We start from the raw sequence: 222,492 nt of genomic DNA on the forward strand, positions 1-222,492 counted from the left end.
TGCCCTTCTTCGCCCGACTGGTCACGCTGACCGGCGCCAGACCGGACGGCGGCGCCGTCATCAGCCATCGCGGCCTCGTTCGCAGCTTGCTGCTGGGGCTCTGCTGGCTGCTCGCCATCGCCGCGCTGATGCGGCCGCAATGGATCGAGCCGCCGCTGCATTTCGACAAACCGGCGCGCGATCTGCTGCTGCTGGTGGATCTCTCCGGCTCGATGGACACCCAGGATTTCACCGACGCCTCCGGCGCGACAGTCAACCGGCTGTCGGCCGTCAAACAGGTCCTGACCGACTTCCTGAAGCGACGCGAGGGCGACCGCGTCGGCGTCATCGTCTTCGGCGACGCGCCCTTCACGCTGGCGCCATTCACCACCGACCTCGGCCTGTCCGAACGACTGGTTGGCGAGATGCAGGTCGGCATGGCCGGCCCCCGCACCGCCTTCGGTGACGCCATCGGCCTCGGCATCAACATGTTCGCCAAGTCGACGGTCCCGGCCAGGACGATGATCGCGCTCACCGACGGCAACGACACGGCGAGCCAGGTTCCCCCGGATCAGGCGGCGCGCATCGCCAAGGACAATGGCATCGTCATCCACACCATCGCGGTCGGCGACCCGGCCGCCGCCGGCGAGGACAAGCTCGACGAGGCGGCGCTGAAGGACGTCGCGAGTACCACCGGCGGCGGCTATTACCGCGCCCTCGACCGCCAGCAGCTGGCGACCATCTATGACGAACTCGACCGGATCGAGACGCGCAAGGTCGACACCGTCACCTTCCGGCCGAAGACGGAGCTCTACTGGATCCCGCTCGGCGCACTGGTCATCCTCTCCATGCTCGGCGAGGGTCTGTTGCTCGTCCGCTGGCCGCATCGCCGCGCGGCGATGACGGCGAACCCGAGGGCGGAAAACGCATGAGCACGTTTTTCGCCGCCCTCCACTTCATCCGCCCCTGGTGGCTGCTGCTGCTCCTGCCGGCGCTGGCGCTCTGGTGGGCGGAGCGCCGCTCGGCCGACAGCACCCATCGCTGGCAGAAGGTGATCGATCCGGAGTTGCTGAAGCATCTCGTCACCGGCGGCGAGGCGCGCCGCCGCATCCGTCCGGGCGATGTCGCGCTGCTGGGCTGGATCCTCGGCACCGTCGCGCTGGCGGGCCCGACCTGGCGCGAGGTTCCCTCGCCGTTTGCCGCCGCCGCCCGGCCGGCGATGATCATCCTCAAGGTGACGCCCTCCATGCTGACGACCGACCTGGCGCCGACAAGGCTCGACCGCGCGCGCCAGAAGCTGGACGATCTGCTCAAGAGCCGCGCCGGAGCGCCGACCGGCCTCGTCGCCTATGCCGGCTCCGCCCATCTGGTGCTGCCGCCGACCGTGGACGGCGATGTCGTGCTGACGATGGCAGGGGCGCTTTCGCCCGGGATCATGCCGCGCGAAGGCGATGCGCTGGCGGACGCGGTGACGCTTGCCGCCTCGGTGCTTGCCGATGCCGGACTTGGCGGCTCGATCCTGATCCTCGCCGATACCGTCGCGCCCGATCAAATCGCCGCGCTGGCGAAGCCGGCCATACCGGTGACCATCCTCGGCCTGACGCCGCCGGAACTTCCGGCCGACAGCGGCCTCGCGGATGCGGCCAGGGGGCTCGGCGCGACTCTGATCCCCACTCGCGTCGACGACACCGACATCGAAGCGATCACGCGCCGCCTCGCCGCCGGCGCCGCGCCGACACTCGGCCAGGGCGAGGGCCAGCGATGGGAGGAAGCCGGCTACTGGCTGATGCCGTTGATCACGCTCATCGTCCTGCTCTGGTTTCGGCGCGGCTGGGTGCTGGCATGACGACCGCGGCGCGCCCACCGCATTTCGGCAAGCTCGCGCTTTCATGCCTGGCGATCGCGGCGGTGGCGCTCGTTGTCGGCGGGCTCAGGATCGGCTGGGACGGCCTCTGGGCCTCGCCCGACCAGCGCGGCCGCTATCTCTACGAAAAGGGCCGGTATGCCGACGCCGCGGCGAGCTTCCGAGATCCCGTCTGGCGCGGCGCGGCCCTGATGCGGGCCGGTGACTTCAAGACGGCGGCGCAGGCCTTTGGCGGCCGCGACACCGCCGAGAGCGCCTATGACCAGGGCAACGCGCTGGTCATGCTCGGCCAGTATGACGCGGCGGTCGCCCGCTATGACCGTGCGCTGGAACTGAAGCCCGGCTGGGACGACGCCACCGCCAACCGCAGGCTGGCGCAGCTTCGCGCCGACAAGACGAAGGCGCCCGGCGGCGATCTCGGCGACCAGGAGGAAGGCGCCGATGAGATCGTCTACGACAAGGACGCGAAAAACCCGGACGGGCAGGATACCGAGGTCGACGACAAGCCGATGAGCGACGAGCAGGTGCGCGCGCTCTGGCTGAAGCGGGTGCAGACCCGGCCGGCCGATTTCCTCCGCGCCCGCTTCGCCTATCAGCTGCAGGTTCCCCCGCCGCCGACAGAGGCGAGGCCATGAAGCGCGTTGCCCTTGCCTTGACGCTTCTGCTGCTCGTCGCGACCGCCCGGGCGCAGGAGGCGATGCCAGCCAACCCGCCGTCTCCCGCCGGGCCGATCGTCCGCACCACCCTCGATCCAGCGCAGGGCGCCGTCGTCGGCCAGCACCTCTCGCTCTATGTCGACGTGCTGTTTCCCGGGGACATGCCGCATCCGCCGCGCGTCGTCATTCCCGACATGCCCGGCGCGCAGGTGATGCGTTTCGAGACGCAGGCAACGACGATTCGCGACACCGTCGACGGCACCGCCCATGTCGGCCAGCGCTTCGAGTTCGCCGTGTTCCCACGCCGCAGCGGCCCGCTCGCCATCCCGCCGGCCGCCGTCACCCTGCTTGACCGCGCCGGCGACGTGGCAGGCCGAGCGGCCGGCCAGCCCCTACAGGTGACGATCGTCGCGCCCGAAGGAATCGATGCCAACGCCATCGTGGTCGCGACCGAGAAGCTGACGCTGGAGCAGAGCTGGAAACCCGACCCGAACGGCGCCTTCCACCCCGGCGACGCGCTGGTCCGCACCATCACGCGAACGGCGACCGATGTTCCGGCGATGGCGATGCGCGACCTCGCCTTCTCCGCGCCGGACGGCGTTCGCGTCTATCTCGATGCGCCGACGAGCCAGGACCAGAGCAACCGCGGCACGATCACCGGCAAGCGCATCGACCGGGCCACCTATGTCTTCGAGAAGGCGGGAACCTTCGACCTCCCGGCCGTGGATCAACCCTGGTGGAACCTCGCCGACAAGCAGGCGGAGAACGCCACCGGCAAGGCGGCAACCGTGACAATCAAGGCTGCCCCCGCACCGGCCGATGGCGCTCCAACCTCTTCCCCCGGCCGGGACGCCGTCTGGGCGACGATCGCCGCGGCCATCATCCTGTCGATCCTGCTGCTGGCAATTTTCTGGCGAAGGACGCGCGCCCATGTCGAGAACCGCCGCTCCGCACGCGCCCTCTCCGAGCCGGTCGCGTTCGACGCGCTGGCTCGCGCCTGCGGCAATGGCGACGCCGCGACCATTTACAGGGCGTTAACAGGCTGGCGCTCGCGCGTGCCATCCAACTGGCCGAAGCCGCCAGACGCGCGCCGGCTCGAGGCGGCGCTGTTTTCGACCGATGCCGGCAGACAGCCGACATGGTCGCGAGCCATGGCGCATGAACTCCTGGCCCGGTTGCGCAGCTTCCGGCACGGCTGCAGGAACCAGTCGAGCCGCTCCCCGCGATCCTCGCTGCCGCCCCTCAATCCGCCGCATGCGACCGGCGCGCACGCCGCTCGGCACGGAATCGCCGATCACAAGACGTGACCCGGAGCGCCCGCCTCTAGCACTCCGGCGAATTTACATTGAGCCGAGAGCTTGCCGAAAAGCGTCTGCGGGCGTCAGGCTCGACCGCGCTTCGCTTGCCGTTGGCATCGACCGGCAGCCTTGTGGCAACTGCGCGCCTCGGTATCGCAGATGACACCGTCCGCCAGCGCAACGCCGGCTTGTGTCACGAAGCGGTCGCTCCCAAGACCTCGTGGCCGTTGCCATCCGTCGGATGGAAGCCCTTGCCCGGTCCCCGCCCCCGCGTCTGCCCGTACCCCTTGCGAGCCCCAGAGATCAACCTTGAGAACCTGCCCCGCGTTTAAGCAGATTGGTTTCTTACTGAGCAACCTGCAAGAAATCATTCCTTCATAGAAAACCAGTGTTGCGTTCATATCCGTTTGATGAAAAGTTGCTTACAGAGCAACCTCTGGAGGACGGATGGAACGGTCTTCCACCATCTGTGACGACACGACAGATCCTGCAGCCGAGGATGTGCCTGCGTCCCCGAACGGTTTCAACGTCGGTGCGCGCCTGCGCGCATTTCGGCAGCAGAAGAACATTTCGATCGATGTCGTGGCGGCGAAGGCCGGCGTCAGCAAGTCTTTCCTCAGCCGCTTCGAGCGCGATCTCGTGCAAGCCTCCATCGCATCGCTCCTGCGCATCTGCGACGCGATCGGCGTGAAACCCGGTGCGATCTTCGATCCGCCCGCGACGAGCTACGTCAAGGCCGGACAGGGCGCGCCGATCAATCTCGGCGGTGTCGGCATGCGCGAGCGTATCGTCGGTGGCGTCGGCAACGAACACATGATGACGCTCCATTCCGTGATCGACCCGGGCGGTGGGTCTGGCCCCGAGGCCTATGCGATACGCGCCGATCTCGACGTCGTCCACATCATCTCCGGCGAACTCGACATCTCCGTCGGCGGCGAGGACTACCACATGTCCTCCGGCGACACGCTGAGTTTCGACCCGAAGATTCCGCATACCTGGCGAAACCCGTCATCGAGCGAGCCCTGCGTCACGCTCTGGATGATCGTGCCGCCCCCGGCCTGACCGGCCTTCCGAAGCTTTTCCCTGAGGCCGCCCATGCAGAAGCTCCACGTCACCGACATTCACAAGCGCTTTGGCGACACCGAAGTCCTGAAGGGCATCGGCCTCGACGCCGCGGCGGGCGACGTCATCTCCATCATCGGCTCTTCCGGGTCGGGCAAGAGTACGTTCCTGCGCTGCATCAACATGCTGGAGCGTCCGAACAGGGGCACGATCCGCGTCAGCGGCGAGGTCCTGGACCTCGTGGCCGACCGCCGCGACGGGACCCTGCGCGCGAAAAGCGCCAGCCAGTTGCAGCGCATTCGCTCGCGCCTCGCCATGGTGTTCCAGAACTTCTGCCTCTGGTCGCATATGAGCGTCCTCGACAACGTGACCGAGGCCCCCGTCAGCGTGCTTGGCGTATCCCGCAAGGAAGCGGTGGAGCGCGCCAAGGCCAATCTCGCCAAGGTCGGCATGAAGCCGGAAACCTACGAGCGCTATCCCTCGCAGCTTTCCGGCGGCCAGCAGCAGCGCGTCGCAATCGCCCGCGCGCTGACCATGGATCCCGACGTGATGCTTTTCGACGAGCCGACCTCGGCGCTCGATCCCGAGCTCGTCGGCGAGGTGCTGCGCGTCATGCAGACACTCGCCGAGGAAGGCAGGACCATGATCGTCGTCACGCACGAGATGGGTTTTGCGCGCCATCTCTCCTCGAAGGTCATGTTCCTGCACGAGGGGCGCGTCGAGGAAGAAGGCTCGCCCGAGGCCGTGTTCGGCAATCCGGAGAGCCCGCGCCTGCGACAGTTTCTGGCAGGTCGCCTTCAGTCCTGACTCATCGCCGCGCCAATCGCGGCTCACGAGATTTCGGCGCCAGGGCCCGGCGCCGGATGCAATGCCAAATAACCCTTTCAGAGAACGAGACTTCCCATGACGAAACTTTCTACCCTCTTTCTCGGCGGCTTCATCGCTCTGGCGTCGCTCTCGCCGGCGATCGCCGAGCAGGTGACGATCGCGACCGACGCTACCTTCCCGCCCTTCGAGTCCGTCGACGCGAACGGCAAGCTCGTCGGCTACGACATCGATCTGATGAGCGCCGTCTGCAAGGCGGCTGAACTCGACTGCAACATCATTGCCGCCGCCTGGGACGGCATGATCCCCGGGCTTACCGCCGGCAAGTATGACGCGCTGATCTCGCAACTGACCGTCACCGACGCGCGCCGCAAGATCATGGCCTTCAGCGACATCTATTCGCATCCGACTTTCCGCTTCGTCGCCAAGAAGGGCGCCGATCTCGACATCAGCCCGGACGGGCTCGCCGGCAAGATCATCGCCGTCCAGACCGGCACGCCGATGGACGCCTTCGTCACCAAGACCTTCCCGAAGGCGACGATCAAGCGCTATGACGGCGGCAGCGCTCCCTATCTGGAGCTCACCGCCGGACGCGCCGATCTCCACATGAGCTACGAGGCGCAGATCACGCACGCCTTCCTCAATGGCGACAACGCCGAGACATTCGAGCTCGTCGGCCCGCAATATACCGGCAAGGACGCGCCGGAATTCGGTGAGGGCGTCGCGATCGCGATCAACCGTCGTAACGCCGACCTCCTCGCGAAAATCAATGCCGGCCTCGCCAAGATCCGCGAGAACGGCGAGCTCGCGGCGATCGACGCCAAGTATTTCGGCAAGAACTAGAGCGGATCGATGCTCGGCGGCTATGTCATATCCGTGCTGGCGGCGGGGTGGATCACCCTGTCGCTGGCCTTCGTATCCCTGATACTGGCCGTCGTGATCGGGATCGCGGCAGCGCTCGCGAGGCTTTCCCGCTCGCGGGCGCTGCGCATCACCGCCACGCTCTATACCTCCGTGGTCCGAGGCATCCCGGACCTCGTCATGATGCTTCTCGTCTTCTATTCCCTGCCCGCGCTGCTCAGCCAGGCAGCGCAGGACTGGGGCTACGACGTCTATATCGAGTTCAGCCCGTTCGGGGCGGGGGCCGCGACGCTGGGGCTCATCTTCGGCGCCTATATGGCCGAGACCTTTCGCGGCGCCCTGATGAACATTCCCAGAGGCCAGCTCGAGGCTGCCGAGGCTTATGGGCTCGGACGGTTCCGCATCTTCTGGCGCATCCTCCTGCCGCAGATGATGCGCCTCGCCCTGCCCGGCTTCACCAACAACTGGCTGGTGCTCGCCAAGGCGACCGCGCTCGTTTCGCTGCTCGGCCTCCAGGATGTCATGTTCCGGGCCAAGGGCGCGGCGGAGGCGACGGCCAAGCCCTTCACCTTCTACGCTCTCGCCGGCGGGTTCTATCTCGCGGTCACCGCCATTTCGCTCTTCCTCCTTTCCCGCGCCGCCAGGCGCTACGAGCTTGGCGTGAAGGAACTTGCCCGATGAGCTGGGATATCATCGTCGAGAATCTCGGCTTCTATGCCCAGGGCGCGAAGCTGACGGTGCTCCTCACCGTCGCCTCGCTCGCCATCTCTTTCGTTCTGGCGATGCCGCTGGCGCTCGGGCGCAATTCGCACAACGCGTTCCTGCGCAATGCGATCGCCCTCTATACGCTGGTGTTTCGCGGCACGCCGCTCCTCGTCCAGCTGTTCCTGATCTATTACGGGCTCGCGCAGTTCGATCTCGTGCGCGAAAGCCTCCTCTGGCCCTGGCTGTCGAGTGCGCTCGTCTGCGTCATCCTGACCTTCGTGCTGAACACGACGGCCTACACGACGGAGATCTTCGCGGGCAGCCTTCGACATCTGCCGGTGGGGGAGATCGAGGCGGCGCGCGCCTATGGCATGTCGCCCTTCACGCGCGCGCGGCGCATCCTTCTGCCGGCCATGCTGACGCGCTCGCTGACGCTCTATGGCAACGAGACCGTGATGATGCTCCACGCGACGTCGCTCGCCAGCACCGTGACGCTGCTGGAAGTTACCGGCGTCGCCCGCAACATCGCGCTGAACTACTACATCATGTTCGAGCCCTATGTGACGGCGGCCGCCATCTATCTCGTGCTGACGCTCGTGCTCGTCCTGCTTTTCCAGTTCGCCCAGCACCGTTGGGCCGGCTACCTCCAGGCGCGGCTCTGACCGCGCCTTTTCCAGCAAGGATCATCCTTCCATGAACCAGAAGCCCGATCTCGGCGCCCTGTTCGGCGCGGGCGAAACCTCGACCTTCCTCGGCCTCGATGCCTGCGACGACCTCGCCACTCTGGACGCGCCGATCGCGATCCTCGGCGTTCCCTGCGCGACGCCCTACCGCGCCGTCGGTGCCTATTGCCGCAACGCGCCGGACGCGCTGCGCCGCGCGACGGCATCGCTTACGGCCAATCTCGAACGCCACGACTTTGACATTGGCGGCCAGGTCTTCCCCGAGCGGCGCCTTCGCGCGGTGGATTGCGGCGACCTTCCCTTCGACGAAGCAGACGGAGCCGCCAATCGGGACGCGATCCGCGGCGCGGTGCGCGCGATCCTGGAGCGCAACGCTGTTCCGGTGCTGCTCGGTGGCGACGATTCCATCCCGATCCCGATGCTTCAGGCGATCGGCGACATGGCCGGGGACCGCAAGTTCACCATTCTCCAGATCGACGCTCATATCGACTGGCGTGAAACGCATATGGACGAGCGCATGGGTCTCTCCTCCACCATGCGCCGCGCCTCCGAGATGGCGCATGTCGAGCGCATCGTGCAGGTCGGCGCGCGGGGCATCGGCTCGGCCGCGACGAGCGACTATGAGGATGCCGTGAAATGGGGCGTGTCCTTCGTTCCAGCGCGCGAACTCCACCGGTCGGGCGTCCAGAAGGCGCTGGACCTCATTCCCGAGGGAAGCGACATCATCGTCTGCGTCGATGCCGACGCGATGGACCCATCCCTGGTTCCGGGCGTCATTGGCCGCTCGCCCGGCGGCCTCTCCTATGACGAAATCACAGACCTCATCCGGGGCGCGGCGGCGCGCGGTCGGATCGCGGCGGTCGACTTCGTGGAGTTCATGCCGGAGCGCGACGTCGACGGCATCGGCGCCCTGACCTTCGCGCGCGTCATCACGACGGCGCTCGGCCTGATCGCCCGCCAGAAGGCCTGATCGCCCCTCATCGTCATTGCGCTTGCACGGCCTCCCGCGTATCCGCGCGGGAGGCCGTTTCGCGTTCAGACCGAGCTGAGGAGAATGCTCGTCTCACTGTTGAGAATGCCGTCGATCTGGCGGACCTCACGCAAGACGCGGTCGAAATCGTGCAGCGAGGAAGCGCGGATCTCGGCGATCAGATCCCAGCTTCCATTCGTTGTGTGCAGCGAATGAAGCTCCGGCATGCCGCGCAGGCGCTTGATGATCGCCGTGGTCGACTTGCCCGCCACCTCGATCATCATCACCGCGCGGATCGCGTTGGCATCATGGTCCTGCCGCACGCGCACTGTGAAGCCGAGCAGCGCGCCGCTATCCAGAAGTCGGTCGATGCGCGCCTGCACCGTGCCGCGCGTGACGCCCAGAATGTCGGCGAGCTTGGACACGGGGGCGCGTCCGTCACTGCGCAGGACGTCGATCATCTTTCGATCGAATTCGTCGAGCTGATACATGCAAAACGTCCGAAACCTACTGACAATCTGCGTAGCATAGCACGCATTTTTTGCCATTACTGACATTTCGACCAGCATTTTGCTCGCCTATGCTGGGGTCTTTCCAGCCTACCCCAAGCCTTCTGAATCGAGTGCCATGAGCGGTTTCGCAGCCCAGGCGCCATCCGGCGTCGTGATGATCCGACCCCACCATTTCACGCCCAATCCCGAGACGGCCGCGGACAACGTCTTCCAGTCGGCGGACGGCTTCCGTACGCGCGGGGAGATCGCCGAAGCGGCCTTCGACGAGGTAACGCGCATGGCCGGGCGCCTGCGCGAAGCCGGCGTGACCGTCCATCTCTTCGAGGACGAGAGCACCGCGACGCCGGACTCGGTCTTTCCGAACAACTGGTTCTCGACCCATGCCGGCGGGCATGTCGCGATCTATCCGATGTTCAATCCGAGCCGGCGCCGCGAGCGCCGCTCCGACGTCATCGAGATGCTGAAGCAGCGCTACCGTGTGCAGGACGTCATCGACTATTCCGGCCTCGAGCCCGACCATGTCTTCCTGGAAGGCACGGGTGCGATGGTGTTCGACCATATCGGCCGCATCGCCTATGCGGCGCGCTCGAACCGCACCAACGAGGTCGCGCTGGAACGCTTCTGCACGCATTTCAACTTCGAGCCCATGCTGTTCGAAGCCGCCGATGCGAACGGCGCGAAGATCTACCACACCAACGTCATCATGTGCGTCGGCACCGAGATTGCGCTGGTCGGGCTCGACACGATCGTTGGAGAGGCGCGCCGGGCCGAAATCCGGGCGCGGCTGGAGGAAACCGGTCGCATCGTCGTGCCGCTGAGCCACGCGCAGATCGGCGAGTTCGCCGGCAATGCGCTCGAACTTCGAGGCAGCAGCGGGCGGTTTCTCGCGATCTCGTCGCGCGCGGCCGCCTCGCTGACGCCGGCGCAGCGCGAAAGCATCGAAGCCGTCACGCCGCTGCTGGCCCTCGACGTCCCGACGGTCGAACTCGCGGGCGGGTCGGTGCGCTGCATGCTGGCGGGCATCCATCTCGCCGAGCGTTCCGGGGCCGCGGCTTCGTTCGCCTGACCGCCTGAAAGTGGAGACGAAAGTCATGACTCCCAAGCTGAACGTCGTTCCCTTCGTGAGCGTCGACCACATGATGAAGCTCGTGCTGTCGATCGGCATCGAGCGCTTTCTTCTCGAGCTCTGCGCCTATGTCGAGGACGACTTCCGGCGCTGGGAGAGCTTCGACAAGGTGGCGCGCGTCGCCGCCCATTCGCCCGACGGGGTCATCGAGTTGATGCCGACGTCCGATGGCGCGGCTTACGGGTTCAAATATGTGAACGGCCACCCGAAGAACACGCGCGACGGTCGCCAGACCGTGACCGCCTTCGGCGTCCTGGCGGATGTCGCGAACGGCTATCCTGTTCTCTTTACCGAAATGACGATCCTGACCGCGCTGCGCACCGCCGCCACCTCCGCCGTCGCTGCCCGGCACCTGGCGCCCAAGGGCGCGCGGACCATGGCGATCATCGGCAACGGCGCGCAGGCCGAGTTCCAGGCCCTTGCGATGAAGGCACTGATCGGCGTCGATCGCCTGCGCCTGTACGACATCGATCGTGCGGCCAGCGAAAAATGCCGACGAAACCTGCGGGGCTTCGGCTTCGACATTGCGATCTGCGATGGGACGGAGGAGGCGGTACAAGGCGCCGAGATCGTCACCACCGTCACGGCCGACAAGCAGAATGCGACGATCCTCACCGACAATCTCGTCGGCGCGGGGATCCACATCAACGCGGTCGGCGGCGACTGCCCGGGCAAGACCGAGCTTCAGGCCGCCATTCTGCGACGCGCCGACATCTTCGTGGAATACCCGCCGCAGACGCGCATCGAGGGCGAGATCCAGCAACTTTCGCCCGACCATCCGGTCACGGAGCTCTGGCGCGTCATCCTCGGCGAAGTCCAGGGCCGAACCGATGGACGGCAGATCACCCTTTTCGACTCCGTCGGCTTCGCCACCGAGGACTTCTCGGCCCTTCGCTATGTCCGCGACAAGCTGGCGGGTACGGCCTTCTACGAAGAGCTCGACCTTCTCGCCGACCCTGACGACCCGCGCGACCTCTTTGGCATGCTGCTGCGCGCAGCCGCGTAAGGCTCCGCTTCCGGATGCTTGCCGGTCTCCACCAGGCAGGGGGACGTCGATCGACCACACCGGCTCGCGTGCCGGCGCGATGGCGTAGTGATGGTACGCACGCAGACGGATGCAATGTCATCGAGCGCGGGCTCCCCCGCGGATGACGATGCCAATCACGTGTGACGCGTGGCACGCCGCATTTCCAGCAGCAGCTTAACTCAAAGCGATAGAAGTGGTGTCCCGGAAGGGGCCCTGGCAAGTGAATAGGATCAACGGCTTAACCCAAAGGTGCGGGGGTTTTGCCCTATTTGATTCCATTGCGGAATTTCAGATGCTCCCCGCACCTTTTGAGCCCCATGTCATACCGTCGCCTGCGCATACCCCTCAATGAGACTAGGGGCCGTCTCCTAGTCTCATTGACTTTTCTCAAGGTGAGAACATAATGGGAACATCAGCGAGCGAAGGGCAGGAGAACGAGATGGTCCAGAATACTCAGCTGTTGCAGAACGCTTTGGGAATAAAGTGCGGAGCTGCTGGCTATCAGATTTGCCGAGAGGTTTTGCCGCATTCGAGGTGGTATTCACTCCAACGGGGCGATCAGCCGTAAAAGTGGCTAGTGACGAGCGGAGGAACGCTCTTGGAGCTGAAGCGACTACCATGTCTGCCAGAGCCTTCGCTTGATGCGCCGTCCGCCAGACCCACTTGCGATGAAAGGTGGGGGTTTCGGTTTCCGGGGATTGCGGATAGCACGGAAAGACGATACCAGATCGCTCACTGATGACCTGTGGGGTTGGAACTTCGCGAGACGGAGCTCCCCTCCCACACGACCGTCAACAGGCGCCCGTAGCTCAGCTGGATAGAGCACCAGACTACGAATCTGGGGGTCAGGAGTTCGAATCTCTTCGGGCGCGCCAAAAGTCTTGCTGTAGGTTCAGTAACCGAGAGCACAGCGCCGTAGCGCCTATTTTTACCCCCCTCGACGACCCAGTTCAAATGAGCTACCGTCACTGAAGTTTGGCGTTGACGCTGGACGATATCGAATGGGCGGCACACCACCGGCTAGCTGGGCGCACCAGAGGGACGATACCGAATGAATTACGTTATTCCGTCGAATGAAATTCAGCGCAGAGCCACCCCTGACGGTAGCGATCCTTCGAAGCTTCACATCACGGCACCCTTTTGCAAAAAGCTCTTTGGCGACGCTAGACGCGTACCGCTGCGCACCGGGGATGCAGATATTGTCGTTACCTCTCCGCCTTATTGGCTAAAGCGCGATTACGGCGTTACCGACCAAATCGGCCAGGAACCGTCGGCTGACGCGTTCGTCGCAAGCCTGCTCGAGTGCATGGAGAACTGGAAGACCATCTTGCCGGCATGGGGATCGGTCTTCATAAATATAGGAGATACCTATCATAAGGGATCTCTGGCAAACACACCTGGCCGGCTCGAGATTGCCGCCCAGGATGCGGGATGGACCGTTCGAAATCGAATCATTTGGGTGAAGGATGCCGGCATGCCAGATCCAGCCAAGGATCGGCTCAAGAGTCGGCATGAGTACATTATTCATTTCGCTGCAAGACGAAGGAATTATTACTACGATCAGTTCGGCTATGCAGAAAAGTACGGTAACGGCACAGGCCCGAGTGACGTTTGGCAGATTGGCCTCAAGCGCGACATGAGCGCGCACTTGGCACCCTATCCTACAGAACTCGTGGAACGCATTCTGACGCTCGCGTGCCCCGAACAGGTTTGCACTCATTGCGGCAAACCGCGTGAGCGCATAGTCCGTCGCACTTCACAACTTGATACATCAAGACCGCAGGCGAAGCGTGCGATGGAACTGGCGCAAGAAAAAGGACTGACCGCTCAGCATATCGCCGCGATTCAGGCGACTGGCATCTCGGACGCCGGCAAGGCGATGCGGGTTCAGACCGGGACGGGAAGAAACTCCGCAACGGTCAAGGTCCTAGCGGCAGAAGCGAAGGCCGCGTTGGGGGGGTACTTTCGAGAGTTCACTTTTGCAAAGCGCGAGACGGTCGGCTGGACGGACTGCGGCTGTGGCGCGCCCTTCCGGCCAGGCATCGTGCTGGACCCATTCATGGGGACCGGAACGACGCTTCGGGCAGCCGGGGATATCGGACGGAGCGCTATCGGTGTAGACCTTGCTCAGAAAACTGAGTCTGAAAGGCTTACACAGCGTGGTGGTGGCGACTGAACTCAACACTTACGTTTTTACGAAGGCAGCGGTTAAGCGATCGATTGACGGCCTCACGCAGCTTCAGATTCACGAGCATTTTGCCGGCTATCTTGCTATTTTGCGGGCCACCAAACAAAAAGCCCCGTTGCCCGTAAAATCCGCGGACATTACCGCGTTTCACGATCTGTATATGCGGGCAGCAGGGGCGCCCGAAAATGCCCCATACGTCCGGCCATTTAAATCGCGGGGGCAGGGCCTCGAAACCTTCAACGCCAATGTTGCGGGTTCTTATGCGCCCAGCTCCCTTCGTTCGAAGGGTAAGCTGATAGACGTCATAGAAGTCTCTGGCAGCGGACGTAGTGCCATTTATGGGTTGCGCGCAAATCACGCCGCATTGGCTCTAGGCAGCCTAGTAGCTTCAAAAGTGCCCATTGTCGCCCTATCGGCCTTTATCTATCGAGACTATGGATTTCATCTATCCCAGCCTCGAGTAGATGCCGTAGTTGCGCTCTTTCGCAAGGAGTTTGGATTGTCGGCTCAAGACCCGGTTGAGCGAAAGGTCTTTGACACGCTTTTTTTTGACGACAGCGCTGATTATGACTCAGCGGATCTTGAACTGAACGTGTGAGGCCACCCTTCATGGATAGTGTCACCCGCAACCGAGTGCGCGCCCTCACCCTAGAGGACCTAGGGGTTAAGCCTGCGAGCTCGAGAGGCCAGACAGTCGGAGAGGCAGAGATCACCGCTCTTCCGGAAAACGACGAGGTGCTCATCGAAGTGCGGGCCGCGTTGAAAATGGGATTTGCCGGTGTCATATTTTCCGGCCCTCCAGGCACCGGAAAAAGTTGGTATGCAAAGCGTGCCGCGCTAGCGATCTCGGGCGATGTAGACGCCATTCGGATCGTGCAGTTTCACACCTCTTATCAATATGAAGACTTCATGGAAGGCTTCAGCCCCCAGGAGGGCGGGGGGTTTCAGTTACAGAAGAAGACATTTCTTTTGCTGTGCGACGACGCATTAGAACAGCCAGAAACGACTTATGTTCTTTTAATCGACGAAATCAGTAGATGCGACGTGGCACGCGTGTTTGGCGAAGGATTGACATACATAGAATCAGACAAGAGAGGCCATAGTTTCACTCTATCGTCTGGGAACTCCATGATTATTCCGCCTAATATTGTCATACTGGCAACAATGAACCCATGGGATAAAGGGGTTGATGAACTCGATGTAGCGTTAGAACGGCGATTTGCCCGCATCGAAATGCCACCAAGCAGCGTAGAGCTGAAACGTATATTATTGCTGAAGCAAGCAGAACCAGAAATATCTGCTAAGATTGTCGGATTTTTCGAATTTGTGCAAAGCCTTGATGACGAAATGTTGCACCTCGGCCATGCTTACTTCTTGGGGTGCACCGACGAGCTAAGCGCGCAACGCGCTTGGAAATTCAGTCTTCTGCCTTTTTTTAAGAAAACATGCCGTCTGGACAGGGTTACTCTTAATAGGATCGTAAAGCATTGGGACGGTTTGTTTACTCAGGCTAGCTTAGCAGCAGAGCCAACACCGGGCGCTCCGGATCAGGCGCCCGCCGCTGCCGAAGCTACCTAGGATGCTTGGACTATCCGCGCTGGAGCAAACTCTCAGTGGTAGCGGTTCAGCCTCACCTTTGCTTCACGAGCGCATCCTCATCAAAGCACTGGAGCATGAGACCGTCCTTCTGCCACCAACAGTTGTCCAGGCGGACGGAACCCTCGACGTCTATGACGATGTCCTCAATCGGTTTCGCTTGACCTACCATAAGACCCGCCCTTCAATTCAATGCGGGGGGTGGGTCGGATATATCCCGATAAATGATAAATACGCCCTCCAGGTTTCGACCCGCGTTCCGGTTGGCAATCTTGAGAGACTTGTCGCGATGGCGGCAGGGTATGCTCCCTCGGTCCTCCAAAAATACAAGCGCCTGTTCGCATCCACCGGGGATCGCCCAGAGGCTCTGTTTGACATTCTAGCTGACCAATTTCTGCTCGCGTTCGACCGAATCTGGGAACACGGACTAATTAAAACATACAATCGCGACACCAGGATCAGCGCCAACCCAAGCGGCCGCATCATGCCTTTTGAAACGGAGTGGCTAACGGCTAGGTCCGGCCGACCGACTGCAAAGTCCTCCAGCTTTCGCCGAACACCAGATTTCGGTCCGAACCGCATGCTGCGGTATGCGTTCGAGAAGTTATTCGTGCGGAACCTTGGCTTGCCAGACCAGAGCCAGCGGGCTCGCACACTTCAAATACGAACAGCGCTGCTTCGTCTAGGAGACGTGAGACCGGCATCCGCCTCCGAAGTCACCCCTTTGGCCGTCGCCAGCTATCTTAAGCGATTGCCCGCGCATCATGAGCAATATACCGACGCGCTGATTACGGCATTGCTGATTGTTTCCGACCGGGGGCTTTCCATACGCCATTCCGGCGGCATAGCTGAACTACCTTCGATTTTGATCGATATGGCGACCGTTTTTGAGAGCTATATGCGCCACGTCCTGGGCGAGGGGCTGGCTCGGTATCAAGAGATAGCCGTAAAGGATGGCAACAAGGATGGGGCGACCGGAGCAAAATTGTCGCTATACAATTCTGTACCAGCCGGAAGCAGCAATCCGGATGCGACACCAGACATAGTCATCGAAGTGAACGGCCGAACCGCTTTAATAATCGATGCAAAATACAAACCGGCCCCAAAGTCTCCTGATAGAAATGATGTCAACCAAGCGATCGTCTATGGAGCAAGGTATGATACGCCCAAGGTAATGCTACTTCATGCGGGTCGTCCTTCAGGGCGAATGTCCGTAGAACTCTGTGGGTCGATCGGCAGATATCAGGTTTACAACGGCATGATGGACCTAAACGCTCCGTCTATCGAGAAGGAAGAAATGGGATTCGTCGCGGCGGTTCTTAACCTACTGAAGTGAAAATGCTCTGCTGGAACATGCCAGGGTTCAGACTTGAAGTGCCTATCGGCAAGGTTAGGCCTACTTGTTGTGCCCGCTTGGAAGCCGCTTCAGGATCCGCTGCAACTTTGCCTCCGCCTTCTCCTCCGCCCGGCGCTCGATCTCCGCCTCATCGGCCGCGTCGCGCATCAGGTCGCGGATATCCTCGATCGCCGCGGTGCATGCTCGGAACGCAGTTCCCAGCCCGCGCACCTCTTCGACTAGTTCCTTGATGGGCTTGGTATCGGCGATCGAGGCGGCCGTGATCACCAGGTCGTCGGTCGGCTGAGCCTTCCCCTTGATGAAATATCCCACGAAGCAGGCAAAAGCGGCGCCGAGCAGACCGCCGACATAGAGGATCGAGCGAAGCCAGTCGGGCAGCGACGACACATCAGGCATTGCGTCCATGTTTCCAGGCCTCGTCTGCATGCCGGGCGTCCGTCGAGGTCCGGACGATGTTGTAAATGTCGAGCGCGAAAAAGACGGCCGAGGCGGATAGGCCGGTCGCTGTCGTCTCAGTCACCCAAACGGATAGCGACTGGCTGAGCCAGAAAAAGCAGGACAGGAACGCCATCGCCGCCCGCACATGTGGCGATCGCCGCGACCAGGCCGTATCGGCGAAAGTCCCGTTGATGATCAGTGCCACCAGGCGAAGTGCGGCAATGCCGAAGGCCGCGCCGCCCCAGAGCCCTTGCGATCCATGGTCGGCCAGCCACACCCAGGCAGGCCGCTCGAGATAGGCGGGCGTGAAGATGCAGTTGAGAGCCCATATCATCAGGATCAGCGCGAGCGCCCATTCCGAGGCCCGCGCCGGCAGGTGCTTGGTGATGCCGGTGGCGATGCGCGCGATGATCATGGCGACGGTTTCCAGCCGCAATGCTTCTCGCCAAACTCGTTGTGTGCGACGAAGTCCTGTCTCTGCGGCTTGGACAGGGCTTCATAGGCGCCGGTCGAGATCCGCCAGGACTTCTCTACGAGGCAGAAGTCACCGCCGCCGTGCGTCTGACAGCCAGCGAGAAGCACGGCGGTCCAAATCGGCAGGGCCAAGAGCGTCAATCTCATTCTCAAGATCCTTTCGGTCTTGGGCGGCAACTTCGTTCTCGTGCGCTTGGGCCGCCCTTTCCTGCGCGCGGCCTATGGCGAGCAGCTTCAGCACGAAGCCGGCCACGACCAGCACAAAAGCTCCACCGGCCGCGATATAGCGACCGGCGCGTGTGGCGAAGAACCAGGCGATCACGACGATGCCTGCAGGGCCTGGCGAATGAAGTGGAAGGCGGCGACCGCGGCTCCGATGACGATCACCGCTCCGATGGCATAGGCGATAGGACCAGGTCCGTTGGCTGCGGCGATCACCGTGCCGGCGGCGGTCGCCGCAGGCATCAGGACTGCCGGATTTGTAAGAACATTTGCCTTGGGCGGGGCGGCCGGCACCGAGGCGCTCGAGACGAACGCTCCTTTCACCCAGAGGCCGCCCTCGGCATTGCGTCGATTCACCAAGCCGGTGATGCGCTTGCCGTTGTCGTTGACCCACTTCAGCAGCTCGGACGGGACGGCGGCATAGTCGCCCCTGTTCAGCTTCTTCAACAGCGTCGAGCCGCGGAACTGCTTCTCGCCGATGTTGAAGACGAAGGAGACGAGCGCGGCGAACTGGTTGTCGTTCAGCGACACCTTGACCAGCCGGCTGACGGTCTCTTCCGCTTCCCGAAGATCCTGCTTCAGCAGTTCCTCGGCTTTCGCTTCCGTGATGACCGCGCCGGGTCTCACCACATAGTTGCTATCGGACGTGTGGCCGTATCCGATCGTGAGAACCTTGCCGGTATCCAGGTAGGCTTTGGGCTTGAAGCCCTCGAACCGTTTGACCATGGCGATGCCATCGCCCGAGATCTCGCGCGTCATGTCTTGTCTCCGCGTTGTGAAAAGGTGGTGAGTGGTGAGTGGTGCGTTGCCGTCAGCTCAGGCGCTGGCGAGGCTTTCGAAGAGCGGCATGCCCCGCTGGGGTGACGGCACGCCACGCTCGTTACTGATGATCAACTCGGGGACGGTTTGCGCCGGCCCGGACGCGATGGAATAGGTCGTCTCGACCCGTTCGATCGCGAAGGCCTCGAAGGCCGCACGCACTTCCGGCGTGTCATTGATCGACAGGATGAATCCGCCGGCGATCGACCGCAGCTGCGTGGCCAATGTCACGAAATCCTCGGGGCCAAAGACACCCTTGCCGTAATCGTCCTCGGATCCGACATAGGGCGGATCGAGATAGAACAGCGTCCCCGGCCGGTCATAGCGCGTGATGAAATCGCCATAAGGCAGGCATTCGATTACCACCCCGGCGAGGCGCTCGTGGACCGCCTCGAGGATCGGACCCAGCTTCGTGACATCGAAGCGGGACGACTGTTCCGGCGACACGCCAAAGTTCCGGCCGCGAACCTTGCCGCCGAAGGCCAGGCGCTGCAGGTAGAGGAATCGCGCCGCCCGCTCGAGATCCGTCAGGGTCGACGGATCCGTCAGCGCGAGCCGCTCGAACTCCCGCCGGCTGGTGATCTGGTAGCGCAGCATTTCGAGGAAAGCGACGTAGTGGCGCTGGAGCACCCGAAAGAACCCCGCAACGTCGCCGCTGATGTCATTGATCACCTCCGCCTTAGGTGCCCGCTCCCGCTTCAGAAAGATGCCGCCCATGCCCACGAACGGCTCGGCATAGGTGACATGCGGGACCGCATCGATCATCGCGACCAGCCTGGCCGCGAGATTGCGCTTGCCGCCGATATAGCCGGCGACAGGCGAGACCGGCTCAACCGGCCGGAATTCCATTTCCATGGTTCGTTTACTCAGATCGGTCATGTTCCGCGGGCTGTGCACAGCAGCGGCGGACGTGACGTTGAGCTTCTTGGCGTCGTGCGGGGCTTCAGGTGCCCACCTTATCCCGCAGTTCGGAGCGTTTGCGCGCTCCGGGCCGTCCGCTCCTTGTGCGGGCTAAGGCCAGCGGGTGTCATCCGCATAGTCAGATGGAATATCGGCAGCATCCTTGATCGCCCATGACGAGGCATAGACGGCCGCGACGAAGGCCAAAGCCTGTTGCCCCAACTCGGCCACCTCCGCCGCGTTCAGCGCATGCATATTGTTGGCAGCGTCTCGGAAAGCTGCCGAGAACGCGCGATTGTTGAGGGCCGCTATCGTCGCGCCCAGTGCCAGGTTGCCGATGATCCCTTGAGACTTGGCGTCGACCTGGGCGAGGAATGACGCCCCCGACGACAGCGCAATCGGAGCACCGGCGGCCAGACGTCGGTCCCGCTCGACGTCGATCGCGCTGGGGTCAATCTTGGCAGGCTGCGTGACGTTCACGAAGCGCACGACCCCGGAAACCCGCTGCACACTGGACGACACGACTTCCATGCCGGCAGGGACATCTTCGGCAGGCGCGGGTCGAAACAGCCCGAGGGCGGCTAGCTCTGCATCAGGCCAAAGCTCGGCGATGTTCTCGGAGTACAGATCCCCGTTGATCCTTTCGGATGCGCTCCACGCGCTGAAAACATTCGGGGACACTTCCTTGAAGAGCTGGGCCATCAGAACGGACTCCACGAGCATTTAATGGCGTTGCCTGTCGGCAGGGCGGCGGGGTTGGCCAGCTTGACGGGAGAGCCCCCCGTCAGATCGTAGATGGTGACGTATGGGGGCGACGAGTGCGCGAGAGCAAGGAACAGATTGTCCTTGGACCACCCAGAACCAGCCACTGTGCCGGTCGGTAAAGTCGCAGGATTGGAACGACGAACGGGGCTCCCCGTCGACCAATTGTAGATCGCCATGTACGGCGAATTCAGGAAGCCCACCGTCACATCCAGTCCGTCCGGTGACCACTCGGCGGACTGGCCATCGGAGCCGGGAAGCGACGACGGGTTGCTCGACTGCACCGGCACACCGGTGATCCAATCGTAGATCAGCATCCATGGCGACTGGTCGTGGGCGATCACGAGATACCGCCCGTCAGGAGACCAGGTGGCGCCGGATGCGCCGCCGAGAGAGCCTACCGTGGGAGGAACCACCGCCGGGTTTGCGATCTTCACGGGCGCTCCGGAAGACCAGTCATAGATCGTCACATACGGAGCGACGGCGTGGGCGATGGCCAGATAGCGACCATCAGGAGACCATGCTGCAGCATTGCCTACACCGGCCGGTAGGGTTGCCGGATTTGCGACCTTCACCGGAGCACCTGAAGCCCAATCGTAGATTGCTAGCCAAGGCGACGTGTTGTGGGCGACGGCCATGTATCGACCGTTAGGCGACCACGCCACGTATCGTCCGTTACCGCCAGGCAGTGTGGCCGGGTTCGCGATCTTCACCGGCACGCCCGAGCGCCAGTCATAGATCGTGATGAACGGGGTCGTCGTGTGCGCGATCGCGAGATATCGACCATCGGGCGACCAGCCGGCGCCGCGCCCGTTTCCTGTCGGAAGAGTGGCGGGGTTGGTCATTTTGATGGGGGAGCCGGTAGACCAGTCGTAGAGTGTGACGAAAGGCGAGGTGGTGTGGGCGACCGCAAGTATGCGTCGGTTCAACCTCCACCTGGCAGCGCCAAGAAGCATGCTATCCGAAAGCATGGGTCAAACCCCCACGCTGGAAACACTGTAGTCGACAGTACCGTCCAGGCGCACGTGATAGTCGATCCGCCACCGGTCGTTCAGGTTCGGGGGGATAGGCGGCGCGGACGAGGAACCGACCGGGTTGGCGCCGGAGCCGTAGCCGAGCGTCCGCGACCCCGATGCATTCTTGCCGGTAATGCAGCCCTTCTGACCGATGGCGGAAGCCATGCCGGAAAAGCTAAGCGTGCCGAGATGGCTGTACGCGGCAATGTCAAAATCCTGCCCGAGCGTTAGGTCCGCCGTCATCGAGGTGCCTGACTCGATCGGCACCGGCGTGGATCGCTGCGGCGCGGTCCACGTGCGCGCGACGTTCACCAAGGATGCAGGCAGCAGCTTGCTCGAAGTCCCTGCCTGGGCTTCGGCCAGCGTGGCGATGCAAGCTTCCGTAAGGACAATCGCCACCTCGGCAGAGCCGGAAAGGTTGATCGGCGCCGTTGTCCCGGCGCTGTTGTTGATGACGGCCGTGCGGGCCAATACCGTTCCCGCCGAAGCATAGGTGCCGATGCCCGTTTCCCAGTTCGCTCCGTCCTCGATCAGGTACGGCACCGTGTCGCCATTGGCGACGCCGGCAGCCGCGAAGGTGCGGTAGTAGCCCTTTGCCGCATTCGCCACGGCAGCGCCGAGCGCAATAGCGCCCGTTCCGGTCGTCGCGGAGTTCACCCGCACCCGGTCTTTCAGTACGAAAGCCATGGTCAATCCTTACTGGTAGTTGGTGCGCCAGGCGCCGGAGCGGCTCATCCAGCTCTGCGTGACGGGCTTCCAGCTTCCGCCCTTGCGGACGAACAGCTTGGCCGGTACGGCGATGCCGCCGCGCTTGACGAAGTAGAGGCTGCCGCCGATCAGCCCGAGCGCGATTTGCGCCGGCAGAGACAGGACGTCGTTGCCCTGCAGAACGTGGATCTGGCCGAAAGCCGAACTGCCGACCGTGGCAGGCATCGAGACGATCGGCTGGCCGAGAAGCGCATGGATTTGCCGGAGGACGGTGCTGCCCACCACGGCCGGAGCGCCGGTGACGCTCAGTCCGACCAGCGGGACCAACTCCGCCAGCGACGCCGGGCCAATGACGGCGGGGGCGCCCATGACGGGCAAACCCGTCAACAGATGCAATTGGCCGAGCGTCCCGGCACCGACCATCGCGAGGGCGGACACCAGGCCCGCCCCTGAAAGAGTGTGGATCTGGCCGAGCGCCGCTGTCGCGATCACGGCCGGAGCGCTAGTGACACTCAGCCCGATAAGGGCCACACCAGCGACACCGAGCGCACCTTGCCCGATCACGGCTTGGGCCGACTCGATCCCGAGCCCAACCAGAGCGTGACGCTGGCTAAAACTTCCGAGACCGATCAACGCCGCCGAGGATGCCAGATCAGCGCCATTGAGGGCATGGATCTGACTGAGCGCTCCCGCCCCAATGACGGCAGAAGCCGATGTGACACCGGCGCCGATAAGCCCGTGGCGCTGGCCGAGCGCTGCCGTAGCGATCTGGGCATTGGCAGAGACAACGCCAACGCCGGAGAGCGCGACGATGTTGCTCGGCGCCTGTCGGCCAAGCGGGACAGAGCCGAGAGGGGATGATCCGAGCATCTATCCTCGCATGGAGAAGGTCAGGCCGGACCGAGCAGAGAGACGTCCATGGCGGCGAGCGTAAACACATTGCCGGCCGTCACCGGCTGCGATGCTGTCAACGCTTGGGCGACGAGAAGGCGGCTGTTGACGGTATCGATGCCGGCCCAGTGCGATGCCGAGCCGGTGGTGGCGATAACGCCGTCGGAGATCGCCGTAGTGGCGACCTTGCGGCCGCCTGCGCGGGCTGCCGGCGAGCCGAACGCTGCGCCGACGGAGAAGGATTTGCTGCCGAGCGCATTGGTGGCGTTCGCCGCGGTGAAGGTTGCGGGCTCGGCATTGCAGACGGTGATCTTGTCGGCCTCTGTATCGAGAACGTTCAAGCCGAGATCGAGCACCCGGTCATTCAAATAGGGCATGACATAAGTCTTTCAGGTCGGAAGGAATGGCCGATCAGGCGGCGGCGATCTCGGTGGCGCGAGTGATGGCAGCGGCTTCATCCGCCGCACCGAAGAAGCTGTCCTCGACCCAACTCTCGTCGACGAGCGCGTAGACGTAGAAGCCTTTTGGCGCGAGCCAATCGAGATAGGTCATCGGCTTGCCGGCCTCGATCAGATTGCCCGCAGCGTCGCGTACACCGAGCTGGTAATGCGCGGCGGTTCTGTCATTCGCGAGCAGCTTCTCCGTCGCCTTGCCAGTCTTTTTGGCAGGGCCACGCTCAACGCGTGCCTTGCCGCCGATTTCGATCAGATCTTCGTTGATGCGGATCGTTTCCATGTCCGGTCCTTTCTAGGCTGGGACTTTGAGCCAGAGAGCATTTTCCGGCGCGCTGCCGGTGGGGTCGCTCGTGCTGATGGTGATGGATGGAACGCCGAGCGCGGCGAGTACGTCGGCGGTGGTGGCGCCAGGTACGCCGGGCGTGCCGGGGGGGCCCTGCATGCTGGTCGGGCCCGCCCAGTCGCCCGAGGTGGCGCTGGCCTTGATGTAGATCTGGAAGGGCACGACGTCGGTGCGGACGAAGATGAAGCCCTTGGCCGCATCGTCATTGGCCGCGCGATCGGTCAGCGTGCCCGTGGCGTCGGGATCGAAACCGCGTCCCGCCTCGATCGCCGCGACGATCGCGGTCAGGCGGGTGTTGATCTCCACCGCGGAATGCCAGCCAACGCCGGTGCGCAGGATCCGATAGTCTTCCTCGTCGGTCAGCATCGTGCCGTTCCAGGGCAGCGCCAGCGTCAGGCTGGTGTTGCTCGGCACCGTCTCGACCACGGCGAAGCCGTCGCCCTGCATCAGCGTGTCGCCGGGCTTCACCTGGCTCAGGAACGCCGTCAGCGTGCCAGTGACGGCCAAGCCGCCGGCGGCAACCGAAATGGAGCCGGCGTGATAGGTGCTGTCAGCCATTTAGGAACTCCTCGAGGGCGGCTTCGATGGCCGCCGGATGCGGCGCCGATCGGATGGCGGATTGCGTGGACTGGCGCCGGGTCTCGATCCCTGTCAGGGCGGCTGCATCGGCCGACGCCTTGGCAACGACGCTCGACGCCAGCTCCGCGACGGGGAGCCCTTTCGCCACGGCCTCCGCGGTCAACATCGGGGCGCCGCCCTCACCGCCTAGCACCCGCTTCGCCTCGGCCAGTTTCCGCGCCCGGAGCGCCGCGATTGGTGACGACGTCAGCGGGTGCAGCTGCTCGCCCGCCATCTCATCCAGGCGCGCGAGAGCGCTCGCCCGGAGCGGCTCCAGGTTCTTCGTCAGACGGATTTTCAAGGCGGATGGCTCCGGCTAGGTGACCGTGATCTCGGCCGACCAGGGCATGTACGGGAAGCAGTCGAGGGATACCCAATAGGCGGCCGGCATTTCGGCCGTCAGCTCGAGCATGCCGTCGTCGACCGTCAGGGCCTGGTCATCGATCTGCACGACACATGGCACCGGCAGGCCGGTGATCTTGACCTTGCTGCGCTTATCGGCAGGGATCTCTATGCGGTCGATGCGGATATCGGCGACGGGTCGCGGCACGAGCTGGCCTTCGACGACATAGTTGGTCGTCATGGATGCCCGGTCCGGCACGACCAGGAACGAAAACCCCCGCGTCCGCAGATCGTCGAGGTCGTCGGGGCTGAAAGCACCGCTCACCCCACCTGTGATCCGGCCGTCGTCGTCGTGATAGAACAACTGCATCAGGTCATCTCATTGTCAAAGACGTGGTAGGAAAACACCGCGCCGGCCGTGCCATTGTTGATCGTGAAGACGTTGCTGGAACGACGATAGGTGACCTCGAACCCCCGCCCCGGCCCCCGAACGCCGTTCGTGCCGTAGAACATGTCGACCAGGATCAGCGGCAGGCCAAGGAACGTCTTCGGCAACGGGATATTGGTGTTGCCGGTCGGCAGAGCGGCTGTGATGCCCGACACCAGCGGCCGCAGCCGCTGGGTACCACTGTCGAAGACGAGCCCCTCCGGCGGCGCCGTATCGACATCAAAGCCGGGCTTGGAGAACTGGATGACGAAGCTCGAGCCGCGCTTGCCAAGATGTCCGCGTTTGGTTGGCATGGATCAATCCGATGGCGCGGGGACGTCCAGGACGATGATCGAGACGTTGCCCCAGGCTTCGCTGCCCCATCGCCGGATCCACACCTCTCCCGCGCCTGGTGAAGGCGATGTGATGAAGCCGGACATCGGATAGGAAAAGCCCCAGGTGTTCACCTCCTTGTCCGATGGCAGGGTGTAGACCTGGTCGTTCTGGGCGCCATTGAATGTCCCGAAGAAGAAGATGATCGGGTAATAGCCCTTCCAGCTGTAGTCGAAGCGGATCACCGTGTAGACGTTGTCGGTCGGGCTGTTCGCCACGCCTCTTCGGCTGCTGGAAGGGGCGAAGGTCGCGTTGATGACCGTGAAGTCGTCGTCCGAACTGAACGCCATCTGGGCCTTGGCGCATGTTCGGACGTCGAAGCCCGGACGTGACACGTAGAGGCCATAGTCGGAGCCTCGTTTGCCGATCAACATCCGCGCCAACGGGTGGGGATCGTTGCCGACCATGCCGAGATCCCGCGCCGGAATCTTGAACACCACGGCACAGACATAATGGGCGAAACGAAACTGGCCCGACTGGGCATAGATCACGACGCGGTCGTTATAGGCCTCATAGGTGAGCGAGCCGGTGCCAGGAGCATTCGGCCCGATGTCCTCGCGCCAGTAGATCGTGCTGCCGTTCGACAGGAAGATCTTCACGCAGGGCACATAGGGCAATGCCGGGAAATACAGGGTCCGCGGACTCAAATTGGCCGGGCCCGGACTTTGGTTCGCGGTGATGCTGTATATCCTCTCGCTTGCCACAGCATGGATATTGCCGGCGAACGGCCACGCCGTGTCGAAGTCGAGTTTCTCCCGTGTCAGGTTGGGATCGGAGGCATCAAAGCCCGGCTTGGACACGCGGGCGCGCCAGTCGCCCGGCGATAGCTGACCTGCGAACAGGCGAGGGTTGAGGGCCATCAGGGCTCCGAGAAGATCAGGTTTTCGCCGCTGAGATCGAGCTGCAAGACACTGTTCGTGGACCGGATCACGACGCCGGTCATGTAGACGACACCTCCGACGATCGCGAAGGGGACGACACGGGTGGTACCGTCGCCGATCGAGAACTGGTCGACCAGGAACGTGCAGCGCGACACACCGCCGACGATGTCGAGCAGCATGCCGGCTTCCTTCCAGTTCGGCGTGCCAACCGTCCCGGCATTCAGGAAGATCTGGAACCGGACATCGACACCGCTCGGCGCCGCGGTCGCCGCGAATTTGACGAAGCCGCCGGCTGACATCTGGTCGGCCTTGACGTTGATCGCCGTCACCTGAGACGCAACGGCGGAATCGGCAGTGGCAAACGCCTGCGTCACCTGCTGGATCGAGGCCTGCAGATCGCCGCGTATGGCCGCACGCTGGATGTAGCCAGCGCCGACACTCTCGGCCCCATCGAGCGCGATCCGGTCGATCACCTCGTCCAGCTGCCGCTGCAGTTCCTGCATGGAGCCGCGAGCGTCGCCGGTCATCAGCGACAACTCATAGGCTTGCTGCTGCGTCATCCCCTCCGCGACGTCCGGGGTCAGGACATTGAGCCAGCCCGACCAGGAGGTGTCGCGCGGCGAGCTGGGCCGATAGCGACCGCGGGCCTGATACTGGGTGCGGCCCAGGATGTTCTGCGAAATCAGGATTGAGCCCGCATCGTATCGGTCGGTTTCGCTCTGCAGGATGACGGTCCCGTCGACCGCCAGCCGGATCTCGAATTGCACACCATCGACGTCGTCGACATTCGGATCCCAGGCGAGCCGGACGCCGGCGCGCTGGCTGCCCTGGTCACCATTGATCGCCACCGGCGTAGCTGACCAGTCGATGATGATCTGCGAGGCGGGCGGAAGGTTGAGCGTCGGCGCAATGACAATCGGCGTCAGGGCGCCAGGGTTGTAGTCGCTGGGATCGACCTCGGTCAGCGTCCAACCGCTGTTGAGGCTCGGCAGATCCTGCACGGCATCAATGCGCCAGAGCTTGTTGGCATAGCGGTTCCGGTCGCTCGACCAGGACACGAAGTCGTTCGGCTCGAAGATCGAGCAGTAGGACGGCATGGGCAGGTTGTGACGGCGGAACCGGCGCGATTCATCCCGCGCCGACTTCATCAGCCGCTGCACCTGCGTCCCGGAGAAGACGAGCGCATAGTCGACATCGACCGCCTGCCGGCGCCCGCCATCGTCCGCCTCGAGCGTCAGCGAGTAGAGCGGCGGCGCATCCTTCTGCACCCAACCCTCGCCGGGCTCGAGATACTTCGCAGTGACCGCGTTGACGGCTTGGTCAAGCGACGGGAACGGCTCCAACGACTGCTTGTCCGAGGTCAAAATATCGGCATCGGTGAAGGCGAACACAGCTGATCCAGCAGCGCCGACATGGGGCTTGTAGACCCCTCCGACCTCGGCGAGACGGCCGTTGCAGGCCTTCATCAGTTCCGACAGGACGTCGGAGGGGAATGCGTCGAGCGTGATTTCGCCGGCGGCGCGGAACTGCTTTTCGGTGCCCGAGCCAATAGCCGCCACCATGCGGTCGCATTCGTTGGCGGCAGCGGTCGCGACCGAAATCGGCCATTGCGCCGCAGAAACTGTTTGGCCGCCGAAGAACCACTTTCCGTCATAGCGGAGGCCGCGACCGATGTTGTATGCTTGAACGACGGGGTTGTCGGAGAAGGTCCAGGTCGTGGGGTCACTCCAACGCTGGGGCCCGTCGCCGCCGGCCGAACTATCCGCGCGCCAGTCATAGAGCGGGATGCCGTCCACGACGAACTTGTACTGCGGCAGGCCCGACCAGAGCTTGTCGTTGAGCCGCGCAGTCATCACGACATAGGCGACACCCTTGCCGACCCGCGTGCTGAGGTAGGGGTGCGCAGAGCCTGCGAACTTCTCCACCATCAGGCTGTCGGCGGTGGTCTGGCGACCATCGTAGAAGCGCACCATCAGGTGGTTCTTGTTGTCGTTGCGATATTCGGGGATCGCGATACCGATGCCGCCAGGCGTGGCGTTCGGGTCCCAGGTCACCTTTTCGCCGCCAACCCAGATCTCGGCCAGGCCCTGCACCGGAAGATCCGAAAGCGCGATGACCATCGACAGATAAGCGTTCGGGGTGTTGTCGATCTCGCCCCAGGTGCCGGCATAGACCAGCTTCCCGCCTGTCATGGCGCGACCGAGAATGAAGCTGCGAGGCACGGCGCCGCCGCTCTGCAGCTTGCCGGACATGCCGCCGACGCCCTGCTGCGGCTTTTTGCCGAACAAGGTCTGCGACAGATAGGACAAGCCGAGCCCGACGGCTAGATTGATGCCGGCGGCGACGACGGTCGCCAGCGTTCCGGTCAGGCCGATGAAGCCGGCAATGGCGGCGCCGATCGGCAGGGCCTGGGCAGGCTCGATCGCGCCGGCGAAGAACACCAGCGCGGTGATGATCAGCATGATGAAGCGCATGTCAGGGAACCCGGAAGGCCTTGGTCACCATGGAGCGATCGACGCTTCCGAGGCCGTCCGGCCGCAGCACGGTCACCCGCGGGCCGCCATAGACGCCGAGCGACCAGCCTTCGGCCGTCTCGATCGCGGCGATGTCGCCGACGCCGGCACGAACCGGATGGATCTCTTCAAAGAAGCCAGCGACGACATCCGGCAGATATTGGAAGCCGGCACGGCGGATCGCCTTCATGGCGCCGGCCGCATCTTCATACGCACCGCGGAAGCCGAGGCCGAGATCATGCCCGGTCATCGCCTTGACGCAGTCGGCCGCGAACAGGGCGCAGTCGCGCTCGCCCCAGCGGAAGGGTTCGCGGCGGGTCGTCTCGATCGCCTCATGCAGGGCCGGCCGCCAGTCGTCACGACGCTGGATGGTCATGTCTGCTTCACCTTCGCCTGCTTCTTGCCCCAGAACAGCGTCCAGTCGCCGGCAACGCCGGTATCTCGATAGAAGTCGTCATCCGCCTTGCGCAGGATCTGGCTCTCATGCGAGGCGACGTCTGGGTTCTTGCGGCGCAGTTCCTGCGTGGTTGACGTGCAGGAGAACGTCACGGTGGAAGCGCCGCCTTCGGCCGCCGTCTCGATCGGCGCCGTGTCCACCTGGCCGAGGAAGCGGCAGCGCGCCGGCGCCACCTGCGCCATCGTCACCGGGTCGAGATAGACGCGGTGGATCTCGATCGGCGCATTACGCGCGTCATAGGTCCGCACGGCCTCCTGGACGCTGTCATCGATCGCCGACAGCACCACCTCGACCTCGCGCACGGAAATGTCGGAGATCAGCGGGATCTCGCCGACGCTGATCAGCGCGTCGCCGAGGAACGACCGCGCCTCCGTCGCGCCGGTGCGCGGGTTGACGACATTGAAGGCGCCCGGGCCGGCATCCATCCAGAAGCCCAGCGGGACCGGGTTGCCGGTCAGTCGGTTCTTGACCGTCAGGGACACGAGCGTGCGAGCGACGACGGTGCCGGCCTGAATTGCAGCCAGTTCAGCGGGATCAACATCGCGCATAGAATCATCCGCCGCCGAAGCAGCGCCTTCAATAACCCGGTCGATTGGAAAGCTAAGCCTGGGGGGCTGACACTCGAGATTGTCGCCTGATCTTCTCCAACATCGACCCACGGCTGCGCATGGACCAGATGCCCAGCGCAACAAATACAGCCGACAGAACAATCAAAGCGGGCCCGCCTCCCCACAGAAGAACCTTGCCTTCGGGGCTGAGTTCAGAGCTAAAAGCAGCACTGACCCAAATGCCTGCACCGATTGAGACACAGCCGGACGCCACGCTAAAGAACACGGTCGCTTGAGTGTTAAGATGAGTCATCATCTCAACTTCCCCCTCGTGCATGCCGTAAACTGTCATCGTTCTGGTCATATACAGGTTCTCGACGACAAGCCCCGACTGGGGCTGCACAGACAATGTCATGGCAAATCCCCAGCGCTGAATGTGAACGACATGGAACGCACGGGATTGTCGCCGATCGAATGAACGACAATTGCGTAAGAGAATGGATTTCCGTTATTGGCGAAGGCACCGATTGATGAAGTTCCGAGCGGGCTCTGGAAGTTCGACAGGTAGATCTCAAGAACCTTGGCTGATCCAACCTTAATTTCCGTGCCAGGCGGGCCACCGCTCCCAAGGAATATCACTCTGACTACAAAGTCCGAGATCGGTATATCTACCTGACTATCGCCTGGGAGCAAAACTAGCGTTCCCGAGCCGATCACCGCGCGACTGCCGATCCGAATTGTCATTTATGCCCCCCAAGTTTAGCCGGAGGAGATAGACGATCATGCAATTGCCTGATCAAGCAAGGTACATCACACCACCTGCACCGCTTGCAAGGACATCGAGCCGATCAGGCCTTCCGCATTGCCGTTGAAAGACCCCGGCACCAGCCGCATCTCAGCCGCCGGTCGCTTCAGGATAACATCGGCGTTCAAGGCGGCACCCGGCCGGATATTCGGCACTACCTCGAACACCGACGTGACGCCGCCGCCATTGGCGATCGCAGAGGCGGCGGCAACCCGGTGCAGCGCCCTCCTGCCGGCGCCGAAGTCGAACGCCAGGGTGTCGCCGCGAGACATCCCATAGCCTGCAGGAAGCCCCTTCAGCGACAGGCTGCGATTGTCCCCGCCCAGACTATTGATCTTGACTGCGCTCGCGCCGAGCGCCGACCCATCGGGATCGAGCTTCGGATAGGGCCGGCGCGGATCCCAGGCATAGAAGCTGCCCTTCGCGCCGCCCATCTGGTCGATCAGCGTCTCGATGTCGAGCAACTGGTCGAGGTTGAGCGTCGAGCACTCGGCCTCCATCGTCCAGAGCGGGGAGCGCAGGTCCGCGACGCGGATCGTGCCGCCGGCCTGGCCGGAGGTTTCCTGCCCATAGCTGAGACTGAACTTCACGCTGGCGACGACGAGCGTGGCCATCAGGTCCGTGTTCGCCATCAGCCGCGCCCCTGGAACTGACCGCGCACCTGCGCCTTGGTGACCAGGCCCGGCAGCTCCGCCTTGATGGCCCGGTCGCGCCGGTCGAGTTCGCTTTTGAGCTGGGCCAGCGTGTCCTTATCGGCACCGCCCTGGACGATGATCGACGTCGTCGGCGCGAAATGGACGACGTTGCCGCCCTGTCCGCCACCGCCGCCAACAGCTTCGATGCCGAGCCGGCCCGCCGACGTGCGCCGCAACGGAACAACCGCCTCGCTGCCATCCTCGCCCATAAGACCGGTGCGTCCGCCTGACATCGGGAACGTCGTCGGCCCGCTGACAACACCGCCTTTCGCAAATGGAATGACGTTGCCGCCTGAGAAAGCCGCGCCGTTCGCGAACAGGCCGCCGGTAATCGCGGCTGCGCCGCCTCCGCCAAAAGCACCCATCAGGTTGCCGAACAGACCGCTAATCAGCTGATCCGTGGCCATCTCGATCAGTTTGTCGGCGATTCGGTTGAGCGCATTGCCAAACGACTCGAGAACCGTCTGACCGTCGCGCAGACCCGAGATGAAGCTGGACGCGAAATCCATCGCCATGCCCTTGCCGATCGACAGCTGTTCGTTGAGGCGGATCATCTGCGCCTCGGTCGAGTTCAGATCCTCCGGCAAGCCGGCACCGCGAAGCGCCGACGCGACGGTCTGGTCGATCGAGGAGCGTCCGAGCTGGCGGCGGTCGAACAGCAGATCCTGTTGCAGGCGAGCTTTCGCGACCTGCTCAGCGAGGTCGGCGTACTCGTTGGCGATCTTTTCGATCTCCGCCCGCATGGGCTCGGAAACCTCGCGCCCCTTGTCGGTCGCGCTCGCCAGAAGCTCCTGCTGCATGCGGTATTTCTCCGCCGCCGCTTCGGCCATGCCGACCGTCTGGATCTCGACCTGCAGCTGGCCGATCCTGTCGTTCGCGTTCTTGATCAGGTCGCGGTAGGCGTTGGCCTCCCGCTCGGCCGCCTTGCCGGCTGCAGCGCCGTAACTGCCGTCGGGGTTGGCGCCGAGATAGTTCGGCTTCGCGCGCGGCAGCGGCACCTTACTGTCGGCGATGCGCTGGCGCGCTTCGTTGGCCAGGCTGATCGCGGCCGCCCGGTCCGCAGCGCTCGCGGTGCTGCCAATCGCCGTTTCCAGCGCCCTATCGACCTGCTCTAGGTCGGAAAGCTGCGGCAAGGCGATCTGCGAGATGGTCTTCAGCGCGTTGGCGTAGTTGTCGAGGCTGGTCTGATTTCGGCGCGCCGCAGAGCCGGCGGCATCAAACCCGCCCGTCAGGCCCATGAGCGATCCCTGTGCATGGTTGGCCGTGTCGGTGATCTCCATCAGCTTCTTGACGGATTTGCCCAGCGCCTCGTTGGTCGGATCCAGATTGGCCAGATTGGCGACCTCCGAACGCAGCTTCCGCACGTCCGGCTGTCCCGAGCGCACGCTTTCGAAGAACCGGTTCAGCGGCCCCTCGAGCGCCTTGAACTGGTCGGCTATGGCAAAGCCGCCGCCGCTGGCGCCGCGAGCTAGATCTCCGAAACCGATGCGAGCGGCTTCAGCCGTTTTCCGAAGCTGGGTTTCCAGATCAATGCGCTGGATCCTCGCCAGAGCGTCCGCGACATTCCGGCCCTCGGCTGCGAATGCCTCGAGCTTCGGTGCGGCGTCGCCATAGCTGGCCTTCAGCGTCTGGATCACGGTCTGGTGCCGCTTCAGCACATCCTCGAGGCTTTCGGAATCGCCGCGCATCTTCCTGAAGACGAGGCTGGCGGCATAGCCGCCCGCGGCCAGCGCGGCCATGCCGAGCGTCACCGGCGTGATCATCGACGCCAAGCCCTGGAATGTGCCGACAAGCGCCGTGCGGATCCCTCGATTGCCGAAGATCTGCGAGACCTGGCCGCTTTGCTGCGCCAGGATCATGAAGGGCGACTGGCCGGTGGCGAGGCCGGTCGCGATATCATTGAGCTGATAGGTGAGGTTCGTCACCTCATGCGCGGCCAGCTTGCTGGTGCCGCCCATGCGGGTGAGCGAACCGGCGGTGTCGTCATAGCGCGCACGCGCCATCGCCTGCGCCTGCGTCAGCTCGGTGGCGGATATGGCGCCGGCATCCGCCAGACGAGAATATTGCGCCAGTTCGTTGTTGAGCTGGTCGAGCGCCGCGCCGAGCGGGTTGAGCTGGGCGCGCAGCTGCGCCGCCTCCCGCGCCATCCGATCCTCGGCACGGGCGACATCCTCGAACACGGAAGCGCTGTCGCGGGCGGACTTGCCCGTCGTGGCGAAGCTCGTGCTCAGAGCCTGGTTGAAATTCTGGCCGATCTGCTGCGCCTTCAAAACGGCGACCTGGTCGAGCCGATCCAGCTCGGCCGCGAAGGCTGCCGCGCTGGCGCTGGCCGACGCGCCCGATTCCTGCGCCCCGATCAGCTGACCGGGCGATACGCTGACGTTCATGGCCCCATGCAGGCGGGCATAGCGCGCCGTCAGCATGTCGATGGCGTTGGCGGCGCCCTGCGCGTCGATCACGCCCTGCTCTAGCGCCGCATTGATCGTCCGCTGGCCTTTCTCCATCTGCAGCTGGGCGCGATAGTCGAGATCGATCGACTGGCGCAGACGGTCATAGGCGCCGGCGGACGACGTCACTTTCTTGGCAACCGTATCGGTAACCGTCGCCAGCGGCCCGGATGACGCGGCCACCTGCTTCTGGGCCGTGTCGACCAGACGCAGATCAGCCGCGACCTTGTCCAGGCCTTCCGATCGGCCCCGGATCGTCAACTGGCGGATGGCTTCAAGGCTGGCCATTGTCGGGTTTGTCTTTCCGGGCTTGCTCGAGGTGGTCGAGATAGGTGCCATCCATCGCCCGGATCAGGGCAAGGAAGCGCTCGAAGGAGTCCGTGCTGTCGATTTGATGGCGGGCGGCGTAGCGATCGACAGCGGTCCAGGGTATCGGCCCGGTGGCAAAGCCCACCGGCCGATCCGTGGTCAGGTGCCAGAAGGCATCCCAGGCGAAGCGCACGGCTTCGTCTGGATCCTCGCGGTTGGCCAGAAAAGGCAGGTCGGCCATTGGAACGCCGCTGTCATGGGCGGCGGCGGCGATCGCGTCGGCGTGCGCCCCGTACTGGAGATGCCAGTTCAGGGCCGCTTGGACTTTCCCACGTCGGCGTCGAGATCCGCCTTGCGCCGTTCACTGACGACCGACGCCGCCCAGATCACACCGTCGTTGAAGGCACGCATGTCGGGGTCGGAGAGGATCGCCAGTACGGCTTCCCGCGAGAACGGCAGCGGCTTGCCGTCGTCGCCTTCGACCTTTTCCCAGCCCTCGAGCAACGTCTCGACGATCAGGGTGTTCGCCACCTTGTCCTGCTCCGCAGGCTCCTTGCGCAGGTGGCGCGGCAGCGCGGCGGTAAGCTCGGCCTGGCGACGGCGATAGTCGTCATTGCCGAGGCCGCGCACCAACAGGCGAATGTCGCCAAGGCCGGGGATGTCGCCGACCCAGTCGCCCTGCTCGAGCTTCGCGGAGTCGATCTTGAGATTTGTAAGTCTCATGGGCAAACTTTCTGGGAACCGGAGGGAAGATGCTCAACGCAATATTTGCCATCGCGTGCATCACGTTGATCGCCTTTTTCTGGGCGAACGGCTGGCGAGAAGGGCGGACTGCTTTTGAAAGGCTGCGGGCAAATCAAAGCGCCACGTCTCAGATTGAAAAGGAAGCCTGCCGAAGCATCCCCGTCAGGCCTATGCAGATAGAGCGGGATCAGATGGCTCTCGCCGAAAAGATGCACCCGAAGGCAGACGTTCGACCGCGATCGGCCAACGCTATGGCAAGAACCAGAATCGACCCACGCTCATGGTGTAGCCCTTGACGGCATCCATGATCGCGGTGAAGCCGGCCGAAAGCATCACGTCGGCATTCTTGCCGGAGACGCCGGGCGAACCGCCCGACAGCTTGATGGACGGGAAATCGAACAGCAGCGCTTCCTTGTTGCCCTCCGGTCGGCCGAGCCGCATATCGAAGGCAGTCAGCGTGTTGTTGATGACCTTCTGGTAGACCGACGCGTCGCCGAAATAGGTTTCCAGCGTGCCTGTGACCGAGAACTCGCCATTGCCGATGCCGACAGCACCGATCGACGCGACGGCGTTCTGGCGGCGCAGGTTGTTGTTGATCTCGAACTGGGCCGACATGACGAAGTTCGGACCGAGAAGCGACGAGCCGCCGAAGCCGATGCGGCCGACATTCGACGAGGTGTTGAGCACCGGATAGGTCGGCGCCGGGACATCGGTGGCGCCGGCGATCCGCGCCGATTGGACCGCTGCATCCGAACCGACATAGGCCTTCGAATAGGTGGCGATCTTCTGGGCGGGGGCGTTGACCGAGAGCCGGTCGAGCGTTTGGCCGCGCAGATATTCGAAGGTCGGCGGGGAGTGGTCGAGGTACTGCCGCTCGATCGTATTCGAGCGCTTGGTCGAGCCGTTGACGAGGAAGTCGCCAGTGTAGATCTCGATCAGCTTGCCGGTGCCGGCGTCCGCCGCGAAACCGGCCGGCGTGTTGTCGAGCGCCAGGCGGTTGGCGCTAATGGCCGCGATCCGCGCCCAGCCGTTCGTGCCGGCGGTGGCGAAGAAGCTGCTCGCCGCCGTGCCGCCGATCAGGATCCATTCGCCGACATGCAGACCGAGCGTGGTAAAGTCGAGAGCCGTCGACGTCAGTGCGTTCCCGCCGACCGTGACCGCGGCGATATCGGCCGCGGCGCCAGCGAAGCCCACGACGCGGGCCGCAGCACCGACGGGAATCGGCGCCGTCTCGATCGTGAAGGTCGCGGCCGGGAACACGATGGTGGTGCCGGTGGCCGAGGTGACCTTTGCCACCTTGTTGTTGGCGGCCGTCGGCAGGCCGGTCAGCAGCACCAGGTGGTTGGCCTTGAATGGCGTCCCGAGCCCTGCCGCGACGGTCAGCGTGGTGGCCGTGACGTCGGAGATCTCGGTGTCGAGTGTGGCGACCTCGATCGCCGACTTGCTCGCCCAGGTGCCCTGCAGCGCTTCCTCGAAGTCGTCGTCGACCGAGCGAAACGACAGCTCGCCGCCGATATCGCCGCCGGCCTGCATGCCGACCAGGATCAGGTCGGTCACCTGCCGGTCCGGCCGGATCTCGGCCGAGGTCTCGGTCTGCGGGCTCGCCGCGAGACCGGACGAGGTCTGGCGGATGCTCTTGAACGCGGGATTGGCAGGGGTGACGCCGAAGACCGTTTCACGGACCTTGGCGAGGGCAACGCGGTTCGTCGACTGAAGGTCGGCCATGAAACGTCTCCGTCAGGGAAAGTGGTTAGCCGAGCAGGTCGGCCTGGTAGGGAACGGCGATCGAGAGCAGGAGATAGTTGCCGTTGTCGGTGTCGTCCTCGATCGACGGGGACGTGGGCGCATAGGTCGTCACGCCCATGAAGTCGGCGCTGGCGCCGAACTGCTTGCTGCGGAACAGCTTCGCCAGCTCGTCGGTCCAGATCAGGGCGAGCAATCGCCCTTGCATCGTCCGCGGCATCGCCAACACCAGCCGGAAAGCACCTTCCTCCCGGAAGACGTTGGCGCCCGGCGCGCCGACCGTGATCTGGTCAGACATCGCGACCGGGTACTGGACCGTGAGAAAGGCCGAGGCATCATCCGGCGTGTCGCCATTGTCGTCGGCAAAGCCTCGGACCGGGCAAAGCGTCCAGCCGGAAGCGAGCCGGGCCTCGACCGCGGCGACCACCTGTTGCATCGGCATGTCAGTGCGTCCTGATAACGATGGCCGGCTGGCGGCGTAGCCATTCGGCCGGCGACTTACGGCGCTTGTTCCGTCGCGCAAGACGAAGTGCCGTTGCGGTTTTGGCCCACTCGTCAATCATGCCGGCCTGCAGCACGACGGTAGTAAATCTGATCGATGCGAGATTGGAGAAGCGCCTCGAGGCGATCGCCGCAACTGCATGGAAGACGCCGTCGGGAGCCAAAGGCGAAAGCCCCTGTTCAATCTTGCGGGCATAGGGAACCGAATTGACGAAGACGTATTCCGATGCCGGCGGCACGGCGGCGCCCGGATCAACCACTGCGCCATCAGCCAAGAACAGGAACGAGCGCGCATAGCGACCCGTCCGCACCGGCGAGGCCTGCCGGAGCATCGAGCCGATCTGGGCGAAGATATCCTGCAGCATCTCAAACTCGAACACGACGACACCGTCAGGCCGGACCGTCTCAATCGCGGCGCCCGCCTTGCCGTCGACGAAGGTGTCATGCGGCGGCACCACACCGAGCGCCTGCTGATTGATCCGCTGCGCCTCGGCAAGTTGCTGCCTCGCGAACGCCGCCAGCTCGATACTGCGAGCCTCCGGCGAAAGCGTCTCGTCGAGCATGACGGCGATGTCACGCTCGATCGAGTCGATCCGCGACGAGATCACCATCAGCCGCGCACCTGCAGGTTGATCCGCACGAGCTGGTCCGCGATCAGGATGGGATCGGCGGACTGCACATTCCGCACACGCCCTCGGATCACGACCTTATCGTTGCGCAGGATGGATTCAACGAAGGGCGTGCCGGCAATCTGGGTCGGCGAAAGGACTACGTTGCTGTCACCCTGCGCGATGCCGCCGACAATTTCGTCGGGCCGGAAGTCGCGCACAAAGGCGCGGACGGTGAGTTCCGTGTTGCCGCGGCGCAGCAGCACGGTTTGACCGTGCCTGGAAATCGTTCGATCCAGAATCGCAATAGCAATTGCGGGCGTCATACGCGGGGGATCCTCAAGCCCGACAGGAGGCCATCGATCGCTCGCGTGATCACCGCGCCCGCCGCCTCGGATACGACGTACTGCGTCGAGCCGACGCCCTCGATCTCTTCCGACCGCAGGAACAGATTCTCAACGCCTGCCGCCTGCAACTGTCGCACCGCCAAAACGACGGCCTGGCGGACACGCTCAGGCACAGGACCGGTGCCACCATCGGCCGGGGATCGGCCATCAAAACCCGCACGATAGCGAATGCGCCCGCATACATGGCTGCGGACCCAGCCGGCGCCCGGCTTGAACGACAGCCCACCGTCGCGCTTTTGATACTCAGTAGGATCTAGGAGGTGTTCCACGCCATCGGCAGCAGTGTGAGCAACCTCGACGATCTCGATCAGCGGCGGATAGGGCAGCTGCAGATACTCGCGGCCGAAATAGCCCCGCATCTCCAATACCTGCGGACCAATGGCTCTACGAAGCCAGCCATCAGGGCCGTCAATCTGTTCGGTCGCGGCCTGAATAAGAGCCGCAACCGTCGCGTCATCAGCCGCATGCGGTCCCGGAATGTCCGCCGGCGAGAGCAGCGGCGCAGGCGGCGTGATGACGACGACGGTCATGGTTCAGTCCTTCGACTGCTCTTCGAGGTTCTTCGCGACGGCCTCGGCGCCCGAAAGGGTCGGATCGTTGAAGTCGATGCGGTCCTGATCGCGGACCGGCGCGGCGACATCACTGTCGCCCTTCTGTTCCGCATCGCTTCCAGCGTTGGGGTCTTTCTTGACCATCATGGCCTCCATGTTTCGAGGGGAATGGAAGGCGGGCCGGGGTGGCCCGCCATCGTTCGCTGCCTGCGCTTAGGAGTTTGCGGCGACCTTCAGAGCCCGCATCGGCTCCGGATTGAACAGCCCGCCGCCGACACGCTTCGTCGTGTAGAAGTGGACGTAGGGCTTGTTGGTATAGGGGTCGCGCAGGACACGGATGCCAACCCGATCGACCACCAGGAAGCTCGAACCCATGTCGCCGTAGAGCGCAGCGATGGCGCCAGCGGCGACGGCCGGCATGTCGGGGATGTCCACGATGGTTTCGCCGCCGAGAGTGGCCGGCTGGCCTGCCGCATAAGACGGCTGCCAGAGATAATTGTTCTGCCCGTCCTTCAGCTTGCGCATTGCAGCTTGCGAACCGCGAGCGGTGTAGAGCTTGGCATTGGCCCGATATTCGCTGGGCAGCGAATAGAACAGGTCGATAAAGCCATCTGCAGTGAGCAGCGCCGCCGCGCCGCTGTTGACGACCGGGATCGCGCCCCACGGATGCTTGGCGGCGTTGGCCGCACCCGCGACATAGGTAAGAATGCCGAAGGGCTTGTTGACGCCGTTGCCAGACAGGAATGCGATGCCTTCCTGGCGTGCAAACTCGGTATCGACTTCGTCCGCGAGCCACTGCTCGAGGTCGATGGCGGCATCATCAAGCAGCTGCTGCGAGATAGCCGGGTTTGCGTAGATCTCGCCCGGCGTAAAGTCGAGCTGGCCAAAACCCGGACCAGCCGTCTCAGGCCGGGCGGCGGTCTCACCCACCCAGCCGGAAGCAATCGAGCGATCGGTGAACAGCTTCTTGAAGCCGGCCGCCGTGATCGAGATCACGCGAGCATTGGCGCGGATGGGCGACACTTGCTTGAGCTTGCCGGTGATGGAGCGATCCCACTCGACCGGCGCCAGGTAGCCGCCATCGGCGTCGGTGCCCTTGGTCAGAGCTGCTTCCACCGTGCCCTTGCGCATATGCGCCTTGAACGCTGCCAGATATTCCGGATCCGGCGGGATATCGCCGATGACGCCGCCACCTGCGGCCTGGGCGGCGATCTTGGCGTTGAGGTCGTCGATGATCTTCTGGAAGCCGTCAACCGCAGCGTCGATGCGGCCGATCTTCTCGGTCATGACGACGTCATCGACCTTGGCCTTCAGCGCCTTGTCGTTCTCGGCTTTGAAGGCTTCGAACGCCGAGTGCAGCTCAGCCAGCATCTTCTTCGGGTCATTCACGTCCGCCCGGACGCCCATACTGGTGACCGCCCGCGGCACCGGGCGCAGCGCCGTGCCTGCGACGAGGTCCGTCTTCATGGTGCTGGCCGGCAGCATCACGCAGGCCATGATCGGCGCGGTAAGACGGACAAAATGGGAGGCGAGCGCGACGTCGGGCGAAAACGCATAGACGCAGGCGATCGCCGCGGCAGCGAAAAGCGCCGCGAAAGCAAGGGTTCGCATGAGGGTCTCCAGTGCGAAGAAAAGGGTTAGGTTCGGAAGGCAGAAAGCAGGGCCGAGAGCCCCGACCAGTCGTCGCCAGCGCCCGGCGTGGCGTTCTCAATGGCAGCGCCCGGCGTGCCCTTGATCTTGTTGATGCGCGCCCGAGCGTCGGTGCGCGACATGCCGGAGCAGCAGAGCTGTAGCTCCATTGCCCGCAATTCGTTGACGCTGCGATCGCTCGCCTGCGCGTCTTCGTCCACCGTCATCTGATCCGCGGAAAGCAGGGCCTCAGCGAAGCCCCGCTCGATCGCTTGAGATCCCGACATGAAGGTTTCGGCGTCCATCCATTTCGCGATATCCGCAGCCTTTTGCCCCGACCGCGCTGCATAGAGATCGACCATGGCCTGGTCGAAAGGCGCCAGCCATTCCGCAGTCTCGGCCATGTCATGCCGGTTGCCGACGGCCATGACCCAGCAATTGTGAATCATCAAGAATGAGGCAGCGCCGATCTCGATTCGGTCACCGGCCATCGCGATAATCGAGGCCGCCGACGCCGCCATGCCCATGACCTTGATGGTGATACCCTGCGGGTGCTCGCGCAGGACATTGTAGATCGCGATCCCCTCGAACATGTCGCCACCCGGCGAATTGATCTGGATCTCGATTGGCCGATCACCGATGGCGCGGAGCTGGGAAGCAACCTTTTTGGCCGTGATACCGCCGCCGGACCAGAAGTCTTCGCCGACCGTGTCAAACATTGTGATGATGTTGTCACCGCGCTCAATGGCGCGAACGCCAGCCGCGTCTGCTCCCCACTGCTCAAAGACCTGTGGCTTTGTAAAAGCATGCACGTCCTGACGGACTGGCAACGGCATTGCGCCGGGCCGGGCCATCGCCATGACGCGGCGGCTAGGCATCTTCGTCGTCATCGATTTCATCCTTGCGTGCGGAACGCTTGGTGGGTGGCTGCTCTTCTTCTTCCAGCGGCGGGCCGCCGTTGTGGCCGGCCATACTCGACCCGGGATTGAGAACATCCCCGCCAGCGTCGCGAGGCATGTCGAGCGTGTCGCGAACTTCGTTGGCCTTCATCCAGGCAGGCGATCCGCCGGAACCCAGAGCCTTCGCGAAATAGTCGGCCTGATCCTTCATCGACCCGCGCAACAGGGCGGCAGGGTTGAACTTGATCGAATAGAGGTCCTGCTCTTCCTCCGTCAGCAGGATGCGCTCGCCCGCCTGTTGCCAGGCCTCAAACCACGGGCCGAGCGCGAACTGAACGAAGAACCGCCCCAACGCCTCGATGCCCGAACCCCATGAGGTGTCGTCGACCATAAGCAGGGGCCGAGGAACACCAGTGGCGCGGCCGATTTCCTCGACCTGCATCTTGCGGATATCGGCGAGCTGAGCGTCACGGGCCGTCGTGGATAGGGTTTCGTACTTCATGCCCTCTTCAAGGATGAAGTTCTTGCCCGCGTTCTCCGCGCCCTCTTTCTCCGCCAAACTGGCTCTCAGGCGCTCAAACGCTGGATCGGACAGCTTGCCGGGATGCGTCAGCGCCCCGCCGACGAACGTACCATTTTTGAACAGACGCCCGGCGGCCAATTCAGCAGCCAAGGCAAGACCGATCGCCTCTGCCGCCTGCTTGACCACCGACAACCCCGTCAGTCCATCTACAGACAGGCCTCGCAGATGCAGGATGTCGGATTGCGGGTAGCGTCGCAGACCACCGGTCTTTGGCTGGTAGTCGTAAACCACCGACCAATCATCCAATTGCTTCAGCTGTACCCGATCTGGATCCAGCGGCACGAGCTGACCGATCTTCGTCTTACCGGTCCGCACATCCACCGATCGGACGACGAGAGCGTATCCGTTGCCCTTCACCAGGGCGCGCAACTGCATGAGGGTGCGAAAGTCGAAGGCGGACTGCCAACCATTGGGACGGCGGTGCAGGACGCGGTAGAGCGGGTGTCCTGTCGCCTTCTTTTTGGTCGCTTCGTCTATGAGCTGAAGCGGCAGCATGCCAATCGAGTAGCTGATCAGGCTGACCGCCCGAAACATCGCTGTGTTCTTGAGCGCCCGGTCAACATTGACCGTGATACCGGTGGCGGACACGTCACCACCAAAACGCATGAACTCCACAAGTCGCGGGTCCTCGAGCGTCATATAGCCGGCTGCCTGGGCGAAGGGCGGCGACTGCCGCGTCGCCAACGGCTCACCAGGAGCCGACGCCGCGGCTGCAGATTGGCGGATGGTTGGCAATCGCATTGCCGCTCCCTCAGATCATTCGGATGCCGTGCGATTCGTAGACCGAAGGTCCACCGCCCGGCTGGAAGGCCATGCCGAGCGCCATGATCAGCGCGACAATGCCGTCGATCTTCTCGGCCGCCTTCTTTTTCGAAGGTTTGATGTTGCCGGCGTCGTCCTGGACATAGGCCACATGGTCAACCTGCCAGCGCATGCAGGGGTGCCCGCCAGCATCAAGAAGGCTGGACAGCGCCAAGCGCTCGAAATCCTTCGACGGCTGGGACATCGACACGAAGCCTTGACCGAAGAACTCGACCGGCAATCCCTGTTCGGCTAACGCCACGCCTGTCTCATGGCCTTGGAACAGGCGATCGACGGCCAGCTTGCGAACATCGAAGACTTCACCATCGGCAAGCACCTGAGCCCGGATGGTTGGATAATCGACGCTGTTGCCGTCCGTCGTTCGAATTGCGCCGATTTTCGCCCATGTGTCGTAGGCGACGCGATCGCGACGAGCTCGAAGCTCGATGTTATCGGCCGGCACCCACAAACGCGGCAGCACCACCCACCGCTCGTCCCCCTCGACAGGAGGAAAGATCCATACCAAGGCGGTCAGATCGCTTGTCGACGAGAGATCGAGGCCGCCGAAGCAGGTCCGGTCAGTCCGAGCCAGCATCTGCTCTTCGATGACCTTCCAGCGCTGCTTATCCGGCGCCCCTGCATCCCATCGATCGAGGGGAATCCACCGATCCGCCGTACCGATCCACTGGTTCAAATAGTACCGTTTGAAGTCTGCCTCGAGGCGCGGCGAGTCTTTCGCCTTAGCGCATTCGTCGCGCAGGAATCGCAACGTGGGCGAGACTCCGAGGTTCGGATTGGCTTTGTACCAAACGGCCTCATCCTGCCAGTCATCGTCGGGCTCGGCGGCGAAAATAACGACAAGCGTATCGACGGTAGAAACCGCATCCGCACCGCCCTCGGCGCGCTCGATCCTGCGACTTTCGTCGAACAGAATCTCTCCGTAGCCGCGCCCTTTGAGACCGGCAGTCGACGCCAGCAGTTCGATCGGCTGGTCTCTCGCCGAGGTCGACTGATGCAGCGTGTTCAGCAGCTCGCCGTCGCGCCACTCGTGCATTTCGTCGCCGACAGCAACGGATGCGGAGAGGCCATGCTTTCCGACGGCCTTACCCGACAGCGGAACGAACTTGGCCCGCAGCGACTGGACGAAGAGGGTATCGGCGCCGACCGTGATCTCTCGCATGAGATCCGGCGACAGCGTCGTCATCGTCTTCGCCTTCTCGAACACGATCCGGGCCTGCGCCTCCGAAGAGGCAAAGGCGTAGGCCTGCCCACCAAACTCTCCGTCGACGAGAAAGAACGCCAGAGCCAACGAGGCCAGGAATTCGCTCTTGCCGTTCTTGCGGGCAATCCAGAGCAGCAGCCGTCGGTAAAGGCGAAAGCCGTCCTCTAGCTTCCATCCGAACAGCAGGCGAACGATGCACGCCTGCCACTTCGTCAGATGGAAGGGCTTCCCGCCCCAACGGCCCTCGGTGTGGCGGAACCACTTGGGCCACATCTCGACCATTCGATCGGCCAAAGCGCTGTCGAACCAAGCACCAGGCACGGCAGCCGATCGATCCCATTCTCGACCGACGAAGGCGTACTCTTCCGCCTGTTGCACCCATGGCGGACGGACGATCGCCGCCATGGCTCAGTTCGGCATCGATGAATTGCGACGAGCAAAGCCAGCGATGGAATTGGCGTCCGACAACTCTTCGGAGGGCTGTTCCGCGTGATCCTTGCCGTGGCCCGGATTGTCGCCGAACAACTGACCTGCCGGCGCACCCGTTCCCACCATCTCTCGGATCAGCTTGTAGCGATCGAGTGGCGTGAAGCCGAAGCGAACCGAAAGGTCCATGACGATCTTGGCGGCATCGTCACGATGCGCCACGGCCGGGTGATCATGGATGCGGTAGCCGCCGGACGTGGTGCGAACGCGCTGCGTTTCACCGTCTTGGGCCAACCGCTTCACCGCCGACCAGAAGCGATCCAGGTAGTAGCAGAACATCGCCATCGAATGTCGGTCGAGGCGGTCGAGAACATTTCGGCGGCGAAGCTCCGGCACGTACTCGTTCCAGATCTGGACGGCGCCTGCAAACTCGTCGAGGCCGAACAGAAGGGGCGGCGACAAAGCATCGGACGAAGCTGGAGGCGCCTCTGCCAGGATCTTGATCCTGTCGTTGATCGACGGCTTGGCCTTCCTGCGTTTGCCCGGATTCCCCTTCTCGTCTTGGGTTGCGATATCTGGGCGACGTCCACGCACCGGCGGTCTCCATAAAAAAAAGTTGCGCCGATTTCTGCGGGGAAAAACAGGTGCCCCCCAAGCGGTCCGGCGCCCCTTCGCCCCAGACTTCAGACCCCCCCACCCCCTCGACGTAGGCTTCGGGTGAGCGCGACAGCGGTTGGGCTGTCGAGGCGAAGGTCACCGACCGAGATCTCTCCGCGCCCATGCCTGCTTTCGAGCAGCTGCTTCACCACGTTGTGGTGCCATGTGCAGCACGACTGCCAATTGGCCCGATCCCACATCAGCGCGTCATCGCCCCTATGGGGGCGGATATGATCGACGGTTGTTGACGGCTCGACATGGCCAACAGCAAGACAGCCGAGGCAGATCGGATACTCGGCCTTGAACGCCAGCGCTGCCCGATCCCATGCCGAGGTGTAGCCTCGTTTCCGAGCGCTGCCCCGAAGGTGGTCATAGTCCCGCTTGGCGTTGAGATGAGAGGCGGAACCGGTCGGTCGAAAGGTCGGCGGGCGCACAGGCATCGTACCTCTAGACATGAAAAGGCCCGGCCTGCATCTCTGCATCCGGGCCTGAATTTGTCGGATGGATGGCGCCTTTATTTATGACTAAACTTCGAAGTAATGGCGCTTGTTGTGCAAGCTATCGCTGCGGTCTTTCCTGCGTATTGGGCTATGTTGGTGCCGCAATCCGCGTAGGCATAAATCGTAAACGCTGTGACGACGGGAACTTGGATTGGACCAGCCTCCGACTGAACGGTTATCTCAGTCTCTTCGACGCCTTGCAGATCACATCCATGCTTCTTCGGTGCCCATCCCGAATGAACACCTACTGTGATAGACGACTTCTTAAAAAATCTGTCGTTCGTGGCGCGAAACGTCTTCGATTCTTTGATTTCGTCTCCGCTCGGGCTCATGCAGGTGATGTGCCCGAAGTCGGACGTATCGGTGAAGGTGTCATCCGCAGCGATCGCTGCTGTGCTCGTCATGAGGAATGCGACTATTGCGTATTTCAGCATCTCATCTCTCCTACGTCGAGCGGCAGACCCAGCCCAATCCGTCCTGCCCTCGCTTCCGTGACGTAAGACAAACCTTCAGTTGTGAAAAGAGATAATACCCCCCAACCAGCAGCGATAGCGCAACTAGCTACTGCTGTGCCACCAGACAAACGAAAGCCCGGTCTGCACATCTGCATCCGGGCCATACTTCGTCTCTGGTGAAGAACGGTTTGTGCCGTCTTCCGGGGGGACCGACCTCGCTCAGAGCCTAGGGCTGCGATGGTGTTCCAGTCACTCTCGTCCGCCCCAATTCGCTATGCCAGAACCTCGATGTGGTCAAGTGGCATGGAAACCGGCGTGCTGCCGCCGAACACGAACACCTCGCAGATGACAGTCACAGGGTCGCCTCCATTGACCACCAGCCCAGCCAAGGATGCAAAGGGACCCGAAACAACCCGGATCTTGGTTCCTGCCTTTGGCTTCAAGGTCTTAGCTGGCTTTGCCTCATCGAGCGTGCCCCGTTCTTCGATGCCCTTCATGCAGGATATCACGTCGTCGGCCAGCCGCACGACCTCGCTGCTATTGTGCCGAATGACCGCCGCGACCCCCGGGATCTCCGTCAGATCCCACCACGTTCCCCGCCGCGGATCGATCGCGACGAACACGTATTGCGGATAGAGCGGCACGCTGATTCGCTGCAGGGTGGGCTCGGGCTTGCGCCATACCTTGCCCTTGCGCAGCTTCGACTGCGTGCGATCCGCCCGAAGACCCCCTCGCCGCTTCACCGGAACCCATCGCTGCACCATCGGCCGATAGACCGTATAGCCGCGCCTCTCCAGAGCCATCGTCGCACGGCTGTCGCCGCCCGCCACATAGACGATGTACCAGCCAGAGGAGCCCGGCACGAACGACGCCTGCGACCGACCATGCACTGCAGGCTCGACGATATCGCCCACCCGCCAGATCTTGTCGTTCATCGTGAGCCTCGCGTTTGCCATCGTCATTGTCTTGCCTCTTCGCCTGTCGCCGCCATCCTGTGGCCGTCGCGGCCAGGTGGCCACTCGCTCGGCACCTTGATGAAGGGCATGTGCAGGTCGTTCGCGTTGAACCGGAACACGAGATCCTTCGACATGCGATCGGCCCAGGCACGGAACTCCGCCGTTACGGCGCCAGCCTGATCGCGCACGGCGATGGTGACGAGCGCCGACACCTCGTCTGGCTTCGGTACGGCACCAGCCGGCACGCCAACCCCCTGTCGCGGCTGGGCCCCGATGGGAAAAGCTTGATCGAACATGAACTTGACCCGCTCGCCGTTCTTCCAGCGCCGCCAGAAGATGGCCCACCAGAGATCGGTACCAGGCTCGATCGGAAGCAGCGTCCCGCTCGCCGAAACGCTGCCCGTCTTCGCGGCCAGATCGAGCCACTTGCGCTCTTCGATGAAGGTGAAGAAGCGGCAGTGAGCCTTGTCGATGCGCAGCTTTGCGATGAACACGGGAACTGCCGCACTCGCAGCGGCCCGATCCGCCTCGGAGAGCCGCTGCCAGCTCCCATGCGAGCGGACGATGTTGTCGTTGTCTTGCTTCGGCCATTGCCGAAACTGAGACATGAACGCCTCATCGGCTCGTGCCGCCTCGGCAAGAGCGGCGCGCTCTGCCCCAGCATCGAGCTTCCTGCGAATTTCCGATCCAGAGCCCAGAGGCGAGCGCGCATCTCTCTCCAGGTCGTTATTAGAAGGGGTCGTTCTAATGGATGCCGGTTCTGGACCGGCATCCCTATGCCGGTTCTGGGTCGGCATGGGGGATGCCGGTAAACCGGCATGGGGGTGTGCAGCATCGGTCAAGTCGTCGTCGCTGTCCTCATCCAAATCATTAACGCTATTGATGAATTCGGCCGGGCGTTTGTCGTCGAGCAGCACACGATATTCATGCGAACGCTTGCCATTGTTCGGATGAAAACGTTCCTGCTGCTGCACGTATCCGCACTCGACGAGGATGGAAATGGCGGCTTGGATGGTCGATCGGGCGCACTGGAGCTGGGCGGCCATCTTCACCTGGCTGCGTGAGCACCAGCCGCCGCGATCCGTGTGCCGACCGAGGATGCAGAGCACCTGCAGAGCCTTGCCCTTCAGGCGCGGATCCGTAGCGGCGTCGCCGTGAATGATCGAATAGCGCGGGCCGCTCATACCTGCACCTTTTTCTGGTCGAGAGCGCTGCGTCCCGGCAGCGGATCACCGAAGAACGCAGCTGTGACGCTCCGTGTCGGTTCGTGCGGCATCATGACGACCTGTCGCCAGCGGCGCGGGCGCAGTTGCGTGGAAATAGGGCCCGCAGAGCTGCGATCGCTGTCCTCGACCGCATACACGGCAGCATCGGCCTCGATCACAAGGCGCAGGTGCTCCGGCAGCGAGACATCATGCTCACGCGCCGCCCGGCTCATAAGCCGCCAGGCCCGGTCGCTGATGCGAATCCTCACATCTACCGACATGGGACATCCCCCCATGCAAAATATCGCAATTTGCTATTTTTCCTGTTGTCAGCGATATCGCTATTGGCTATAAAGGAGACATGAAAACGCTCGCTTACACCTCCTACGCCCGCCGCGCTCTCCGGAAACTCCCGGCAGATGTGCGCGCACAGGTCGAAGCCCGGCTGGCTCGGTTGGCCGAGACGGGTGAAGGCGACGTCAAGAAGCTGGTCGGCGAAGTCGGCTCCCGCCTGCGGGTCGGCGACTACCGCGTGATCTTTGTCGAAACCGCCGATATGATCGAGGTCCGTGCCCTCGGTCATCGCCGCGAAATCTACCGTTGAAAGGAACCCATCATGGGTAAGCCCCACTTCATCAGCGACGAGATCGTCGTCCTGTCCCGTCGCGACTATGACGCCCTGATGGCGCGCTCCGGCGACGAGGGCGCCGAGGATCGCATGACGGCGACCATTATCGCGGAGAGCGATGCCGCCATTGCAGCCGGTGCGGATATCGCTCTGCCCGAAGATGTCTGGACGGCGATCGAGGCTGGCGAGACGCCCGTCCGCGCGATCCGCAAGCACCGCGGGATGACCCAGACCGGACTGGCGGCCGCTGCGGGCGTGACGCAGGGCTACATCGCGGATATCGAGACCGGCAAGAAGGCCGGCTCGACCGAGACGCTCAAGGCCATCGCCCGCGCCCTCGCCGTTCCACTGGACACACTGGTTGATTGAGCGGGCGGCCGTCATGCTGACGTCTCCGGCGCTTCCAGGCCCCAGACGTCCCAGCCCGGCCGCGCGCGACGGGCGTTTAATTCGATCTTGGGCAGGTTCGGATAATAGGCTTCGATCAATTCGGCGAAGATCTCCGGCTTCGCGGAATGCTCGCCGACGGGCGCCTTGATCACGGAGGGCCACTGCTCGCCCATCGCCGGCGCCGGCACGTTGCCGCGCGTGCCGACGAGCAGCAGCTCGTGCATGTTACGGTTCCAGTAGCCGGTGCTGAGCTTGTCTTTCTCCCAGATGAATTGGGCTTTGTATTCGAAACCCCAATGTTCCAGGACGCGTAGCGCGGCCTTGATCATGGGCGCGGTCGCCCAAAGGAACAGCACGGAATCGGACGCGGCGATGTCACCGACAGGACGCAAAACGATGTCGTTGGTTGGCGTCGTCGGATAGTGATTGTCGGCGGCGCGATCCAGGCCGGTTTCGCGGCTGTAGGTCTCGAACTGCCACTCCGGATCGGCATAGACGACGCCGAACCGCTTGTTCGGCAATGCGCGCTGCTTTCCGGCAAGAGCCGCCTCACGCCGGGCGCGTTTCGCCTTCTTGTCCGCCGTCTTCGTATCCCGCAGCCGCTTGATCGCTGCGCCGAGAGCGCGCGGGTCAACGCTGTCAACGATGCGCCTCTGCTCGGCCAGCGGCAGCGAGGCGATGTCCGCCGCTGCCGAGACCGAGATCCGGCCGCCATCGACCGCCGCAACCAGTTCGGCAGCACCATGCGAAAGGACTTCGCGCGCCGTGGTGACGCTTCGGTCGGAGACATTGGCCACGCGCGCCGCCTCGCCTTGGCTGACTTTCCGCAAATTTGCGGAAGGTTCGGCCAAGTCCGTGCGCTCGCCTTGGCGCATCGTGGCGACGCGCGCGGCGACGAGCGCCCGCTGGCTCTGCGAAAGCTGCCGACGATGCAGGTTCTTCGAAATCACATAGGCGAGAGGGTCGCTGCCTCGGAACTGGCGCGTGTGGATCGTGGCCCCGACGACGAGGGCGGCGCGATAGCGATTGCGCCCGTCAAGGATAGCCCCGTCGAGAAGCTCGATCGGTTCCTGCAGGCCATTCGCCGCGATGTCGGCCATGAGGTCGTCGAACGCCTCGCCCTCGATCAGCGGAAAGAGATTGGCAAGCGGGTGAAACGGCAGCTGGCCCACCGGCGTCGGCGCGTCGCCAGGCAGCCAAGACAAGGGCGGTGGAAGAAAGGCGATCGCCATCAGACCATCCCCAGCGCGTTCTTGTAGAGTTCGAGGATCGCTTCTTCCTCCTCGCGCTCGTTGGCGTCCTTCTTGCGGAGTGCGACGACCTTGCGCAGAGTCTTGGTGTCGTAGCCGTTGGCCTTGGCCTCGCCGTAGACGGCCTTGATGTCGTCGGCGATCGCCTTCTTTTCTTCCTCGAGGCGCTCGATCCGCTCGACGATCGAGCGCAGTTGCGCGGCGGCGATACCGTTTATTTGGGGCTCGCTCTCTTCGGCACCGGGCTTGAGCGCCTTGCCGGGCCGCACGCGGCCGGTCGCATAGGGATCGTAAGTGTCTTCGTGCTCGCTCACGATGCGCCTCCGAAAAGCTCGCTCTGACCGGCTTCGGCAGGTGGCGTCACCAAGGCTTCCTGCTCGGCCTGCCAGCGCGGGATGGTGACGATCGCCCGCTTGTCTCCGGCCATGGCGACGTCGAGATGGACGAGCGCGACCCAGACCGCGTTGCGCCGGTCGCCGTCCCGCGAGAGCTGGACGGCGCGGTCGGAGCGGCCATGCACGAAGAGATCGAGCGTCAGGACGGGCTCAGCCACGGCTCACCTCCCGTGCTGCGAGCCTCGACATTGCGCGGGTGCCAGGCGCGAAGACGAGACATCCATTCACGCGCAACGTCGTTTCGGTTGCCGCCGCGGAAAAAGTCCCAGCCTTCAAGGCTGCGGATCGGCGCGGCAGTCTCGACATTGTTGGCCCAGCGCTCGGGCGGCGCGCCCATCAGCTCGTCGCGCTCCCGCCGAAGCATGCGCAGGTCCATGTCGGCGACGATGCCGTGATGATAGGGCGAGAGCGGCCAGGAGAGCCCGAGCCGTCTATAAATCTCGGCATCCAGCCCGGCCTTCAGGATCTTGAGCGTGCTGCGGATGATGCCGTTGACCGGCCGGCCCAGCCGGTCGATCGCGATCCGGTCGAGGGCATCGACGAAAGGCAGCGTCGGGTCGCCGATGAAGGCCTCATGCGCATCATGCAGCAGGAAGGCCAGCGCCGCGTCTGTGTCGCCGCCGGTTTCCTGCAGCACGGCGTCCGCACCCAGATAGGAATGCTGGGCGGTCGAGAATCCTCCACAGTCGAGCCGCGCTGTATGGCCGGCAAAACGGTTGGTCAGCGAAAGCGGGATGGCGATATCGACCATGATGTCGATCGCCGAGAGATCCGGCCTCGCAAGATCGACGGCGAGGCCGGAGCGCGTCTGCATCCAAGTCATGACTTGATCCATTCGATGGTGGTGGAGAGGATTTTCGCCCCGGTCAGGGACACGGCGGTGGCGCCAGTGAGCCAAAGGGCGATCGTGCCGATCACCTTCCAGAGGTGGTCGCGGCGGGCGTCGAGAGCGGGAGGGTCAACGCGCATCTTCGCCCACGACCTTGAGAGCCGAGCCGCCCTTGGCGCTGGCGATGCCGAACCGCAGCCCAGCTGCCGCGCGCTCCAGCGCACCCGCATTGCGATCGAGGATTTCCAGTTCCGCGCCGGTGATCTTGCCATCGGCTAGGGCTGCGGCGGTCGAGGCCATCAGCTCGGAGGCGGCGCGCATCGTCTCGGCATAGTGGCCGAGAACGGCGGTGGCGCTGCCCGCCTGCTCGGACGGCCCTTCAAGCCGGCGACCGCCCAGATCCGCCATGACGGTCGTCACGAGTGGCAGTCCGCAATCCGCCTCGAGCACCAGGACGGATGGGAGCGGAATGATCGCCTCGTCGGTGGCCGTCTGCCAGCGCGAGACCTCCGATTTGGAGTTGTGCGAGATCTCGCCGGCGCGAACAACACCACCGCAGGCCTGGACGAGGTCGCGGGTGGCGGATTTCACGCGGTTGAACCAGGCGTCGGAAATGGGTCGGGACATGTTCGCCTCGGGCAAAGGTTTCCCGGCCCGGGAAAAGCCTTGCAGCTTTCCCAGCGCGGGAACGGTTTCGGTCTGTCAGAAACGGAGTGTCAGAGACGGCTCAGGGAGGGCCTCGCCAATGTCGACCGTCCGGGTTCGGATCCTCGCCAAAATGGAGCGGGCGCGACGGAAGGAGGCGCCGGCCCGCTCCAAGTCTCGGGAGGAAGGAACCTGCGCGCCGGCCAACGGCGCGCAGGGCAGTCACGATCGCCGCACGGGTGAAGCTTCGATCGCTTGGCGGTCCGGCAATAGCCGGAAAGTCGGAACTCTCGGCAGAGCGGAGCCGATGTTCGATCGTCATGCCGCGGCCTCTTCAACTACCGGGCGAGCGACGCCTTCGGGCCAAGCTTGGTCGTCAGGCCAATGTTCGGAAAACCACAGCATCGCTCGCTCAAAGGATCGTGTGTTGATGTCACTTCCCTTTTGAAGCAGCTCGAACTTGGCACCGTGATTGAAGACGAGCGTCGATATGCGCGCCAGGCTTAGGCCAGTCGCATTGCTGTACGTCATCATAACGCTGGTGAGTTGTTCGAGGAGGCGCATGCCGCATGATTTGCGGTTTTAAAACCGTATTGTCAACGGGTTTAGAACCGCTCGCGCCGATAATGCGGTGCGGTTAGAATACCGCACGATGAGCAACCAATTGAAAACACGCATCAAAAGCCGGCTTCAGGCGCTCGGCCTGTCTCCGCGCGCGGCTTCCCTTCGTGTTGGAACGAATGCTGACCTCATTCGAGGCCTCATCCGAGACGACATCGAGCCGAATCCAACCTCGGAGACCGTCAACAAGGTGGCTGCTGCCTTGGAAGTCTCTGCGGAGTGGCTTCTCGGCCTCGACGACACGGTTCCACCCACCATCCCCCCGCCTGAAAAATCAGAAGTCAGCATTACAAATTTGGAACTTCCCGCGCGACACGCCCTGTTGCAGGATGTGCCCGTTCTCGGCACCGCGAGAGGATCCGTTATTGATGATTTTCAGGGGTTTATGCTGGAAAACAGTGTCGTCGAATACGCCCGGAGACCGCCTGCAATGGCAGGGGTGAAGGATCTCTACGCCATCTTCGTCGAGGGTGAATCGATGTTCCCCGCGCATCCCGAAGGCGAGATGCGATTCGTCCATCCGCATCGGCCCTGCAAAGTCGGCGACACCGTCATTGTGCAGACGCGCCGCCATGACGACGACCCCGGCCAGGCCTATATCAAGGTCCTCAAGAGGCGCACCGCTACAGTCGTGGTGTTGGAGCAATATCACCCCCCAGCAATCATTGAGATGCCGGCTGAATACGTCTTGAGCATCCACAAAGTTCTCACAATCAACGAACTGTTTGGGGTGTGATTCGACGATCCTTGCCGCGATGTGGTTCTTAAACCGCGAATGTTGACACGGTTTAAAAACCGCACTAGCGTCTATCCATCGGCGCAGGCCCTGTCCTGGCGCGCCGAACCGAACCCGGTTCCGATGGAGCGACCATGCATTCCCCGAATACCCCGCTGCGTGTCCGCCGCAACAGCCGCAACGAGACCGCCCTTGAGGTGGCCCGCCGCACGGGCAGCGTGCCGAACCTGATGGCGGCCGAGATGCTCGATCGCGCATCGATCGACGGCAGCTGCAGCGAGGACTTCCTGAAGCTCTGCGGCTTCACCCAGGGCGAGATCCTGATGTACGGCCCGCAAGCCCGCCAGCTCGCAGAGCGCAAGGCGAACGAACGCATCGCCGCCTGACACGGATCCTCAGGCCAGCGCGGCTTCGGCGCCCTCCCCCCAGCCGAAGCCGCGTCGCCGGACGATCATGTCCTTCGACGAGATCCCCATGAAAACCCTTCTGGATACTTTTGACGCCGTTCGCGCAAGCGAACGCGACGACTGGCTGGCGCTTGCCTGGACCTTCAGCCTGATCGGCCTTCTTTGCATGCTCGCGCTCGGCTTCGCGCGATGAGAGAGATCATCGTCGACAGCTTCGCCGGCGGCAAACATCCCGCGCCGCAGTTCAGGACGGCTCGGCGGGTTCCGACCGGCCGCAACCATCCGCAGCCTTGGGAGCACGTTGTAAGCGTCTCCGGCGGCAAGGACAGCACAGCGCTTTACTTGCTCGCGATCGAGCGGGGCATGCCGTTTACGGCTGTCTTTGCCGACACCGGCCACGAACATCCGGCAACCTATGAATATATCGCCCAGCTGGCCGAGCGCGCCGGCGGTCCGCCTATCTTGACCGTGAAGGCCGATTTCACGGAGGCCATGGCTCGAAAGCGAGCGTTCATTCTGGCGAAGTGGCCGGCCGCCGGCGTGCCGATCGATCGCGTCGAGCGCGCAGCGGCGTTGATGAGGCCGACGGGCATCCCGTTCCTCGATCTCGTTATGGTCAAGGGCCGCTTTCCAGGGGCGAAGTCCCGCTTCTGCACTGACGAACTCAAGATCGCGCCAATGTGGTTCGGAGTGCAAAAGCCTGTCCTCGAAGCGGGCCGCAGCCTGATTTCATGGCAGGGCGTGAGAGCGGAAGAAAGCCTTGTCAGGCGGCAAATGCTGCGCTGGCAGCGGGTCAATCTCGCTCCCTTTTCCCTGCCGAAGCGCGAGCGCGAGGCGGCTTGGGCATTTCGTGCTTACACCTATCGACCGATCCACAGCTGGCTGTTGGCAGACGTGTTCGCCATGCATGACCGGCACGGCATCGCGCCTAATCCGCTTTACGCGAGGGGGGCTGAGCGGGTCGGCTGCTGGCCGTGCATCTTCGCCAAGAAAGACGAGATCCGGCTGATCGCCCAGATTGATCCTTCTGCGATCGATCGCGTCGAAGAATGGGAGAGCATCGCAGGAGGGGTCTCTAAGCGCGGAGCGGCGACCTTCTTCTGCGCCACCGATGACCCTCTCTATCACGACGGGGGCACCGTCACGGCGGAGCAGTTTGGCATCAGGGCGCGTGTCGAATGGTCGAAGACGACGCGAGGCGGCGTTCAGTACGACCTGATGGCCAGATTTGAGGCCGGCGCATCCTGCCTCGAGGTGGGCCAGTGCGAGTAAGTCACTCACTTCAAACGCTTGTCATGGAGGCTGCAGAATGAGCCGGAACTATCTCGTCTGCGAGGGCTGTGTTCAGCCCCTCGACGTCAGCGACCGCTACTATCCAGGCATCGATTGCGTGCTCTGCATCCGATGCGCCCCGACCTTCATGGATCTGCTCACCGAGCCGACCGCCTTCGTCGAATCGGACGATGACGGGGTGCCGCTCAGCCGAGAGAAGCGCGAGGCCATGCTCGACGCGCACATCGCCGCCGGCGGCCATCCGCAGGACAGCATGGCGACGAGGGCGGTGGAATGATCCAGCGCCGGTACATTTCGCCAGCCATGCGCCAGAAGGCGAACGACTTCTTGCACTGGCGCCAGGCCAATGGCGGAGCCGTCCGATGGGATCGCGGTGGCGCGAAGGCCCGCCGGCGCAACCGCGACCGCCGCGACGAGATCAACTCGACCGGGCTGGTACCGACGGACACCACCCTGATGAGCGAGGGAGCGTTGGAATGAGCTACTCGCCCTCGAAGGGAGAGACGTGATGGGACAGCGAGCCGCAACGTTCACCGAGGTGGATCTCAAACGCGCCATACGCGCCGCGACCAAGGCCGGCTTTGAGGTGAAAGGCGTCGAGATCACGAGACTGGGCACCATTCGGCTACTGCAAACCGTCACTGAGGAAAAGATCGAGGTTGACGACTTGGAGCCGGTCATCCTGTGATAGGCCCTATGCCGCGTAAACTGCATGCCCACGTCTATCGAGAGAAGACCCGCCATGGGCGCCCGGTCTGGTACTTCCGCCGTGGAAAGGGCGTTAGAACGCGCCTGCCGGGTGACTACGACAGCCCGGAGTTCATGGAAGCCTATCACGCTGCGCTGGCGGGAACGGCAGTCCAACGGGCCCGGCCGACGGCGAAGCCGAACACGCTCCGTTGGCTTGTCGACCGTTACCGGGAATCCTCCGACTTCGTCCGGCTGGCACCGTCTACCAAACGCGTCCGCGAGCGCCTTCTACTGCGGCTTTGCGACGCGGCCGGCGACACCCTGGTCGAGCGATTGACCCGCGCAGCCATCTTGGCGGGCCGGGAGCGACGCGCCGAGACGCCCGAAGCGGCGAACGCCTTCATCAAGACAATGCGCGTGCTGCTCGACTATGCCATGACCGCGAACCTGATCGACAGGAACCCGGCTCGCGATGTGAAGCTGTTCTCCAGCAAGACCGGCGGCATCCACACATGGACCGTCGACGAGGTGGCCCGTTACGAAGAGCGGCATCCACTCGGCACCAAAGCCCGGCTTGCGCTCGATATCCTGCTCTACACAGGGCTGAGACGGTCGGACGCCGTAGTGCTGGGGCGCCAGCACGTCAGGAACGAGATCCTGAATATCCGTACGAAGAAGACCGGCAAGACCGTGACGCTCCGAATCCTGGCGCCTCTTCGCGCCTCCCTCGACGCATCAAAGACTGGCGACCTCACCTATCTGATCACCGAGTACGGTAAGGCCTTCACAGCCGACGGATTCGGCAACTGGTTTCGGGATCGGTGTGCAGAAGCTGGCGTACCTGGTTCGGCGCATGGGCTGCGGAAAGCAGCTGCGACTCGCGCGGCAGAGGCAGGCGCGACGACTTCCGAGCTGATGGCCATGTTCGGCTGGCAGTCTTCCAAGCAGGCCGAACTGTACACCCGAGCCGCGAACCGAGCCGCCATGGGCGTGCATGCGAGCGACAAGCTGCAGCAACATAAACAGAACAAAACGCCCGCACCTTAATACGAGGTGCGGGATATATCGGGAATTACCCTGCAAAATCAGATACTTGATTTTTGGATGGTGTCCCGGAAGGGATTCGAACCCCTGACCTACGGTTTAGGAAACCGTTGCTCTATCCTGCTGAGCTACCGGGACATCCGCCGCCCTGGGCGGAGACGCGCCGCCGGACCGGCTTGGCCGGGCGGGTGACATGCTTATGGTCCGATTGGCGCCTCGTTTTCAAGAGCGCGCCGCGGAAATCTGCGACGCAATCCACCCCCCGGGCCGCGGGCGGCCGCCTCGAGAGCTTAAGCGCCCGTCTTGCGGATTTCCGGATGCGCGGGCAGGGCCTGCATGAGACGATGTCATCGCGTCGCCATCACGATGACACAAGGACGGGGGAATCAGGACGCGGATGGGCTCGAAGCGCCGCAGCGGATCGGCATCGGCCGCGCCGGGAGACGCCGGCAGGCGCGGATGGGCGCTGGCGGCGACCGGGCTTGTCCCCGGGCTTGTCATGGCGGTGTTGGGAACGATGATGGCGGAAGCGACGGGGGCCGAACGGTCCGAAAGGACGGCGGGCTTGCACGAATGCCGTCTCGTCGATGGCGAGACCGGCCTCGTTGCCAGCGTCGTCGACGGCGACACGCTGGTGCTCGATTCCGGGCTGGAGGTGCGGCTGGTCGGCATGCAGGCGCCGAAACTGCCGCTCGGCCGGCCGGATTTCACGGCATGGCCGCTGGCGGAGGAAGCGAAGACGGCGCTGGAGCGCATCGCGCTCGGCCAGGCGGCGCAGTTGCGCTATGGCGGCGCCCGGCGCGACCGCTACGGCCGCGCGCTCGCCCATGTCGAGATCCTGCCGGAGGACGGCGCCCCCCTCTGGCTGCAGCAGGCGATGGTGGCCGGCGGCCTTGCCCGCGTCTATTCCTTTGCCGACAACCGCCAGTGTGTCGACGCTTTGATGAATGTTGAACGGCAGGCTCGCAAATCAGGGCTTGGCCTCTGGCCCGATCCATACTACGCCATCCGCCCTGCGACCGATCCCGCACTTGCAACCCGACACGATGTATATGATCTGGTTGAGGGAAGAGTCGTTTCCGTCGGGGAGCGCGGTCCGATCGCCTATCTGGATTTCGGGCGCGACTGGTCGACGGATTTCACGGCGGTGCTGACGGCCGAAGCCCTCGCGGCTTTGGCGGAAGACGGCATCGACGTGAAGGCGTTGCGGGGGAAACGGGTAAGACTGAGGGGCTGGATCGAGAGTCACGACGGGCCGAGCTTGCGGATCACGCATCCCGAGCAGCTCGAACTGTTGGACCAATGGTGAAGAATGACGGCATTCGGTGCCACACGGGATAGGGACCGCTCCGGCTCCCGCGGCGCGCTTCTCTGGAAGGCGGCGATCATCACGGCGAGCCTGCTGCTCGCCGGCTGCACAACCGTGCTTGAACAGACCTATGGCCCGCCGCAGACGACGGCCGGCGCCGCCATCCCGCCCCCCGTCGATCCCAAGCAGGCGCGTATTGGCGCGCAGGAGCATCCGCGCATCGTCGCGAGCTTCGGCGGCGTCTATCACGACGACAAGCTCGAGAAGACCGTGGCGCGCATCGTCGGCCGCATCGTCGCGGCCTCCGACGATCCGTCGCAGTCCTACCGGATCACCATCCTCAACACGCCATCGGTCAATGCCTTCGCGCTGCCCGGCGGCTATCTCTATGTGACGCGCGGCCTGCTGGCGCTGGCGAATGATTCCTCGGAAGTCGCCGCCGTGATCGCGCACGAGATGGGCCACGTCACCGCCAACCACGCCATGCAGCGCCAGAACAAGGCCCGCGCGGCGATGATCGTCAGCCGGGTCGTCACCGACGTCCTGCAGGACGGCGACGCCGGCCAGCTGGCGCTCGCCTCGAGCCAGCGCACGCTCGCCGCCTTCTCGCAGCAGCAGGAGCTGGAGGCCGACGCGATCGGCGTGCGCACGATCGGCAAGGCAGGCTACGACCCCTTCGCCGCCGCGCGGTTCCTCGACCTGATGGGCCGCTTCGCGGCCTACAAATCGGCCGGCAGCGTCCAGGACAAGCGGCCCGATTTCCTCGCCTCGCATCCGGCGACGCCGCAGCGCGTCGATTTCGCGGTCCGCGCCGCGCGCCAGTTCGGCGCACCAGGCATTGGCGAGGTCGACCGCGAGCGCTACCTGCAGGGCATCGACGGCATGCTGTTCGGCGACGACCGCTCGCAGGGCTTCGTGCGCGGCAAGAACTTCTACCATCCGACGCTGGGCGTGGCCTTCACCGTGCCCAACGGCTTCATCCTCGACAACACGACGGATGCCGTGCTGGCGACCGCGCCGGACGGCACGGCCCTGCGCTTCGACGGCGCCAACCTGCCGGTCGGCACGGCGCTGGCCGATTACATCGCGTCGGGCTGGGTCAACGGGCTCGACCGCAACTCGATCAAGAGCTTCTCGGTCAACGGGCTGGAGGCCGCCTCGGCGCGCGCCGAGGCCAAGGGCTGGGTGTTCCGCATCGCCGTGATCCGCGTCGGCCCGAGCGCGACCTATCGCTTCATCTTCGCCAACGAGACCGACACGCCGGGTCTCGAGCAGTCGACGAACGAGACGGTGCAGAGCTTCCGCAAGCTGTCGCCTCAGGAAGCCGCCGCGCTCAAGCCGCTGCGGGTGCAACTGGTGACGGTGAAGTCGGGCGATACGGTCGAGAGCCTGGCGCGCCGCATGAACGGCGTCGATCGGCCGGCAGACCTCTTCCGCGTGCTGAACGACATCAAGGGCAATGCCCTGCCGCCCGCCGGCGACAAGGTCAAGATCATCAGCGATTGAAGGCCAGGCGGCGCGAAAGTCGGCTTGGCGCCGTCGTTTTCTGCCAGGCCAGGCCACAAAAAAGGGCGCCCGAAGGCGCCCTTTTTACGTTTCAGCCGATAGCGGGTCAGACGTCGAAGCGGCTGACGTCGCGAACCGCGCCCTTGTCGGCGCTGGTCGCCATCGCGGCATAGGCCTTGAGCGCCGTCGTCACATTGCGCTTGCGCGGCTTGACCGGCTTCCAGCCATCCCGCCCGCGCGCGTCCATGGCGGCGCGACGCGCGGCGAGCTCTTCGTCGGAGATCTTGATGCGCAGGATGCGGTTGGGGATATCGATCTCGATCGTATCGCCTTCCTCGACCAGGCCGATGGCGCCGCCGGCGGCGGCTTCCGGTGCGACGTGGCCGATGGAAAGGCCCGACGTGCCACCGGAGAAGCGGCCGTCCGTCACCAGCGCACAGGCCTTGCCGAGGCCGCGCGACTTCAGATAGCTGGTCGGATAGAGCATTTCCTGCATGCCGGGGCCGCCGCGCGGTCCCTCATAGCGGATGATGACGACGTCGCCTTCCTTGACCTTCTTGTTCAGGATGCCGAGCACGGCGTCGTCCTGGCTTTCGAAGATCACGGCCGGGCCGGTGAACTTGAGGATCGACTCGTCGACGCCGGCGGTCTTCACCACCGAGCCATTGAGCGCGATGTTGCCCTTCAGGACCGCAAGGCCGCCATCCTTGGAGAAGGCATGCGGCACGTCGCGGATGGCGCCCTTCTCGCGGTCGAGATCGAGTTCGGTCCAGCGGCGATCCTGGCTGAAGGCCGTCTGGGTCGGCACGCCGCCGGGTGCGGCGCGATAGAATTCACGCACGCTCTCGCTGTTGGTCTGGCGGATGTCCCAGCGGGCGATCGCCTCGGCAAGAGTCGAGGAATGCACGGTCGGCAGGTCGAGGTTCAACAGGTCGCCGCGCGCCAGTTCGCCAAGGATGGCCATGATGCCGCCGGCGCGATGGACGTCTTCCATGTGCACGTCCTGCTTGGCCGGGGCGACCTTGCAGAGCACCGGGACGTGACGGGACAGGCGGTCGATATCGTCGAGGTCAAAGTCGATCTCGCCCTCATGCGCCGCCGCCAGGATGTGCAGCACGGTATTGGTCGAGCCGCCCATGGCGATGTCGAGCGTCATGGCGTTTTCGAAGGCGCCGAAGGAGGCGACGTTGCGCGGCAGCACGCTCTCGTCGTCCTGCTCGTAATAGCGGCGGGTGATGTCGACGATCTGGTGACCCGCCTCGACGAACAGACGCTTGCGGTCGGCGTGGGTTGCGAGCGTCGAACCGTTGCCCGGCAGCGACAGGCCGAGCGCCTCGGTCAGGCAGTTCATCGAATTGGCGGTGAACATGCCCGAGCAGGAGCCGCAGGTCGGGCAGGCATTCTGCTCGATCAGCGTCACGTCTGCGTCGGACATCGACTCGTCGGCGGCGGCGACCATGGCGTCGACGAGGTCGAGCGCATGCATCTTGCCGTCGGACAGCACGACCTTGCCGGCTTCCATCGGGCCGCCGGACACGAAGATCGTCGGGATGTTGAGGCGCAGCGACGCCATCAGCATGCCCGGGGTGATCTTGTCGCAGTTCGAGATGCAGACCATGGCGTCGGCGCAATGGCCGTTGACCATGTATTCGACCGAGTCGGCGATGATCTCGCGCGAAGGCAGCGAGTAGAGCATGCCGTCATGGCCCATCGCGATGCCATCATCGACGGCGATAGTGTTGAACTCCTTGGCGACGCCACCGGCCTTCTCGATCTCGCGCGCCACCAGCTGGCCGAGATCCTTCAGATGGACGTGGCCGGGGACGAACTGCGTGAACGAGTTTACCACCGCGATGATCGGCTTGCCGAAATCGCCGTCCTTCATGCCGGTGGCGCGCCAAAGGCCGCGCGCGCCGGCCATGTTGCGGCCATGGGTGGTAGTACGGGAACGATAGGCGGGCATGTTGACCTCGATCTGCATCGTTTTCCCCCATAAAGGACACCGGCGATCGAGCGGAGCGTTCCGGGGGAAGTGGTAAGAGGTTTTGGTTGCACCAAAGCGACCGGGATGTCGAGAAAATTTCGCGTTTCGCACCTTGCGCCGGGTTGGGCCGAGTGCCATCTCCTGCAAACGAGCGGGGTCCGGGCCCCTCTGGCGGTGCGTCGCCCACCGTGATGTCGGACCCTTAAATTTGTTGGCCCGGCGACCAGTGCTCGTGACCCATGGATATGATTTCGTTTTTCGGCGCCGAGTTTCTCGGCCAGCCGGCTGCCGTCTGGCTTTTGTTCACCGGCATCGTCGCCTTGCTGCTGGTCCTTGACCTCGGCGTGCTCAATCGCGGCGACCACGAGATCGGCATTCGCCGCAGCCTCGTGCTTTCCAGCTTCTACATCGGTGTCGCGCTGCTGTTCGGCGCCTGGGTCTGGTACGATCTGGGCGCGGATGCCGGCATGCTCTACCTGACCGGCTTCGTGGTCGAGAAGAGCCTAGCGCTCGACAACATCTTCGTCATCTCGCTGATCTTTTCCGCCTTCGCCATCCCCCGGGCCTACCAGCACCGGGTGCTGTTCTGGGGCATTCTCGGCGTTCTGGTGCTGCGCGCCATCATGATCGGCCTGGGCGCGGCGCTGATCTCGTCCTTCGGCTGGATCCTGTACATCTTCGGCGCCTTCCTGATCCTCACCGGCATCAAGATGCTTTTCGCCGGCGACGAGCCGATGGATCTGGAGAACAGCCGGATCCTGAAGCTGGTGCGGCGGATGATCCCCGTCTCGCCCCATCTGGACGGCCACCGCTTCTTCACCCGGGTCCAGCAGGCGGGCGGCAAGGCGCATCTCGTCGCGACGCCGCTGTTCCTGGCGCTGGTTTCGATCGAGATCGCCGACATCGTGTTCGCGGTCGACAGCGTGCCGGCCGTCTTCGCGATCACGACCGATCCCTACATCGTCTACACCTCGAACATCTTCGCCATTCTCGGCCTGCGCGCGCTCTACTTCGCGCTGGCCGCCATGGTGCACCGCTTCCACTATTTGAAATACGCGCTGGCGCTCGTGCTGGTTCTGGTCGGCGGCAAGATCTTCTGGACCCACCTGGTCGGGCCCGTCGACACGCTGATCTCGCTCGGCTCGACCATCGGCCTGCTCGGCGGCGGCGTCATTGTCTCGCTCTGGAAGACGCGACGCGACGACCGCGCCGCGCTTCAGGCCGGCGCGAGCGACGTCTCGATCAAGCGGACCCAGTAGGAAGCGCCGATCGGCAAGGCGTCGTCATTGAAATCATAGGCCGGGTTGTGCAGCCCGGCCGTGTCGCCATTGCCGATGAAGATGAAGGCGCCGGGGCGCTTCTCCAGCATGTAGGAGAAGTCCTCGCCGCCCATCATCGGCGCGACCTCGCGATCGACGCGGTCGCCGCCGACGATCTCCGAAGCCACGTCGCCGGCGAAGATGGCGTTGGCGACGTGGTTCACCGTCACCGGATAATTCCGGTCGTAGTCGACCTCGATGCTGGCGCCATAGGTGGCCCCGATGCCGGCGGCAATCTCGCGGATCCGCTTCTCGGCGAGATCGCGCATCTCCGGCGTCAGCGTGCGCACGGTGCCGCCCAGATGCGCCGTCTGCGGGATGATGTTATGCGCCTCGCCGGCGTGGAACTTGGTCACCGAGACAACCACCGAGTCGAGCGGATCGACCGAGCGGGACACGATGGTCTGCAGGGCCTGCACGAGATGCGAACCGATGACGATCGGATCGAGGCTCAGATGCGGCTTGGCGGCATGGGCGCCCCGGCCGGCGATGGTGAAATTGAACTCGTCGGTCGCCGCCATGATCGGGCCGGGCCGGATCGCGAACTTGCCGATGTCGAGACCCGGCATATTGTGCATGCCATAGACCTCGTCGATGCCGAACCTTTCCATCAGCCCGTCCTCGACCATCGCCTTGCCGCCGCCGCCCCCCTCTTCGGCGGGCTGGAACACGACCACGGCCGTGCCGTCGAAATTGCGCGTCTCGGCCAGGTATTTGGCCGCGCCCAGCAACATCGCGGTATGCCCGTCATGACCGCAGGCATGCATCTTGCCGGGACTGGTCGAGGCATAGGGCTTGCCGGTGATCTCGGTCAGCGGCAGCGCGTCCATGTCGGCGCGGAGCGCAACGGTCCGGCCGCCATCTCCCCGCCTGCCGCGAATGACACCGACCACGCCGGTGCGGCCGAGGCCCGTCACCACTTCGTCGACGCCGAATTCCTGCAACCGTTCCGCGACCTTGGCCGCGGTACGGTGCACGTCGTAGAGGATTTCCGGATGCTGGTGCAGATCATGTCGCCAGGCGGCGACCTCGTCCTGATACTCGGCCAGACGATTGATGATCGGCATTCCGGAACTCCGCGAGGTTTACAACACGAAGCCCCACTCTAGCTGCGGCGCAGCAAAAAATCACGATCCGGTTTGCTTTTCCCTTGCCCTAGCCATGCCGGGCGGACGGATCGTCCGGGCCGGACTCGCGCGCCGCGCCGGGATCGCGATGCTCGTGGCCCGGACTGCGGGCGTGGCTCTCGGACCAGCCATGCGACTGCCGCGACCGTCCTGCCGAGAAGGCATGGCCATGCGCCTCGGCAAATGCCGGGCCATGGCGGTGGAAAGATCCCCTCTCCCCGGAATGACTCTCGCCATCCGCCGGGTCGAAGCCCCGGGAAAAGGGCTGGCCCGCAAAGCTTTGCCAGAAGCCCGACCACGGATTGTCGTCATCCGGCAGCGCGTTCTCCGGATCGAACGGCGCCTCGACGCGACGCAGGATCGCCTCCATCTCCGCCAGCCTCGCCTCGACGAGCGGATCGGGGCGGATCCACAAATGGTCCCCCACCATCTGCGCCGGCATCTGGCGTGTGCCGATATACCAGGCGATGCGGATCAGTTTCGGCTGGCTGCCGGCGGAAACCTCGATCAGAGGCTCCCTCGCCGCCTCGACCGCAATGATGCGGCCATCCTCCAGCAACAGTCCGTCGCCATCGCGCAGCCCGACCGGCATCGGCAGATCGAGCAGGAACGACACGCCGCTCTTCGCCGACATGGCAAGGCGACCGCGTCGACGGGCTTCAAAGTCGAGCAGGACCGTATCAGCGACAGCGCCGGTCCAGGAGCCTGCGGGAAGAATGGTGGTTGCGCGGATCATGAAGCGCCTCCTCACAATCGTGGTCCGTCCCGGACCGCGACGTCGGTCCGGCGACTTCCTGCATACCGCCCCCCAAAGACCCATCGCGGCAATCTAGATCATAACGTAGCGTCAGACCATGGCATACGCACCGGGATCGCCCGCGCCGAGCGTGAATCGGTCGCCAGAAATCGGCAGAACGCCTCGCGAAATCTGCTTTGGCAGGCTCGACGGCCGAGAGAGATTTCCGCTCTCATTCCAAGGACTTCCGGACCATGCGCGAAATCGGCGGATGCGCCGCTTTGCCAAGGATGCCCCGGATCGGTTACTCAGGAGCGACGCGCCGGCCTCGTCGGTCCCGCCCCCTTCCCGACACGGACAAAGCCTGACATGCACTTCGTGACCCGATCGATCGCCCGGTTCCTCTCACTCATCCTGCTGGTGGGCCTTGGCGTGAACGCGGCATCCGCGGTGGAAACGCCCTACATCGTCGCCGACATCGACAGCGGCAAGGTCCTTGCGGCGCGCAACGCGCACCAGGACTGGTACCCCGCCTCGGTTACCAAGCTGATGAGCGCCTATGTCGTGTTCAAGGCGATCCGGGATCGCAGGATCTCGCTGGCGAGCCAGATCGTGGTCTCCCGCCACGCGCTCAACGAGCAGCCGAGCAAGATGGGCTTCAAGGTCGGCACCGTCATCGATCTCGACAATGCTCTGAAGATGATGCTGGTGCATTCGGCCAATGACATCGCCATGGCGATCGCCGAGACCGTCGGCGGCAGCGAGTCCGGCTTCGTGGCGATGATGAACGCCGAAGCGGCGCGGCTCGGCATGACGAACACCCATTTCATCAACCCGAACGGCCTGCCCGGCGAGGGCCAGTTCACCTCGGCGCGCGATCTCGCCTTGCTGGCACGCGCGCTCTGGATCGAGTTTCCCGAACGGCGCCAGCTCTATGGCATCACCGCGATCCGCTCCGGCAAGCGCGTGCTGAAGTCCGCCAACTCGCTGCTCGAGCGCTATCCCGGCTCCAGCGGCATGAAGACCGGCTTCATCTGCGCCTCCGGCTTCAACGTCGTGGCGACCGCCTCGCGCGACGGCCATACACTGGTCGCCGTCGTGCTCGGCGCCAGCACCGCCAAGGAGCGCGCCGAGTTGACGGCCCGCCTCATGAACCAGAGCTTCGGCAGCCTGGCGCTCACCGGCAACCGGCCCACGCTGGCCAGCTTCCGCGGCGCCTCGCCGGTCGAAGGCGCGATCAACATGCGCGACGACATCTGCAATCGCAAGGATCGCGGCGAGCACGAGGCGGAGAACGCCGCCGCGCCGAACCTGCCCAGCGCGTTGATGCCCCGGGTCAAGCTGATGGAGCCCGTCGTCGTGTCGACGATCGGCGTGCGCAATCCGGACGGTTCGATCAAGCCTGCCGCCGTGGCCGAGGCGGAGGACGAAGCCGCCGCCATCGCCGCGGCCGCCGCGAAGCAGGAGAAGAAGCAGAAGGGCAAGGCCGCCAAGGCCAAGGCCGGGAAAAAGGCCGCCGACAAGAAGACGGTTGCCAAGCCGGTCGCCAAGCCCGCCAGGAAGAGCGACGACAAGCCGGTGAAGGCCAAGGCGTCCACCAAGCCGAAGATCGAGCTCGGCGTGCCGTTCGATTCGACCGACGTCGCCCCCCTGCCGGATTCGGCGCTCGCCATCTCGCAGTGACGCGCTTGACCCAGGAACCCGCCCAAATCCCCGCCCGCCCCCGCCCGAAGCCGATCCCGCTGACTGTGCTGACCGGCTTCCTCGGCGCCGGCAAGACGACGCTGCTGAACCGGCTGCTGCGCGATCCGGCACTGGCCGGTACTGCCGTCATCGTCAACGAATTCGGCGAGATCGGGCTCGACCATCTGCTGGTCGGCGAGTCCGAGGACGGCATCATCGAGCTTTCCTCCGGCTGCCTCTGCTGCACCATTCGCGGCGAACTGGTGACCACGCTCGAGAATCTGCTGCGCGCGCTCGACAACCACCGCATCGAACGGCTCGACCGCGTCATCATCGAGACCACCGGGCTGGCCGACCCCGCGCCGGTGCTGCAGAGCGTGCTGCTCCATCCCTACCTGTCGATGCGCTACCGTCTCGACGGCGTCGTCACCGTCGTCGATGCCGTCAATGGAGTGCGCACCCTCGACATGTCGGATGAGGCCAACCGGCAGATCGCGGTGGCGGACCGCATCGTGCTGACCAAGACCGACCTTGCCGAGGCCGATCCGGCGATCCGCGACCGCATCCGCGCTCTCAACCCCGGCGCCGTCCTCCTCGAAGCGGGGCGTGACGATGTGGCGCCCGCCAATCTGTTCGACACGCAGCCCTTCACGACCGAAGGCAAGATCGCCGACGTCGTCGGCTGGCTGGCGGCCGAAGCGCATGCCGGTCACGACCACCACCATCACCATCACCATCACCATCACGACCATGGTCACGGGCATGCGTCCCATGCACACCAGCATGCACATGACGTGAACCGACATGACGCGCGCATCCGCTCCTTCGTCGCCACGCGGGCAACGCCGATCTCCCGCCATGCGCTGGATGATTTTCTCGACCGACTGGCCCGTGAGCATGGCGCAAGCCTGCTGCGGCTGAAGGGGCTGGTACAGACGACCGACGCGCCCGACCGGCCGCTCGTGGTCCAGGCGGCGCAGACGATCTTCCATCCGCCCGTCCGGCTTCCCGCCTGGCCGAGCGACGACCGTCGCTCGCGGCTGGTGCTGATCGTGCGCGACATGCCGGAGGCTGCCGAACACGCCCTGATAGGCGCCTTCTCCGACCTGCCGCAGACCGATATTGCCGATGCGACGACGGTGGCCGACAACCCGCTCGCCATCTCCGGTTTTTCCGGCGTCTTCCGTCTCTAGGCGGGCTTTCCCTGCTCGCCATCGGCCATTGCGCGCGACGATGGGACAATCGTTTGGGCCTGAACGGAACCGAATGTAAAAAGCGTCGTTGAGGCCTCAGACGCACCCCGGAGGAGAGCCAAGATGTCGATGAGATTTGCCGTCGCCGCAGCCATGTCGATCGCGGCCTGCCTGCCGATGATGCCGACCCAGGCCCTGGCTCTTTCGCAGAACGCGGCGAAGAACATCTGCATCAACAAGGCCGCCGCCAAGCACAATTCCTTGCGCGGCAACGTCCAGGTCAACCGCACCAAAGTGCGCAGCAGCACCTATGAATTCGGCCTCGTGATCGATGGGTCCCAGTTCAACTGCATCGTCACCAAGGGCGGCAAGATCCGTTATCTCGGCTAGTTTTTTCCCGGCTGACGCCAGCCGCTCGCTTCGGCACCATGGTCCCGGCCATGCTGGAGCGATTCGGTACGTTCATGCCCAGGATCCTGACGCTTTGTGGCAGCCTGCGCGCCGCCTCTTCCAATCGTAGCCTGCTGCGTGCGGCCGAAAGGGCCGCGCCGGCTGGAGTCGTTTTCGAGCATTTCGAAGGCTTGGGCGAACTGCCGCATTTCAATCCGGATGTCGAAGCCGGCCCCCTGCCAGCCCCGGTCGCCGATCTTCGCGCCCGGGTGGAGCTCGCGGACGCGATCCTGATCTCCTGCCCGGAATATGCGCGCGGAATCCCGGGCTCGTTCAAGAACGGACTGGACTGGCTCGTGGGAGGACCTGAGCTTCCCGGCAAGCCGGTCGCGCTGTTCAATGCCTCGCCGCGCGCGTCCGATGCGCAGGCGGCGCTTCGACTGGTCCTGACCACCATGTCGGCCCGGGTCGTGGACCAAGCGTGCATCGCGGTCCCCCTGCTTGCCGGGAGCCGCGAGGCCGAGGCCATCGCAGTCGATCCAGAACTTCGCCCGATCCTCGAGCGAGGTCTCGCGGCACTGCTGGCCGCGATCGAGCCGCCTCAGTCAGACTGAGCGCCGGTGGCCCCCCGCTCGATCAGGAATCGCAGGATCAGGCGGCCGCTCTCCTCCAGCCGTTCCTGTCGGATCAAGCGGTGGCCATCCTGCTGGCAAAGATGCGGGATATCGATCGCCGCCATTGGATCGGTGGCCTCGACCATCAGTCGACTGCCCCGCGCCATCCCGCCGAGCAGTTTGCGCGCTTTCAAGACCGGCAACGGACAGGCGATCCCCCGCGCATCGAGCCTGCGATCGGCGCGCCAGAGGGCGCCTTCGTCCGGGGTGGCATGGGCTGCATCATCGGTCATGTCGTTCGGCATATCCTCGGGGATCGGCGGGCTGGCCCGTCTGGACGGGCGAACGCTTTCTTAAAGCAGAAACCGTTACAGAATGCTCGGATCGTCCCGTTTTCCCTTCTCGGTTCAGGAGTTCCGCCGGGTGCGTGTTTCCTTCGTCGGCATGGTAGAGCGCCTCGCGCCGGCTGGGCTGCGCGCCCGTCTGGTCCGCATGGCCGCGATCGCCGACAGCATCGTCGCCGGCCGCGATGATCGCGCTGTCGCCCAGCGCATGGCCCTGACCGCCTTCACCATCCGCATCCTGTCCGCCGTCATCGCCTATGCGAGCCAGGTGCTGCTGGCGCGCTGGATGGGCGAATTCGAGTATGGCGTTTACGTCGTCGTCTGGGTCGGCGCCGTGATCATCGGCGGCCTTGCCTGCCTTGGCATCCAGACCGCGGTGGTGCGCTTCGTGCCGGAATATGCCGCCCGCAACGAACTGGCGCTGTTGCGCGGCATCCTGATCGGCAGCCGCGTGCATGGCCTCGCCACGGCGACGCTGATCGCTGCCATCGGCCTCATCGGCATCTTCCTGTTCCGCGACAGCATCGCCGGCTACTACGTCATGCCGCTCTATCTCGCGGCGATCTGCATCCCGATGCTGGCCATCGGCGAGATCCAGGATGGCCTGGCGCGCGGCTTCAACTGGGCCGACCTCGCACTCTGGCCAACCTTCATCATCCGTCCCGTCCTGATCATCCTCTTCACCTATCTGGCGCTGGAGATGGGCGCGGTCCCGGACGCCACCACGGCGATGACGACGGCGATCCTCGCCACCTACCTGACAAGCCTGCTGCAGATGGGCGCACTCGCCTATCGCACGCAAAAGGTCGTGACGCCCGGCGTCCGCCACTACCGCTCCTTTACCTGGATCGCGGTCGCCTTCCCGATCTTCCTGGTCGAGGGCTTCTTCAACCTCTTGACCAATGTCGACATCCTGATCGTCGGCCAGTTGCGCCCGCCGGAAGAGGTCGCCGTCTATTTCGCCACGGTGAAGACGCTGGCGCTGGTCCACTTCGTCTATTTCGCCGTCCGCGCCGCCACCATGCAGCGCTTCTCGCAATATTATTCGTCCGGCGACCGCGTCCGCTTCGAGGCGACGGTGCGGGATTCGCTGCACTGGACGTTCTGGCCTTCGGTCGTCGCCGTTCTCGTTCTGCTGCTCTGCGGCCGCTTCCTGCTGTCGATGTTCGGCGCCAGTTTCGTCTCCGGCTTCCCGCTGATCTTCATCTTCGCCGCCGGACTGCTGGTGCGCGCCTCGATCGGCCCGGCGGAAAGCATCCTGACCATGGCGGGCGAACAGCGGATCTGCGCCGCCGTCTATGCGGGGACGTTCCTGGTCAACCTCGTCCTCAACTACACGCTGATCCCGCATTTCGGATTGGAGGGCGCGGCGATCGCCACCTCTTTGGCGCTCTGCCTGGAAACGCTGGCCGTGTATCTGGCGGTACGCTGGCGGCTGAGACTGCGCTGCTCGATCCTGCATGTGCTGGGGTCGCACGGCACCATCCGCCTGACGCCGCGCTCGGAGAGCCAGCCGTGACGACCCCGTCGGTCGCGGAAGCGCCGACTTCGGCGATGGGGCCGGTCGCCCGCCCGGCCGAGGACAATCCCTTCTTTAGCGCCGGCATTCTCGGCGCGGCGCAAAAGCATCTCGGCGACCCCACGGTGACGATCGCCGCCATTGCCGATGCCAGCGGCGACGTCATCGCCCTGGCGCCGGTCCGCTCCACCCCTCTCGGCCGGCTGATCCCCGCCATGTCGATCTGGGTGCATCCCCATGGGCCGCTCGGCACCCCGCTTCTCGACGCCGGTGCGATCGACGCCGCGGCGGCCGGCCTGATCGCCGCGATGGATGGCGGGAAGCCGGGACAACGCATTCTCGAATTCCCCTATCTGCCGCTGGCCGGCCCCGTCGCCGACGCATTGCGACACCAGGCCGAGATCACGGGCCGGCCGATCGCCGTGCTCGGCGCGCACCGCCGCGCGATGTTGAAGCGCACGGATTCCGATCCCGCGCGCTTCCAGCAGGCGATCTCGGCCAAGAAACGGAGAGAACTGGCGCGCCAGCTTCGCCGCCTCGGGGAATTGGGAACGCTCACCGTCGAGCACGTCTCGGATCGGGACCGTCTCGCTGCCGCGCTGGAGGATTTCTTCGCGCTGGAGGCGAGCGGCTGGAAGGGCCGGCGCGGCACGGCGCTCATGCTCCGCGAGCCAGAGAAGGCGTTTGCCAAAGCCGCCGTCGCCGGAGGCGATGCGAGGATCCACGCGATCCGGCTCGACGGTCGCGCCGTGGCGATGCTGGTCAGCTTCACGGCCGGCCGCAGCGCCGTGACCTGGAAGATCGCCTATGACGAGGCCTATGCGCGCTTCTCGCCCGGTGTCCACATCATGCTGGAAGCGTCCGTCGCCCTCCTGGCGGATCCGGCCATCGACCAGATCGATTCAATTGCCATTCCCGACCATCCCATGGTCGACCCGATCTGGCCGGACCGGCTGGAGATCGGCACGCTCGTCATCGGGCCGAAGGGCGGCGGTCTCCGCTACGAGATCGGACTGGCGCTGGCGCGGCTGGAACTGAACCTGCGCGCCCTCGCCCGCCGCCTCGTCCGCACCGCGCGCAGGAAAGCCGGGGCGCTGAAGGCGGGGCTCAGGCGATCCCCATCCACCGGATCGCCACCAGGCTGATGATGCCCAGCGCCGCGAGCGACAGTACGACCGTTGCCGTGACCCGCAGGCCGGCCCGCGCCACGGAACGGACGTCGACGCCAAGGCCCAGCGCCGCCATGGCGAGCACCGTCAGGAAGCTCGCGAGCGGGGCCGTGTAGCCGACGACCCAATCGGGGATCAGGCCGGCGGAACGCAGCATGCCGAGCCCGATGAAGCCGAGGATGAACCAGGGCACCATGTGGCGGAGATTGGGGCGGCCGGTCGCGATCTCCGCGCCGTCGATCCGGCTTTGCAGCAGCGACAGCACCAGCACGACCGGCCCCAGCATCAGCACGCGCAGCAGCTTGACCAGCGTGCCCATCTGCACGCTGGCGGCGGCGACCGGCGCCGTCGCGGCCAGCACCTGCGGCACGGCATAGACGGTGAGCCCGGCGAATACGCCGTACTGCGTCACGGACAGGCCGAACACGGATATCAGCAGTGGCAGCGTCAGCACCACCACCACGCCGAGCACCGCCGTGAAGGCGATGGCCGAGGCGACGTCCTCGCCATCGGCATGGATCACGGGCGCCGCGGCGGCGATGGCGGAGTTGCCACAGATCGAGTTGCCGCAGGCGATCAGAATCGCCATGCCGCGATCTAGCCCCATCATCCGGCCGATGCCATAGCTGACCAGAATGGCGCAGGTGACCACCAGCGCGACGCCGATAAGGAGGGTCAGGCCCTGCGCGGCGACGGCGGCGGCGCTGATCGAGGCGCCGAGCAGCATGACCGCCAGTTCCAGCAGCGTGCGCGCGCTGAACACGACGCCGGGCAGGAAGCGCCCGCCAGGCCGCCAAACGGAGCGCACAGCCACGCCGATCAGGATCGCTAGTACGACGCCATCCAGCCAGGCGCGGCCGAAGAAGGCGGCTTCGGCATGCTCGACCAGGAGGGCCGCGACCGCCACGGCAGCGGTAAGGGCCAGTCCCGGAGCCAGGGGGTGCAGACGAGCGGGGAAGGAGCGGAGCGCGAAGGACATGCCGGGAAGATGCAGCCGGCTAATCATGCAATCCATTTCGAAATATAATACTGTTCATTCGATCCAATCGAACAAACATTCTCATGACCCTCGACCAGCTTAGAATTTTTATCGCCGTCGCCGAGCGCGAGCATCTGACGCGCGCCGCCGAGGCGCTGCGGTTGACGCCGTCAGCGGTAAGCTCCGCCATCCATGCGCTGGAAGCGCGCTACGACACGCGCCTGTTCGACCGGGTGGGCCGGCGGATCGAACTGACCGAGGCGGGGCGTGTCTTCCTCGTCGAGGCGCAGGCGACGCTGGCCCGCGCCCAGGCGGCCGAACTGGCGCTGGCGGAACTGGGCGGGCTGATGCGCGGCACGCTGGAAATCCAGGCGAGCCAGACGATCGCCAGCTACTGGCTGCCAGCGGCGCTCGTCCGCTTCCGCGCCGCCTATCCCGCGATCGGTATCCATCTCGCCACCGGCAACACCGAAACCGTGCGTCATGCGGTGCATGAAGGTCTCGCGGAAATCGGCTTCATCGAGGGCGAGATCGACGATCCCGCGCTGGCGACCCGGGCGGTTGGCGAGGACCGGCTGATCCTGGTCGCCGCCCCCGGCCATCCCCTGACGATGGCAACCGAGGTCGGCGCGGCGGAGATCGCTGCCACACGCTGGGTGATGCGCGAGCGCGGCTCCGGCACGCGCTCAGTGTTCGAGGCGGCGCTGACCGCGCGCGGCATCCTGCCCGAGACGCTGAAGGTCGAGCTGGAATTGCCCAGCAACGAAGCAGTCCGGGCCGCCGTCGAAGTCGGAGATCACGCGACCGTGGTATCCGAGTTGGTCGCCAGCCCGCCTATCGCGGCCGGCAAGCTGGCGCGCGTCGCCTTCGAGATGACGCCGCGCGCTTTCAGCATGGTCTGGCACAAGGAGCGCTACCGCTCCAAGGCCGCCCTGGCCCTGGAGACGCTGCTCGTCGCCCCGGCTAGCGGTTGACGACCGCGCCGCCGATCGAGACGACCGTGCTGCCATCGGCCGGCAGCGGTCCGCCGCCGATGACGGCCGGGCGCTCATAGGGCTTGGCCAGCACGAGCGACCAGTAGACCTTGTACTTGCTCTTCGGCGCGTAGGCCGTGCCGATCCCGATCCGGGTCACGCCCGGCTTCAGCATGTTGGCGTTGTGGTGGGGCGAATCGCGCCATCCCGAAAAAGCTTCGGCCAGGGTGCGGTAGCCCGCGCCGACATTCTCAGCCGCGATGCCCGCATCGAAGCCGGAAGCGGCGAGACGGCGCTGGAAGCTGCCGCCGACGTCATGATTGACCTTGTCGGCCTTGGCCATGGCGCGCGCCTGATCGGCCGCCATCTTGTTCAGAAGCGGATCGACCGTGACGGGGCCGAGGCCCTTGTTCATGCGGTATCCCGTGATGAGGCTGGCTGCGGCCTGCGGATCGACGGTGGCGCCGGCGGAATCGATCCGGTTGTAGAAGACCGGCGATTTCGGCGTCGTATCGACGACCGTTTCCGAGCAGCCGGCGAGGACGGCGGCGGCGGTCAGAGCGGCAAGCAGCGGCGGCATGCGCCGGAGGAAAGGGTTCATGGAGCAGCCTCGGGGGGTAAGGAAAGCGGAGACATCGACATAGTCAAGAAACGCTAACGAACTACGAGCGACGGCAGGAGAGGCAGGCGGCTCAGCCTGGCAGAGCCACCCCCGCTTCCTTCAACCGGCGGAGGATGGCGAACCGCAGCTCCGAACGAACGGTCGCGCCGGTCGCGATATCCGCAAGGTAGCAGCGCAGCTCGAAATCGAGCGCCTTCTCGCCGAAATTCAGGAACAGGACGATCGGCTCGGGATAGCGCAGCACCAGCGCGTGGTCCCTGGCGGCTTCGAGCAGGATGGTCTTCACCACCTCCGCATCGGACAGCTTGCTGACCGTGACCGGCATGATGATGCGGCCCGACCGGTCGCGCAGCACCATGTTCTTGACGACGCCGGTGATCAGGCTCGAATTCGGCACAATGACGGTGGCGCGATCGAACGTCTCGATCTCGGTGGCGCGCACGTTGATGCGCTTGACCGTTCCCTCCTCCGCCCCGACCGTGATCCAGTCGCCGGCGCGGATCGGCCGCTCGGCCAGCAGGATCAGCCCCGAGACGAAATTGTTGACGATCGCCTGCAGTCCGAGACCGATACCGACGGAGAGCGCACCCGCGACGATCGCGATGTTGGAGAGATCCAGGCCAGCATAGCCGAAGGCCAGCGTCGCCGCGCAGATCATGCCGACATAGCCGAAGGTGGTGCGGATCGAGTTGCGCAGGCCCGAATCGAGCCGTGTGGTCGGCAGGAAGCGCGTGTCGAGCCAGCTCTGAAGCGAGCGCGTGACCAGCAGGCCGACGACGAAGACGGCGATACCCGCCATCAGCGTCGACAGCGAGATGGTGATGGACCCGATCTTGAAGCCGAAGAAGAGCTGCCGGATCGTCTCGAACAGCCCCGATGAATCCACGCCCCACTGCGCCACGATGGCCAGACAGGCGAAACCGATCAGCACCAGATGCGCCACGCCATTGGCGAGCACGCCGGCCTGCGTCACCGAACGCGGCGCGAAGCCCACCGAGGAGATCAGGCGGCTGCCGACGACGCCGTCGCGCCGGAAGGAGGCCGCGGTCAGTTCGTCCGTGACCTTTAGCAGCAGATAGAGCAGCGAAATGACGACCGTGACCCAGACCACCTGCGTCGTCAGGAAACGTCCCAGCGCGACATAGCCCATCAGGTTGGCGAGGATCGCGACACCGGCTACCAGGCCCGCGACCATGAGCGCGATCCGACCCAGGCCGTAATCCTCGTCGGCCGGATCGTCAGCTTCCTCCTCCTCGGAATCGTTGCGCCGGGTCAGCGTGCGAACCATGCCGATGACGAGGATCGCTATGATGATCGACAGCATGCCGTCCAGCGCGATGACGAACTGCAGCGATGCCAGCGTCACCTTGGCGAGACTCTGATGGACGATCACAAGTGCTTCCAGCGCGGCGATCGCCACCGAGAAGCGGAAAGCGCGGATGGCGACGGCATCCTCCACCGGTACCAGACGCCAGGACGCGCGCGTCGGCGCCAGCAGCGCCCGCGACACGCCAAAGGCGAGCGAGAAGAATACGATCGCCGCCGTCCCGCCCGTCCACACCAGATCGATGCGATAGGGCATCAGATCCAGCGCCTTCAGGATCGACTGCACGCCGGTCAGCACCACCAGCGGCAGGAAGGCGTTGACCGCGACGATCGCGGCGGCGGACATCACCCTGGTTCGCATGGTCGGTTGCTGGTCGGCGGTTGGCCGGCGCAGCCTGGAAAGCAGGAACCGGCGGCCCGGCACCAGCACCAGGACGATTAGTGCCAGAAGGCTGGCGAAGATCGCGATCACCGAGCGGTCGCCGCGCTTGACGACGACGCTGGCCCATTCATCCGCGATCGAGCCGGAGCGGCTCGCGATCGCGGGCACATCCGTGGCGGCATCGCCCCACAGACCGGGGTCGATCAGGCTGGAATTGCGCTCGAGCAACGCCGCGGTGAAGCGATTGCGCCGACGCTCGCTGATCTGCGAAAGCGTGTAGGAACCATGCGTGGCGACGGCAAGCGCCTGTTTCTGGAAGCCGGTCAGATCCGCCAGCTGTTGCTGCGCCTGCGCCCGGTTCGCCTTGGCAGCGGCCGATTCCGCCGCCTCGGTCGTCTCCGTCGGCTTCAGCTGTTCGAACTGCGTCGTCGCGGCCTCGACCTTGGGCGTCAGTGTGTCGGCAAATGCATTGGCCGCCAGCACGATGTCCGTCGCGTCCTGCTTGTAGCGGCGGAAATCGGCATCGGTCACCCCCGGCTGATCAATGGCGAGATCGATCCGCTCCAGCGTGGCGTTCCAGGTATCGATCTGCTTCTGCGGGTTGTCCGGCTGGGCCCATGCCGCCCCGACCGTCATGACGGCGAGCAGCAGCGTGGCGACAGCCAGGCGCAGATGCGCAGCCAGGCCGGCGCGACGCATGTCGACAAAAGCGGTCTGGCGATGGAAGGAGGCGACGCTGAACAAGCAGATCTCCGGCTAGGCTACGAAGCGCGTCATGCGCCCGCCTGAGCTATAGGAGGAAAGATGACGAGAATAGGGATTTAAGCGGCAATTTGCCGAGGGTGCACGCGCTGTTTGTTCGGTACGTCTGGGGTGGCGCGGCGTCGCCGGCACCCCATATGCGAGCCTCGATCCATCGCAAAGGGACTCCGCCGCTTGCTTCGAGATCAGCCCCCCGAGGAAACCACGGCGGCGTTCTTCCGCACCCGCTCCGCCTCGGCGATTCTGGCCGATCTCGGCTCGGTCCTGACGAAGGACCGGGTGAGCCTCGGCGACATGGTGGACGCGCTTGGCGAAGCCGGGCTCGGCCTGACCATCCTGATGCTGGCCCTCCCCTCCTTCATCCCGATCCCCGGCCTGCCGACCGGCTTCGTCTTCGGCACGGCGCTCGCCATCCTCGCGCTGCAGATCATGACCGGGGCCGACCGGCTGCTGCTGCCGCAATGGCTGCGCCGCCGCAGTCTCCCCAGGGGGCCGGTGGTGAGCGGCGGCGCCTGGATCGCGCCCTGGTTCAAGCGCGTCGAATGGATGCTGCGGCCGCGCTATTCCTTTCTTTCGGGACGGCTGGCCTATTCCATCCTGGCCGTGCCGATCTTCGTGCACGCCGTGATGATCCTGCTGCCGATCCCGCTCGGCAACCAGCTTCCCTCTCTCGCCGTCATCGTCTTCGCCTTCGGGCTGATCGAGCGCGACGGGCTGGCCGTGATCCTTGGCTGGGTGCTGACCGGAATCGCCATCGCCTGGAACTCGGCGATCGTCTTCTTCGGCACAGAACTGTCGTTGTTTCTCTATCGCTGGACGGCGGATCTCTGGGTGTCGGCCTGAGGCGCCGTTCCCCGGACGCGAACCGGCGGCGGGCCCCGGAAGGCTCTCTCCCCCGCGACACGTCTCCTCAAACTTTCTCTGCAACTTGCCCTCGACCGGCTTGCGCGACGAGAAAACTGTGCTAGCCTTGACTGAGAAAAGGTTTTCTCAATAGGCCCGGGCGGCGGGACAATCCCGTCCGCCCTTTTTCTTCCCCGGTTGAGAAAACCTTTTCTCTAAAGAACAGGCCACTGCTCGAACGGATGGCCAGGGTGAGGAACAACGGCATGAGCGACGGCAGCGACAACGTGATTCAGCCCGCCCGCAGGCGGCCTGTGACGTTGCGCGACGTCGCCGAGACGGCCGGCGTCAGCGTCGCCACCGCCTCCAAGGCGCTGAATGACCAGGGCCGCATGACCGTCGAGACGCGGACCCGCATCCGCAGCGTGGCGCTGCAGCTCGGCTTCCGCCCCAACGGCCTTGCCCAGAGCCTGCTGCGCCGGCGCAGCTTCACCGTCGGCCTGCTCACCAACGACACCTATGGCCGCTTCTCTCTGCCGGTGATGGCCGGTGTTTCCGAAGCGCTGCTCGACAATGGCGTCTCGGTCTTCCTGTGCAATGTCGAGGACGACCCGCGCCTCGGCCAGATGCATGTCGACGCCATGCTTGAAAAGCGCGTCGACGGCATCATCGCCTCGGGCAAGCGGCTCGACCGCCACCTGCCGGTCGACCTGTCCAATCTCGGCATCCCGGTGATCTATGCCTTCACCGAACCCGACCCGAACTCCATCGCCTTTGTCTCCGACGATGCCGGCGGGGCCCGCCTCGCCGTCGAGCATTTCGTGGCGCTGGGCCGCCGGCGTATCGTGCATGTCACGGGGCCGGAGACCTTCGAGGTCGTGCACCAGCGCGCCGGCGCCTATCGGGCCGTCCTGGCCGAACGGGGCATGGCGCCGCCGCGCGTGCTGATGGGGCCCTGGTCGGAAGGCTGGGGCCACCAGGCGGTGGCGCAACTCTTCGACGCAGCGGGCGAGAAGCCCGACGCCGTCTTCTGCGGCAACGACCAGATCGCGCGCGGCGTCGTCGATGCGCTGCGCGAGCGCGGACTGCGCGTGCCCGACGATGTCGGCGTCATCGGCTTCGACAATTGGGAGATTGTCGCCGCGGCCACGCGCCCGCCGCTCACCACGGTCGACATGAATCTGACGGCGCTCGGCCGCGAGGCCGGCCTCACCTTGCTTTCGCTCGTCGACGGAAAGCCCGTCGAGCCGGGCATCCGAAAACTGCCGTGCCGGTTGGTGGTGCGTCAGTCATGCGGTCGTCCGCCGGGCGACTAGGGTTACCTGTCACGGTCCCGGGAGGAGCCTGGATCGGACATACAGGGAGGGAAGACCATGAAAAGACTGACAAGCCTGCTGGCGGCAACCGCCACGCTGCTTTCGATGACGGCGCTCGCCTCGGCGGCCGAAACCGCCAATATCTGGGTCCGTGCCGACGGCTCCAATTTCATGCCGCAGATCGTCGAGGCCTTCAACAAGAGCCACGAGAACCAGATCAAGCTCGACATCATCCCCAACGCCGAACTGGTCCAGAAATACGCGACCTCGGCGGCGGGCGGCACCGCGCCGGACGGCCTTTCGCTCGACCTGATCTACACGCCGGCCTTCGCCGCCGCCGGCCAGCTCGAGGACATCACCGACTGGGCGAAATCACTGCCCTATTTCAAGGATCTGTCACCGGCGCATGTGAAGACCGGCACCTACAAGGACAGGATCTACGGACTGCCCTTCTCGGCCGACAGCTCCGTGCTGATCTGGAACAAGAAGCTGTTCAAGCAGGCCGGCCTCGATCCCGATAAGGGTCCGACCAACTTCGCCGAGATCGCGGCGGATGCCGAGAAGGTCGCCGGGCTCGGCGGCGACATCAAGGGCTTCTACTTCTCCGGCGCCTGCGGCGGCTGCAACATCTTCACCTTCACCCCGCTGATCTGGGCTTCGGGCGGCGACATCCTGAGCGAGGATGGCTCGAAGGCGACGCTCGACACGCCGCAGATGCGCGACGCCATCGCGCTCTATCGCGGCATGGTCGACAAGGGCCTGGTCCCCGAAGGCGCCAAGACCGATAGCGGCGCCAACTTCTTCGCCGCCTTCGCCGCGGGCAATATCGGCATCGCGCCGTCCGGCGCCTTTGCCATCGGCGCGCTCAACACCCAGTACAAGGACATCGACTACGGCGTGACCTTCCTGCCAGGCAAGGACGGCGGCTCGTCGTCCTTCGCCGGCGGTGACAATTTCGTCGTCACCAAGGGCACTCCGAAGCTGGCCGTGCTGAAGGAATTCCTTGATTACGCCTATTCGCTCGAGGGCCAGACGCTGCTCGCCAGCCGCGGCAGCCTTCCCGTCCGTGGCGACCTCGCCAAGGAAGCGCTGAAGGATCTAGATCCGCGCTACCAGGTCGCGGCCGAGGCGATGGCCAAGGGCCGGACCCCGTACAGCGTCGTCTTCAACGACATCATCAACAGCGCCAACGGCCCCTGGGCCCAGATGGTCAACGAAGTGTTCTTCGGCGACGACGTCGATGGCGCGCTCGCCAATGCGCAGGAAACGATGCAGGGCATCATCGACGCCGGCACCGGCCAGTAAGGCCACTCGATCGGCGGGGGCGCGGTTGCGCCTCCGCCGTCCGCCAGCCTCGCTCGCGAAGGAAATATCCATGTCCTCGATCACGGCCAAGGCGGGCGCCATGCCCTCCCAGCCCGTCCGCCGACGCGCGAAAGTCGACCGCAGCCACTGGGTCGGCCTCCTCTACATCGCCCCGGCCATCCTCCTGGTGACGGTGTTCTTCGTGATCCCGCTCGGCATGACCGCCTGGATGTCGCTGCACAACTGGCCGCTGATGGGCCAGCACCGCTTCATCGGGCTCGACAACTACCTCGCGATCACCAAGGACACGCGCTTCTGGAACGCCCTCAAGTTCACGCTCTACTATACGGTGATCGTCACCATCGCGATCTTCGCGGTCGCCTTCCCACTGGCGCTCTTCGTCGAGAAGCCACGGCCGATGGCGAGCGTCTATCGCACGGCCTTCTTCATGCCCGTGGTCGTCGGCTTCGCCTCGGCCAGCCTGCTCTGGGCCTGGCTGCTCAATGTCGATAGCGGCCTGTTCAGCCCGGCGGCGCAGCAACTCGGCCTGACGGAAAAGAAGTTCAACCTGATCGCCACCTTCAACCCGGCCTTCTGGTCGATCATCGTCATGGTGGTGTGGAAGGTGGCCGGCTTCACCATGGTCATCCTGATGACCGGATTGCAGTCGATCCCGACCGAATTGCAGGAAGCCGCCAAGATCGACGGCGCCAATGCCTGGCAGCGCTTCCGCACCATCACCCTGCCGCTGATGCGCCGGACCGTGGCGCTTGCGCTGATCCTTTCGGTCGCCGGCTCGATCCTCGCCTTCGACCAGTTCTACATCCTGCTGCGCGGCGGCCCGCGCAATTCGACGATCACGGCGGTGTACTGGATTTTCAACCAGTCCTTCGTCTCGTTCAAACTCGGCTATGGCGCGGCGCTGTCCATGGTGCTGCTGGTCATCCTCGTCGTGCTGAGCCTGATCCAGCTCCGGCTGCTGCGTAACCCGGAGGGCACATGATGGCCAAGGCATCTTCCATGGCGAAGACCAAGCACGGCGAGGGCGGCCTTTCCGCCCGCCTCGTCGGCGAGCACGGCATCGGCCTGTTCCTCTCGATCCTGTTCATCGCGCCGATCGCCTGGGCGATCCTGTCGACCTTCAAGCCGCCGGCCGAGGCGCGGCTGCCACCGATCCCGCCCTGGCCGACCACCGGCTTCTCGCTCGAAAATTATGTGACGCTCGACAGCTTCGGCGCCGGGCTCTGGCACTCGGCCCAGAACAGCATCTTCGTCGCCGGTTCCAGCGTCGTGCTGACGGCGGTGATCAGCCTGCTGGCCGGCTATGGCTTCTCGCGCTTCCGCTTCCCGTTCAAGAACCTGTTCTTCATCCTGATCCTGTCGACGATCATGATCCCGTTCCAGTCGATCCTGACGCCGATCTTCCTGATCCTCTCCTGGCTCGGGCTGCAGAACACGCTGACCGGGCTCATCCTCGTCTATGTGACACTGCAGATGCCGTTCTCGATCTTCATGATGCGCAACGCCTTCGACGCGGTGCCGAAGGAGATCGAGGAGGCCGCCCGCATCGACGGCGCCACCAATTTCGCGCTGCTGACCAAGGTGATGTTGCCGCTGGTCTGGCCCGGCGTGGTGACGGTGGGGCTCTTCGCCTTCCTCAACACCTGGAACGAGTTCCTCGCCGCCCTCGTGCTGATGACCGACCAGGGCAAGTTCACCCTGCCGATCATGATGACCGCCGTGCAGTCCGGCCGCTTCGGCGCCGTCGACTGGGGCGCCGTGCAGGCGGGCGTCACCGTGATGATGATCCCCTGCCTGATCCTCTTCCTGCTGCTGCAGCGCTACTACATCCGCGGCCTGACGGCCGGCGCGGTGAAGTAGCCCCCCCGAACTCAAGCTTCCAATGAACAGGAGTCTTCCATGAGTGCCCTGCCATCCGCCGCCCACGACGTGCCGCGCGCCCGTTTTCGTCCGCCCGCAGTTCCCCAGGTCGAAGTCCGCGGCTTCTGGGGCGCGCGCGTCGACGCCGTCGCCGACAAGACCGCCGACATCCTCTACCAGCGCTGCGTCGAGGCGGGCATGCTCGACCAGATCGACCCGGACCGGCCGGTGCCGGCGCTGCGTATCCCGTTCCACCCGAACGGCACAGTGACGATGCAGATGTTCTGGGATTCCGATCTCGGCAAGACGATCGAGACGGCGGCCTATTGCGTCTATCGCAAGCCCAATCCCGCGCTCGAGGCCAAGATCGACGCGGTGATCGACATGTTCGAAAAGCTGCAGCAGGAAGACGGCTACCTGTCGAGCTGGTACCAGCGCATGGAGCCCGGCAAGCGCTGGACCAATCTGCGCGACTGCCACGAACTCTATTGCGCCGGCCATCTGATCGAGGGCGCCGTCGCCTATTACCAGGCGACCGGCAAGCGCAAGCTGCTCGACGTCATGTCGCGCTATGCCGACCATATCGGCACCGTGTTCGGCCCCAATCCAGGCCAGAGGAAGGGCTATTGCGGCCATGAGGAGCTGGAGCTGGCGCTGGTCAAGCTCGCCCGCGTCACCGGCAACCACAAATACATGGATCTCGCCAAGTACATGGTCGACCAGCGCGGCCAGCAGCCGCACTATTTCGACGAAGAGGCGAAGGCGCGGGGCGCCGATCCGTCCGAGTATCACTTCAAGAACTACGAGTACAACCAGGCGCACAAGCCGGTGCGCGAGCAGGACAAGGTCGTCGGCCACGCCGTCCGCGCCATGTATCTCTATGCCGGCATGGCCGATGTCGCGACGGAATATGGCGATGACGACCTGCGCAAGGCGCTCGATCGGCTCTGGGACGATTTGAACTCGAAGCGGCTCTATGTCACCGGCGGCCTCGGCCCGTCGGCCGATAATGAGGGCTTCACCTCGGACTACGACCTGCCGAACGAGACGGCTTATGCCGAGACCTGCGCCGCCGTGGGCCTCGCCTTCTGGGCCAACCGCATGCTAGGCATGGGCCCGAACACGCGCTATGCCGACGCCATGGAACTGGCGCTCTACAACGGCTCGATCTCCGGCCTGTCGCTCGACGGTTCGCTGTTCTTCTACGAGAACCCGCTCGAGAGCCGCGGCGGCCACAATCGCTGGAAGTGGCACCGCTGCCCGTGCTGCCCGCCGAATATCGGCCGCATGGTCGCATCGATCGGCACCTACATGTACGGCCAGGCCGAGGGCGAAGTCGCCGTTCACCTCTATTGCGACTCGACCGCGACACTCGACATCGGCAGTGCCGAGGTCAAGCTGACCCAGAACACCCGCTATCCCTGGGACGGCGCGATCGGCATCACCGTCGATGTCGACAAGCCGACCCGTTTCGCGCTCAACCTGCGGATCCCGGCCTGGTGCCGCAAGGCGACGCTTTCGGTCAATGGCGCGCCGATCGATCTCAAGGGAGTGACCGAGGACGGCTATGCGCGGATCGAGCGCGAGTGGAAGGCCGGCGACGCCGTCCAGCTCGATCTCGACCTCACCGTCGAGCAACTGCATGCCCATCCGGAGGTCCGCCAGGACGTCGGACGCGTCACGCTGAAGCGCGGGCCGCTGGTCTATTGCCTGGAAGGCATCGACAACCCGCTGTCGCTGAACCGCATCCGCGTTCCCGCCGCATCGAGCTTCACGGCCAATTTCGAGCCGGGCCTGCTCGAAGGCGTCGTGACGCTGGCGGCCGAGGCGGAAGCGGATGCCACGGGCGACTGGAACGGCGATCTCTACCGGATCGCCCCGCCCCAGACCGAGACCGTGCCGATCAAGGCCGTTCCCTACTATGCCTGGGACAATCGCGAACCCGGCGAAATGCTGGTCTGGCTGCGCGGCGGCTAGTTCGACCGGCCCGAACCGGACCGACAAAGGTAGGGCGTCGCGACCGCAAGGTCGTGGCGCTCTTCTCGTTGGGGGAGAGACAGGAATATCCTCGCCAGCCGAATTGCCAGACGCTGCGCAAACCCGCATCAAAGATGCGACGAGGCGGGCGAGAGCGATCGATGCTGGAAGAGGTGGACTTCACCGGCCGATGGGAGATCTTCCGCGATCAGCCGGGGAACGGCTGGATCGACTGGCCCGGCGGCCCGGCCCCCTTCGACAGCGGCACGGTCGACGTCCGGTTGCGCTCGGGCCGCCTGATTCTCTATCGCAGCCCCATCGGGATTGGCGGCCGACCGACGCCGGGCGGTGGCTGGCTTCATACCGGCGAGCGGACGGATATCGTCGCCTATCGCCGCCACTTAGAACCGACACGGCTTGGAACGGAAGACGACGTCCTGCCGTTCTAGCTGACGACCGCCGCACCGGCTCTGGCGCGGCAGGCGTTCTTGTCTATGCTCGGCGAAACTTTGCGTCGCACAGGGGTTATCAGCGGTGTTCTTTCTCGTTCGTATGGCGGTGTTCTACTGCGTGATCGGCGTCGCCATCCTGCTTGTGCAGCTCAGCTTCACCACCTGCGAACGGCCACTCGTGCTGGATGACGGCACCAGTGCGACGCATGGCCCGATCGAACTCGGCCGCATCGGCAAGGACAGCGACTACACCAAGCAGCTCGCCAAGGACGTGGTGTTCTGGGGCCCCCGCGCCTTCGACTTCGTGATCAAGGGCGACGTGTCGGTGAAGAACTTCCTGTTCGCCACCGACTGCAAGCGCTGAGGCGCGGCCGGCTCCCGCTTCAGATCACGACCAGCGACGTCTTCGACGGCACCCGGTCGTAGAGATCGATGACGTCCTGGTTGAACATCCGCACGCAGCCGGAAGACGCCGACTTGCCGATCGTGCGCCATTCCGGCGAACCATGGATACGGTAAAGCGTATCGGCGCCGTCCTTGTAGATGTAGAGGGCGCGGGCGCCGAGCGGGTTCTGCAACCCGGGCGGCATGCCGGTGCGCCATTTCTCCAGCTCGGGCTTGCGGCCGATCATGGCGGAGGGCGGAGTCCAGGTCGGCCATTTCCGCTTCCACTGCACGACCGCGCGGCCTTTCCAGGAATAGCCCTGGCGGCCGAGGCCCACGCCGTAGCGCATCGCCTTGCCGTCCTTCAGCACGAGATAGAGGTGCTTTTCCTTGGTGTTGACCACGAGGGTGCCGGGCGCCTCGCCGGTCGGATCGTCGACCAGTTGGCGCAGATATTTGGGATCCACGGCGTCGTGGCGAATGGCCGGCAGCTTGAAGTCGCCATCGGTGACGGCCGCATACATCCGCGCATAGTCGCTGCCACCGGAAACCGGCTCGGCGGCGGCAGCGACCGGCTCGGCCGCCGCCGGGGCGGAAGACAGCCCCGGCGCCAACGGCGCGAGGCTCGTCTCCACGCCGGCCTGCTTCGGCACTTGCGCGCAGGCGGCAAGCGCCGAAATGCCGACAAGGGACATGCCGGTCAGGAACGACCGGCGCGATAGAACGGAAGACACGGGAACGGAAACCTTGGAAATGGACGGGAGCGGTCAGGCGCAGCGCACGGACCTTGGCCCGCCTCCTACCAGAGGGAATGCGGCGCGTATGTGATGGCGGCCCGCAACGCAGCCATGCAGGGGCGCATCGGCAGCTACAGTTGCGGAAACATCACACTTCCGTCCCCGCCCGGTGCCACGTCGAAGCTCGCGCCAAAGCCCTGGCGGAACGATCGGCGCAGCGACTCGGCCGACAGCTGCGGAAGCCGGGGCAGCCGGCCGAGGATACGGACGCAACCGATCCCGGCGATCGCCTGCTCCGTCTCGGGCTCGGCCTCGCCAACGAACGCGACGCCGAGAAGCGGAACGGCGCGATGGCGAAGCGCCTCCAGCGACAGCAGCGTGTGATTGATCGTGCCAAGCGACGTTCGGGCGCACAGCACGACCGGCAAGCGCCAGCGCGCAAAGACGTCGGCGAAGGTCTCCGTCGGGGTCAGGGGCACCAGGACGCCGCCCGCGCCTTCGATGACGAGCGGCCGGGGCGTCGCCGGCGGCCTTAAGGCAGCAGGCACGATCGAGATGCCTTCGCTCGCCGCGGCATGGTGCGGCGAAGCTGGCAGTTGCAGCCGGAACGCCTCGGCATGGATGCGATCGGCGCCCGCCTCGGCGAGACGGGCGACCACGTCGCCATCCGTCTCGCCGTCGAGCCCCGCCTGCACCGGCTTCCAGTAATCCGCCGCCAGCAGCCCGACGAGACCGGCCGAGAAGACCGTCTTGCCCACGCCGGTATCGGTGCCGGTGACGACGATGCGAGGCGGAGTCAACCCGGGCGAGCCGGGACAACGGCAGCACGCATGCCAAGCTTCGCCAGAAGCTCGGCATCCTGCTGGCGTTGCGGGTTGCCAGTGGTGAGCAGCATGTCACCGGTGAAGATCGAATTGGCCCCGGCAAGGAAACAGAGCGCCTGGGTCTCAGCGCTCATGACATGACGTCCCGCCGACAGGCGCACGACGCTTTCCGGCATCAGGATGCGCGCCAGCGCCACCAGCCGGACGAAGTCGATCGGGTCGACCCGCTCGCCCGTGTCCATCACCGGCGTTCCCCGGATCTCGCTCCACATATTGATGGGAACGCTTTCTGGCGGCGGATCCAGATTGGCAAGAAGGACGAGCATGCCGATCCGGTCGGCAATCGTCTCGCCCATGCCGACGATGCCACCCGAGCAGACCCGGATGCCGCCCTGACGGACCAGGGACAGCGTCTCGAGACGGTCTTCCATGGTCCGTGTGGTGATGATCTCGGGATAGAATTCGCGCGAGGTATCGATGTTGTGGTTGTAGAAATCGAGCCCGGCTTCGCGCAGCCGTCCGACCTGGTGCGGCGTCAGCATGCCGAGCGTCACGCAGGTCTCCAGCCCGAGGGCGCGGACGCCGCCGATCATCGCGCATACCTTGTCCATGTCGCGATCCTTGGGGCTCCGCCATGCCGCGCCCATGCAGAACCGGGTCGCGCCGCCCTCCTTTGCCCGCCGCGCCGCGGCGACGACGCGCTCGACTTCCATCAGCTTCGTCGCCGCGACGCCGGTGTCGTAGCGAGCACTTTGCGAGCAATAGCCGCAATCCTCCGGACATCCTCCGGTCTTGATGCTGAGCAGGCTTGCCTGCTCGATCTCGGCCGGATCGAAATGCTGGCGATGCAGGCTCTGGGCCCGAAACATCAGCTCCGGGAACGGCAAGGCGAAGAGCTCCGCCGCCGCCTCCGCCGTCCATGCCAGACAGGGCTTCTCCGCCAGCGTCGCAGGCGGGGAAACCGTCACGGTGCCGCCACTCCCGATCATCGGCCGATCGTCCCGACAAAGCGGGCAGGCACGATGGCAGCGCCGAGCGCGACCATGGCGATATTGATCAGATCGCCGAGAATGAACGGCGTGAAGCCGAGCGTCAGAATGTCCCGGGCCGGCACGAACATGCCGAGCCAGGGCAGACCGATGGCATAGGTGACGGCAAGGCCGGAGAGCATGGCGAGCGTGCGGCCCAGCGTCTTGCGCCCCTCGGCCAGCGCGCCGGTGACCCAGCTCGCCGTCAGATAGCCGAGCAGATATCCGCCGGTCGGCCCCACCATGTAGGCAAGGCCGATGCCGCGCTCCGGCGAATCCGAGAAGACGGGCATGCCGGCGGCGCCGACAGCGAGATAGCCGAAGAAGGTCGCCGTCGCGAGACGCGGACCGGCGGCGATCGCGATCGCCATGACGGCGAGCGTGTGCAGCGTCATGGGCACCGGCCAGGACGGGATATGGATCTTAGCGCAGAGGGTGATCAGCGCAATGCCGATCGCCACGACCGCGGCAGGGCGGACCAGCGTCCGCACGTTGCGGGATGTCGGGTTGAGAACCGAGTTCATGCCGTCTCCGGGAAAATTATAGATAATAATCAAGTCTATCTATAATAGAATCCATAACGGGTGACGATTCGCAACTCACTATCTATAATTCTTAGCCAACGATAGCGAAGGCCTCGCGAACCTTGCCACCGGAGGCCGGGACCGGGCGCCGGCCAATCCACTGCACATGGCCCGCCAGCGTCGAGCAGGCGGCATCGACCTGCCGGCTGCGCAAGGCTGCGAGGATCGCGCGATGATCGTGATCTGTCCGCGCCTCCCAATCGGCGCGCCACGCGGCGAACAGGAAGCGCGCGCTTGCCGCATGCAGGTCGTCGATCGAGGCCAGCAGGCGCGGCATGGCGCAGGGGGTCAGAATCAGGCGATGAAAGCTTCGGTTCGCCTCTTCCCAGGAGCGGACGTCGCGCGATTCGTCTCCCGCCTTCGTCGCCGCCTCGGCTTCGTCGAGAATGGCGGCCGTCAGATTGGGGGCGGCGTGGCGCAACGCCAGGACCTCCAGCGCGGCGCGCATTTCCGCCACTTCCTTGACTTCGGCCAGGTTGAACGAGGCAACCCGCACCCCCCGGCGCGGCTCGCTGACAGCAAGGCCCTGCGCCTCCAGCCGGCGAAACGCCTCGCGGACCGGCACATGGCTGGCGCCGAATTCCTCTGCGACATGGTCCTGCCGCAGCCGCGATCCCGGCTCGATCTGGCCCGCTATGATGCGATCGGCCAGTGCGCGACTGATCCGGACCGCCAAGGTCTCTTCTTTCGGCTTGCTCATGTTTTATAGATAATTTCCGGTGCGATCCTTGTCGATGGTCCATCCACCCGCTTTCGCGCCAATATTCCGCCGCCGGCCGCGCGCCTCCTGTCCGTATTTTCAGCCGCAGGTTGTTCGACGATCCGCAAGATGGCAATCTTGCCGATATTCCCGCGGACGGTCCGGTAAGACCCCGATCGAGGCGGACGGGCCGCCCCAAATACGCCGATATGGGAAGCGACGCTGAAGCAGAAGCCATCTGGGAGGAGGCCATGTCGAAGCCGGAAATCGTACAGCATGCCGACAGGATTCAGCTCGCCATCCGATCGGGCGAGGCAGCGACGTCGGCGCTGGTCGCATCCTGGCAGCGCTCCGTCCGGCTGCATCAGCTCGACCCGGCTGAACGCCGGCAACCGACCCGTCTCGGCGAGCAGGAGTTGGCGGTCGCGCGGCAGCGCATGGAGCCGCTGCTGCGCGCGGCTCAGTCGAGCCTGGACAGGCTCTATCTCGCCGTGGGCGGCATGGGCTGCTGCGTCCTGCTCGCGGATGCCGACGGGATGCCGGTGGAGCGCCGCTGCGGCGACGCCGACGCCGACACCTTCGAAGACTGGGGCCTCTGGACGGGATGCATCTGGAGCGAGGAGAGCGAAGGCACCAATGGCATCGGCACCTGCCTCGTCGAGCAGCGCGCCCTGACCATCCACCGCAACCAGCATTTCTACTCGCGCAATACCGCACTCTCCTGCACCACGGCGCCGATCTTCGACCATGAAGGCCGCCTGGCCGCCGCGCTGGACGTTTCCTCCTGCCGCACCGACCTGACCGAGGAACTCGTCAATCTCGTCGCCATCGCCGTCGGCGAGGCGACGCGGCGGATCGAGGCCGAGAATTTCCGCCTGGCCTTCCCCGATGCCCGCATCCTGGTCGCGCCGACCGCGGAGTGGTCGCCGAGCGCGCTGCTCGCGATCGACAGGGATGACATCGTCATCGGCGCCACCCGCGCCGCGCGCCATGCCTACCGCCATCGCGAAGCCCTGATCGGCCAGCCCCTACCCCTCGGCGACCCCGCCAACGAAACCCGATTCGACGACGGATTGCGGCATGCCGAGCGGATCATCCTGGAAAGGGCCCTGCTGCGCTCCGGCGGCAATGTGACGGCGGCGGCCCGCAACCTCGGCGTCTCGCGCGCCACCCTGCACCGCAAGCTGGGCAAACTCGGCCTCGAACGTCCCCACTGAGTATTGCACTGCACAGTGTCGCAAAGCTGAGACAGTTGCACGTCCCAACCCTTTGCAGCCGGGCTGACAGAAGCCGCCGGAGGGCCGACCTTTCTCTCATGACGCCGTTCAAGCGTCGACCAAGGGAGGTCTTCATGAACAAGCCGGAATTCACCCGCGCCACCAAGGCGCCATTCGCACCCCGCTACGACAACTATATTGGCGGCAAGCGCGTCCCGCCCGTATCGGGCCGCTATTTCGACAACACGTCCCCGGTCAACGGCCGTGTGCTGTGCGAGATCGCGCGCTCCGAGGCCGCCGACATCGAGCTGGCGCTGGACGCCGCCCATGCCGCCAAGGACGCCTGGGGCCGCACCAGCGCCGCTGAGCGCGCGCTGATGCTGAACCGCATCGCCGACGTCATGGAAGAAAACCTCGCGACGCTGGCGCTGGCGGAGACCTGGGACAACGGCAAGCCGATCCGCGAGACGACCGCCGCCGACATGCCGCTCGCGATCGACCATTTCCGCTACTTCGCCGGCGCCGTCCGCGCCCAGGAAGGCGGCATTTCCGAGATCGACCATGACACGGTCGCCTATCATTTCCACGAGCCGCTCGGCGTCGTCGGCCAGATCATTCCGTGGAACTTCCCGATCCTGATGGCCGTGTGGAAGCTGGCGCCCGCACTCGCCGCCGGCAATTGCGTCGTACTGAAGCCGGCGGAACAGACGCCCGCCTCGATCCAGGTCCTGCTCGACCTGATCGACGGCATTCTGCCGCCGGGCGTCCTCAACGTCGTCAGCGGCTTCGGCCTCGAGGCCGGCAAGCCGCTCGCCTCCAGCCCGCGCATCGCCAAGATCGCCTTCACCGGCGAGACGACGACCGGCCGGCTGATCATGCAATATGCCTCGCAGAACCTGATCCCGGTGACGCTCGAACTCGGCGGCAAGTCGCCGAACATCTTCTTCGCCGACGTCGCGGCCGAGGACGACGATTTCCTCGACAAGGCGATCGAGGGCTTCGTGATGTTCGCGCTCAACCAAGGCGAGGTATGCACCTGCCCGAGCCGCGCGCTGATCCACGAGAAGATCTATGACCGCTTCATGGAGAAGGCGCTGAAGCGCGTCGCGGCGATCCAGCAGGGCGACCCGCTCGATCCCGCCACGATGATCGGCGCCCAGGCCTCCAGCGAGCAGCTGGAAAAGATCCTCTCCTATCTCGACATCGGCAAGAAGGAAGGCGCCGAGCTGCTGATCGGCGGCGAGCGCAACGAACTGCCGGGCGACCTCGCCGGCGGCTACTACGTCAAGCCGACCGTCTTCCGCGGCCACAACAAGATGCGCATCTTCCAGGAGGAGATCTTTGGACCGGTTGTCTCCGTCACCACCTTCAAGGATGATGCGGAAGCGCTCTCGATCGCCAACGACACGCTCTACGGCCTCGGCGCCGGCATCTGGACGCGCGACGGCAACCGCGCCTACCGCTTCGGCCGGGCGATCCAGGCCGGCCGCGTGTGGACCAATTGCTACCACGCCTATCCGGCGCATGCGGCCTTCGGCGGCTACAAGCAGTCCGGCATCGGGCGCGAGAACCACAAGATGATGCTCGATCACTACCAGCAGACCAAGAACATGCTGGTCAGCTACTCGCCGAAAAAGCTGGGCTTCTTCTGACAGGGCTCCTCCCCAGACTAGCACCGCGCGGGCGCTCCGCGCGGTGCCTTTTCCAGCGGGATCGCCAGGAAGCGCAAATGGAGGCCGTCATGGAACAGCATTCCGAAGACCGTGTCACCGCGACCCCGGCGGCACGAGAACTGCTCGACGAGATCATCGCCGATCACGGTCCGGTCCTGTTCCATCAATCCGGCGGCTGCTGCGACGGCTCGTCGCCCATGTGTTATCCGCGCGGTGATTTCATCCTCGGTGACCGCGACGTGCTGCTCGGCACGATCGGCGACACGCCTTTCTATATCGGCGCCGCGCAATATGAGGTCTGGAAACACACGCAACTGACGATCGACGCGATCAACGGCCGGGGCGGCATGTTTTCGCTCGACAATGGCCGCGAGCGCCGCTTCCTCGTCCGTTCGGATGTCTGTGCCGTCGGTTGAGCCGATACCTGCGCGATCAGGGTCCGGGTAGCCGGATCGCCTCGTGAAAGACATTGGCGCTCGCCTGCTCCAGCAGCCGGTTCATCTGCCGCAATACGGCTTGGGAACGCCGCAGCGCGACCGCGACCTCCGCGAGCCTCGCCTCCGTCGCGTCGCCAGGGCCGTCAGCCGAGACGGGTATGGGAGTGCCTGCGTTTTCCATGGAGAGCAGTTTATCGACCCGGCGACCGAGCCGGTCCAGTGTCCACCGTCACAGCCCATCGCCTCTTTCCCACCGCAGCGGGCCGGCGGGGCTCACGACCGTCGATCGCCGCCCCGGGGCTGGGACGATGCGCGACATGAAGCCGGATCGGAATGGACGCAGCCAGAAGATTTGAAGATGGTGCGGGCGGTCGGAATCGAACCGACACTCCTTTCGGAACCGGATTTTGAGAGACCGAATATCCCCTATCCTTTATCTATCCGGGGGTATCCGATTTCCCGATAACCGATTGCAAGCACTAGCTTTTCTCGGATATCGCATCATCCATACCTAACCGGATTTACGCCACGGTTGGATTTCTAGGTGCTCCTATTTTGCACCTGATTTCCAGCCTCAACGGAGGTTAGGGAATGCCCAAAATCAAGCTCACAAAGACCGCTGTCGACGCCGCGAGTGCGCAGGGGCGCGATTACGAACTCAGGGACACGATAGTCCCTGGGTTTCTGGTAAAGGTTACGCCGACAGGTCGCAAGACCTTCATGCTGGCCTACGTTGCGAACAACGGTCAACGCCGAAAGCCCGCCATCGGACGCTACGGCGAAGTGACCGTCGAGCAGGCTCGAAATATCGCTCAGGATTGGTTGGCCGAGGTCCGACGCGGTGTCGATCCGAGCGCGGAGCGCGAGGCTGCGCGCAAAGCGCTTACGGTGAAGGAGCTGTTTGATCGCTTCATCACGGAGTATTCGGAGGGCCGGAATAAACCTTCGACGGTGAAGTCGAACCGTGGATACGGGAAGCGCTACATTCTTCCGATCCTGGGGCAGCTCAAGGTGCCCGACGTGACGCGCGCGGACATCGCGCATCTGATGAAGAAGATGTCGAAAAGCCCGACGAACGCCAACCGGGTGCTCGCCGCCGTGCGGAAGATGTTCAACATGGCCGAGGTGTGGGGCCTTCGACCGGATGGGTCCAATCCGTGCCGTCACATTCCCAAATTCCCCGAGCGCGGAAAGACACGGCTTATCCCCGACGCGGAATTGCGGAAACTCTATGAGTACCTCGACCGTGCAGAGGCCGAGGGCTTGGAACACCCGTTCATTTTGCTCGCCGTTCGGCTTCAGTTCGAGTTTGCGGCTCGCATGTCCGAAATCCTCGAGATGCGTTGGGAGTGGGTTGATTTCGATAATCGCCGTGTTGTTTGGCCAGACAGCAAGACCGGCGGAATGTCCAAGCCCATGAGCGCCGAGGCTCTGCGCCTTTTCGAGACCGCGCCTCGACTAGAAAGTTCGCCGTTCGTTTGCCCTTCGATTTTCGACCCCGAAGCGGCAATGTCAAAACACACCTACTATCATGGCTGGCGGCGCATCCTCTCGCGTGCAGGAGTGCAGCACATCGGAACGCATGGCATTCGCCACCGCGCGGCGACCGACATCGCAAATTCCGGAATCCCGGTGAAGGTCGGCATGGCCCTCACGGCGCACAAGACGGTCACGATGTTCATGCGCTACGTCCACACGGAAGACGATCCGGTAAGGGCGGCGGCCGAGGCGGTGGCTCAGCGGCGGCAATCCGTGGTGGCCAGCGCCCCTGTACCCACCACTCCACCCGCCCTCGTGATCCAGCAGCCGGTGGAAGTCGTTGCGGCAGCTCCGGCCGAAGCAGCGCCCCCGGCCCGACTGGCGCCGGATGGGAAACCGCTTGGCTTCGAAGACGGTAGCTACACGTCTAGGACGCGCCTGGGGAACTATCGCCCCTATCGTCATCGTTCCGGCGAAAATCGCGCCACGCCTCCGGGCACCAAACCCGTGCCCACCAAGGAGGTGAAACATGTCTAAACAGGCGCGCCGTGGATCTAGCTGGCCTTCGACCGAGCTGTTGCAGCGAGCGACATTCGTGGACGACGCCGGTCCGGTTCGCTTCGTCGATACCGAGGCTGCGGCGCGCTATCTCGCCCTCGATGCCCATACGCTCGAGTGCTACCGCTCCCTCGACAGCGGACCGGCGTTCTACAAGTTCGGCCGTTATGTCCGCTATGCAGTCACCGACCTCGACGCCTGGGCGGAAAGCTGCCGACGTTCGACATCGGCCTCGCCGCATGCGCCGCGGGTCCTTCCCGTTGACGCAACATAGCCTGAAAGCTATATCATGTGGGAAGTCCAATTCCATGCAGCCTTCGAAGCTGAGGTTTTGGCCTACGAGCGCGACGTTCGCATCGCCTTGATCGCCGTCACCAAGCTGTTGGCCGATTACGGCCCTCAGCTTGGCCGGCCCTATGCGGACACGCTCAAAGGTTCGAAGCACTCAAATATGAAGGAACTGCGCTTTGAAGCAGCCGACGGCGAATGGCGCGCAGCCTTCGCCTTCGACCCGCAGCGACGGGCAATCCTGCTCGTCGCCGGCGACAAATCCGGCGGAAGTCAGAAATTCTTCTATCGTCGTATGGTCGCCAAAGCGGATTTCAGGTTTTCCGAACATCTGGAAAAACTGAAACCCGGAAAGAAGGGAAAGTAAAATGGCGCGGAGCCTGAACGATATAATCGCCAGTCTGCCTCCGGGCGAGCAGGAGGAGATCGAAGCGCGCTATCAGGACCTCAAGCAGGAAGTAGAGGGTCTTCGAGAGCTGCGGCGGATCGCAGGAAGGGCGCAGGAAGACGTCGCGACTGCCCTCAAGATCAAGCAACCCTCAGTCTCGAAAATCGAGAAGCAAGCCGACATGTACCTGTCGACCCTGCGCGGCTATGTGGAGGCAATCGGCGGGAAGTTGGAGCTTATCGTCAAGTTGCCGTCTCGACCGCCGGTCACAATACAGCACCTTGGTGACCTTGCTCTCTCGGAAGGTCCAAAATCGGCCAGGCGCGGCACTACGAAGTCATAAGACCTTGCGCTTGGCGTGAATGGGGGACAATCTGTACACTGAGGGGGCTCGTCGCTGGCGGTTCCCCGTGAGATCAGGTGGCAAATAACTAATTCCAGCCCTCTTCGGGGCGCATATTAGCAGGGAGGCGCCGGCCCCCTGCCGCTGGTTACTAGCCGACCGTGATCGTCGGGACAAAAGCCTGCGCAGTTCGGTTCTGGTCGTAGAGTTTCATCGCGAGATCCGCTTTCGGCATCCATACTCGCCCCGTCTCAACCGCTACGGACGCCGGCACTACCGGGAAGACATGCAACAACACGCCTTCCCCGTGATAAGCCTTAATCCGGTTGAATAGGTCGCGCAGCAAATGCTTGTAGGCGGCGAGGTCGTCTTTCCGTCGCATGATGTCATTGCCGGGCTGGTCGCAGGTAATTGACCAGATGGCAGTATTTTCGCCCAATACCGAGGTAATGCGGTCGTCATTCACCGTGGCGCTCAGGGCCAACTTCAACGCGACCGGCACGTCCTTCCTGCCGCCATACTCGTTGACTTTGTAGGCAATGCGCGGCTGGTCGGGCAGCCATTTCCAGGTGTCCGGTTCGCGGTGCTTTTGATGCACCGAGACCGGTACTATGTCGCCAAGAAGCGTCCCGAGACGGATGAGCAACGGCTGCGGCGCCAACGCGAAGACGCTGAGTTGGCGAATTTCCCGCTGCTCGATGCGTTCCTTGATTTTGCGGGCGAAAAGGCGCTCGAGGTTCTCGTTCTGCTCGGTCCAGTAGACTTCTTCGTGATCCTTGCGCTCCGACCCGATCAACTCGATGTCGATTGTCCGGCCTTCGGCGGGATGGTGATCCGGAGGCATGGCGCTGAAGATCGAACGGGTTGTTACCAAGGAGTCACGCTGGCCAATAGTCGCCGCGAACCTGACGACATGGGAGACACGGTCGACATCCATGTCGGTAACGATCTCGATGCGGTCCTCATGCTCCGCTTTCATGGCCAGGAGGACATCCTCGGGGTAGTCGGCCAGATAGTCCACATCGATCGCCTTATGGTGGACGGGACACATCAGCATCAGGTTGTCGATGTCTTGCGCAAGCAGTGGCGATCTCACGGGATCACCCCTGGGACCTCCAGCCTCGTCGGCGACGATGTGGGCGATATAACCGAACTTGCCCGTACGCTTGCCGGCGATCAAGTCACCGATCAGGAGCTTGTTGCATCCACGAAACTGACACCGCCCCCCAGCCTTTGCCCAAAGCGCATTTGCAACTTTTGGTGGAATAGCAGTCTTAGACATGTCGCCCCTCCAATTGCCGACGCCTTCAGATGAATCTTCTTTTCGGTCGTGACACCGGGTCGTCGATCATCTCGACGCGTTGCGGACTTTGGCCGCGCATGAACAGGTACGTTCCCACCTGCAGCATCACGAACATCCGCAGCCGAACGATCATCAAGACCGAGAAGTCGATGTTTCCGGCGTCCTCGACCATCGCTTGCATGGTCCTGATGTCGGTCGTGCTGGGGCTCACCGGAAAGCGTGGATGGGAATGCCATTCCCCCAAGTAGTTGAAACGACTGAAGTCGTTGCCATTCTTCTCGAAGAAGGCTTCCAGTGCCTGTGCGTGCAGTTCCGGACGACGCTCGAAGTACGCGCTCTCGCCGCCCCTCGGGTCCACAGTGACGTCCACGACCCGAAATCGCCCTTCGTCGTCGAGTTGCTCGGCAAGCAGCAACCCCCCGGTTTCCCGGCGCCCTGATAAGGACAGTTCCTTGCAAATCTTCTTGCGAACAGAGCTAGGCAGGGCGATCTGCATCTTGGGCCTGTTCGGGGAAGAGGAGGGTCACGAGCTCTTTCAGTTTCACTTCGTCGGGCGACGATCCCGCGTCCCAGCCTTCCGTGCCGGTATAGGTGATGGGGTGCGTATCGAATGGGGCAGTGAATATCCAACCTTCCCCGAGGCCGACTGCATACGCCGGTGCGGGGAACTGGCTCCCCCCGCCGCGAAGCGTGTCGATCGCGAGCCGCGCTAAGTGACTGGCAATTACGGAAACGTCGGCATCGTCTGCGATCAACGGGGCCTGATCTGCCCGCAGGATGCCGTACTCCATCTGTCGAGAGGGCATCTCCCACTCGACGCCCTTGCCGTCACACCACGTCAAGATTTGGCGGCGCGCCACGTCGGGAGCCGGATCGTGACCGGGTCGGGACCGCGCAACGATTCCGCCGATCCCTCCCCCGAACACCTCGCCCCATACCATTGGACGGCCCTTGAATCTCGCGGCAGCAGCAGCGAGGCCGAAAACAGTCGCGTCCGCCGTAGCGTCGATGATCAGGTCACAGTTGGAAAGCGTCTCCAGCGCGGTGGCGGTCCACTCGGAACTCTCCTGGCCACCAAGGTTCACTATCTGCACCGTGATCTTCGCCTCGGGGGCAATCTCGAGCAGCCGTGCCCGCAGTGCCTTGGCCTTGTGCGCCCCGACACCACGCCAATCCAACTCGTTCCTCACCAGGTTGCCGGGAGAGAGAATGTCGTCGTCGAACAGTTCGAGCTTCCGGGCACCCGATCGCACAAGCATTGCTGCTGTTCTCGATCCGAGTGACCCGCATCCGATCAGCGCGATCCGTTTGTCGGCCAGCGCCGCGTTCATGGTGGGCAGTCGCTGTTGGTCGGCATCGATAACAAACGTGGCGTAGCCGTAATCCTGAACGACACCATCGGCCTTGCGGTAGACCATCGCCAACCACGCGGTTGTGTCATCTACCAGCAGGTAGGTTCCAGGCGGCCACGCCGGATATTCAGTGGTGATGCCCGCAGACTTGAGGGCAACCTCCAGGGTCTTTTCGGTGGCCGGTCCCGGAAATTTTAGACCCCGTGGAATACGAACTGCGGTGCCTTTGTAGTTGGATGCAGTCGAGACCGGCTTGCTCCGATGCCATATCCGATCACCGTCTCCACCCAGGGCGGTCAGATGGGCAACCGCGGCTTCGCCATAATAGTGTTCTTCGACCTCGATCGGCTCCGTGTGGCCATCAGCCATCGCCTGGATTAGTCGCAATGGTTCATCGGGTATGACCAGCCTGAGATAGCTCCCGCGAAGACGCTGGCCTTCGGATACGGCATGAGCTGACGGAACCCCGTGACCCGCCAGCTCCGCGCTCTCCCCAACGAGTAGTCGATGGGCGCTTTCGATCATCATCGCGCCAGTCCAACTAAGCTCCCAGTTGTCGGGTCGATACTCCAGGCAAAGTTCGCCTGACAGACCATATTGATGCCCGGATAGGCGCTCGCCGTCCGCGTTGAATACCAACGGCGGGATAGAAGGGAAGAAGTCTGGGTAGTGCATCACGAGACGCCACCTGGATTCGGCTTCGACAATCTCAAAATCCAGGAGCAACTTCAGGCCGTCGAGGCGCCACCGTGCGTTCTGAAGCCAGTCGGCAGACTGCTCGAGCCGAGCGATCGCAAGCCGCTCCGACAGGCCCCGGTCCGGATCCGAAACCCACCAGATCATCTGCCGCCGAACCCTGCCGGTTTGCCCGGAACGCGCGCCGCCGCAGGGAAGGTTGGTGCAGCCGCGGCGGCGGATGCTGCCGTAGCGGGACGCAGGAGCGATGAAGCCGGCTTTGGTGCCGCACGATCCCTGGCCCTCTCGGCAAGGCCACGGCCGATGCGGGGAGCAACGGAGTCGGTGATCATCTGACGACTGGTCACCTGCGCTGCATAGAAGAAGTCTCGCCGGGCTGCTTCCAGCCATTCGAAGAACGCCGCCCGGCGTTCCGGATGATCGGCCCATTTGTCGGCGAAGTTCTCGAGTGGATCAGACGGGTTAGGTATGTAGGACCGGACGCCATCGAAGTCGATGAAGCGGTGCATGTTGGCCAGGATCGAAACGAGGGCTTGGCCGATTGTTTCCTCGCCTTCGTATGCGTGGGCGGACAGGGTCGTGAGGATGACAGAGATCGGTTTGACATCCTTGCGTTCCGCGAACATCTGATCGCGATGCCGTTTCAGGATCATGATCGCCTGTTGCAACGGGGTGACTACCCGGTATTCGGGAATGCTCTCAACGCTGGCTTGGGCCGCTTCGGCAAGCTTGCGGCGCTTGCGCGCGAAAGCCACAGCCATCCGCGAACGGAACCAGTTGGCATAGCCCTTCGGGTTGGAGCGGGGCCATTCGGTGGTAGGCTGATAAAACAGTGGGTGCTTGTTGTCCGTGATGGCGATCGCCGTGCCGGCCCACTGCGCGTCTAGGCCGCGAGACTCCAGCAACAACCTTGTGGACGCGCCATTTGGCAGCGCCGGCACGATATCCATGTGGAATTGGGCACCGTCGGCATATTCGAGCGTCCAGCAACGACGGCCTTCGCCGAGCGGCTTCACCATCGCCTGTGCCGTGCGATACGCCTCGATCTCGACCCGAAGCAGTTCCTTAAGCGCATACTGGGTCAACTGTTCCTTCTTCAGGGCGGTCAACTCGCAAACCGAGTCGATGTCATACTGGCCGTTTTCGTCCTCGGGCTTGATGACTGTGCCCAGCCGGAACGAACCCTGCGAGTAGACCTGCGGGTCGTACTGTTTCACCTTCGAAGCGTCACGATGCAGCCACTTGCCTAAAGACTCGTACCGAGCGACCGCCTGCTCGTATCTGGCGGGTGAGATCGTGAGCTCGTCTGCCAGCGCCTCGAGGTAGCCCTCGGCTTCCTTAGTAATCGTAACCATCGTGTCCTCATCCTGCAGACCCAGTGATGAGCACGACCACCGGTGCCCGCGCCAGATGGCGCATGTCGTTCGACAACTCGGATCGGCTATGCCTAAAGCCGGACCGGGTGCGTCGCGACAAACGAAGCAGAATGGATAGTGCCCCCACGGCAATTACCGCCTACCAATAACATGTAGGCTGGCGCCAAAGGCCGATCAACGGGGGCGCTGCTATATGTCTTGCCATTAGCGGCTTTGGAGTTGCTCGCTTCTTAAGGAATGGCGAATATCGATCACATCGTCGAGAGAAAAATGGAAGAACTAGACCGCGTCACTCGGGAAGCCACGGCAGTTATTGATGTTATCTATTTTCATTTGCCTGTGGATGGAGGTGACCCTGTCTATAGAGAGCGCGTCTACTGTTACGAACTGATATCATCAGATGAGGTCGATCTGCGCTCGGTTCTACCGGCAGCTCATCGCAAAAGCGGATCTCCGGTTTTCCGAGCATGTGGAAAGCCTGAAATCCGCAAAGAAGGGACGTTGAGATGGCACGGAGCCTGAATGAAATCATCGCCGGGCTTCCTGCTGACGAACAGGCAGCTATCGAGGCGCGCTATCAGGAATTGCGGCAGGAGGTAGAGAGTCTGCGCGAGCTTCGCCAGATCGCCGGCAAGGCGCAGGAAGACATCGCCTCGGCCCTCAACATCAAGCAGCCGTCGGTGTCCAAGATCGAGAAGCAGGCGGATATGTATCTCTCGACGCTACGCAGCTATGTCGAAGCCATCGGCGGCAAGCTCGAACTCACGGTGAAGCTGCCATCGCATCCGGCGTTTCATCTCCATAGCCTGGGTGACATGACCATGGGCGAAAGCGCTGGCGTTCGCACTGTGGCCCGCCGTCGAAAGCAGGCCGGAACAAGGTGAGCAGTTGAGGTGAAGGGGGAAAGCCTTCCCCCTGGCCGGCGCCGAGGTCGCCGGCACACCCCCTTCTGCGGGGAGACCCCGCAACGCCCCCTGTAGAGTGAGAGTGCGGACGGGTTTTCCGTGACGGGTTGAGGACCGGGAGAGAGTCTTCCGGCGCCCGTCGCGGAGAACCGCGATGTCCAGACATGATCGCACCCCTTGCACCGGCGTCGACCGGGCGAACCTCTATGACGAAATCACCGACAAGATCATCGCCGAGCTGGAAGCCGGCCGCGTCCCGTGGGTGCAGCCTTGGGGAACCTCGGCTGCCAAAGCCCCGCTCGGCCTGCCGAAGAACGCCGCGACCGCGCGCAGCTACAGCGGCATCAATGTCCTGATCCTCTGGGGCGCCGTCGTCGAACATGGCTTCCCCGGTCAGGGCTGGCTCACCTTTCGGCAGGCGCTGTCACTCGGCGGCCATGTCCGCAAGGGCGAGCGCGGCACCACCGTCGTCTATGCCGATCGCTTCACGCCGGAGGATGAAAAGCGCCGCGCCTTCGAGGCCGGCGAGAAAGCGCAGGCGATCCCATTCCTCAAGCGCTTCACGGTGTTCAATACGGCGCAATGCGACGACCTGCCCGACGACATCGAGGCGATCGTGCCTCCGCCGCCGCCCGGCATGATCGAGCCCCAGGTCGAGGCGCTGATCAAGGCGACCGGCATCGACTTCCGCATCGGTGGCAACAGGGCGTTCTACGTGCCGTCTCTCGACTATGTGCAGGTGCCGCCGCCGGCCGCCTATTTCGACCCGATCAACTGGCACCGGACGGCGCTGCACGAACTCGGTCATGCCAGCGGCGCAGCGCACCGGCTGAACCGGAATCTCTCCGGCTCCTTCGGCTCGAAGCTCTATTCGGTCGAGGAAATCACGGCCGAATTGACCTCGGCATTCTGCTGCGCTTCGCTCGGCATCGTCCCGACCGTGCGCCATGCCGACTACATCGGCTCCTGGCTGGAAGTTCTGCGCGAGGACAATCGCGCCATCGTCCGCTGCGCTTCGCAGGCGAGCAAGGCGGCGGACTGGCTCTTGTCCTTCCTGCCGGATGCCGAGCATCTTCCCGACACCGACGATATGCGGAGGGCCGCGTGATGAACGCGCTCGCTTTCCCCGGCTTCGTGCCCGATCCCTGCCTCGCAGCCGACATACAGTTGCGCGTGCTCAGTCTCGGTGCGGGCGTCCAGTCCACCACGCTCGCCCTGATGGCCGCTCATGGTGAAATCGGCCCCATGCCGGATTGCGCGATTTTCGCCGACACCGGCTGGGAGCCCAAGGCGGTCTATGAGCATCTCGCCTGGCTCAGAACGCCCAACGTCCTGCCGTTCCCCGTCCATATCGTGTCAGCCGGGAATTTGCGTGCAGACCTCATTGCGGCTTCGCGCGGTGAACGATGGGCTTCGATCCCGGCTTTCACCCGCACGGTCACGCCCGCCGGCTCCGAGCTGCCCGTCTATGATGAGGACGATAACGGCGACCTCGTTCCCGTCGGCTCCCGCATTCTGAAAACCGAGCGCATCGGCGTCGGCATGATCCGCCGGCAATGCACCTCTTCCTACAAGATCGTGCCGATCCGCCGGAAGGTGCGCGATCTGCTCGGCATAGCCGGACGGCGCTCGCCTGGATCGCCGGTCTCCGAGCAATGGATCGGCATTTCACTCGATGAGGCGCTGCGCATGAAGCCGTCGTTCGAGGACTGGCAGGTCAACCGCTGGCCACTGATCGAGCGGGGCATGACCCGGCACGACTGCCTGCGCTGGCTGGAGCGCCACGACTATCCCCGGCCACCCAAGAGCGCCTGCATAGGCTGTCCCTTTCATTCGGATGCCGCATGGCGGAGCCTGCGCGACAATGATCCCGAGGCGTGGGACGACGCCGTGTCGCTCGACGCCATGATCCGCACTGGCCTTCGCGGCATTCGTGGCGAAGTCTATCTTCACCGCTCTGCGGTGCCGCTGGAGGAAGCGGACCTGACGACGGCGGCCGGCCACGGCCAGCTCGATCTCTGGCAGAACGAATGTGAGGGGATGTGCGGAATCTGATCGGCTGAAAGCCGGAAATACGGAAAGCCGGATGCGTGCGTCTGCGACAATCCCGCGAGCATGGCGCGTGGCGCTGCCCTCCTAGAGTGAGAGGGCGGCGCTTCGCTTCGTGACGGATTGAGATCCGAGAGAGAGCCTCACGGAGTCCGTCATGGAGTGAAGACCATGGCCAAGGCCGCACGCAAGCAGACCCCCGCCGTCGCCCCAATGATCGAATTTTCGCGCGCGCGCGACATTCCGTTCAACCGTATCAGGCTTTCGGACAGCAATGTCCGCGAGATCGACGTCGAACAGGGCCTCGATGAGCTGACCCAGGACATCGACCGCCGCGAAGACCTCGTGATGGGCCTTAATGTCCGTGCCGTCCTCGACGATGCCGGCGCCGAGACCGGCGATTTCGAGACCCCGGCCGGCGGCAGGCGCTACCGCGCTATCGCCCGCCTGGTCGCGGCAGGCCGCTTCCCCGCCGATGGCTTGGTGCCCTGCCTGGTCAAGAAGGCCAATGCCAAGACCTCGGCCGTCGACGATTCCTACGCCGAGAACGTCATCCGGCTGGCGCTGCATCCGCTCGACCAGTTCAAGGCGTTCAAGCGCATGGTCGATGGCGGTATGTCCAAGGAGGAAGTCGCCGACGCCTATCGCACCACGCCGCGCTATATCGCCCAGCGGCTCCGGCTCGCCCGCGTCGCGCAGTCCCTGCTGGACGCCTATGCACGCAGCGAGATGACTCTGGCGATGCTGGAGGCGTTCACCGTCAACCCGGATCATGCCCGACAGGAACAGGTCTGGGAGGCGATCCAGCGTTCGCACAATCGCCAGCCCTGGAATATTCGCGATCTTCTCACCGAGACGACCGTGCCGACCGATGACAAGCGCGCGCAGTTCGTCGGAGTCGAAGCCTATGAGCAGGCCGGCGGCGTGATGCTGCGCGATCTCTTCTCCGACGAGGACGAAGGCTGGCTGGAAAACCCCGCGCTGCTCGACCGGCTCGTCTCCGACAAGCTCAAAGCCATCGCCGATGAAGTCGCGGCCGAAGGCTGGAAGTGGATCGAGGTCGATACCGATCTGCCCTACGGCCATGATCGCGGCCTTCGCGTCCTGACCGGCACGTTCCCCGATCTGAGCGAGGAGGAACGCGCCACCCGCGAGGCGCTGCGCGAGGAATATGAGCGGCTCGAGGCGGAACACGCCGATTACGACGAGTTGCCCGATGACATCGACACGCGCCTCGGCGAGATCGAGGCCGCGCTGAGCACCTTCGAGAACCGCCCGGCCATCTATGACGCTGCCGAGATCGCCCGCGCGGGCGTCTTCATCAGCATCGACCGCGCCGGCGAGCTTGTCGTTGCGCGCGGCTACGTTCGTCCCGAGGACGAGGCGCTCGTCACCGTCGACGGCGAGGAGGATGCCGGCGATGGCGAGTCCGATGCCGAAGGCGGCGCGGTCGCGGCCCAGGTCGGCGTGCAGCGCGCCGTCATCACCATCGGCGGCGAGCCGGTCGATGCGGAGGACGAGGAGGACGACAGCATCAAGCCGCTTCCCGAACGGCTGGTGATCGAACTCACCGCCCATCGCACGCTCGCGCTCCACGACGCGCTCGCCAACAACCCGCATGTGGCGATGACGGCGCTCCTGCACCGCATGGTCATGCAGCGTTATCACTACTCGGCGCCGACCGGCTGCATGGAGATCTCCGTGCGCCAGCAGCATTTCGGTGTGCAGGGCGGTGATCTCAGCGACACGCCCTCGGCCAAGGCCATCGACGAACGCTTCGACGCCTGGAAGGCCGATGTGCCCTCCGACGAAGGTGCGCTCTGGGACTGGATCGCCGCGCTCGACGACGCCAGCCGGATGGCGTTGTTGGCTCATTGCGTCAGCTATGGCGTCAACGCCCTCTACGAGCGGCCCAATCCGCACAGCGGTTCCGGCGTCTCGCAGTTCGGACTAGATCGTCGCCTCTCCGGTGCCGATCGCATCGCCCGCGCTACCGGCTTCGACATGGTGGCCGACGCCGGCTGGAGGCCCACGGTCGACAACTATCTCGGCCGCGTGACCAAGCCGCGCATCCTCGAAGCCGTCCGCGAAGGTGCGGGCGAGCGCGCCGCCCAGCTCATCAGCCATCTGAAGAAGGGCGACATGGCGAAGGAAGCCGAGCGCCTGCTGGCCGAAACCGGCTGGCTGCCCGAGCCGCTGCGCCTGGTGGACGTCGACGGTGACGCCGCGAATGCTGGCGATGCCGGTGACGGCGAGACCTTGCCGGACTTCCTGGCAGGCGATGGTGACGAGGATGAAGCCGCTGAGGCTGAAGACGAGCACGTCGCGCTCGTCGCGGCCGACTGATCGAAACATGCGCCCCATCATCCGGTGGGGCGCATTTTTCATGCTGGCCACAGCCAACCTTCCAGAGTGGAGAGAGGCAGAGGCCGGACGGCCTGGCCGTGACGGGTTACGAGGTGGAGGAGAGGCTTCCGCCGACCGTCGCGGAGTGAATCCCATGATCTTTTCTCGCCAATCCCGCGTCGCCTCGATCGGCGCCATTCTCGCCCGCCACGTCCTGCCGACCCTGCAGCGCGCACAGAAATTCCCGTTGCGCATCTCCTGCATCGGCACCGCCAGCTACGACGGCAGCAATGAAGCCGATGGTTTCGACCATATCCTCGTCATCGGCGAATGCCCGTCGCCCGAAGAGGCCATGTCGCTCGCCGGCCGCCGTCTCGCAGGCGGCGACATCCGCGCCGGAACCGACGACATGCTGCGCTTTCGCCCGCGCATCATGGTCATTCAGGATTGCGATCAGGGGCTCGTGCTCGCCGGAACGATCCGAGCCGGGATTATCCTCTGGCAGCAGCCGGTCGCATCCGACGCCGAGGCCAGCCAGATCGTGACCGAGGCCAGCAAACTGCGTGGCGCCGCCTTCGCCGCGGCCGGTCGCGGCGAGCACGGCCCGGCTCGCGAATATCGCTACCGCGCCAGCCAACTCGAAGCGCGGCTGGTCGATGCGCCGTGGCGCGAGACGGTCGCCGCGCTTCTGCGATTGCCGCTCGCCGCCTGACTTTCCGCCACGCTCTTTCATCCATTCGACCCGGCCATGCGCCGGGTTTCGTCGTTTCAGGAGCCAGTCATGGCCGAATATTTCACCCGCTTTTCCTGCCTGCTCGACGTGGGCACGCCCGACAATGCCGCTCGCGCGCTCGAAATCTACAACACGCTCGCCGCCGAGAACGCCGCCGAAGACCCGCCATCGGAAAGCTTTCTCCTTTCGATCGAGTCCGAGCATGGCGGCACGCAGCTCTGGATGCGCGACGATGCCACCGGCGATCCCGCGCGTGTCATCCAGTTCGTCCAGCGGTGCGCGGCGGCGTTCGGTCTCTCCGGCCGCTGGGGCTTCCAATATGCCAACACCTGTTCGCGGCCGCGCCTCGACGGCTTCGGCGGCGGCGCGCATGTCCTCGATCTCGCCACCGGCGAAACCATCGCCTGGATCTACACCGATGGCTGGCTTGCCCAGGTTCTCGATGGAGGCGCCCCCGATTCCTGAGATCATCGAAACGACCCTCTATCGGCTCGACGAGCTTTCCGATGACGCCAAGGACAATGCGCGGGCCTCGTATCGTGAAGGCTGTTTCGACCACGACCGGTATGAAACCGTCTCGGGGATTTCCAGCGAATCGCGGAAATCCTGGGCATCTCCCTCAAAATTCGGCTCGGCCGCCTCATGCTGGATCGCCTACCTCGCCGGATGGAAGCCGCGCGGAGAGCTGGATTTCCTTGTATAACGGTGAGGTCGCCCCAACCTTGCAGGCAGGTGCGCAGAGAAACACTACGGGCCGCCGATACGCTTGCAGTGCAGAGCCAAGAACGACGAAGCGGAGAACTACATCTACTCCATATCCCTCTAGAACCCTCTTTTGCGACAACGAGGTGAAATGCTCCTTTTGCTGGACGATGAAGCCTCACAGCCTGAAATACGGCCCCGCCATGTCTGGATGATCGTCGCCGACGAATCCATGATCATCGCGCCCGCCTGCAAACCTGCAGGCGGGCGCTTTCATAATCGGCGGGACCTGCCTCTCACCCTCCGACACTTGGAGCGCCTGGCCTGCCGAGAAAAGAGGCCCTGTCGCTATCGGTCTGACTCCGTCCGAGGCGTCGCGCAGAAGAAACAGCACGTCTAGGCCAAGGTGCTGGGCAAGCTCGGTCCCGGACGTCGGGCCGAGAACCGTCAACGCGGTCGCCCAGGCGTCGGCTTCAGCGCAGGTTCGCGCGACGACCGTGACCGAAGCGGGCGACGACAGCAGCGGCGCGCCACGGCGCGGATCCATGGTGTGCGAGAGACGGCGACCGTTCACGACAGTCCAATGCCGGTAATCGCCAGAGGTAGCGACCGCAGCCTCCTGCAAAGCGAGGATGGAGTGCGGCGCTCGACGGGCCGTGTCGGGACTTTCAATGGCGATATTCCAAGGCTCACCGCCGGGACGCAGACCGAGCGCCCTCATCTCGCCGTCAATTCCCGCGAGGCCAGAAGTTATGCTGAAGCGCCCGAGGATCGCGGCCAGCCGGTCGACGCCATATCCCTTGGCAATGCCGTTGAGGTCGATGGCGATCGGCGCGCGCTTTCGCACCGTCGCGTGAACAGGATTGAGCTCGAGCGCCGCATGGGCGGGTTGGCGCGATGTCGCGAGTGCCTTCTGGATTAGGGCCCGGTCGGCCGCTTGCGGGCCAAAACCCCAGGCGCCGACAGCATCGCCCACGCCGATATCGAAAGCCCCGCCGGACGCACGACCGATTTCAAGCGCCAAGCGCAGCACGTCTGCCAGACGCGCCGGCACCTCGATCCAGTCGCCGACGGGACCGGCGTTCAACGTCATCAGGGCGCTGTCGGGCTTCCAGGTAGACATCTGCGCGTCCACCTCGTCCATTTCCGCCTGAAGAGCGTGCCGAACCGGCTCCGGATCGAACCCTGCCTCTGTGTAGAACAGCGCGGACCAGCGCGTTCCCATGGTGGGTCCGTTGAGCGCATGCCTCATCGGATCAGTAGACGTCTTCGACATAGCGTCCCTCCGCCTTGAGCAGGGCCGGCGTCAATCCGGCCGGCGCGAGAATCTCGGCAAGCGCCGTCGAAACGCCGACGGCCATATCCCGCCCACCACAGACCATGACCTTCGCGCCGCCGCGGATCAGGGCCGCGATCTGGGCAGCGTCCTCAAGAAGGGCGTGCTGGACATAGCGCGGCATCCGCCCACGCGAGCAGGCCCCGACGAGCCGGCGAAGACGTCCTTCGCGATGCCAGCGCGTCAGTTCGTCCTTGTAGAGGAAATCACTGGCAGGATGACGCATTCCGAAGAACAGGTGGATCGGACGGCGGCGCGCATTGGCGCGCACGAAGCCCGCCAGCGGCCCTATTCCTGTTCCAGCTCCGATCAGGATGAGCGGTGTCTTGCTCCTGCCGGCATGGAAGCCGGGATTGGTTCGGATGAATGCGCGAACGGCACATCCTGGCTCCAGATTGAAGAGCTGCCCGGAACAGAGCCCCGCCGGATGCTTCTTCACGACGATCTCGATGAAGCCGTCGCGCCGTCCCGAAGCCAGCGAGTAGAACCGGGGAACGGACGAGCCCTCGGGCAGCACGCCGAGAAGATCGCCTGCCGAAAACCGACCGAAGCCACGCCCGGCCAACCGATGCCAGAAGGGGACTTTGGGCAGCGCGAACCGCAGGATCACTGTCGGTGCTTGCACCTCCGCGCCGTATTCGCGTCGCGAAACGAGGGTCAGTGGGGAGGCCGCCGGCAAGGCTGGCCGATGGACAAGCTCCAGCCCGATCCCCATCGCCTCGCCCAGCGATCGTCCCCAACGGGCAAAATCCTGCGGCGACTGCCGGTCGACGGTTTCGTATGGGATGAGCGTGCTCCACCCTCGCGCCTCGGCGGCCCTCGCAACGACCTGGGCAAAAGCGCAGTAGGCCGGGAAGCTGCGGTCACCGAAGCCGAGCACGGCCACTGGAATGGCCGGTTCGGCCGGCAGGGCTTGCAGGCGATCGAGGAACTCCCGCGCCGAAGCGGGCGCATCGCCATCGCCATAGGTTGCCGCAAGGATGAGAACGCGCCGGGCATGCCGGTAACGCTCAGGATCGAATGACGACATCGGCGCGGTGTGAACCGCCTGCCCGAGCTTCGTCAGCGCGGCGTGCAGTGTCGCAGCGAAGCTCCATGTGCTGCCGCTCTCGCTGCCGACAAGCAGGATCGTTTCCGCACGTCCAGCCGTTACATTGCCGTGAATTCGTGGCCGCCCGCGCCGACCCGCCAGCCACAGGATGAGGCCGGTGCCCGCCATCGCCGGCACGCCGAGCGCCATCATGCCGAGCACGAGGCCCAAGGCGGCCGCGCCTCGACCGGTATGCAGCATATAGATGGTCTCCGAGAGACGCTGCCATCCGGTCAGGTCGCTCCAGGCCAGCAGCACGCCGGTGCCCTGATCCAGATAGCCCGTGCCGCGATCGGTCTTGAGCGTGAAGACATCCGTCGCATCGGCCGGATCGGGAAACGCCAGGCTGCGCAGTTCGGTGACCGGTGTCCGTTTCAGCAGGTCCATATGCGATGCGGCCATGCCGGCCCGGCCGCTCGCCTCGATCCGGGCAACGGGAGACGTGGCCGCGTCGGGAAGGAGATCGAATGTCGACGCCGTCATCCACAATGCAGTGACCGAGGACAAGACGAGGCCCACGACGGCGACGCGCGCGATCTCGACATGCAATCTTCCGGCGAGCGGCCCGCGTATCGGCGCGAACCATCGCCGCCAGCCGCCGGCCCTGCGGGCGACGAGCATGGTGCCGGACACAGCCAGGACCAGCATGGCGGCAGCGCCCACTGCCGCCGCGATACGCCCGCCGTCACCGAGAAAGAGCGACCGGTGCAGACCGGTAAGCCACTGCTCGACGGTATTCGGATCGCTGGAGGCGACACCCAGCCCTGTTGCGGGATCGATGATGGCGGCCTGAGGCACCCCATCCTCGAACCAGTAGGCGGTGATCTTGCCGGAGGGCGCGCGACGTATTTGTTCTATTTGAGGGTGGATGGCGAGGATACGTCCGGCCAGCGTCCCGACGGAAAGCCCTGCCTCGGCCTGCGGGGCGGACAACCGTTCGGCGGCGGGAAACAGCGAGAGTGCTGCACCGCTAAGGCTCAAGACCAGCAGAAAAAGAGCGGCCAGAAGGCCTGGCCAGCGATGGATGGCACGGATCATGTCGTCCACCGCCTAGAAGGAGTAGGCAACGGTCGAAACGTAGCGTCGACCGCGAACAGACGCCTTTGCGCCCGCAGTGGTCAGGGGAACGGCGACCTCGTTGGGGCTGTCACGCATGTCCTCCACGGCTGCGTCGACATGCAGCGTGTAACCTGCGTCGAAAAGCGCATCGGCAAGGTCGAGCGAGATCTCCAGCGTGCGCCCCGCACCGACGCTGGCGCCGGTAATGCCGTCGATACCGGCGCGGCCGCCAGTGGCGCGATACCAGCCCGATAGATGCTCGTAATATTTGGACTTGCCGCCAGCGACCCAGAGCGTGCCAGCATATTTGCCCTGGGGATCGGTGACATAGAGCGCGAGATAGGCGCCGTCGCCGCCATAGTTGGTCAGCGTTGTGGTCAATGTCACCGGCCGGGCCATGGCAAGGCCCGGCAGCGTGAGGGCGGTTGTCATGGCGAGAGCTGCGAGAAGCGATTTCATGTCGGCTTGCCTTCTGCGAGGAAACGATATCCGGGTCGTCACAGAGCGCCGACCCGTCCTCGTCACTCTGGCAACGCCGCCTGAGAGCTGCCTGACGGTCATCGGGATTTTCCGTCAGCACTTCGTCAGGAAGCATCGGACACGGTCAGGTCCACAGCAGATAGAGCAGCGGCCGGCCTGTTGGCAGGCCAGCCGCGAAAGCTCCGGGGACTGAACAAGTCGGCAGCCAGCCACGCTCCGCTCGGGCGCGTGATTCTGCCGCCGCGTTAGCGCGGGGACATCCGCTGCAACGTCCCGTCGCGCAGGACGTACTGGTGCCAGACCGCCATCGCGGCATGCAGTCCGGCGAGGTAGAGGATGATCGTGCCGGCATTCTCATGAATGTCCGCAATCAGGCCCGGTGCGCCCTGCACCCGCTCGGTGATCGCCGGAAGCTGGAAGCCGAAGAAGGAAACGGGAACACCGAGGCGCGAGGCGGCGTACCAGCCGCTCAACGGCAGGGCAATGAGGAACAGATACAGCAGCGCATGTCCGGCTTTGGCGGCAAGGGCGAGACGGCCATTGGACTGCGGCGCGTCCGGGGTTGCGCCCACAAGGCGCAGGATCAAGCGCGGAAGCACCAGGACGAGCACGGCCAACCCGAACGAGAAATGCAGCAAGGGCGGGTTTTCGGCCATATGACGGCCTCCCGTCGAGGTCAGCCAGGCCCCGAGGATCAGCAGGGCCGTCAGCCAGTGGATGACGATCATGCTTCTGGAATAACGGGCCGGATCATGAGGCATGGCGGAATCTCCTTGCGACGGTCGCAGTGCTTGAGCGACAGCGAGATGGGATTGTTACTTGATGGTGGTTTTGGGCCGCACGGTCGTCCCGAGCAGGGTGTTGGAGGATGTCCCGCCTGCGGCGTCGTTCTCCGAGGCCGGCAGCCGCTGACGCCTCGATCCGTGACGGTCGTCATCGCGATCCCTGTGCCGGAACTTGACGATTTCGAGGGTTTCCGGATCGACCTTGGCCTTGAAGGTGAGGCCGTTCCGGTCGGTTCCCCGGATTTCGTAACAGCCGTCGTCGATCTTGATCCTGGCAACGGTCCAGCCTTGACCGGAGGCCATCGTTTCGACCGCTTCCCGCGGCTTCCATCGATCCATCGAGACATGGCAATCGTCGTCGTCAGCCTTGGCGATACCGGGACCGGAAAACGCCAGAACGAGGATCGCGGCCAGCAAATGTTTCATCGTTTCATTGTTCCTGATCAACGCGCTTTCGGGGGGAACCATGGCACGCTCTCCTGACGAACGCCTGAAGCAGCGATGGGGCGGTCTTCAGCAAACCGACAGCATCGGACGCTAGGCAGGAGGATGGCGAGACGGGTGACCTTGGGATGAGAGTTCTACTGATCGAAGACGATGCAATCCTCGGAAAGGCCGTGCGCGAGCAGGTCGCGGCTCTCCACTCGGTGGACTGGGTGACACGGCTCGATGCGGCGCGCGAACATCTCCAAAGCGCGGCATACGATCTTATCCTGCTCGACCTTATGCTCCCGGACGGACTGGGCATCGCCTTTCTCAAAAAGCTTCGAGCCGAGGGCAGTGTGACACCGGTCATCATCCTGACGGCGCTCGACCAGATCTCCGACCGCATCGCGGGCCTCGATGCCGGTGCCGACGACTACATGATCAAGTCGTTCGATCTGTCTGAACTCTCCTCGCGGCTGAATGCCGTGGCGCGGCGATATAGCGGCAACCCGAATCCTCTCATTGAGATCGGCGACCTGCGCATCGATCTCGCCGCCCGGACCGTGATGCACGGTGCGCGCCCGGTCGAGCTTACCGGGCGCGAATGGGCGTTGTTCGAAGCATTTCTGCAGCGGCCCGGCATCGCGATGACCAAGGCGCAGCTCGAAGACCGGCTCTATGCGTTCGGCGCAGAGGTCGAGAGCAATACGATCGAGGTTCACGTCAGCAGACTGCGCAAGAAGCTCGGCCACGGCGCGATCGATACAGTGCGGGGCATCGGGTATCGTCTTGGAATAGCAAGATGATGCGGCCCAGGAGCCTGCAATGGCGGCTCTCGCTATGGCTGGGGCTGGGGCTAACCGTGTTGTGGGCGCTTGCCGCAGTCGTGACCGCGCAGATGCTGCGCCATGAAATGGACGAGGTGTTCGACAGCGCCCTTGAAGAGACGGCGCAACGCATCCTGCCGCTTGCGGCGATCGAGATCATCGGGCGCGATGCCGATGACACCGAACAGCGCGTTGCCACGCTCCGCCAGCATGATGAGTATTTCACCTATGTCGTGCGCGATGCGTCAGACAAGGTTCTGCTGCGATCGCACAGCGCCGACCTCGCTGCATTCCCGCCGTTTTCCGGGATGGGCTTTGCCACGACGCCGACGCACCGCCTCTACTCCGACGCGACCCTCCAGCAGAACCTGACCATCACCATCGCGGAGCCCCTGTCGCATCGCCGGATAACCGCCGGACGATTGTTGCTCGGGCTGAGCCTGCCGCTGGCCGTCATTGTCCCACTCGGCTTGATCGGCATCTGGGTCATTGTCCGGCTGTCCATGACCCCGGTTCGAACCTTCCGCTCGCAGATCGAGGCGCGCGGCGGCGGTGATCTGACACCCATCGACGCGGAGGACCTGCCTTCCGAGATTGGCCCCGTCGCCAAAGCAGTCAATCACCTCCTCGACCGATTAACGCGCACCTTGCAGGCCGAGCGCAGCTTGGCGGCCAAATCGGCCCATGAGCTGCGGACACCGGTGGCGGCAGCACTGGCACAGGCGCAACGCATGATCGCGCAAGCGCCGGACACCGCCACGCGCGAGCGCGCCGAGGATATGCAGACCGCCCTGCGGCGCCTTTCTCGCCTCACCGAGAAACTCATGCAACTGGCGAGAGCCGAGGGGGGACGCCTTTTCGCTGAAGTGCCTGTCGACATCGGCGCCATCCTGCGGATGGTCGTGAGCGAATTCGACGGGCAGGTCGAGATGGCAGGGCGCATCGACCTGACGCTGCCAGACGCTCCGGTATTCTCAAGCATCGACGCCGACGCCTTCGCCATCCTGGCCCGGAACCTGATCGAAAACGCCCTCAAATATGGCGTGCGGGACGAGCCAGTCGCCGTCACCTTGTCGGCAGACGGCTGTCTGCGCGTCACGAACGCCGGCCCGGTCGTGCCTCCCGCAGTGCTTGCGCGGCTGAGCGAGCCCTTCGAGCGCGGTCAGGCCCTGGTGCGGGGGGCCGGCCTCGGACTCGCCATCGCCCGGACCATCGCTGCCGGAACAAATGGACGGATAGAACTCCAATCTCCCGCGAGCGGCAGAATTGACGGGTTTGAGGCAAGGTTCTTCATAGACAAATCATCATCAACATTCGATGCCAGATGCTGAAAGGCAACTCCGGAGACTATGGACACTGACGCCCTGCTCAGCCGCCTTGCGGTATCTCTTTCGATCGGTCTGCTGATCGGCCTGGAGCGTGGATGGCATACCCGCAACGAGGAAGACCATCAGCGCGCGGCAGGTCTACGAACGTTCGCGCTGACCGGTCTCACTGGCGGCATTACCGGCGCTTTGGCCCGGCAATTCGACTCAGGCCTTGTGATCGGTCTTGTCTTCCTCGGGTTCACCGCGGCATTCGCCTCCTACCACTGGCTCGAAGCGCGGGCCGAACGAAATTACAGCGCGACATCCGTCATCGCCGGCATAGCCACGTTCCTGTTGGGAACGCTTGCCGTCGTCGGCGACCTTGCAGCCGCCATCGCCGGGGCTGTTGCCACGGCTGTGCTGCTTGCCCTGCGCGAGCCGTTGCATCGTTGGGTCGCATCGCTGAGCTGGAATGAGATCCGGTCGGGCCTGACGCTTCTGGCCATGACCTTTCTCATGCTGCCAATCCTGCCGAACAGGCCGGTCGATCCCTGGGGCACCGTCAATCCATATGAGATCTGGTTGCTGACCATCCTGATCGCCGCGGTCTCCTTCGCCGGCTACGTCGCCGTCCGCGTGTTTGGGGACCGCCTTGGCGTCCTGATGACGGCAATTGCGGGCGGCCTCGCCTCTTCGACAGCGACGACCTTGACCCTGGCAAGGCTTGCCCGCCGGCACCCGGAGTCCAGCACGCTGCTTTCCTGCGGCGTGCTTCTTTCCGGCTTGACCATGATCATCCGCGTTGCAGTCGTGGCGACGGCCTTGAACCCAAGCTTGATTCCGCATCTCAAATGGCCGTTGCTCATCGGCGGTGGCGTGCTCGCCATCGGCGCCGGGCTCCTACTAATGCAGAGTCGCGACTCTTCTGAGCAGCTGGGCCTTACGATCACCAACCCGCTGGAATTGGTGCCTGCCCTGAAAATGGGGACGCTCATCACCGTGGTCATGGTGGTGTCGCATCTGCTTCAACAGTCATTCGGAAATGCCGGCGTCCTGGTGACAGCCGCCGCTTCGGGCATCGCCGATGTGGATGCGATTTCGATCTCCATGGCCCGCCTGGCGTCGCATTCGATCGAGCCCGGTCTTGCGGCAGATGCGATCCTGATCGCCGTGGCCATGAATACACTTGTCAAAGCCGTGATGGCGGCATGGGTCGGAGGCTCAAGGATCGGCGGGCCCGTCGGCGCCCTTAGCGTGCTCGGCCTTGCGGCCGGCATGGCAGCGTCTCTGTATCTTGGCCGTTCGTGAATTGAAGGGGAGATTGCGGCCGGGCATGCGGCCACACTTGGGCCTTAATGGGCCGGTCTGGTCGGCTGTAAGCGACGGTTTCGGGGAGAGTGGCGTCGCAGATCTCCCCGAAATCGGGTAATGCAAGCGGGGCAGCCAAGCGCGGCCGCGCTGTCCCCTCACGCGTTGCGGAGCGATGCCACGATCTTGTCTTTTAACATCAGCCGCTGGCGGCGCAGATCGGCCTCGGCTGCTTCGGAAATGGCGTCGAGACGTGTCTCGGACCGATGAATCTTGTCGTTCACCGCGTCATATTCCGTCAAAACATGCGCAAACTCCGGGCTTTTCGCCTTCAGGGCATGAATGGCGTCCATCTGGTCTGGGAATTCGTCGCCAAGAGTGTGAGGTGTATTCGACAAGGTTCTTTCTCCTTTTTCTGCAATTTCGCCCCGGCGTCAGGGCTTTTCGACGCGCGCGACCTGATAGGTGACAAACGCGCCTTCCCGCCCGACCGAGATGTATTCGCCAAGACGGAAGCACTCCTCGGCCAGGCGGAAACCGATCTCGTCGTCCCGATCACCCGGCTCGTAATCGAAATACCACTGCCCGCCGGGCTTGCGCCGCAACAGCCCGATGCGGACCGTCTCACCATCCCGGAAATGTCGGACGCGACAGGCGTCCCGAGATTTCTTCCATTCGAGCGGATCAAGGAACCCTTCGTGGTTGAGCGGAACCAGAAGATCATAGCCTTCTTCCCGATCTCCCTCCGGATGATCTTTGCCGCGTGCGAGAGCCAAACGCACATGGCGGAAACTCGAGGGTAGTTCTTGTGCCTTGACCACGATCCGATCCTTCATTTTCCCCCTGATACGCCATTGGCAAAGGAACTTTCTTGATCTGGCGCAAGTGAGATCGAGGCACCCGTCATCCAACGCCGGCCGCTACAGGTGAAACTCCTGGTTCTGCCGTGGCACCACACTCGGCCAGCGCAGTTCGCGCTCGATCCGGACACGGAGCGCCTCGGAAGCTTCCGGCTCGCCGTGGACAATGAACACACGCCGGGGCGCGCGCTTGAAGCCAGAGAGCCAACGCATCAGCTCATTGCTGTCGGCATGAGCCGAGAGCATGTCCAGTTGTGCGACCTCTGCATTGATCGGCACCCAATTGCCATGGATTTTGAGGTCCTTCGCCCCTTGCTCCAGCGTACGCCCGCGTGTTCCGGGAGCCTGGAAACCGGAAAGCAGGATCGTGCATCTCGGATCGGGGCCAAATGTCTTGAGATGGTGCAACACGCGCCCTCCCGTCGCCATGCCGGAGGCAGCGATGACGATCTTCGGGTATCGGTTCGCCGTGATTGCCTTCGAAGCCTCAACATCGTTGGTATACTGGGCGATACCGAAGGCTTCCCGGCATGTCGCATGGTCGAGTTTATGTTCGCGCGGGTGTCGGCACATCATCTCTGTTGCGTCGATAGCCATTGGGCTATCGAGGAAGATTGGCGTGGAGGCGATGCGCCCTGCCCGCTTCAGTCTCCAGAAATAGTAGAGAAGCTGTTGGGCCCGGCCGACGGCAAAGGCCGGTATCACGAGCGTGCCGCCACGCTTCACGGTGCGTTCCGCGATCGCGCCGAGCGCCTCGGCCGGATCCTCCGCCGGATGGACCCGATCGCCATAGGTTGATTCGACCATGATATAGTCGGGCTCCCATCTGATACGGGATCGGGAAACAGCGCATCGTCGTAGCGCCCGATGTCACCTGAGAAAACCAGGCTGCGGCCGCCCCAATGAATCTCGGCGTGCGCGGCGCCTAGGATGTGGCCGGCGTGTCGGAAGCGCAGCGTCAGGCCATTGGGCAGAGAAATAGTCTTGCCAAATGGCACGATCGAAAATTGCTCAATGGCCCGCCGTGCGTCTTGCGCACCATAGAGGGGCAAGGCGGGGGTATGCTTCGACAGGTGATGTCTGTTCAGGAACTCGGCGTCTTTCTCCTGCAGAAAGGCACTGTCCATTAGAATCAACTCGGCAACGTCCCGCGTCGCCTCCGTTGCGTAGATGCTGCCACGAAAACCGTCCCTGACGAGTCGGGGCAGGTATCCGGAATGGTCGAGATGAGCGTGCGTCAGGATGACCGCGTCGATCGCCCCCGGATGAACCGGAAGCTTCTCCCAATTCAACTCACGCAGGTTCTTGAGCCCCTGGAACAGCCCGCAGTCGATAAGGATGCGGTGGCCGTCGTGTGTCAGGAGATGTTTCGACCCGGTTACGGTTCCTGCTGCGCCGAGTGAAGTTAATGTTAACATTTGCGACCTTTCAAAATCTCGGCCATGTCCAAAATAAAAGATTTCGCCTGCAATTTGCGGCCCGAAAGCCCCCTCTTTGAACTGAGCCATGCCCTCCGGATGCGGGAGAAAGTGAGCTGTTGGTGCGTTAGGCGTTCCTCCGGTAGGTATCTACAGCAGAGCCTGGCGGAGCGGGTGGTTTCTGACTTCAGCAACGGCGAGTTTTGAAAACCAGACGCCCTCGAATTGCTGTCACGGGGAGGAATGGTCGCTGCCACTGCCGGCTATCGATGGACTGGGATCGATTATCACCCAACAGGAGAACATGCTGTGGCGGAACGATGAAGGTGCCAGCCGGCCCCGCCCACGTTTCGATATAAGGTTCAACGAGAACAAGATTATTGACCTTGATACGACCGCTTCCATCAATGTCGATTACGTCTCCGGGTGTACCGATAACCCTCTTGATGATCATCAAGCCGAGCTCATCTGAAGCGGCAACAACAATGTGTCCCCGCGCAATCGACCTTTCGCTATATACACGGGTGACCAGCGCGAATTGACCCGGCATCAGCGTCGGACACATTGACCAAGATTGGATCCTTATAACAAAGAAGATCCAGCGATGTACTGTGGCACCAAGGATGGCGCCGAGCATGAGGGCGAACCCAACGACAATCGTCGTGCTCACGGCGGATAGCGATGGCAACAGTGCGCCTGCGAGCCGACCGGCCTAATGATGATGTAACCCATGAACATCGTGTCTATGATGATCATGATCCTCACCCTCCGCGAACTTGAAAAAACTTACATATGCCTGAACATAAGCGCGCCCGCCGTCCACGTCGTCAGGATCGTAGTTTTTGAGGCTCATCACTTTTGCAAACCGATGCTTCAACTCATCGACGGCGTTAGGAGCGACTAGCTCAATCAACGGGCCTAGGACCCCAGTCTCTACACACTTATCGGCTACGACGATCTTCTCATCGACAGGCGTGCCGGAGGGCTTCAGGCCCTCGAAGGGAGCGCCTTCGCCGGCGCGGTGGATTCTTACTAGGCTCTCCAGGAAGAACCGGTCAGCCAAATCCTCAGCATCTGGTCCAAGCGCGCGCACCTTGATGCTCTGGGCAAAAATCTTGCGCAACTCTTCGGTATCGTCGGCCGCAATCCACTTCAGTGCATAGTTGAGATCATTGCGCTCCAGTGCCAGCTTTCCATCCTTGACAGTCGGTCCGTCCATAGTGTCGCAATGAGCGCTGACTCTTCGAGGATAAAAAACAACAGCCGCAAAAGCAGCCAACGCCACTAGCATGACGATCAGCAAGTACATGGTTGAGGTCTCCTATTGCGTTCTCAAATCTATGCAAGCTCGTTTCGAGCAACGTTGTCGTAGATCAAATGTGGAAGGGGATATAAAACAATTGCGGCGAGCGCCCGCCGCCAGACGCACTAATCGGAAGGTGTATCTCGGTCCGCTCCTTCAATTGGCGGTGAGCCCGGGGGCCGCAATCGAACTGGCGTCGAGCATTCCACGCCGGACCTGTTCATGGCGAGGTGGGCGATGCGGCCCGAGTTCGAAGCGCCTCGCTGTCAGAAGATGGAGGATCGGGCCGGCGTTGAACGGCAGCACTTCCATCACCGCTGCGGATCTTGTCGGACAAAAGGCGCAAACCGTTCATCACAACCAGAACGGTACCGCCCTCGTGTCCGATCACCGCGAGCGGAAGCGGCAGGTCGAAGAACAGACCGCCAGTCACAAGCAGCAGCATGGCGCCGATCGCGACGACGAGATTCTGTTGGATGATGACGGCCGTCCGCCGTGCCAGCCGGTGCGCATCGGCCAGCTTCTTCATGTCTTCCGACAACAGGGCGACGTCGGCGGCCTGCAGTGCGACGTCCGACCCCGCCGCTCCCATCGCGATGCCGACGTCGGCGCGAGCCAATGCGGCGGCATCGTTGACGCCATCGCCGACGAAAGCGACCTTGCCATCACGCGCGAGGTCGCCGACCTGGAGCACCTTGTCCTGCGGCAGCATCTCGGCATGAACCTCGTCGGGAGCAAGGCCGAGCTCCGCGCCGATGCGCAACGCCACCGGCCTGCGGTCGCCGGTCATCATGACGATGCGGTTGACGCCACCGGTGCGAAGCGCGGCCAGCGCTGGGGCTGAGCTGGCTCTTGCTTCGTCCGCAACACTGACCGCCCCCAGAACGGTCGCACCGCGCCCGAGATAGACCACGGTCTGAGAACTGTCGGCGAGTTCCCGGAACGCCGGATCATCGACGGAGGCGCCCATGTCCTCGACGAGGTGAGCGTTACCGGCCCATATCGGGCCGAAGGCATCGTAGCCGACGATGCCGGCGCTCGGATGCGACGTCACGTCCACGACCACTGCCGGCTCAACGCCATGAACCAGGGCCTCACGACGGATGGCGGCAGCGATGTGATGCTCGGAATGCGCTTCCAGTCCGGCAAGAAGCGAAAGGAAACGGCGATCCTCACCATCCAGGGCGACAATGCGCGTGACCTCTGCACGTCCATTGGTCAGGGTCCCGGTCTTGTCGAACGCGAAGGTATCGACAGCGGCGAGCATTTCGAGCGCACCGCCCCCCTTGAACAGCACGCCGCCTCGCGCCGCGGCAGAGAGCGCCGACAGGATCGCAGCCGGGACCGATATGACGATCGCGCAGGGACTGGCGGCGACCAGCAGCGTCGCGGCCTTGTAGAGGGCCTGCTCCCAGTCGCGGCCAAGCCAATAGAAGACCGCAAGGGCCAGAGCGGAGCCCAGCAGGACGCCGACGGTATAACGCTGGCCGAACCACGCGCTGAAGCGCTCGGATGGCGCCTTCGCTTCCTGAGCCTCGGTGACGAGCTGGATCATGCGCGCGATCGTGCTGTCGCCGACCGTCCTGGTGACGGTCATGTCAAGGACCCCGTCAAGATTGACTGTCGCCTCGAAGACCTGGTCGCCCGGCTCCTTCGAGACCGGCATGGATTCACCGGTGATGTTGGCCTCGTCGATGCCGCTGCGGCCATGCAGGATCACACCGTCGGTCGGCACACGTGCGCCCGGACGCAGCACCACCACATCGCCGACGGCAAGCTCCGCAGCGGGAACCTCCACGACGGTGCCATCGTCCCTTTTGCGGAAAGCCGTCTCCGGCCGGAGCGCCATGAGCGCCTCAACAGCCCGGCGTGCGCGTCCCAAAGCCTGATGTTCGAGCGTGGTCGACACGCTGAACAACGTCAGCAGCACCGCGCCTTCGAACGGCGCCCCGACGATGGCCGCCGCAACGGCCGCGACGACCATCAGCAGATCGATGTCTAGGATATGATCGCGCCACAACGCCGTCAGGGCGCTCCAGGTGGCCGGAAGCCCTCCGGCCAAATAGACCATCGCCAGACCGGGAGATCTTAGAATGGAAAGGCCTTCCGCCGGCGGCCAGGTCCCGGCGACGGCCAGCATCATCCCGAGGACCGCAATTGCCGACATGACGGTCTGGAAATCGAACGACACGCGTTTCATCGTCACACCGCCCGGCCGATCAGGGAGCCGATCAATGCGGTCGAGGCCATCGCGACCGCGCCCCAGAACACCACCCGGATGGTCGGTTTCCAGATGCTGGCACCACCGGCGCGAGCCCCGATCGCACCGAGGATGGCAAGACCGATGAGGCAAGCAAGGGATACGGTCCATGCAGCCGTTCCGGACGGCGCAAGCAGGGCGACGATCAACGGCAAAGCCGCACCCGCCGCAAACGTGACCGCCGAGGTCAGCGCGGCTTGAACCGGTCTCGCCATCACATGGCTCGCCAATCCAAGTTCGTCCCGCGCATGGGCTTCGAAGGCATCCTTCGCCATCATCTGTTCGGCAACCTGCCGGGCCAGATCCGGGGCCACGCCGCGCTGCTCGTAGATCGCGGCGAGCTCGGCCAGTTCGGCCTCCGGCTGCGTCGCCAGCTCGTGACGCTCCCGCGCCATGTCGGCTTCCTCGGTATCGGCCTGCGAGCTGACGGACACATATTCGCCCGCCGCCATCGACATCGCCCCGGCTACGAGTCCGGCAACACCGGCCACAAGAATCTCATGCGAGGCGTTGGTCGCCGCGGCGACACCGACGATCAGGCTCGACGTCGAGATCAGGCCGTCATTGGCGCCCAGTACAGCCGCCCGAAGCCAGCCTATGCGTTCGATGAGATGATTTTCCTTGTGAAGGGCGCGCATGGATAGTGCTCCGGGCAGTGATCGTGTGTGCAACGGGAACGATGCCGCGTCGACGCAACCTCGTTCCGTGATGGTGGGAAAATGCAGAAGGCTATCAGTTTAGAATTATTCTAATTCGAGATTGATTCAAGATACGATCGGCCATTGGAACCCCTTTCGTCTTTTACGGCCCCCGGCCGTTGAGCGATGACCGGGGCCCGGAGGGTCTGCGATCAACACCAAGATCGCTCGCCCGCCGGGCGACCCGGCATCGCCCATCGATGTACCTCGATGAAGAGCTTCGAGGCCAAGCCGACTTGCTGCGCAACCGCCGCTAGTCCGTTTCCGTCTCCAGCGACGTGCCGACGGCGCTGCCATCGCCGAAGCGCTTGACGCTGCCATCGACGACCTCGAGCGTTGCGGGATCGATCTTCACCTTGAGGACGTTTCCGCTGGTGTCAGTGACCCGAAGTTCGTAGCAACCATCATCGATCTTCATCTTGTCGATGGTCCATCCGAAGTCGCCTGCAAGCTTCCCGAGAGCTTCGAAGGATTGCCTCTTCTGAGGCGGAACCTCGCACACTTCTCCAGCAAACGCGGCCGTTGCCGGAAGCGTCGCGAGCAATGCAAGCACTGCCAATGTCTTTCTCATGATTTATGCTCCTGGGCTGTGTTGTCGATGGAGGAAATCATGCACAGAGGGACTGACGGGCTACTGAAGATCGGTAGGAATTGTCGTCAGCTTCCGGTCAGCAAACACCGCCATCGTTGCAGCGGAAAGATAATCGTTCTCACGGGCCTGCGTCGAAGCCGCGCCCTTCGCCTGCTTCTTCGTGGGTGACCCCGTCGCGGATGTGGTAGATGCGCCTGAAGGTGGGGATGATCTTTTCGTCGTGCGTGACGACGATGATCGCCGTTCCGAATTTGACAGCCATGTCGTTGAGGATCCGGATCACGGTCAACGCGCGCGCACTGTCGAGTGGGGCGGTCGGCTCGTCGGCAAGAATGACAGGCGGCCGGTTGACCAATCCGCGCGCGATGGCAACGCGCTGTTGCTCGCCGCCGGAGAGCTGCGATGGCATCGCATCGGCTCGGTGCTCGACATCGAGTGCTTTTAGAAGCTCTCGCGCGCGCTGGCGTGATTCATGATTTGGGATGCCGGCAAGCATGGGAAGCAGGGCGACATTGTCGGTCACGTCCAAAAAGGGAATGAGGTAAGGCGCCTGGAAGACAAAGCCGATCTTGTCGCGCCTCAACGCGCGCAGATCGCGGATCTTCCATCCATCGTCATAGATCAGCTCGTCGCCGAGAGTCATGCGTCCACCGCTCGGGTCGATGACCGCCCCCAGAGCTTTGAGCAAGGTACTCTTTCCAGAACCCGACGGTCCAATCAAACCGACGACCTCGCCGGGCGCGACCCGCATATTGACGTCTTTGAGAGCATCGACGGCGGTGGAGCCGCTGCCATATCGCTTCCGGATTTTCTCGATCAGGATCCCGCCGCCCATCTCAGCCACCGATCGCCTCGGCAGGGTCGACCTTCAACGCCATCCGGATCGCGACGATGCTGGCGAGCGCGCATATGGCGATGACGGCGATAACGCCGACGATCGTATCGGCGGAAAGAAGAAGGACAAACTTTGGGAACAATGGCGCTGCAAAGGTCGCTGTAATCTTGCCAACGACGAAGCCGATCAGCCCAAGCACGATCGCCTGCTGCAGGATCATCGACGCGATCGTGCGATTGCGGGTACCGATCAGCTTCAGCACCGCGATCTCGCGTATCTTGTCCATTGTCAGGGTGTAGATAATGAAAGCGACGATCGCTGCGCTGACAACGGCAAGGATCGCCAGGAACATGCCAATCTGCTTGGCCGAGGTGGCGATCAGCTTGCCGACCAGGATCTCCTCCATCTGCGGGCGCGTATAGACCGTCAGCCGCTTCCACCGTGCGATGTCTGTCGCGATCCGGTCCTGGTCGTATCCCGGTTTGGTGCGCACCAGAACGGCATTCACATAAGGGTTGCTGTTTTGCGAGGCGATGATGGCGTCCAGCAAGCCGGGAACGCCCGGCCGATTGAACTCGGGATTCTCGCTGGTGCGCCGACGCTGACGGACAATGGAGTCGTTGTCCTTGAGGAATTGCGCTTCCTGCGCGTCCTTCAGCGGGATGAAGACCATCGGGTCGCCGCCCGACGACACCGTCCGTCGCGTCAAACCCACAACGGTAAAATGGTTCCTTCGGACAACGATCCTGTCTCCCAGAGAAAAACCTGTGGCGACATCGGCAACCGCCTCGTAGTGGCTGCGCGTGATGTGCCGCCCGGCGACAAGGAAGGGCGGTCGGCCAGGTGTCGCCATGTCCCCTGGCGCAACGCCCACCACCATGGATCGCACGTCGGAGGTACCTTTGCGGACCTGCATCGTAAGATAAGTCACGTTGGCCGCTCGCTCGACTCCGGGGATCGCCAGGATCATGCGGTAAATGTCATCGTTAATGCTCGAGGACTCGGCGTACGGACCGAGCGTGTTCTGCTGGACAACCCACATATCGGCGCCACTATTGTCGAGCAGCACCTTGCCGTCATCGACCATCCCCCGATAGACGCCTGCCATGGTGAAGGTCACACCGATCAGCAGACCCAGACCGACACCCGTGAAGACAAACTTCCCCCAGGAATGCAAAATGTCGCGTCCGGCAAGACTGATCATTTGAGGAGCTCCGCCGGATTGTCAGCGACACGAATGCGGCTCGTGCTGAGCAATTTCGAGGCGCTGTAGACGACAATCTCGTCGCCAATTTTCAGACCCTTCGTAACCTGCACGGTTCCTTCCAGGTCGGCAGCGCCCAATTGGACTGCCGTAAACCGGATCTTCCCACCTTCGATCTTCCAGACACCCAATTTGCCGCCGACGTTCTGGATCGCGGCATTCGGAATGGTCGGCGAGGCGGCGATCTCGGGCAGGGCGACCGATACTTCGGCCAACTCGCCAATTGAGGGCAGCGGCACGGGAAGCGTGTCGAAGTTCACCTTTGCAAGATTTTCTTCCGTCACCGCATCTGCAAGGACTTCCACCCGTGCAACGCTTCCCGGTAATCCTTCGCCGGCGCGTGAGCGCAACGCGATCGTGGCGGACAAATCCCGCCGCAAGCCCGTCGCGGCAATCTGATCGAACCTGGCATTGATCCAGAGATTTTTTGGATCGATCATTTCCACCACCGATTGGCCCGCGACCACGGTCGTTCCCGGCTCCGCTTTTCTTGCAGAAACGACACCGTCTACCGGCGCAAGCAGAACCAGGTTCTCCCGCTGCTTGACCAGACCGTCACGGTCGGCGCGGTTACGATGGAGATCCTGCTGCGAAGCGAGAAGATTGGACTGAGCGGCCGAGAGAGCGGCCTGCGCCACCTCGCTCTCTTGCCGCTTCGTTTCGACTGCGACCTCACTCACGGCGCGGGTCTTCCAGAGTTCTTCATACCGCTTCGCCTGAGCAAGTGCGTAATCCTTGCGCGTCCTGGTATCGACCACCTGCGCTTCGGCGACTTTGATCGACGCTTCCGCTCGGCCGATCGCCGCTTCAAGTGCCGCGATGCGGGCATCAAGGTCTACCGGGTCCATTTCGGCCAGGGTCTGGCCGGATCGAACCTGATCACCCACGTCAACAAGAATCCTGCCGATACGTCCCGCGCTGGTGGGGCCGATCTTGTAGGAGAAACGCGCTTCGACAGTGCCAATGCCGAACAACGCCGGTGAAATCGAACGGGCTTCAACGACGGCAGTCGTAACGGACACCGGCGCGAGAGGGCCGGAGCGCAAGACCACATAGCCAAACAAGGCCGCGGTCACAGCTCCAACGCCAATGAGCAGCAGTGTGCGGCGCTGCAATGAAGGCAGTTTCATCGACCTGCCTCCAGGTAAATCTGCGTCATTGAATGATCTGCGATGGGGGTGACGCGCCTTGCTGACGTCGCCTTGATCGAGCGAACGGGAGATTTCGTCGCCGAGGAATGCCGATCGATCATCTCGGCACCTCGACAGCGCGCCGATACAACGCAAAAACACCTGGGGCGATTGCACGTATCTGCGCAACATCGCCAACTAGCAGGGATTGCATGACAAGACCCTGGATCGCCCCGATAAAGAGCGCTACGGCGGCCTTGTCATCCAGCGTGTCGGCGAATTCACCCTGCTCCTTGCCGTCCGCGATGAGCCGCCCGAGACGCTCGCCGTAGCGTTGGATCAAAGTATGCGCCATTTGCTTGGCAAGGGTCTGCTCCGCGCGCTGCAGTTCGCCGAACAGCATCCTGGGCACACCGGGATGTTCCATGATGAACTCGATATGCGCGAAGAATGCCGCTTCCAGTGCGTCAATCGGAGAGGACGTCGCGGACGTGGCCTTGTCGATGCGCGCCAGAAGGCGCTCCGCTACCCACTCCATAACCGCCTGAAGAATGGCGTCCTTCGATGGGAAGTGCCTGAACAGGGCGCCTTGTGTCACACCCATGCGCTGCGCGATCGCTCCGGTCGTAATGTCCGCAGGGTTTTGTTCGGCCGCCAGATCGATGACGGTCTCGACGGTCACCCTGCGTCGTTCCGGAGCTGAGAGGTTGGTCGAGCGCGGCATCAGCGGTTACCCCAAAGATAGTAATTAATTACTATCTTACAATTTAGACCATTTTTCAAGAGGCTATGCAAGCGCCGATCATTTCAGCGCCACATAGATCGCCGGAATGACGAGCACCGTGAGAAGCGTCGAGGAGACGAGACCGAACAGCAGCGCGATGGCGAGCCCCTGGAAAATCGGGTCGGTCAGGATCACGCCCGCGCCGATCATCGCGGCGAGCGCGGTCAGCAGGATCGGCTTGAAGCGGACGGAGCCGGCCTCAAGCAGTACATCGACCATTGGCCTGCCCTGCCCCCCGGAATGGCGGATGAAATCCACCAGCAGGATCGAATTGCGCACGATGATGCCGGCAAGCGCGATAAACCCGATCATCGAGGTCGCGGTGAACGGCGCCGCGAACAGCCAATGCCCGAGCATGATGCCGATGAAGGTGAGCGGGATCGGCGTCAGGATGACCAGTGGAAGCTTGAACGAGCCGAACTGCGCGACCACAAGGATATAGATGCCGAGGATCGCCACCATAAACGCCGCGCCCATGTCGCGGAAGGTGACCCATGTCACTTCCCACTCTCCATCCCACAGCAGGGTCGGGCGGGTTTCGTCATCGGGCTGGCCGTGCAGCGCGATCACCGGCTTCGGAACATTGCCCCAATCCGCCTTGGAAATCGCATCGTTGACGGCGAGCATGCCGTAGATCGGCGCCTCGTAGGCACCGGCAAGCTCGGCCATGACCATCTCCGCCGCTCGGCCATTGTGCCGGAACACAGGATACGATGCCGGCTGCTCGGAGACCGACACGACGTCGCCGAGTTCGACGACACCCCGGCCGCCGGGCAGCGCGTTGGCCGGAACGGGCGTGGTGAGCGCGCGTTCGTCAATGACCTTCTCACCCTTCGGCAGGGCGATGCGGATCGGGATCGGCTGACGGCCACCGCCGCGATGCGAATAGCCGACCGTGGTGCCGCCATGGAGATAACGCAACGTGTCATAGACGTCGGACTGCTCGACCCGATAATATTCGAGATTGTCTTGATCGATCGCGACGCGCATGCGCTGCGGCTGATTGTGGTAGCTGTCGTCGACGTCGACAATGAAGGGCACGCTCTTGAAGGCCTCGCGCACTTTTCCGGCGACGGCACGACGCGTCTCGGCGTCCGGTCCGTATATCTCAGCCAGCAGCGTCCCCAGCACAGGCGGGCCAGGCGGCGGTTCCACCACTTTCGCTACTGTGCCCTGCGGCAACGCAAGGCCCTCGATGCGCTTGCGAATATCAAGAGCGATCGCATGGCTCGCACGGCCGCGCACGCCTTTGGGTAGAAGATTGACGACAATGTCGCCCTGCTGCGGTTCTGCGCGCAGGTAGTAGTGCCGCACCAGTCCGTTGAAGTCGAAGGGCGACGCTGTTCCGGCATAGGTCTGGAAGGATACGATCTCCGGCATGTCGCCCAGCCGCTCCACCATTTGCTGCAATGTCCGGTCCGTATCCTCGACCGAAGAGCCCTTGGGCAGGTCGACGATTACTTGAAGGTTGGTCTTGTTGTCGAAGGGCAGCAGCTTGACCGTGACGTGCTTGGTGTAGAGAAGGCCAAGCGACGCGATCGTGGCCATGCCGACGACCAGGAGGAACGCCCAGGCCCGGGCGCGGCTCCGCAGGACAGGCCGCGCGACCATCGCGTAGATTCTGCCGAGACGCCCTCCATCGGCCGCCGCATGAGCGTGTCCGCCCACTGCCTCCTTCCGGCCGAGCTTCATCATCAGCCAGGGCGTAAGGATCACCGCGACGAAGAAAGAGAACAGCATCGCTGCCGAAGCGTTCGCCGGGATCGGGCTCATATAGGGTCCCATCATCCCCGACACGAACAACATCGGAAGGAGCGCAGCTACGACGGTCAGCGTGGCCACGATGGTCGGGTTGCCGACCTCGGCAACGGCGTCGACAGCGGCCGCGCTGCGCGATCGGCCGTCCTGCATGGCCCAGTGGCGGGCGATGTTCTCGATGACGACGATGGCGTCGTCGACCAGGATGCCGATCGAAAAGATCAGGGCGAACAGGCTGACACGGTTCAGCGTATAGCCCATGAGCCAGGACGCGAAGAGCGTGAGCAGGATGGTGATCGGAATGACGACCGCGACCACCATCGCCTCGCGCAAGCCGATGGCAATGGCGACCAGGAGGACGATCGAGACGGTTGCGAGCCCAAGATGGAACAGAAGCTCGTTCGCCTTCTCGTTGGCGGTCTCGCCGTAATCGCGCGTGACCGTCATCTCGACATCCTTCGGAAAGATCTGGCCGCGGGTCTGCTCCAGACGCTTTACGATATCGTCGGCAATGACCACGGCATTGGTGCCTGGCCTCTTGGCGATCGCAAGAGAAACCGCCGGAACCCTTTGCAGCCCATCTGCTGTCGAACGGACATCAGTGACACGGGCCTCCGCCGGCGAGGTGGCAAGGACCGTTTTTGCGACATCGCGCACATAGACGGGCCTGCCGTCGCGCGCGGTGAGAAGGATGTTGCCAATTTCGGAGAGCTCCTGCAGCGTCTGCCCGGCAACAATCGCGCGCTGCTGGCCGCCTTCGCGCACCGTGCCGACGCGGAAGGAACGGTTTGCCCCCTCGATCTTGGCGGCGAGTTGCTGAAGGGTGATGCCATAGAGCGAGAGCTTTTCCGGATCTGGCTCGACTTCGAACTGCTCGGGCTGCTCGCCAACGATATAGGTGAGGCCGATATCAGGCAGCTTGGCGACCTCGACCTGCAGCTCGCGCGCCAGCCTTGTCAGCCCGTTGGCGGTCCAGTGCCCGGCGCTCCCTTGTGTTGGCCGCAGCGTAACGACGACGATCGCCACATCGTCGATCCCGCGTCCTACGATCAGCGGATCGGGAATGCCGACGGGGATGCGGTCCATGTTCGCCCGGACCTTCTCATGCACCCGCAGGATCGCGGCATCGGCATTGGTGCCGACCTTGAACCGCGCCGTGACGAGCGCACCATCATCCTCGGTCTGGGAATAGACGTGTTCGACGCCGTCGATCGCTTTGACGATGGTCTCGAGCGGTTCGGTTACGAGCTTGACCGCATCCTCGGTCTTCAAGCCGTTCGCCTGTACGCGGATATCGACCATCGGCACCGAGATCTGCGGCTCCTCCTCGCGCGGCAACGATACCAGTGCAACCAGCCCCAGGACGAAGGCGGCCAGCAAGAAGAGCGGCGTTAGCGGCGAGCCAATGAAGGCACGGGTCAAGCCACCGGCCAGACCGAGAGCAAGTCTTGGCGGCGTCATGGCAGCACGATCCGATCGCCGTCATGAAGGCCGGTGAGGATTTCGATGCGGGGCTGGCCGTCATCTTCGAAGCGCTCGCCGATGATGACGGCCACATCGATCGCGCCCCCTATTCCAGCGACACGTACATAGTCGATCCCATGCAGCGTCCGCACCGCTTCCGGCGGCACAGCAAGCACGGAGCGTTTGCCGACCGGGATGGATACGAGGGTCCTCTCATTGACGAAGTAATCGCCGATGCCGGCGACCTCGACATCGGCGGTGACACGTCCATCGACGATTTCCGGATAGACCTTGACGATTCGACCCGGAAGCCTCGTTTCGGATTGATCCGGCGACCGTTTCAGGCCGCGCTCGCCGACTGTGACATTTGCTCCCTGCACGATATCGGCCGCATGGCGCTCCGGCAGAGAAAGACGCAGATAGTAGGGGCCAGGAGCAATGCGCGCGATTTCCTCGCCCGGCAGGACGACCGAGCCGAGCGTCACCGGCACGGTCAGGACACGGCCTGTGGCGGGCGCGACAACAGTGCCTTCCCGAGTGCTTTGCTCGATAACGGTCTTGTCGGCCCGAGCCGCCACGACCTGATTGGTCGCCACCTCGAACTGCATTCTGGCCTGATCGAGACTGGCTTGCGTACCGGCGCCGCTTGCCCTCAATTGCTGCGCCCGCTCGAGCTGCAGTTTGGTATTGTCGAGTTGAGAACTGAGAGCATCGATTTTGGCTTGGGCGGCGTCGAGCTGGAGCGAGAGCTTGTCATCGACGATGACGGCGATGGCGTCGCCTTCCTTGACCTCATCCCCCTGGCTGACGCGCAGTTCGCGCACCGAGCCGCCGGTGCGAACCCGCGCCGGCAGCACGATACGGCTTTCAACCTGCCCGAACACGGCCTTCATGTTCGGAACAGTCGTCGTTTTCACGATGAAGTCGGCAGCGTATGCGCCATGGCTCGTCAAAGCCACGATCAGGGCGAGCATTGCCGCTCGAGGGTAAGGGATCGGTCGATACATGAAGGGATTGCTTCCAAAGAAGACCGGCGCTCCACGCGACGGTGGCAAACAGGAATACTTGACTGCTATTTGAACGCGATGCCTGCCGGGCAGCCGAGCTTCCTGAACAGGATCGCCGCCGGGCAAAACCCGGTGATCGACGATTGGATCAGATTGAAGCCGACGAAGACGTTCAGCAGATACCACCAGGGCGAGACATAAAAGCCGAGCGCCAGGGACAACAGAACCATGAACCCCGCGAACATCAGCACGGCGCGATCGATCGTCATTTTGAATACTCCTATGTTGAGAACTCAGGTTGGAAATTACTCGGTAGTCTCGATGCGGATGTCCTTCAGCTTCCCAACGCCAAGCATGTTGAGCACGAGATTTTCGTAGAACGTCTCAGCCTTGCCCTGCCGCACCTTGAGCAGGAAGTATTTCTCAAAGCCGATCTTGGCGGCATGGACCCATTTGCCGCGTGACGCCCAGTTCACGTTGCGCGGGGGAATTTGCGGCTGCGCGACGAAGGCAATGCCATCATCGCCAAAATCGGCGAGACAGACCGCGTTCCAGGTCGCGACGGCCCTGGGCTCCTCCCCCTTCAGCAGCGCGGCAATATTTTCGGCCGTCGCTGTCACCATGGATTCGATCATGAAGCCGGTCTTCGGCACGCCGACCGCGAGCGGGCTCTTGCCGACCGGCGGAATGGCAACGCAGACCCCGATGCCGAAGACATTCGGGAAAGCCGGATTGCGCTGGTGCTTGTCTATGAGGACGAAACCGCGCGGATTGGTCAGCCCTTCTATACCAGCGATCGCCGGCACACCGCGGAAGGCCGGCAGCATCATCGAGAAGGCGAAGGGCAGCTCATGAGTTGTCTTGACGGTGCCATCGTCGTGGACCTCTTCGGCGATCAGCTTGCCAGGCTCGACCGTCGTCGTCCGGGCATTGGTGATCCACTTGATGTGACGTTCGCGCAAGGCGCTTTCGAGCAGCCCCTTGGTGTCGCCAACGCCATCAAGCCCGAGATGGCCGATATAGGGCTCGGGCGTGACGAAGGTTATCGGAACCTGATCCCGCACCCGCGCATTGCGCAGCGCCGTGTCGAGGATGAAGGCATACTCGTAGGCCGGACCGTAGCAGGAGGCGCCTTGCACAGCTCCAACGACGATGGGACCGGGCCGTTTCACCAGTGCGTCGAATGCGGTCTTCGCTTGGGTCGCATGGCCGATCTGGCAGATGGATTGGGTATGAGCATCGGGGCCCAGGCCCGGCACCTCATCGAAGGCAAGGGCGGGGCCGGTAGCAATGATCAAGAAGTCATAATCGAGAAGGGAGCCGTCATTGAGTTCGACGCGGTTTTGCGCGGGCTGGACCCGACGTGCTCCCTCGGGCCTGAGTGCGATTCCATGCTGCTTCAGAACGGGAACGAGATCGACGGTTATGTCCTGCGGCTGCCGCCAGCCAACCGCGACCCAGGGATTGGAAGGAACGAAGGAATAGCTGGAGCCGAGATTGACGACAGTCAGACGATCGTCACGCCGGAGCTTGCGTTTCATCTCATAGGCCATGATGATTCCACCGAGGCCTGCGCCGAGAATGACAATATGAGTCATGGCTTTCGCTCCGCTGTTTCTATGATCGGTCTGCCCATTTCTGGTTGCCGGAGACCATTCAATTCAGACGCTTCCAAGCTTTATGGCTTGCATCTAACATTCAAAGGTTTTAAATTCAAGGATATGAATGTAGAAGAAATGATACCGGCCGCCGAAAAGGCCGCCGAATTGATGCGCAGTCTGTCGCACCCCCAGCGGCTGCTCGTTCTGTGTGCGCTGGTCGATGGTGAACGATCGGTCGCCGAACTGCGGCAAGGACTGGCAATCGAACAAGTGCCGATGTCGCAACAACTTATGCGGTTGAGAGCGGACGGGCTGGTCGAGGCGCGGCGCGAGGGAACGACTGTCTATTACTCGATTGTCCGACCGGAGATCCTGACTGTCGTGCAGGCTTTGCACGACGCGTTCTGCCCACCAGGCAGCGGCAAACAGCCGCGAAGCGGTCCGGCGAATGGAGGAAATGATGATGGAGCAGCGAAGCAAGCGAACGGCAACCCAGCTTGAGCCCGGCAATTCCGGTTTGCCGGATCAACCATCCTTCTTTCCAGAGCTTCAACGCATTTGCGTTGCGTTGATGAGGAAGGACGAAGCCGCAGCTTTCTTGAAACTACTCGCAAACGACAAGCGCTTGCTCATTCTTCACTACTTGCTGACCGGTGGAGAGCATTCGGTAGAAGAAATCGGGATAGGTCTCGATATCAGGCAACCATCGCTCTCGCAGCATCTGGCGAAACTTCGTAACGCAGGATTTGTTCGCACGCGCCGCGATGGACGGCACATCCTTTACAGTATTTCGGACCATCCCTCGATCATGCGCTCGTTGAATGGCATCGATCGATTGCTGCAACAGAAATGCTGATAACGGCTGCTTTTGAATTGGCTTCGGCTATGCGCCGCCCGACCCCACACCAGAAATCTTGCGCGAACTCATGGCCCGGGAGCTTTCGCGTTTTGGTGAACTGATACGCCGGGCAGGCCTGTCTCGGGTTCCAACCACCAACCTATCGCGCCAGACCGTAGGGATAGGAGGCCGCGCGCTGTACATCAACCTGCCCGGCAAGCCGGCGGCCTAGATTTATACTTTGCCCTGTGTCCTGGTCTTTCCAGCCGTATTTTTATTACCGGGAGCTGATCGGCGCCGAACGCATCGAACTCTCCAACTGATTGAACTCGTTCTTCGAGCCTATCCCTGTCAGGATGGCGAAGCACCAGTCCACGATCAGTGCCGCATCTGGTGCCAACTCCTGCGCCATTCCCCCGGCAAATTCTAAGAAGGCTGGCAGGTTCAGACCGTTTACACCTACGAGTACCGGAAGACCGCGTTCGAGAGCGTCCGCGATCGTACCGGTCAAACCCTTGCCCTCCGCTTCCTGCTTGCCGAATTTGTTGACCACCAGCATCTCGGCATCGTCCAGAGCGTTCGAAACCCACAGCACCGATTGCTCCAACACACCGGCATCCAGTCGGCAGCCCCGCGCGTGGGCACCGCGGTCAACGCTGATGCGCACCACCGGACCGTCGGGTAGCAACCGCAGATCCATGTCGCACCGAGGGCGATCACTTCGGTCGATATTGGTCTGTACGGTGCCCGCCAGGGCCACGCCATGCGCTTCAAGCCGGTCGACGACGTCGGCCAGAAGAAGGTCGATCCGACCGCGACCCCGCATGGTTACATAGCCAAGCTTCATCGCGTTCTCCCTCGGGTTCAGCCGTCCGAAAACGGCAGAAATTCCAGCATATCGCCACGCTGGATGTGGTGGGTTTCCGAGGGGATCAGCAGCAGCCCATCGGCTTGTGCCAGAAGCGCCACCCGATGCGATACGGCTGAGGCTGTAATCTCCACGTTTCTGGTTCCGTCTTCGTCATAGCTGCCGAGACGGGCCGGCAGGAACTCGCAACGGCCCGGGTTCCGGATGCGATCGAAGTCCGCGCGCACGACGCAGCGTGGTGGCCTTGCCTTCCGGATACCCGCCAGCGCCTCTGCGATACGCGCTCCGATTACATACCAGGCGACGAAAGCTGAAACCGGATTGCCCGGCAAACCAATGTAAAGCGCCGAACCGAGGAGGCCGATGATGAGCGGCTTACCGGGCTTCATCGCTACTTTCATAACGTGAATCTTGCCGCCTGCGGCGTTGAGCACTGCGGGCATATGGTCCTCATCCCCCACGGAGACTCCGCCGGTGGTCACTACCAGATCGGCATCGCGGGAAGCCTGCTCCAGCGCTTCACGCAACCGGTCGGGCTGGTCGGGAACGGCGCCCATGTCGATTGTCTCTACCCACGGAAGATCAAGGGAACCCTGGAGATGATAGCGGTTGGCGTTCCAGATCTGCCCTGGCGCCAACGGCGTTCCCGGTGCGCGCAATTCCGAGCCGGTGCTGAAGAAGGCGACCCGGGTACGACGCCTGACGACCACCTCGCTGCAACCGGCCGCTGCGAGCAGTGCAGCCACGCGCGGTCCTATGCGACAGCCGACTGGCAGAAATTCAGAACCGAGTACCAGGTCCTCACCGGCGCGCCGAATATTTTCGTTCGGTCGGGGACGCCTTTGTATCTCGACGGTATCGCCTTCCAGCCGTGCTAACTCCTGGATGACTACCGCATCGCATCCCGGAGGGATGGCCGCACCGGTAAAGATGCGCAACACCGCGCCGACCGGAAGCGGCCCGCTGTCGGTATCGCCGGCCGCCACTCGCCCTGACACCCGCAGCCGCCACGGCCCCTCGCCAGCAAGGTCGGCAAGCCGGACGGCGTAACCATCCATGGCGGAACTGTCGAACAGTGGGAGCGAGACGCCCGACCGCACAGCCTCGCCCAGTACCCTGCCATGCGCCCTTTCCAGCGGCAGCCGTTCCACCTGCGCGACTGGCTTGACCAGCGCCAAAGCCCGGCGAAGAGCTGCGTCGACGGAAATCAGCGCGCCCATCTCAGGCTTGATTTCGCAGCCGCAAAGGAAGGGATCGGACAGGGCGGGGGCGTCGTTCATTTCGAAAATTTCACCTCCCCGGCGGGGTGGCCTGCAAAATCGACGCCCGCCACCTGGTACCGTGCCGCGAGCTCCTCGACATAGGCGCGGCTCGCCCGCACCCAATCTGCCTTTTCCTGCGCTTGGCGCAGATGTGGCAGAACGGTCGTGAACGGCAAGACCTCGCCACGCACACGCGCGTCAAGCCGGATCAGGTGGAACCCATAGCGGCTTTCTACTGGCGCGTCGGAGATGCTTTGTTCCTCCATGGAACACAGCGCTGCTTCGAATTCCGGCACCGTATCGCCTGAGGCGAGTTGGCCCAGCATCCCGCCATTGGCGCGGGAAGAGCAGGCGCTGAACTCGCCCGCCAGCTCAGCGAAGCGGCGGGGGTCGCGCTGCAGGTTCGCCAGCACGGCTTCCGCTTGCTGGCGCGCCGACGCCCTGCCGGCGGCGTCGCCGGGCGCAGCGGCGAAGAGGATATGCGCGGCCTCGAACAGCGATGGCCCGCGGAACCGGTCGGGCGCCGCATCGTAGAGCGCGCGCAGCGGCGCCTCGTTGACCGGAGCCGGGGCAATCGTGCGCTCGAACAGCTGGCGGATTAGTGCTTCCTCTTCGGTCTCCCACTTCCCTTCTTCCAGCTCGATCGGCTCGGGCGCGATGTCGTGCGCGCGCGCCTCCTGCAGGAGCGTCTCGCGTAGCGCCAGCGCCCGCGCCGCCGCCCGCCAGGCAAAGCCGGGCTGACCTTTGGGCGCCGGATGGTTCTGCGCCTCGGCGGCAATGGCTTCGGGGGCGATGGTCACGCCGTTGACCGTGACCGGCTCCGGCCGGGCGGTGCGATCCAGGATAATCATTCGCCCGGCTCCATGCGCGGCCCCGGCAGTGGCGTAAGCCCGGTCGGCGCGGGTTTGGCGCCGCGCCGCGAGCGCACGATCTGGTAGCCCGGCCGCCACAAATAGCGCACCGGCGCCGAGAACATGTGAACGAGCCGGGTGAAGGGGAACAGCAGGAAGATGGTCAGCCCGAGGGCGATATGCGCCTTGAACAGCGGATTGACGTCGACGATAAAGTTCGCAGCGCCAGCGCGCATATAGATGATCGCCTGCGCCCAGTTCATGAACTTCACCATCTCCGTGCCATCGAGATGGCCGAGCGAAACGATGATGGTGGCAAGCCCAAGCAGGAGTTGGGCCATCAAAAGCACCATGATGCCGGTATCGGCGAGCGTGGAATTGGCGCGGATGCGCGGATCGAACAGCCTGCGATGTAACAGCAGCGTGCCGCCGACAAGGGTCATGATTCCAGCGATGCCGCCGGCGGAGATGGCGAGAATCTGCTTGGCCTCGTGGCTGACGCCGAGAAAATCGAACACCTGGATCGGCGTGAGCAGCCCAACGAGATGGCCTCCGAAGATCGTCAGGATGCCGACATGGAACAGCACCGAACCGGCGATGAACTGGCGCTTGCGCAGCAGCTGGCTCGACTTGGACTTCCAGGTGAAGGGGTCGCGCTCATAGCGGGCGATGCTGGCCATCACCATCACCGTGATGGCGATATAGGGATAGATGCCGAAGACGAAATTATGCATGGCGGTCTCCTGTTCACCGAGCGGCCCGCGCCGGTGCGGGCTCCATGCGGGCAAGAATGTCGCGGCTGACCGGGCAGCCGGCGTTCGGGTCCGGGCCGAAGGTCACCTGCGCTTCTTCCCAGACCGCGTCGAGGGCGGCGAGATCCTCCGGGTTGTCGTCCTGTTGCGCCAGCAGGGCCTGTGCCTCCTCGGCCGCTGGATCGGCGGAGGAAAGCTTGACCAGCCCCTCGAAAACGGCGGCATAGACGCTCTCCCGCCGCGCCAGCCGCTCGGCGAGCGCGATCAGGATATGACCCGCATCGGCCAAGATTTCGCGCGCCTCGGCCAGCGGCCGCATCGAGAGAAACTCCAGCAACACCGGCAGGTGGTCGGGCAGCTCCGGTCCCGCCAGATCGAAGCCGCCGGCGCGGTAGGTTTCCAGCAGGTCGACCATCGCCCCGCCCCGGTCGCGGCTTTCGCCATGGATATGCTCGAACAGGTTGAGCGACAGGGTGCGGGAACGGTCGAACAGCAGTACGTAGCGCTCCTGCAGATCGTAGAGATCGCCGTTTTCCAGTGAAGCGAGCAGCGGCTCCAGGGCGGTGGCAGCGGCTGGCGTCACGACACCTTCGGCGAGGATCGCCCGGATCACCGGAATCGCCTCCTGAAGATCGTGACTCGGATAGCTGAGCAGGGCCGACAGCGCCTTGAAGGTCTTCATGCGATGAACTCCTGCGGGCTGCGAAACTTCTTGGCCCCGAACAGCGACTGACCCGAATGGCCCGCCGAGCAGCCGTTGCCGTCGGTGAAACCGCAGCCGCTCCTGAGGTCGTAGGCATCCTCGACCAGCTCGCGATGCGTGGTCGGGATGACGAAGCGGTCCTCGTAATTGGCGATCGCCAGCAACTGGTACATCTCGTCAATCTGCTGCGGCACCATGCCGACCCGCTTGGCGACACCGAGATTGACGACGCCGTCCACGGTCTTGGAGCGCATGTAGGAGCGCATGGCCAGCATTCGCTCCAGTGCCGAGACGATCGGCGCCTCGTCGCCGGCCGTCAGCATATTGGCGAGGTAGCGCACCGGAATGCGCAAGCTGCGCACATCCGGCATGTCGTCCTGCGCGGCAATCCGCCCCGCTTCGGCCGCGTTCTGGATCGGCGACAGCGGCGGCACATACCAGACCATCGGCAAGGTGCGGTATTCGGGATGCAGCGGGAAGGCGATCTTCCACTCCATCGCCATCTTCCAGATCGGCGAGTTCTGCGCGCCCTTGATCCAGTCTTCGGGAATGCCTGCGGCGCGCGCCTCGGCAACCACTTCCGGATCATTGGGATCAAGGAAGACACCGAGCTGGGCGTCATAAAGGTCCTTCTCGTTTTCCGTGGCTGCCGCTTCGGCGATCCTATCGGCGTCGTAGAGCATGACGCCCAGGTAGCGGATGCGTCCGACGCAGGTTTCCGAACAGACAGTCGGCTGGCCGCTTTCCAGGCGCGGATAGCACAGCGTGCATTTTTCCGATTTTCCGGTCGACCAGTTGTAATAGATCTTCTTGTACGGGCAGCCAGAGACGCACATGCGCCAGCCGCGGCATTTTTCCTGATCGATCAGGACGACGCCGTCATCCTCGCGCTTGTAGATCGCGCCTGAGGGGCAGGCGGCCACGCAGGTCGGGTTGAGACAGTGCTCGCACAGTCTCGGCAGATACATCATGAAGGTGTTTTCGTACTGGCCGTAAATCTCCTTCTGGATGCCATCGAAATTATAGTCCTTCGAACGCTTTTCGAACTCGCCGCCGAGGATTTCCTCCCAGTTCGGTCCCCATTCGATCTTTTCCATGCGCTCGCCCGAAATCTTCGAGCGCGGGCGGGCGGTCGGAAACGCCTTCATCTCCGGCGCGGATTTCAGATGGTCGTAGTCGTAGTCGAACGGCTCGTAGAAATCGTCGATCTCGGGCAGGTCGGGATTGGCGAAGATATTCGCCAGGATGCGCCATTTGCTGCCCTGCCTGGGTTGCAAAGCACCGCTTTTGGTTCGTCGCCAGCCGCCATTCCAGCGTTTCTGGTTTTCCCAATCCTTGGGATAGCCAATGCCGGGCTTGGTTTCGACATTGTTGAACCAGGCGTATTCGACACCTTCGCGGCTGGTCCAGACATTCTTGCAGGTGACGGAGCAGGTGTGACAGCCGATGCATTTATCGAGATTGAGCACCATTCCGATCTGGGCACGTATTTTCATTCCGCGGCCTCCGTAGTCTGGGTTGCGGGCTGGTCCATCCAATCGACCTTTGGCAATTTGCGCAGGATCACGAACTCGTCGCGGTTGGAGCCGACCGTGCCGTAATAGTTGAAACCGTAGGCCAGCTGGGCATAGCCGCCGATCATATGGGTGGGCTTCAGCACGGTGCGAGTGACGGAGTTATGGATGCCGCCGCGCTTGCCGGTGACCTGGCTGCCCGGCGTGTTCACGATTTTTTCCTGTGCGTGATACATGAACATGGAGCCTTCCTTCATCCGCTGGCTGACCACCGCGCGCGCTGTGATGGCGCCGTTGATGTTGAAGACCTCGACCCAGTCATTGTCGACCAGCCCCGCCGTTCTGGCGTCAACTTCAGAAATCCACACCACCGGGCCGCCCCGATTGAGGGTCAGCATCAGGAGGTTATCGGTGTAGGTGGAGTGGATACCCCATTTCTGGTGCGGGGTGAGAAAGTTCAGCACCACATGCGGCTCGCCCGCCGCCAGCGGCCGCTTGGCCGCTTCGCCCACCGTCTTCAGGTCCACCGGCGGACGCCAGGTGACGAAGCCCTCGCCGAAGGCCCGCATCCATTCATGATCCTGATAAAGCTGCTGGCGGCCGGTGACGGTACGCCAGGGGATCAATTCATGCACATTGGTCCAGCCGGCATTGTAGCAGACCTCCTCGCTTTCGATGCCCGACCAGGTCGGGGAGGAGATGATCTTGCGTGGCTGGGCGGCGATGTCGCGGAAGCGGATTTTTTCGTCTTCCTTCACCTCGGCCAGATGGCGATGACTTCTGCCGGTCGCCTTGCTGAGCGCATCCCACGCCTTCACCGCCACCTCGCCATTGGTTTCGGGCGCCAGCATCAGGATCATCTCGGCGGCGTCTATTGCCGTGTCGAGCCGGGCCATGCCCTTGGTTGCACCCTCCTCGGTGACGGCGCCGTTCAGCGCCCTGAGGTGATGCACCTCGTCCTTCGTGTCCCAGGCGATGCCCTTGCCGCCATTGCCGATCTTTTCCATTAGCGGCCCGATGGCGGTGAAATGCTTGTAGAGATTGGGATAGTCGCGTTCGACGGCAATATAGGCGGGCGCCGTCTGGCCGGGGATCAGTTCGCATTCGCCGCGCTTCCAGTCGCGCACCACGCCTTGCGCCAGTTCGCCGGGGCTGTCGTGCTGCAAGGGCAGTTGCACAACATCGCTCTCCATTCTGAGGATTTCCGGGGCCACTTCGGAGAATTTCTTGGCGATAGCCTTGAAGATTTCCCAGTCGGTTTTCGATTCATAGGCCGGGTCCACCGCCGCTTGTAGCGGATGGATAAAGGGATGCATGTCGGACGTGTTCATGTCGTCCTTTTCGTACCAGCTGGCCGTCGGCAGCACGATGTCGGCATAGACGGCCGTGGTCGACATGCGGAAATCGATGGTGACCAGAAGGTCGAGCTTTCCTTCCGGCGCGCTGTCGTGCCAGATCGCCTCGACCGGCTTCATGCCGCCCTCGGCGCCCAGATCCTTGCCTTGCACGCCGTGGTCGGTGCCGAGCAGGTGCTTCAGGAAATATTCATGCCCCTTGCCCGACGAGCCGAGCAGGTTGGAGCGCCAGACGAACAGGTTGCGCGGCCAGTTTTCAGGCGCGTCTGGATCCTCGCACGACATCTGCAATTCGCCCGATTTCAGACGCTCCGCCACATAGTCCTTCGCCTCGACGCCGGCTTCCTTGGCCGCGCGGCCGATCTCCAGCGGATTGGTCTTCAGTTGAGGGGCGGAGGGCAGCCAGCCCATGCGCTCGGCGCGGATGTTGTAGTCAATCAGGCTGAGCTTGTTCCAATCGCCGGCCGGTGCTGTCGGCGACAGGATTTCGGCCGCACTCACCGTTTCGTAGCGCCACTGGTCGGTATGGGCGTAAAAGGCACTGGTGGAGTTCATGTGGCGCGGCGGGCGCGCCCAGTCGAGCGCGAAGGCCAGCGGCGTCCAGCCGGTCTGCGGGCGCAGCTTCTCCTGCCCGACATAATGCGCCCAGCCACCGCCCGACTCGCCGACGCAGCCGCACATCACCAGCATGTTGATGACCGCGCGATAGTTCATGTCCATGTTGAACCAATGGTTCATGCCGGCGCCGATGATGACCATGGAGCGTCCGTTGGTCTTTTCGGCATTGTCGGCGAATTCGCGCGCGACCTGGACGATCTTGTCACGGCGCACACCAGTGATGCGTTCCGCCCAAGCCGGGGTGAACGGCACGTCGGCGTCGTAGTCGGAGGCGACGTGCTCGCCGCCGAGGCCGCGGTCGAGGCTGTAATTGGCGCACAGGAGATCGAAGACTGTGGCGACCAGCACCTCCTCGCCGCCGGCGAGCTTCAGCCGCTTCACCGGCACCTTGCGGGTCAGCACCTCGCCGCGGTCGTCGACTTCGAAGCCGTTGGTGGCGGCGCCGCCGAAATAGGGAAAATCGACGCCCGCCACTTCGTCATGATCCTCATCCAGAATCAGGCTGAGCTTGAGGCGGATGTCGTCCTTGCCGGCCTTTTCCTCGAGGTTCCACTTGCCGCTCTCGCCCCAGCGGAAGCCGATGGAGCCGTTGGGCACGACGACCTTGCCGGAAATCTCGTCGAAGCCGACCGTCTTCCAGTCGGGGTTGTTCTTCTCGCCCAGCGAGCGGGCGAAATCGGCCGCCCGCAACTGCCGGCCGGGAACCAGCCGCTCGCCTTGCCGATCGAGGCGCACCAGCATCGGCATGTCGGAATATTTGCGGCAGTAGTCCTCGAAATAGGGCACCTGCCGGTCGAGATGGAACTCGCGCAGGATGACATGGCCGAAGGCCATGCCCAGCGCCGCATCGGTGCCCTGCTTGGCGTTCAGCCAGATGTCGGCGAACTTGGCGGCCTCGGAATAGTCCGGGCAGATGACGGCGCTCTTGGTGCCCTTGTAGCGCGCCTCGGTGTAGAAATGGGCGTCGGGCGTGCGCGTCTGCGGCACGTTCGAGCCCCACAGGAGCAGATAGCCCGCATTGTACCAGTCAGCAGATTCGGGCACGTCGGTCTGCTCGCCCCATGTCTGGGGGCTGGCCGGCGGCAGGTCGCAATACCAGTCGTAGAACGACATGCAGGTGCCGCCGAGCAGGGAGAGGTAGCGGGTGCCGGCGGCATAGGAAACCATCGACATGGCCGGGATCGGCGAGAAGCCGAATACGCGGTCGGGGCCGTATTTCTTCGTCGTATAGGCGTTGGCTGCGGCGACGATCTCGGTCGCCTCGTCCCAGCTCGCCCGCACGAAGCCGCCCTTGCCGCGGATGCGGGTGTAGCTTTCGCGGGCCGCCGCGTCGTCCTGGATCGCCGTCCACGCCTCGATCGGGCTCATGGTCCTGCGCTTCTCGCGCCACAGCCGCATCAGCCGGCCGCGAATGAGCGGCGTCTTCACGCGGTTGGCGCTGTAGAGGTACCAGCTGTAGGAGGCGCCGCGCGCGCAGCCGCGCGGCTCGTGGTTGGGCAGGTCGGGCCGGGTGCGTGGATAGTCGGTCTGCTGCGTCTCCCAGGTGACGATCCCGGATTTGACATAGATCTTCCACGAGCAGGAGCCGGTGCAGTTCACTCCGTGGGTGGAGCGCACGATCTTGTCGTGCTGCCAGCGGCGGCGATAGACGTCTTCCCAGTCGCGGTTCTCGATGGTCGTCTGGCCATGGCCGTTCGCAAACGTGTCCTTGCGCAACGAGGTCAGGAAGTTCAGTCGATCCATCAGCTGGCTCATGGCTGTCTCCTCAAGTTATTTCAGCTGGAAGGGCGGCAGGCATGGCCCGACCGCGCTCGATGTCATGCAGCAGGCCGCCGCGACGGGTGTAGACGGCCCAGGTGACGGCCAGACACAGGACGTAGAAGGCAAGGAAGGCCCACAGGGCCGCTAGCGGCGCGCCGGTCAGTCCGATGGAGGTGCCGTAGGCTTTCGGGATGAAGAACCCGCCATAGCCGCCGATGGCGCTGGTGAAGGCGATAATGGCGGCGGCTTCGCGCTCCGACTGCCGACGCTGCTCGGTCACGTCCCGGTCGGGCGCCAGCCGGGCGACTTCCTTGCGCATGATTACCGGGATCATCTGGAAGGTGGAAGCATTGCCGACGCCAGTGAAGAAGAACAGCGCCATGAAGAAGGCGAAGAAACCGGCGAAGGAGCCGATCTGCAAAGACCAGATCACCCCCAGCACGGATGCGATCATGCCGGCGAAGACCCAGAAGGTGACGCGCCCGCCGCCGACCCTGTCGGACAGCCATCCGCTGCCCGCGCGGCTCAGCGCGCCGACCAGTGGGCCGAGGAACACGTATTTCAGCGCGTCGACCTCGGGGAAGACGAGCCTGGACAGCAGCGGGAAACCGGCCGAATAGCCGATGAAGGAGCCGAAGGTGCCGACATAGAGCAGGCACATCACCCAGTTATGGGTGCGGGTAAAGATCACTGCCTGCTCACGGAAGCTTGCCCGTGCATCAGCCAGATCGTTCATGCCGAGCCATGCGGCCGCCGTCGCGGCGAGGATGAAGGGCACCCAGACGAAGCCGGCATTCTGCATCCAGATACGGCCGCCATCCGACAGTTCCTGCGGCCCACCGCCAAGGGCGCCAAAGACGCCGGCGGTGATGGCCAGCGGCACCAGGAACTGCATGACCGAGACGCCGAGATTGCCCAGACCGGCGTTCAGCGCCATGGCGTTGCCTTTCTCCGCGCGCGGGAAGAAGAAGCTGATATTGGCCATGGAGGAGGCGAAGTTGCCGCCGCCGAGGCCACACAACAGGGCCAGAACCGCGAAGATCAGATAGGGTGTATCGGGGTTCTGCACCGCATAACCGATGCCCATGGCCGGGATCAGCAACGAGGCGGTCGACAGTGTGGTCCACAGCCTTCCGCCGAAGATCGGCACCATGAAACTATAGAAGATGCGCAGCGTCGCCCCCGACAGCGCCGGCAGCGCCGCCAGCCAGAAGAGCTGGTCCTGGGTAAAGCCGAAGCCGATCGCGGGCAGTTGCGCCACCACGACCGACCAGACCATCCACACCGCGAAGGCGAGCAACAGGGCGGGAATCGAGATCCATAGATTGCGCCTTGCGATGCGCTTCCCTTTCTCCGCCCAGAATTGCGGATCTTCCGGCCGCCAGTCCTCGATCACATGCGGCATGACCGTGCGTTCGGGATCGTGGACTTCCGCAAGTTCGGGGAAGCTGGGCAGCCGATCGAGGGCTGCGCCCTGCGCCTGCCGTTCCATGACCCGGATCGACAAATGCATCCAGCCGAGCGAAACCAGGACGATTAGCAGGAGCAGCACGAAAGCCGAGGTCCAGATGCCGGTCACATCGAGCAGCGCGCCGAAGACGATGGGCAGGACGAAGCCGCCCAGACCGCCAATCATACCGACGAGGCCGCCGACCGAGCCGACATGGTTGGGGTAATAGATCGGGATATGCCGGAAGACCGCCGCCTTGCCGAGGCTCATGAAGAAACCCAGCCCGAACAGCGTTGCCACGAACGGCCACAGGTCCATCTCGGTCGAGAAGGCGATCGGTCCCTCCTTGCCGCGGATCACGTACTCTGTCGGCGGGTAGGACAGCATGAACAGGAACAGAGCCGAGAAACCCAGCGTCCAGTACATGACGGTGCGGGCACCGAAGCGGTCGGACAGCACTCCGCCATAGGCGCGGAAAACGCTGGCCGCGAGGCTGAAGACGGCTGCGGCGAGACCGGCCGTGCGCACATCCACGCCATAGACCTGCACGAGGTAATAGGGCAGCCAGAGCGCTAATGCGACGAAGCCGCCGAAAACGAAGAAATAATAGAGCGAGAAGCGCCAGACCTGCAGCTTCTTCAGCGGCGCGAACTGCTCGGCAAGACTTGGCGCGGCGATGCCCTGAGCGCGCCGGGCAGCAAACTCGGGATCGTCCTTGGCCAGAAGGTAGAAGACGACGCCCATGGCGGCGATGGCCGCCGCCCATACTTCCGCCACCCCCTGCCAGCCCCAGGCGATCAGCACGAACGGGGCAAGGAACGTGGTCACCGCCGCGCCGGCGTTGCCCATGCCGAATACGCCGAGTGCGGTGCCTTGCCGCGCCTGCGGATACCATTTGGTGACATAGGCGACACCGATGATGAAGGAGCCGCCGGCCAGCCCGACGCCCAGCGCCGCGAGCAGGAAGGTGAAATAGCTGTCGGCCCAGGTCAGCGCGAAGGTGGCAGCACCTGTCAGGATCATCTGCGCCGAAAACACCAGCCGCCCGCCAAAGCGCTCGGTCCAGACACCGAGGATCAATCTTATGATTGAACCGGTCAGCACCGGTGTCGCGATCAAAACGCCATACTCGAAATCGGAGAGACCCAGCTCATCCTTGATGGACAGCCCGATGATGGAAAAGATCGTCCACACCGCAAAGCACAGCGTGAAGGCAATGGTGCTGAGCCAAAGAGCTCTTTGCTGATCGCGACGGCTCGGTGCTGTATGGCCTGCCATGGTCTCTCCCATCCGGTTCCGGTGGTTGGGTAGCCTAATTATAGTTGCACAGCGGAGCAAACATGCGCGACAGGGTCACGTCTTTGATCCATGTCAACTGGTATGGAGTCGAATTGTGTATGACGCTTTTGTCGCAGGCAACGCATTGAGCACTAGCAGTAATTTGGCAGTGCAATCGATCAGGTTTCTTGCAGAAATTGACAATCTGAAGTTATGGGCTTGATAAATATCAAGCAGTTTGTGTGGAAGGGGCGCGCCCTATGCATGACGATGACAAGTCGCGCCTGCGTCGTCTCCCTCTGTTTCGTGAGATGACGACGCCAACCTTCGACAGCCTGATGGAGATCGCCCACGCCCAGACCTTTCCAGCGCAATTGTAACTGATCCGTCAGGGCGACTATGCTGACTTCCTTCACGTCATGATCGAAGGATCCGTCGAGTTGCACGCGGCGTGGAACGGACATGACACCGTCATGGGTGTCGTGCATCCGGTTTCGACGTTTATCCTGGCGGCTTGCGTATGCGACGAGGCCTATCTGATGTCAGCGCGCACTCTTGAACGATCGCAGATCATCATGATTCCCGTCGCTGACGTCCGGGTAGCGCTGCGGCGCGATCCGGATTTCGCCATGGCCGGCATGCGGGAATTAGCCAATGGCTATCGCACCTTCGTGCGCCATGCCAAGAACCTGAAATTGCGCAATTCACAAGAACGGCTCGCTGCCTATATCCTTTACCAATCACATGGCAGCGGCGATCCTGACACGATCGTTCTGCCGGTAGAGAAACGCCATCTCGCCTCCCATCTGGGCATGACGCCCGAAAATCTCTCCCGGTCTATGAAGGCCCTGAAAGGTCATGGCGTAGCAATCAAGGGCACGCGCGTGACCATCACCGACCGGACGCGCCTGGCCGCGGTTGCAGCACCTGATCCGCTGATCGACGGACCACAGATCAAGACCACAATTGCCGCGACTTAGCCATTCCCCAAGGGATAAGGCGTCGGTCCAAGGCAAGTTCGGAGGAGGTCATCAGCCAGAAGCGCGCAGTCGCGAGTGCGGAAAGCTGATTTGGAACCGGCTGAAGAAGCTCAAGAACCCCGACACCGGGCGCGATACCTGCCGTTTGAACCCGTAAAGCGAATGGGTTCACGAAGACGCGCCGGAATTGCGCATCCTGCCGCAAGAGCTATGGGACGCCGCCAAGGTCCGGCAGGATGAGTTGACCACGCTCTACAATGGGTCGTTTGCCGGACGCGGCGAAATCCTTCGCTCCCATGAACGATTTAGGTTTTCCGGGCACGTTTGGGCTACCCCACTGACGCGAGGTTGGTCATTTCTCCCTCTACCTGAACCCCTCTGAAAGGGCTCGCTCCAACGCGGCGCATGCAAGCAATCTGGTTGTGTCGATCAGCGGTATTGCGCAGTTATCGTCGCCCAAGGCCATCGGAAGTTCGGTACATGCCAGTATGATGGCATCGACGCTGCAAGATCATCCCGATCTCCGCAGCACAAAATCCTCGCACTGCATGGCTCATCAGGATGAAGCCGCGAGCCATGCGTGGAGGGCGCGATTGTGCAGCTAGTGCGATCGAACCTGGCATCGCGAGAGATTGAGATCGCCCGATCAACGACGGCGATAGTTGCCGCCGCACGCACGTAAAAACCGAGACGCGGCCTTGAACCCGAGCTCATCTCCGCCGTATCCCCGGCTAGTCCACTTCGGTTTCCTGTGCTGCAGTGCCATTGCTGCCATCGCCGAACCGCTTGACGCTGCCGTCGACCACTTCCAGCGTTGCGGGATCGATCTTCACCTTGAGGACGTTTCCGCTGGCGTCGGTGACACGTAGCTCGTAGCAGCCGTCGTCGATCTTCATCCTGTCGATGGTCCATCCGAAGTCGCCCGCAAGCCGCCCCAGGGCCACGAAGGATTGTCTCTGCTGGGTGGGACATTGCATGTCTCACCGGCAAATGCCGCCGTTGCCGGCAATGCCGCGAGCAGCGCTAGCATTGCGAATGTCGTTCTCATGTTTCCAACTCCTGCGTTGCGGTTGTTCACGAAGGAGATCATGCGTCGATGAACTGACGGGCCACTGAAGCACAACACGAAGTGTCGTCAGCGTTTCGTTAGCGCGACCGGGGCAGCTTCCGTTTCTCTGATACGTGTCGGTATGGGTTGGCATGGGCGCCTCGGGCCGGCTGCTTGGGGTTTGGCGTGGCGCAACGGATCGCTGGGACGGGTTTAAGCCCGTCCAGTCCGAGCGCGCGCCGGGCACTCTTGATGTTGCATATTTGATGTCACTATCAATGCCATCAATTGACTCGGGGCGATATTAGTGTCATTTGAAGTGACATTAATTCAATGGAGACCGCCATGGCCGAAACGCGCAGCTACAACAGCCCGCTGCGAGAGGAGAAAGCCCGCGAAACGCGCGAGGCTATCCTTCATGCTCTATATCGGCTGATGAGCACGTCGGCCGTTCCGGACGAGATCAGCATGGATGCCATCGCCGCAGAGGCTGGCATCCAGAGACGCACCGTCTTCCGTCATTTCCCGACGAAGGACGACTTGCTGACCGCCTTCTGGCCCTGGCTCAACGCGCTGATCGGCACGTCCATAGCACCCGACAACGCCGGGGATATCGTCGCTGGTCCGCGGGACGCCTTTCCCCGCTTCGATGCGCATGAGGCGGCGATCCGGGCCTCGCTTCACTCGCCAACAGGGCGTGCCATGCGGGCGGGCATGATCCCGGCCCGGCGCCTGCGCTTTGCAGGGGCGCTTGCCACCCTTCTCGAAAACCTTCCGCCCGCCGAAGCCCGGAAGGTCGAGGCGCTGGCACACCTTCTCTATTCGGCCTCCGCCTGGGAGGTCCTCAAGGATTACGGCGGTCTCGACGGCGCCCAAGCCGGTGAGACCGCCTCTTGGGCGCTCGAAACGATCCTGTCCGCGGTCGCCTCGGGCTTGTCACCGCGGACATGACATCAAAAGCCAGGAGATATTGGCAATGAGCATACAGGTAACATCTGCGCAGGATGGCGAGACGCGCTGGGTTGTCGCCGACCGAATCCGCTTTCTCGGCGGACCCGCGGGCGCGAACCTCGAACTGGTCGAGGTCGAGATTCCGCCGGGTTCCGGAACGCCGCCACACAGTCACGCCTCGCCGGAACTGTTCTACATACTCGACGGCGAGATCACCATTCGGCACTTCGCCGCCGGCGAGCCACCCGAGGTCGTTGCGGCGAGAGCCGGAACCTCGGTTCGCATCGACGGTCATGCGCCACACAACTATGTCAATGAGAGCGGTCGATCCGCTCGCATGCTGGTGCTGGTCGAGCCCTCGATGACGGCGTTCTTCCGGGAGATCGGCACGACGGAGCCACAGGCCGCACCGGACTTCGCCCGTATCGGCGCTGCCATGCAGCGTCACGGTATCGAAGCTTTGCAGATGGCGTCCTGACCGGTGCCTGACACGAGCGCTCCTTCCATCGAATGGGGCGCTCGTTCAATTGTGGCGGGCATGGACGACGGAAACGGATGCGTCCGATCCGTAAGAGATAGAGAGGGGCCGGGACGGGTTTGAGCCCGTCCGGTCCGAGAGAGAGCGCCGGCGGGCTTGCCCGTTTCCGCTCTCCCGAGGATGCCCCGATGAACGCTCAGTTCCCTCTTGCCGATACGCTGTCGGCAGCACCGCTTGCCGCGCCTGTCGATTCCGCCGCCGCCGTCCGTGCGGCCGCCACGGCGCTTCTGCCTCATCTCGAACGCAGTCAGCGCGTCGATGCCGCCGTCCTGCGCAACGCGATGGAGACCGCATTCGGAGCGTCCGACGCCACGGGCCTCTGGGACTGGAAGACAGCCTATGAGGCGTGCGAGGTCGCAACCGTCCTCTTCCTGCGCAAATACGGAAAGGCGCTCTTCCGCAAAGCCGGTTCTCCGGCCGCCACTCTCCCGTTGCTCGGCAAGATCGCCGGTCTCCTGCCGACCCATACCCGCCGCTCGCAGGAGAGCCAGGCGCTCCAGCAGTTCTCGACACCAATCCCGCTCGGCCTGGTCGCCGCGACCGCGGCGGCGATCACGCCCGCCGACCGCGTGCTGGAGCCCTCGGCCGGGACCGGGCTGCTGGCGATCCTCGCCGAGATCGCCGGCGGCTCGCTGGTGCTGAACGAGCTGGCCGACACGCGCGCCGCGCTCCTGTCCTCTCTCTTCCCGGCCATTCCCGTCACCCGCTTCGACGCGGCGCAGATCGACGATCATCTCGAAGCGACCGCCGTGCCCTCTGTCGTGCTTATGAACCCGCCGTTCTCGGCCATGGTCCATGTCGAGGGCCGCATGGCCGACGCCGCGTTCCGTCATATCGCCTCCGCGCTGGCGCGGCTGGCGCCCGGCGGCCGCCTCGTCACGATCACCGGCGCGAACTTCGGCCCGGAGGCTCCGGCCTGGGCTTCCGCCTTCGCCCGCTTGCAGGAGCGCGGCCGGGTCGTCTTCTCCGCCGGGATCGACGGCGCCGTCTATGCCAGGCATGGCACGACCTTCGCCACCCGGCTCACCGTCATCGACAAGCTGCCCGCCGACGATCCCACGGTTTTCCCTGCCTCGCCGGGGACCGCGCCGGACGCCGCGACGCTCATGGACTGGATCGGCGCGTATCTTCCGCCGCGCCTGCCGGTCGATCCGTCCGTCATCGTGCAGGCCGCTCAGCCCGCCGCTGCGCGCAGCGTGCGCGGCTATCTCAACCGCGCCGCCAGGAGCGCGCCTACAGCGCCGATGGCCGAGCCTGATGGCGTCGCGCTCGACTACGAGATTATCGACGCCGAGGTCGGGGCTGACGACGATGGCCGCATCTCGGACGCGATCTACGAAGAATACGGATTGCAGGCGATCCGCATTTCCGGGTCTCAGGCCCATCCGACCAAGCTGGTGCAGTCGGCGGCGATGGCGAGCGTCGCACCGCCGAAGCCGAGCTATCGCCCGAAGCTCCCTGCCAACATCCGCGATCTCCTGTCCGACGCCCAGCTCGAAACGCTGGTCTATGCCGGCGAAGCCCATTCGGACTATCTGGCCGGTGCATGGACGGTGGACGAGACGTTCGACCTCGTCTCCGCCGCGCGCGACGATGCGGAGAAGGCCGTCCGCTTCCGGCGCGGCTTCTTCATCGGCGACGGCACCGGCGTCGGCAAGGGCCGCCAGTCCGCCGCGATCATCCTCGACAACTGGCTGCAAGGTCGGCGCAAGGCCGTCTGGATCTCCAAATCCGACAAGCTCCTGGAGGACGCCCAACGCGACTGGTCCGCGCTCGGCATGGAGCGGCTGCTGGTCACGCCGCTGTCGCGCTTCCCGCAAGGACGGCCGATCACGCTCGGCGAAGGCGTCCTATTTACAACCTATGCCACGCTACGCTCCGACGACCGCGGCGAGAAGCTATCGCGCGTCAAGCAGATCGTCGAATGGTTGGGCTCCGATTTCGATGGAGCGATCATTTTCGACGAGGCGCACGCGATGGCCAATGCGGCAGGAGGCAAGGGAGAACGCGGCGATGTCGCCGCCTCGCAGCAGGGTCGCGCCGGGCTTCGCCTCCAGCACGCGCTCCCGAACGCCCGCGTCACCTATGTCTCGGCGACCGGCGCCACCTCCGTCCACAATCTCGCCTATGCCCAGCGGCTCGGCCTCTGGGGCGGTGAGGATTTCCCATTCGCGACCAGGGCCGAGTTTGTCGAGGCGATCGAAGCCGGCGGCGTTGCGGCGATGGAGGTGCTGGCGCGCGACCTGCGCGCACTCGGCCTCTACACCGCCCGTTCGCTCTCCTTCGACGGCGTGGAATACGAGCTGGTCGAGCACGCGCTGACGCCGGAGCAGACCCGCATCTACGATGCCTATGCCGGGGCCTTCGCCATCATCCATAACAATCTCGACGCGGCGATGGAGGCCGCCAACATTACCGGGTCGTCCGGCACGCTGAACAAGCAGGCCAAGTCCGCCGCGCGCTCGGCCTTCGAGAGCGCCAAGCAGCGTTTCTTCGGCCATCTGCTTACCAGCATGAAAACGCCGACGCTGATCTGGTCGATCACCCGCGATCTCGAAGACGGCCATTCCGCCGTCATCCAGATCGTCTCGACCGGCGAGGCGCTGACCGAACGGCGTCTGGCAGACATCCCGACCAAGGAATGGAACGACATTCGGGCGGACATCACGCCGCGCGAATATGTTCTGTCCTACCTCGAAACCAGCTTCCCGGTGCAGCTCTATGAGCCGTTCACCGACAGCGACGGCAAGGTCTCCTCCCGTCCGGTCATGCGTGACGGTCAGCCCGTCGAAAGCCGCGAGGCCGTCGCCCGCCGCACCGCGCTGATCGAGAAGCTGGCGAGCCTGCCGGCCGTCCCCGGCGCGCTCGACCAGATAGTCCAGCATTTTGGGACCGACATTGTGGCCGAGGTGACGGGACGCTCGCGCCGGATCGTCCGCAAGGGCCAGCGGCTCATGGTCGAGAACCGCGCCGCGTCCGCTAATCTCGCCGAGACGCAGGCGTTCATGGATGACGCCAAGCGCGTGCTGATCTTCTCGGACGCCGGCGGCACCGGGCGTAGCTACCATGCCGAACTCTCGGCGCGAAACACGCGGCTGCGCGTCCACTATCTGCTCGAACCGGGCTGGAAGGCCGACGCCGCTATTCAGGGCCTCGGCCGCACGCATCGCACCAACCAGGCGCAGCCGCCGCTGTTTCGCCCGATCGCGACCGACGTGAAGGCCGAGAAGCGCTTCCTCTCGACCATCGCGCGCCGTCTCGACACGCTGGGCGCGATCACGCGCGGCCAGCGCCAGACCGGCGGTCAGGGCCTGTTCCGCCCCGAGGACAATCTGGAAAGCCCCTATGCGCGCGATGCGCTGCGCCAACTCTACATGCTGCTGGTGCGCGGCAAGGTCGAGGGCTGCGAGCTCGATCGTTTCGAGTCCGCGACCGGCCTGAAGCTTATGGATTCGACCGGCATCAAGGACGAGCTGCCGCCGATCACGACGTTCCTCAATCGCCTGCTGGCGCTCACCATCGAGCTTCAGGGCATCCTCTTCACCGCCTTCGAGCAATTGCTGACGGCGCGCATCGAGGGGGCCATCACCAGTGGCACCTATGACGCCGGGCTGGAGACGCTGACCGCCGAGCGGTTCATCGTCACCGATCGCAAGACCATCTATGTCCATCCGGGCACAGGCGCCGAGACGCGGTTGCTTACAATTACCCAGCGCGAGCGCAATCGTCCGCTCTCGCTGGACGCCGCGCTCGGCCACCTCGATGACTGGCGCGCGAAACTCCTCGTCAACGAGCGTTCCGGCCGCGCCGCCGTGCAGGTGCCGACCACCAGCACCATGCTCGACGACGGTGAGATCGAGCGCCGCGTGCGTCTCCTGCGCCCGATGGAGGGGCACAACATCCCGCTGAAGACGATGGGCGAGACGCACTGGATCGAAGCGGATCAGGATGCGTTCGCCGCCGCCTGGACGGCCGAGATCGCCGAGGTGCCGGAGTTTGCCGACAGCACGATCCATGTCGTCACCGGTTTGCTGCTGCCGATCTGGAAACGCCTGCCGAACGAGTCGACGCGGGTGTATCGCCTCCAGACCGATGACGGCGAGCGCATCATCGGCCGCAAGGTCTCTCCGGCCTGGGCCGCGAATGCGACCACGACCGGCGCGACCGCGCTCACGCCGGATGACGCCTTCATGGCGCTGATGGACGGTCGGACCATCCTCGATCTCGCCGAGGGCCTTCAGCTTCGCCGCGCTCGCGTCATGGGTGCGAACCGGATCGAACTCTCAGGCTTCACCGACACCATGCGCGAGCGGCTCTCGGCCGATGGCCTGTTCCACGAAATCATCTCGTGGAAGCTCAGGATGTTCGTGCCGGTCGACGCCAACGGGCCGGTCGTACTCGCAAAGCTGCTCGAACGCTGGCCGGTCGAGCGCATCGGCGAAAAGGAGGCAGCGTAAATGGCTCGCCTCGATGCCGGCGAGCTCGCAATCCGTCTCGGCCGGAAGGCCGAGGCGGTTTGCCGTCACTATCTGTCGTCCGGCCATCGCGCCGGGCGATACTGGCAGGTCGGCGACGTGCGCAACACGCCGGGCCGGTCCATGTTCGTCCGACTGACCGGGCCGGAAACCGGCAAGGGCGCAGCCGGCAAATGGACCGATTCCGCCACCGGCGAGCATGGCGATCTTCTCGACGTCATCCGCGAGAGCTGCGGGCTGATCGACTTCAAGGACGTTGCCGATGAGGCCCGGTCCTTCCTGGCGCTGCCGCATCCTGAACCCGGACCGGGGAACCGTGACTGGCGACCGGCATCGGCGCCGACAGGATCGCCCGAAGCCTCTCGGCGGCTCTTTGCCATGGCAAAGCCCATCGGGCGGACGCTCGTGGAAACCTATTTGCGGGGTCGCGCCATTACGGCTTTGCACGAAACCGCAAGCCTGCGCTTCCACCCCCGCTGCTATTATCGGGCCGACGAGAACGCACCGACCGAGACATGGCCCGCGATGATCGCTGCCGTCACCGACCTCGCCGGCGTCATCACGGGGGCGCACCGCACCTGGCTCGATCCCGACGGCTTCAGCGAGGCGCGTCTTGGCCGTGCGCCGATCGAGACGCCCCGGCGTGCGATGGGTGATCTCCTGGGAAACGCCGTCAGGTTCGGCATGGGCTGCGACGTGATGACGGCCGGCGAAGGCATCGAAACGGTGATGTCCGTCCGTTCGGTTCTGCCCAGGATGCCGGCACAGGCGGCGCTCTCGGCGGCCCATCTCAGCGCCATCCTGTTCCCGACGACGCTGCGGCGGCTCTACATCGCCCGCGACAACGATCCGGCTGGCGACGGTGCGATGGCGACCCTGACAGAGCGTGCGAGCGCGGTCGGGATCGAGACGGTCGTGCTCACACCACGCCTCGGCGACTTCAACGAAGATCTCAGGCTGCTCGGCCACGACGCATTGGCGGCACGGCTGCGGGACCAGATTGTCTCGCAGGACATTGCCCGCTTCATGCTGCTGGCGGCCTGATCTATCACGGTCAGGTGGCGGCGGCAACGCGCGATCGCGGGCCGGTTCAGCTATGGCGATCTACCTCCGGCGCGGAGAGGCCACACCCACGGCCTTCTGAGAGGGCGATCGGGGCGTCAGCCGTGCCGGACAGGCAATGCCGGTTGCCGACGATTTTCCGCCGCGTCCTGCGGACGCTTTGCATCGCGAGGCAAAATCGCCGGCCCCCGTCATCCTCCTCTGCGTTCCGGCCTTCCGCTTCGCGTCAGGTGCAGGTCCGTCCCGCCCGCCGCCTTTCGTCGCCACGAAGGCCGCGATGGGCGCGGCCACGAGCCGGAGGCAGACCACCATGACCGAACACCACGACACCGACTACGAGCCGCACCACGCTTCCTCCCCGACCGATCACGTCCTTCAGGAACTGGCGCTCTACGGCTACCGTCCCTTCGAGGACGAACCCGACCCGCGGCCGCTCCCCGAGGGCAATGTCGTGGCCGGCAGCATCGCCGACATCTTCGACGCCCTAGTGGTGGCGCTCTCGGACACCCGCCTCGAACCTGACCTCGAAGAACTGCTCTGGGGCACGGTCAACCTCTTCCAGCGCGCAGGCGACCGGATCGAACGCGAGCTGGACGACAACGAAGTCGCGCAGCGCCGCCTTCAGCGGGAACAGGACGGCTCCGAGGTGAAGTCCGTCGAGCTGGAGCGCCTGACGGCAGAGGGGCAGACCCTTCTCGAACGGCGCGACGCCTTCGAGTTGATGCGCGACCAGGCCGCCGATCACTTCGAGCGCCACACCCACTCGGTCTGGCGGCCGCGCACAGGCTCCATGGTCAACCATCGCAACCTGACCGCCGCGATGATCGACAGCCGCGACTTCCTCTCCGCGAAAAAGCACGCCGAGAACGAGGTGCTCCTTCCGCCCGGCCCGAAAGTGGCCTTCACCGGCGGTCTCGACTACAACGACCATCGCTTGATCTGGGCCAAGCTCGATCAGGTTCACGCCAAGCACCCCGACATGGTGCTGCTGCACGGTGGAAGCCCGAAGGGCGCCGAACTCATCGCCGCGAAATGGGCCAGCAACCGCAAGGTCACTCAGGTCGCCTTCAAGCCCGACTGGGCGAAGCACGCCAAGGCCGCGCCCTTCAAGCGCAACGACGCGATGCTCGACACCATGCCGATCGGGGTCATCCACTTCCCCGGAACCGGGATTCAGGACAACCTCGCCGATAAGGCCCGCAAGCTTGGCATCCCGGTCATGAAGCACGGCGGCGCGTAAAGCGCCGCCGCAAGGCGGTTGTTTCAACCGCCAATACTTGACGGCACAGCAGACAAATGGCTTTGATGACGCTTCCTTGCAGAACCGGCGAAGCAGCATAGTCGCAGGCGGAGCGTATCTCCCGGCAGCCTGTCGTGATCCTCAACCGATCATCTGGAGGTTTCCATGACGCTGATCCTTCTCGCCATCTCGCTCACCATCACCTTCTGCGTGATCGCTTGGCATCTCGCCATCTATGCGCTGCCGGTGATGACCGGCATCACCGCCTTCCAATACGTCTATGCGACCGGCTCGGGCTTCATGATGTCCGCCCTTGTTGCCGTCGGTGCGGCCATCGGGTCCATCGTGCTGGTGATCGCCGTGCTCGGCTTTGCCAGGAATCCCGCGCTACGGCTGATCGCGCTCGCCATCTTCGCCATTCCGGCCGTCATCGCCGGCTTCGCGCTGGTCCATGGCGTGACCAAGCACATGATCGACTCGGCCATCGCCATCAACATCCTCGGCGGGATCGGCGGCATCGTCATCGGCATCGCGGCGGTGCTGAACCTCAATGCGGTCGGAACGGTTGCGCTTTCACGCTGACATCGCTGCTGCGGTGATGTTGGCGGCATGGGCCTGAAAGGAAGGGTGTCGCCCTTCGGGCCGCGCTTTCGGCTGCGCCGGAACCACGCCTGCGGCGCGTTTCCGCCATTCGGCTTCAATCGCTGACACGGGGCGGCGGCGATCCATCGCTCCCATGACCATCCCGGCAGCTTTCGCCGCCGGGCCTCCCGCCGTCCGATCAGAACAGAGTGTCATCGCCGTCGTTGAACCGCCATCGCAGTGTCGGCCGCTCCGTTCGGCCAGGTGCGTCGGGATCGGTCGGGATCTGCGATCGCGGCGGGCGATGCGGTGCCGGTCAGCCCATGGCGTTGCGCTACGGACTGCACTGCGAAGACCTTCATGCCTTTCCTGCAATGAATTGGCTCGAGCTTCATCCCGCGGCACAATGATCCGGCTATCGGTGCGGGCAATCCGGCAGGCGTCATTCTGGCGGAAATTCTCGCTTGCCTGCGAAGCCACGGCGCGGGTCGGCAGGCGAAGGAGAACGTGGCCGGTGCGCTATCAGGGCGGTGCGTCTGGCCCTGTCGTCATCTGCCGCCAGCAAGGATGCTGTTCTGGCTCCGGTCTCCATCGGGCTTACGGAAGCACCAATCCCTCCGACTGACTGATCCCCTAAGTCCGTTCTGTTTCCTTCCGGCAACCCCCGCGGTTTCCGGCCGTGTTGCCGCGCCGGGCGCGGCTGCCCGCTCCACCCGGACCTTGGGGGTCAAGCCGCCGCCGAAGGCGGCGATGCAGGAGTCTCCCGACGGCCTTGGTCGGGTCTCGTCGGAGGGAATGGTCCCTCCGGACGCAACGGAGACCTACAATGCAGAACATCGTCATCCTCGCCGGCAACATCGGCCAGACCCCGGAAACCCGCACCACCCAGGGCGGCACCAGGATCACCCACTTCACCCTCGCGACCTCGCGCCCCCGCTACTCGGACGGCAAAGTCGTCCGCGACAGCGAAGGCCGCCGGGTGCAGGACACCGAATGGCACCGGATCACCGCCTTCAACGGCCTCGGCAAGACGATCCAGCAATATTGCGATACGGGCATGAAGGTTCTGGTTCGCGGCCGCATCCACTACACCAAATGGACCGATCAGCAGGGCAACGACCGCTACGGCTGCGAGATCATCGCCGAGACCGTCGATTTCCTCAGCCGGGCGAAGCAGACCGAGAACGGCGGCGACGACCAGGGCGACATGGATGACGACATCCCGTTCTAACCGGACGGCGGCAGACCCGGCGGCGAAAGCCGCCGGGATTTCTCATGTTCGCGCCGGAGCGCCGCCCCACTCGCATCGCCCCACAACGCCGGGGCTACGCACAGTCTCACGCGCGGGATCGGAACAACCGGGCGTGCGTCAGGCACATATCCGGCGGCGGGCATCACGCAGGTCACGAACGGCGGTGGCCGGATCGCGATCGTCAGGCGGCGAGCCAGAGCAGCACCGGCAATGGCATTGCAGGGACAACCGGCTCCGGCAGCCGGAAACCACCCCGCTCTTATGGCTTAACCTTGGTTCCGGCCCCGGCCTTCCAGGGTCAACCCTCATGGGGTCCGCTACGCAAAGCGTGCGGTCGCTTCGTCTTCGCCTGCGCGATGACCCCGGCCGAGCCCAGAACACTTCGGGTGCCCGTCGAGCGGGGAATGGTCCCCGCCAAAATCGGGAGCCGGACAATGACCCTCGCAACTGCCAACGCCTACGCCGCCAGCCTCGCCTCCACCCTGATGGTCGCCATCATCATCTTTCGCGCCGGCGACGGCACCATGAGCGTGATGCCCGCCACCGAATATGACGGCGACGACGACACCATCGTCTCCGAGATCGATCCCTTCGCATGAGACGGGGCGGATCATCCGCCCCTCCATCTATTTCAGACGCCGCCCGCCCAATGCGGTCGTCGGTGTGGGACGGGGCTGGGGCCGCCTCATAGGCTTCCCGACGCCACCCGGCCTCGCGAATCGCTGCGCCGGAGCCACGTCATCGCGGGTTCCGCGCAGCGCCTTTGGGCTGGCAAAAAGAAGCCAGAACGACTAAAATAGCCGTAGTTCTGGAGTACGCGTAGGTCTGAATGGGAGGTGATCATGTATGATCACCGCCCGACAATCACGGGCCGCACGCGCGTTGCTGGGTTGGACACAGGAGACGCTCGCTGACAAGGCCCGCATATCGCTGACCGCGCTCAAACGCCTCGAATCCGAAAGCGGACTCGATGTGTACGAGACGACGCGCGATCAGGTGCGCAGGGCCTTGGAAGCTGCCGGCATCGTCCTCCTGTCCACCGATAAAGGGCAAGGAGTGTTGCTGGTCGATGAGCGCGGAAGTAAACCCAATCCATCCAACGGCGCGCGTTGATCGGCGTGCAAATCCCGTCGACGCTTGCCATCGCTCCATTTTGGATCAAACTTGGTCTAGATGCAGCAGCCGCTTAGTAATCGAGCCTGCACGATGATCGAGACATTCGAAGATACCGCACCGGCAGGGCAGGAACTGACCGCCTACGACAAGGCGCACGTCAAGCTCTACGCGCGCTTGCTTGACGCGGATGCCGATGGCGCCGATTGGACAGAGGCGGTGCAGATCCTGTTCGGTCTCGATCCCGCACACGAGCCCGAACGCTGTCGACGCATCCACGACAGTCATCTCGCGCGCGCCCGCTGGATGACGCACACCGGTTATCGGCACCTTCTGCGCCAGTCCCAGCGCTGATCGCCGATGCTCGCGCGATGCTCTTTCGACATCGCGCAATGTCGTCTCCCGACCTTCCGCCACCTAAGATGAAATAGGAAAACTGGCCGTTCGACTTGTGCGCGTAATATGCGAGGAGTTGAACGATGAGGCCAGATACAAGCGACTGGCGGGACGACAGCCGATATGACTATTTCGATAGCTTGCCGGTCGAAGGTCTCGCTTGGGAATGCCTTCGCCGATACGTTCCTTATCAGGAACTCTACAGCGGTCTAGCGAATACGGCCGCCGAGGCCGTACCGCTTCCGAAAGATGCAGAACAGCTTTGGGGGCTGCGATTTCGCTGCCAGGCCGGGCCTGTCCGCGCTGGACCAGAATGTCGTGTGGTCGCCCTCATGCGATGGCGCCGTTCTCATGCTGACGCGCCGACCCGAGTTTCTGCCGCCTGCCTCCGCTGCATCCGCCGACGCGTTCGCCGTAGGGCGTAATGCTCCCGAAGGCGCCTATGCGTCTGTCTCCGAGCACGACATCCCGGTGCTTCTCCTTTCCGGCACGGTTCCAGACGACCAGCTCGCGGCTCTGGTTCCGTTCGATGCCGACGTCCTCGACCGGATCGACGCCCTGACGCGAATGGCGCGCATCTGGCTCGGCCGCCCGCCACCGCGCGACACGCGCATGACCGCCGAGCAGCGGCGGCGCTTTCGCCTGAAGCTGCGCGCCGCCGACGGCCATATGAACGGCGCCACCTATCGCGAGATCGCCATCGCAATCTACGGCGCGGCGCGCGTCGACACCGAGCCCTGGAAGACTTCGCCGCTACGTGATGCCGTCATTGCCTTCGTCGAAGGTGGCCTTGCCCTCATCAACGGGGGCTATCTGCAACTCCTTCGCCAGCGCCGCCGCTCCTAGTCGCCGCGCCGCCATGGCCTCCGGGGTGGAGATTTAGGCCACCTCAAGTCCCCCATCCATCCCGCCGACGGTTCTCCGCCACCGTGGTCGTTGTCAGCCGCTGATCGCCAGCGGCCCCCAGCAACCCCACGGAGGCCCGCCCCATGCGACCCGATACCGCCGCGCTCCCGCCACGCTACCTGCGGACCAAGGAAGCCGCTGAGTTTCTCAGCCTGTCCGCCCGCACCCTCGAAAAGCATCGGACCTACGGCACCGGCCCGGCCTACCGCAAACTCGGCGGGCGCGTCGTCTATGCCGTCGACGATCTCGAAACCTGGGCCGAGCGCGGCGCCGTCACCTCGACCTCCGATCCGCGCGGCTCCGTGCTGCCCGCCAAGCGCCAGACGCTGCCGACCGGCCAGAGCGCCGGCCGATACGCGCGCTGATCGTGGCCGGACCCTTTCATGGTGGTGCGGCGTCGTGACTCTTCGGAGCGTGGGCAGCTCGATCTGTTTCGCGCGCTCCCCGGCGACTTCGCGCCACGAGATGCGCAGGATCTCATGGCCTATCCCTTCTTCTCCCTCTCCAAATCCCATCGCGTGGCCCCGATCGACTTTTCGGCCGGCGACATCACGATCCGCGTCGAGGCCGTTCCCGATCATGGCATGGCCACGATCTGGGACGCCGACATCCTGATCTGGGCCGCCAGCCAGATCGTCGAAGCCCGCGACAACGGGCTTCGCACGTCCAGGCTGATGGCCGCGACGCCCTATGAAATCCTCACCTATGTCGGACGCGGCACCAGCTTGCGCGACTATCAGCGCCTCAAGGCGGCGCTGGACCGGCTGCAATCGACCACCATCTCGACATCGATCCGCCAGCCGGCCGAAGGCCGCCGCCATCGCTTTTCATGGATCAACGAATGGCAGGAGCGCACCGACCGCCATGGGCGGCCGGACGGCATCGAACTGATCGTCCCCGACTGGTTCTACAAAGCCGTCCTCGATGACGCGCTCATCCTCACCATCGACCCGGCCTATTTCCATCTCACCGGCGGTCTCGACCGCTGGCTCTACCGCATCGTGCGCAAGCACGGCGGCCGCCAGCGCGACGGCTGGCGTTTCGATCTGCGCCATCTCCACGTCAAATCCGGCAGCCTGTCGCCGTTCAAACGCTTCGCGTTCGAGATGCGCGACATCGTGCGGCGCCAGCCGCTACCCGGCTACGTCCTGTCGCTGGAGGTGGAGATCGGCGGGCGCACGCTGCTCGCTTTCGAGCCGCTCCCGGCCTGTGGAAAACCTGTGGACGGGCTCGTGCTATCGGGAACCCGGACTATCGTGCCATCGGGAACCCGAGGCTCGTGCTATCAGGAACCCAAACCGGCCTTAACGTCTGGAAATCGCAGGCGGATTCGCGCCCTTAACTTAGAGTCTAACCAAGAATCTAACTTTGAAGAGCGCGCGCGCGATGTGGAAAACCTCATCCGCGACGCCGCCAGAAGCCTCAGCGTAGCCGCGAAAAAGCGCCTCCCGACCGCACAGGCCGGCGATCCCGACGCGCCCCGGCTTCCCCTCGATCCGCCGGGGGGACGCCGATGATCGTCGCGCTTCTCAATCAGAAAGGCGGCGTCGGGAAGACGACGCTCGCGCTCCATCTCGCCGGTGAACTCGCCGGGCCTGGCCGCCGTGTCACGCTGATCGACGCGGACCCACAGGGTTCGGCACTCGACTGGTCCGAGCAGCGCAGCCGGGAGGGCCTGCCGCGCGCATTCGGCGTCGTCGGCCTGGCGCGCGATACGCTCCACCGCGAAGCGCCCGAGCTGGCGCGCGATGTCGATCACATCGTCATCGACGGCCCGCCGCGCGTCGCCGGCCTCATGCGGTCGGCATTGCTCGCCGCCGACCTCGTGCTGATCCCGGTGCAGCCTTCGCCGCTCGACGGCTGGGCTTCAGCCGAAATGCTTTCGCTCCTGTCGGAAGCGCGCATCTACCGGCCGCAGCTCGTCGCCCGCTTCGTTCTCAATCGCTGCGCCGCGCGCACCGTCATCGCGCGCGAGACCGCCGAGACGCTGGCCGATCACGATCCGCCGGTGCTCGCCGCGACCATCGGTCAGCGCATCGTCTTCGCCGACGCCGCGCAGTCCGGGCGGCTCGCCTCGGAAATCGACAGCCGTTCGCCCGCCGCCCGCGAGATCGCTGCACTCGCATCTGAGATCGGGCGGCTGCGCATCGGCAACGGAGCCGCGTCATGACGGCCCGCGTCGAGAAGCGCGGCTTCGCCAAGCGCCCCGCCGATCCCGAGCAATGGATCAAGACGGCCGAGAGCTCGCCGCGCGCATCCGAGGCGACCGCCTACACGGCGCGGCTCACCATCGACGTGACGCCGGAGCTGCGCGGCCGGATCAAGATCGCGGCTTTCGGGCGCGGCGTCACCGTCGCCGACATGCTGCGCGAGCTGCTCACGCGCGAATTTCCCCCGAACCCAGGAGACCCCGAATGACCGGCACCGCGGCCCCGCGCGCGCGCGGCGGCCCAATGCCGTCCGCGCTCTCCCATGATCGCATGACCCGCGTCGAGCTGACGTGGATCGAGAAGAAGATCGAATACTGGATCAGGTTCGGCCAGGCGGCCAACGAACAGATCGTCGACCGTCGCCAGCGCATTCTCTCTTTCCGGCCGAACACCGTCTTCGCCTTCGTGCGATGGGCGGCGAACGACTTCGGCACGATCATCTCGCGCATCGACATCGTGCGGGCGGTCGAGCCGGGCGAAGCGTATCAGACGCTGCCTTTCGTGCGGCCGGGCGGCGAAATCCTGCTCAAGATCGAGGGCTGGCCGAAGGTCGAGGACGTGCTGCGCCATGTCGATGCGATCGAGGCGATCGGCATCGATGCGGACGCCGTTTCGCCGGAGCACTGGCGGCACGTCCACAACCGGATGGCCGCCGCCCATCAGCCGCGCGCCTACACGCTCGAACAGCATCGCGCCTTCCTCCTGCGCAGGAAGGTCCAGCCATGACGCGCGCCAGCCTCGTCCTCGTCATGGCGCTCGCCACGATGGGCATCGCCTATCCGGCGCTCACGCCGATGCCGGTCAAGCTGATGTGGAACGCCTCGGCCAGCGCGCCTGTCGGCTTCTACACGATCGACTTTGACGGGCCGTTCGACGTCACCGATCTTGTCGCGGTCGATGCCCCCGAACCGCTCGCCGCCTTCATGGCCGAGCGCGGCTATCTGCCCAGGGGCGTGCCGCTCATCAAGCGCGTTCTCGGCGTTTCCGGCCAGACCGTTTGCCGCACCGGCCGCACGATCACCGTGGACGGGATCGAAATGGGCGCGGCGCTGGAGCGCGACCGGATCGGACGGGAACTGCCGGTCTGGCACGGCTGCCGCCGCATCCAGACCGGCGAAGTCTTCCTCATGAACTGGCAGGTCCGCGACAGCCTCGACGGTCGCTACTTCGGCCTGACTTCCACCGACCAGATCATCGGCCATGCGATCCCGCTGTGGACCGACGAAGACGGCAACGGCCGGTTCGAGTGGCGCGCGCCGACGCGCTGACAGCTTCCCCCATCGGCGGGAGCGGTGCTCGCCGATGGCTTTTTCAACGCCACCGCAAAGGAAGCAATCATGCCTCAGATTGGTGAATTCAGACGCGAAGAGACCGGCTTCATCGGCAATCTTCTGACGCTGCTGCTCGTCCAGGACATCATCATCGTTCCGGCCGAGCCGTCCGACACCGAAAACGCGCCCGATTATCGCGTTCACGTCTTCGATGCCATGAGCAACGAGACCACCGCCGAGATCGGCGCGGGCTGGAAGCGCACCGGCGAGAAGGCAGGCGAATATGTCGCGTTGCTGATCGACGATCCGACATTTCCGCAGCCGATCCGCGCCAACCTGTTCCGCGACGACGATGCCGGAAATGACTGGTCACTGCATTGGTCGCGTCCGCGCGACCGCGCCGAGAAGGACTGACCGATGCCCGCTCGCCGTCCATCGACGAGCCATCGGAGTGCGCACGGGCGGCATCACGCCGCCCGGCGCATGGCTCTCTTTCTCCTTTCCGGCCTGATCCTCGCCACGAGCGCGACCGGCGCTGCTCTTGCACAGTCGGCCCCGGTGTCCCGTCCGGCCGCCGTCGATCCCTATGCCGCCCACATCACCGAGGCGGCGCAGCGGTTCGGCATCCCCGAACGCTGGATTCGCGCCGTGCTGCGCGCCGAGAGCGCGGGCGACGTGCGCGCGATCTCGTCGGCGGGCGCGTTGGGGCTGATGCAGATCATGCCCGACACATGGGCCGCCTTGCGCGTCCGATACCGTCTCGGCCGCGACCCCTATGACCCGCACGACAACATCCTGGCGGGCCCGGCCTATCTGCGCGAAATGTGGGACCGCTATGGCGATGTCGGCGCGATGCTCGCGGCCTACAATGCAGGCCCCGGCCGCTATGACGATCATCGTTCCACCGGCCGCGCGTTGCCTGCCGAAACGCGGGCCTATGTCGCCGCGCTCGTGCCGGTTCTCGGCGGTGCGGCCGCATCAGAAGCGTCAGTCCGGCGGGGCGATCCGCCGCCCGACTGGCGCGATGCGGCGATCTTCGTCGTGCGTTCCGCCGACGCTCGCCCCGCCGCGTCACGGTCGGCCAGTGAGCGTTCGGACGATAGCCGATCCTCCGTCACGGCGAGGCCGACCGACCCGGCCGCAACATCGGATTCGCCCCTTGTCGTCGCACGCTCCGCCCAAGGAGAGCGCCCATGAGCGTGCGAGCCGCCATTCGCGCGCAATCGTGGTCCGGCGTGCCATGGAGGGCGTCAGGGGCAGAGGCAGGCACAACAACCGGACGATGGCGAGATAAAAAGGCGCACGGTGCGCTTCGGTCGGTCGGTTGTTTTTGCTTGGGTTTTCGGCGCGTTCCGCACCGTGCCGCGCTTTCGCGCACTGTGCGCCGCGCGCCCATCTTACTGATTTCCCTGTGCCTTTTGCACCGTGCGGGGCTGCGTCATGGCCGATGACAGCGATATTCGCGTCCGGCCTGGGCGTATCCGATCGACCCGCGCACAGCAGGCGCGGCCTTTCATTGCGCAGGCGCTCGCCGCCGCGCAGAAGGCCGGGGGCCGCGTCTCCCGTTCCGGCAAGATCACGACGGGCAACCGCTCGCGCTTCGGGCGCGGCCAGCGCGCCAGCATTCAGGCCAATCGGCTGCTCACCGGCCGCTCGCGCATCGTGGTCATCAAGACCCGCGTGGTGCGCCATGGCGCGCGCGCCGCGCCGCTCGGCGCACACCTGTCATATCTGCGCCGCGACGGCGTGACCCGAGACGGGGAGAAGGCGCGGCTGTTCGGTCCTGAAAGCGACAACGTGGATGCCCGCGATTTCGCGGCGCGCTGCGAGGACGACCGGCATCACTTCCGCTTCATCGTCTCGCCGGAGGACGCCGTGGATATGGCCGACCTCAAGGACCACGCCCGCGAGCTGATGGGCCAGGTGGAAAAGGATCTCGGCACGAAGCTCGATTGGGTCGGCGTCGATCACTGGAACACCGACAATCCCCATATCCATATCATCCTGCGTGGCCGTACCGACGACGGCCAGGATCTCGTGATCTCCCGCGACTACATCAAGGGGGGAATGCGCGCCCGCGCGCAGGATCTCGTCACCCAGGAGCTCGGTCAGCGCAGCGATCTGGAGATCAACCGCAATCTGGAGCGGCAGGTCGAGGCCGAACGCTGGACGCAGCTCGACCGGCAGCTTGTCCGCGACGCCGGCAGGTCGGGCATCATCGACCTCGCGCCGCAGCCCGGCCAGCAGCCGGACGAGTTTCATGCGCTGAAGGTCGGCAGGCTGCGCACCCTCGAAATCCGTGGGCTCGCCGGACAGGTCGGACACCAGCAATGGTTCATCAAGGCCGAGGCCGAAGCCACGCTTCGCAAACTCGGCGAGCGCGGCGACATCATCAAGCGGATGCACCGGGCGCTCACCGAACGCGGGATCGAGCGCGGCTCGGCCAGCTATGTCCTCGCCGGCGAGAGCCTCGATGTCCCCGTCATCGGCCGCCTGGTCGAGCGCGGCCTTGACGACGAGCTGAAGGGAACGGCCTACGCCGTGGTCGACGGCGTGGACGGCCGCACCCATCACATCCGGCTGCCGCATCTCGACGCCACAGGCGACAGCCCACCGGGATCGATCGTCGAGCTGCGCGCATACGAGGACGCGAAAGGCGATCGCCGTGTCGCGCTCGCCGTCCGCTCCGATCTCGATCTCCAGCATCAGGTGAGCGCCACCGGCGCGACCTGGCTCGACCGGCAATCCATCGCCCGAGAACCCGTCGCCATGTCGGACGGCGGCTTCGGCGCCGAAGTGCGGGACGCGATGCGGCAACGCGCGGAGCATCTCGTCGGTGAAGGATTGGCCGAGCAGCAAGGCCGCCGCATCATCTTCAACCGCAACCTGATCGACACGCTCCGCCGCCGTGAAGTCGATGCCGTGGCCGGAAGGCTCGCGAAGGAGACCGGCCAGCCGTTCAAACCGGCCGAGAGCGGGGAATATGTCGCCGGCACCTACCGCCAGCGCCTGACGCTCGCCTCCGGCCGCTTCGCCATGATCGACGACGGCCTCGGCTTCCAGCTCGTGCCCTGGTCGCCATCCCTCGACAAGCAGCTCGGCCGCCATGTCTCGGGCGTCGCCCGCGACGGCGGCGGCGTCGATTGGGATTTCGGCCGCAAGCGCGGGCTCGGCCTCTAGCTCCAACAGACAAGGAACATCGCAATGTCCGCGACCAAAATCCTCTGGGGACAGATTCTGATCGTCTTCCTCATCGTTTTCTCCACCACCTGGGGCGCGACCGAGTATGTCGCCTGGAAGCTCGGGTTTCAGGCGCAGCTCGGGCCGCCATGGTTCGTCCTGTTCGGCTGGCCGTTCTACCATCCGCCCGCCTTCTTCTGGTGGTGGTTCTCCTACGATGCCTATGCGCCGGAGATATTCACCCAGGGCGCGTTCATCGCCGCGTCCGGCGGTTTCATCGCCATCGCCGTCGCCATCGGCATGTCGGTCTGGCGGGCGCGCGAAGCCAAGGACGTCGCCACCTATGGGTCGGCGCGCTGGGCCGAGAAGGAAGAGGTGAAGGCCGCCGGGCTGCTCGATCCCGATGGTGTCGTTCTTGGCCGCTACGACCGCGACTATCTGCGCCATGACGGACCGGAGCATGTGCTGTGCTTCGCGCCGACGCGATCGGGCAAGGGCGTTGGCCTTGTCGTGCCATCATTGTTGACCTGGCCGGGCTCGGCCATCGTCCACGACATCAAGGGCGAGAACTGGACGCTGACCGCCGGCTTCCGCGCCCACCACGGCCGCGTGCTGCTCTTCGATCCGACCAATCCGAAATCCTCGGCCTATAATCCCTTGCTCGAGGTGCGCCGCGGCGAGTGGGAAGTGCGCGACGTGCAGAACATCGCCGACATATTGGTCGACCCCGAAGGGAGCCTGGACAAAAGAAACCACTGGGAGAAGACGAGCCATTCCCTTCTTGTCGGCGCGATCCTGCATGTCCTCTATGCCGGGAACGACAAGACACTCGCCGGCGTCGCTGCTTTCCTCTCCGATCCGAAGCGCCCGATCGAGTCGACGCTTGCCGCGATGATGACGACCAGCCATCTCGGTGAAGCGGGACCGCACCCCGTCATCGCCAGCGCCGCGCGCGAGTTGCTCAACAAATCCGACAATGAACGCTCCGGCGTGCTCTCCACCGCCATGTCGTTTCTCGGCCTCTATCGCGATCCCGTCGTGGCCGAGGTGACGCGGCGCTGCGACTGGCGGATCGCCGACATAGTGGGCGACAAGCTCCCGACCACGCTCTACCTCGTCGTGCCCCCATCCGACATCAATCGCACCAAGCCGCTGATCCGTCTCATCCTCAACCAGATCGGCCGCCGCCTGACCGAAGACCTGCAGGCGAAGGGCGATCGTCACCGGCTGCTCCTCATGCTCGACGAGTTTCCGGCGCTGGGGCGGCTCGACTTCTTCGAGAGCGCGCTGGCCTTCATGGCGGGCTACGGCCTCAAAGCCTTCCTGATCGCGCAATCGCTGAACCAGATCGAAAAGGCATACGGCCCGAACAACTCCATCCTCGACAACTGCCATGTCAGGGTCAGCTTCGCCACGAACGACGAGCGCACCGCCAAGCGCGTGTCCGATGCGCTCGGCACCGCCACCGAAATGAAGGCGATGAAGAACTATGCCGGGCATCGGCTCTCGCCCTGGCTCGGCCATCTGATGGTCTCGCGCTCGGAAACCGCCCGCCAGTTGCTGACGCCCGGCGAGATCATGCAACTCCCGCCGAGCGACGAAATCGTCATGGTCGCCGGCACGCCGCCGATCCGCGCGAAGAAGGCGCGCTACTACGAGGATGCCCGTTTCCGCGAGCGCCTGCTGTCGCCGCCTCAACTGAAACGCCCCGACAAGCCTCGGCCCGACGACTGGAGCAGCCTGCCGATCCCGGCGAGGCCGGAGGCGCTGGACGCGCGGCCCGCGGACGGATCGGAAGAGGAAGACACCACCGATTCCGAACGCCGGCTGCAACCCGAACTCAGCCGCGCGAAGCCGACGGAAAAGAAGGAACCCATCGCCAACGAGTTCGAGATCGAGCTTCCAGACGAGAGCGACGAAGATGCCATGCGCAATCGGCGGATGATCAGTCAGATGCAGGGTGTCGCGCGCCAGGTGTCGCTCGACCCCGATGACGGCATGGAACTGTAAGCGCCATGGCCAGGTATCGGAAAAAGTCGAAGTTCACGGTCTATCTGGACCCCGACGTGACGCGGGCGCTGGCGGATTTCGCCGCTCGCCGGGATCAATCGCAGTCCATGATCGCCGAGGCCGCCATCGCATCCTTCCTGTCGCCGGACGATGCCGAGCGGCGCGAGGCCGTCGTCGCCAAGCGCCTCGACCAGATCGATCGCCGCATGAGCCGCCTGGAGCGGGACGTCGGCATCGCCGTCGAGACCCTGGCGGTGTTCATCCGCTTCTGGATCACGACCACGCCGGCCTTGCCGGAGCCTGCTGCGCAGGCAGCGCGCGCCAAGTCGGCCGAGCGGTATGAGGCGTTCATCACCGCGCTCGGCCGGCGCCTCGTCAAAGGGCCGAAGCTGCGACAGGAGATCCCTGAAGACGTCTCCGACACCGAGGCGTGACGATCTCGCGCGTCATCTGGTGAGGCCGTAACGACATCAAGATCAGGGCTCCACCGCCGTTCTCCTGTATTTGCACGCCACGCTACTACTACGACCGATACTTGTTGAACCGGCCCGATTTCAGGCTCTTTTAATCGACCCCGATCCGGGGATCGTCTGTCGCGCCTCGTGAACAAACGGGGCCGATATGACTGCCAGCCATCAAAAACCGGAAGCCATCGCACGCGGCGCGCGGATGCTGCGCACGGCGCTGGGTCCGGCGATTTCGCGGTTTCTGGAGGAGCCGTCCGTCGTCGAAGTGATGCTCAACCCGGATGGCCGCATCTGGATTGACCGACTTTCCGAGGGACTGTCCGACACGGGCGAAATCCTGTCGCCTGCCGATGGCGAGCGCATCGTGCGCCTGGTTGCCCACCATGTCGGCGCGGAGGTTCACGCCCGATCCCCGCGCGTCTCGGCCGAATTGCCCGAGTCGGGTGAACGGTTCGAGGGTTTGCTACCGCCTGTCGTCGCCGCACCCGCCTTCGCCATCCGGAAGCCGGCCGTGGCGGTGTTCAGCCTCGATGACTATGTGGCCGCCGGGATCATGAGCGTTGAGCAGGCCGCGACCCTGCGCGAAGCCGTGGCGGCGCGCGCCAACATCCTCGTCGCGGGCGGCACCAGCACCGGCAAGACCACGCTGACCAATGCGCTGCTGGCCGAGGTGGCGAAGATGCAGGATCGCGTCGTCATCATCGAGGACACCCGCGAGCTGCAATGTGCGGCGCCCAACCTCGTCTCCATGCGGACAAAGGAGGGTGTCGTCACGCTCTCCGATCTCGTCCGCTCATCCCTGCGCCTGCGTCCCGACCGCATCCCCATCGGCGAGGTTCGCGGCGCGGAAGCGCTCGACCTCCTCAAAGCATGGGGCACGGGCCATCCCGGCGGCATCGGCACGATCCACGCCGGAACAAGCATCGGCGCGCTGCGCCGCCTCGAACAGCTCATTCAGGAAGCCGTCGTCACGGTCCCGCGCGCCCTGATCGCCGAGACCATCGACCTTGTTGCCGTCCTCTCCGGCCGAGGCTCCGCGCGCCGGCTCGCCGAGCTCGCCCGCGTCGAAGGGCTCGGCCCGGACGGGGACTACCGCGTCACCCAAACCATCCCTTTGGCCATCCCCACCAGCACAGGAGACCCCGCATGAAGCCACCGATCAACTTGTCCAAGCCGTCGAAACCCTCGGTCCTGCGCGGTGCCTATGATCGCCTCGCAGCCTCGACCGCGCTTGTCACCATCATTGTGATGGCGGCCACGCCGCCCGCCTATGCCTCCGGCTCCTCCATGCCGTGGGAAGAGCCGCTCCAGAAAATCCTCCAGTCGATCGAAGGCCCGGTCGCCAAGATCGTCGCGGTCATCATCATCATCGCCACCGGCCTGGCGCTCGCCTTCGGTGACACGTCGGGCGGCTTCCGCCGCCTGATCCAGATCGTGTTCGGCCTGTCGATCGCCTTCGCGGCGTCGAGCTTCTTCCTGTCGTTCTTCTCGTTCGGCGGCGGGGCGCTGGTCTGATGGCGGGCGCGTTCGAGCAACTGGACGTGCCGGGCTTCACCGTGCCGGTCCACCGGGCGCTGACCGAGCACATCCTGCTCGGCGGCGCACCGCGTTCCATCGCGATCCTCAACGGGACGCTGGCCGGGGCCGTGGGCCTCGGCCTGCGTCTCTGGCTGGTCGGCCTACTCATCTGGGCCGTCGGGCATTTCGCGGCGGTCTGGGCCGCCAAGCGTGATCCGCTCTTCGTCGAGGTCGGGCGCAGGCATCTGCGCATTCCGGCTTTCCTCGCGGTCTGAGGGAGGCGCAACCATGATGAACCTCGCCGAATATCGCCGCTCGGCTTCGCGCCTTGCCGACTATCTGCCCTGGGTCGCGCTGGTCGCGCCGGGCGTCGTGCTCAACAAGGATGGCTCATTCCAGCGCACCGCATCGTTTCGTGGTCCCGATCTCGATTCTGCTGTCGCCGCCGAGCTGGTCGCCGTCGCCAGCCGCATCAACAACGCCTTCCGCCGGCTCGGCTCAGGCTGGTCGATCTTCGTGGAAGCACAGCGCTCCGAAGCCGCGACCTATCCCGACAACCACTTCCCCGATCCGGCCTCCGGTCTGGTCGATGCCGAGAGGAAAGCGGATTTCGAGGAAGCCGGCGCGCATTTCGTGTCGGGCTATTATCTGACCTTCCTCTATCTGCCACCGGCCGAGGAAGCCGCCCGCGCCGAGACCTGGCTCTACGAGGGCCGCGAGCGCAGCGGCGTCGATCCGCATGAGATCCTGCGCGCCTTCACCGATCGCACCGACCGCGTGCTGGCGCTGCTCGACGGCTTCATGCCCGAATGCGACTGGCTCGATGACGGCGAGACGCTGACCTATCTGCATTCGACCGTCTCGACCAACCGGCATCGCGTTCGTGTGCCGGAAACGCCGGTCTATCTCGATGCGCTGCTCGCCGGCCAGCCGCTGACCGGCGGGCTGGAGCCGCGCCTTGGCGACCAGCATCTGCGCGTCCTCACCATCATCGGCTTTCCGACCGCGACGACGCCCGGCCTGCTCGACGATCTCAACCGCTTGGCGTTCCCGTATCGGTGGTCCACCCGCGCGATCCTGCTCGACAAGACCGACGCGACCAAGCTGTTGACCAAAATCCGCCGCCAGTGGTTCGCCAAGCGCAAGTCGATCGCCGCCATTTTGAAGGAGGTGATGACCAACGAGGCGTCCGCCCTCGTGGATACGGACGCGGCCAACAAGGCGGCCGATGCCGATCTTGCCTTGCAGGAACTCGGTCAGGACGTCGCGGGCATGGCCTATGTCACGGCCACGATCGTGGTGTGGGACGCCGATCCGCGTCTTGCCGACGAGAAGCTGCGCCTCGTCGAGAAGGTCGTTCAGGGCCGCGATTTCACGGCCATGATCGAAACCGTCAATGCCGTCGATGCCTGGCTCGGCTCGCTCCCCGGACATGCCTACGCCAATGTCCGTCAGCCGCCGGTCTCGACGCTCAATCTCGCCCACATGATCCCCCTCTCTGCCGTGTGGGCGGGGCCGGAACGGGATGAGCATTTCGGTGCGCCCCCCTTGCTGTATGGCAAGACCGAAGGCTCGACCCCGTTCCGGTTGTCTCTTCATGTCGGCGACGTCGGCCATACGCTGGTCGTCGGCCCGACCGGCGCGGGCAAATCCGTGCTGCTCGCGCTGATGGCCTTGCAGTTCCAACGCTACGAGCAAGCCCAGGTCTTCGCCTTCGACTTTGGCGGATCGATCCGGGCCGCCGCGCTCGCCATGGGCGGCGACTGGCACGATCTCGGCGGCGGGTTGACCGAGGGCGACGAGTTCTCCGTCGCGCTCCAGCCGCTCGCGCGCATTCACGACACCTACGAGCGGGCCTGGGCGGCCGACTGGATCGTGGCGATCCTGATGCGCGAAGGCATCACGATCACGCCTGAGGCCAAGGAGCATATCTGGACGGCGCTGACCTCACTCGCTTCCGCGCCGGTCGAAGAGCGGACCATCACCGGCCTCAGTGTCCTTCTCCAGTCCAACGACTTGAAGCAGGCGCTCCGCCCGTATTGCGTTGGTGGGGCCTATGGCCGGCTGCTCGATGCCGAAGCTGAACAGCTCGGCCGCGCTGCCGTGCAGGCGTTCGAGATCGAGGGGCTTGTCGGAACGGGCGCGGCTCCGGCCGTCCTGTCCTACCTGTTCCACCGCATCGGCGACAGGTTGGACGGGCGGCCGACGCTGCTCATCATCGACGAAGGTTGGCTTGCGCTGGACGACGAAGGGTTCGCCGGCCAGCTTCGCGAATGGCTGAAGACGCTGCGCAAGAAAAACGCATCGGTCATCTTCGCCACGCAAAGCCTGTCCGACATCGACAATTCGAGCATCGCGCCGGCCATCATCGAAAGCTGCCCGACGCGGCTCCTCCTGCCGAACGAGCGCGCGATCGAGCCGCAGATCACAGCGATCTATCGCCGCTTCGGCCTCAACGATCGTCAGATCGAGATCCTGGCGCGGGCGACGCCCAAGCGGGATTACTACTGCCAGTCCCGGCGCGGCAACCGCCTGTTCGAGCTAGGCCTGTCCGAAGTCGGCCTCGCGCTCTGCGCCGCCTCCTCGAAATCCGACCAGACCCTGATCGCCAACCTCGTCGCCGAGCACGGCCGCGACGGTTTCCTCGCCGCGTGGCTCACCGCCCGCGACGTGACCTGGGCCGTCGATCTCATCCCGAACTTCCCCCAAGCCGAAAAGGAGTCCCGACCATGACCATTCGCCGTTTCCGCTCGCGCGCCGTGGCGCTCGCCGCAACCATGCTTGCCGCCGCGCCGCTCGTGCTCACGCCGATCATGACCACGCCCGCCCATGCGTGGAAGATCGTCTATGACCCCTCCAACTATGCGCAAAACGTGCTGACCGCCGCGCGCACGCTGGAGCAGATCAATCACCAGATCACCTCGCTTCAGAACGAAGCACAGATGCTCATCAACCAGGCGAAGAACCTCGCCAGCCTGCCGTATTCGGCGCTTCAGACCTTGCAGCAGAACGCCCAGAAGACCCAACAGCTTCTCGGCCAAGCACAGAACATCGCCTTCGACGTCCAGCAGATCGATCAGAGCTTCCAGCAGCAATACGGCAATGTCTCGCTGTCGACGACCGATCAGCAGCTCGTCGCCAATGCCCGCGACCGCTGGCAGAACACGGTCGGAGGCTTGCAGGACGCTATGCGCGTGCAGGCCGGCGTCGTCGGCAATATCGACGCGAACCGTGGCCAGATGTCGGCGCTAGTCGGCCAGAGCCAGTCCGCGACCGGCGCATTGCAGGCGACGCAGGCCGGCAACCAGCTTCTCGCTCTGCAATCGCAGCAGCTTTCCGATCTCGTCGCGGTCATCTCGGCCAATGGCCGGGCAAGCGCGCTGACCGATGCGGAACGCGCCGCCGCCGCCGAACAGGGCCGCGAGCAGCGTCGCCGGTTCCTGACGCCAGGCTCGGGCTACCAGCCCGGCAACGCGCAGATGTTCAACCGCAACTAAGCTGGAAGGGAGCATCGTCATGGACGGCAAGATGCTGGCACGCCTCGGCGCAATCGCCTTCGTCGCCGTCGCCATCACGGCGACGGTGATCGAGCTGAACCGCAAGGAGGATGCGCCAGCATCTTCGCCGGTGCGGATTCTAAAAACCGACACCGACCCGCTGCGCGAAGGCCAACGCCGCTGCCAACAGCTCGGACAAAAGGCATTGGACGACACCGATTGCCTGCGCGTCTGGGCCGAGACACGCGACCGCTTCCTCGGTCGTCAGCCGGCTCCGGCCGCTCCGGAAGGACGGTAAACCATGGGCGGCGCGAGCGTCATCGACTCGTTTCTTGGGGTCTTCACCCGCTACATCGACTCCGGTTTCGGGTTCCTGTCCGGCGAGGTCGCGTTCATCGCCACCACGCTGATCGTGATCGACGTGACGTTAGCCGCACTCTTCTGGAGCTGGGGCGCGGATGACGACATCATCGCTCGCCTCGTGAAAAAGACGCTGTTCGTAGGCGTCTTCGCCTATCTCATCGGCAATTGGAACAATCTCGCAAAAATCGTCTTCGAGAGTTTTGCGGGTCTCGGCCTCAAGGGCTCCGGCACAGGCTTTTCGGCCGCAGACCTGATGCGCCCCGGCAAAGTCGCACAGACCGGCCTCGATGCCGGACGGCCGCTGCTCGAATCCATTTCCGATCTGATGGGCTGGGTCGCCTTCTTCGAGAACTTCATCCAGATCGCGTGCCTGCTCTTCGCCTGGGCGCTGGTGATCCTCGCCTTCTTCATTCTGGCCATCCAGCTCTTCGTCACCCTGATCGAATTCAAGCTGACGACGCTCGCCGGCTTTGTCCTGATCCCGTTTGGCCTCTTCGGAAAAACCGCCTTCATGGCCGAACGGGTGCTCGGCAATGTGATTTCCAGCGGCATCAAGGTTCTGGTGCTTGCCGTCATCATCGGCATCGGCTCGACCCTGTTCAGCCAGTTCACGCAGGGGTTCGGAGGCGCAACCCCGAGCATCGACGACGCCATGGCCGTCGTGCTCGCTGCCCTGTCTCTCCTTGGCCTCGGCATCTTCGGCCCCGGTATCGCTTCCGGCCTGGTCAGCGGCGGCCCGCAGCTCGGCGCTGGCGCTGCCGTCGGCACGGGTCTCGCTGCCGCCGGCGCAACCATGGCCGCGGGCGGTGGCGCGATGCTCGCTGCGCGCGGTGGAGCCGCAATGCTGTCGGGCGGAGCCGCCGCCGTGCGCGGCGGGGCAACGGCCGCTGGCGCGGCATCCGCCGCCTTCAGCCTTGGTTCGCTCGGCCAGTCCGGCGCAGCGGGTGCCGCTTCCGGCATCGGCGGCATCGCACGCGCGGCAGGCTCCGCCGCCATGTCGCCGCTGCGCCGCGCCTCGGCCAGCGTCAAATCCAGCTTCTCCGATGGCGTGAAGAGCGGCTTCGGCGCGACCGGCGGGTCTTCGACCATGGGTACGGTCGGCGGTTCCGCCGATGCAGCAGCCGCCGCCGCTTCCGCCACCCACACCGCCAAGGGCCAGCCCGATTGGGCGAAGCGAATGCAGCGTTCGCAGCGCGTGACCCACGGCGTTCAGGCGACCGCCCACGCCGTCCGCTCCGGCGACAGCCACGCCTCCGGCTCCTCCGTCAACCTCTCAGAAAGTGACCGCTCATGAACCTCTTCAGACGACCCGCCGCGCATTACGGCAAGACGCCGCAGCCCGGGACGCCCTATCAGCGCGCCGCGCAGGTCTGGGACGAGCGGATCGGCTCGGCCCGCGTGCAGGCGAAGAACTGGCGCTATATGGCCTTCGGCTCGCTGTTCCTCTCCGCCGGCTTCGCCGGCGCGCTGGTCATCCAGTCGGCGCGCGGGACCGTGGTGCCCTGGGTGGTGCAGGTCGACAATCTCGGCCACTCGCAGGCGGTGGCTCCGGCGACAGCCGACTATCGGCCGACCGATCCGCAGATCGCATGGCACCTGGCCCGCTTCATCGAGCAGGTCCGCTCCATTCCAGCCGATCCGGTTATCGTGCGGCAGAACTGGCTTCGCGCCTACGAGTGGACGACCGATCGCGGCGCTGGCGCGCTCAACGACTATGCCCGCGCCAACGATCCCTTCGCCAAGGTCGGCAGGCAGCAGATCGCCGTCGAGGTCTCCAGCGTCATCCGTGCCTCGCCGGATTCGTTCCGCGTGGCCTGGACCGAACGGCGCTACGAGGACGGTAAGCTCGCCACGACCGAGCGCTGGACCGCCATCCTGACCATCGCGCTTCAGCCGCCCCGCGACGCCGAACGCCTCAAGGCCAATCCGCTCGGCATCTATGTCAACGCCATCAACTGGTCGCGGGAGATGGGCCAATGAGCAGCGCTATCCGCAAGCCCGCAATGGCGGCCGTTCTCCTTTCGGCGACCATGCTCGCCGGGTGCGCTACCAACCGCCCGCCGGAAATCAGCTACGACAACAGCGTCCCGCCGCTTCCGGCCATTCCTGCCGCCGTGACGGATGAGCGGCTGAAGCCGATCCATGTCCCGCCGGCCTGGACTGTTGCGCGCGGCGGCACGGCAGGGGCGACACCGACGGCGCGCGTGGAAAATGCCAATGCGGCAGCCCGCGTGCAGCCGCGTCGCGAGGGCTATTACAACGCCATCCAGGTCTATCCGTGGTCGGAAGGCGCGCTCTATCAGGTCTATGCCGCGCCCGGCCAGATCACCAACATCGCGCTCGAACCGGGCGAGAGCCTGACCGGCGCCGGACCGATCGCGGCCGGCGACACCGCCCGCTGGATCATCGGCGACACGGAATCCGGCTCCGGCGTCGCCCGCCGGGTCCATGTGCTGGTAAAGCCGACGCGCGCCGACATCACCACCAATCTCGTCATCACCACCGACCGGCGCACCTACATGGTCGAGCTGCGCTCCGGCGAGAAGCCCTATATGCCGGTCGTCGCCTGGGCCTATCCGCAGCCGGCAGGCGGCGGCCGTCAGGCCACCCCGGCAACGCCGGTCATCCCGGCCGTCGCCGCGCGTAATTATCGCTACAGCCTGACCGGCAGCAGCAATCCGCCATGGAAGCCCGCCGCAGTCTATGACGACGGCCGCCGCGTCTATGTCGAGTTCCCCCGCGGCATCGTGCAGGGCGAAATGCCGCCGATCTTCGTCATCGGCCCCGAGGGCGAGGCGCAGATCGCTAATACACGCATCTATCAACACATCCTAATCGTCGATCGCCTGTTCGGCGCGGCCGAGCTACGCCTTGGCAGCGGCGACCGCCAGCAGACCGTCAGGATCGTCCGCACCGACGGGAGACCGCAATCATGACCGAAGCCGAATCCAATGCAGCTCCCATGCGCCTGCGCGCCGAAGCCCCCCGCGTCACGCGTCTGTCACGCAAGATGCTCGCCGGAGTCACGGCTGTCGCCCTGGTCGGGATCGGTGGCGCGCTGATCTATGCGCTCCAAACACGCACCGGCGGCGATGGCGGGGAAGAACTCTATTCCACCGCCAACCGTCAGCCCGCCGATGGTCTTGCCGGTCTGCCGCGCGACTATACCGGCCCCGTTCTCGGGCCAGCGCTGCCCGGCGATCTCGGCGGCCCGATCCTTAGCGCGCAGAATGCCGGCCAGCCCATAATGCCGCCCGTTGTTCCGACACCCGGTGTCGACGAGGCCGAGCAGCGCCGTCGCGCCGAGGAAGAGGCCGCCCGCCTCAGCACCGTCTTCTTCCAGTCCCGGCAGGGGTCGACGACTGCCGCTTCGCCGAGTGCCATGCCCGGCTTTACCGGCTTCGACCCCGCCAGCGCGGCGGGACAGCCGACCGCGCAGGACAAGCAGCTCGCCTTCCTCAATGCGGCGGCCGACCGGCGCACGGTGACGCCGGATCGCGTCACGCCACCGGCATCGCCCTTCGTGCTTCAGGCCGGCGCGGTCATCTCGGCCGCGCTCATCACCGGCATCCGTTCCGATCTACCGGGCCAGATCACCGCGCAGGTCACGGAGAACATCTATGACAGCCCGACCGGCAGCATCCTGCTCGTGCCGCAGGGGACGCGCCTTATCGGTCAGTACGACAACGCCGTGCAGTTCGGCCAGCGCCGCGTTTTGCTCGTCTGGAACCGCCTCATCATGCCGAACGGCCGCTCGATCGTTCTCGAGCGCCAGCCGGGCGCGGATACGCAGGGCTATGCCGGCCTGGAGGATGGCGTCGATTACCATTGGTGGGATCTCGCCAAGGCGGCCGCGCTCTCGACCCTGCTCGGCGTCGGAGCGGAACTCGCCACCGATGACAATGACCGCCTGATCCGAGCCATCCGCGACGGCGCGCAGGACACGATCAACCAGGCCGGTCAGCAGATCGTCCAGCGTCAGTTGCAGGTCGCGCCGACCCTGACCATCCGGCCCGGTTTCCCGATCCGCGTCATCGTCACCAAGGATTTGGTGCTCGAACCTTACAGGAGCTGACCATGACTAAGCTGAAACTCGGCCCCATTGCGGACGATAAACCCGTCAAGGTCGCGCTGGAGCTGCCTGCCGCGCTCCATCGCGACCTCATGGCCTATGCCGAGATCCTCGGCCGCGAGTCGGGACAGGCATCGGCCGATCCGGTCCGTCTCATTGTTCCTATGCTGGAGCGATTCATAGCCACGGATCGGGGATTTGTGAAAGCGAGGAAGTCAAAAGCATCGCAGTAATGATTGTTGCTCTTGTTGATCGGGATAATGTACGCGCGAGACTGAGCAATCGACGGCAGGCCGGATTATCGTTCCGGGGCGACCACACTGCGCTGAAGGGCAGAACTTCGTTCGCGATCGGTCGATATGTGATTCCTGGGAACTGTGCGACCGTAGTTGCTTCGCTTGTCAGCGTTAGACCTCGGCCGACCGCTACGAGCGAGAGAAGATTGTCTCGACCGACATATTGTGTGTCAACTTCCGGATGCCGTCCAAGATCAGCGAGGCGCTGCACCAAGTAGTCGTGAATCTCCGGCCCCGGCGCCCCGTCGCTTACAATGAACCGCTCGCCGACGAGGTCGCGCCAGTTGAGTTCCGCCTTGCCGCAGAGCGAGTGGTTAGCGGGAAGGACAACAAATACCCGCTCCCACCAAAGCTGATCGACTTCGCAATCGGGCCACTGCGACGTATCGGTGATGAACGCAACATCAAGTCGCAACTGACGAATCGCCGAAACATGATCCGCCGGATCGCCGTCTATCAGCTCGATTCGAACCTGCGCGTGACCCTTATCATAAGCACGCAGCAACTCCGACAGGAAGCCCGAGGCGAGCGAGGAGAATATCCCGATCTTGATCCTACCGTCTTCGGAGCGTCCGATCGTCGCGACGTCCTTTGCACCATACTCGATCTGCCGAAGTGCCTTTCGCGCGTGCCGCACGAAGCGCTGCCCGGCCAGCGTCAGAATGACACCGCCATTGTGCCGCTGAAAGAGCGAGGCGCCCAAGTCATCCTCAAGATCGCGGATTCGACGGCTGACCGCTGACTCTCGGATGCCAAGCGCCGACGCAGCCTTGCGAAAACTGCCATGTTCCGCCGCGGCAACGAAATATCGGAGGTGGCGTAGCTCCACTTATATCCCGCTGAGTTCATGACGTAACCGGCCCCTCCCACAGGGAGAAAGCAGGCGCCCTCGTTTCCATTCACATAGGATCGACCAGTACCGGGCGACCGGGATAACGGCCTTGCTGTCGATGACAATTACCCCCTCGCGGTTCCCTCTTGTGGTATGCACCCATAGCAGATAGATAGTAATAAATTACTTTCTTTTACGAGTGCAAGCCATGAGTGGACATCCCAAGCATCTTCCCGCTGACGAGCGACGGGCGGCAACCGTGGAGGCTGTGGTCGATCTGGCTGCAGAACAGAATCCGAGCGACATCACAACGACGGCCATCGCGCAGCGAATGGGGCTGACCCAGGGGGCGCTGTTCCGCCACTTCCCGACCAAGGATGCCATCCTGGAGGCAGTCATGTCCTGGGTGGCCGAGCGCTTGCTCGCCCGTGTGGATGAGGCCGCAGAAGGAGCCACGTCTCCAATCGCAGCCCTTGAGGCGGTCTTCGTGACGCATATCGATTTCGTGTCTGAACACCCGGGGGTGCCAAGAATGCTCTTTGGGGAGTTGCAACGTCCGGGGGAGACTCTTCCGAAGCGGATGGCCCAGACGTTGATCCGCCACAACGGCGAGCGGCTTCGTGGCTTGCTCGAAGCAGGGAAGACACGGAGCGAACTGCATGCAGATCTCGATCCAGACGCCGCAGCTACCCTGTTCATCGGCACGGTCCAGGGACTCGTCATGCGATCCATGCTGGCGGGCGATGTCACACGCATCCGTGGCGATGCGCCCGGCGTATTTGCCATTTATCTGCGCGGTATCGGAACGGTGCAATGAAGAGTATCCGCCTATCCAGCGTCGCAAAGCGGGTCATCATTGTTGCCGCCGTCATCACGATAATTGGTGCTGGATGGCTGTGGATGCAGAGCGGCGACCGCGACGACAATGCACTGCGCCTGTATGGCAATGTCGACATTCGGGAAGTTCAATTGGCCTTCCGTCAGTCGGGCCGTGTAGTGCGGATGCACTTCGATGAAGGAGATCACGTCGAAGCGGGCGCGCGCTTGGCAAGCCTCGACGCACAGCCATTCGAGGAAGCACTCGCGGCTGCAGACGCGTCTGTGGATGTTTCACAGGCGGAACTCGACAAATTGCGCCGCGGCCTGCGGCCGCAAGAGATCGCACAGACGCAAGAGGTCCTCAATCAGGCATTGGCCGTCGCCAGGGAGGCGGAGCGCAATTTCGATCGTCAGAGCCAGTTGCTCACGTCGGGGGCCACGAGTCAAAAAGCGGCCGATACTGCTCGCGCCGCGCGCGATCAGGCCGTGGCCAGTGTCAATGCGGCCCGGGCAGCCCATTCGCAAGCTGCAGAGGGCTTCCGCAAAGAAGATATCGCAGCGGGGCAAGCCCGCCTGGCCGCCACACAAGCGGCACGAGCACAAGCTGCCACCGCCCTTGCAGACACCGTGCTGCTTGCGCCAAGCACTGGCACGATAATCGCCCGGGTGCGCGAACCCGGCAGCATGGTTGTCAGCCAGAGCCCGGTCTACAGTGTCAGTCTTGACGCACCGGTTTATGTGCGCGCTTACATCGGTGAACCGGATCTGGGGCGCATTGCGCCCGGGATGCGAGTGCGCGTTCGCAGCGACTCCTCCGACAAACTCTATCAAGGTCAGATCGGGTTCATTTCCCCGCGCGCCGAGTTCACGCCAAAAACGGTAGAGACCGCGGATCTGCGCACGGATCTCGTCTATCGCCTGCGGATCGTGGTGATCAATGCAGATGCAGCGCTGCGCCAGGGCATGCCGGTGACCATTGAGGTCGATGCCGGGAAAGCCTCCAACGCGCGCACCACAGGCCATTAACGTGTCGGGTAGCGTAACATCGGACCCGCCTCGCGACCCTAATAGTGAGGTCGCGGTCGTCATCGACGGGGTGAACAAGCATTTTGGCAGCGTGCATGCATTGCAGGGCTTGAACGCACATATCCGGTACGGCTGCCTTACCGGGCTGGTTGGACCGGACGGCGCAGGCAAGACCACCTTGATGCGCATCCTGACAGGTCTGCTGACACCGGACAGTGGCCACGCCACGGTGGCGGGTTTCGATGTGGTGGGCGACAATGACGCCATCCACGTCGCAACCGGCTACATGCCGCAGCGCTTTGGTCTCTACGAAGACTTGTCGGTCATGGAGAATATGCGGCTCTATGCGCAGTTGCGCGGCATGGATGCCGACAGGAACGCTGATCTTTTCGCGGAATTGCTCGACTTCACGCGCCTTGCCCCCTTTACCGAACGCCTGGCGGGCAAGCTCTCCGGCGGCATGAAGCAAAAGCTGGGTCTCGCCTGCGCCCTGATGGCCCGGCCTGCCGTACTGTTGCTTGATGAACCCGGCGTCGGCGTCGACCCGGTCAGCCGTCAGGACCTGTGGCGCATGGTGCAGGCGTTGACCGACGAAGGAATGGCTGTGGTCTGGTCGACCGCCTACCTCGACGAAGCCGAGCGCTGCGACAGCGTATTGCTGCTCAACGAAGGGCAACTCGCTTATGACGGACCGCCCGGAGAGTTGACGGCGCGCCTTACAGACCGAAGCTTTCGCCTGGAGCAGGTCGGCGATAGCCGCCGGGCCGTGCTTGCCGAAGCACTGAATCTGGAAAGCGTCAGCGATGGGGTAATCCAGGGTGCCGGCGTACGCATGGTGTTGCGTGCGCATTCGGGAACCGAACAGATAACCGCGCTTGCCGATCGGGTCGAGGCGCAGCTCAGGGCGGTGCCCGCCCGCTTCGAAGACGCCTTCATCGACCTTCTTGGCGGCGGCCCCGGCGGCACATCGGCGCTCGCCGAGGGGTTGCCTCCTGTCGAGCTTGCTTCGGACGTCGCCGTTTCCTGCCGCGATCTGACGAAGCGCTTTGGTGCTTTCACAGCCACCGACACTGTGAGCTTCGAGGTCCGCAAGGGAGAAATCTTTGGTCTGCTCGGGCCGAACGGCGCTGGCAAATCGACGACGTTCAAAATGCTGTGCGGCCTGCTCAAACCCACCAGCGGAGAGGCGCATGTGGTGGGCCTCGATCTGCGCCGGGCGACCGGCGCGGCCAAGGGCCAGCTTGGCTATATGGCGCAGAAGTTCTCGCTCTATGGTTTGCTATCCGTGCGGCAAAATCTGGAGTTCTCCGCAGGCGTATATGGCCTGGAAGGCGCAGCGCGGCAGGCGCGGATCGCGGAGATGGTCGAAATCTTCGGTCTGCAGACCTGGTTGTCGGCGGCGCCGGATTCGCTGCCGCTCGGATATAAGCAACGCCTAGCACTGGCCTGCGCGGTGATGCATCGCCCGCCCGTGCTGTTCCTGGATGAGCCGACTTCAGGCGTCGATCCCATCACTAGGCGCGAATTCTGGACCCATATCAACGGTCTTGCCCGCAAGGGCGTGACGGTGATGGTCACCACCCATTTCATGGACGAGGCAGAATATTGCGATCGGGTTGCGATGCTTTATCGCGCCCGGCTGATCGCGCTCGATACGCCGGACGCTCTCAAGCGCGGCGCTGTCAGTGATCTTCGGCCGGACCCGACCATGGAAGACGCGTTCATTCATCTGGTCGAAGCCGAAGATCTCGCTGACGACCCTCGCAGCGGGACGACCGCATGAACGGCGTGAACGAACCGCGCCCGCATCACCGGGTGCCTCTTGAGGCCATGCGCCGCTTCGACCCAAAGCGTCTTTGGGCGCTGGTGCTCAAGGAAAGCCTGCAGGCGATGCGCGATCCATCCACGCTGTTGATCGCCTTCGTCCTTCCGGTCGTACTGTTATTTCTGTTTGCCTATGCCGTGTCGCTGGACGTGCGTGCGGTGCGCATTGGCGTCGTGCAGGAATCCGAATCCGCGTCAGCTCAATCACTGGCCGCCGCATTCGCCGGCACACGCTATCTGGACGTTACCTTCGCCCATGACCGGCGCGAGGTCGCTGACCGGGTCGTCTCCGGCAGCCTGCGCGGCTTTGTCGTGATTCCGCAGGATTTCGAGCAACGGCTGGCCAATCGTGGAGCTCAGCCTCTCGTGCAGATCATCACCGATGGCTCGCAACCCAATACCGCCAACTATGTCACGAACTATGCGCAGGGCGTCGTGCAGACCTGGCGGAACGGCCTTGGTGTCGAGGCATCCCCGGCAGGCGTAACACTGGAACCCCGCTACTGGTTCAACGCAGAGCTGGAAAGCCGCCGTTCGCTCGTACCCGGCGCCATCGCCATCGTCATGACCATCATTGGCACCATGCTGACCGCCCTCGTGGTCGCACGCGAATGGGAACGGGGCACGATGGAAGCGGTGCTTTCAACGCCCGCTTCTGTCGTTGAAATCCTCATTGGAAAGCTCTTGCCCTATTTTGCGCTTGGTATGTTGTCCACGCTTGGCGCCACGGTGCTGGCGGTCTTCGTGTTCGACGTGCCACTGCGCGGATCGCTGGCTGCTCTTCTTTTGCTTTCGGCCACGTTCATGGTTCCTGCGCTCGGCCAAGGGTTGCTGATCTCCTCTGTTACGCGCAATCAGTTTCTGGCTGCACAGATTGCACTGTTCTCCGGCTTTCTTCCGGCATTCATGCTGTCGGGCTTTCTCTATGAGATCGACGCCATGCCAGCGCCGATCCGGGCCATCACCTGGCTGATCCCGGCACGTTATTTCGTGTCTTCGCTGAAGACCATCTTTCTGGCCGGAGACATCTGGGCGGTCTTTGTGCCAAACCTCTTGGCGATGGCCGGAATCGGAATCCTGTTTTTCCTCCTGGCGAAACGCGCCACGCGCAAGAATCTGGAGTGAGAGGCCGTGGCGCAACACAATAGCTATTTCGCTTTCACCCGACTGCGGGCGCAGTTCATCAAGGAAGTCCTGAGCATCCTGCGCGACCCGCGCAGCCGGATGGTCGTGTTCGTGCCGCCACTGTTGCAATTGCTGGTGTTTGCTTTCGCCGCCACGCTTGAAGTGCGCAATGTCGATATCGCCGTGCACAATCAGGATGCGGGCCGCTGGTCGTATGAACTGATCACACGGCTGGACCGGGCCGAGTTCATTGCCAAAGTCCATCACGTGACCGACAGCCAGGCGTTGCGCCAGCTTATCGACCAGGGCAAGGTGATCGCGGCGCTCGATATCCAGCCAGACTTTTCGCGCTCCATTGCTGCCGGCGACAACGGTCGCATCCAGGTGCTGATCGATGGCCGGCGGAGCAATTCAGGGCAGATCACCACCGGTTATCTCTCTGCCATCGCTGCCGAGGTTGGAGCGGAGGCCAACGCCGACGCCGGTCCCGCAACGCCAGCGGCGGTGCGCAACTGGTTCAATCCCAATCTGACGTACCGCTGGTTCATCGTACCCGGTCTCTCCGGCATATTGGCCTTCTTCAGCGCGCTGCTTATTACCTCGCTGTCGATCGCCCGCGAACGCGAACTGGGTACGTTCGACCAGTTGCTGGTGTCACCGACCTCCACGCCGGAAATCATCGTGTCCAAGTCGCTGCCGGCGCTGGTCATCGGCACCATGCTCGGACTTCTGATGATGGCGGCAGCGGCCGGGCCGTTCCAGATTCCGTTTAACGGCTCGTTTGGGTTGCTTTTTGTCAGCCTGGTCCTGTTCATCCTGTCGGTGGTGGGCATCGGCTTGATGATTTCCGCGATCAGCGCGACCCAGCAGCAGGCCATCCTTGGCGCCTTCGCCATCGGCGTGCCCGCCGTTCTGATGTCGGGCTTCGCCACGCCGGTCGAGAACATGCCCACAGTGCTGCAATGGCTGGCGCAGGCGATTCCACTCACCCATTTCCTGATCATCGTGGAAGGCAGCTTTCTCAAGGCAATGTCGCCCGGCGATATTCTTGCCAGCCTTTGGCCATTGGCGCTGATCGCCCTGGTGTCGCTGACCATGGCCATCATCTTCGTTCGAGGACGTCTGCAATGAGTTTGATCCACTATCGCCAGTCAGAATCTTTGGCGGATCCGGGCGGACCTTCCTCTCGATGGCCGAATTTCATAGTATTGATCTTCGGCTGCACCTCGTTGACCGCCTGCGTCGTCGGTCCCGACTATCGCGTGCCACCTTCCATTGATACGGGCAGCGGCTGGACCCGGCCCGTTCCGAAGGCGCCTGCGCCAACGGACCTTACGCGCTGGTGGACAACACTTGGCGATCCTGAATTGGAGCGATTGGTCGACACCGCCCTCGCTGAAAACCTGGATATCCGCCAGGCGGCGGCGCGTATCGACGAAGCGCGCGCGCTGCGGGATCGGGCCGCTGGTCAGCAACTGCCCGCTGTTTCCGCGGGCGCTAGCGTGAACCGGCGTCGGCAAAGTGAAAATGGCCCGCTGCCCATTGGCGTCATTCCCGGCCTCGAAGCGTCGCAGACAATCTACGATGCCGGTTTTGACGCGGCCTGGGAACTCGACCTGTTCGGCGCCAATCGGCGGGCGTTGGAAGGCGCAAGCGCCCGCTTGCAGGCAACGGAAGCCGAAGCGCTGGGCGTTCGCATGCGGATCGCGGCCGAAGTCGCCCGCACGTGGTTCGAGGCGACCGGCGCCAGAGAGGAATTGCGTACGCAGCAGGCGACGGTCGCAACCCTGCAACAGACCCTGGACCTCATGCGCAGCCGTGCCGCTCTCGGCGACGTTTCCGGTGCCGACGTGGATGCAGCCTATGAGCGATGGGCCGCGGCCAGTGCCATGCTACCAGGCATCGAGGCTCGACAGCGCGGGGCGGTGCTCGGTCTTGGCGCCCTGCTCGGCTCACCGCCGGAACGGGAACTAAAGCTGCTCGATACCGCCGCGTCGACCCTTACACTGCCGGCGCTGCCCGTGGGCGAACGTGCCGACATATTGCGTCGCCGCCCCGATATTCTGGCAGCCGAACGGCGGCTGGCCGCCAGCACCGCCGATATCGGCGTGACTACCGCGGAGCTGTTCCCCAAGCTGTCCATTGGCGCTGGGGGCGGATTCCAGGCGCTCAGTCCCGGCGACTGGTTCGACTCATCCAGCAGCCGCTTCTCCATCCTCCCACTCATTTCGTGGCGATTGTTCGATGGAGGCCGTGTGCGCGCAGAGATCCGTGCCCGGAAGGCTGCTCAGCGGCAGGCCGCGCTGGGCTATGAGCAGGCCGTACTGACAGCGCTGGGCGATGCGGAGCGCACTTTGGGCGACTATGAAGCGGGACTGGATGCGCTTGCACTTCGTCAAGCGGCGCTGGAGGCGTCACGCCGCAGCTTTCGTCATGCTGAAACGCGCTTTACTGCCGGCGACATCGCGCGAGTTGAATGGCTTGCGGCCCAGCGTCTCCTGCACGAGGCCGAAATTGCAAATGTGCGTGCGCAGACGACAGCTGCCGTTCAGTTGGTAGCATTGTACAAAGCGATCGGAGGCGGCTGGAGTGCGGCCGAAGTAACCTCATCCACCCCCATTTCGTAACAGGTTCGGTGGTCGACTTTTGGGCAGCGATGTATTGTCGGCTACCATTCTACAGTATATTGTCGTTGCCGTGACGCGGCATCTCCTTCCCAGGACAATCGGGATTATTTGATCTCGAACCAGTTTCCGTAATTGGCGAAGTTGAATAAGCACTGCGCGCGACCAATGCGACAATGCTCACGATACACCAAAATGTGGTCCGCAGGCTCATGGCAACGAGAGTTCGCATTTCGTAAGCGCCACCCTGGAAGATCCACACACCAAAGCCAGCAAAGACTATGACAGTAGCAACAGCTACAGAGACCGCGGATGCAGGCGCCCATCTGCTTCGCAACATCAAACCAATCCCGATGATGATGTATGTAAATCCAGCAAGAAAATTAAAATATAAGACGAATGGTACAATTTTCTCGCTAGATTCGATTATCCCATGAAGACCGAGAATAGCGTTTCCACCCGAAACGACCGTGGCTATTCCAAATAGAATTGCCGCTACACCGGAGGCTTTTATAGCCACATTTATTCTATGTTTAGACATCGACCTCGCCCCATTCGCTCTTGTGAAGCGTAGCCTATCGTTCCAACTTGAAGAGCTGCTCGCCAGCCCTCATGCCGATATATCCATTGTTGGATCGCACCAATTGCACGCACCGCTCGGGAAGCAGGGTGCCGGGTTTGAGGCATAGGCCATCTGGCGTCGCTCTCCATTTCGGAGACAATTCCACAGGCCCGCCGGTCATCTTGCCTTTGCCGTTTTCAAAAAGGACAAGGGTGGTAACGCGGCCATCGTCCATCGTCATCTTCCACGGACGCCCGTCCGTAATATTGTGGGCAGGCGACATCTGCTCTGCCATTACAGGGGCAACCGAAATCCCCATCACAAATGTTGTGAACACTGAAATTAGTAGCACGAAGCGATTTACTTGACCGCTTCGGCGATAATTAATCAGGGCGTCCTTCATTTATATCTACTCCAGAGGTTGCAGAGGCCCATCGTCAGCATGGCGCTCTACACTCACGCCAACCCACGATTCCTTGGGCGGTCGATCAAAGCGTCCTTGGATAACTCCCAACCGTTTGGCGACAGCTTCGGTCGTGAGATCCGTAGAATCTTGTTTGCGGGCAAGGTCAACGACGGTTTGGACCGTCGCTTCACGTCGGTCACCCGGGCGAAGACGAGCTTGCCGACGGACCATATATGCCGTCATTAGAAAGTAACTTATTACTATCTAATGACGGCGCGATTTGTCAAGTGTGCCCAGTCCGGAGCAGGAAAGCTCTCCTGCCCTAGCCTTCTATGGCAGTAGCGAAGAGAGGATCAGCGGCAGCCCGAGACCGGACGCAAAGGGCGTTGCCGAGTAAAGGTTGACGCTGGTGCGCCTTAACCCCGGAAGCAGAGAGCTTTCATTGCGCAGCTTCAATGCCACGGCGATAGATGGCATACACGGCTGGGGCGTCACGGCGAATCCGACTAACCTTGCCGGCCAACAATGACTGCATGACCAATCCCTGAATGGTGCCGATGAACAACACGGCCGCGGCATCCACATTCAGTTCCGCATTCAGTTCGCCTTGCGCCTTGCCTGCTTCCATCAGGCGACGCAGCCGCTGTTCGTACTGACGGATCAAGGTCTGGACCATTCGCTTCGGAAGGGTCTCGCCCGGTCGTTGCAACTCCCCGAACAGCATTCTTGGCACACCCGGGTGCCTTGCCACGAAATCGATGTGCGTCATGAACATGGCTTCGAGGGCCGCCGCTGGGGTCGCCGCGCCTTCGGCCGCCTTGTCCACGCGGGCCAGCAGGCGTTCACTGACCCAGGACATGGTTGCTTCCAGGATCGCGTCCTTGGTGGGGAAGTGGCGAAACAGCGCGCCCTGCGTCAAGCCCATTCGATCCGCAATTGCGGTGGTCGTAATCTCGGCCGGGTTTTGCTCGGCCGCCAGATCCACAACGGCCTGTACGGTGGCGGCTCGCCGTTCTTCGGCGCGCAGGTATTGAGGGCGTTCGTTCACTGTTCAGATCTCCACATAGTGAGTGATGTATTACTTCAATAATCGTCAAATGTCTTCCCGGAAGAAGGTCAATCTGACGATTCGGGACAGAACGAGCGAGGCTGTGATCATAGGTAACGGTGGTCTGGTTCGGCTTGGTTCGATGCGTTGCGACGTCACTTGCGTGGAAAGTCGCTGAGCGCGACTCGGCGGCGTCAGCCAGAAACCCGCGCGTGCCGATGCCCCAGAAGAACTGTCGTCGGCGACGTGGGTTGCACATTCGCGCAAAGACGATTAGATAGTAATATGTCACTTACTAAACGGGGCTGGTGATGAACACTGCTGCCATGATTGACAAGCCCGCGTCGGCATCGCTTGAAAGCGCGCCCCCCGATGCCTTGGATGCGGTTGCTAACGCCTTGCGGGCACGTGGCACTGGCGGGTTGTCGCCGGCGGCGGGCTTGTTGGCGTGGTATGACTGGGCGCTGCACCTGAGTCTTTCACCGGGCAAGCAGCGCAACCTGCTGGAAAAGGGGCTGCACAAGCAGCAGCGACTCGCGCGTTATGCAGTGCGCGCGGCAAGTGCGCACGACTGCCCGACTTGCATTGAGCCGCTGGAGCAGGATCGGCGCTTCGCCGATTCTGCTTGGCAGCAATGGCCCTTCAACGTGATTCACCAGGGCTTCTTGCTGCAGCAGCAGTGGTGGCACAATGCCACCACCGGCGTGCGCGGCGTGTCCCGCCATCACGAGAGATTGGTCACTTTCGCCGGGCGGCAGTGGCTGGACATGTGGTCGCCTGCGAATTTCATTTGGACCAACCCCGAGGTGCTGCGCGCCATCGCGGATAGCGGTGGCGCCAACCTGTGGCGCGGTGCGATGAACTTCCTCGATGATGCGCGGCGTCTCGCGCTGAACGATGCGCCAGCAGGGGTCGAAGGGTTCGAGGTTGGCAAGGACGTGGCGGTCACACCAGGAAAGGTGGTGTACCGCAACCACCTGATCGAACTGATCCAATACACACCCACGACACCTGATGTGTATGCCGAGCCGGTCCTGATCGTGCCATCCTGGATCATGAAGTACTACATCCTCGACCTGTCGCCGCACAACTCGATGGTGAAGTATCTGGTCGACCAGGGGCATACGGTTTTCATTATTTCATGGAAGAACCCGACCGCAGCCGATCGCGACCTCAGCCTGGACGACTACCGGCGTTTGGGGGTCATGGACGCGTTGGACGCGGTCACGGCCATCGTGCCTGAGCGCAAGGTGCAAGCCGTCGGCTATTGCCTGGGCGGTACCTTGTTGGCGATCGCTGCTGCTGCGATGGCGCGCGATGGTGACGAACATCTGCAAAGTTTGACGCTGCTAGCGTCTGAGACCGACTTTCGTGAATCTGGCGAGATCGCGCTTTTCATCGACGAGAGCCAACTGGCGTGGCTCGAGGCCGGCATGTGGGACAAGGGCTATCTTGACGGCAGGCAGATGGCTGGCGCGTTCCAGATGCTCAATTCGCGTGACCTGATCTGGTCACGACAGGTTCGCGAATACCTGTTGGGTGAGCGGCAAGTCTTCAACGATCTGATGGCCTGGAATGCCGACGTGACCCGCATGCCGTATCGCATGCACAGCGAGTACCTGCGGCAACTGTATCTGGGCAACGATCTGGCAGAGGGACGCTATCAGGTCGACGGGAGGCCGGTGGCGCTCGCCGACATCGACGTGTCCATGTTCATCGTCGGCACGGTGCGCGATCACGTCGCTCCTTGGCCCTCTGTGTACAAGATGCACCTGCTCAGTGATGCGGAGTTGACCTTCGTGCTCACCAGCGGTGGGCACAACGCCGGCGTGGTCAGCGAGCCGGGGCATCCCCGGCGCAGCTTCCAGATTGCCACCCGTGCCGCCGGCAAGCGCTACGTCGATCCGCAGATGTGGCGCGCCGAGACGCCTTTGCACGAGGGTTCCTGGTGGCCGGCCTGGCAGCAGTGGTTGGCGCAGCGCTCGGCCGGGCGCGTAGCGCCACCTGCCATGGGCGGCAGCACGTACACACCACTTGGCGACGCGCCCGGGACATACGTGGCAATGACGTGACATGGCCATCCGCGGCGGAGACAGAGCCGCCGCGGTTCAATCGGGTCACCTCGCAAGGAATGGTCCATAGCCGCCCCCAATGGGGCACAACGTGACCGTGGAGCACTGCAATGAACAGCGAACTGCCCATCCAACTCTACAAAGCCAACGCCGAGCTACAGCTACAGATCACTCGTTTGCTGCAAGAAAGCGGACATCGCTGGCTAGAAGCCATGCAACAGCTCAGCGCTGGCGGCGTAGAGGAAACCACTGCGCGCATCCAGAGGCTTCAGCAGGCGGCAGACTGGCAGGCGCTCGCGACCTTGCCATCCGAGGCGTTCCGGTGCCTGTATCAGGGCCGCGTTGGCGATGCCCAAGCAATCGCTCAAACCGCCACCAGGGGCCAGGCCGCCTTTGTCGATGGCCTGCGCCAGGCGCTCGCGACCTGGCAGGCGTCTGTCTCCGAGACACTTGGTGCTAGTGGTGACGCTGCTTCTTTTGCGCAGCTTTTTCAGCCATGGACACAGCCCTGGTCTGCACCAGCCGCCACGCCCAAGAGCAAGGCCGAAAAGTGAGGAGGTCGCCATGAGTACCTCTCAGCGAACAGCCCTGGTGACCGGAGGCAACCGGGGATTGGGCGCCGCGATCGCCCGTGCTCTGCACGACGTCGGCCACCGCGTAATCGTGACACATACGCCGGGCAACACCACGATTGACCAGTGGCAGCAAGCGCAAGCAACACAGGGTTATACATTCGCCGCCTACGGGGTGGATGTGTCCGAATACGAATCGACGCAGCAACTGGCGCGGCGCATCCACGCCGATGGTGATCGGATCGACATTCTGGTGAACAACGCCGGCATCACCCGCGATGCCACGCTGCGCAAGCTCGACAAGGCCGGCTGGGATGCCGTGCTGCGCACCAACCTGGACTCCCTGTTCAATGTCACCAAGCCATTCATTGATCCGATGGTGGAGCGAGGTTGGGGACGCATCGTAAACATTTCTTCGATCAATGGCAGCAAGGGCCAGTTTGGCCAGACCAATTACTCGGCTGCCAAGGCCGGCGTGCATGGATTCACCAAGGCGTTGGCGCAAGAGGTGGCGCGCAAGGGCGTGACGGTCAACACCGTCTCGCCTGGCTACCTGGCCACCGAGATGGTGATGGCGGTGCGCGAGGACGTACGCCAGAAGATCATCGATGCGATACCAGTCGGCCGCCTTGGTCAGCCGGATGAGATCGCAGCGATGGTAGCATTCATCACGAGTGATGCCGCTGCCTTCATGACCGGCAGCAACGTCGCCATGAACGGCGGTCAGCACATGTACTGATACGCGGGGAAGCTACGCTTTAACCGCAGAGCTGGCGCATCGGGAACCTGTGTTCATCAACACTGAGGCAGACTTGGATCAATCTCTACTCAGGAATCGCACCTTCGACGACCTCACGATCGGCGAGAGTGCTTCCCTCGTGCGCGTCGTTGGCCGCGACGACATCGATCTTTTCGCCACCGTGTCCGGCGATGTAAATCCCGCTCATCTCGATCCCGTCTTCGCGTCGACCGATATTTTCGGACATATCGTCGCTCATGGGATGTGGACCGGCGCGCTGGTCTCGGCCGTGCTCGGCACGAAGCTGCCGGGCCCGGGCACGATCTATCTCGAGCAGGATCTACGCTTCCGCAAACCGGTCTCCCCCGGAGATACGATCACTGTCACCGTCATCGTCCGGGAGAAGTGGCCGGAGCAGCGCATCGTCGTACTCGACACGCGCTGCGCGAACCAGCGCGGCGAGGAGGTATTGAACGGCTCGGCGACCGTGTTAGCTCCGGACCGCACCGTCGAATGGCCGCGCGCGAAGCTCCCCGACGTTGCACTGGTACGGCGTCACCGATACGAGCATTTCGTCAACGAGGCTCGCGCCCTGCCAGTGCTCAAGGCAGCGATCGTCCATCCTTGCTCGCCTGATGCCATACTTGCCGCGGTGGAGCTCCGTAACGAGGGTTTGCTCGAGCCGCTTCTCGTCGGGCCCGAGGCCAAAATCAGGGCTGCGGCTGAGGAGGCCGGCGTCTCGCTTGATGGTATCCCGATCGAAGCCGTCGAGCACAGCCACGCGGCTGCTGCCCGCGCCGTCGAGCTTGCCGCCGGCGGTCGCGTCGCCACGCTCATGAAGGGTAGTCTGCATACCGACGAACTGCTCGGAGCGGTTATCGCCGAGAATTCCGGACTGCGGACAGATCGTCGCGTCAGCCATGTCTATGCGATGAGCGTGCCCGCCTACTCGAAGCCGCTTGTCGTTACCGATGCGGCGATCAACATTCAGCCGACTCTCGATCACAAGCGCGACATCTGCCAGAATGCAGTCGACCTTCTGCACACGCTCGGCGTCGTCGAACCGCTCGTTGCCGTCCTTACTGCCGTCGAGACCGTCAACTCCCGCATGCCATCGACGCTCGACGCCGCCGCGCTGACTGTCATGGCGGCTCGCGGCCAGATCACGGGCGCACGCGTCGATGGGCCGCTCGCCTTCGACAACGCCATCAACTCCGACGCAGCGCGCACCAAGGGTATAATCTCGCCGGTCGCCGGTCAGGCAGATATTCTGCTCGTACCGGATCTCGAGGCCGGAAACATGCTGGCGAAGCAACTGATCTATTTCGGCGGCGCGGACGCAGCCGGGCTCGTGCTCGGCGCCCGCGTGCCGATCATCCTGACGAGCCGAGCCGATTCCTTGCGCACCCGCATCGCCTCCGCTGCCCTTGCCAAGCTCGTCGCATTTCGCCGGTCTCAGGAAGTAAAACCCGCATGAGCCAGCGCATGCTTGTCACGTTCAACGCGGGATCGTCCACGGTGAAGCTCGGCCTGTTCGCCCTCGAAGGGGATGGGGCGCGGCGCATCGGGAAGGGAATGATCGACTTCCACAAGCCGCCCCTTCAGTTTCGTCTTCTCGAGGGACAGGACAGGTTCGATGTGGCGCTTGAATCCGACCCTGCCGCCGAACTGCATGAAGTGCTCGGCGAGGCCTTCCGCCGGCTGTCCTGGCACTACGATATGGATCAGATCACCGCCGCCGGCCATCGCATCGTTCATGGCGGCGACACCTTCGCCGGACCGATCCGGCTCGACGACACGGCGTTCGAAACCTTACAAGCCCTGACGCCGCTCGCGCCGCTGCATCAGCCGCAGGGGTTGCGGCTCGTCCGCGCGATCAGCCGCTTGCGACCCGGGCTGCCGCAAGCGGCCTCTTTCGACACAGCTTTCCATCGCACCCAGACGGACCTCGTTCGTCGCTTCGCGATCCCGCGCGCCCTGCATGACGAAGGTGTGAAACGCTACGGTTTCCATGGACTTTCCTACAAGTTTATCGCAAGCGAAATTGCGAAAAGCGAGCCCGAACTCGCCGGCGCGCGCGTCGTGGTCGCCCATCTTGGCAGTGGCGCCAGTTTGTGCGGATTGGCGGGCGGCCGCAGCTGCGACACCAGTATGGGCTTCTCCGCCCTGGATGGGGTTCCGATGGCGACCCGCTGCGGCGCGCTGGATCCTGGCGCTGTTCTACATTTCATTATGCAGAAAGGCATGAGCCCGGCCGATGTCGAGGATCTGCTCTATCGTCGCTCCGGGCTCCTCGGCATCTCCGGGATCAGCGCCGACAGTCGCGAATTGATCGAAAGCGCTGCCCCCGAAGCCGCCGAGGCGCTTGAACTCTTCTGCTTTCGCATCGCCGGCGAAATCGCCCGACTCGCGGCCACGCTCGGCGGGCTCGACGCTGTCGTCTTCACGGCGGGCGTGGGCGAAAATCAGCCGCCGGTGCGCGCCGCGGTCGCGCGTCGTCTCAGCTGGCTCGGGCTCGAGCTGGACGAGGCCGCAAACGCCGTCAATGCCCGGTCGATTGGCGCCGCAGGCGCGCGCGTCAAAATACTGGTCATCGCGACGGACGAAGAGAGCGTCATCGCCGACGAGGCGCTGTCGGTTCTGCGACCTGACAGCGCCGCTGTAGAACGCTTGTGATGTCCCCCATCGTCGACCTCTCGGGCAAACGCGGGCTCATCATCGGCATCGCCAATGCACAGAGCATCGCCTCCGGCTGCGCTCATGTCTTTCGTCGGTGGGGGCGGAACTTGCAATCACCTATCGCAATGACAAGGCGCTGCCTCATGTGGAGCCGGTCGCGCGCGCAACGGACGCGACGACCTTCGCGCCCTGCGACGTGCGCAGTCCTGGACACCAACTTGATGCTCCGGGCAATTAGGAGTGGGAATGAGCAACATTTTCCGTGCGCTCGGCCGTCTATCGTTCGTCGTCATCGCCATGACGATCCTTGCCGCCTGCAGTTCTCTTCCGCGGACACAGTACACCGCCAATGACGCGCTATCCTCGCGTGTGCTCGACCTCAACGATCTGCGGAAATATGCGGACGAGCCAGTATCGACGTTCTCCAATGAAGCGCGCATGCCCCTTCGTGCTGGCTCGCATAGCTATCTTGCGCTATCCGGAGGCGGTGCCGACGGTGCCTACGGTGCCGGCGTCTTGAGCGGCTGGGCCGCAGCCGGCACTCGCCCGCAGTTTTCAGTTGTTTCGGGGGTGAGTACCGGCGCATTGATTGCGCCGTTTGCATTTCTTGGGTCTACCTACGATGCCACGCTGAAAGAAATATACACCAGCGGCATAGCGGAGAGCCTTCTCGGATCGCCAAGTATTACGAATGCCCTTTTTAGATCGGGCGTGTTTGGAAATACGCGTCTGCGCGAGCTCGTCGCTCATTATGTTGACCAGCGTATGCTCGCAGCAATTTCTGCCGAGCACGCTAGGGGCAGAAGGCTTTTCATTGTAACCACCAATCTCGATACGCAACGCACGGTGATCTGGGACATGGGGCGAATTGCTTCGATTGGATCAACTCAGGCTTTGAACCTGTTTCGGGACGTCATTGCCGCATCGGCAAGCATCCCGGTGGTATTCCCACCTATCCTAATCGACGTTGAGGCAAATGGGCGTCGTTTTGAGGAGATGCATGCGGATGGGGCCGTGATGACGCCCGTACTGACGTTACCGGATGCATTCCTCTTACGGAATGGAAACTTCAGCCGAAATCTACATATAGACATCTATATCTTGATCAACAACAAGGTTGACCCAGATTTTCAAGTGGTGCGGAACAACACTGCGGATATCGCTGCGCGGAGTTCTGCCTCGCTCACAAAGAGGCAAACTCGGTCTATTCTATACGACACCTTTGACTTCGCCCGGCACAACAAGCTTGGGTTCAACCTGACCTACATCGACGGGAATGTTCCGTCACCTGCCTCGCCTGACTTTGATACAGGCTATATGCGGTCTCTTTATGAGTACGGTTATGAAAAGGCGAAAACCGGTCCGTTCTGGGAGAAAGCGCCACCATCGAATGATCGTCCTCTGAATGGCGGCCGCGAACAAAGGGTTGGAATGTAGCGAGCCGGAGACCGTCGACAAAGCTGTTTGGTGTGAACTCGGGCTGGCTAAGACATCAAACACGCAAATCAGCTTTGCTCGGCTCGCATGCACTCGCGATGTCGGGCTAACCGTCGACGATGGCCATCTGTTAGCGGAATGGGGGAATGCCAGCGCAGTTCGGCACGCGCTTGCTCGCTGAGGCTGGCCGAGAACTCGGGCCTGCCCTGGTCGTCAAATGTGACGAGCGCACGGTCGAAGGCAGCATCCCACAGCGCCGCTCGGCGTCGCTTTCGCACGCGCTCCACGGCACGATGTGCGAGGCTCGCAGCAGCGCCGGGTCGGAGATCCCCGTCAGGCCCCGCATACGGCCCACCTTTCGTCTTCGGCAACAGAAACGCCGACACGTTGAGATCGCATGCCGTTTCAAGTTGCCATGCGACTGCACCTTGCTTGGTCAGCGCACGTAGTCTTGCAGACTTGGCTTCAATCTCGTCGACGGTATTTTCCGGCATAGCGCGAAGCGCCTCGAAATCGCGCGTGACGTCTCTTGCACGGCTGAAACCGGAGCCTTCGGCGATACGATCTTTTTCTGCTTTCTCCAGGTTGTTCTTTCGGGCGTAGTATCTTGCTACCTCTTTGTTGTCGCCGGCGAGCTCCTTGAACGCAGCATCCGGAATACCCTGCTCCAGCACCTTTAAATCGAACACGCCAAAAAGAGAGTCGCCGCAACGGATCTGCGCATCGAAGAAGCCAAGCAGAAGGCCAGGGTCCACCGTCTCGATCCAGAGAGCGACCTTGGTGAGTTCAACCGCCATCGGGTTGCGATCGACACCATAGATGCAGCAGCGGGTGACATCACGCAGCGCATGTCGGAAATCTGCAAGCGAGGGTGTGCCCTCCGCTCGAATGCGGGCAAGACGAGTAGCGATTCGGCGGGCAGCGGCTAGCAGGAAGTGGCCCGATCCGCAGGCGGGGTCGATGACGCTGAGCTTCAACAAGGCTTGGGCTGGGTCGGCGGCTTCCGCCTCTGTCTTGTCGCGAATAGGATCGAGCGCTGTGTCGAGGAGTGCCTGCACGAGGCTGTCCGGCGTGTAGTAGGAGCCGGTGGTTTTGCGCTGGTTACCCTTCTGCTCAGTGGCTTCCGAGGCGAAGGTGAGCGTCTTGCCGTCGTCGCCAAGCTGCGGCTGGAGTTCGAGCAGAGATTCATAGACCGAACCCAGCTCCTCGGTTTCCATCGCGCGCCAGTTCACCGGCACCATGCCGGTTTTTTCGGATATCCGACCAGATTCTGCCGGGAATGCGGACATGAGGTCCACGTCGTCACCAAGACTGAGGACGCTGACGGCATCCTGCTTCTGCCGAGAAACATCGACGATGCGCCCCTCGATGATCAGGAGGGGGGACGCCGCGGGTTATCTGACCGCTACGGGAGACGGGGATCCCGACTACGCCTTCACTGGTGAGATCGAGAGCTATCCGGAGGATTGGCGCGAGGAGCGCAATGGCATCGAGCGGCTTCGGGCTAACAGGAAACGCCGGATGCCTCAGATGGTCACGGTGGCTCCCGACGGGCGGTACGATTCATCCGGGAAGAGCTTCTGGTTCATAGGCGATGCCGCCGTTCGGCTGACGAGCAGCATCACTCGTTCCAGATGATGGCCGCGGCCGCGGTCAATCACCTCGCTGGCTTAGTGGCCGAGACCCAATGGCGCGAGATCCAATGTCTCAGCCGATACAAGCCGTCGGTCGAGCTGGGTCGGCCCGTTCGCGCCAATCTGCTGGATGTTGTGAATCGGAGCCGGGATCAAAGATGGTGCGGGCGGTCGGACTCGAACCGACATATCCGTGAAGATGGTGGATTTTGAATCCACTGCGTCTACCAATTCCGCCACGCCCGCACACCACCGCCGATCCTACCCCAGGTTTCGGCTCCTAGCCGGCTCCTAGACTATTTTCGGCGATTTTCCTACTCGCCTTTGCCACTCTGTCAGCCCGTTGAAAATACGACGGTTTCAACTCGTCGTGATTTTCTGTGGATTGGTAGACAAACCACTTTTTGAGTCCGGCGCGTCTACCAGTTCCACCACGCCCGCAACGCGCTGGCCAGTGGCCTGCGACGGCGCGACTATAGTCAGGCTTGCGCCAGAAGCAACGGCGTTTTCGCGCCTATGCCCAATTGTCGGGCCCTCGCGCACGAGGCGCTATCCCCACCGCACGCGGATGTGAAATACCGGGACGTCGACAGTTTCGATCCCGCCGGGCTAGAAGCAGACCGCATCGATCAAAGCGAGACCTGAATGGCCGATAGTTCTTCCCGCCGCCTGCCGCTTGCCGTCCTCAGCTTCGGATTGGGCCTCGCGGCGATCCTCGGCGCCTGGGGCTTCCAGATCTTCGGCGGCTATGCGCCCTGCAAGCTCTGCCTCGAACAGCGCATCCCCTATTATCTCGGCCTGCCCGTCCTGCTGGTCGCGATCCTGCTGCTTTTCGCCCGCAAATCCGAGGGGTTCGCACGCGCGCTGCTCGTCCTCGCCGGCCTGATCTTCCTCGCCGGCCTCGGCCTCGCCCTGTATCACGCCGGCGTCGAATGGAAGTTCTGGCTCGGACCGGCCGATTGCGGCGGCGGCCTCGCGACCACCGGCAATGCCGGCGACCTGCTGGCGCAGATCGGCAAGACCAAGGTGGTGAACTGCGGCGAGGCGGCGCTGCGCGTGCTCGGCCTGTCCTTCGCCGGCTGGAACGCCGTCGTCTCGGCCGTCATCGCCGCCGCCCTGCTCCGTGCCGGCCTGCGGCGGGCCTGAGGCAGACCTACCGCCCTTCACCTCTCCCTCAGGGAGAGGTGAAGGTACTTCCCGCTCTACTCGTCGTCGCCCGCCGCCTGGGTCAGCTGGTGCAGGACGATGCCGCTCGTCGTCGCGACGTTGAGCGAATCGACTCCCGGCGCCATCGGGATCCGCACCGTCCGCGTGCGGGCGAGCACGGCGGCGTCGAGGCCGGGCCCCTCGGTGCCGAGCAGCGCCGCGACGCGGGGCGGACGCTTCAGCTCCGCCAGCCGATATTCGCCATTCGGGCTCAGCGACACCGCCGTGAAGCCATGCCGCTCCAGCAGCGCCACGACATCCTCGTCCGGCGCCAGCCTGGCATGCGGCAGGGTCAGCGTGTTGCCGACCGAGACCCGGATCGCCTTGCGGTAGAACGGGTCGCAGCATGGCGCATCGAGCAGGATCGCGTCGGCGCCGAAGGCCGCGGCGTTGCGAAAGATACCGCCGAGATTGTCGTGGTTGGAAATGCCCATCAGCACGACGACGAGCGCCCTGCCCTCGAGGCCGGCCAAGAGCGCGTCGGGGACAGGCGCGGGCGCCCGGTGGCCGAGCGCGAGAATGCCCCGATGGATATGGAAGCCGACAATGCCGTCGAGCACCGCCTGGCTGGCAACATAGACCGGCACCTCGTCCGCCAGGCGCTCGGTGATGGCGGAGAGGCCGTCGACGCGCTTTTCATCGAGCAGGAGCGAGACCGGCTGGTGGCGCTCCGACTGGACCAGCGTCTGCAGCACCACTTCGCCCTCGGCGATGAAGTGATCGTCGCGGCCGACCAGGTCGCGCTCGCGAACGGCGCAATAGGGCGCGATGCGCGGGTCGGCGGGATCGGTGATGCGGATCAGTTGCGGCAAGAGTCGGACAATGGCTGCGAAAGGGTGGGCTTACGGGTCCAGTTCCGTATCCCAGTAGAGATAATCGAGCCAGCTGTCGTGCAGATAGTTGGGCGGGAAGGCGCGGCCATTGTTATGCAGGTCGGAGACGCTGGGCTGGAACGGCTTCTGCCGCGGCCACATGCGCGCATCGGCCGAGGTCAGGCTGCCCTTGCGCAGATTGCAGGGCGAGCAGGCGGCGACGACATTTTCCCACGTCGTCTGGCCGCCATGGGCGCGCGGGATGACGTGGTCGAAGGTCAGATCCTCGCGGGTGCTGCAATACTGGCACTGGAAGCGGTCGCGCAGGAACACGTTGAAGCGCGTGAAGGCGGGATTTCGCGTCGGCGTCACATAGCTCTTCAACGAGACGACGCTGGGCAGCCGCATCCGGAAGGAAGGGCTGCGAATGTCGATGTCATATTCGGAGACGATGTTGACGCGATCGAGGAACACCGCCTTGATCGTATCCTGCCACGACCAGAGCGAGAGCGGGTAATAGCTCAGAGGCCGGTAGTCGGCATTGAGCACAAGGGCCGGGTGGGCGCCGGGTGACACGGCTATCGTCAAGACATGGGCTTCCTCTGTTGAGACGTGCCGAACCTCGAGATTGCCCAAATAGTCTATAGGCTCTGTGTCATCCTTGTGAAGCCAATGAAACGTTGACGTTTGCGTGCGCGACGATCAGACGTCGGCTGTGGCAAAAATGCGTTTCAGGAAGGCGGCACCTGCGGCAAGTCCGGCCTCGTCGATGCTGTGCCCCAGGGCGGGCCGCTCGATCGAAGCCACCGCGAAACCGGCATCGCGCAGCGCCTTTTCCGTCTCCTGGAGGGCGGCGACCGGGATGACCTCGTCCAGCGCGCCATGCACCAGCAGGATCGGCGGCCGGCTCCTCGTCTCGGCCTTCAGCCGCTCGACGCCGGCGATGCGACCGGAATAGGCGACGATGCCGGCCATTTCGCGCGGCCGGCGCGGGCCGACCTGCAGCGCCATCATCGTGCCCTGGCTGAAACCGACCAGCGCCAGATCGGCGTCGGTGAGGCCGAGCCTCTCCAGTTCGGCGTCGAGAAATTCGTCCAGCTTCGGCGCGGCGGCGGAAGCGCCCTGCCAATATTCATGCGCATCGCGCACCGAAAGCCGGAACCACTGCCGCCCCATGCCCCAGTCGGACGGATCGGGCGCGTCGGGCGCCACGAAATAGGCGTCGGGAAACAACGGCGCCCAATGCTTGCCGATATCGATCAGGTCGTGCCCGTCGGCGCCGACGCCATGCAGCAGGACGACGAGCTTTTTGGCGGGACCGCCGGAAAGCGGGGCAAGGCGCGGACCATCGAGCATGGAAATTCCCGGTTAGGCAGGCGAACGAATCTGCCGCATGCTAGCAAGTTGCCGCCCTGTTTCGCCATCCCGCACGACGTCGCGCCCATTTCCGCCATGACCCGCACCTTCCGCTTCGCCCCGAGCCCCAATGGCGACCTGCATCTCGGCCACGCCTACTCGGCCCTGCTCAACGGCGATCTCGCGCGCGAGGCCGGCGGACGCTTTCTGATCCGGATGGAAGACATCGACGTGACGCGGTGCCGGCCGGAATTCGAAGCGTCGAGCCTGGAGGATCTCGCCTGGCTCGGGCTGACGTGGGAACAGCCGGTGCGCCGGCAGTCGGAACATTTCGATGCCTATGCCGCGGCGATGGATCGCCTGAAGGCGATGGATCTGGTCTATCCGAGCTTCCTGAGCCGGGCCGAAATCCGCGCCGCGACCGCGGATCCGGACTGGCCGCGCGATCCCGATGGCGCGCCGCTCTATCCGGGCTTCGATCGGGATCTGTCGGCCGAGGCGGCGTCGGCGAAGATCGCCGCCGGCATGCCCTATGCCTGGCGGCTGAAGATGGACGCGGCGCTCGCCCGCGCGGGCGCGCTGACCTTCCAGGAGGCGGGTCGGGGCCCGGACGGCGAGACGAGCACGGTTGCCGCCGATCCCGCGCGCTGGGGCGACGTCGTCATCGCGCGCAAGGAGATCCCGACCAGCTATCACCTCTCCGTCGTCGTCGACGACGCGCTGCAGGGGATCAGCGATGTCGTGCGCGGCGAAGATCTCTTCCACGCGACCAGCGTGCACCGTCTGCTGCAGACGCTGCTGGACCTGCCGGAGCCGCGCTACCGCCACCATGGCCTGATTCGAGATGCGGCCGACCGGAAGCTTTCGAAATCCGAAGGGGCGACCGGACTCCGCCAGCTTCGCCAGGCGGGCATGACGCCGGCCGATATCCGGGCACGGGTCGGGCTTCAGCCGACGCCCAGCACATAGAGCCAGATCGTCACCGTGAAGAGGCTGAGCAGGGTCGACAGCGAGACCGCGCTGGCCGTGCTGGCAACGCCGGCCTTGTAGTGGTTGGCGAGCAGATAGGCGTTCACGCCGCAGGGCATGGCGGCAAAGACGACGGCGACGCCGGCCCAGACCGGCGGCATCGGCAGGACCTGAACCAGCGCCAGCACGATCAGCGGATGCACGATCAGCTTCAAAAAGCTGATGACCAGCGAGGCATGGATGTCGCCGGCGAAGCCGTAGCGCCGCAGCGCGAGCCCCATCGAGATCAGCGCGCAGGGAACGGAGGAAGCAGCCAGCATCCGCACCACCTCGCCGGCCGGACCCGTGGCATGGATGCCGGCGATCTGGCCGATGGCGCCGGCATAGATGCCGAACAGGATCGGATTACGCGCCAGCGCCTTCAGCAGCCGCGTCAGCGTGGCGCGCGAAATGCCGGACTCCGAACCTTCGGCGAACAGGGTCGCGGCCGTCGTCATCACCGGCAGATGGATGGCGATCAGCAGGAACAGCGGCACCGCGCCCTCGTTGCCGAAGGCGTTGAGGATCACCGGCACGCCGACGAAGACGGTATTGGACTGGCCGGAGGCGAAGCCCTGCATCACCGCTTCGACATGCGCCCGGCCGAACACCCGCCGCGCGATCAGGAAGCCGATGCCGAACACGATGAAGGCACCGGTGAAATAGGCGATCCAGTAGCCCCAGGGCTGGCCGCCCTCCGGCATCTTCGATTCCGACAGCGTCTTGAAGATCAGCACCGGCACGGCGATGCCGAAGACATATTCCGACAGGCCGTCAGCGGCGCGGTCGCCCAGATGCTTGGTCCAGCCGGCGAGATAGCCGACGAAGATCAGCCCGGCGATCGGCAGCACGATGAAGGCGATCTCGGCCAGCCGGCCGAGGATCAGCATGCGCTTGACCCCGGCAGGGCAGACACGGGGAAGACGCAGCGGGACATGGAAACCACGATGTCGGTGGGGCTATCGGCCGACAGTAGAAATCTCCGCCCGAGCGGTCAACCACAACCGCACGCGACCATCCTGCCGCTTGGCTCCTCCGCCCCGCCCTCTATAGTCCGCCGGCCACCCGAAGGCGGCGGACCACCGCGAGCAGCAAGGAACAGCATGACGGACGCCCGATCGATCCTCGTCACCGGCGCTTCGTCCGGCATCGGCCGCGACGCCGCCCTGACGCTGAAGGCAAGGGGCTGGCGCGTCTTCGCGACGGCCCGCAAGCCGGAGGACCTCGCCGCCCTGGCCGAGGCGGGGCTGGAGGCGCTCTCTCTCGACTATACCGACGAGGCCTCGATCCATGCCTGCGCCGACGCCGTGCTGGCCGCGACCGGCGGCAGGCTGGATGCGCTGTTCAACAATGGCGCCTATGGCCAGGTGGGCGCCATCGAGGATCTGACCACCGACGTGCTTCGTCGCCAGTTCGAGACCAACGTCCTCGGCTGGCACACGCTGACCCGCCGGATCGTGCCGGTGATGCGCACGCAGGGCCACGGCCGCATCGTCCAGTGCTCGTCGATCCTCGGCTTCGTCGCCGGCAAGTATCGCGGCGCCTATGTCGGCTCGAAATTCGCGCTCGAAGGACTGACCGACTGCCTGCGGCTGGAGCTTGCCGGCTCCGGCATCCAGGTGTCGCTGATCGAGCCGGGTCCGATTGCCACCCGCTTCACCCAGAACGCGCTGGCGAACTTCCACGCGACCGTCGATGTCGACGCCTCGCTGCATCGCGAGGAATACCAGTCGCAGCTCGCGCGCATGCAGGGCACGCGTCGTCCCTCGCGCTTCAAGCTCGGGCCCGAGGCGGTCACCGCCGCCCTGCTGCATGCGCTCGAGAGCCCGCGTCCCCGGCTGCGCTACCGCGTGACCGTGCTGACCAAGGCGGCGGCGCTGATGAAGCGGCTTTTTCCGGCCCGCCTGATGGATGGGTTGATCGCCCGCAATTCTTGAGCCTGAATGTCGGGGTCCGGGAACCGGAACGCCGGATGCGCGTAGAGTGGGCAGATGAAGCAGGGTGCGCCGCCATGAATTCCCTTTCCGCCGAATTTCGTTCGCCGCAGTTCTGGCTGTCGCCCGGCTCGCTGGTGCGGCTCGTGGTCAGCCTCGCCATCTGCTTCGCCGCCGCCGCGCTCGGCTCGTGGCTGACGCTTCCCAGCATCCCGACCTGGTATGCCGGTTTGACGAAGCCGTTCTTCAGCCCGCCAAACTGGGTCTTCGGGCCCGTCTGGACTCTACTCTACGCGATGATGGCGATTGCCTTCTGGCGCGTGTGGACGCTCGGCCGCGGCACGGCGCTGCAGGTTGCCGTCCTCACCTTCGCGGTCCAGTTGGCGCTGAATGTCGCCTGGTCGGGCGCCTTCTTCGCCCTGCACATGCCATGGCTCGCCCTGATCGACATCGTCGCGCTGCTGCTGGCGATCATCGCCACCATGGGCGCTTTCTCCCGGATCGACGGCCTCGCAAGCTGGCTGCTGGTGCCCTATCTCGCTTGGGTATCCTTTGCCACCGCGCTCAATGCCGCGATCTGGTGGCTCAATTGAGCGCAGGCAGCGGATATGGCGAGGCGGCAGGGATCGAGCGTATAAGGTCGGATCGCCCCGATTCCTGAAGCATGAGCCGATGAACAGCTTTTTCCATTACCTGATCCCGATCGCGCTCGCCGCCGTGGCCATCGTGCTGCTGCTCGGGCTGTTCAACATGCTGCGCGGCGGGTCGCCGGAGCGCTCGCAAAAGCTGATGCGCATGCGCGTGATGCTGCAGTTCGCAGCGGTCGTCATCATGATGGCCGCCCTGTATTTTTCGGCCCGCTGAGGCATATCGATGGTCGCGCTCAACCGCATCTATACGAGATCAGGCGATGACGGCACCACGTCGCTCGTCACGGGTGAGCGCCGCGCCAAATCCGATCTGCGCGTCGAGAGCTACGGCACGGTCGATGAGACCAACGCCCAGGTCGGCGCGGCGCGTCTCTATGTCGGCGACGATGCCCTGGTCGATACCATGCTGGCGCGTATCCAGAACGATCTCTTCGATCTCGGCGCCGATCTGTCGACACCGGAATCCGGGCTGAAGCCGGGCCGCGAGGCGCTGCGGATCATCGATGCGCAGACCGACCGGCTGGAAGCCGAGATCGACCTGCTCAACGCCGAACTGAGCCCGTTGCGTTCCTTCGTGCTGCCCGGCGGCTCGCCGGCGGCGGCGCATCTGCATATCGCCCGCACCGTGGCGCGCCGCGCCGAACGGGTGATGGTCGACCTCGCCTCGCACGAAGCTGTCAACCCGGCGGCGATCCGCTACGTCAACCGGCTGTCGGACTTCCTGTTCGTCGCTTCCCGTTACGTCAATGATCGCGGCGCCACGGATGTCCTGTGGGTGCCGGGCCAGAACCGCTGAGGAACGGGCATGTTCGTCCCGTTCCACGACCAGAATCCGCTCCGCTACATCCGCTTCCCCTGGGTGACGCGCGGCCTCGTCGTGCTGAACTGCCTGATCTTCCTGATCTACCAGCGCGCCGGCAATGCGGACGCCGAAGCTGCCTCGGTGATGGCCTTCGGGCTGATCCCGTCGACGCTGGCCGGCATCCATATCCGCACGCCCGGCCTCTACCACGCGCCGGAATATCTGACCTTCATCACCTCGTCCTTCCTGCATGGCGACATCTGGCATCTCGCCGGCAACATGCTGTTCCTCTGGGTCTTCGGCGATAATGTCGAGGATGCGATGGGGCATATCCGCTTCATCCTGTTCTATTTCCTTTGCGCCATCGGCGGCGGCCTGGCGCATGTCATGGTCGAGCCGGGATCGGACATCGCGCTGATCGGCGCATCCGGATCGGTCGCCGGCGTGATCGCCGCCTACCTGGTCCTCCATCCCCGCGTAAAAATCTGGATCCTGCTGCTGTTCCGCGTGCCGATCCGGCTCCGCACCGTCTGGGTGCTCGGTTTCTGGATCCTGCTGCAGGTCTATAATTTCGCCTTCGGGGCGCCGGGCGAGATCTCCTGGGCGGCCCATCTCGGCGGCCTGCTGATGGGCACGGTGCTGGTTCTGTTCTTCCGCCGGCCGGGCGTTCCGCTGCTGGCGCGGCAAGTGGACGAGGAAATGCCGGTCGACCCGGTGATTTGACCGCTTCCAGCGTGCATCGCTTGCGTTGACTCAGGGAGAACCCGCCGGTACGGTCCCGCGCCAAACGCTCCGCAAATCGCTGCAGCGAAAGGATAATCGTCGAGATGAAGATCCTCGTGCCCGTCAAGCGGGTGGTCGACACCAACGTCAAGATCCGCGTCAAGGCGGACGGCACCGGCGTCGACCTCGCCAACGTGAAGATGTCGATGAATCCGTTCGACGAAATCGCCGTCGAAGAGGCGCTTCGCCTCAAGGAAGCCGGCAAGGCGACGGAAGTCGTCGTCGTCTCGATCGGTACCGACAAATCGGCGGAAACGCTGCGCACCGGCCTCGCCATGGGGGCCGACCGCGCCATCCTGGTCAAGACGGATGCCGCAAGCGTCGAGCCGCTGGCCGTCGCCAAGCTGCTGAAGGCGGTGATCGCGAATGAGGCGCCCGGCCTGGTCATCCTCGGCAAGCAGGCGATCGACGACGATTCCAACCAGACCGGCCAGATGCTGGCCGCCCTGCTCGGCTGGCCGCAGGCGACCTTTGCCTCAAAGGTCGCGCTCGGCGACAGCTCGGTCGACGTGACGCGCGAAGTCGATGGCGGCCTCGAGACGCTGCGGCTCAAGCTCCCGGCGATCGTCACCACCGATCTCCGCCTGAACGAGCCGCGCTACGCATCGCTGCCCAACATCATGAAGGCGAAGAAAAAGCCGCTCGACGAGACCAGCCCGGAGACGCTCGGCGTCGACGCCAGCCCGCGCCTTACCGTTCTGAAAACCGTGGAGCCGACGGGCCGCACCGCCGGCGTCAAGCTCGGCACGGTGGATGAACTCGTGGCGAAGCTCAAGCAGGCGGGAGTACTCTGAGATGGCAACGCTGATCCTCGCGGAACATGACGACGCGCATCTGAACGAGGCGACCGCCAAGACCCTGACCGCCGCCCTGGCGCTCGGCCAGCCGGTGGACGTGCTCGTCGCCGGCCAGAATGCCAAGGCCGTGGCCGACGCCGCCGCCCAGCTTACTGGCGTGCGCAGCGTGCTGCTCGCCGATGGCGAAAGCCTCGCCAATCGCCGCGCCGAGCCGTTGGCCGACCTGATCGTCTCGCTGGCCGGCCAGTATGACGCGATCGTCGTCCCGGGCACCTCGACCGGCAAGAACGTCGCGCCGCGCGTCGCCGCCCTGCTCGACGTGATGCAGATCTCGGAAATCACCAAGGTCGTTTCGCCCGACACCTTCGAGCGTCCGATCTATGCCGGCAACGCCATCGAGACGGTGCAGTCGAGCGACAAGACGCGCGTCATCACCGTGCGCATCGCCGCCTTCCCGGCCGCGGCTGCGGGCGGCAACGCTCCGGTCGAGACCATCGCCGCTCCCGGCGACAGCGGCCTTTCCAGCTTCGTCGGAGCGGATCTCTCCGTCTCCGACCGGCCGGAACTCGCCTCCGCCAAGGTGATCGTCTCGGGCGGCCGCGCGCTCGGCTCGGCCGAAAAATTCCAGGAAGTGATCGCTCCGCTCGCCGACCAGCTCAAGGCTGCCATCGGCGCCTCGCGCGCCGCGGTCGACTCCGGCTACGCCCCGAACGACTGGCAGGTCGGCCAGACCGGCAAGGTCGTCGCCCCGGATCTCTACATCGCCATCGGCATTTCCGGCGCGATCCAACATCTGGCCGGCATGAAGGACTCGAAGGTCATCGTCGCGATCAACAAGGATGGCGACGCGCCGATCTTCCAGGTCGCCGATTACGGCCTCGTCGACGATCTCTTCACGGTGGTTCCGGCCCTCACCAAGGCGCTCGCGAACTAAGCCTTTACCAACGCCGGTTGACAATCTCGACGGCCGTGCTTCGACTGACCTCCGGTCATCGGGCACGGCCGAACTTTTTTGAGCAAGATTTCGGATTCTGGAAGACAAAGGAGCCCTTGGGGCATGAGCACCGCGATTAAGACGATCGGCGTCATTGGAGCCGGTCAGATGGGCAATGGTATCGCCCATGTGAGCGCGCTTGCCGGCTACGAGGTCTTCATCCACGACCTCGCCGAGGAGCGTGTCCGCAAGGGGCTTGCCACCATCGACGGCAATCTCTCGCGCCAGGTCCATTCGGGCCGCATCACCGAGGAAGACCGCAAGGCGGCGCTCGCGCGCGTCAAGCCGGCCTTCGGCGTCGACGATCTCGGCGATTGCGATCTCGTCATCGAGGCGGCGACCGAGGACGAGTCGGTCAAGCGCAAGATCTTCGCCGGCGTCTGCCCGGCGCTGAAGCCCGATGCGATGCTGGCCACCAACACATCCTCGATCTCGATCACCCGCCTCGCCTCGGCGAGCGACCGGCCCGAGCGCTTCATCGGCATCCATTTCATGAATCCGGTTCCCGTGATGCAGCTTGTCGAGCTGATTCGCGGCATCGCCACCGGCGACGAGACCTTCGAGGCGGCCAAGGGCTACGTGGCGGCGCTCGGCAAGACCTCGACCGTCTCGGAGGATTTCCCGGGCTTCATCGTCAACCGCATCCTGCTGCCGATGATCAACGAGGCGATCTACGTCCTCTATGAGGGCGTCGGTTCGGTCGACGCGATCGACACGGCCATGAAGCTCGGCGCCAACCACCCGATGGGCCCGCTGCAGCTCGCCGATTTCATCGGCCTCGACACCTGCCTGTCGATCATGCAGGTGCTGTATGAGGGACTGGCGGATTCGAAGTACCGCCCCTGCCCGCTGCTGGTGAAATATGTCGAGGCCGGCTGGCTCGGCCGCAAGACCAACCGCGGCTTCTACGACTACCGCGGCGAGCACCCGGTCCCGACGCGCTAATCCCGTCGATCCGGCAAGAAGGCAAGCCCCTCACCCAACCCTCTCCCGCAAGCGGGCGAGGGCTTTTCGGCCGGTGTGGTGCGCAGGCAGCGGATCTTCGGGACGACCGGGCTCGCCAAGACCCCTCTCCCGCGCGGGAGAGGGTTGGGTGAGGGTCCTTGCCCCCTCAGATGCTCTTGGTCGCCGCGCCGATCAGCGCCTTGGCGTCTTCCGAATCCCATTCGGCCGGCCCGGACATCACGCCGAGCGCGCAGCCCTGCTTGTCGATCAGCACCGTCGTCGGCAGGCCGACGGCCATGCCCTTGCCCTTCAAGCCGGTGAAGATGCCGGTGGTCGGGTCGCCATAGAAGGCGAGCGACTTGACGCCGATCTCCTCCAGGAACTTCTTCGGCTTGGCCGGGTCCTGCGTGTCGATCGAGACGGCGACGACGGAGAAGTCCTGGCCCTCATGCGCGGCGTCGAGGCGATCGAGCGCCGGCATTTCCTGCCGGCACGGCGCGCACCAGGTCGCCCAGAGGTTCAGCAGGACCGTCTGCCCCTTGAAATCGGCGATGCTCTTCTTGTCGCCATTCGCGGTCTGGAAGGAGAGTTCGGACAGCCGCGCGGGCTCGGTGGCGACGCGGAACGCGGCGACATCGCCCTTCGCAAGCGGGGCCAGCAGGCCGGCCGCCTCGATCGTCGGGCCGCAATCGACGCCCGCCAGCGCATCAGCCCCGTTGCCTTTCCCCGTCTCGGTCACGTATACCGCGCCAACTCCGACTGCGATGCCTGCGATCGCGGCCAGGCCGAGTATCGGCCAGCGTCGCGATATCCCGCGCGTCTCATTCATTCCGTCCTGCCTCCAAGGCCTCCGAGAGAGGGTATATGAGCAATTCGATGTGGGGTGGCCGCTTCTCCGAAGGCCCGGCCGCCATCATGGAAGAGATCAACGCGTCGATTGGTTTCGACCAGAAGCTCTACCGTCAGGACATTGCCGGCTCGAAGGCGCATGCCGCCATGCTCGCCCGCCAGGGAATTATCGCGGCGGACGATGCCGAAAAGATCGCGGCAGGTCTAGACGCCATCCTGCGCGAAATCGAAGCGGGCGAGTTCAAGTTTTCGCGTGCGCTCGAGGACATCCACCTCAACATCGAATCGCGCCTGAAGGAACTGATCGGCGACGCCGCCGGCCGGCTGCACACCGCCCGCTCGCGCAACGACCAGGTGGCGACCGATTTCAAGCTCTGGGTCCGCGACACGATCGATGCGATGGACGCGGCTCTGCGCGAGCTGCAGGTGGCGCTCGCCGACAAGGCGTTCGAGCATGCCGGCCAGGTGATGCCGGGCTTCACGCATCTCCAGAGCGCCCAGCCGGTGACGTTCGGCCACCACATGCTGGCCTATGTCGAGATGATCGGCCGCGACCGGGGCCGCTTCCAGGATGCGCGCAGGCGGCTCAACGAGAACCCGCTCGGCGCCGCGGCGCTCGCCGGCACCTCGTTCCCGATCGACCGCTTCCAGACCTCGGCGTCGCTCGGCTTCGACCGGCCGACGGCGAATTCGCTCGACAGCGTTTCCGACCGCGACTTCGTCATCGAGGCGCTGGCGGCCGCCAGCCTCTGCGCCATCCATCTGTCGCGATTCGCCGAAGAGATCGTCATCTGGTCGTCGGCGCAGTTCCGCTTCATCAAGCTTTCCGACAAGTTCACCACCGGCTCGTCGATCATGCCGCAGAAGCGCAACCCCGACGCAGCCGAGCTGGTGCGCGCCAAGACGGGCCGCATCATCGGCGCCCAGACGGCGCTGCAGATCGTCATGAAGGGTCTTCCGCTCGCCTATCAGAAGGATATGCAGGAAGATAAGGAACAGGCCTTCGACGCCTTCGAGAGCCTGGAACTGGCGATCGCCGCGACCACCGGCATGGTGCTTGACATGGAGCCGGAAGCCGCGACCCTGAAGAAGGCAGCGGGCTCCGGCTTCGCGACCGCGACCGACCTCGCCGACTGGCTGGTGCGCGAACTCAACATGCCGTTCCGCGACGCCCATCACGTCACCGGCCGCATCGTGGCGATTGCCTCCGAGCGCGGCGTCGAGCTGACCAAGGTGACGCTGGACGAGATGCAGGCCGTGCATCCCGCCATCACCGAGGCAGTCTACTCGGTGCTGACGGTCGACAAGTCGGTGCGCAGCCGCACCAGCTATGGCGGCACCTCGCCGAAGAATGTCCGCTCCCAGGCCAAGCGCTGGCAGCGGGCGCTGGCGCGCGAGGCGAAGGCCTAGAGCGTCTTCGAGTGAAGCGGCGACCGGTTCGCGACGCGAATACGCGAGCCGACAAGGCGCTGGGGACCTTTCGCCGTTACGGGGAAAGGCCCTAGACAAGACCGGCGAAATCCGCCGAACATTGGCAATGACGGGGCGGCGCGATCGGATAAGATGCGCCGCCGGATCGACAAGCCCTTCAGGAGAAGCCGCCTTGGCCCTTGCTGCCCGAATCCTCCTTTTGTCCGCCGCCATGGCGCTCGCCGGCTGCGGCGTGAAGGGTGCTCCCGAGCCGCCGCCGGGTGGCCCGCAGGCGCTCTCCGCCCAGCAGACCGGCCCGGACGGCAAGAAGGTCGACGTTTCGAAACCGGCCAAGCCCGACCGGTCGCTGTTTATCGACAAGCTGCTCTGAGCCGCTCCCCGTGCCGTAGGCCGAACCTCGCATCTCCCCTCTCCCTGAGGGAGAGGTCGACGGCGAAGCCGGCGGGTGAGGGTTTAGGGAACTCTCCGGAGAGGGCGTAAGCCCTCACCCGGACCTGCGGTCCGACCTCTCCCTCAGGGAGAGGTAAGGGAACGCGACCTTCCACCATTCGACCTTCAGAATGTTGCCATGAACCATTTCGAATATCGCGACGGCGCGCTCTACGCCGAAGACGTGGCGATCGCCGATATCGCTGCCGCCGTCGGCACGCCGTTCTATTGCTATTCGACCGCCACCCTGGTCCGCCACTTTCGCGTTTTCCGCGATGCGCTGGCGGGGATGGACACGCTGATCTGCTACGCCATGAAGGCGAACTCCAACCAGGCGGTCCTGAAGACGCTGGTCGCCGAAGGCGCCGGCATGGACGTCGTCTCGGAAGGCGAGCTGCGCCGCGCGCTGGCCGCCGGCTGCCCGCCGGAAAAGATCGTCTTCTCCGGCGTCGCCAAGACGGCGCGCGAGATCGCGCTGGCGCTCGATACCGGCATCCTCTGCTTCAACGTCGAATCCGAGCCCGAGCTCGAGCGGATCTCCGAGATCGCCACCGCCAAGGGCGCGACCGCGACCATTTCGCTGCGCATCAATCCCGACGTCGACGCCAAGACGCACGCCAAGATCACCACCGGCAAGGCCGAGAACAAGTTCGGCATTCCCTATGTCCGCGCCCGGGAGGTCTATGCCCGCGCCGCGACGCTGCCCGGCATCAAGGTCGCCGGCGTCGACATGCATATCGGCAGCCAGATCACCGACATGGGCCCCTATGACGAGGCCTACGGACTGCTGGCCGACCTGGTGCGCGACCTGCGCGCCGACGGCCACGTCATCGACCACGTCGATGGCGGTGGCGGACTCGGCATCCCTTATCACCTCGGCGAGGAAGCACCGCCGGATCCGACCGTCTACGCCGCGATCGTGCGCAAGCGCCTCGGCAATCTCGGCGGCAGGATCCTGTTCGAGCCGGGCCGGATGATCGTCGGCAATGCCGGCATCCTGGTTTCGGAAGTCGTCTATGTGAAGGAAGGCGCCGCCAAGACCTTCGTCATCGTCGACGCCGGCATGAACGACCTGATCCGCCCGACGCTCTACGAGGCGCATCACGATGTCCAGCCGGTCGCGGAGCCCAAGCCCGGCGCGCGCGAGATCTTCGCCGATGTCGTCGGCGGCGTGTGCGAGACCGGCGACTTCCTGGCGCTCGACCGCACCATGACGGCCGTCGAGCCCGGCGACCTGATCGCCGTGATGACGGCGGGCGCCTATGGCGCCGTGCAGGGGTCGAGCTACAACACCCGCCCGCTCGCCGCCGAAGTGCTGGTCAACGGCCGCGAATTCGCCGTCATCCGCCCGCGCCAGACCTATGAAGACCTGATCGGCATGGACAAGCTTCCGCCCTGGCTCGACAAGTAGCGGGACCTCGCCCGGCCCCACGCGGGGCCCCGGCGATTGCCAAGCCCAGGGGGAATGCCGATATTGGGGCCATGACCAACATCGACGCACTTCCCCCTGACCCGGACCGGCTCCCGCGCGACGAGCCGCCGCGCCTCAGCGACCGGCAGATCGTGCTGATCTCGAAGGCGCTTGCCGAGCCGCGCCGCTATCAGATCCTGAAGGACATCGGCGCCACCGGCGGACCGATGGCGTGCAGTTGCGTCGTCCAGAACCAGCAGGTCAGCGCCGCCACCATTTCCCACCACCTGAAGGAACTGGAAATGGCGGGCCTGATCGAGATTGTGCGCGAAGGCAAGTTCGCCAGCCTTGTGCTGAAGCGCGACGTGCTGGAGGCCTATCTGGCCCAGCTCTCCGAAATCTGACTCTCGACCTGAACTATCACCGATCTCGCTCTTGTAATGATTAGACAGTTATCTAAATGTCTAATCAACTCATACCAACAGGAGCGAATGAGTTGAGCAAACTGACAGGCAAGGTCGCGGTCGTAACGGGCGCATCCAAGGGCATCGGGGCGGGCATCGCCAAGGAGCTGGCCGCCGCCGGCGCTTCGGTCGTGGTCAACTACGCCTCCAGCAAGGAAGGCGCCGACCGCGTCGTCGCGGAGATCGAGAGCCAGGGCGGCAAGGCCGTCGCGGTCCAGGGCGACGTGTCGAAATCCGCGGATGTGACGCGTCTGTTCGCCGAGACGAAGTCGACCTTCGGCGCGCTCGACATCCTGGTGAACAATGCCGGCGTCTACCGGTTCGGCGCGCTCGAAGACGTCACCGAGGACGAGTTCCATCGGCAGTTCAACACCAATGTGCTCGGGCTCCTGCTGACCACCCAGGAAGGCGTGAAGCATTTCGGCGCCGAGGGTGGCAGCGTCATCAATATCGGCTCGACCGTCAGTCAGATCGCCCTGCCCAACACGTCGATCTACACCGCCACCAAGAGCGCGGTCGACGCCATCACGCATGTGCTTTCCAAGGAACTGGCGGGACAGAACATCCGCGTGAACTCGATCAATCCGGGCGGCGTCGAAACCGAAGGCACGCATACGGCCGGCATTGTCGGCGGCGACATGGAAAAACAGATCGTCGCGCAGACTCCGCTCGGGCGGATCGGCCAACCCGCGGATATCGGCACGATCGCGGTCTTCCTCGCCTCCGCCGATTCCGGCTGGCTGACCGGCGAGCTGCTGCTCGCCTCCGGGGGCATGCGCTAACCGTCAGGTTGGTGGCGCGCTCGCGGTTCCGGTCGCGAGCGCGCCGCAATGCCGCTGCAAACCTTGCCTTAGGTGTCGCTCGTCCCAACTTCAGTTGCTACACTGGTCGGGGCGGCGGGCATGACGGACAAGACGGAGCGGCAATGACCGAGCCCGCGGGCGGCACTGCGGATAGCAAGCGAACGGGACCGGATCTTCCGGCTTCGCTGGAATCCGCCGCGCATCAGCGGATCGCGAGCGCGGTCGACCGGGCCAAGCTGGTACTGATCTGGGAGGCCGCCTGGCCCCGGCTTGTGCCGATTCTCTGCCTTTTCGGGCTGTTCCTCGCGCTTTCCTGGCTCGGCGCCTGGTCGCGCCTCGCCGATCCGCTGCGCTATGGCGCGCTGGCGCTGTTCGGCATCGGCTATGTCGCGCTGATCCTGCGGATGGCGCGGATGCCAATGCCGACCCAGGACGAGGCGCTCGCCCGCGTCGCGCGCGAAAGCGCCATGGAGCATAGACCAGCCACCGCCTTTGGCGACCGGCTGTCGCAGCCGACCCACGATCCACTGACGCAATCGCTCTGGCGCGCCCATCGCCTGCGCCTGCTGGAAAAGCTCGATCATCTCCGCAGCGGCTTCCCCTCGCCGGGCATGAATGCGCGCGATCCCTATGCGCTGCGCTTCCTGCTGCCGCTGGTGCTGCTCGTCGCCTTCCTGATGGCGGGTCCGGACCGTCTCGACCGCATCGCCGACGCCATCCGGCCCGGCGCCTCGGCGGTCGAAGCGCCGCCGCGCATCGACGCCTGGGTGACTCCGCCCGCCTATACCAGCCGGCCGCCGATCTTCCTGACCGGCGACGCCGCGCGGCCGGGAAGCCTGGATCCCGACCTGGCCGTCAACGTGCCGCAGGGCTCGGTCGTGACGCTGCGAATGCCGACCGAGCCGGATCTCGCAGCGGTGGCGACGACCGCTGCGGGCCAGGCCATTGCCTTCGACGCGGCGGTGACCGCCAAGACCGAAAGCGAGGCGGCAGGCGACGCCACGCCGGCGAGCGAACACAGGCTGACGCTCTCCGCCGATAGCGCGCTCCGCGTGGAACGTGGCGGCAGGCCCCTGCTCGCCTGGTCCTTCGCCGTCACCCCGGACGCGCCACCCGGCATCGAATTGACGCGCGAGCCTGCCGCCACGCAAAGCGGCGCGCTGTCACTCGCCTATTCGCTGAAGGACGATTACGGCGTCCTGTCCGCCGCCGCCACGATCAGCGCCGTGGAGGCGCCCGCGGAAAGCGGCGCCCGGCCGCTGGTCGCCGCGCCCGAACTGCCGCTGAACCTGCCGCGCCTGCGGATGCGGGAGGGTACGGGCGAGACGATCCGCGACCTTTCGGCCCATCCCTGGGCCGGCGCCAAGGTCAAGATGCAGCTGACGGCGACGGACGAAGCCGGGCAGACCGGCAGCAGCGCGGTCACCGAATTCACCCTGCCCATGCGCAGCTTCCACAATCCGATCGCCCGCGCCGTGGTCGAGCAGCGTCGCGTGCTGGCGCTCGATGCCCGCACGGCGCCGCGTGTCGCCATGGCGCTCGACGCGATCACGCTCGACCCGGCCAGGTTCAAGACCAACGGCTCCTATCTCGCCCTGCGCGCCGCCTATCACCGCCTGACCGGCGCGCGCAGCGACGCCCAACTGGTCGAGACCGTCGATTTTCTCTGGCAGATCGCGCTCGGCATCGAGGATGGCGACCTGTCGCTGGCCGCCCAGGACCTGCGCGCCGCGCAGGAAGCCCTGCGCAAGGCCATCGAATCCAACGCCTCCGATGCCGAGCTTGAAAAGGCGATGCAGGACCTGCGCGAGGCAATGGACAAATATCTGGAGGCGCTGGCGCAGGACGCGGCCCGCAACCCGCAATCCGCCAACCGGCAGCCGATGGATCCGAATACCCGGGTGCTGCGGCCGGAAGATCTGAAGAAGATGATGGACCAGATCGAAAATCTGGCCAAGACGGGCTCGCGCGACGCCGCGCAGCAGATGCTGAGCCAGTTGCAGCAGATGATGGAGAATCTCGAGGCGAGCCGCTCGCAGCAGGGCCAGGACGGCCAGAGCGGCGAGATGAACCAGGCCCTCGACAAGCTGGGCGAGATGATCCAGCGCCAGCAGCAGCTGATGGACAGGACCTTCAAGATGGATCCCGACACCGATGGCAGCGGCGCCGAGGCGCAGCCGATGACGCCGGAGGAGCGCGGGAAGGCGCTTCAGGAACTTCGCGAGGGACAGCAGAACCTGCAGAAGATGCTGCGCGAGCTGCAGCAGACGATGAAGCAGCAGGGCATGCAGCCGGATGGCAAGCTTGGCCAGGCCGACCGCTCGATGGGAGACGCCGCCAGACAGCTTGGCGAAGGTGCGCCGGGCCAGGCCGTCGGTCCGCAGGGACAGGCCCTGCAGGCGCTGCGGGACGGCGCGCGCAGCCTTGCCGATCAGATGGCCCGCCAGAACGGCGCCGGCACCGGCACCCGCCAGGGAGGACCGATGCCCGGCCAGGACCCGCTAGGCCGCCAGCAGCAGGGTCGCGGCACGGATCTCGGCTCCACGGTCAAGGTGCCGGACGCGATTGATGCCCAGCGCGCCCGCGAGATCCTCGACATGATCCGCAAGCGCCTCGGCGATCCCTCACGCCCGCTGATCGAACGCGACTATCTGGAGCGGCTGCTGCAGAAATATTGAGGCGGTTCTTCGGATCTCGGCTCGCCGCCCAGCCGTCCAGACCCTCGCCGTCATCCCGGGCTTTGCCCCGGGATCCATCCAGCCGGGGCGATGGCCGCACAAGGCTCCCGGGAACCCGGCTGCGAAGATCCCGGATCTCCGCTTCGCGGCCTCCGGGATGACGCCGGAGGGATGGCTCAAGCAAGCCCCTCACCCTCTCCCGCAAGCGGGCGAGGGCTTTTGGCTGGCGCGTGGGAAACAATTCGCGTGGTTCGATAGAGCTCGGCGAAGGTGAGCGTCCCCTCGCCCGCTTGCGGGAGAGGGACAGGGTGAGGGTCTACCTCTCCTACGCCACTGCGGAACGCAGATTGTTGGAATTCAGCGCGCATTTGACGCTGTGGCGGATCTCGGCCAGCGAGAACGGTTTGGTCACCACGTCGAAGATCAGTTCGGCGAGGCCATCGGCCCGCTCGCGCTGGTCGGCGAAGCCGGTCATCAGCAGGATGGTCAGGTCGCGATATTGCGACGCCGCCGCGTGGGTCAGCGCGATGCCGTCCATGATCGGCATCTTGATGTCGGTAAGCAGCAGGTCGAACGCGCCCTTTTCGCGGATCAGCACGTCGAGGGCGTCCTCCCCGTCCTCGGCCGTCAGCACGTCATGGCCGTCCATCATCAGCGCGCGCGATACGAACATCCGCACCGCGTCATCGTCTTCGGTCACCAGAATGCGCGCCATCAGTCCGTTCCCAGAGCATGATCCCCGGGGCGAAACCGGCCCCTGGGATCATCCGTCAAACAATCAGACCGGGATCATCGCCCATTCCCCTAAACAGATCGTGACCTCCAACGCCGAAGTGGCAAATCAAAACGGGACAGGCGCGCCGGGGTCCGACGCGCCTGTCCGAAATTCCTGCAATCCGGGGAATCGCCTACGCGGCGAACCGCTCTATCCGGCGTCTTCGACGACGCCGACGAAGGGCAGCTCGCGAAAGGCGTGCGCCACGTCCATGCCGTATCCGACGACGAACAGGTCGGGGCAATAGAAGCCGACGTGGTCGGCCGTGATGTCGGTGGCCCGCTTGCCCGGCTTGTCGAGCAGCACCGCGATGCCGACCCGCGCGGCGCCGCGCTCCTGCATCAGCTTGCGGGCGAAATCGAGCGTCCGGCCGGATTCGAGGATGTCGTCGATCAGCAGCACGTCGCGGCCGGCGACCTCGCTTTCAATGTCCTTGACGACGCGGACCGTGCCGGCCGAGGTCGTGCCCGTGCCATAGCTGGACAGCGAGATGAACTCGACCTCCGGCGCCATGCCGGCGCCATGCAGGGCGCGGATCAGGTCGGCGGCGAAGACGAAGCTGCCCTTCAGGATCGATATCACCAGCAGATCGCGATAGCCGGCAGCAGCGATCTCGGTGGCAAGTTCGGCGTTGCGCCGGGCAATGTCGGGAATGTCATAGAGAACCCGGATCGACCGGCCGCGGACTACAGGCATCACTTCTTTCCTTCGTTGGCGAGAGCGGCGGTGGCACCCTGATCGGAGGGAGCTTGTCCCTTCCTCCCACGCGCCGTCTCGCTCGCCCGGCCGGGCGCGCAGGCCCGGGAAAGCAGTTCTCTTAGTCGCGGAATGGGCGAATGTCACCGAAAACGAGCCGAAAGCGGCGGAAAGCGGCCCGAATCTCCGCAATTTGTCGCAGCCAGCGTCCGTTAGGCTGCATCAGCGACGCGGAATTGCGGCGCCGGCGCCTTTTGCCGGCGGCCGGCCGGCCCGCATGCCGCTGCTTTGCCTTGATCGGCTGCCATATAAAACGGGAACCGCCCGGCCGCCCGGGCATCGCTAACAACTCGTTAACGCTGATCCCCGCAAGCTGTGCGAATCGTCCCCGCCCCGGCGTGGTGGATTCCAGCGCGGCCGGAGCGCGGCGGCCCAGCACGGCAGAGAGAGCGGAAACAGGAAAAATACGGTGATCCGCTTCGAAAATGTCGGCCTGCGTTATGGCATGGGTGCCGAGGTCCTTCGCGACCTCTCCTTCCAGATCGCGCCCAAATCCTTCCAGTTCCTGACCGGCCCGTCCGGCGCGGGCAAGTCGACCTTGCTGCGCCTGCTCTGCCTGTCGCTGAAGCCGACGCGCGGTCTGATCACGGTGTTCGATCGCGACGTGGTGACCCTCCCCAAGGCGGAGTTGCCGGCGCTGCGCCGCCGCGTCGGCGTCGTGTTCCAGGATTTCCGCCTGCTTGACCACCTCACCACCTTCGAGAATGTCGCGCTGCCCCTGCGCGTGCTCGGGCGCGAGGAATCGAGCTACCGCGCCGACGTCATCGAACTCTTGAAATGGGTGGGCCTCGGCGACCGCGTTCAGGCCCTGCCGCCGATTCTATCGGGCGGCGAGAAACAGCGCGCCGCGATCGCCCGCGCGCTGATCGGCCAGCCCGAGATCCTGCTCGCCGACGAGCCGACCGGCAATGTCGACCCGCCGCTCGCCAAGCGCCTGCTGCGGCTGTTCGTCGAGCTCAACCGGCTGGGCACCTCGGTCGTCATCGCCACACACGATATCGGATTGATGAACCAGTTCGACGCACGTCGCCTCGTGCTGCATGAAGGACGGCTGTCGATCTATGAGTGAACGCGCCGTCCATCGAGGCCCGGGCCTGTTCAGCCGGATGTTCGGAGCGGTCCTGCCGTCGCGCCGCCGCCGGTCCCGTACCGGCACGCCGGTCTCGGCGCCGATCGTCCCGGCGCAATCGATCGCCGGCAAGTCGCTGATGATCGTCATCGCCATCATGAGCTTCCTCGCCTGCCTGACGCTCGGCGCCGTATCGCTGGTGCGCGACGCCTCGCTCGGCTGGCAGGCGGATATCGTGCGCGAAATCACCATCCAGGTCCGGCCGGTCGATGGCGTCGACACGGCGGCGGAGGCGGCCAAGGCCTCGGCCATCGCCGCCTCGATGCCAGGCGTCGCCCAGGCGCGCGTGCTGGAAGACTGGGAAAACGCCAAGCTGCTGGAGCCTTGGCTCGGCAGCGGCCTCGACATGAGCGATCTGCCGATTCCCCATCTGATCGTCGTCGAACTGGCCGACCCCGACGCCGTCGACCTGATCGCGCTCGCCGCCCGCCTCGACAAGGAGGTGAAGGGCGCCAGCCTGGACGACCACCGCAACTGGACCGACCGGTTGAAGACCATGGCCAACGCCACGGTGATCATCGGCGTCTCGATCCTCGGCCTCGTCTTCATCGCCACGGTGCTATCGGTGATCTTCGCGACGCGCGGCGCCATGGCGTCCAACCGCGACATCGTCTCGGTGCTGCATTATGTCGGCGCCGAAGCGAGTTTCATCGCGCGCGAGTTCCAGCGCCACTTCCTGTTTCTCGGCCTCAAGGGCGGGTTGCTCGGCGCCTCCGGCGCGGCGATTCTGTTCGCCATCCTCTCTTTCTTCATCGGCCGATCGATCGCGACGCCGGAGGGCGACCAGGTCTCGGCGCTGTTCGGCCGCTTCGCCATCGGCCCGACCGGCTATCTCGGTGCGCTCGTCATCGCGCTGCTGATCGGCGTCATGACCGCGATCACCTCGCGCCTCACCGTCTATCGTCACCTGGCCTCGATCGAATGACCGGCGCGACATCCCTGTCCCCATTACCCCGCTGTCACGACAGTTTGAAATCTGCCCATTCTTGGCCGCAATCAGCTAGCATCCTTCGTGACATGACTGACGCGGCCCAAACCGATCCGGACCTTGGCCGACGGAGTTTCGCCGGCACGCCGCCGCGCGGCCGCCCACGGCCGCCGCAGCCGGCTCCCGGCCGACGGCCCCTCATCACGGTTTTGCTGTTGCTGGCGATCGCCGGATCGTTTGCCGGCATCGATTTCGCCCGCTTCGCCCGGCAGGTCGCCCATCTCAGCCCGCCGGCGGATGTTTCGGCGGAAGGCATCGTCGCGCTGACCGGCGGTACGGCCCGAATCGATGGCGCGCTGGCACTCCTGCGCGACAACCGGGCCGAGAAACTGCTGATCTCAGGCGTCAATCCGGCCGTCGGCCGACACGATATCGCCCGTGCGGTCGAGCGCGCCTCCAGCGCCGTTCTGGACCAGCGCGTCGATCTCGGTCATGCGGCCCGCGACACGATCGGCAATGCCGACGAGACGCGGGACTGGGTGGAACGCAAGGGAATCCACTCGTTGATCATCGTCACCAGCGACTATCACATGCCTCGAAGCATGGTCGAACTGGGCCGCGCCATGCCCGGCGTCCGGCTCATTCCCTACCCGGTTTCCAACAAACAGCTCGAAATGGACCGTTGGTGGCGACACGGCGCGTCGGTAAAGCTTCTCCTCAGCGAGTACCTGAAGTATACGCTCGCACGTGCGCGGCTCGCCTTCGAGACGCCGCGGGGGGAAAGCGTCGCCGCGTTTGCCGCGGATACGCATACTCACGCGACAACGGGCGGGGTCCTGCGCTGACGCCGTATTTTTCGACGCCGACGTAGAACCGCACCATGTTGATCCTTCGCTCACTGCTCTTCCAGGCCGCGTTCTATCTGATCATGGCGATCATCCTCGCCGTGACCCTTCCGTTTTTCTTCTTCCTGCCGCATCGGGCCGCCATCGCCGTGGTCAAGTTCTGGACCGCGTCGTCGATGTGGGCCCTGCGCGTGTTCGCCGGGACGAAGATCGAAGTTCGCGGCATCGAGAAGCTGCC

The 222,492-nt window shown here is 64.1% G+C and carries 236 protein-coding genes, 3 tRNA genes and 2 pseudogenes (2 of these 241 running past the window's edge); 132 read left to right on the forward strand and 109 right to left on the reverse strand.

Annotated elements, in window-relative coordinates; genetic code table 11:
• The 10 genes from OSH10_RS08165 to OSH10_RS08210 all read left to right on the forward strand — a co-directional run.
• Positions 1-911, forward strand: partial view of a VWA domain-containing protein gene (locus tag OSH10_RS08165; protein ID WP_266331215.1) — the 3' portion only. It extends 103 nt beyond the left edge of the window; only the last 911 of its 1,014 coding nucleotides appear in the window; the start codon falls outside the window, past its left edge; it ends in the stop codon at positions 909-911.
• Positions 908-1,825 (forward strand): VWA domain-containing protein, encoded by a 918-nt coding sequence (locus OSH10_RS08170; RefSeq protein WP_266331216.1) that lies wholly within the window; start codon positions 908-910, stop codon positions 1,823-1,825. Before OSH10_RS08165 ends, OSH10_RS08170 begins: the two co-directional genes overlap by 4 nt.
• Positions 1,822-2,478 (forward strand): tetratricopeptide repeat protein, encoded by a 657-nt coding sequence (locus OSH10_RS08175; RefSeq protein ID WP_266331217.1) that lies wholly within the window; start codon positions 1,822-1,824, stop codon positions 2,476-2,478. Before OSH10_RS08170 ends, OSH10_RS08175 begins: the two co-directional genes overlap by 4 nt.
• Positions 2,475-3,806, forward strand: coding sequence for a hypothetical protein (locus OSH10_RS08180; protein WP_266331219.1), 1,332 nt, complete (start codon positions 2,475-2,477; stop codon positions 3,804-3,806). Before OSH10_RS08175 ends, OSH10_RS08180 begins: the two co-directional genes overlap by 4 nt.
• Positions 3,807-4,244: 438 nt before the next feature.
• Positions 4,245-4,859 (forward strand): helix-turn-helix domain-containing protein, encoded by a 615-nt coding sequence (locus tag OSH10_RS08185; RefSeq protein ID WP_266331221.1) that lies wholly within the window; start codon positions 4,245-4,247, stop codon positions 4,857-4,859.
• Positions 4,860-4,892: 33 nt separating this feature from the next.
• Positions 4,893-5,666 (forward strand): ABC transporter ATP-binding protein, encoded by a 774-nt coding sequence (locus tag OSH10_RS08190; RefSeq protein WP_266331222.1) that lies wholly within the window; start codon positions 4,893-4,895, stop codon positions 5,664-5,666.
• A gap of 96 nt (positions 5,667-5,762) precedes the next feature.
• Positions 5,763-6,527, forward strand: coding sequence for a transporter substrate-binding domain-containing protein (locus OSH10_RS08195; RefSeq protein WP_266331223.1), 765 nt, complete (start codon positions 5,763-5,765; stop codon positions 6,525-6,527).
• A 9-nt stretch (positions 6,528-6,536) separates the two neighbouring features.
• On the forward strand, positions 6,537-7,226 hold the full coding sequence (locus tag OSH10_RS08200) for an ABC transporter permease (protein WP_266331224.1): 690 nt from the start codon (positions 6,537-6,539) through the stop codon (positions 7,224-7,226).
• A complete protein-coding gene (locus OSH10_RS08205; RefSeq protein ID WP_266331225.1) occupies positions 7,223-7,912 on the forward strand; it encodes an ABC transporter permease in 690 nt (229 codons plus the stop codon). Before OSH10_RS08200 ends, OSH10_RS08205 begins: the two co-directional genes overlap by 4 nt.
• 31 nt (positions 7,913-7,943) lie before the next feature.
• A complete protein-coding gene (locus OSH10_RS08210) occupies positions 7,944-8,903 on the forward strand; it encodes an arginase family protein (RefSeq protein WP_266331226.1) in 960 nt (319 codons plus the stop codon).
• 65 nt (positions 8,904-8,968) lie between these two features.
• Here the strand turns inward: OSH10_RS08210 and OSH10_RS08215 are convergent, their stop codons facing one another.
• Positions 8,969-9,394 (reverse strand): Lrp/AsnC family transcriptional regulator, encoded by a 426-nt coding sequence (locus tag OSH10_RS08215; protein WP_266331765.1) that lies wholly within the window; start codon positions 9,392-9,394, stop codon positions 8,969-8,971.
• Between the two features lie 136 nt (positions 9,395-9,530).
• Between OSH10_RS08215 and ctlX the strand changes: the two genes are divergently transcribed.
• From ctlX to OSH10_RS08250, 7 genes are all read left to right on the forward strand, one after another.
• The gene (gene ctlX / locus OSH10_RS08220; RefSeq protein WP_266331227.1) at positions 9,531-10,481 is read left to right on the forward strand and encodes a citrulline utilization hydrolase CtlX; all 951 of its coding nucleotides are present in this window, start codon (positions 9,531-9,533) and stop codon (positions 10,479-10,481) included.
• Positions 10,482-10,506: 25 nt separating this feature from the next.
• Positions 10,507-11,547: an ornithine cyclodeaminase gene (locus OSH10_RS08225; RefSeq protein WP_266331228.1), complete on the forward strand. Its 1,041-nt coding sequence runs from the start codon at positions 10,507-10,509 to the stop codon at positions 11,545-11,547.
• Between the two features lie 819 nt (positions 11,548-12,366).
• Positions 12,367-12,443: transfer RNA gene (locus OSH10_RS08230), tRNA-Arg, on the forward strand.
• A 176-nt stretch (positions 12,444-12,619) separates the two neighbouring features.
• Positions 12,620-13,744, forward strand: coding sequence for a DNA-methyltransferase (locus tag OSH10_RS08235; RefSeq protein ID WP_266331229.1), 1,125 nt, complete (start codon positions 12,620-12,622; stop codon positions 13,742-13,744).
• A complete protein-coding gene (locus OSH10_RS08240) occupies positions 13,692-14,354 on the forward strand; it encodes a hypothetical protein (protein ID WP_266331231.1) in 663 nt (220 codons plus the stop codon). The genes OSH10_RS08235 and OSH10_RS08240 overlap by 53 nt, the downstream gene beginning before the upstream one ends.
• An 11-nt stretch (positions 14,355-14,365) precedes the next feature.
• On the forward strand, positions 14,366-15,334 hold the full coding sequence (locus tag OSH10_RS08245) for an McrB family protein (RefSeq protein ID WP_266331232.1): 969 nt from the start codon (positions 14,366-14,368) through the stop codon (positions 15,332-15,334).
• A 1-nt stretch (position 15,335) separates the two neighbouring features.
• Positions 15,336-16,688 (forward strand): 5-methylcytosine restriction system specificity protein McrC, encoded by a 1,353-nt coding sequence (locus OSH10_RS08250; protein ID WP_266331233.1) that lies wholly within the window; start codon positions 15,336-15,338, stop codon positions 16,686-16,688.
• A 60-nt stretch (positions 16,689-16,748) separates the two neighbouring features.
• Here OSH10_RS08250 and OSH10_RS08255 read toward each other — a convergent pair whose 3' ends face one another.
• The 40 genes from OSH10_RS08255 to OSH10_RS08450 all read right to left on the reverse strand — a co-directional run bounded on the left by OSH10_RS08255 (position 16,749) and on the right by OSH10_RS08450 (position 48,340).
• Entirely contained in the window at positions 16,749-17,105 is a 357-nt protein-coding gene (locus OSH10_RS08255) for a hypothetical protein (RefSeq protein WP_266331234.1), read from the reverse strand.
• The gene (locus OSH10_RS08260) at positions 17,098-17,562 is read right to left on the reverse strand and encodes a hypothetical protein (protein WP_266331235.1); all 465 of its coding nucleotides are present in this window, start codon (positions 17,560-17,562) and stop codon (positions 17,098-17,100) included. The genes OSH10_RS08255 and OSH10_RS08260 overlap by 8 nt, the downstream gene beginning before the upstream one ends.
• Before the next feature lie 129 nt (positions 17,563-17,691).
• Complete coding sequence (locus OSH10_RS08265) at positions 17,692-17,943, reverse strand: hypothetical protein (protein WP_266331236.1); 252 nt, start codon at positions 17,941-17,943, stop codon at positions 17,692-17,694.
• Entirely contained in the window at positions 17,940-18,602 is a 663-nt protein-coding gene (locus tag OSH10_RS08270) for a lysozyme (RefSeq protein ID WP_266331237.1), read from the reverse strand. Before OSH10_RS08270 ends, OSH10_RS08265 begins: the two co-directional genes overlap by 4 nt.
• Positions 18,603-18,659: 57 nt before the next feature.
• The gene (locus OSH10_RS08275) at positions 18,660-19,511 is read right to left on the reverse strand and encodes a DNA adenine methylase (protein ID WP_407660699.1); all 852 of its coding nucleotides are present in this window, start codon (positions 19,509-19,511) and stop codon (positions 18,660-18,662) included.
• Between the two features lie 162 nt (positions 19,512-19,673).
• Entirely contained in the window at positions 19,674-20,264 is a 591-nt protein-coding gene (locus OSH10_RS08280; RefSeq protein ID WP_266331239.1) for a DUF4376 domain-containing protein, read from the reverse strand.
• Positions 20,264-21,169: a WD40 repeat domain-containing protein gene (locus OSH10_RS08285; protein ID WP_266331240.1), complete on the reverse strand. Its 906-nt coding sequence runs from the start codon at positions 21,167-21,169 to the stop codon at positions 20,264-20,266. Before OSH10_RS08285 ends, OSH10_RS08280 begins: the two co-directional genes overlap by 1 nt.
• Positions 21,170-21,298: 129 nt before the next feature.
• Positions 21,299-22,027, reverse strand: coding sequence for a hypothetical protein (locus OSH10_RS08290; protein ID WP_266331241.1), 729 nt, complete (start codon positions 22,025-22,027; stop codon positions 21,299-21,301).
• A 9-nt stretch (positions 22,028-22,036) separates the two neighbouring features.
• Entirely contained in the window at positions 22,037-22,918 is an 882-nt protein-coding gene (locus OSH10_RS08295; RefSeq protein ID WP_266331242.1) for a hypothetical protein, read from the reverse strand.
• Between the two features lie 20 nt (positions 22,919-22,938).
• Complete coding sequence (locus tag OSH10_RS08300) at positions 22,939-23,316, reverse strand: hypothetical protein (protein ID WP_266331243.1); 378 nt, start codon at positions 23,314-23,316, stop codon at positions 22,939-22,941.
• A 34-nt stretch (positions 23,317-23,350) separates the two neighbouring features.
• Positions 23,351-23,674: a hypothetical protein gene (locus OSH10_RS08305; RefSeq protein ID WP_266331244.1), complete on the reverse strand. Its 324-nt coding sequence runs from the start codon at positions 23,672-23,674 to the stop codon at positions 23,351-23,353.
• Between the two features lie 12 nt (positions 23,675-23,686).
• Positions 23,687-24,295 carry a hypothetical protein gene (locus tag OSH10_RS08310; RefSeq protein WP_266331245.1) on the reverse strand — a complete coding sequence of 203 codons (609 nt, stop codon included), beginning with the start codon at positions 24,293-24,295 and terminating at the stop codon, positions 23,687-23,689.
• Positions 24,288-24,656: a hypothetical protein gene (locus OSH10_RS08315; RefSeq protein WP_266331246.1), complete on the reverse strand. Its 369-nt coding sequence runs from the start codon at positions 24,654-24,656 to the stop codon at positions 24,288-24,290. The genes OSH10_RS08310 and OSH10_RS08315 overlap by 8 nt, the downstream gene beginning before the upstream one ends.
• Positions 24,657-24,671: 15 nt before the next feature.
• Entirely contained in the window at positions 24,672-25,067 is a 396-nt protein-coding gene (locus tag OSH10_RS08320) for a hypothetical protein (RefSeq protein WP_266331247.1), read from the reverse strand.
• Positions 25,067-25,438 (reverse strand): hypothetical protein, encoded by a 372-nt coding sequence (locus OSH10_RS08325; protein WP_266331248.1) that lies wholly within the window; start codon positions 25,436-25,438, stop codon positions 25,067-25,069. The genes OSH10_RS08320 and OSH10_RS08325 overlap by 1 nt, the downstream gene beginning before the upstream one ends.
• 3 nt (positions 25,439-25,441) lie before the next feature.
• Positions 25,442-26,317 carry a hypothetical protein gene (locus OSH10_RS08330; protein ID WP_266331249.1) on the reverse strand — a complete coding sequence of 292 codons (876 nt, stop codon included), beginning with the start codon at positions 26,315-26,317 and terminating at the stop codon, positions 25,442-25,444.
• 59 nt (positions 26,318-26,376) lie between these two features.
• On the reverse strand, positions 26,377-28,872 hold the full coding sequence (locus OSH10_RS08335) for a phage tail protein (RefSeq protein ID WP_266331250.1): 2,496 nt from the start codon (positions 28,870-28,872) through the stop codon (positions 26,377-26,379).
• A gap of 1 nt (position 28,873) precedes the next feature.
• Complete coding sequence (locus OSH10_RS08340) at positions 28,874-29,287, reverse strand: DUF6950 family protein (protein WP_266331251.1); 414 nt, start codon at positions 29,285-29,287, stop codon at positions 28,874-28,876.
• Positions 29,284-29,916, reverse strand: a complete 633-nt coding sequence (locus tag OSH10_RS08345) for a hypothetical protein (protein WP_266331252.1) — start codon at positions 29,914-29,916, stop codon at positions 29,284-29,286. The genes OSH10_RS08340 and OSH10_RS08345 overlap by 4 nt, the downstream gene beginning before the upstream one ends.
• A gap of 52 nt (positions 29,917-29,968) precedes the next feature.
• Positions 29,969-30,331 carry a hypothetical protein gene (locus tag OSH10_RS08350; RefSeq protein WP_266331253.1) on the reverse strand — a complete coding sequence of 121 codons (363 nt, stop codon included), beginning with the start codon at positions 30,329-30,331 and terminating at the stop codon, positions 29,969-29,971.
• Positions 30,328-30,660: a DUF6864 domain-containing function gene (locus tag OSH10_RS08355; protein WP_266331254.1), complete on the reverse strand. Its 333-nt coding sequence runs from the start codon at positions 30,658-30,660 to the stop codon at positions 30,328-30,330. Before OSH10_RS08355 ends, OSH10_RS08350 begins: the two co-directional genes overlap by 4 nt.
• A 66-nt stretch (positions 30,661-30,726) precedes the next feature.
• On the reverse strand, positions 30,727-31,353 hold the full coding sequence (locus OSH10_RS08360; protein ID WP_266331255.1) for a hypothetical protein: 627 nt from the start codon (positions 31,351-31,353) through the stop codon (positions 30,727-30,729).
• Complete coding sequence (locus OSH10_RS08365; protein WP_266331256.1) at positions 31,353-34,151, reverse strand: phage tail length tape measure family protein; 2,799 nt, start codon at positions 34,149-34,151, stop codon at positions 31,353-31,355. The genes OSH10_RS08360 and OSH10_RS08365 overlap by 1 nt, the downstream gene beginning before the upstream one ends.
• Positions 34,138-34,413: a phage tail assembly chaperone gene (locus tag OSH10_RS08370; protein WP_266331257.1), complete on the reverse strand. Its 276-nt coding sequence runs from the start codon at positions 34,411-34,413 to the stop codon at positions 34,138-34,140. The genes OSH10_RS08365 and OSH10_RS08370 overlap by 14 nt, the downstream gene beginning before the upstream one ends.
• A 68-nt stretch (positions 34,414-34,481) precedes the next feature.
• Entirely contained in the window at positions 34,482-34,895 is a 414-nt protein-coding gene (locus tag OSH10_RS08375; RefSeq protein ID WP_266331258.1) for a hypothetical protein, read from the reverse strand.
• A gap of 270 nt (positions 34,896-35,165) precedes the next feature.
• Positions 35,166-36,641: a phage tail tube protein gene (locus OSH10_RS08380; protein WP_266331259.1), complete on the reverse strand. Its 1,476-nt coding sequence runs from the start codon at positions 36,639-36,641 to the stop codon at positions 35,166-35,168.
• Positions 36,642-36,666: 25 nt separating this feature from the next.
• Positions 36,667-37,101: a phage tail terminator-like protein gene (locus OSH10_RS08385; protein ID WP_266331260.1), complete on the reverse strand. Its 435-nt coding sequence runs from the start codon at positions 37,099-37,101 to the stop codon at positions 36,667-36,669.
• 1 nt (position 37,102) lies between these two features.
• Positions 37,103-37,771: a hypothetical protein gene (locus tag OSH10_RS08390; protein ID WP_266331261.1), complete on the reverse strand. Its 669-nt coding sequence runs from the start codon at positions 37,769-37,771 to the stop codon at positions 37,103-37,105.
• A complete protein-coding gene (locus OSH10_RS08395) occupies positions 37,771-38,094 on the reverse strand; it encodes a hypothetical protein (protein ID WP_266331262.1) in 324 nt (107 codons plus the stop codon). Before OSH10_RS08395 ends, OSH10_RS08390 begins: the two co-directional genes overlap by 1 nt.
• Entirely contained in the window at positions 38,091-38,705 is a 615-nt protein-coding gene (locus OSH10_RS08400) for a hypothetical protein (protein WP_266331263.1), read from the reverse strand. Before OSH10_RS08400 ends, OSH10_RS08395 begins: the two co-directional genes overlap by 4 nt.
• A gap of 3 nt (positions 38,706-38,708) precedes the next feature.
• Positions 38,709-38,870, reverse strand: a complete 162-nt coding sequence (locus OSH10_RS08405) for a hypothetical protein (RefSeq protein WP_266331264.1) — start codon at positions 38,868-38,870, stop codon at positions 38,709-38,711.
• A gap of 69 nt (positions 38,871-38,939) precedes the next feature.
• The gene (locus OSH10_RS08410; protein ID WP_266331265.1) at positions 38,940-40,337 is read right to left on the reverse strand and encodes a phage major capsid protein; all 1,398 of its coding nucleotides are present in this window, start codon (positions 40,335-40,337) and stop codon (positions 38,940-38,942) included.
• A 26-nt stretch (positions 40,338-40,363) separates the two neighbouring features.
• Positions 40,364-41,245: a head maturation protease, ClpP-related gene (locus OSH10_RS08415; RefSeq protein ID WP_266331266.1), complete on the reverse strand. Its 882-nt coding sequence runs from the start codon at positions 41,243-41,245 to the stop codon at positions 40,364-40,366.
• Complete coding sequence (locus OSH10_RS08420) at positions 41,226-42,578, reverse strand: phage portal protein (protein ID WP_266331267.1); 1,353 nt, start codon at positions 42,576-42,578, stop codon at positions 41,226-41,228. Before OSH10_RS08420 ends, OSH10_RS08415 begins: the two co-directional genes overlap by 20 nt.
• 10 nt (positions 42,579-42,588) lie before the next feature.
• Positions 42,589-44,265 (reverse strand): terminase large subunit, encoded by a 1,677-nt coding sequence (locus tag OSH10_RS08425; RefSeq protein ID WP_266331268.1) that lies wholly within the window; start codon positions 44,263-44,265, stop codon positions 42,589-42,591.
• A gap of 3 nt (positions 44,266-44,268) precedes the next feature.
• On the reverse strand, positions 44,269-44,880 hold the full coding sequence (locus OSH10_RS08430; protein ID WP_266331269.1) for a phage terminase small subunit P27 family: 612 nt from the start codon (positions 44,878-44,880) through the stop codon (positions 44,269-44,271).
• Between the two features lie 577 nt (positions 44,881-45,457).
• Positions 45,458-45,877, reverse strand: coding sequence for a hypothetical protein (locus OSH10_RS08435; RefSeq protein ID WP_266331270.1), 420 nt, complete (start codon positions 45,875-45,877; stop codon positions 45,458-45,460).
• Positions 45,878-46,170: 293 nt separating this feature from the next.
• Positions 46,171-46,833 carry a transcription termination/antitermination protein NusG gene (gene nusG, locus OSH10_RS08440; protein ID WP_266331271.1) on the reverse strand — a complete coding sequence of 221 codons (663 nt, stop codon included), beginning with the start codon at positions 46,831-46,833 and terminating at the stop codon, positions 46,171-46,173.
• 23 nt (positions 46,834-46,856) lie between these two features.
• Positions 46,857-48,038 carry a helix-turn-helix domain-containing protein gene (locus OSH10_RS08445; protein WP_266331272.1) on the reverse strand — a complete coding sequence of 394 codons (1,182 nt, stop codon included), beginning with the start codon at positions 48,036-48,038 and terminating at the stop codon, positions 46,857-46,859.
• The gene (locus tag OSH10_RS08450; RefSeq protein WP_266331273.1) at positions 48,035-48,340 is read right to left on the reverse strand and encodes a hypothetical protein; all 306 of its coding nucleotides are present in this window, start codon (positions 48,338-48,340) and stop codon (positions 48,035-48,037) included. Before OSH10_RS08450 ends, OSH10_RS08445 begins: the two co-directional genes overlap by 4 nt.
• Before the next feature lie 80 nt (positions 48,341-48,420).
• Between OSH10_RS08450 and OSH10_RS08455 the strand changes: the two genes are divergently transcribed.
• Together OSH10_RS08455 and OSH10_RS08460 are read left to right on the forward strand one after the other, a co-directional pair.
• Positions 48,421-48,663, forward strand: a complete 243-nt coding sequence (locus OSH10_RS08455; protein WP_266331274.1) for a type II toxin-antitoxin system RelE family toxin — start codon at positions 48,421-48,423, stop codon at positions 48,661-48,663.
• A 12-nt stretch (positions 48,664-48,675) separates the two neighbouring features.
• Positions 48,676-49,056: a helix-turn-helix domain-containing protein gene (locus OSH10_RS08460; protein WP_266331275.1), complete on the forward strand. Its 381-nt coding sequence runs from the start codon at positions 48,676-48,678 to the stop codon at positions 49,054-49,056.
• Between the two features lie 11 nt (positions 49,057-49,067).
• Here OSH10_RS08460 and OSH10_RS08465 read toward each other — a convergent pair whose 3' ends face one another.
• The 7 genes from OSH10_RS08465 to OSH10_RS08495 form a co-directional block, all read right to left on the reverse strand.
• Positions 49,068-50,309 (reverse strand): MT-A70 family methyltransferase, encoded by a 1,242-nt coding sequence (locus OSH10_RS08465; protein ID WP_266331277.1) that lies wholly within the window; start codon positions 50,307-50,309, stop codon positions 49,068-49,070.
• Positions 50,309-50,545 carry a DUF2312 domain-containing protein gene (locus OSH10_RS08470; protein WP_266331767.1) on the reverse strand — a complete coding sequence of 79 codons (237 nt, stop codon included), beginning with the start codon at positions 50,543-50,545 and terminating at the stop codon, positions 50,309-50,311. Before OSH10_RS08470 ends, OSH10_RS08465 begins: the two co-directional genes overlap by 1 nt.
• 92 nt (positions 50,546-50,637) lie before the next feature.
• Positions 50,638-50,880: a hypothetical protein gene (locus tag OSH10_RS08475; protein WP_266331278.1), complete on the reverse strand. Its 243-nt coding sequence runs from the start codon at positions 50,878-50,880 to the stop codon at positions 50,638-50,640.
• Positions 50,862-51,545, reverse strand: coding sequence for a hypothetical protein (locus OSH10_RS08480; protein WP_266331279.1), 684 nt, complete (start codon positions 51,543-51,545; stop codon positions 50,862-50,864). Before OSH10_RS08480 ends, OSH10_RS08475 begins: the two co-directional genes overlap by 19 nt.
• On the reverse strand, positions 51,542-51,691 hold the full coding sequence (locus OSH10_RS08485) for a hypothetical protein (RefSeq protein ID WP_266331280.1): 150 nt from the start codon (positions 51,689-51,691) through the stop codon (positions 51,542-51,544). The genes OSH10_RS08480 and OSH10_RS08485 overlap by 4 nt, the downstream gene beginning before the upstream one ends.
• Positions 51,681-52,178, reverse strand: coding sequence for a hypothetical protein (locus OSH10_RS08490; protein WP_266331281.1), 498 nt, complete (start codon positions 52,176-52,178; stop codon positions 51,681-51,683). The genes OSH10_RS08485 and OSH10_RS08490 overlap by 11 nt, the downstream gene beginning before the upstream one ends.
• Positions 52,179-52,514: 336 nt before the next feature.
• Positions 52,515-52,760 (reverse strand): hypothetical protein, encoded by a 246-nt coding sequence (locus OSH10_RS08495; protein ID WP_266331283.1) that lies wholly within the window; start codon positions 52,758-52,760, stop codon positions 52,515-52,517.
• An 88-nt stretch (positions 52,761-52,848) separates the two neighbouring features.
• On the opposite strand from OSH10_RS08495, the gene OSH10_RS08500 reads away from it, so the two are divergent.
• The 8 genes from OSH10_RS08500 (at position 52,849) to OSH10_RS08535 (ending at position 56,990) form a co-directional block, all read left to right on the forward strand.
• Positions 52,849-53,553 carry an XRE family transcriptional regulator gene (locus OSH10_RS08500; RefSeq protein ID WP_266331284.1) on the forward strand — a complete coding sequence of 235 codons (705 nt, stop codon included), beginning with the start codon at positions 52,849-52,851 and terminating at the stop codon, positions 53,551-53,553.
• Between the two features lie 134 nt (positions 53,554-53,687).
• Positions 53,688-53,939: a hypothetical protein gene (locus OSH10_RS08505; RefSeq protein WP_266331285.1), complete on the forward strand. Its 252-nt coding sequence runs from the start codon at positions 53,688-53,690 to the stop codon at positions 53,937-53,939.
• Positions 53,940-54,027: 88 nt separating this feature from the next.
• Positions 54,028-54,153, forward strand: a complete 126-nt coding sequence (locus OSH10_RS08510) for a hypothetical protein (protein WP_266331286.1) — start codon at positions 54,028-54,030, stop codon at positions 54,151-54,153.
• Positions 54,150-55,232: a phosphoadenosine phosphosulfate reductase family protein gene (locus tag OSH10_RS08515; RefSeq protein ID WP_266331288.1), complete on the forward strand. Its 1,083-nt coding sequence runs from the start codon at positions 54,150-54,152 to the stop codon at positions 55,230-55,232. Before OSH10_RS08510 ends, OSH10_RS08515 begins: the two co-directional genes overlap by 4 nt.
• 37 nt (positions 55,233-55,269) lie before the next feature.
• A complete protein-coding gene (locus tag OSH10_RS08520) occupies positions 55,270-55,530 on the forward strand; it encodes a hypothetical protein (RefSeq protein ID WP_266331289.1) in 261 nt (86 codons plus the stop codon).
• Positions 55,527-55,733 (forward strand): hypothetical protein, encoded by a 207-nt coding sequence (locus OSH10_RS08525; RefSeq protein ID WP_266331290.1) that lies wholly within the window; start codon positions 55,527-55,529, stop codon positions 55,731-55,733. Before OSH10_RS08520 ends, OSH10_RS08525 begins: the two co-directional genes overlap by 4 nt.
• Before the next feature lie 28 nt (positions 55,734-55,761).
• A complete protein-coding gene (locus OSH10_RS08530; RefSeq protein ID WP_266331292.1) occupies positions 55,762-55,941 on the forward strand; it encodes a hypothetical protein in 180 nt (59 codons plus the stop codon).
• An 8-nt stretch (positions 55,942-55,949) separates the two neighbouring features.
• Positions 55,950-56,990, forward strand: a complete 1,041-nt coding sequence (locus OSH10_RS08535) for a site-specific integrase (RefSeq protein ID WP_266331294.1) — start codon at positions 55,950-55,952, stop codon at positions 56,988-56,990.
• A gap of 58 nt (positions 56,991-57,048) precedes the next feature.
• Here the strand turns inward: OSH10_RS08535 and OSH10_RS08540 are convergent.
• Positions 57,049-57,125 (reverse strand) — tRNA-Arg (locus tag OSH10_RS08540).
• A 427-nt stretch (positions 57,126-57,552) separates the two neighbouring features.
• Between OSH10_RS08540 and OSH10_RS08545 the strand changes: the two genes are divergently transcribed.
• Together OSH10_RS08545 and OSH10_RS08550 are read left to right on the forward strand one after the other, a co-directional pair.
• Positions 57,553-58,296 carry a thermonuclease family protein gene (locus OSH10_RS08545; protein ID WP_266331296.1) on the forward strand — a complete coding sequence of 248 codons (744 nt, stop codon included), beginning with the start codon at positions 57,553-57,555 and terminating at the stop codon, positions 58,294-58,296.
• A 3-nt stretch (positions 58,297-58,299) separates the two neighbouring features.
• Complete coding sequence (locus tag OSH10_RS08550) at positions 58,300-59,802, forward strand: M48 family metalloprotease (RefSeq protein ID WP_266331297.1); 1,503 nt, start codon at positions 58,300-58,302, stop codon at positions 59,800-59,802.
• A gap of 106 nt (positions 59,803-59,908) precedes the next feature.
• Here OSH10_RS08550 and ilvD read toward each other — a convergent pair whose 3' ends face one another.
• The gene (gene ilvD / locus OSH10_RS08555; protein WP_266331768.1) at positions 59,909-61,765 is read right to left on the reverse strand and encodes a dihydroxy-acid dehydratase; all 1,857 of its coding nucleotides are present in this window, start codon (positions 61,763-61,765) and stop codon (positions 59,909-59,911) included.
• Positions 61,766-62,034: 269 nt separating this feature from the next.
• Between ilvD and OSH10_RS08560 the strand changes: the two genes are divergently transcribed.
• Entirely contained in the window at positions 62,035-63,045 is a 1,011-nt protein-coding gene (locus OSH10_RS08560; protein ID WP_407660700.1) for a TerC family protein, read from the forward strand.
• On the opposite strand, the gene OSH10_RS08565 is transcribed toward OSH10_RS08560, so the two are convergent.
• Positions 63,003-64,172, reverse strand: coding sequence for a M20 aminoacylase family protein (locus OSH10_RS08565; RefSeq protein WP_266331300.1), 1,170 nt, complete (start codon positions 64,170-64,172; stop codon positions 63,003-63,005). The genes OSH10_RS08560 and OSH10_RS08565 overlap by 43 nt on opposite strands.
• A gap of 88 nt (positions 64,173-64,260) precedes the next feature.
• A complete protein-coding gene (locus OSH10_RS08570) occupies positions 64,261-64,968 on the reverse strand; it encodes an urease accessory protein UreE (protein WP_266331301.1) in 708 nt (235 codons plus the stop codon).
• A gap of 369 nt (positions 64,969-65,337) precedes the next feature.
• Here OSH10_RS08570 and OSH10_RS08575 point away from each other — a divergent pair, with 369 nt between their 5' ends.
• The 4 genes from OSH10_RS08575 (at position 65,338) to OSH10_RS08590 (ending at position 68,848) form a co-directional block, all read left to right on the forward strand.
• The gene (locus OSH10_RS08575) at positions 65,338-66,651 is read left to right on the forward strand and encodes a D-alanyl-D-alanine carboxypeptidase family protein (RefSeq protein WP_266331302.1); all 1,314 of its coding nucleotides are present in this window, start codon (positions 65,338-65,340) and stop codon (positions 66,649-66,651) included.
• Positions 66,652-66,656: 5 nt separating this feature from the next.
• Complete coding sequence (locus OSH10_RS08580; protein ID WP_266331303.1) at positions 66,657-67,844, forward strand: CobW family GTP-binding protein; 1,188 nt, start codon at positions 66,657-66,659, stop codon at positions 67,842-67,844.
• 123 nt (positions 67,845-67,967) lie between these two features.
• Entirely contained in the window at positions 67,968-68,234 is a 267-nt protein-coding gene (locus OSH10_RS08585) for a hypothetical protein (protein ID WP_266331304.1), read from the forward strand.
• A gap of 50 nt (positions 68,235-68,284) precedes the next feature.
• Positions 68,285-68,848, forward strand: coding sequence for an NADPH-dependent FMN reductase (locus OSH10_RS08590; RefSeq protein ID WP_266331305.1), 564 nt, complete (start codon positions 68,285-68,287; stop codon positions 68,846-68,848).
• On the opposite strand, the gene OSH10_RS08595 is transcribed toward OSH10_RS08590, so the two are convergent.
• Positions 68,836-69,141, reverse strand: coding sequence for a sulfurtransferase TusA family protein (locus tag OSH10_RS08595; protein WP_266331306.1), 306 nt, complete (start codon positions 69,139-69,141; stop codon positions 68,836-68,838). The two genes, OSH10_RS08590 and OSH10_RS08595, sit on opposite strands and share 13 nt — an antisense overlap.
• 130 nt (positions 69,142-69,271) lie before the next feature.
• On the opposite strand from OSH10_RS08595, the gene OSH10_RS08600 reads away from it, so the two are divergent.
• A complete protein-coding gene (locus OSH10_RS08600) occupies positions 69,272-70,711 on the forward strand; it encodes a lipopolysaccharide biosynthesis protein (protein ID WP_266331307.1) in 1,440 nt (479 codons plus the stop codon).
• Positions 70,708-71,856, forward strand: a complete 1,149-nt coding sequence (locus tag OSH10_RS08605; protein WP_266331308.1) for a GNAT family N-acetyltransferase — start codon at positions 70,708-70,710, stop codon at positions 71,854-71,856. Before OSH10_RS08600 ends, OSH10_RS08605 begins: the two co-directional genes overlap by 4 nt.
• On the opposite strand, the gene OSH10_RS08610 is transcribed toward OSH10_RS08605, so the two are convergent.
• Entirely contained in the window at positions 71,819-72,859 is a 1,041-nt protein-coding gene (locus tag OSH10_RS08610; protein ID WP_266331769.1) for a YeiH family protein, read from the reverse strand. The two genes, OSH10_RS08605 and OSH10_RS08610, sit on opposite strands and share 38 nt — an antisense overlap.
• Positions 72,860-72,942: 83 nt before the next feature.
• Here OSH10_RS08610 and OSH10_RS08615 point away from each other — a divergent pair, with 83 nt between their 5' ends.
• Positions 72,943-73,833: a LysR family transcriptional regulator gene (locus OSH10_RS08615; RefSeq protein ID WP_266331309.1), complete on the forward strand. Its 891-nt coding sequence runs from the start codon at positions 72,943-72,945 to the stop codon at positions 73,831-73,833.
• On the opposite strand, the gene OSH10_RS08620 is transcribed toward OSH10_RS08615, so the two are convergent.
• Positions 73,823-74,434 (reverse strand): CAP domain-containing protein, encoded by a 612-nt coding sequence (locus OSH10_RS08620; protein ID WP_266331311.1) that lies wholly within the window; start codon positions 74,432-74,434, stop codon positions 73,823-73,825. The genes OSH10_RS08615 and OSH10_RS08620 overlap by 11 nt on opposite strands.
• 91 nt (positions 74,435-74,525) lie before the next feature.
• Positions 74,526-76,907: a DUF3772 domain-containing protein gene (locus OSH10_RS08625; RefSeq protein ID WP_266331312.1), complete on the reverse strand. Its 2,382-nt coding sequence runs from the start codon at positions 76,905-76,907 to the stop codon at positions 74,526-74,528.
• A gap of 192 nt (positions 76,908-77,099) precedes the next feature.
• Here OSH10_RS08625 and OSH10_RS08630 point away from each other — a divergent pair, with 192 nt between their 5' ends.
• The 8 genes from OSH10_RS08630 (at position 77,100) to OSH10_RS08665 (ending at position 85,063) form a co-directional block, all read left to right on the forward strand.
• Entirely contained in the window at positions 77,100-77,768 is a 669-nt protein-coding gene (locus tag OSH10_RS08630) for an exopolysaccharide biosynthesis protein (protein WP_266331313.1), read from the forward strand.
• Between the two features lie 266 nt (positions 77,769-78,034).
• Positions 78,035-79,084 carry a LacI family DNA-binding transcriptional regulator gene (locus OSH10_RS08635; protein WP_266331314.1) on the forward strand — a complete coding sequence of 350 codons (1,050 nt, stop codon included), beginning with the start codon at positions 78,035-78,037 and terminating at the stop codon, positions 79,082-79,084.
• A gap of 105 nt (positions 79,085-79,189) precedes the next feature.
• Complete coding sequence (locus OSH10_RS08640) at positions 79,190-80,389, forward strand: ABC transporter substrate-binding protein (RefSeq protein WP_407660701.1); 1,200 nt, start codon at positions 79,190-79,192, stop codon at positions 80,387-80,389.
• Positions 80,390-80,459: 70 nt separating this feature from the next.
• Positions 80,460-81,392 (forward strand): carbohydrate ABC transporter permease, encoded by a 933-nt coding sequence (locus OSH10_RS08645; RefSeq protein WP_266331316.1) that lies wholly within the window; start codon positions 80,460-80,462, stop codon positions 81,390-81,392.
• A gap of 17 nt (positions 81,393-81,409) precedes the next feature.
• Entirely contained in the window at positions 81,410-82,270 is an 861-nt protein-coding gene (locus OSH10_RS08650) for a carbohydrate ABC transporter permease (RefSeq protein WP_266331770.1), read from the forward strand.
• 39 nt (positions 82,271-82,309) lie between these two features.
• Entirely contained in the window at positions 82,310-84,247 is a 1,938-nt protein-coding gene (locus OSH10_RS08655) for a glycoside hydrolase family 127 protein (RefSeq protein WP_266331317.1), read from the forward strand.
• Between the two features lie 161 nt (positions 84,248-84,408).
• The gene (locus OSH10_RS08660; protein WP_266331318.1) at positions 84,409-84,696 is read left to right on the forward strand and encodes a hypothetical protein; all 288 of its coding nucleotides are present in this window, start codon (positions 84,409-84,411) and stop codon (positions 84,694-84,696) included.
• Positions 84,697-84,781: 85 nt separating this feature from the next.
• Positions 84,782-85,063 carry a hypothetical protein gene (locus OSH10_RS08665; protein WP_266331319.1) on the forward strand — a complete coding sequence of 94 codons (282 nt, stop codon included), beginning with the start codon at positions 84,782-84,784 and terminating at the stop codon, positions 85,061-85,063.
• A 19-nt stretch (positions 85,064-85,082) separates the two neighbouring features.
• Here OSH10_RS08665 and OSH10_RS08670 read toward each other — a convergent pair whose 3' ends face one another.
• The 5 genes from OSH10_RS08670 to OSH10_RS08690 all read right to left on the reverse strand — a co-directional run bounded on the left by OSH10_RS08670 (position 85,083) and on the right by OSH10_RS08690 (position 88,956).
• Positions 85,083-85,817, reverse strand: a complete 735-nt coding sequence (locus OSH10_RS08670; RefSeq protein WP_456077680.1) for a L,D-transpeptidase — start codon at positions 85,815-85,817, stop codon at positions 85,083-85,085.
• A gap of 134 nt (positions 85,818-85,951) precedes the next feature.
• Positions 85,952-86,620 (reverse strand): dethiobiotin synthase, encoded by a 669-nt coding sequence (bioD, locus tag OSH10_RS08675; protein WP_266331320.1) that lies wholly within the window; start codon positions 86,618-86,620, stop codon positions 85,952-85,954.
• Positions 86,617-87,633, reverse strand: coding sequence for a biotin synthase BioB (bioB, locus tag OSH10_RS08680; protein WP_407660692.1), 1,017 nt, complete (start codon positions 87,631-87,633; stop codon positions 86,617-86,619). The genes bioD and bioB overlap by 4 nt, the downstream gene beginning before the upstream one ends.
• A complete protein-coding gene (locus OSH10_RS08685) occupies positions 87,630-88,196 on the reverse strand; it encodes a biotin transporter BioY (protein WP_266331321.1) in 567 nt (188 codons plus the stop codon). Before OSH10_RS08685 ends, bioB begins: the two co-directional genes overlap by 4 nt.
• 91 nt (positions 88,197-88,287) lie before the next feature.
• Positions 88,288-88,956 (reverse strand): GntR family transcriptional regulator, encoded by a 669-nt coding sequence (locus OSH10_RS08690; RefSeq protein ID WP_266331322.1) that lies wholly within the window; start codon positions 88,954-88,956, stop codon positions 88,288-88,290.
• Positions 88,957-89,207: 251 nt separating this feature from the next.
• On the opposite strand from OSH10_RS08690, the gene OSH10_RS08695 reads away from it, so the two are divergent.
• The 7 genes from OSH10_RS08695 (at position 89,208) to OSH10_RS08725 (ending at position 95,339) form a co-directional block, all read left to right on the forward strand.
• Positions 89,208-90,173: a GAF domain-containing protein gene (locus tag OSH10_RS08695; protein ID WP_266331323.1), complete on the forward strand. Its 966-nt coding sequence runs from the start codon at positions 89,208-89,210 to the stop codon at positions 90,171-90,173.
• A gap of 134 nt (positions 90,174-90,307) precedes the next feature.
• Complete coding sequence (adh, locus tag OSH10_RS08700) at positions 90,308-91,825, forward strand: aldehyde dehydrogenase (protein ID WP_266331324.1); 1,518 nt, start codon at positions 90,308-90,310, stop codon at positions 91,823-91,825.
• Positions 91,826-91,914: 89 nt separating this feature from the next.
• Positions 91,915-92,262 (forward strand): DUF779 domain-containing protein, encoded by a 348-nt coding sequence (locus tag OSH10_RS08705; protein WP_266331325.1) that lies wholly within the window; start codon positions 91,915-91,917, stop codon positions 92,260-92,262.
• 612 nt (positions 92,263-92,874) lie between these two features.
• Positions 92,875-94,299 (forward strand): tyrosine-type recombinase/integrase, encoded by a 1,425-nt coding sequence (locus tag OSH10_RS08710; protein WP_029075275.1) that lies wholly within the window; start codon positions 92,875-92,877, stop codon positions 94,297-94,299.
• Positions 94,292-94,594 carry a helix-turn-helix domain-containing protein gene (locus tag OSH10_RS08715; RefSeq protein WP_029075274.1) on the forward strand — a complete coding sequence of 101 codons (303 nt, stop codon included), beginning with the start codon at positions 94,292-94,294 and terminating at the stop codon, positions 94,592-94,594. The genes OSH10_RS08710 and OSH10_RS08715 overlap by 8 nt, the downstream gene beginning before the upstream one ends.
• 12 nt (positions 94,595-94,606) lie before the next feature.
• Positions 94,607-94,975: a type II toxin-antitoxin system RelE/ParE family toxin gene (locus tag OSH10_RS08720; protein ID WP_029075273.1), complete on the forward strand. Its 369-nt coding sequence runs from the start codon at positions 94,607-94,609 to the stop codon at positions 94,973-94,975.
• 1 nt (position 94,976) lies between these two features.
• Entirely contained in the window at positions 94,977-95,339 is a 363-nt protein-coding gene (locus OSH10_RS08725; protein WP_029075272.1) for an XRE family transcriptional regulator, read from the forward strand.
• Positions 95,340-95,490: 151 nt separating this feature from the next.
• Here OSH10_RS08725 and OSH10_RS08730 read toward each other — a convergent pair whose 3' ends face one another.
• The 4 genes from OSH10_RS08730 to OSH10_RS08745 are packed head-to-tail and all read right to left on the reverse strand — an operon-like array spanning position 95,491 to position 100,045.
• A complete protein-coding gene (locus tag OSH10_RS08730; protein ID WP_029075269.1) occupies positions 95,491-96,621 on the reverse strand; it encodes an SAVED domain-containing protein in 1,131 nt (376 codons plus the stop codon).
• Positions 96,622-96,646: 25 nt separating this feature from the next.
• Positions 96,647-97,138, reverse strand: coding sequence for a Mov34/MPN/PAD-1 family protein (locus OSH10_RS08735; protein WP_029075268.1), 492 nt, complete (start codon positions 97,136-97,138; stop codon positions 96,647-96,649).
• Complete coding sequence (locus tag OSH10_RS08740) at positions 97,119-98,837, reverse strand: ThiF family adenylyltransferase (RefSeq protein WP_029075267.1); 1,719 nt, start codon at positions 98,835-98,837, stop codon at positions 97,119-97,121. Before OSH10_RS08740 ends, OSH10_RS08735 begins: the two co-directional genes overlap by 20 nt.
• On the reverse strand, positions 98,834-100,045 hold the full coding sequence (locus OSH10_RS08745; RefSeq protein ID WP_029075266.1) for a nucleotidyltransferase domain-containing protein: 1,212 nt from the start codon (positions 100,043-100,045) through the stop codon (positions 98,834-98,836). The genes OSH10_RS08740 and OSH10_RS08745 overlap by 4 nt, the downstream gene beginning before the upstream one ends.
• 527 nt (positions 100,046-100,572) lie before the next feature.
• On the opposite strand from OSH10_RS08745, the gene OSH10_RS08750 reads away from it, so the two are divergent.
• The 7 genes from OSH10_RS08750 (at position 100,573) to OSH10_RS08780 (ending at position 106,802) form a co-directional block, all read left to right on the forward strand.
• On the forward strand, positions 100,573-100,950 hold the full coding sequence (locus OSH10_RS08750; protein WP_084639941.1) for an XRE family transcriptional regulator: 378 nt from the start codon (positions 100,573-100,575) through the stop codon (positions 100,948-100,950).
• Between the two features lie 175 nt (positions 100,951-101,125).
• Positions 101,126-102,079 (forward strand): ArdC family protein, encoded by a 954-nt coding sequence (locus OSH10_RS08755; RefSeq protein ID WP_029075265.1) that lies wholly within the window; start codon positions 101,126-101,128, stop codon positions 102,077-102,079.
• The gene (locus OSH10_RS08760; RefSeq protein ID WP_035830975.1) at positions 102,079-103,026 is read left to right on the forward strand and encodes a hypothetical protein; all 948 of its coding nucleotides are present in this window, start codon (positions 102,079-102,081) and stop codon (positions 103,024-103,026) included. The genes OSH10_RS08755 and OSH10_RS08760 overlap by 1 nt, the downstream gene beginning before the upstream one ends.
• Positions 103,027-103,191: 165 nt before the next feature.
• On the forward strand, positions 103,192-105,366 hold the full coding sequence (locus OSH10_RS08765) for a ParB/RepB/Spo0J family partition protein (protein ID WP_029075263.1): 2,175 nt from the start codon (positions 103,192-103,194) through the stop codon (positions 105,364-105,366).
• Positions 105,367-105,520: 154 nt separating this feature from the next.
• On the forward strand, positions 105,521-106,078 hold the full coding sequence (locus tag OSH10_RS08770; protein ID WP_029075262.1) for a hypothetical protein: 558 nt from the start codon (positions 105,521-105,523) through the stop codon (positions 106,076-106,078).
• Between the two features lie 69 nt (positions 106,079-106,147).
• Positions 106,148-106,564: a hypothetical protein gene (locus tag OSH10_RS08775; protein WP_029075261.1), complete on the forward strand. Its 417-nt coding sequence runs from the start codon at positions 106,148-106,150 to the stop codon at positions 106,562-106,564.
• Positions 106,518-106,802, forward strand: a complete 285-nt coding sequence (locus tag OSH10_RS08780) for a hypothetical protein (RefSeq protein WP_425402353.1) — start codon at positions 106,518-106,520, stop codon at positions 106,800-106,802. Before OSH10_RS08775 ends, OSH10_RS08780 begins: the two co-directional genes overlap by 47 nt.
• 327 nt (positions 106,803-107,129) lie before the next feature.
• Here the strand turns inward: OSH10_RS08780 and OSH10_RS08785 are convergent.
• The 5 genes and pseudogenes from OSH10_RS08785 to OSH10_RS08805 form a co-directional block, all read right to left on the reverse strand.
• Positions 107,130-108,077, reverse strand: a pseudogene (locus tag OSH10_RS08785) (FAD:protein FMN transferase); the annotation flags it as partial.
• Positions 108,058-110,265 (reverse strand): PepSY domain-containing protein, encoded by a 2,208-nt coding sequence (locus tag OSH10_RS08790; RefSeq protein ID WP_029075259.1) that lies wholly within the window; start codon positions 110,263-110,265, stop codon positions 108,058-108,060. The pseudogene OSH10_RS08785 and the gene OSH10_RS08790, both read right to left, overlap by 20 nt.
• A gap of 12 nt (positions 110,266-110,277) precedes the next feature.
• Positions 110,278-110,745, reverse strand: a complete 468-nt coding sequence (locus tag OSH10_RS08795; RefSeq protein WP_029075258.1) for a DUF2271 domain-containing protein — start codon at positions 110,743-110,745, stop codon at positions 110,278-110,280.
• Between the two features lie 266 nt (positions 110,746-111,011).
• Positions 111,012-111,527 (reverse strand): cytochrome b, encoded by a 516-nt coding sequence (locus tag OSH10_RS08800; protein WP_029075257.1) that lies wholly within the window; start codon positions 111,525-111,527, stop codon positions 111,012-111,014.
• 54 nt (positions 111,528-111,581) lie between these two features.
• Complete coding sequence (locus OSH10_RS08805; RefSeq protein ID WP_156911937.1) at positions 111,582-111,977, reverse strand: PepSY domain-containing protein; 396 nt, start codon at positions 111,975-111,977, stop codon at positions 111,582-111,584.
• Between the two features lie 146 nt (positions 111,978-112,123).
• On the opposite strand from OSH10_RS08805, the gene OSH10_RS08810 reads away from it, so the two are divergent.
• Genes OSH10_RS08810 through OSH10_RS08820 form a run of 3 tightly spaced genes read left to right on the forward strand, consistent with a single transcriptional unit; the run spans position 112,124 to position 115,419 of the window.
• Positions 112,124-112,783, forward strand: a complete 660-nt coding sequence (locus tag OSH10_RS08810; RefSeq protein ID WP_266331331.1) for a response regulator transcription factor — start codon at positions 112,124-112,126, stop codon at positions 112,781-112,783.
• Positions 112,780-114,135: an ATP-binding protein gene (locus tag OSH10_RS08815; RefSeq protein ID WP_029075255.1), complete on the forward strand. Its 1,356-nt coding sequence runs from the start codon at positions 112,780-112,782 to the stop codon at positions 114,133-114,135. The genes OSH10_RS08810 and OSH10_RS08815 overlap by 4 nt, the downstream gene beginning before the upstream one ends.
• Before the next feature lie 18 nt (positions 114,136-114,153).
• Entirely contained in the window at positions 114,154-115,419 is a 1,266-nt protein-coding gene (locus OSH10_RS08820; RefSeq protein WP_029075254.1) for an MgtC/SapB family protein, read from the forward strand.
• A 158-nt stretch (positions 115,420-115,577) separates the two neighbouring features.
• On the opposite strand, the gene OSH10_RS08825 is transcribed toward OSH10_RS08820, so the two are convergent.
• From OSH10_RS08825 to OSH10_RS08900, 17 genes are all read right to left on the reverse strand, one after another.
• Entirely contained in the window at positions 115,578-115,817 is a 240-nt protein-coding gene (locus tag OSH10_RS08825; protein WP_023513018.1) for a YdcH family protein, read from the reverse strand.
• Positions 115,818-115,853: 36 nt separating this feature from the next.
• Positions 115,854-116,255, reverse strand: a complete 402-nt coding sequence (locus tag OSH10_RS08830; RefSeq protein WP_035830971.1) for a hypothetical protein — start codon at positions 116,253-116,255, stop codon at positions 115,854-115,856.
• 84 nt (positions 116,256-116,339) lie between these two features.
• A complete protein-coding gene (locus OSH10_RS22985; protein WP_456077681.1) occupies positions 116,340-117,086 on the reverse strand; it encodes an MBL fold metallo-hydrolase RNA specificity domain-containing protein in 747 nt (248 codons plus the stop codon).
• Positions 117,002-117,787: an MBL fold metallo-hydrolase gene (locus tag OSH10_RS22990; protein WP_456077682.1), complete on the reverse strand. Its 786-nt coding sequence runs from the start codon at positions 117,785-117,787 to the stop codon at positions 117,002-117,004. Before OSH10_RS22990 ends, OSH10_RS22985 begins: the two co-directional genes overlap by 85 nt.
• Before the next feature lie 97 nt (positions 117,788-117,884).
• Positions 117,885-118,367, reverse strand: coding sequence for a signal peptidase I (lepB, locus tag OSH10_RS08840; RefSeq protein WP_084639939.1), 483 nt, complete (start codon positions 118,365-118,367; stop codon positions 117,885-117,887).
• 42 nt (positions 118,368-118,409) lie between these two features.
• Positions 118,410-119,006, reverse strand: coding sequence for a DUF6448 family protein (locus OSH10_RS08845; RefSeq protein WP_051231290.1), 597 nt, complete (start codon positions 119,004-119,006; stop codon positions 118,410-118,412).
• Between the two features lie 214 nt (positions 119,007-119,220).
• On the reverse strand, positions 119,221-121,200 hold the full coding sequence (locus OSH10_RS08850) for a heavy metal translocating P-type ATPase (RefSeq protein ID WP_084639938.1): 1,980 nt from the start codon (positions 121,198-121,200) through the stop codon (positions 119,221-119,223).
• Between the two features lie 2 nt (positions 121,201-121,202).
• The gene (locus tag OSH10_RS08855; protein WP_266331334.1) at positions 121,203-121,898 is read right to left on the reverse strand and encodes a VIT1/CCC1 transporter family protein; all 696 of its coding nucleotides are present in this window, start codon (positions 121,896-121,898) and stop codon (positions 121,203-121,205) included.
• A 313-nt stretch (positions 121,899-122,211) separates the two neighbouring features.
• Complete coding sequence (locus OSH10_RS08860) at positions 122,212-122,529, reverse strand: PepSY domain-containing protein (protein ID WP_213332549.1); 318 nt, start codon at positions 122,527-122,529, stop codon at positions 122,212-122,214.
• 139 nt (positions 122,530-122,668) lie between these two features.
• A complete protein-coding gene (locus OSH10_RS08865; RefSeq protein WP_029075250.1) occupies positions 122,669-123,385 on the reverse strand; it encodes an ABC transporter ATP-binding protein in 717 nt (238 codons plus the stop codon).
• A gap of 1 nt (position 123,386) precedes the next feature.
• The gene (locus OSH10_RS08870) at positions 123,387-124,589 is read right to left on the reverse strand and encodes an ABC transporter permease (RefSeq protein ID WP_029075249.1); all 1,203 of its coding nucleotides are present in this window, start codon (positions 124,587-124,589) and stop codon (positions 123,387-123,389) included.
• Positions 124,586-125,779, reverse strand: coding sequence for an efflux RND transporter periplasmic adaptor subunit (locus tag OSH10_RS08875; protein ID WP_029075248.1), 1,194 nt, complete (start codon positions 125,777-125,779; stop codon positions 124,586-124,588). Before OSH10_RS08875 ends, OSH10_RS08870 begins: the two co-directional genes overlap by 4 nt.
• Before the next feature lie 118 nt (positions 125,780-125,897).
• Positions 125,898-126,461 carry a TetR/AcrR family transcriptional regulator gene (locus tag OSH10_RS08880; RefSeq protein ID WP_425402352.1) on the reverse strand — a complete coding sequence of 188 codons (564 nt, stop codon included), beginning with the start codon at positions 126,459-126,461 and terminating at the stop codon, positions 125,898-125,900.
• 120 nt (positions 126,462-126,581) lie between these two features.
• A complete protein-coding gene (locus OSH10_RS08885) occupies positions 126,582-129,782 on the reverse strand; it encodes an efflux RND transporter permease subunit (protein ID WP_029075246.1) in 3,201 nt (1,066 codons plus the stop codon).
• The gene (locus OSH10_RS08890; protein WP_029075245.1) at positions 129,779-130,759 is read right to left on the reverse strand and encodes an efflux RND transporter periplasmic adaptor subunit; all 981 of its coding nucleotides are present in this window, start codon (positions 130,757-130,759) and stop codon (positions 129,779-129,781) included. The genes OSH10_RS08885 and OSH10_RS08890 overlap by 4 nt, the downstream gene beginning before the upstream one ends.
• Before the next feature lie 98 nt (positions 130,760-130,857).
• Positions 130,858-131,061 carry a YgaP family membrane protein gene (locus OSH10_RS08895; RefSeq protein WP_029075244.1) on the reverse strand — a complete coding sequence of 68 codons (204 nt, stop codon included), beginning with the start codon at positions 131,059-131,061 and terminating at the stop codon, positions 130,858-130,860.
• Between the two features lie 36 nt (positions 131,062-131,097).
• Positions 131,098-132,390 (reverse strand): NAD(P)/FAD-dependent oxidoreductase, encoded by a 1,293-nt coding sequence (locus OSH10_RS08900; RefSeq protein ID WP_029075243.1) that lies wholly within the window; start codon positions 132,388-132,390, stop codon positions 131,098-131,100.
• A gap of 171 nt (positions 132,391-132,561) precedes the next feature.
• Between OSH10_RS08900 and OSH10_RS08905 the strand changes: the two genes are divergently transcribed.
• Positions 132,562-132,894, forward strand: a complete 333-nt coding sequence (locus tag OSH10_RS08905; RefSeq protein ID WP_266331773.1) for an ArsR/SmtB family transcription factor — start codon at positions 132,562-132,564, stop codon at positions 132,892-132,894.
• The gene (locus OSH10_RS08910) at positions 132,854-133,249 is read left to right on the forward strand and encodes an ArsR/SmtB family transcription factor (protein WP_245576857.1); all 396 of its coding nucleotides are present in this window, start codon (positions 132,854-132,856) and stop codon (positions 133,247-133,249) included. Before OSH10_RS08905 ends, OSH10_RS08910 begins: the two co-directional genes overlap by 41 nt.
• Before the next feature lie 259 nt (positions 133,250-133,508).
• Here the strand turns inward: OSH10_RS08910 and OSH10_RS08915 are convergent, their stop codons facing one another.
• Genes OSH10_RS08915 through OSH10_RS08950 form a run of 8 tightly spaced genes read right to left on the reverse strand, consistent with a single transcriptional unit; the run spans position 133,509 to position 145,643 of the window.
• On the reverse strand, positions 133,509-134,078 hold the full coding sequence (locus tag OSH10_RS08915; RefSeq protein WP_029075241.1) for a DUF2478 domain-containing protein: 570 nt from the start codon (positions 134,076-134,078) through the stop codon (positions 133,509-133,511).
• 17 nt (positions 134,079-134,095) lie between these two features.
• A complete protein-coding gene (locus tag OSH10_RS08920; protein ID WP_266331335.1) occupies positions 134,096-135,379 on the reverse strand; it encodes a molybdopterin molybdotransferase MoeA in 1,284 nt (427 codons plus the stop codon).
• The gene (locus OSH10_RS08925) at positions 135,376-136,212 is read right to left on the reverse strand and encodes a peptidylprolyl isomerase (protein ID WP_051231289.1); all 837 of its coding nucleotides are present in this window, start codon (positions 136,210-136,212) and stop codon (positions 135,376-135,378) included. The genes OSH10_RS08920 and OSH10_RS08925 overlap by 4 nt, the downstream gene beginning before the upstream one ends.
• Complete coding sequence (narI, locus tag OSH10_RS08930) at positions 136,209-136,946, reverse strand: respiratory nitrate reductase subunit gamma (protein ID WP_029075239.1); 738 nt, start codon at positions 136,944-136,946, stop codon at positions 136,209-136,211. Before narI ends, OSH10_RS08925 begins: the two co-directional genes overlap by 4 nt.
• Before the next feature lie 13 nt (positions 136,947-136,959).
• The gene (gene narJ, locus OSH10_RS08935) at positions 136,960-137,646 is read right to left on the reverse strand and encodes a nitrate reductase molybdenum cofactor assembly chaperone (RefSeq protein ID WP_029075238.1); all 687 of its coding nucleotides are present in this window, start codon (positions 137,644-137,646) and stop codon (positions 136,960-136,962) included.
• Positions 137,643-139,163, reverse strand: coding sequence for a nitrate reductase subunit beta (gene narH, locus OSH10_RS08940; RefSeq protein WP_266331337.1), 1,521 nt, complete (start codon positions 139,161-139,163; stop codon positions 137,643-137,645). The genes narJ and narH overlap by 4 nt, the downstream gene beginning before the upstream one ends.
• Entirely contained in the window at positions 139,160-142,909 is a 3,750-nt protein-coding gene (locus OSH10_RS08945; protein WP_266331339.1) for a nitrate reductase subunit alpha, read from the reverse strand. The genes narH and OSH10_RS08945 overlap by 4 nt, the downstream gene beginning before the upstream one ends.
• 10 nt (positions 142,910-142,919) lie before the next feature.
• A complete protein-coding gene (locus tag OSH10_RS08950; protein ID WP_266331341.1) occupies positions 142,920-145,643 on the reverse strand; it encodes a nitrate/nitrite transporter in 2,724 nt (907 codons plus the stop codon).
• Between the two features lie 383 nt (positions 145,644-146,026).
• On the opposite strand from OSH10_RS08950, the gene OSH10_RS08955 reads away from it, so the two are divergent.
• Positions 146,027-146,623 (forward strand): helix-turn-helix domain-containing protein, encoded by a 597-nt coding sequence (locus OSH10_RS08955; protein WP_266331774.1) that lies wholly within the window; start codon positions 146,027-146,029, stop codon positions 146,621-146,623.
• 731 nt (positions 146,624-147,354) lie between these two features.
• On the opposite strand, the gene OSH10_RS08960 is transcribed toward OSH10_RS08955, so the two are convergent.
• Positions 147,355-147,600, reverse strand: a complete 246-nt coding sequence (locus OSH10_RS08960) for a PepSY domain-containing protein (RefSeq protein ID WP_266331342.1) — start codon at positions 147,598-147,600, stop codon at positions 147,355-147,357.
• A gap of 416 nt (positions 147,601-148,016) precedes the next feature.
• Here OSH10_RS08960 and OSH10_RS08965 point away from each other — a divergent pair, with 416 nt between their 5' ends.
• The 34 genes from OSH10_RS08965 to OSH10_RS09130 all read left to right on the forward strand — a co-directional run bounded on the left by OSH10_RS08965 (position 148,017) and on the right by OSH10_RS09130 (position 179,007).
• Positions 148,017-148,622, forward strand: coding sequence for a TetR/AcrR family transcriptional regulator (locus OSH10_RS08965; protein ID WP_266331344.1), 606 nt, complete (start codon positions 148,017-148,019; stop codon positions 148,620-148,622).
• 25 nt (positions 148,623-148,647) lie between these two features.
• Positions 148,648-149,100: a cupin domain-containing protein gene (locus tag OSH10_RS08970; protein WP_266331345.1), complete on the forward strand. Its 453-nt coding sequence runs from the start codon at positions 148,648-148,650 to the stop codon at positions 149,098-149,100.
• 188 nt (positions 149,101-149,288) lie between these two features.
• Positions 149,289-153,617 carry a strawberry notch-like NTP hydrolase domain-containing protein gene (locus tag OSH10_RS08975; protein WP_266331346.1) on the forward strand — a complete coding sequence of 1,443 codons (4,329 nt, stop codon included), beginning with the start codon at positions 149,289-149,291 and terminating at the stop codon, positions 153,615-153,617.
• Positions 153,618-154,679, forward strand: a complete 1,062-nt coding sequence (locus OSH10_RS08980) for a DUF7146 domain-containing protein (protein WP_213332553.1) — start codon at positions 153,618-153,620, stop codon at positions 154,677-154,679. It begins immediately after the preceding gene.
• Between the two features lie 328 nt (positions 154,680-155,007).
• Complete coding sequence (locus OSH10_RS08985) at positions 155,008-155,937, forward strand: DUF2493 domain-containing protein (RefSeq protein ID WP_213335272.1); 930 nt, start codon at positions 155,008-155,010, stop codon at positions 155,935-155,937.
• 165 nt (positions 155,938-156,102) lie between these two features.
• A complete protein-coding gene (locus tag OSH10_RS08990) occupies positions 156,103-156,519 on the forward strand; it encodes a hypothetical protein (RefSeq protein WP_029075229.1) in 417 nt (138 codons plus the stop codon).
• Positions 156,520-157,345: 826 nt separating this feature from the next.
• Positions 157,346-157,750 (forward strand): single-stranded DNA-binding protein, encoded by a 405-nt coding sequence (locus OSH10_RS08995; RefSeq protein WP_029075228.1) that lies wholly within the window; start codon positions 157,346-157,348, stop codon positions 157,748-157,750.
• 455 nt (positions 157,751-158,205) lie between these two features.
• On the forward strand, positions 158,206-158,370 hold the full coding sequence (locus OSH10_RS09000) for a hypothetical protein (RefSeq protein ID WP_169516635.1): 165 nt from the start codon (positions 158,206-158,208) through the stop codon (positions 158,368-158,370).
• Between the two features lie 247 nt (positions 158,371-158,617).
• Positions 158,618-158,884, forward strand: a complete 267-nt coding sequence (locus OSH10_RS09005) for a helix-turn-helix domain-containing protein (RefSeq protein ID WP_029075227.1) — start codon at positions 158,618-158,620, stop codon at positions 158,882-158,884.
• A 93-nt stretch (positions 158,885-158,977) separates the two neighbouring features.
• Positions 158,978-159,238, forward strand: a complete 261-nt coding sequence (locus tag OSH10_RS09010) for a DUF2285 domain-containing protein (protein WP_029075226.1) — start codon at positions 158,978-158,980, stop codon at positions 159,236-159,238.
• A gap of 125 nt (positions 159,239-159,363) precedes the next feature.
• A complete protein-coding gene (locus tag OSH10_RS09015; RefSeq protein ID WP_245576856.1) occupies positions 159,364-159,705 on the forward strand; it encodes a transcriptional regulator domain-containing protein in 342 nt (113 codons plus the stop codon).
• Positions 159,632-160,126 (forward strand): DUF2285 domain-containing protein, encoded by a 495-nt coding sequence (locus OSH10_RS09020; RefSeq protein ID WP_245576855.1) that lies wholly within the window; start codon positions 159,632-159,634, stop codon positions 160,124-160,126. The genes OSH10_RS09015 and OSH10_RS09020 overlap by 74 nt, the downstream gene beginning before the upstream one ends.
• Positions 160,127-160,269: 143 nt before the next feature.
• Entirely contained in the window at positions 160,270-160,551 is a 282-nt protein-coding gene (locus OSH10_RS09025) for a helix-turn-helix transcriptional regulator (RefSeq protein ID WP_029075224.1), read from the forward strand.
• 18 nt (positions 160,552-160,569) lie between these two features.
• Positions 160,570-161,703, forward strand: coding sequence for a replication initiator protein A (locus OSH10_RS09030; protein WP_266331348.1), 1,134 nt, complete (start codon positions 160,570-160,572; stop codon positions 161,701-161,703).
• On the forward strand, positions 161,700-162,356 hold the full coding sequence (gene parA, locus OSH10_RS09035) for a ParA family partition ATPase (protein WP_213332554.1): 657 nt from the start codon (positions 161,700-161,702) through the stop codon (positions 162,354-162,356). The genes OSH10_RS09030 and parA overlap by 4 nt, the downstream gene beginning before the upstream one ends.
• Positions 162,353-162,604: a ribbon-helix-helix protein gene (locus OSH10_RS09040; RefSeq protein ID WP_029075221.1), complete on the forward strand. Its 252-nt coding sequence runs from the start codon at positions 162,353-162,355 to the stop codon at positions 162,602-162,604. The genes parA and OSH10_RS09040 overlap by 4 nt, the downstream gene beginning before the upstream one ends.
• Complete coding sequence (locus OSH10_RS09045; RefSeq protein ID WP_029075220.1) at positions 162,601-163,122, forward strand: DUF2840 domain-containing protein; 522 nt, start codon at positions 162,601-162,603, stop codon at positions 163,120-163,122. Before OSH10_RS09040 ends, OSH10_RS09045 begins: the two co-directional genes overlap by 4 nt.
• Positions 163,119-163,664: a S26 family signal peptidase gene (locus OSH10_RS09050; RefSeq protein WP_029075219.1), complete on the forward strand. Its 546-nt coding sequence runs from the start codon at positions 163,119-163,121 to the stop codon at positions 163,662-163,664. The genes OSH10_RS09045 and OSH10_RS09050 overlap by 4 nt, the downstream gene beginning before the upstream one ends.
• A gap of 69 nt (positions 163,665-163,733) precedes the next feature.
• A complete protein-coding gene (locus OSH10_RS09055) occupies positions 163,734-164,081 on the forward strand; it encodes a DUF736 domain-containing protein (protein ID WP_029075218.1) in 348 nt (115 codons plus the stop codon).
• A 69-nt stretch (positions 164,082-164,150) separates the two neighbouring features.
• Positions 164,151-164,864, forward strand: coding sequence for a lytic transglycosylase domain-containing protein (locus OSH10_RS09060; RefSeq protein ID WP_266331349.1), 714 nt, complete (start codon positions 164,151-164,153; stop codon positions 164,862-164,864).
• 243 nt (positions 164,865-165,107) lie between these two features.
• On the forward strand, positions 165,108-166,847 hold the full coding sequence (locus tag OSH10_RS09065; RefSeq protein WP_266331351.1) for a relaxase/mobilization nuclease domain-containing protein: 1,740 nt from the start codon (positions 165,108-165,110) through the stop codon (positions 166,845-166,847).
• A gap of 24 nt (positions 166,848-166,871) precedes the next feature.
• The gene (locus OSH10_RS09070; RefSeq protein WP_029075215.1) at positions 166,872-168,857 is read left to right on the forward strand and encodes a conjugal transfer protein TraG; all 1,986 of its coding nucleotides are present in this window, start codon (positions 166,872-166,874) and stop codon (positions 168,855-168,857) included.
• A 5-nt stretch (positions 168,858-168,862) separates the two neighbouring features.
• A complete protein-coding gene (locus tag OSH10_RS09075) occupies positions 168,863-169,291 on the forward strand; it encodes a CopG family transcriptional regulator (protein ID WP_029075214.1) in 429 nt (142 codons plus the stop codon).
• 187 nt (positions 169,292-169,478) lie between these two features.
• The gene (gene trbB / locus OSH10_RS09080) at positions 169,479-170,474 is read left to right on the forward strand and encodes a P-type conjugative transfer ATPase TrbB (protein WP_029075213.1); all 996 of its coding nucleotides are present in this window, start codon (positions 169,479-169,481) and stop codon (positions 170,472-170,474) included.
• Between the two features lie 98 nt (positions 170,475-170,572).
• Positions 170,573-170,839, forward strand: a complete 267-nt coding sequence (locus OSH10_RS09085) for a TrbC/VirB2 family protein (RefSeq protein ID WP_245576868.1) — start codon at positions 170,573-170,575, stop codon at positions 170,837-170,839.
• On the forward strand, positions 170,839-171,117 hold the full coding sequence (locus OSH10_RS09090) for a VirB3 family type IV secretion system protein (RefSeq protein ID WP_029075211.1): 279 nt from the start codon (positions 170,839-170,841) through the stop codon (positions 171,115-171,117). Before OSH10_RS09085 ends, OSH10_RS09090 begins: the two co-directional genes overlap by 1 nt.
• A gap of 13 nt (positions 171,118-171,130) precedes the next feature.
• Positions 171,131-173,575 carry a conjugal transfer protein TrbE gene (gene trbE / locus OSH10_RS09095; protein WP_029075210.1) on the forward strand — a complete coding sequence of 815 codons (2,445 nt, stop codon included), beginning with the start codon at positions 171,131-171,133 and terminating at the stop codon, positions 173,573-173,575.
• On the forward strand, positions 173,572-174,339 hold the full coding sequence (gene trbJ / locus OSH10_RS09100) for a P-type conjugative transfer protein TrbJ (protein WP_029075209.1): 768 nt from the start codon (positions 173,572-173,574) through the stop codon (positions 174,337-174,339). The genes trbE and trbJ overlap by 4 nt, the downstream gene beginning before the upstream one ends.
• A gap of 19 nt (positions 174,340-174,358) precedes the next feature.
• A complete protein-coding gene (trbK-alt, locus tag OSH10_RS09105; RefSeq protein ID WP_213332555.1) occupies positions 174,359-174,637 on the forward strand; it encodes a putative entry exclusion protein TrbK-alt in 279 nt (92 codons plus the stop codon).
• A gap of 3 nt (positions 174,638-174,640) precedes the next feature.
• Positions 174,641-175,996: a P-type conjugative transfer protein TrbL gene (trbL, locus tag OSH10_RS09110; RefSeq protein ID WP_266331352.1), complete on the forward strand. Its 1,356-nt coding sequence runs from the start codon at positions 174,641-174,643 to the stop codon at positions 175,994-175,996.
• Positions 175,993-176,682 carry a conjugal transfer protein TrbF gene (gene trbF, locus OSH10_RS09115; RefSeq protein ID WP_029075206.1) on the forward strand — a complete coding sequence of 230 codons (690 nt, stop codon included), beginning with the start codon at positions 175,993-175,995 and terminating at the stop codon, positions 176,680-176,682. The genes trbL and trbF overlap by 4 nt, the downstream gene beginning before the upstream one ends.
• On the forward strand, positions 176,679-177,638 hold the full coding sequence (gene trbG, locus OSH10_RS09120; protein WP_029075205.1) for a P-type conjugative transfer protein TrbG: 960 nt from the start codon (positions 176,679-176,681) through the stop codon (positions 177,636-177,638). Before trbF ends, trbG begins: the two co-directional genes overlap by 4 nt.
• Positions 177,635-178,777, forward strand: a complete 1,143-nt coding sequence (locus tag OSH10_RS09125; RefSeq protein ID WP_029075204.1) for a TrbI/VirB10 family protein — start codon at positions 177,635-177,637, stop codon at positions 178,775-178,777. The genes trbG and OSH10_RS09125 overlap by 4 nt, the downstream gene beginning before the upstream one ends.
• Positions 178,778-178,779: 2 nt before the next feature.
• Complete coding sequence (locus OSH10_RS09130) at positions 178,780-179,007, forward strand: DUF2274 domain-containing protein (protein ID WP_029075203.1); 228 nt, start codon at positions 178,780-178,782, stop codon at positions 179,005-179,007.
• Here OSH10_RS09130 and OSH10_RS09135 read toward each other — a convergent pair.
• A complete protein-coding gene (locus OSH10_RS09135; protein ID WP_266331353.1) occupies positions 178,952-179,899 on the reverse strand; it encodes a LysR family transcriptional regulator in 948 nt (315 codons plus the stop codon). The two genes, OSH10_RS09130 and OSH10_RS09135, sit on opposite strands and share 56 nt — an antisense overlap.
• 211 nt (positions 179,900-180,110) lie before the next feature.
• Between OSH10_RS09135 and OSH10_RS09140 the strand changes: the two genes are divergently transcribed.
• Genes OSH10_RS09140 through OSH10_RS09165 form a run of 6 tightly spaced genes read left to right on the forward strand, consistent with a single transcriptional unit; the run spans position 180,111 to position 187,323 of the window.
• Positions 180,111-180,719: a TetR/AcrR family transcriptional regulator gene (locus tag OSH10_RS09140; RefSeq protein ID WP_029075201.1), complete on the forward strand. Its 609-nt coding sequence runs from the start codon at positions 180,111-180,113 to the stop codon at positions 180,717-180,719.
• Positions 180,716-181,747, forward strand: a complete 1,032-nt coding sequence (gene hlyD, locus OSH10_RS09145; protein ID WP_110781237.1) for a secretion protein HlyD — start codon at positions 180,716-180,718, stop codon at positions 181,745-181,747. The genes OSH10_RS09140 and hlyD overlap by 4 nt, the downstream gene beginning before the upstream one ends.
• Complete coding sequence (locus OSH10_RS09150; RefSeq protein WP_210205452.1) at positions 181,707-183,530, forward strand: ATP-binding cassette domain-containing protein; 1,824 nt, start codon at positions 181,707-181,709, stop codon at positions 183,528-183,530. The genes hlyD and OSH10_RS09150 overlap by 41 nt, the downstream gene beginning before the upstream one ends.
• Before the next feature lie 47 nt (positions 183,531-183,577).
• Positions 183,578-184,696: an ABC transporter permease gene (locus OSH10_RS09155; protein WP_245407713.1), complete on the forward strand. Its 1,119-nt coding sequence runs from the start codon at positions 183,578-183,580 to the stop codon at positions 184,694-184,696.
• A 6-nt stretch (positions 184,697-184,702) separates the two neighbouring features.
• A complete protein-coding gene (locus tag OSH10_RS09160) occupies positions 184,703-185,827 on the forward strand; it encodes an ABC transporter permease (RefSeq protein ID WP_029075197.1) in 1,125 nt (374 codons plus the stop codon).
• On the forward strand, positions 185,824-187,323 hold the full coding sequence (locus tag OSH10_RS09165; protein WP_266331355.1) for an efflux transporter outer membrane subunit: 1,500 nt from the start codon (positions 185,824-185,826) through the stop codon (positions 187,321-187,323). Before OSH10_RS09160 ends, OSH10_RS09165 begins: the two co-directional genes overlap by 4 nt.
• 49 nt (positions 187,324-187,372) lie before the next feature.
• On the opposite strand, the gene OSH10_RS09170 is transcribed toward OSH10_RS09165, so the two are convergent.
• The 3 genes from OSH10_RS09170 to OSH10_RS09180 all read right to left on the reverse strand — a co-directional run bounded on the left by OSH10_RS09170 (position 187,373) and on the right by OSH10_RS09180 (position 189,336).
• A complete protein-coding gene (locus OSH10_RS09170) occupies positions 187,373-187,861 on the reverse strand; it encodes a hypothetical protein (protein WP_210162806.1) in 489 nt (162 codons plus the stop codon).
• Positions 187,862-187,895: 34 nt separating this feature from the next.
• Entirely contained in the window at positions 187,896-188,285 is a 390-nt protein-coding gene (locus OSH10_RS09175; protein WP_266331358.1) for a hypothetical protein, read from the reverse strand.
• Between the two features lie 442 nt (positions 188,286-188,727).
• On the reverse strand, positions 188,728-189,336 hold the full coding sequence (locus tag OSH10_RS09180; protein ID WP_029075195.1) for a TetR/AcrR family transcriptional regulator: 609 nt from the start codon (positions 189,334-189,336) through the stop codon (positions 188,728-188,730).
• A gap of 311 nt (positions 189,337-189,647) precedes the next feature.
• Between OSH10_RS09180 and OSH10_RS09185 the strand changes: the two genes are divergently transcribed.
• The 7 genes and pseudogenes from OSH10_RS09185 (at position 189,648) to OSH10_RS09215 (ending at position 196,835) form a co-directional block, all read left to right on the forward strand.
• Positions 189,648-191,408 carry a PHA/PHB synthase family protein gene (locus OSH10_RS09185; protein ID WP_266331359.1) on the forward strand — a complete coding sequence of 587 codons (1,761 nt, stop codon included), beginning with the start codon at positions 189,648-189,650 and terminating at the stop codon, positions 191,406-191,408.
• Between the two features lie 110 nt (positions 191,409-191,518).
• Positions 191,519-191,962 (forward strand): phasin family protein, encoded by a 444-nt coding sequence (locus OSH10_RS09190; RefSeq protein ID WP_029075193.1) that lies wholly within the window; start codon positions 191,519-191,521, stop codon positions 191,960-191,962.
• Between the two features lie 10 nt (positions 191,963-191,972).
• Complete coding sequence (gene phbB, locus OSH10_RS09195) at positions 191,973-192,719, forward strand: acetoacetyl-CoA reductase (protein WP_029075192.1); 747 nt, start codon at positions 191,973-191,975, stop codon at positions 192,717-192,719.
• 49 nt (positions 192,720-192,768) lie between these two features.
• A complete protein-coding gene (locus tag OSH10_RS09200; RefSeq protein ID WP_266331360.1) occupies positions 192,769-194,196 on the forward strand; it encodes a bifunctional enoyl-CoA hydratase/phosphate acetyltransferase in 1,428 nt (475 codons plus the stop codon).
• Positions 194,193-195,395 carry an acetate/propionate family kinase gene (locus OSH10_RS09205; protein WP_029075190.1) on the forward strand — a complete coding sequence of 401 codons (1,203 nt, stop codon included), beginning with the start codon at positions 194,193-194,195 and terminating at the stop codon, positions 195,393-195,395. The genes OSH10_RS09200 and OSH10_RS09205 overlap by 4 nt, the downstream gene beginning before the upstream one ends.
• Positions 195,395-195,624: pseudogene (locus OSH10_RS09210) on the forward strand (SDR family oxidoreductase); the annotation flags it as partial. The gene OSH10_RS09205 and the pseudogene OSH10_RS09210, both read left to right, overlap by 1 nt.
• 20 nt (positions 195,625-195,644) lie before the next feature.
• Complete coding sequence (locus OSH10_RS09215) at positions 195,645-196,835, forward strand: patatin-like phospholipase family protein (protein ID WP_084639931.1); 1,191 nt, start codon at positions 195,645-195,647, stop codon at positions 196,833-196,835.
• A 68-nt stretch (positions 196,836-196,903) separates the two neighbouring features.
• Here the strand turns inward: OSH10_RS09215 and OSH10_RS22995 are convergent, their stop codons facing one another.
• Both OSH10_RS22995 and OSH10_RS09225 read right to left on the reverse strand, forming a co-directional pair.
• Positions 196,904-198,124, reverse strand: coding sequence for an N-6 DNA methylase (locus OSH10_RS22995; protein ID WP_245576853.1), 1,221 nt, complete (start codon positions 198,122-198,124; stop codon positions 196,904-196,906).
• Between the two features lie 504 nt (positions 198,125-198,628).
• Positions 198,629-198,715, reverse strand: a tRNA-Leu gene (locus OSH10_RS09225).
• 399 nt (positions 198,716-199,114) lie between these two features.
• On the opposite strand from OSH10_RS09225, the gene OSH10_RS09230 reads away from it, so the two are divergent.
• Positions 199,115-199,615, forward strand: a complete 501-nt coding sequence (locus OSH10_RS09230) for a disulfide bond formation protein B (RefSeq protein WP_266331361.1) — start codon at positions 199,115-199,117, stop codon at positions 199,613-199,615.
• A 56-nt stretch (positions 199,616-199,671) separates the two neighbouring features.
• On the opposite strand, the gene OSH10_RS09235 is transcribed toward OSH10_RS09230, so the two are convergent.
• The 3 genes from OSH10_RS09235 to OSH10_RS09245 form a co-directional block, all read right to left on the reverse strand.
• Complete coding sequence (locus OSH10_RS09235) at positions 199,672-200,487, reverse strand: TrmH family RNA methyltransferase (protein ID WP_266331363.1); 816 nt, start codon at positions 200,485-200,487, stop codon at positions 199,672-199,674.
• A 30-nt stretch (positions 200,488-200,517) separates the two neighbouring features.
• Positions 200,518-201,075 (reverse strand): HNH endonuclease, encoded by a 558-nt coding sequence (locus OSH10_RS09240; RefSeq protein WP_266331365.1) that lies wholly within the window; start codon positions 201,073-201,075, stop codon positions 200,518-200,520.
• A gap of 114 nt (positions 201,076-201,189) precedes the next feature.
• Positions 201,190-201,843 (reverse strand): alpha/beta hydrolase, encoded by a 654-nt coding sequence (locus tag OSH10_RS09245; protein WP_266331367.1) that lies wholly within the window; start codon positions 201,841-201,843, stop codon positions 201,190-201,192.
• A 96-nt stretch (positions 201,844-201,939) separates the two neighbouring features.
• On the opposite strand from OSH10_RS09245, the gene gluQRS reads away from it, so the two are divergent.
• On the forward strand, positions 201,940-202,812 hold the full coding sequence (gene gluQRS, locus OSH10_RS09250) for a tRNA glutamyl-Q(34) synthetase GluQRS (RefSeq protein ID WP_266331369.1): 873 nt from the start codon (positions 201,940-201,942) through the stop codon (positions 202,810-202,812).
• Here gluQRS and OSH10_RS09255 read toward each other — a convergent pair.
• A complete protein-coding gene (locus tag OSH10_RS09255; protein ID WP_266331370.1) occupies positions 202,791-203,741 on the reverse strand; it encodes an AEC family transporter in 951 nt (316 codons plus the stop codon). The genes gluQRS and OSH10_RS09255 overlap by 22 nt on opposite strands.
• A gap of 213 nt (positions 203,742-203,954) precedes the next feature.
• Here OSH10_RS09255 and OSH10_RS09260 point away from each other — a divergent pair, with 213 nt between their 5' ends.
• From OSH10_RS09260 to OSH10_RS09295, 8 genes are all read left to right on the forward strand, one after another.
• On the forward strand, positions 203,955-204,788 hold the full coding sequence (locus OSH10_RS09260; RefSeq protein ID WP_266331371.1) for an SDR family oxidoreductase: 834 nt from the start codon (positions 203,955-203,957) through the stop codon (positions 204,786-204,788).
• Between the two features lie 74 nt (positions 204,789-204,862).
• Positions 204,863-205,378: a TspO/MBR family protein gene (locus tag OSH10_RS09265; RefSeq protein ID WP_266331373.1), complete on the forward strand. Its 516-nt coding sequence runs from the start codon at positions 204,863-204,865 to the stop codon at positions 205,376-205,378.
• 79 nt (positions 205,379-205,457) lie between these two features.
• The gene (locus tag OSH10_RS09270) at positions 205,458-205,649 is read left to right on the forward strand and encodes a twin transmembrane helix small protein (RefSeq protein WP_266331375.1); all 192 of its coding nucleotides are present in this window, start codon (positions 205,458-205,460) and stop codon (positions 205,647-205,649) included.
• A gap of 9 nt (positions 205,650-205,658) precedes the next feature.
• Positions 205,659-206,231 (forward strand): cob(I)yrinic acid a,c-diamide adenosyltransferase, encoded by a 573-nt coding sequence (locus OSH10_RS09275; RefSeq protein WP_266331376.1) that lies wholly within the window; start codon positions 205,659-205,661, stop codon positions 206,229-206,231.
• Positions 206,232-206,240: 9 nt separating this feature from the next.
• Positions 206,241-206,960 carry a rhomboid family intramembrane serine protease gene (locus OSH10_RS09280; RefSeq protein ID WP_266331377.1) on the forward strand — a complete coding sequence of 240 codons (720 nt, stop codon included), beginning with the start codon at positions 206,241-206,243 and terminating at the stop codon, positions 206,958-206,960.
• A 104-nt stretch (positions 206,961-207,064) separates the two neighbouring features.
• Positions 207,065-207,814 carry an electron transfer flavoprotein subunit beta/FixA family protein gene (locus OSH10_RS09285; RefSeq protein WP_266331378.1) on the forward strand — a complete coding sequence of 250 codons (750 nt, stop codon included), beginning with the start codon at positions 207,065-207,067 and terminating at the stop codon, positions 207,812-207,814.
• Position 207,815: 1 nt separating this feature from the next.
• Complete coding sequence (locus OSH10_RS09290) at positions 207,816-208,751, forward strand: electron transfer flavoprotein subunit alpha/FixB family protein (protein ID WP_266331380.1); 936 nt, start codon at positions 207,816-207,818, stop codon at positions 208,749-208,751.
• 123 nt (positions 208,752-208,874) lie between these two features.
• Positions 208,875-209,756 (forward strand): 3-hydroxybutyryl-CoA dehydrogenase, encoded by an 882-nt coding sequence (locus OSH10_RS09295; protein WP_266331381.1) that lies wholly within the window; start codon positions 208,875-208,877, stop codon positions 209,754-209,756.
• 166 nt (positions 209,757-209,922) lie between these two features.
• Here the strand turns inward: OSH10_RS09295 and tlpA are convergent, their stop codons facing one another.
• On the reverse strand, positions 209,923-210,585 hold the full coding sequence (gene tlpA, locus OSH10_RS09300; RefSeq protein ID WP_266331382.1) for a thiol:disulfide interchange protein TlpA: 663 nt from the start codon (positions 210,583-210,585) through the stop codon (positions 209,923-209,925).
• Between the two features lie 35 nt (positions 210,586-210,620).
• Between tlpA and argH the strand changes: the two genes are divergently transcribed.
• The 6 genes from argH (at position 210,621) to OSH10_RS09330 (ending at position 217,821) form a co-directional block, all read left to right on the forward strand.
• Positions 210,621-212,015 carry an argininosuccinate lyase gene (gene argH, locus OSH10_RS09305; RefSeq protein ID WP_266331383.1) on the forward strand — a complete coding sequence of 465 codons (1,395 nt, stop codon included), beginning with the start codon at positions 210,621-210,623 and terminating at the stop codon, positions 212,013-212,015.
• A 193-nt stretch (positions 212,016-212,208) separates the two neighbouring features.
• Positions 212,209-212,406, forward strand: a complete 198-nt coding sequence (gene lptM / locus OSH10_RS09310; RefSeq protein WP_266331384.1) for an LPS translocon maturation chaperone LptM — start codon at positions 212,209-212,211, stop codon at positions 212,404-212,406.
• Positions 212,407-212,604: 198 nt separating this feature from the next.
• The gene (gene lysA / locus OSH10_RS09315; protein ID WP_266331385.1) at positions 212,605-213,876 is read left to right on the forward strand and encodes a diaminopimelate decarboxylase; all 1,272 of its coding nucleotides are present in this window, start codon (positions 212,605-212,607) and stop codon (positions 213,874-213,876) included.
• Between the two features lie 71 nt (positions 213,877-213,947).
• On the forward strand, positions 213,948-214,280 hold the full coding sequence (locus OSH10_RS09320) for an ArsR/SmtB family transcription factor (protein ID WP_266331386.1): 333 nt from the start codon (positions 213,948-213,950) through the stop codon (positions 214,278-214,280).
• Between the two features lie 92 nt (positions 214,281-214,372).
• Entirely contained in the window at positions 214,373-215,122 is a 750-nt protein-coding gene (locus OSH10_RS09325) for an SDR family NAD(P)-dependent oxidoreductase (RefSeq protein WP_266331387.1), read from the forward strand.
• A gap of 143 nt (positions 215,123-215,265) precedes the next feature.
• A complete protein-coding gene (locus OSH10_RS09330; protein WP_266331388.1) occupies positions 215,266-217,821 on the forward strand; it encodes a TIGR02302 family protein in 2,556 nt (851 codons plus the stop codon).
• A gap of 325 nt (positions 217,822-218,146) precedes the next feature.
• Here OSH10_RS09330 and OSH10_RS09335 read toward each other — a convergent pair whose 3' ends face one another.
• Together OSH10_RS09335 and hpt are read right to left on the reverse strand one after the other, a co-directional pair.
• Positions 218,147-218,536 (reverse strand): response regulator, encoded by a 390-nt coding sequence (locus OSH10_RS09335; protein WP_266331389.1) that lies wholly within the window; start codon positions 218,534-218,536, stop codon positions 218,147-218,149.
• Positions 218,537-218,746: 210 nt separating this feature from the next.
• The gene (hpt, locus tag OSH10_RS09340) at positions 218,747-219,292 is read right to left on the reverse strand and encodes a hypoxanthine phosphoribosyltransferase (protein ID WP_266331390.1); all 546 of its coding nucleotides are present in this window, start codon (positions 219,290-219,292) and stop codon (positions 218,747-218,749) included.
• A gap of 469 nt (positions 219,293-219,761) precedes the next feature.
• Here hpt and ftsE point away from each other — a divergent pair, with 469 nt between their 5' ends.
• The 4 genes from ftsE to OSH10_RS09360 all read left to right on the forward strand — a co-directional run.
• The gene (gene ftsE / locus OSH10_RS09345) at positions 219,762-220,421 is read left to right on the forward strand and encodes a cell division ATP-binding protein FtsE (RefSeq protein WP_266331391.1); all 660 of its coding nucleotides are present in this window, start codon (positions 219,762-219,764) and stop codon (positions 220,419-220,421) included.
• Positions 220,414-221,406, forward strand: coding sequence for a cell division protein FtsX (locus OSH10_RS09350; RefSeq protein ID WP_266331392.1), 993 nt, complete (start codon positions 220,414-220,416; stop codon positions 221,404-221,406). Before ftsE ends, OSH10_RS09350 begins: the two co-directional genes overlap by 8 nt.
• 92 nt (positions 221,407-221,498) lie before the next feature.
• On the forward strand, positions 221,499-222,254 hold the full coding sequence (locus OSH10_RS09355) for a YdcF family protein (protein ID WP_266331393.1): 756 nt from the start codon (positions 221,499-221,501) through the stop codon (positions 222,252-222,254).
• A 35-nt stretch (positions 222,255-222,289) separates the two neighbouring features.
• Positions 222,290-222,492 carry the 5' end (the start) of a lysophospholipid acyltransferase family protein gene (locus OSH10_RS09360; protein ID WP_266331394.1) on the forward strand. The gene runs 589 nt beyond the window's last position, so only the first 203 of its 792 coding nucleotides appear in the window; the start codon lies at positions 222,290-222,292; its stop codon lies beyond the right edge, outside the window.

It is taken from the genome of Kaistia defluvii (genome assembly GCF_026343955.1).
In the GTDB taxonomy this organism is placed as follows: domain Bacteria; phylum Pseudomonadota; class Alphaproteobacteria; order Rhizobiales; family Kaistiaceae; genus Kaistia; species Kaistia defluvii.

Bases quoted from the DNA above. Each gene is read 5' to 3' on its own strand.
- OSH10_RS08965 (WP_266331344.1), top strand. From the start codon at position 148,017: ATGGCCGAAACGCGCAGCTACAACAGCCCGCTGCGAGAGGAGAAAGCC.
- OSH10_RS09150 (WP_210205452.1), top strand. From the start codon at position 181,707: ATGCCGGGAAAGCCTCCAACGCGCGCACCACAGGCCATTAACGTGTCG.
- OSH10_RS08735 (WP_029075268.1), bottom strand. From the start codon at position 97,138: ATGCAGATCGCCCTGCCTAGCTCTGTTCGCAAGAAGATTTGCAAGGAA.
- OSH10_RS08380 (WP_266331259.1), bottom strand. From the start codon at position 36,641: ATGGCCGACCTTCAGTCGACGAACCGCGTTGCCCTCGCCAAGGTCCGT.
- parA (WP_213332554.1), top strand. From the start codon at position 161,700: ATGATCGTCGCGCTTCTCAATCAGAAAGGCGGCGTCGGGAAGACGACG.
- OSH10_RS08620 (WP_266331311.1), bottom strand. From the start codon at position 74,434: ATGAACCCTTTCCTCCGGCGCATGCCGCCGCTGCTTGCCGCTCTGACC.
- OSH10_RS08755 (WP_029075265.1), top strand. From the start codon at position 101,126: ATGTCCAGACATGATCGCACCCCTTGCACCGGCGTCGACCGGGCGAAC.
- OSH10_RS08180 (WP_266331219.1), top strand. From the start codon at position 2,475: ATGAAGCGCGTTGCCCTTGCCTTGACGCTTCTGCTGCTCGTCGCGACC.
- nusG (WP_266331271.1), bottom strand. From the start codon at position 46,833: ATGAACGACAAGATCTGGCGGGTGGGCGATATCGTCGAGCCTGCAGTG.
- OSH10_RS08290 (WP_266331241.1), bottom strand. From the start codon at position 22,027: ATGGCTTTCGTACTGAAAGACCGGGTGCGGGTGAACTCCGCGACGACC.
- OSH10_RS08260 (WP_266331235.1), bottom strand. From the start codon at position 17,562: ATGATCATCGCGCGCATCGCCACCGGCATCACCAAGCACCTGCCGGCG.
- OSH10_RS09260 (WP_266331371.1), top strand. From the start codon at position 203,955: ATGACGGACGCCCGATCGATCCTCGTCACCGGCGCTTCGTCCGGCATC.
- OSH10_RS08705 (WP_266331325.1), top strand. From the start codon at position 91,915: ATGGAACAGCATTCCGAAGACCGTGTCACCGCGACCCCGGCGGCACGA.
- OSH10_RS08715 (WP_029075274.1), top strand. From the start codon at position 94,292: ATGTCTAAACAGGCGCGCCGTGGATCTAGCTGGCCTTCGACCGAGCTG.
- narI (WP_029075239.1), bottom strand. From the start codon at position 136,946: ATGCATAATTTCGTCTTCGGCATCTATCCCTATATCGCCATCACGGTG.
- OSH10_RS09125 (WP_029075204.1), top strand. From the start codon at position 177,635: ATGACCGAAGCCGAATCCAATGCAGCTCCCATGCGCCTGCGCGCCGAA.
- OSH10_RS09295 (WP_266331381.1), top strand. From the start codon at position 208,875: ATGAGCACCGCGATTAAGACGATCGGCGTCATTGGAGCCGGTCAGATG.
- OSH10_RS09290 (WP_266331380.1), top strand. From the start codon at position 207,816: ATGGCAACGCTGATCCTCGCGGAACATGACGACGCGCATCTGAACGAG.
- OSH10_RS09255 (WP_266331370.1), bottom strand. From the start codon at position 203,741: ATGCTGATCCTCGGCCGGCTGGCCGAGATCGCCTTCATCGTGCTGCCG.
- OSH10_RS08860 (WP_213332549.1), bottom strand. From the start codon at position 122,529: ATGAGAAAGACATTGGCAGTGCTTGCATTGCTCGCGACGCTTCCGGCA.
- OSH10_RS08460 (WP_266331275.1), top strand. From the start codon at position 48,676: ATGGGTAAGCCCCACTTCATCAGCGACGAGATCGTCGTCCTGTCCCGT.
- trbK-alt (WP_213332555.1), top strand. From the start codon at position 174,359: ATGGACGGCAAGATGCTGGCACGCCTCGGCGCAATCGCCTTCGTCGCC.
- OSH10_RS08550 (WP_266331297.1), top strand. From the start codon at position 58,300: ATGACGGCATTCGGTGCCACACGGGATAGGGACCGCTCCGGCTCCCGC.
- OSH10_RS08455 (WP_266331274.1), top strand. From the start codon at position 48,421: ATGAAAACGCTCGCTTACACCTCCTACGCCCGCCGCGCTCTCCGGAAA.
- OSH10_RS08490 (WP_266331281.1), bottom strand. From the start codon at position 52,178: ATGTCCCGACCCATTTCCGACGCCTGGTTCAACCGCGTGAAATCCGCC.
- OSH10_RS08320 (WP_266331247.1), bottom strand. From the start codon at position 25,067: ATGCAGTTGTTCTATCACGACGACGACGGCCGGATCACAGGTGGGGTG.
- OSH10_RS08450 (WP_266331273.1), bottom strand. From the start codon at position 48,340: ATGTCGGTAGATGTGAGGATTCGCATCAGCGACCGGGCCTGGCGGCTT.
- OSH10_RS08370 (WP_266331257.1), bottom strand. From the start codon at position 34,413: ATGGCCGACCTGCCTTTTCTGGCCAACCGCGAGGATCCAGACGAAGCC.
- OSH10_RS08425 (WP_266331268.1), bottom strand. From the start codon at position 44,265: ATGGCGGCGATCGTCCGTCCGCCATGGGTGCAACAGGCGGAAGAGTAC.
- OSH10_RS09280 (WP_266331377.1), top strand. From the start codon at position 206,241: ATGTTCGTCCCGTTCCACGACCAGAATCCGCTCCGCTACATCCGCTTC.
- OSH10_RS09245 (WP_266331367.1), bottom strand. From the start codon at position 201,843: ATGCTCGATGGTCCGCGCCTTGCCCCGCTTTCCGGCGGTCCCGCCAAA.
- OSH10_RS08725 (WP_029075272.1), top strand. From the start codon at position 94,977: ATGGCGCGGAGCCTGAACGATATAATCGCCAGTCTGCCTCCGGGCGAG.
- OSH10_RS08525 (WP_266331290.1), top strand. From the start codon at position 55,527: ATGATCCAGCGCCGGTACATTTCGCCAGCCATGCGCCAGAAGGCGAAC.
- OSH10_RS09005 (WP_029075227.1), top strand. From the start codon at position 158,618: ATGATCACCGCCCGACAATCACGGGCCGCACGCGCGTTGCTGGGTTGG.
- OSH10_RS09015 (WP_245576856.1), top strand. From the start codon at position 159,364: ATGAGGCCAGATACAAGCGACTGGCGGGACGACAGCCGATATGACTAT.
- tlpA (WP_266331382.1), bottom strand. From the start codon at position 210,585: ATGAATGAGACGCGCGGGATATCGCGACGCTGGCCGATACTCGGCCTG.
- hlyD (WP_110781237.1), top strand. From the start codon at position 180,716: ATGAAGAGTATCCGCCTATCCAGCGTCGCAAAGCGGGTCATCATTGTT.
- OSH10_RS08175 (WP_266331217.1), top strand. From the start codon at position 1,822: ATGACGACCGCGGCGCGCCCACCGCATTTCGGCAAGCTCGCGCTTTCA.
- OSH10_RS08360 (WP_266331255.1), bottom strand. From the start codon at position 31,353: ATGGCGAACACGGACCTGATGGCCACGCTCGTCGTCGCCAGCGTGAAG.
- OSH10_RS08770 (WP_029075262.1), top strand. From the start codon at position 105,521: ATGATCTTTTCTCGCCAATCCCGCGTCGCCTCGATCGGCGCCATTCTC.
- OSH10_RS09065 (WP_266331351.1), top strand. From the start codon at position 165,108: ATGGCCGATGACAGCGATATTCGCGTCCGGCCTGGGCGTATCCGATCG.
- OSH10_RS09025 (WP_029075224.1), top strand. From the start codon at position 160,270: ATGCGACCCGATACCGCCGCGCTCCCGCCACGCTACCTGCGGACCAAG.
- OSH10_RS09010 (WP_029075226.1), top strand. From the start codon at position 158,978: ATGATCGAGACATTCGAAGATACCGCACCGGCAGGGCAGGAACTGACC.
- OSH10_RS08870 (WP_029075249.1), bottom strand. From the start codon at position 124,589: ATGATCAGTCTTGCCGGACGCGACATTTTGCATTCCTGGGGGAAGTTT.
- trbJ (WP_029075209.1), top strand. From the start codon at position 173,572: ATGACCATTCGCCGTTTCCGCTCGCGCGCCGTGGCGCTCGCCGCAACC.
- OSH10_RS08305 (WP_266331244.1), bottom strand. From the start codon at position 23,674: ATGGAAACGATCCGCATCAACGAAGATCTGATCGAAATCGGCGGCAAG.
- OSH10_RS08420 (WP_266331267.1), bottom strand. From the start codon at position 42,578: ATGCGATTGCCAACCATCCGCCAATCTGCAGCCGCGGCGTCGGCTCCT.
- OSH10_RS08845 (WP_051231290.1), bottom strand. From the start codon at position 119,006: ATGTACTTGCTGATCGTCATGCTAGTGGCGTTGGCTGCTTTTGCGGCT.
- OSH10_RS08915 (WP_029075241.1), bottom strand. From the start codon at position 134,078: ATGAAGCTTGGCTATGTAACCATGCGGGGTCGCGGTCGGATCGACCTT.
- OSH10_RS08350 (WP_266331253.1), bottom strand. From the start codon at position 30,331: ATGACATTGTCTGTGCAGCCCCAGTCGGGGCTTGTCGTCGAGAACCTG.
- OSH10_RS08975 (WP_266331346.1), top strand. From the start codon at position 149,289: ATGAACGCTCAGTTCCCTCTTGCCGATACGCTGTCGGCAGCACCGCTT.
- OSH10_RS08900 (WP_029075243.1), bottom strand. From the start codon at position 132,390: ATGACTCATATTGTCATTCTCGGCGCAGGCCTCGGTGGAATCATCATG.
- OSH10_RS08610 (WP_266331769.1), bottom strand. From the start codon at position 72,859: ATGTCCTTCGCGCTCCGCTCCTTCCCCGCTCGTCTGCACCCCCTGGCT.
- trbE (WP_029075210.1), top strand. From the start codon at position 171,131: ATGATGAACCTCGCCGAATATCGCCGCTCGGCTTCGCGCCTTGCCGAC.
- OSH10_RS22990 (WP_456077682.1), bottom strand. From the start codon at position 117,787: ATGGCTCAGTTCAAAGAGGGGGCTTTCGGGCCGCAAATTGCAGGCGAA.
- ctlX (WP_266331227.1), top strand. From the start codon at position 9,531: ATGAGCGGTTTCGCAGCCCAGGCGCCATCCGGCGTCGTGATGATCCGA.
- OSH10_RS08295 (WP_266331242.1), bottom strand. From the start codon at position 22,918: ATGCTCGGATCATCCCCTCTCGGCTCTGTCCCGCTTGGCCGACAGGCG.
- OSH10_RS08960 (WP_266331342.1), bottom strand. From the start codon at position 147,600: ATGCAATGTCCCACCCAGCAGAGACAATCCTTCGTGGCCCTGGGGCGG.
- OSH10_RS08335 (WP_266331250.1), bottom strand. From the start codon at position 28,872: ATGCGCTTCATCATGCTGATCATCACCGCGCTGGTGTTCTTCGCCGGC.
- OSH10_RS08255 (WP_266331234.1), bottom strand. From the start codon at position 17,105: ATGCCTGATGTGTCGTCGCTGCCCGACTGGCTTCGCTCGATCCTCTAT.
- OSH10_RS08800 (WP_029075257.1), bottom strand. From the start codon at position 111,527: ATGCCTCATGATCCGGCCCGTTATTCCAGAAGCATGATCGTCATCCAC.
- OSH10_RS09330 (WP_266331388.1), top strand. From the start codon at position 215,266: ATGACCGAGCCCGCGGGCGGCACTGCGGATAGCAAGCGAACGGGACCG.
- OSH10_RS08200 (WP_266331224.1), top strand. From the start codon at position 6,537: ATGCTCGGCGGCTATGTCATATCCGTGCTGGCGGCGGGGTGGATCACC.
- OSH10_RS08520 (WP_266331289.1), top strand. From the start codon at position 55,270: ATGAGCCGGAACTATCTCGTCTGCGAGGGCTGTGTTCAGCCCCTCGAC.
- OSH10_RS08745 (WP_029075266.1), bottom strand. From the start codon at position 100,045: ATGGTTACGATTACTAAGGAAGCCGAGGGCTACCTCGAGGCGCTGGCA.
- OSH10_RS08575 (WP_266331302.1), top strand. From the start codon at position 65,338: ATGCACTTCGTGACCCGATCGATCGCCCGGTTCCTCTCACTCATCCTG.
- OSH10_RS08190 (WP_266331222.1), top strand. From the start codon at position 4,893: ATGCAGAAGCTCCACGTCACCGACATTCACAAGCGCTTTGGCGACACC.
- OSH10_RS08435 (WP_266331270.1), bottom strand. From the start codon at position 45,877: ATGCTGAAATACGCAATAGTCGCATTCCTCATGACGAGCACAGCAGCG.
- OSH10_RS08275 (WP_407660699.1), bottom strand. From the start codon at position 19,511: ATGGAATTCCGGCCGGTTGAGCCGGTCTCGCCTGTCGCCGGCTATATC.
- hpt (WP_266331390.1), bottom strand. From the start codon at position 219,292: ATGCCTGTAGTCCGCGGCCGGTCGATCCGGGTTCTCTATGACATTCCC.
- OSH10_RS08590 (WP_266331305.1), top strand. From the start codon at position 68,285: ATGCTGGAGCGATTCGGTACGTTCATGCCCAGGATCCTGACGCTTTGT.
- OSH10_RS08690 (WP_266331322.1), bottom strand. From the start codon at position 88,956: ATGAGCAAGCCGAAAGAAGAGACCTTGGCGGTCCGGATCAGTCGCGCA.
- OSH10_RS08710 (WP_029075275.1), top strand. From the start codon at position 92,875: ATGCCCAAAATCAAGCTCACAAAGACCGCTGTCGACGCCGCGAGTGCG.
- OSH10_RS08375 (WP_266331258.1), bottom strand. From the start codon at position 34,895: ATGAGACTTACAAATCTCAAGATCGACTCCGCGAAGCTCGAGCAGGGC.
- OSH10_RS09155 (WP_245407713.1), top strand. From the start codon at position 183,578: ATGCGCCGCTTCGACCCAAAGCGTCTTTGGGCGCTGGTGCTCAAGGAA.
- narH (WP_266331337.1), bottom strand. From the start codon at position 139,163: ATGAAAATACGTGCCCAGATCGGAATGGTGCTCAATCTCGATAAATGC.
- OSH10_RS09040 (WP_029075221.1), top strand. From the start codon at position 162,353: ATGACGGCCCGCGTCGAGAAGCGCGGCTTCGCCAAGCGCCCCGCCGAT.
- OSH10_RS09205 (WP_029075190.1), top strand. From the start codon at position 194,193: ATGAGCCAGCGCATGCTTGTCACGTTCAACGCGGGATCGTCCACGGTG.
- argH (WP_266331383.1), top strand. From the start codon at position 210,621: ATGAGCAATTCGATGTGGGGTGGCCGCTTCTCCGAAGGCCCGGCCGCC.
- OSH10_RS08410 (WP_266331265.1), bottom strand. From the start codon at position 40,337: ATGCGAACCCTTGCTTTCGCGGCGCTTTTCGCTGCCGCGGCGATCGCC.
- OSH10_RS08990 (WP_029075229.1), top strand. From the start codon at position 156,103: ATGACGCTGATCCTTCTCGCCATCTCGCTCACCATCACCTTCTGCGTG.
- OSH10_RS08655 (WP_266331317.1), top strand. From the start codon at position 82,310: ATGAGTGCCCTGCCATCCGCCGCCCACGACGTGCCGCGCGCCCGTTTT.
- OSH10_RS09060 (WP_266331349.1), top strand. From the start codon at position 164,151: ATGGCTCTCTTTCTCCTTTCCGGCCTGATCCTCGCCACGAGCGCGACC.
- OSH10_RS08205 (WP_266331225.1), top strand. From the start codon at position 7,223: ATGAGCTGGGATATCATCGTCGAGAATCTCGGCTTCTATGCCCAGGGC.
- narJ (WP_029075238.1), bottom strand. From the start codon at position 137,646: ATGAAGACCTTCAAGGCGCTGTCGGCCCTGCTCAGCTATCCGAGTCAC.
- OSH10_RS08685 (WP_266331321.1), bottom strand. From the start codon at position 88,196: ATGAACTCGGTTCTCAACCCGACATCCCGCAACGTGCGGACGCTGGTC.
- OSH10_RS08875 (WP_029075248.1), bottom strand. From the start codon at position 125,779: ATGAAACTGCCTTCATTGCAGCGCCGCACACTGCTGCTCATTGGCGTT.
- OSH10_RS08310 (WP_266331245.1), bottom strand. From the start codon at position 24,295: ATGGCTGACAGCACCTATCACGCCGGCTCCATTTCGGTTGCCGCCGGC.
- OSH10_RS09270 (WP_266331375.1), top strand. From the start codon at position 205,458: ATGAACAGCTTTTTCCATTACCTGATCCCGATCGCGCTCGCCGCCGTG.
- OSH10_RS08830 (WP_035830971.1), bottom strand. From the start codon at position 116,255: ATGAAGGATCGGATCGTGGTCAAGGCACAAGAACTACCCTCGAGTTTC.
- OSH10_RS08415 (WP_266331266.1), bottom strand. From the start codon at position 41,245: ATGACGACGAAGATGCCTAGCCGCCGCGTCATGGCGATGGCCCGGCCC.
- OSH10_RS08345 (WP_266331252.1), bottom strand. From the start codon at position 29,916: ATGCGCGATGTTGATCCCGCTGAACTGGCTGCAATTCAGGCCGGCACC.
- OSH10_RS08695 (WP_266331323.1), top strand. From the start codon at position 89,208: ATGTCGAAGCCGGAAATCGTACAGCATGCCGACAGGATTCAGCTCGCC.
- OSH10_RS08660 (WP_266331318.1), top strand. From the start codon at position 84,409: ATGCTGGAAGAGGTGGACTTCACCGGCCGATGGGAGATCTTCCGCGAT.
- trbG (WP_029075205.1), top strand. From the start codon at position 176,679: ATGAGCAGCGCTATCCGCAAGCCCGCAATGGCGGCCGTTCTCCTTTCG.
- OSH10_RS08195 (WP_266331223.1), top strand. From the start codon at position 5,763: ATGACGAAACTTTCTACCCTCTTTCTCGGCGGCTTCATCGCTCTGGCG.
- OSH10_RS08485 (WP_266331280.1), bottom strand. From the start codon at position 51,691: ATGCGCGTTGACCCTCCCGCTCTCGACGCCCGCCGCGACCACCTCTGG.
- OSH10_RS08635 (WP_266331314.1), top strand. From the start codon at position 78,035: ATGAGCGACGGCAGCGACAACGTGATTCAGCCCGCCCGCAGGCGGCCT.
- OSH10_RS08925 (WP_051231289.1), bottom strand. From the start codon at position 136,212: ATGATTATCCTGGATCGCACCGCCCGGCCGGAGCCGGTCACGGTCAAC.
- trbB (WP_029075213.1), top strand. From the start codon at position 169,479: ATGACTGCCAGCCATCAAAAACCGGAAGCCATCGCACGCGGCGCGCGG.
- OSH10_RS08245 (WP_266331232.1), top strand. From the start codon at position 14,366: ATGGATAGTGTCACCCGCAACCGAGTGCGCGCCCTCACCCTAGAGGAC.
- OSH10_RS08355 (WP_266331254.1), bottom strand. From the start codon at position 30,660: ATGACAATTCGGATCGGCAGTCGCGCGGTGATCGGCTCGGGAACGCTA.
- OSH10_RS08445 (WP_266331272.1), bottom strand. From the start codon at position 48,038: ATGAGCGGCCCGCGCTATTCGATCATTCACGGCGACGCCGCTACGGAT.
- OSH10_RS08950 (WP_266331341.1), bottom strand. From the start codon at position 145,643: ATGGCAGGCCATACAGCACCGAGCCGTCGCGATCAGCAAAGAGCTCTT.
- OSH10_RS08730 (WP_029075269.1), bottom strand. From the start codon at position 96,621: ATGTCTAAGACTGCTATTCCACCAAAAGTTGCAAATGCGCTTTGGGCA.
- OSH10_RS08995 (WP_029075228.1), top strand. From the start codon at position 157,346: ATGCAGAACATCGTCATCCTCGCCGGCAACATCGGCCAGACCCCGGAA.
- bioB (WP_407660692.1), bottom strand. From the start codon at position 87,633: ATGATCGGGAGTGGCGGCACCGTGACGGTTTCCCCGCCTGCGACGCTG.
- OSH10_RS08640 (WP_407660701.1), top strand. From the start codon at position 79,190: ATGACGGCGCTCGCCTCGGCGGCCGAAACCGCCAATATCTGGGTCCGT.
- OSH10_RS09075 (WP_029075214.1), top strand. From the start codon at position 168,863: ATGGCCAGGTATCGGAAAAAGTCGAAGTTCACGGTCTATCTGGACCCC.
- OSH10_RS08340 (WP_266331251.1), bottom strand. From the start codon at position 29,287: ATGACCATCCAGCGTCGTGACGACTGGCGGCCGGCCCTGCATGAGGCG.
- OSH10_RS08510 (WP_266331286.1), top strand. From the start codon at position 54,028: ATGAAAACCCTTCTGGATACTTTTGACGCCGTTCGCGCAAGCGAACGC.
- OSH10_RS08570 (WP_266331301.1), bottom strand. From the start codon at position 64,968: ATGATCCGCGCAACCACCATTCTTCCCGCAGGCTCCTGGACCGGCGCT.
- OSH10_RS08740 (WP_029075267.1), bottom strand. From the start codon at position 98,837: ATGATCTGGTGGGTTTCGGATCCGGACCGGGGCCTGTCGGAGCGGCTT.
- OSH10_RS08750 (WP_084639941.1), top strand. From the start codon at position 100,573: ATGGCACGGAGCCTGAATGAAATCATCGCCGGGCTTCCTGCTGACGAA.
- OSH10_RS08905 (WP_266331773.1), top strand. From the start codon at position 132,562: ATGCGCAGTCTGTCGCACCCCCAGCGGCTGCTCGTTCTGTGTGCGCTG.
- OSH10_RS08775 (WP_029075261.1), top strand. From the start codon at position 106,148: ATGGCCGAATATTTCACCCGCTTTTCCTGCCTGCTCGACGTGGGCACG.
- OSH10_RS08780 (WP_425402353.1), top strand. From the start codon at position 106,518: ATGGCTGGCTTGCCCAGGTTCTCGATGGAGGCGCCCCCGATTCCTGAG.
- OSH10_RS08980 (WP_213332553.1), top strand. From the start codon at position 153,618: ATGGCTCGCCTCGATGCCGGCGAGCTCGCAATCCGTCTCGGCCGGAAG.
- gluQRS (WP_266331369.1), top strand. From the start codon at position 201,940: ATGACCCGCACCTTCCGCTTCGCCCCGAGCCCCAATGGCGACCTGCAT.
- OSH10_RS08645 (WP_266331316.1), top strand. From the start codon at position 80,460: ATGTCCTCGATCACGGCCAAGGCGGGCGCCATGCCCTCCCAGCCCGTC.
- OSH10_RS09230 (WP_266331361.1), top strand. From the start codon at position 199,115: ATGGCCGATAGTTCTTCCCGCCGCCTGCCGCTTGCCGTCCTCAGCTTC.
- OSH10_RS08170 (WP_266331216.1), top strand. From the start codon at position 908: ATGAGCACGTTTTTCGCCGCCCTCCACTTCATCCGCCCCTGGTGGCTG.
- OSH10_RS08530 (WP_266331292.1), top strand. From the start codon at position 55,762: ATGGGACAGCGAGCCGCAACGTTCACCGAGGTGGATCTCAAACGCGCC.
- OSH10_RS08505 (WP_266331285.1), top strand. From the start codon at position 53,688: ATGCATTCCCCGAATACCCCGCTGCGTGTCCGCCGCAACAGCCGCAAC.
- OSH10_RS09140 (WP_029075201.1), top strand. From the start codon at position 180,111: ATGAGTGGACATCCCAAGCATCTTCCCGCTGACGAGCGACGGGCGGCA.
- OSH10_RS08790 (WP_029075259.1), bottom strand. From the start codon at position 110,265: ATGATCCGTGCCATCCATCGCTGGCCAGGCCTTCTGGCCGCTCTTTTT.
- ilvD (WP_266331768.1), bottom strand. From the start codon at position 61,765: ATGCCCGCCTATCGTTCCCGTACTACCACCCATGGCCGCAACATGGCC.
- OSH10_RS08400 (WP_266331263.1), bottom strand. From the start codon at position 38,705: ATGACCGTCGTCGTCATCACGCCGCCTGCGCCGCTGCTCTCGCCGGCG.
- adh (WP_266331324.1), top strand. From the start codon at position 90,308: ATGAACAAGCCGGAATTCACCCGCGCCACCAAGGCGCCATTCGCACCC.
- OSH10_RS08405 (WP_266331264.1), bottom strand. From the start codon at position 38,870: ATGGTCAAGAAAGACCCCAACGCTGGAAGCGATGCGGAACAGAAGGGC.
- OSH10_RS08820 (WP_029075254.1), top strand. From the start codon at position 114,154: ATGGACACTGACGCCCTGCTCAGCCGCCTTGCGGTATCTCTTTCGATC.
- OSH10_RS08805 (WP_156911937.1), bottom strand. From the start codon at position 111,977: ATGAAACATTTGCTGGCCGCGATCCTCGTTCTGGCGTTTTCCGGTCCC.
- OSH10_RS08795 (WP_029075258.1), bottom strand. From the start codon at position 110,745: ATGAAATCGCTTCTCGCAGCTCTCGCCATGACAACCGCCCTCACGCTG.
- OSH10_RS08810 (WP_266331331.1), top strand. From the start codon at position 112,124: ATGAGAGTTCTACTGATCGAAGACGATGCAATCCTCGGAAAGGCCGTG.
- OSH10_RS08895 (WP_029075244.1), bottom strand. From the start codon at position 131,061: ATGACGATCGATCGCGCCGTGCTGATGTTCGCGGGGTTCATGGTTCTG.
- OSH10_RS08480 (WP_266331279.1), bottom strand. From the start codon at position 51,545: ATGACTTGGATGCAGACGCGCTCCGGCCTCGCCGTCGATCTTGCGAGG.
- OSH10_RS08565 (WP_266331300.1), bottom strand. From the start codon at position 64,172: ATGCCGATCATCAATCGTCTGGCCGAGTATCAGGACGAGGTCGCCGCC.
- OSH10_RS08585 (WP_266331304.1), top strand. From the start codon at position 67,968: ATGTCGATGAGATTTGCCGTCGCCGCAGCCATGTCGATCGCGGCCTGC.
- OSH10_RS08395 (WP_266331262.1), bottom strand. From the start codon at position 38,094: ATGACGCCCGCAATTGCTATTGCGATTCTGGATCGAACGATTTCCAGG.
- OSH10_RS09335 (WP_266331389.1), bottom strand. From the start codon at position 218,536: ATGGCGCGCATTCTGGTGACCGAAGACGATGACGCGGTGCGGATGTTC.
- OSH10_RS08495 (WP_266331283.1), bottom strand. From the start codon at position 52,760: ATGCGCCTCCTCGAACAACTCACCAGCGTTATGATGACGTACAGCAAT.
- OSH10_RS09320 (WP_266331386.1), top strand. From the start codon at position 213,948: ATGACCAACATCGACGCACTTCCCCCTGACCCGGACCGGCTCCCGCGC.
- OSH10_RS08885 (WP_029075246.1), bottom strand. From the start codon at position 129,782: ATGACGCCGCCAAGACTTGCTCTCGGTCTGGCCGGTGGCTTGACCCGT.
- lysA (WP_266331385.1), top strand. From the start codon at position 212,605: ATGAACCATTTCGAATATCGCGACGGCGCGCTCTACGCCGAAGACGTG.
- OSH10_RS08210 (WP_266331226.1), top strand. From the start codon at position 7,944: ATGAACCAGAAGCCCGATCTCGGCGCCCTGTTCGGCGCGGGCGAAACC.
- OSH10_RS08325 (WP_266331248.1), bottom strand. From the start codon at position 25,438: ATGCCAACCAAACGCGGACATCTTGGCAAGCGCGGCTCGAGCTTCGTC.
- OSH10_RS08890 (WP_029075245.1), bottom strand. From the start codon at position 130,759: ATGCTCGCCCTGATCGTGGCTTTGACGAGCCATGGCGCATACGCTGCC.
- OSH10_RS09165 (WP_266331355.1), top strand. From the start codon at position 185,824: ATGAGTTTGATCCACTATCGCCAGTCAGAATCTTTGGCGGATCCGGGC.
- OSH10_RS08300 (WP_266331243.1), bottom strand. From the start codon at position 23,316: ATGCCCTATTTGAATGACCGGGTGCTCGATCTCGGCTTGAACGTTCTC.
- OSH10_RS08615 (WP_266331309.1), top strand. From the start codon at position 72,943: ATGACCCTCGACCAGCTTAGAATTTTTATCGCCGTCGCCGAGCGCGAG.
- OSH10_RS09000 (WP_169516635.1), top strand. From the start codon at position 158,206: ATGACCCTCGCAACTGCCAACGCCTACGCCGCCAGCCTCGCCTCCACC.
- OSH10_RS09130 (WP_029075203.1), top strand. From the start codon at position 178,780: ATGACTAAGCTGAAACTCGGCCCCATTGCGGACGATAAACCCGTCAAG.
- OSH10_RS08920 (WP_266331335.1), bottom strand. From the start codon at position 135,379: ATGAACGACGCCCCCGCCCTGTCCGATCCCTTCCTTTGCGGCTGCGAA.
- OSH10_RS08285 (WP_266331240.1), bottom strand. From the start codon at position 21,169: ATGACCAACCCCGCCACTCTTCCGACAGGAAACGGGCGCGGCGCCGGC.
- OSH10_RS08855 (WP_266331334.1), bottom strand. From the start codon at position 121,898: ATGCGCGCCCTTCACAAGGAAAATCATCTCATCGAACGCATAGGCTGG.
- OSH10_RS08365 (WP_266331256.1), bottom strand. From the start codon at position 34,151: ATGGCCAGCCTTGAAGCCATCCGCCAGTTGACGATCCGGGGCCGATCG.
- OSH10_RS09265 (WP_266331373.1), top strand. From the start codon at position 204,863: ATGAATTCCCTTTCCGCCGAATTTCGTTCGCCGCAGTTCTGGCTGTCG.
- OSH10_RS09050 (WP_029075219.1), top strand. From the start codon at position 163,119: ATGACGCGCGCCAGCCTCGTCCTCGTCATGGCGCTCGCCACGATGGGC.
- OSH10_RS08535 (WP_266331294.1), top strand. From the start codon at position 55,950: ATGCCGCGTAAACTGCATGCCCACGTCTATCGAGAGAAGACCCGCCAT.
- OSH10_RS08760 (WP_035830975.1), top strand. From the start codon at position 102,079: ATGAACGCGCTCGCTTTCCCCGGCTTCGTGCCCGATCCCTGCCTCGCA.
- OSH10_RS08385 (WP_266331260.1), bottom strand. From the start codon at position 37,101: ATGCCGATGCAACAGGTGGTCGCCGCGGTCGAGGCCCGGCTCGCTTCC.
- OSH10_RS09355 (WP_266331393.1), top strand. From the start codon at position 221,499: ATGACTGACGCGGCCCAAACCGATCCGGACCTTGGCCGACGGAGTTTC.
- OSH10_RS08500 (WP_266331284.1), top strand. From the start codon at position 52,849: ATGAGCAACCAATTGAAAACACGCATCAAAAGCCGGCTTCAGGCGCTC.
- OSH10_RS08815 (WP_029075255.1), top strand. From the start codon at position 112,780: ATGATGCGGCCCAGGAGCCTGCAATGGCGGCTCTCGCTATGGCTGGGG.
- OSH10_RS08280 (WP_266331239.1), bottom strand. From the start codon at position 20,264: ATGGCCCAGCTCTTCAAGGAAGTGTCCCCGAATGTTTTCAGCGCGTGG.
- OSH10_RS08270 (WP_266331237.1), bottom strand. From the start codon at position 18,602: ATGACGCGCGAGATCTCGGGCGATGGCATCGCCATGGTCAAACGGTTC.
- OSH10_RS08985 (WP_213335272.1), top strand. From the start codon at position 155,008: ATGACCGAACACCACGACACCGACTACGAGCCGCACCACGCTTCCTCC.
- OSH10_RS08215 (WP_266331765.1), bottom strand. From the start codon at position 9,394: ATGTATCAGCTCGACGAATTCGATCGAAAGATGATCGACGTCCTGCGC.
- OSH10_RS09085 (WP_245576868.1), top strand. From the start codon at position 170,573: ATGGCGGCCACGCCGCCCGCCTATGCCTCCGGCTCCTCCATGCCGTGG.
- OSH10_RS22995 (WP_245576853.1), bottom strand. From the start codon at position 198,124: ATGTCCGCATTCCCGGCAGAATCTGGTCGGATATCCGAAAAAACCGGC.
- OSH10_RS09350 (WP_266331392.1), top strand. From the start codon at position 220,414: ATGAGTGAACGCGCCGTCCATCGAGGCCCGGGCCTGTTCAGCCGGATG.
- OSH10_RS09090 (WP_029075211.1), top strand. From the start codon at position 170,839: ATGGCGGGCGCGTTCGAGCAACTGGACGTGCCGGGCTTCACCGTGCCG.
- OSH10_RS09070 (WP_029075215.1), top strand. From the start codon at position 166,872: ATGTCCGCGACCAAAATCCTCTGGGGACAGATTCTGATCGTCTTCCTC.
- OSH10_RS08910 (WP_245576857.1), top strand. From the start codon at position 132,854: ATGATGGAGCAGCGAAGCAAGCGAACGGCAACCCAGCTTGAGCCCGGC.
- OSH10_RS08595 (WP_266331306.1), bottom strand. From the start codon at position 69,141: ATGACCGATGATGCAGCCCATGCCACCCCGGACGAAGGCGCCCTCTGG.
- OSH10_RS09175 (WP_266331358.1), bottom strand. From the start codon at position 188,285: ATGAAGGACGCCCTGATTAATTATCGCCGAAGCGGTCAAGTAAATCGC.
- OSH10_RS09215 (WP_084639931.1), top strand. From the start codon at position 195,645: ATGAGCAACATTTTCCGTGCGCTCGGCCGTCTATCGTTCGTCGTCATC.
- trbL (WP_266331352.1), top strand. From the start codon at position 174,641: ATGGGCGGCGCGAGCGTCATCGACTCGTTTCTTGGGGTCTTCACCCGC.
- OSH10_RS08390 (WP_266331261.1), bottom strand. From the start codon at position 37,771: ATGGTGATCTCGTCGCGGATCGACTCGATCGAGCGTGACATCGCCGTC.
- OSH10_RS08945 (WP_266331339.1), bottom strand. From the start codon at position 142,909: ATGAGCCAGCTGATGGATCGACTGAACTTCCTGACCTCGTTGCGCAAG.
- OSH10_RS09045 (WP_029075220.1), top strand. From the start codon at position 162,601: ATGACCGGCACCGCGGCCCCGCGCGCGCGCGGCGGCCCAATGCCGTCC.
- trbF (WP_029075206.1), top strand. From the start codon at position 175,993: ATGAACCTCTTCAGACGACCCGCCGCGCATTACGGCAAGACGCCGCAG.
- OSH10_RS08465 (WP_266331277.1), bottom strand. From the start codon at position 50,309: ATGGCGATCGCCTTTCTTCCACCGCCCTTGTCTTGGCTGCCTGGCGAC.
- OSH10_RS22985 (WP_456077681.1), bottom strand. From the start codon at position 117,086: ATGGTCGAATCAACCTATGGCGATCGGGTCCATCCGGCGGAGGATCCG.
- OSH10_RS08650 (WP_266331770.1), top strand. From the start codon at position 81,410: ATGGCGAAGACCAAGCACGGCGAGGGCGGCCTTTCCGCCCGCCTCGTC.
- OSH10_RS09285 (WP_266331378.1), top strand. From the start codon at position 207,065: ATGAAGATCCTCGTGCCCGTCAAGCGGGTGGTCGACACCAACGTCAAG.
- OSH10_RS08865 (WP_029075250.1), bottom strand. From the start codon at position 123,385: ATGGGCGGCGGGATCCTGATCGAGAAAATCCGGAAGCGATATGGCAGC.
- OSH10_RS08235 (WP_266331229.1), top strand. From the start codon at position 12,620: ATGAATTACGTTATTCCGTCGAATGAAATTCAGCGCAGAGCCACCCCT.
- OSH10_RS09185 (WP_266331359.1), top strand. From the start codon at position 189,648: ATGAACACTGCTGCCATGATTGACAAGCCCGCGTCGGCATCGCTTGAA.
- phbB (WP_029075192.1), top strand. From the start codon at position 191,973: ATGAGTACCTCTCAGCGAACAGCCCTGGTGACCGGAGGCAACCGGGGA.
- OSH10_RS08225 (WP_266331228.1), top strand. From the start codon at position 10,507: ATGACTCCCAAGCTGAACGTCGTTCCCTTCGTGAGCGTCGACCACATG.
- OSH10_RS09170 (WP_210162806.1), bottom strand. From the start codon at position 187,861: ATGTCTAAACATAGAATAAATGTGGCTATAAAAGCCTCCGGTGTAGCG.
- OSH10_RS09190 (WP_029075193.1), top strand. From the start codon at position 191,519: ATGAACAGCGAACTGCCCATCCAACTCTACAAAGCCAACGCCGAGCTA.
- OSH10_RS09055 (WP_029075218.1), top strand. From the start codon at position 163,734: ATGCCTCAGATTGGTGAATTCAGACGCGAAGAGACCGGCTTCATCGGC.
- OSH10_RS08250 (WP_266331233.1), top strand. From the start codon at position 15,336: ATGCTTGGACTATCCGCGCTGGAGCAAACTCTCAGTGGTAGCGGTTCA.
- OSH10_RS09020 (WP_245576855.1), top strand. From the start codon at position 159,632: ATGCTGACGCGCCGACCCGAGTTTCTGCCGCCTGCCTCCGCTGCATCC.
- OSH10_RS09030 (WP_266331348.1), top strand. From the start codon at position 160,570: ATGGTGGTGCGGCGTCGTGACTCTTCGGAGCGTGGGCAGCTCGATCTG.
- OSH10_RS08850 (WP_084639938.1), bottom strand. From the start codon at position 121,200: ATGAAACGCGTGTCGTTCGATTTCCAGACCGTCATGTCGGCAATTGCG.
- OSH10_RS08765 (WP_029075263.1), top strand. From the start codon at position 103,192: ATGGCCAAGGCCGCACGCAAGCAGACCCCCGCCGTCGCCCCAATGATC.
- OSH10_RS09275 (WP_266331376.1), top strand. From the start codon at position 205,659: ATGGTCGCGCTCAACCGCATCTATACGAGATCAGGCGATGACGGCACC.
- OSH10_RS08970 (WP_266331345.1), top strand. From the start codon at position 148,648: ATGAGCATACAGGTAACATCTGCGCAGGATGGCGAGACGCGCTGGGTT.
- OSH10_RS08515 (WP_266331288.1), top strand. From the start codon at position 54,150: ATGAGAGAGATCATCGTCGACAGCTTCGCCGGCGGCAAACATCCCGCG.
- OSH10_RS08185 (WP_266331221.1), top strand. From the start codon at position 4,245: ATGGAACGGTCTTCCACCATCTGTGACGACACGACAGATCCTGCAGCC.